Origin of the sequence: Cupriavidus sp. SZY C1, assembly GCF_032190535.1 — a bacterium.
GTDB lineage: Bacteria > Pseudomonadota > Gammaproteobacteria > Burkholderiales > Burkholderiaceae > Cupriavidus > Cupriavidus pauculus_C.
In genome coordinates, this window is record NZ_JAUANU010000011.1 from 1 (window position 1) to 207,737 (window position 207,737).

General features: G+C 69.2%; 194 protein-coding genes and 4 pseudogenes. 117 read left to right on the forward strand and 81 right to left on the reverse strand.

Annotated elements, in window-relative coordinates:
* The first annotated feature begins 173 nt into the window (after positions 1–173).
* Positions 174–488 (forward strand): GIY-YIG nuclease family protein, encoded by a 315-nt coding sequence (locus QTN24_RS17140; protein ID WP_313838540.1) that lies wholly within the window; start codon positions 174–176, stop codon positions 486–488.
* A gap of 62 nt (positions 489–550) precedes the next feature.
* Here the strand turns inward: QTN24_RS17140 and QTN24_RS17145 are convergent, their stop codons facing one another.
* Both QTN24_RS17145 and QTN24_RS17150 read right to left on the reverse strand, forming a co-directional pair.
* Positions 551–973: an organic hydroperoxide resistance protein gene (locus QTN24_RS17145; protein ID WP_124685898.1), complete on the reverse strand. Its 423-nt coding sequence runs from the start codon at positions 971–973 to the stop codon at positions 551–553.
* Between the two features lie 61 nt (positions 974–1,034).
* A complete protein-coding gene (locus QTN24_RS17150; protein ID WP_313838545.1) occupies positions 1,035–1,505 on the reverse strand; it encodes a MarR family transcriptional regulator in 471 nt (156 codons plus the stop codon).
* 220 nt (positions 1,506–1,725) lie between these two features.
* Between QTN24_RS17150 and QTN24_RS17155 the strand changes: the two genes are divergently transcribed.
* Both QTN24_RS17155 and QTN24_RS17160 read left to right on the forward strand, forming a co-directional pair.
* Entirely contained in the window at positions 1,726–3,183 is a 1,458-nt protein-coding gene (locus QTN24_RS17155) for a DegQ family serine endoprotease (RefSeq protein ID WP_124685900.1), read from the forward strand.
* Positions 3,184–3,413: 230 nt separating this feature from the next.
* Positions 3,414–3,737: a hypothetical protein gene (locus QTN24_RS17160; RefSeq protein ID WP_124685901.1), complete on the forward strand. Its 324-nt coding sequence runs from the start codon at positions 3,414–3,416 to the stop codon at positions 3,735–3,737.
* Positions 3,738–3,854: 117 nt separating this feature from the next.
* Here the strand turns inward: QTN24_RS17160 and QTN24_RS17165 are convergent, their stop codons facing one another.
* From QTN24_RS17165 to QTN24_RS17185, 5 genes are all read right to left on the reverse strand, one after another.
* Positions 3,855–5,342, reverse strand: coding sequence for an MFS transporter (locus QTN24_RS17165; RefSeq protein WP_313838787.1), 1,488 nt, complete (start codon positions 5,340–5,342; stop codon positions 3,855–3,857).
* Positions 5,343–5,428: 86 nt separating this feature from the next.
* Positions 5,429–5,926, reverse strand: a complete 498-nt coding sequence (locus tag QTN24_RS17170; protein ID WP_313838549.1) for a MarR family transcriptional regulator — start codon at positions 5,924–5,926, stop codon at positions 5,429–5,431.
* 97 nt (positions 5,927–6,023) lie between these two features.
* A complete protein-coding gene (locus tag QTN24_RS17175) occupies positions 6,024–8,036 on the reverse strand; it encodes a DUF3488 and DUF4129 domain-containing transglutaminase family protein (protein ID WP_313838551.1) in 2,013 nt (670 codons plus the stop codon).
* Positions 8,033–9,034: a DUF58 domain-containing protein gene (locus QTN24_RS17180; protein WP_313838553.1), complete on the reverse strand. Its 1,002-nt coding sequence runs from the start codon at positions 9,032–9,034 to the stop codon at positions 8,033–8,035. The genes QTN24_RS17175 and QTN24_RS17180 overlap by 4 nt, the downstream gene beginning before the upstream one ends.
* A gap of 24 nt (positions 9,035–9,058) precedes the next feature.
* Positions 9,059–9,970 carry an AAA family ATPase gene (locus QTN24_RS17185; protein WP_124685905.1) on the reverse strand — a complete coding sequence of 304 codons (912 nt, stop codon included), beginning with the start codon at positions 9,968–9,970 and terminating at the stop codon, positions 9,059–9,061.
* Between the two features lie 228 nt (positions 9,971–10,198).
* On the opposite strand from QTN24_RS17185, the gene QTN24_RS17190 reads away from it, so the two are divergent.
* Positions 10,199–11,044: a phytanoyl-CoA dioxygenase family protein gene (locus QTN24_RS17190; protein WP_124685906.1), complete on the forward strand. Its 846-nt coding sequence runs from the start codon at positions 10,199–10,201 to the stop codon at positions 11,042–11,044.
* 64 nt (positions 11,045–11,108) lie between these two features.
* Here the strand turns inward: QTN24_RS17190 and QTN24_RS17195 are convergent, their stop codons facing one another.
* The 7 genes from QTN24_RS17195 to QTN24_RS17225 form a co-directional block, all read right to left on the reverse strand.
* On the reverse strand, positions 11,109–11,276 hold the full coding sequence (locus tag QTN24_RS17195) for a hypothetical protein (RefSeq protein ID WP_313838557.1): 168 nt from the start codon (positions 11,274–11,276) through the stop codon (positions 11,109–11,111).
* A gap of 109 nt (positions 11,277–11,385) precedes the next feature.
* Positions 11,386–12,141, reverse strand: a complete 756-nt coding sequence (locus QTN24_RS17200; RefSeq protein ID WP_313838559.1) for a GntR family transcriptional regulator — start codon at positions 12,139–12,141, stop codon at positions 11,386–11,388.
* Positions 12,142–12,285: 144 nt separating this feature from the next.
* Positions 12,286–13,290, reverse strand: coding sequence for a 2Fe-2S iron-sulfur cluster-binding protein (locus QTN24_RS17205; RefSeq protein WP_313838560.1), 1,005 nt, complete (start codon positions 13,288–13,290; stop codon positions 12,286–12,288).
* A 15-nt stretch (positions 13,291–13,305) separates the two neighbouring features.
* Positions 13,306–13,785, reverse strand: coding sequence for a heme-binding protein (locus QTN24_RS17210; protein WP_313838561.1), 480 nt, complete (start codon positions 13,783–13,785; stop codon positions 13,306–13,308).
* Positions 13,786–13,806: 21 nt separating this feature from the next.
* On the reverse strand, positions 13,807–15,255 hold the full coding sequence (locus QTN24_RS17215) for an aldehyde dehydrogenase family protein (RefSeq protein ID WP_313838562.1): 1,449 nt from the start codon (positions 15,253–15,255) through the stop codon (positions 13,807–13,809).
* A 79-nt stretch (positions 15,256–15,334) separates the two neighbouring features.
* Complete coding sequence (locus tag QTN24_RS17220; protein WP_124685910.1) at positions 15,335–16,054, reverse strand: TenA family transcriptional regulator; 720 nt, start codon at positions 16,052–16,054, stop codon at positions 15,335–15,337.
* A 113-nt stretch (positions 16,055–16,167) separates the two neighbouring features.
* Entirely contained in the window at positions 16,168–17,097 is a 930-nt protein-coding gene (locus tag QTN24_RS17225; RefSeq protein ID WP_313838563.1) for an ornithine cyclodeaminase family protein, read from the reverse strand.
* Between the two features lie 284 nt (positions 17,098–17,381).
* Between QTN24_RS17225 and QTN24_RS17230 the strand changes: the two genes are divergently transcribed.
* From QTN24_RS17230 to QTN24_RS17245, 4 genes are all read left to right on the forward strand, one after another.
* Entirely contained in the window at positions 17,382–18,920 is a 1,539-nt protein-coding gene (locus tag QTN24_RS17230) for a hypothetical protein (RefSeq protein WP_313838564.1), read from the forward strand.
* 36 nt (positions 18,921–18,956) lie between these two features.
* The gene (locus tag QTN24_RS17235; protein ID WP_313838565.1) at positions 18,957–19,259 is read left to right on the forward strand and encodes a 2Fe-2S iron-sulfur cluster binding domain-containing protein; all 303 of its coding nucleotides are present in this window, start codon (positions 18,957–18,959) and stop codon (positions 19,257–19,259) included.
* A gap of 1 nt (position 19,260) precedes the next feature.
* Entirely contained in the window at positions 19,261–19,587 is a 327-nt protein-coding gene (locus QTN24_RS17240) for a ferredoxin (RefSeq protein WP_124685914.1), read from the forward strand.
* A 95-nt stretch (positions 19,588–19,682) separates the two neighbouring features.
* Positions 19,683–19,982: a 2Fe-2S iron-sulfur cluster-binding protein gene (locus tag QTN24_RS17245; RefSeq protein WP_124686734.1), complete on the forward strand. Its 300-nt coding sequence runs from the start codon at positions 19,683–19,685 to the stop codon at positions 19,980–19,982.
* Positions 19,983–19,995: 13 nt separating this feature from the next.
* Here the strand turns inward: QTN24_RS17245 and QTN24_RS17250 are convergent, their stop codons facing one another.
* Complete coding sequence (locus QTN24_RS17250; protein ID WP_124685915.1) at positions 19,996–20,817, reverse strand: IclR family transcriptional regulator; 822 nt, start codon at positions 20,815–20,817, stop codon at positions 19,996–19,998.
* Between the two features lie 200 nt (positions 20,818–21,017).
* Between QTN24_RS17250 and QTN24_RS17255 the strand changes: the two genes are divergently transcribed.
* Positions 21,018–21,947, forward strand: coding sequence for a LysR family transcriptional regulator (locus QTN24_RS17255; RefSeq protein WP_124685916.1), 930 nt, complete (start codon positions 21,018–21,020; stop codon positions 21,945–21,947).
* Positions 21,948–22,066: 119 nt separating this feature from the next.
* Here the strand turns inward: QTN24_RS17255 and QTN24_RS17260 are convergent, their stop codons facing one another.
* Together QTN24_RS17260 and QTN24_RS17265 are read right to left on the reverse strand one after the other, a co-directional pair.
* Positions 22,067–22,342, reverse strand: a complete 276-nt coding sequence (locus QTN24_RS17260) for a hypothetical protein (protein ID WP_313838566.1) — start codon at positions 22,340–22,342, stop codon at positions 22,067–22,069.
* A gap of 201 nt (positions 22,343–22,543) precedes the next feature.
* A complete protein-coding gene (locus tag QTN24_RS17265) occupies positions 22,544–23,095 on the reverse strand; it encodes a YggT family protein (RefSeq protein ID WP_124685918.1) in 552 nt (183 codons plus the stop codon).
* Between the two features lie 191 nt (positions 23,096–23,286).
* Between QTN24_RS17265 and QTN24_RS17270 the strand changes: the two genes are divergently transcribed.
* The gene (locus tag QTN24_RS17270; protein ID WP_124685919.1) at positions 23,287–23,751 is read left to right on the forward strand and encodes a MarR family winged helix-turn-helix transcriptional regulator; all 465 of its coding nucleotides are present in this window, start codon (positions 23,287–23,289) and stop codon (positions 23,749–23,751) included.
* Between the two features lie 134 nt (positions 23,752–23,885).
* A complete protein-coding gene (locus QTN24_RS17275) occupies positions 23,886–24,608 on the forward strand; it encodes a glycine zipper 2TM domain-containing protein (RefSeq protein ID WP_313838569.1) in 723 nt (240 codons plus the stop codon).
* A 7-nt stretch (positions 24,609–24,615) separates the two neighbouring features.
* Here the strand turns inward: QTN24_RS17275 and QTN24_RS17280 are convergent.
* The 3 genes and pseudogenes from QTN24_RS17280 to QTN24_RS17290 form a co-directional block, all read right to left on the reverse strand.
* A pseudogene (locus QTN24_RS17280) lies at positions 24,616–25,328 on the reverse strand (dienelactone hydrolase family protein).
* Positions 25,329–25,534: 206 nt separating this feature from the next.
* Entirely contained in the window at positions 25,535–25,954 is a 420-nt protein-coding gene (locus tag QTN24_RS17285) for a hypothetical protein (protein ID WP_409559041.1), read from the reverse strand.
* Positions 25,955–26,234: 280 nt separating this feature from the next.
* On the reverse strand, positions 26,235–26,831 hold the full coding sequence (locus QTN24_RS17290) for a phospholipase D family protein (protein ID WP_313838571.1): 597 nt from the start codon (positions 26,829–26,831) through the stop codon (positions 26,235–26,237).
* Between the two features lie 222 nt (positions 26,832–27,053).
* Between QTN24_RS17290 and QTN24_RS17295 the strand changes: the two genes are divergently transcribed.
* Complete coding sequence (locus QTN24_RS17295; protein WP_124685923.1) at positions 27,054–27,260, forward strand: dodecin; 207 nt, start codon at positions 27,054–27,056, stop codon at positions 27,258–27,260.
* A gap of 39 nt (positions 27,261–27,299) precedes the next feature.
* On the opposite strand, the gene QTN24_RS17300 is transcribed toward QTN24_RS17295, so the two are convergent.
* Positions 27,300–28,976 (reverse strand): ShlB/FhaC/HecB family hemolysin secretion/activation protein, encoded by a 1,677-nt coding sequence (locus QTN24_RS17300; RefSeq protein ID WP_313838572.1) that lies wholly within the window; start codon positions 28,974–28,976, stop codon positions 27,300–27,302.
* A gap of 136 nt (positions 28,977–29,112) precedes the next feature.
* Positions 29,113–30,525, reverse strand: a complete 1,413-nt coding sequence (locus QTN24_RS17305; RefSeq protein ID WP_313838574.1) for a collagen-like triple helix repeat-containing protein — start codon at positions 30,523–30,525, stop codon at positions 29,113–29,115.
* 626 nt (positions 30,526–31,151) lie between these two features.
* On the opposite strand from QTN24_RS17305, the gene QTN24_RS17310 reads away from it, so the two are divergent.
* The 20 genes from QTN24_RS17310 (at position 31,152) to QTN24_RS17405 (ending at position 54,147) form a co-directional block, all read left to right on the forward strand.
* Positions 31,152–32,318, forward strand: coding sequence for a collagen-like triple helix repeat-containing protein (locus QTN24_RS17310; protein WP_124685926.1), 1,167 nt, complete (start codon positions 31,152–31,154; stop codon positions 32,316–32,318).
* Positions 32,319–32,757: 439 nt separating this feature from the next.
* Positions 32,758–32,937, forward strand: a complete 180-nt coding sequence (locus tag QTN24_RS17315) for a Flp family type IVb pilin (RefSeq protein WP_124685927.1) — start codon at positions 32,758–32,760, stop codon at positions 32,935–32,937.
* A gap of 327 nt (positions 32,938–33,264) precedes the next feature.
* Positions 33,265–33,726 (forward strand): TadE/TadG family type IV pilus assembly protein, encoded by a 462-nt coding sequence (locus tag QTN24_RS17320; RefSeq protein ID WP_124685928.1) that lies wholly within the window; start codon positions 33,265–33,267, stop codon positions 33,724–33,726.
* A gap of 6 nt (positions 33,727–33,732) precedes the next feature.
* On the forward strand, positions 33,733–34,689 hold the full coding sequence (gene cpaB / locus QTN24_RS17325) for a Flp pilus assembly protein CpaB (protein ID WP_313838578.1): 957 nt from the start codon (positions 33,733–33,735) through the stop codon (positions 34,687–34,689).
* 88 nt (positions 34,690–34,777) lie between these two features.
* Entirely contained in the window at positions 34,778–36,109 is a 1,332-nt protein-coding gene (locus QTN24_RS17330) for a type II and III secretion system protein family protein (RefSeq protein ID WP_409559046.1), read from the forward strand.
* A gap of 23 nt (positions 36,110–36,132) precedes the next feature.
* Entirely contained in the window at positions 36,133–37,353 is a 1,221-nt protein-coding gene (locus tag QTN24_RS17335; protein WP_124686737.1) for a response regulator, read from the forward strand.
* A gap of 1 nt (position 37,354) precedes the next feature.
* Complete coding sequence (locus QTN24_RS17340; protein WP_124685930.1) at positions 37,355–38,671, forward strand: CpaF family protein; 1,317 nt, start codon at positions 37,355–37,357, stop codon at positions 38,669–38,671.
* Positions 38,664–39,590, forward strand: coding sequence for a type II secretion system F family protein (locus QTN24_RS17345; protein WP_124686738.1), 927 nt, complete (start codon positions 38,664–38,666; stop codon positions 39,588–39,590). Before QTN24_RS17340 ends, QTN24_RS17345 begins: the two co-directional genes overlap by 8 nt.
* 15 nt (positions 39,591–39,605) lie before the next feature.
* On the forward strand, positions 39,606–40,685 hold the full coding sequence (locus tag QTN24_RS17350; protein WP_313838588.1) for a type II secretion system F family protein: 1,080 nt from the start codon (positions 39,606–39,608) through the stop codon (positions 40,683–40,685).
* Positions 40,686–41,504: a tetratricopeptide repeat protein gene (locus QTN24_RS17355; RefSeq protein ID WP_253700175.1), complete on the forward strand. Its 819-nt coding sequence runs from the start codon at positions 40,686–40,688 to the stop codon at positions 41,502–41,504. It abuts the gene before it with no gap.
* Entirely contained in the window at positions 41,501–41,821 is a 321-nt protein-coding gene (locus QTN24_RS17360) for a DUF3613 domain-containing protein (protein WP_124685932.1), read from the forward strand. The genes QTN24_RS17355 and QTN24_RS17360 overlap by 4 nt, the downstream gene beginning before the upstream one ends.
* 9 nt (positions 41,822–41,830) lie before the next feature.
* Entirely contained in the window at positions 41,831–43,540 is a 1,710-nt protein-coding gene (locus QTN24_RS17365; RefSeq protein WP_313838592.1) for a TadG family pilus assembly protein, read from the forward strand.
* A 6-nt stretch (positions 43,541–43,546) separates the two neighbouring features.
* Positions 43,547–44,911, forward strand: a complete 1,365-nt coding sequence (locus tag QTN24_RS17370) for a sigma-54 dependent transcriptional regulator (protein ID WP_313838594.1) — start codon at positions 43,547–43,549, stop codon at positions 44,909–44,911.
* An 86-nt stretch (positions 44,912–44,997) separates the two neighbouring features.
* Entirely contained in the window at positions 44,998–46,143 is a 1,146-nt protein-coding gene (locus tag QTN24_RS17375; protein WP_124685934.1) for an exonuclease SbcCD subunit D, read from the forward strand.
* Positions 46,140–49,193: an SMC family ATPase gene (locus tag QTN24_RS17380; protein ID WP_313838598.1), complete on the forward strand. Its 3,054-nt coding sequence runs from the start codon at positions 46,140–46,142 to the stop codon at positions 49,191–49,193. Before QTN24_RS17375 ends, QTN24_RS17380 begins: the two co-directional genes overlap by 4 nt.
* Positions 49,194–49,537: 344 nt before the next feature.
* Complete coding sequence (locus tag QTN24_RS17385; protein ID WP_313838600.1) at positions 49,538–50,221, forward strand: 3-oxoacid CoA-transferase subunit A; 684 nt, start codon at positions 49,538–49,540, stop codon at positions 50,219–50,221.
* A gap of 20 nt (positions 50,222–50,241) precedes the next feature.
* Positions 50,242–50,889: a 3-oxoacid CoA-transferase subunit B gene (locus QTN24_RS17390; protein WP_313838601.1), complete on the forward strand. Its 648-nt coding sequence runs from the start codon at positions 50,242–50,244 to the stop codon at positions 50,887–50,889.
* Between the two features lie 28 nt (positions 50,890–50,917).
* Positions 50,918–52,120 carry a 3-oxoadipyl-CoA thiolase gene (gene pcaF / locus QTN24_RS17395; protein ID WP_313838602.1) on the forward strand — a complete coding sequence of 401 codons (1,203 nt, stop codon included), beginning with the start codon at positions 50,918–50,920 and terminating at the stop codon, positions 52,118–52,120.
* A 195-nt stretch (positions 52,121–52,315) separates the two neighbouring features.
* Positions 52,316–53,047, forward strand: a complete 732-nt coding sequence (locus QTN24_RS17400; protein WP_124685939.1) for an SDR family NAD(P)-dependent oxidoreductase — start codon at positions 52,316–52,318, stop codon at positions 53,045–53,047.
* 95 nt (positions 53,048–53,142) lie between these two features.
* The gene (locus QTN24_RS17405) at positions 53,143–54,147 is read left to right on the forward strand and encodes a tripartite tricarboxylate transporter substrate binding protein (RefSeq protein WP_313838604.1); all 1,005 of its coding nucleotides are present in this window, start codon (positions 53,143–53,145) and stop codon (positions 54,145–54,147) included.
* A gap of 176 nt (positions 54,148–54,323) precedes the next feature.
* Here the strand turns inward: QTN24_RS17405 and QTN24_RS17410 are convergent, their stop codons facing one another.
* Positions 54,324–54,539, reverse strand: a complete 216-nt coding sequence (locus tag QTN24_RS17410; protein ID WP_124685941.1) for a hypothetical protein — start codon at positions 54,537–54,539, stop codon at positions 54,324–54,326.
* Between the two features lie 20 nt (positions 54,540–54,559).
* On the opposite strand from QTN24_RS17410, the gene QTN24_RS17415 reads away from it, so the two are divergent.
* Both QTN24_RS17415 and QTN24_RS17420 read left to right on the forward strand, forming a co-directional pair.
* Positions 54,560–54,784: a hypothetical protein gene (locus tag QTN24_RS17415; RefSeq protein WP_313838608.1), complete on the forward strand. Its 225-nt coding sequence runs from the start codon at positions 54,560–54,562 to the stop codon at positions 54,782–54,784.
* A gap of 98 nt (positions 54,785–54,882) precedes the next feature.
* The gene (locus QTN24_RS17420) at positions 54,883–55,458 is read left to right on the forward strand and encodes a PadR family transcriptional regulator (protein WP_124685942.1); all 576 of its coding nucleotides are present in this window, start codon (positions 54,883–54,885) and stop codon (positions 55,456–55,458) included.
* A gap of 77 nt (positions 55,459–55,535) precedes the next feature.
* On the opposite strand, the gene QTN24_RS17425 is transcribed toward QTN24_RS17420, so the two are convergent.
* Positions 55,536–56,525: an NAD(P)H-dependent flavin oxidoreductase gene (locus tag QTN24_RS17425; RefSeq protein WP_124685943.1), complete on the reverse strand. Its 990-nt coding sequence runs from the start codon at positions 56,523–56,525 to the stop codon at positions 55,536–55,538.
* A gap of 188 nt (positions 56,526–56,713) precedes the next feature.
* Here QTN24_RS17425 and QTN24_RS17430 point away from each other — a divergent pair, with 188 nt between their 5' ends.
* Both QTN24_RS17430 and galE read left to right on the forward strand, forming a co-directional pair.
* The gene (locus tag QTN24_RS17430) at positions 56,714–57,778 is read left to right on the forward strand and encodes a tyrosine-type recombinase/integrase (RefSeq protein ID WP_313838611.1); all 1,065 of its coding nucleotides are present in this window, start codon (positions 56,714–56,716) and stop codon (positions 57,776–57,778) included.
* A gap of 105 nt (positions 57,779–57,883) precedes the next feature.
* A complete protein-coding gene (gene galE / locus QTN24_RS17435) occupies positions 57,884–58,903 on the forward strand; it encodes a UDP-glucose 4-epimerase GalE (protein WP_313838612.1) in 1,020 nt (339 codons plus the stop codon).
* Between the two features lie 67 nt (positions 58,904–58,970).
* Here the strand turns inward: galE and QTN24_RS17440 are convergent, their stop codons facing one another.
* Entirely contained in the window at positions 58,971–59,282 is a 312-nt protein-coding gene (locus QTN24_RS17440) for an H-NS family nucleoid-associated regulatory protein (RefSeq protein WP_124685946.1), read from the reverse strand.
* Between the two features lie 554 nt (positions 59,283–59,836).
* On the opposite strand from QTN24_RS17440, the gene QTN24_RS17445 reads away from it, so the two are divergent.
* From QTN24_RS17445 to QTN24_RS17570, 26 genes and pseudogenes are all read left to right on the forward strand, one after another.
* A complete protein-coding gene (locus tag QTN24_RS17445; protein ID WP_313838613.1) occupies positions 59,837–61,606 on the forward strand; it encodes a methyl-accepting chemotaxis protein in 1,770 nt (589 codons plus the stop codon).
* A gap of 146 nt (positions 61,607–61,752) precedes the next feature.
* Positions 61,753–63,729, forward strand: a complete 1,977-nt coding sequence (locus QTN24_RS17450; protein ID WP_124685948.1) for a putative bifunctional diguanylate cyclase/phosphodiesterase — start codon at positions 61,753–61,755, stop codon at positions 63,727–63,729.
* A gap of 223 nt (positions 63,730–63,952) precedes the next feature.
* Positions 63,953–64,336, forward strand: coding sequence for a response regulator (locus QTN24_RS17455; RefSeq protein ID WP_124685949.1), 384 nt, complete (start codon positions 63,953–63,955; stop codon positions 64,334–64,336).
* A 169-nt stretch (positions 64,337–64,505) separates the two neighbouring features.
* Entirely contained in the window at positions 64,506–64,994 is a 489-nt protein-coding gene (locus tag QTN24_RS17460) for a chemotaxis protein CheW (protein WP_124685950.1), read from the forward strand.
* Between the two features lie 70 nt (positions 64,995–65,064).
* Positions 65,065–66,702 (forward strand): PAS domain-containing methyl-accepting chemotaxis protein, encoded by a 1,638-nt coding sequence (locus QTN24_RS17465; RefSeq protein ID WP_124685951.1) that lies wholly within the window; start codon positions 65,065–65,067, stop codon positions 66,700–66,702.
* Positions 66,703–66,875: 173 nt separating this feature from the next.
* The gene (locus QTN24_RS17470) at positions 66,876–68,720 is read left to right on the forward strand and encodes a methyl-accepting chemotaxis protein (protein WP_313838618.1); all 1,845 of its coding nucleotides are present in this window, start codon (positions 66,876–66,878) and stop codon (positions 68,718–68,720) included.
* A 112-nt stretch (positions 68,721–68,832) separates the two neighbouring features.
* On the forward strand, positions 68,833–69,585 hold the full coding sequence (locus QTN24_RS17475) for a DUF4088 domain-containing protein (protein WP_313838619.1): 753 nt from the start codon (positions 68,833–68,835) through the stop codon (positions 69,583–69,585).
* A gap of 344 nt (positions 69,586–69,929) precedes the next feature.
* On the forward strand, positions 69,930–70,301 hold the full coding sequence (gene flhD / locus QTN24_RS17480) for a flagellar transcriptional regulator FlhD (protein WP_172966159.1): 372 nt from the start codon (positions 69,930–69,932) through the stop codon (positions 70,299–70,301).
* Positions 70,298–70,903: a flagellar transcriptional regulator FlhC gene (gene flhC, locus QTN24_RS17485; RefSeq protein WP_124685954.1), complete on the forward strand. Its 606-nt coding sequence runs from the start codon at positions 70,298–70,300 to the stop codon at positions 70,901–70,903. Before flhD ends, flhC begins: the two co-directional genes overlap by 4 nt.
* 127 nt (positions 70,904–71,030) lie before the next feature.
* Positions 71,031–71,894: a flagellar motor stator protein MotA gene (motA, locus tag QTN24_RS17490; protein ID WP_124685955.1), complete on the forward strand. Its 864-nt coding sequence runs from the start codon at positions 71,031–71,033 to the stop codon at positions 71,892–71,894.
* Between the two features lie 13 nt (positions 71,895–71,907).
* Positions 71,908–72,879, forward strand: coding sequence for a flagellar motor protein MotB (motB, locus tag QTN24_RS17495; protein ID WP_124685956.1), 972 nt, complete (start codon positions 71,908–71,910; stop codon positions 72,877–72,879).
* A gap of 76 nt (positions 72,880–72,955) precedes the next feature.
* The gene (gene cheA, locus QTN24_RS17500; protein WP_313838624.1) at positions 72,956–74,983 is read left to right on the forward strand and encodes a chemotaxis protein CheA; all 2,028 of its coding nucleotides are present in this window, start codon (positions 72,956–72,958) and stop codon (positions 74,981–74,983) included.
* A 21-nt stretch (positions 74,984–75,004) separates the two neighbouring features.
* Positions 75,005–75,499: a chemotaxis protein CheW gene (locus QTN24_RS17505; protein WP_124685958.1), complete on the forward strand. Its 495-nt coding sequence runs from the start codon at positions 75,005–75,007 to the stop codon at positions 75,497–75,499.
* Between the two features lie 69 nt (positions 75,500–75,568).
* Positions 75,569–76,480 carry a CheR family methyltransferase gene (locus QTN24_RS17510; RefSeq protein WP_313838626.1) on the forward strand — a complete coding sequence of 304 codons (912 nt, stop codon included), beginning with the start codon at positions 75,569–75,571 and terminating at the stop codon, positions 76,478–76,480.
* Positions 76,477–77,139, forward strand: a complete 663-nt coding sequence (cheD, locus tag QTN24_RS17515) for a chemoreceptor glutamine deamidase CheD (RefSeq protein ID WP_409559042.1) — start codon at positions 76,477–76,479, stop codon at positions 77,137–77,139. Before QTN24_RS17510 ends, cheD begins: the two co-directional genes overlap by 4 nt.
* A gap of 23 nt (positions 77,140–77,162) precedes the next feature.
* Entirely contained in the window at positions 77,163–78,239 is a 1,077-nt protein-coding gene (locus QTN24_RS17520) for a chemotaxis response regulator protein-glutamate methylesterase (RefSeq protein WP_124685960.1), read from the forward strand.
* Between the two features lie 82 nt (positions 78,240–78,321).
* On the forward strand, positions 78,322–78,708 hold the full coding sequence (gene cheY, locus QTN24_RS17525) for a chemotaxis response regulator CheY (protein WP_124685961.1): 387 nt from the start codon (positions 78,322–78,324) through the stop codon (positions 78,706–78,708).
* A gap of 15 nt (positions 78,709–78,723) precedes the next feature.
* Positions 78,724–79,359: a protein phosphatase CheZ gene (cheZ, locus tag QTN24_RS17530; protein WP_124685962.1), complete on the forward strand. Its 636-nt coding sequence runs from the start codon at positions 78,724–78,726 to the stop codon at positions 79,357–79,359.
* 685 nt (positions 79,360–80,044) lie between these two features.
* The gene (gene flgK, locus QTN24_RS17535; RefSeq protein ID WP_313838631.1) at positions 80,045–81,961 is read left to right on the forward strand and encodes a flagellar hook-associated protein FlgK; all 1,917 of its coding nucleotides are present in this window, start codon (positions 80,045–80,047) and stop codon (positions 81,959–81,961) included.
* Positions 81,962–82,007: 46 nt separating this feature from the next.
* On the forward strand, positions 82,008–83,240 hold the full coding sequence (gene flgL, locus QTN24_RS17540) for a flagellar hook-associated protein FlgL (RefSeq protein ID WP_313838634.1): 1,233 nt from the start codon (positions 82,008–82,010) through the stop codon (positions 83,238–83,240).
* A 46-nt stretch (positions 83,241–83,286) separates the two neighbouring features.
* Positions 83,287–83,379, forward strand: a pseudogene (locus QTN24_RS17545) (LysE family translocator); the annotation flags it as partial.
* A gap of 85 nt (positions 83,380–83,464) precedes the next feature.
* Complete coding sequence (locus QTN24_RS17550; RefSeq protein WP_313838635.1) at positions 83,465–84,139, forward strand: esterase; 675 nt, start codon at positions 83,465–83,467, stop codon at positions 84,137–84,139.
* A gap of 46 nt (positions 84,140–84,185) precedes the next feature.
* A complete protein-coding gene (locus QTN24_RS17555; RefSeq protein ID WP_313838636.1) occupies positions 84,186–85,817 on the forward strand; it encodes an ATP-binding protein in 1,632 nt (543 codons plus the stop codon).
* Between the two features lie 231 nt (positions 85,818–86,048).
* Positions 86,049–87,749, forward strand: a complete 1,701-nt coding sequence (aspT, locus tag QTN24_RS17560; RefSeq protein ID WP_313838637.1) for an aspartate-alanine antiporter — start codon at positions 86,049–86,051, stop codon at positions 87,747–87,749.
* Positions 87,750–87,876: 127 nt separating this feature from the next.
* The gene (locus tag QTN24_RS17565) at positions 87,877–89,892 is read left to right on the forward strand and encodes an arylsulfatase (protein ID WP_313838638.1); all 2,016 of its coding nucleotides are present in this window, start codon (positions 87,877–87,879) and stop codon (positions 89,890–89,892) included.
* 15 nt (positions 89,893–89,907) lie between these two features.
* Positions 89,908–91,008, forward strand: coding sequence for a formylglycine-generating enzyme family protein (locus QTN24_RS17570; protein WP_313838639.1), 1,101 nt, complete (start codon positions 89,908–89,910; stop codon positions 91,006–91,008).
* A gap of 10 nt (positions 91,009–91,018) precedes the next feature.
* Here QTN24_RS17570 and QTN24_RS17575 read toward each other — a convergent pair whose 3' ends face one another.
* The 3 genes from QTN24_RS17575 to QTN24_RS17585 all read right to left on the reverse strand — a co-directional run bounded on the left by QTN24_RS17575 (position 91,019) and on the right by QTN24_RS17585 (position 93,416).
* Positions 91,019–91,927 carry a ketopantoate reductase family protein gene (locus QTN24_RS17575; protein ID WP_313838640.1) on the reverse strand — a complete coding sequence of 303 codons (909 nt, stop codon included), beginning with the start codon at positions 91,925–91,927 and terminating at the stop codon, positions 91,019–91,021.
* A 198-nt stretch (positions 91,928–92,125) separates the two neighbouring features.
* Entirely contained in the window at positions 92,126–93,058 is a 933-nt protein-coding gene (locus tag QTN24_RS17580; RefSeq protein ID WP_313838641.1) for an MBL fold metallo-hydrolase, read from the reverse strand.
* A gap of 187 nt (positions 93,059–93,245) precedes the next feature.
* Positions 93,246–93,416 carry a hypothetical protein gene (locus QTN24_RS17585; RefSeq protein ID WP_313838642.1) on the reverse strand — a complete coding sequence of 57 codons (171 nt, stop codon included), beginning with the start codon at positions 93,414–93,416 and terminating at the stop codon, positions 93,246–93,248.
* On the opposite strand from QTN24_RS17585, the gene QTN24_RS17590 reads away from it, so the two are divergent.
* Positions 93,415–93,720: a hypothetical protein gene (locus tag QTN24_RS17590; RefSeq protein ID WP_313838643.1), complete on the forward strand. Its 306-nt coding sequence runs from the start codon at positions 93,415–93,417 to the stop codon at positions 93,718–93,720. The genes QTN24_RS17585 and QTN24_RS17590 overlap by 2 nt on opposite strands.
* Positions 93,721–93,771: 51 nt before the next feature.
* On the opposite strand, the gene QTN24_RS17595 is transcribed toward QTN24_RS17590, so the two are convergent.
* Positions 93,772–94,695, reverse strand: coding sequence for a LysR family transcriptional regulator (locus QTN24_RS17595; RefSeq protein WP_313838644.1), 924 nt, complete (start codon positions 94,693–94,695; stop codon positions 93,772–93,774).
* A gap of 173 nt (positions 94,696–94,868) precedes the next feature.
* Here QTN24_RS17595 and catA point away from each other — a divergent pair, with 173 nt between their 5' ends.
* The 6 genes from catA (at position 94,869) to QTN24_RS17625 (ending at position 101,028) form a co-directional block, all read left to right on the forward strand.
* Positions 94,869–95,819: a catechol 1,2-dioxygenase gene (catA, locus tag QTN24_RS17600; protein ID WP_313838645.1), complete on the forward strand. Its 951-nt coding sequence runs from the start codon at positions 94,869–94,871 to the stop codon at positions 95,817–95,819.
* A 111-nt stretch (positions 95,820–95,930) separates the two neighbouring features.
* Positions 95,931–97,289 carry a Rieske 2Fe-2S domain-containing protein gene (locus tag QTN24_RS17605; RefSeq protein WP_124686011.1) on the forward strand — a complete coding sequence of 453 codons (1,359 nt, stop codon included), beginning with the start codon at positions 95,931–95,933 and terminating at the stop codon, positions 97,287–97,289.
* On the forward strand, positions 97,286–97,774 hold the full coding sequence (gene benB, locus QTN24_RS17610) for a benzoate 1,2-dioxygenase small subunit (RefSeq protein ID WP_313838646.1): 489 nt from the start codon (positions 97,286–97,288) through the stop codon (positions 97,772–97,774). Before QTN24_RS17605 ends, benB begins: the two co-directional genes overlap by 4 nt.
* A gap of 38 nt (positions 97,775–97,812) precedes the next feature.
* Positions 97,813–98,835: a benzoate 1,2-dioxygenase electron transfer component BenC gene (gene benC, locus QTN24_RS17615; RefSeq protein ID WP_313838647.1), complete on the forward strand. Its 1,023-nt coding sequence runs from the start codon at positions 97,813–97,815 to the stop codon at positions 98,833–98,835.
* Positions 98,832–99,602, forward strand: coding sequence for a benzoate diol dehydrogenase BenD (gene benD, locus QTN24_RS17620; RefSeq protein WP_313838648.1), 771 nt, complete (start codon positions 98,832–98,834; stop codon positions 99,600–99,602). The genes benC and benD overlap by 4 nt, the downstream gene beginning before the upstream one ends.
* Before the next feature lie 49 nt (positions 99,603–99,651).
* A complete protein-coding gene (locus QTN24_RS17625; RefSeq protein WP_313838649.1) occupies positions 99,652–101,028 on the forward strand; it encodes an MFS transporter in 1,377 nt (458 codons plus the stop codon).
* Between the two features lie 59 nt (positions 101,029–101,087).
* On the opposite strand, the gene QTN24_RS17630 is transcribed toward QTN24_RS17625, so the two are convergent.
* The gene (locus QTN24_RS17630) at positions 101,088–101,300 is read right to left on the reverse strand and encodes a hypothetical protein (RefSeq protein ID WP_124686016.1); all 213 of its coding nucleotides are present in this window, start codon (positions 101,298–101,300) and stop codon (positions 101,088–101,090) included.
* A 329-nt stretch (positions 101,301–101,629) separates the two neighbouring features.
* On the opposite strand from QTN24_RS17630, the gene QTN24_RS17635 reads away from it, so the two are divergent.
* Entirely contained in the window at positions 101,630–105,697 is a 4,068-nt protein-coding gene (locus tag QTN24_RS17635) for a CheR family methyltransferase (RefSeq protein WP_313838652.1), read from the forward strand.
* Here the strand turns inward: QTN24_RS17635 and QTN24_RS17640 are convergent.
* Positions 105,675–105,941 (reverse strand): hypothetical protein, encoded by a 267-nt coding sequence (locus tag QTN24_RS17640; protein ID WP_313838654.1) that lies wholly within the window; start codon positions 105,939–105,941, stop codon positions 105,675–105,677. The two genes, QTN24_RS17635 and QTN24_RS17640, sit on opposite strands and share 23 nt — an antisense overlap.
* 151 nt (positions 105,942–106,092) lie before the next feature.
* Here QTN24_RS17640 and QTN24_RS17645 point away from each other — a divergent pair, with 151 nt between their 5' ends.
* Both QTN24_RS17645 and QTN24_RS17650 read left to right on the forward strand, forming a co-directional pair.
* Positions 106,093–106,671, forward strand: coding sequence for a recombinase family protein (locus QTN24_RS17645; RefSeq protein ID WP_313838655.1), 579 nt, complete (start codon positions 106,093–106,095; stop codon positions 106,669–106,671).
* Positions 106,672–106,823: 152 nt separating this feature from the next.
* Positions 106,824–109,592 (forward strand): ABC transporter transmembrane domain-containing protein, encoded by a 2,769-nt coding sequence (locus QTN24_RS17650; RefSeq protein ID WP_313838657.1) that lies wholly within the window; start codon positions 106,824–106,826, stop codon positions 109,590–109,592.
* A gap of 24 nt (positions 109,593–109,616) precedes the next feature.
* Here QTN24_RS17650 and QTN24_RS17655 read toward each other — a convergent pair whose 3' ends face one another.
* Genes QTN24_RS17655 through QTN24_RS17670 form a run of 4 tightly spaced genes read right to left on the reverse strand, consistent with a single transcriptional unit; the run spans position 109,617 to position 113,621 of the window.
* On the reverse strand, positions 109,617–110,501 hold the full coding sequence (locus tag QTN24_RS17655) for a glycosyltransferase (RefSeq protein WP_313838658.1): 885 nt from the start codon (positions 110,499–110,501) through the stop codon (positions 109,617–109,619).
* Between the two features lie 5 nt (positions 110,502–110,506).
* Positions 110,507–111,280: a PIG-L deacetylase family protein gene (locus tag QTN24_RS17660; RefSeq protein WP_409559043.1), complete on the reverse strand. Its 774-nt coding sequence runs from the start codon at positions 111,278–111,280 to the stop codon at positions 110,507–110,509.
* A 16-nt stretch (positions 111,281–111,296) separates the two neighbouring features.
* Positions 111,297–112,343, reverse strand: coding sequence for a UDP-glucuronic acid decarboxylase family protein (locus QTN24_RS17665; RefSeq protein WP_313838661.1), 1,047 nt, complete (start codon positions 112,341–112,343; stop codon positions 111,297–111,299).
* 18 nt (positions 112,344–112,361) lie between these two features.
* Positions 112,362–113,621: a glycosyltransferase family 1 protein gene (locus QTN24_RS17670; protein WP_313838663.1), complete on the reverse strand. Its 1,260-nt coding sequence runs from the start codon at positions 113,619–113,621 to the stop codon at positions 112,362–112,364.
* Positions 113,622–113,949: 328 nt separating this feature from the next.
* Between QTN24_RS17670 and QTN24_RS17675 the strand changes: the two genes are divergently transcribed.
* The 9 genes from QTN24_RS17675 (at position 113,950) to QTN24_RS17715 (ending at position 122,403) form a co-directional block, all read left to right on the forward strand.
* Positions 113,950–114,435 (forward strand): hypothetical protein, encoded by a 486-nt coding sequence (locus QTN24_RS17675; RefSeq protein WP_313838665.1) that lies wholly within the window; start codon positions 113,950–113,952, stop codon positions 114,433–114,435.
* A 72-nt stretch (positions 114,436–114,507) separates the two neighbouring features.
* Positions 114,508–115,257, forward strand: coding sequence for an SDR family oxidoreductase (locus tag QTN24_RS17680; RefSeq protein ID WP_313838667.1), 750 nt, complete (start codon positions 114,508–114,510; stop codon positions 115,255–115,257).
* Positions 115,248–115,865, forward strand: a complete 618-nt coding sequence (locus QTN24_RS17685; RefSeq protein WP_124686027.1) for a D-glycero-alpha-D-manno-heptose-1,7-bisphosphate 7-phosphatase — start codon at positions 115,248–115,250, stop codon at positions 115,863–115,865. Before QTN24_RS17680 ends, QTN24_RS17685 begins: the two co-directional genes overlap by 10 nt.
* Positions 115,859–117,058 (forward strand): glycosyltransferase family 9 protein, encoded by a 1,200-nt coding sequence (locus tag QTN24_RS17690; protein WP_313838670.1) that lies wholly within the window; start codon positions 115,859–115,861, stop codon positions 117,056–117,058. The genes QTN24_RS17685 and QTN24_RS17690 overlap by 7 nt, the downstream gene beginning before the upstream one ends.
* Positions 117,039–118,844: a carbamoyltransferase gene (locus QTN24_RS17695; RefSeq protein WP_313838671.1), complete on the forward strand. Its 1,806-nt coding sequence runs from the start codon at positions 117,039–117,041 to the stop codon at positions 118,842–118,844. The genes QTN24_RS17690 and QTN24_RS17695 overlap by 20 nt, the downstream gene beginning before the upstream one ends.
* On the forward strand, positions 118,831–119,817 hold the full coding sequence (locus QTN24_RS17700; protein WP_313838673.1) for a glycosyltransferase family A protein: 987 nt from the start codon (positions 118,831–118,833) through the stop codon (positions 119,815–119,817). The genes QTN24_RS17695 and QTN24_RS17700 overlap by 14 nt, the downstream gene beginning before the upstream one ends.
* An 11-nt stretch (positions 119,818–119,828) precedes the next feature.
* A complete protein-coding gene (locus QTN24_RS17705) occupies positions 119,829–120,869 on the forward strand; it encodes a glycosyltransferase family 9 protein (RefSeq protein ID WP_313838675.1) in 1,041 nt (346 codons plus the stop codon).
* On the forward strand, positions 120,862–121,809 hold the full coding sequence (locus QTN24_RS17710) for a glycosyltransferase (RefSeq protein ID WP_313838677.1): 948 nt from the start codon (positions 120,862–120,864) through the stop codon (positions 121,807–121,809). Before QTN24_RS17705 ends, QTN24_RS17710 begins: the two co-directional genes overlap by 8 nt.
* Before the next feature lie 9 nt (positions 121,810–121,818).
* Positions 121,819–122,403 (forward strand): diguanylate cyclase, encoded by a 585-nt coding sequence (locus tag QTN24_RS17715; RefSeq protein ID WP_313838679.1) that lies wholly within the window; start codon positions 121,819–121,821, stop codon positions 122,401–122,403.
* On the opposite strand, the gene QTN24_RS17720 is transcribed toward QTN24_RS17715, so the two are convergent.
* The 5 genes from QTN24_RS17720 to mnmH form a co-directional block, all read right to left on the reverse strand.
* Positions 122,291–123,055, reverse strand: a complete 765-nt coding sequence (locus QTN24_RS17720; RefSeq protein ID WP_313838681.1) for a glycosyltransferase — start codon at positions 123,053–123,055, stop codon at positions 122,291–122,293. The two genes, QTN24_RS17715 and QTN24_RS17720, sit on opposite strands and share 113 nt — an antisense overlap.
* A complete protein-coding gene (locus tag QTN24_RS17725) occupies positions 123,052–123,660 on the reverse strand; it encodes an SAM-dependent methyltransferase (protein ID WP_313838683.1) in 609 nt (202 codons plus the stop codon). Before QTN24_RS17725 ends, QTN24_RS17720 begins: the two co-directional genes overlap by 4 nt.
* A gap of 30 nt (positions 123,661–123,690) precedes the next feature.
* Entirely contained in the window at positions 123,691–124,707 is a 1,017-nt protein-coding gene (locus tag QTN24_RS17730) for an acyl-CoA dehydrogenase (RefSeq protein WP_313838685.1), read from the reverse strand.
* Positions 124,708–124,984: 277 nt separating this feature from the next.
* Positions 124,985–125,260, reverse strand: coding sequence for a hypothetical protein (locus QTN24_RS17735; protein WP_124686036.1), 276 nt, complete (start codon positions 125,258–125,260; stop codon positions 124,985–124,987).
* A 90-nt stretch (positions 125,261–125,350) separates the two neighbouring features.
* Entirely contained in the window at positions 125,351–126,412 is a 1,062-nt protein-coding gene (gene mnmH, locus QTN24_RS17740) for a tRNA 2-selenouridine(34) synthase MnmH (protein ID WP_313838690.1), read from the reverse strand.
* A 169-nt stretch (positions 126,413–126,581) separates the two neighbouring features.
* Between mnmH and QTN24_RS17745 the strand changes: the two genes are divergently transcribed.
* Both QTN24_RS17745 and QTN24_RS17750 read left to right on the forward strand, forming a co-directional pair.
* Positions 126,582–127,496: an AraC family transcriptional regulator gene (locus QTN24_RS17745; RefSeq protein WP_313838692.1), complete on the forward strand. Its 915-nt coding sequence runs from the start codon at positions 126,582–126,584 to the stop codon at positions 127,494–127,496.
* A gap of 108 nt (positions 127,497–127,604) precedes the next feature.
* Complete coding sequence (locus tag QTN24_RS17750; RefSeq protein WP_172966164.1) at positions 127,605–128,483, forward strand: sensor histidine kinase; 879 nt, start codon at positions 127,605–127,607, stop codon at positions 128,481–128,483.
* Here QTN24_RS17750 and QTN24_RS17755 read toward each other — a convergent pair.
* From QTN24_RS17755 to QTN24_RS17775, 5 genes are all read right to left on the reverse strand, one after another.
* The gene (locus QTN24_RS17755) at positions 128,478–129,050 is read right to left on the reverse strand and encodes a helix-turn-helix domain-containing protein (RefSeq protein WP_313838695.1); all 573 of its coding nucleotides are present in this window, start codon (positions 129,048–129,050) and stop codon (positions 128,478–128,480) included. The genes QTN24_RS17750 and QTN24_RS17755 overlap by 6 nt on opposite strands.
* Before the next feature lie 16 nt (positions 129,051–129,066).
* A complete protein-coding gene (locus QTN24_RS17760; RefSeq protein ID WP_313838697.1) occupies positions 129,067–130,152 on the reverse strand; it encodes an alpha-hydroxy acid oxidase in 1,086 nt (361 codons plus the stop codon).
* Positions 130,149–130,835 carry a Fe2+-dependent dioxygenase gene (locus QTN24_RS17765; protein WP_313838699.1) on the reverse strand — a complete coding sequence of 229 codons (687 nt, stop codon included), beginning with the start codon at positions 130,833–130,835 and terminating at the stop codon, positions 130,149–130,151. Before QTN24_RS17765 ends, QTN24_RS17760 begins: the two co-directional genes overlap by 4 nt.
* Before the next feature lie 45 nt (positions 130,836–130,880).
* Positions 130,881–133,121, reverse strand: coding sequence for a TonB-dependent siderophore receptor (locus QTN24_RS17770; protein ID WP_313838701.1), 2,241 nt, complete (start codon positions 133,119–133,121; stop codon positions 130,881–130,883).
* Between the two features lie 376 nt (positions 133,122–133,497).
* Positions 133,498–134,490 (reverse strand): hypothetical protein, encoded by a 993-nt coding sequence (locus QTN24_RS17775; protein WP_313838703.1) that lies wholly within the window; start codon positions 134,488–134,490, stop codon positions 133,498–133,500.
* A 253-nt stretch (positions 134,491–134,743) separates the two neighbouring features.
* Here QTN24_RS17775 and QTN24_RS24950 point away from each other — a divergent pair.
* The 8 genes and pseudogenes from QTN24_RS24950 to QTN24_RS17815 form a co-directional block, all read left to right on the forward strand.
* A pseudogene (locus QTN24_RS24950) lies at positions 134,744–135,511 on the forward strand (DUF3300 domain-containing protein); the annotation flags it as partial.
* Between the two features lie 409 nt (positions 135,512–135,920).
* A complete protein-coding gene (locus QTN24_RS17785) occupies positions 135,921–136,430 on the forward strand; it encodes a LuxR C-terminal-related transcriptional regulator (protein ID WP_313838704.1) in 510 nt (169 codons plus the stop codon).
* Between the two features lie 95 nt (positions 136,431–136,525).
* Positions 136,526–136,897, forward strand: a complete 372-nt coding sequence (locus tag QTN24_RS17790; protein WP_124686048.1) for a response regulator transcription factor — start codon at positions 136,526–136,528, stop codon at positions 136,895–136,897.
* Between the two features lie 109 nt (positions 136,898–137,006).
* Entirely contained in the window at positions 137,007–137,249 is a 243-nt protein-coding gene (locus QTN24_RS17795) for an RNA recognition motif domain-containing protein (RefSeq protein WP_409559044.1), read from the forward strand.
* Positions 137,250–137,280: 31 nt separating this feature from the next.
* Positions 137,281–138,525, forward strand: a complete 1,245-nt coding sequence (locus tag QTN24_RS17800) for an efflux RND transporter periplasmic adaptor subunit (RefSeq protein WP_313838707.1) — start codon at positions 137,281–137,283, stop codon at positions 138,523–138,525.
* Entirely contained in the window at positions 138,522–141,683 is a 3,162-nt protein-coding gene (locus QTN24_RS17805) for a multidrug efflux RND transporter permease subunit (protein WP_313838709.1), read from the forward strand. Before QTN24_RS17800 ends, QTN24_RS17805 begins: the two co-directional genes overlap by 4 nt.
* Positions 141,684–141,727: 44 nt before the next feature.
* Complete coding sequence (locus QTN24_RS17810; protein WP_124686052.1) at positions 141,728–142,207, forward strand: glycine zipper domain-containing protein; 480 nt, start codon at positions 141,728–141,730, stop codon at positions 142,205–142,207.
* A gap of 29 nt (positions 142,208–142,236) precedes the next feature.
* Complete coding sequence (locus tag QTN24_RS17815) at positions 142,237–142,626, forward strand: hypothetical protein (RefSeq protein ID WP_253700185.1); 390 nt, start codon at positions 142,237–142,239, stop codon at positions 142,624–142,626.
* 28 nt (positions 142,627–142,654) lie between these two features.
* Here QTN24_RS17815 and ppk2 read toward each other — a convergent pair whose 3' ends face one another.
* The gene (ppk2, locus tag QTN24_RS17820; protein WP_124686054.1) at positions 142,655–143,473 is read right to left on the reverse strand and encodes a polyphosphate kinase 2; all 819 of its coding nucleotides are present in this window, start codon (positions 143,471–143,473) and stop codon (positions 142,655–142,657) included.
* Positions 143,474–143,644: 171 nt separating this feature from the next.
* On the opposite strand from ppk2, the gene QTN24_RS17825 reads away from it, so the two are divergent.
* From QTN24_RS17825 to QTN24_RS17845, 5 genes are read left to right on the forward strand one after another with little or no spacing between them, the layout of a single operon-like run.
* Complete coding sequence (locus QTN24_RS17825) at positions 143,645–143,917, forward strand: hypothetical protein (protein ID WP_313838711.1); 273 nt, start codon at positions 143,645–143,647, stop codon at positions 143,915–143,917.
* Positions 143,918–143,955: 38 nt separating this feature from the next.
* Positions 143,956–145,074 carry an AI-2E family transporter gene (locus QTN24_RS17830; RefSeq protein ID WP_313838712.1) on the forward strand — a complete coding sequence of 373 codons (1,119 nt, stop codon included), beginning with the start codon at positions 143,956–143,958 and terminating at the stop codon, positions 145,072–145,074.
* A 2-nt stretch (positions 145,075–145,076) separates the two neighbouring features.
* On the forward strand, positions 145,077–146,579 hold the full coding sequence (locus tag QTN24_RS17835; protein WP_124686057.1) for an efflux transporter outer membrane subunit: 1,503 nt from the start codon (positions 145,077–145,079) through the stop codon (positions 146,577–146,579).
* A complete protein-coding gene (locus QTN24_RS17840; RefSeq protein ID WP_313838713.1) occupies positions 146,576–147,721 on the forward strand; it encodes an HlyD family secretion protein in 1,146 nt (381 codons plus the stop codon). The genes QTN24_RS17835 and QTN24_RS17840 overlap by 4 nt, the downstream gene beginning before the upstream one ends.
* Entirely contained in the window at positions 147,711–148,742 is a 1,032-nt protein-coding gene (locus tag QTN24_RS17845) for a DUF2955 domain-containing protein (protein WP_313838714.1), read from the forward strand. The genes QTN24_RS17840 and QTN24_RS17845 overlap by 11 nt, the downstream gene beginning before the upstream one ends.
* A 7-nt stretch (positions 148,743–148,749) precedes the next feature.
* On the opposite strand, the gene QTN24_RS17850 is transcribed toward QTN24_RS17845, so the two are convergent.
* Positions 148,750–149,751, reverse strand: coding sequence for an AraC family transcriptional regulator (locus tag QTN24_RS17850; RefSeq protein ID WP_313838715.1), 1,002 nt, complete (start codon positions 149,749–149,751; stop codon positions 148,750–148,752).
* Between the two features lie 188 nt (positions 149,752–149,939).
* Between QTN24_RS17850 and QTN24_RS17855 the strand changes: the two genes are divergently transcribed.
* The 3 genes from QTN24_RS17855 to QTN24_RS17865 are packed head-to-tail and all read left to right on the forward strand — an operon-like array spanning position 149,940 to position 153,452.
* Positions 149,940–150,920 (forward strand): quinone oxidoreductase, encoded by a 981-nt coding sequence (locus tag QTN24_RS17855; RefSeq protein ID WP_313838717.1) that lies wholly within the window; start codon positions 149,940–149,942, stop codon positions 150,918–150,920.
* A gap of 9 nt (positions 150,921–150,929) precedes the next feature.
* On the forward strand, positions 150,930–151,778 hold the full coding sequence (locus QTN24_RS17860) for a TauD/TfdA family dioxygenase (protein WP_313838719.1): 849 nt from the start codon (positions 150,930–150,932) through the stop codon (positions 151,776–151,778).
* A 21-nt stretch (positions 151,779–151,799) separates the two neighbouring features.
* A complete protein-coding gene (locus QTN24_RS17865) occupies positions 151,800–153,452 on the forward strand; it encodes a fatty acid--CoA ligase (protein WP_313838721.1) in 1,653 nt (550 codons plus the stop codon).
* Between the two features lie 69 nt (positions 153,453–153,521).
* Here QTN24_RS17865 and QTN24_RS17870 read toward each other — a convergent pair whose 3' ends face one another.
* Positions 153,522–154,184, reverse strand: coding sequence for a LysE family transporter (locus QTN24_RS17870; protein ID WP_313838722.1), 663 nt, complete (start codon positions 154,182–154,184; stop codon positions 153,522–153,524).
* A gap of 73 nt (positions 154,185–154,257) precedes the next feature.
* Here QTN24_RS17870 and QTN24_RS17875 point away from each other — a divergent pair, with 73 nt between their 5' ends.
* The gene (locus QTN24_RS17875; protein WP_313838723.1) at positions 154,258–155,154 is read left to right on the forward strand and encodes a LysR family transcriptional regulator ArgP; all 897 of its coding nucleotides are present in this window, start codon (positions 154,258–154,260) and stop codon (positions 155,152–155,154) included.
* A gap of 51 nt (positions 155,155–155,205) precedes the next feature.
* On the opposite strand, the gene QTN24_RS17880 is transcribed toward QTN24_RS17875, so the two are convergent.
* The 3 genes from QTN24_RS17880 to QTN24_RS17890 all read right to left on the reverse strand — a co-directional run bounded on the left by QTN24_RS17880 (position 155,206) and on the right by QTN24_RS17890 (position 157,615).
* Positions 155,206–156,183 carry a tripartite tricarboxylate transporter substrate binding protein gene (locus QTN24_RS17880; RefSeq protein ID WP_124686066.1) on the reverse strand — a complete coding sequence of 326 codons (978 nt, stop codon included), beginning with the start codon at positions 156,181–156,183 and terminating at the stop codon, positions 155,206–155,208.
* A 140-nt stretch (positions 156,184–156,323) separates the two neighbouring features.
* Entirely contained in the window at positions 156,324–156,530 is a 207-nt protein-coding gene (locus QTN24_RS17885; protein WP_313838726.1) for a DUF1289 domain-containing protein, read from the reverse strand.
* Between the two features lie 26 nt (positions 156,531–156,556).
* A complete protein-coding gene (locus tag QTN24_RS17890; RefSeq protein WP_124686068.1) occupies positions 156,557–157,615 on the reverse strand; it encodes a 3-keto-5-aminohexanoate cleavage protein in 1,059 nt (352 codons plus the stop codon).
* A 117-nt stretch (positions 157,616–157,732) separates the two neighbouring features.
* Between QTN24_RS17890 and QTN24_RS17895 the strand changes: the two genes are divergently transcribed.
* Positions 157,733–158,752, forward strand: coding sequence for an AraC family transcriptional regulator (locus QTN24_RS17895; RefSeq protein ID WP_313838728.1), 1,020 nt, complete (start codon positions 157,733–157,735; stop codon positions 158,750–158,752).
* 121 nt (positions 158,753–158,873) lie between these two features.
* Here the strand turns inward: QTN24_RS17895 and QTN24_RS17900 are convergent, their stop codons facing one another.
* The 6 genes from QTN24_RS17900 to QTN24_RS17925 form a co-directional block, all read right to left on the reverse strand.
* Positions 158,874–160,037: a porin gene (locus tag QTN24_RS17900; RefSeq protein ID WP_124686070.1), complete on the reverse strand. Its 1,164-nt coding sequence runs from the start codon at positions 160,035–160,037 to the stop codon at positions 158,874–158,876.
* Positions 160,038–160,132: 95 nt separating this feature from the next.
* A complete protein-coding gene (locus QTN24_RS17905) occupies positions 160,133–160,729 on the reverse strand; it encodes an RBBP9/YdeN family alpha/beta hydrolase (RefSeq protein WP_124686748.1) in 597 nt (198 codons plus the stop codon).
* 216 nt (positions 160,730–160,945) lie between these two features.
* On the reverse strand, positions 160,946–161,635 hold the full coding sequence (locus QTN24_RS17910; RefSeq protein WP_313838731.1) for a hypothetical protein: 690 nt from the start codon (positions 161,633–161,635) through the stop codon (positions 160,946–160,948).
* A 158-nt stretch (positions 161,636–161,793) separates the two neighbouring features.
* Positions 161,794–162,549 (reverse strand): GntR family transcriptional regulator, encoded by a 756-nt coding sequence (locus QTN24_RS17915; RefSeq protein ID WP_172966165.1) that lies wholly within the window; start codon positions 162,547–162,549, stop codon positions 161,794–161,796.
* A gap of 150 nt (positions 162,550–162,699) precedes the next feature.
* Positions 162,700–163,437 (reverse strand): aspartate/glutamate racemase family protein, encoded by a 738-nt coding sequence (locus tag QTN24_RS17920; RefSeq protein ID WP_313838734.1) that lies wholly within the window; start codon positions 163,435–163,437, stop codon positions 162,700–162,702.
* 27 nt (positions 163,438–163,464) lie between these two features.
* Positions 163,465–164,973: an NCS1 family nucleobase:cation symporter-1 gene (locus QTN24_RS17925; RefSeq protein WP_409559045.1), complete on the reverse strand. Its 1,509-nt coding sequence runs from the start codon at positions 164,971–164,973 to the stop codon at positions 163,465–163,467.
* A 324-nt stretch (positions 164,974–165,297) separates the two neighbouring features.
* Here QTN24_RS17925 and QTN24_RS17930 point away from each other — a divergent pair, with 324 nt between their 5' ends.
* Together QTN24_RS17930 and QTN24_RS17935 are read left to right on the forward strand one after the other, a co-directional pair.
* Positions 165,298–167,742, forward strand: coding sequence for an ATP-binding protein (locus QTN24_RS17930; protein WP_313838737.1), 2,445 nt, complete (start codon positions 165,298–165,300; stop codon positions 167,740–167,742).
* Positions 167,699–168,098: pseudogene (locus QTN24_RS17935) on the forward strand (response regulator). The gene QTN24_RS17930 and the pseudogene QTN24_RS17935 overlap by 44 nt, the downstream one beginning before the upstream one ends.
* Positions 168,099–168,148: 50 nt before the next feature.
* Here QTN24_RS17935 and QTN24_RS17940 read toward each other — a convergent pair.
* Together QTN24_RS17940 and QTN24_RS17945 are read right to left on the reverse strand one after the other, a co-directional pair.
* The gene (locus tag QTN24_RS17940; protein ID WP_313838740.1) at positions 168,149–169,780 is read right to left on the reverse strand and encodes an ATP-binding protein; all 1,632 of its coding nucleotides are present in this window, start codon (positions 169,778–169,780) and stop codon (positions 168,149–168,151) included.
* A gap of 14 nt (positions 169,781–169,794) precedes the next feature.
* Positions 169,795–170,403 carry a biliverdin-producing heme oxygenase gene (locus tag QTN24_RS17945; RefSeq protein WP_313838741.1) on the reverse strand — a complete coding sequence of 203 codons (609 nt, stop codon included), beginning with the start codon at positions 170,401–170,403 and terminating at the stop codon, positions 169,795–169,797.
* A 190-nt stretch (positions 170,404–170,593) separates the two neighbouring features.
* On the opposite strand from QTN24_RS17945, the gene QTN24_RS17950 reads away from it, so the two are divergent.
* Positions 170,594–170,896 (forward strand): zf-TFIIB domain-containing protein, encoded by a 303-nt coding sequence (locus QTN24_RS17950; RefSeq protein ID WP_313838742.1) that lies wholly within the window; start codon positions 170,594–170,596, stop codon positions 170,894–170,896.
* 115 nt (positions 170,897–171,011) lie between these two features.
* On the opposite strand, the gene QTN24_RS17955 is transcribed toward QTN24_RS17950, so the two are convergent.
* Together QTN24_RS17955 and QTN24_RS17960 are read right to left on the reverse strand one after the other, a co-directional pair.
* On the reverse strand, positions 171,012–171,452 hold the full coding sequence (locus QTN24_RS17955; RefSeq protein WP_313838744.1) for a nuclear transport factor 2 family protein: 441 nt from the start codon (positions 171,450–171,452) through the stop codon (positions 171,012–171,014).
* 137 nt (positions 171,453–171,589) lie between these two features.
* Positions 171,590–172,792, reverse strand: coding sequence for an NnrS family protein (locus tag QTN24_RS17960; RefSeq protein WP_313838746.1), 1,203 nt, complete (start codon positions 172,790–172,792; stop codon positions 171,590–171,592).
* 384 nt (positions 172,793–173,176) lie between these two features.
* On the opposite strand from QTN24_RS17960, the gene QTN24_RS17965 reads away from it, so the two are divergent.
* A complete protein-coding gene (locus QTN24_RS17965; protein ID WP_313838748.1) occupies positions 173,177–174,805 on the forward strand; it encodes a methyl-accepting chemotaxis protein in 1,629 nt (542 codons plus the stop codon).
* Here the strand turns inward: QTN24_RS17965 and QTN24_RS17970 are convergent.
* Positions 174,796–176,442, reverse strand: coding sequence for a hypothetical protein (locus QTN24_RS17970; protein ID WP_313838750.1), 1,647 nt, complete (start codon positions 176,440–176,442; stop codon positions 174,796–174,798). The genes QTN24_RS17965 and QTN24_RS17970 overlap by 10 nt on opposite strands.
* 140 nt (positions 176,443–176,582) lie before the next feature.
* Here QTN24_RS17970 and QTN24_RS17975 point away from each other — a divergent pair, with 140 nt between their 5' ends.
* Positions 176,583–177,407, forward strand: coding sequence for a penicillin-binding transpeptidase domain-containing protein (locus tag QTN24_RS17975; RefSeq protein WP_124686082.1), 825 nt, complete (start codon positions 176,583–176,585; stop codon positions 177,405–177,407).
* Positions 177,408–177,422: 15 nt separating this feature from the next.
* Here QTN24_RS17975 and fliR read toward each other — a convergent pair whose 3' ends face one another.
* The 7 genes from fliR to fliL form a co-directional block, all read right to left on the reverse strand.
* Positions 177,423–178,208, reverse strand: a complete 786-nt coding sequence (gene fliR, locus QTN24_RS17980; protein ID WP_124686083.1) for a flagellar biosynthetic protein FliR — start codon at positions 178,206–178,208, stop codon at positions 177,423–177,425.
* Positions 178,209–178,248: 40 nt separating this feature from the next.
* Positions 178,249–178,518 (reverse strand): flagellar biosynthesis protein FliQ, encoded by a 270-nt coding sequence (fliQ, locus tag QTN24_RS17985; RefSeq protein ID WP_124686084.1) that lies wholly within the window; start codon positions 178,516–178,518, stop codon positions 178,249–178,251.
* 13 nt (positions 178,519–178,531) lie between these two features.
* Entirely contained in the window at positions 178,532–179,341 is an 810-nt protein-coding gene (gene fliP, locus QTN24_RS17990) for a flagellar type III secretion system pore protein FliP (protein WP_253700191.1), read from the reverse strand.
* Complete coding sequence (gene fliO, locus QTN24_RS17995) at positions 179,338–179,862, reverse strand: flagellar biosynthetic protein FliO (protein ID WP_253700193.1); 525 nt, start codon at positions 179,860–179,862, stop codon at positions 179,338–179,340. The genes fliP and fliO overlap by 4 nt, the downstream gene beginning before the upstream one ends.
* Complete coding sequence (fliN, locus tag QTN24_RS18000; protein ID WP_124686085.1) at positions 179,859–180,332, reverse strand: flagellar motor switch protein FliN; 474 nt, start codon at positions 180,330–180,332, stop codon at positions 179,859–179,861. The genes fliO and fliN overlap by 4 nt, the downstream gene beginning before the upstream one ends.
* The gene (gene fliM / locus QTN24_RS18005; protein ID WP_124686086.1) at positions 180,325–181,335 is read right to left on the reverse strand and encodes a flagellar motor switch protein FliM; all 1,011 of its coding nucleotides are present in this window, start codon (positions 181,333–181,335) and stop codon (positions 180,325–180,327) included. The genes fliN and fliM overlap by 8 nt, the downstream gene beginning before the upstream one ends.
* A gap of 149 nt (positions 181,336–181,484) precedes the next feature.
* Positions 181,485–181,973 (reverse strand): flagellar basal body-associated protein FliL, encoded by a 489-nt coding sequence (fliL, locus tag QTN24_RS18010; protein ID WP_124686087.1) that lies wholly within the window; start codon positions 181,971–181,973, stop codon positions 181,485–181,487.
* 498 nt (positions 181,974–182,471) lie between these two features.
* Between fliL and acnB the strand changes: the two genes are divergently transcribed.
* Positions 182,472–185,063 (forward strand): bifunctional aconitate hydratase 2/2-methylisocitrate dehydratase, encoded by a 2,592-nt coding sequence (acnB, locus tag QTN24_RS18015; protein ID WP_313838760.1) that lies wholly within the window; start codon positions 182,472–182,474, stop codon positions 185,061–185,063.
* A 131-nt stretch (positions 185,064–185,194) separates the two neighbouring features.
* Here the strand turns inward: acnB and QTN24_RS18020 are convergent, their stop codons facing one another.
* A complete protein-coding gene (locus QTN24_RS18020) occupies positions 185,195–185,902 on the reverse strand; it encodes a Crp/Fnr family transcriptional regulator (protein ID WP_172966167.1) in 708 nt (235 codons plus the stop codon).
* A gap of 97 nt (positions 185,903–185,999) precedes the next feature.
* Here QTN24_RS18020 and QTN24_RS18025 point away from each other — a divergent pair, with 97 nt between their 5' ends.
* From QTN24_RS18025 to QTN24_RS18050, 6 genes are read left to right on the forward strand one after another with little or no spacing between them, the layout of a single operon-like run.
* Complete coding sequence (locus QTN24_RS18025) at positions 186,000–188,135, forward strand: TonB-dependent receptor (protein ID WP_313838763.1); 2,136 nt, start codon at positions 186,000–186,002, stop codon at positions 188,133–188,135.
* 8 nt (positions 188,136–188,143) lie between these two features.
* Entirely contained in the window at positions 188,144–189,244 is a 1,101-nt protein-coding gene (locus tag QTN24_RS18030; RefSeq protein ID WP_313838765.1) for an ABC transporter substrate-binding protein, read from the forward strand.
* Positions 189,241–190,254, forward strand: a complete 1,014-nt coding sequence (locus QTN24_RS18035; RefSeq protein ID WP_313838767.1) for an iron ABC transporter permease — start codon at positions 189,241–189,243, stop codon at positions 190,252–190,254. The genes QTN24_RS18030 and QTN24_RS18035 overlap by 4 nt, the downstream gene beginning before the upstream one ends.
* A complete protein-coding gene (locus QTN24_RS18040; protein WP_124686093.1) occupies positions 190,247–191,050 on the forward strand; it encodes an ABC transporter ATP-binding protein in 804 nt (267 codons plus the stop codon). The genes QTN24_RS18035 and QTN24_RS18040 overlap by 8 nt, the downstream gene beginning before the upstream one ends.
* Positions 191,047–191,673, forward strand: a complete 627-nt coding sequence (locus QTN24_RS18045; protein WP_313838768.1) for a hypothetical protein — start codon at positions 191,047–191,049, stop codon at positions 191,671–191,673. Before QTN24_RS18040 ends, QTN24_RS18045 begins: the two co-directional genes overlap by 4 nt.
* A gap of 3 nt (positions 191,674–191,676) precedes the next feature.
* Positions 191,677–192,288, forward strand: a complete 612-nt coding sequence (locus QTN24_RS18050; RefSeq protein WP_313838769.1) for a hypothetical protein — start codon at positions 191,677–191,679, stop codon at positions 192,286–192,288.
* Positions 192,289–192,366: 78 nt separating this feature from the next.
* On the opposite strand, the gene QTN24_RS18055 is transcribed toward QTN24_RS18050, so the two are convergent.
* Together QTN24_RS18055 and QTN24_RS18060 are read right to left on the reverse strand one after the other, a co-directional pair.
* On the reverse strand, positions 192,367–192,732 hold the full coding sequence (locus QTN24_RS18055; RefSeq protein WP_124686096.1) for a hypothetical protein: 366 nt from the start codon (positions 192,730–192,732) through the stop codon (positions 192,367–192,369).
* A gap of 154 nt (positions 192,733–192,886) precedes the next feature.
* Entirely contained in the window at positions 192,887–193,330 is a 444-nt protein-coding gene (locus tag QTN24_RS18060; RefSeq protein WP_313838770.1) for a polyhydroxyalkanoate granule-associated phasin, read from the reverse strand.
* Between the two features lie 264 nt (positions 193,331–193,594).
* On the opposite strand from QTN24_RS18060, the gene QTN24_RS18065 reads away from it, so the two are divergent.
* Both QTN24_RS18065 and QTN24_RS18070 read left to right on the forward strand, forming a co-directional pair.
* Entirely contained in the window at positions 193,595–194,521 is a 927-nt protein-coding gene (locus tag QTN24_RS18065; protein WP_124686097.1) for a LysR substrate-binding domain-containing protein, read from the forward strand.
* A 103-nt stretch (positions 194,522–194,624) separates the two neighbouring features.
* Positions 194,625–195,614 carry a tripartite tricarboxylate transporter substrate binding protein gene (locus QTN24_RS18070; protein WP_124686098.1) on the forward strand — a complete coding sequence of 330 codons (990 nt, stop codon included), beginning with the start codon at positions 194,625–194,627 and terminating at the stop codon, positions 195,612–195,614.
* Between the two features lie 21 nt (positions 195,615–195,635).
* Here the strand turns inward: QTN24_RS18070 and QTN24_RS18075 are convergent, their stop codons facing one another.
* The 6 genes from QTN24_RS18075 to araD all read right to left on the reverse strand — a co-directional run bounded on the left by QTN24_RS18075 (position 195,636) and on the right by araD (position 202,845).
* A complete protein-coding gene (locus QTN24_RS18075; RefSeq protein WP_124686099.1) occupies positions 195,636–196,253 on the reverse strand; it encodes a LysE family translocator in 618 nt (205 codons plus the stop codon).
* 55 nt (positions 196,254–196,308) lie between these two features.
* Positions 196,309–197,898: an EAL domain-containing protein gene (locus QTN24_RS18080; protein WP_124686100.1), complete on the reverse strand. Its 1,590-nt coding sequence runs from the start codon at positions 197,896–197,898 to the stop codon at positions 196,309–196,311.
* A gap of 422 nt (positions 197,899–198,320) precedes the next feature.
* On the reverse strand, positions 198,321–199,259 hold the full coding sequence (locus QTN24_RS18085; RefSeq protein WP_313838774.1) for a 2-hydroxyacid dehydrogenase: 939 nt from the start codon (positions 199,257–199,259) through the stop codon (positions 198,321–198,323).
* A 43-nt stretch (positions 199,260–199,302) separates the two neighbouring features.
* Positions 199,303–200,274, reverse strand: a complete 972-nt coding sequence (locus tag QTN24_RS18090) for a tripartite tricarboxylate transporter substrate binding protein (protein ID WP_313838776.1) — start codon at positions 200,272–200,274, stop codon at positions 199,303–199,305.
* A gap of 101 nt (positions 200,275–200,375) precedes the next feature.
* The gene (locus tag QTN24_RS18095) at positions 200,376–201,095 is read right to left on the reverse strand and encodes a ribonuclease activity regulator RraA (protein ID WP_313838778.1); all 720 of its coding nucleotides are present in this window, start codon (positions 201,093–201,095) and stop codon (positions 200,376–200,378) included.
* Positions 201,096–201,105: 10 nt separating this feature from the next.
* Positions 201,106–202,845: an L-arabinonate dehydratase gene (gene araD, locus QTN24_RS18100; RefSeq protein WP_313838780.1), complete on the reverse strand. Its 1,740-nt coding sequence runs from the start codon at positions 202,843–202,845 to the stop codon at positions 201,106–201,108.
* Positions 202,846–202,996: 151 nt separating this feature from the next.
* Between araD and QTN24_RS18105 the strand changes: the two genes are divergently transcribed.
* Together QTN24_RS18105 and QTN24_RS18110 are read left to right on the forward strand one after the other, a co-directional pair.
* Positions 202,997–203,695, forward strand: coding sequence for a GntR family transcriptional regulator (locus tag QTN24_RS18105; RefSeq protein ID WP_313838782.1), 699 nt, complete (start codon positions 202,997–202,999; stop codon positions 203,693–203,695).
* Between the two features lie 153 nt (positions 203,696–203,848).
* Positions 203,849–204,106 carry a helix-turn-helix domain-containing protein gene (locus QTN24_RS18110; protein ID WP_124686106.1) on the forward strand — a complete coding sequence of 86 codons (258 nt, stop codon included), beginning with the start codon at positions 203,849–203,851 and terminating at the stop codon, positions 204,104–204,106.
* A 10-nt stretch (positions 204,107–204,116) separates the two neighbouring features.
* Here QTN24_RS18110 and QTN24_RS18115 read toward each other — a convergent pair whose 3' ends face one another.
* From QTN24_RS18115 to QTN24_RS18125, 3 genes are all read right to left on the reverse strand, one after another.
* Positions 204,117–205,574 carry an SLC13 family permease gene (locus tag QTN24_RS18115; RefSeq protein WP_313838784.1) on the reverse strand — a complete coding sequence of 486 codons (1,458 nt, stop codon included), beginning with the start codon at positions 205,572–205,574 and terminating at the stop codon, positions 204,117–204,119.
* Positions 205,575–205,684: 110 nt separating this feature from the next.
* Positions 205,685–206,347, reverse strand: a complete 663-nt coding sequence (gene alkB, locus QTN24_RS18120; RefSeq protein WP_313838785.1) for a DNA oxidative demethylase AlkB — start codon at positions 206,345–206,347, stop codon at positions 205,685–205,687.
* A gap of 96 nt (positions 206,348–206,443) precedes the next feature.
* Positions 206,444–207,448: an alpha/beta hydrolase gene (locus QTN24_RS18125; protein ID WP_313838786.1), complete on the reverse strand. Its 1,005-nt coding sequence runs from the start codon at positions 207,446–207,448 to the stop codon at positions 206,444–206,446.
* Positions 207,449–207,737: the final 289 nt, after the last annotated feature.

The window sequence follows — 207,737 nt, forward strand, 5'->3', positions numbered from 1 at the left end:
TTGCGCCGATGATAGTGCGGACTACCCGTGTGAAAGTAGGTCATCGCCAGGCTCTTATACCCAGAACCCCCAAGCCCCAAAGCTTGGGGGTTTTGCTTTTGCAGCGGCGGTTTTGCGATTTTGCGTGCCGGGGGCGTGGCGCGTATGATGGCCGTCGCAACGACCGACGACCCATGATCGACGATAACGACGCCTCGCCGACACCGCCCGTGCAGTGGTTTCTCTACCTGCTCGAATGCGAGGGCAACACGATTTACACCGGCATTACGATCGACGTACAACGCCGCTATGCCCAGCACCTTGCCGGTACCGGTGCGAAGTACACGCGGTCCCGCAAGCCACTGCGGCTGTTGGGATGGCTGGCCTTTCCGAGCCAGTCGGACGCACTCAAGGCCGAAATCCAGACCAAGCGCCTGACGGCCGCGCAGAAACGTGCGATGTGTGCCGACCTGGTACTCGCCGACCTGGCGGAACCCGCGGCACAATAGAAAACGCCGGCCCAAGGGCCGGCGTTTGCATTTCAGGCTCAAGAGAGCCTGGCGGGCGACAGTCAGACCACAACCAGATTGACGTCGATATTGCCGCGGGTGGCGTTCGAGTACGGGCAGACCTGGTGAGCCGCTTCCACCAGCTTCTGGGCCGCTTCCTTCTCCATGCCCGGCAGCGAAATCTTCAGCTCCACCTGGATACCAAAGCCCTGCGGGATCTGGCCGATGCCGACCGCGCCGTCGATCTTCGCATCCGGCGATACGGTGATTTTCTGCTGGCCGGCCACGAAGCGGATGGCACCGAGGAAACAGGCCGAATAGCCGGCCGCAAACAGTTGCTCGGGGTTCAGGCCGTTCCCGGCACCGCCCATTTCCTTCGGCACCGCCAGCTTGGCGTCGAGTTGGCCGTCCGACGTCGTGGCGCGGCCATCGCGGCCACCGGTTGCGGATGCGTGGGCGGTGTACAGGACTTTTTCCAGTTTCATTTGCACTCTCCTAGATATGCCCGGGGGCGGGCAGCAGTTTCAACATGCCGATTCACGGCGATCAATCTTCCGATCGCGCTGCTTCCAGCGTCGACCGTAAGTCATGCAAACGCGCTGTCAGGGCCTGGATTTCTTCCACCGAGCACTGCATCGCGCACAACAATCGTTCCGGAATGCCCTCCGCCGACTGGCGCAGCGCCTGGCCGGCATCCGTCAGGCTGACCAGCACTCGGCGCTCGTCGGACGTATCCCGCACGCGCCGCACATGGCCGGCCGATTCCAGCCGCTTCAGCAGCGGCGTCAGCGTGCCGGAATCCAGCCGCAACCGGGCACCCAGGTCCGACACGCTCAACTCTCGATGCTCCCACAACACAAGCATTGCCAGGTACTGCGGGTAAGTCAGCCCCAGCTCACCGAGGATCGGCTTGTAGATCTTGGTCATCGCCAGCGACGTGGAATACAGCGCAAAGCAGAGCTGCTGGTCCAGTTGCAGCCAGTCATCTGTTTTGGAAGGGGTCGTTGGCGTGGTCATGCAGCTATCTTATACGCAATTAGATTGTGCGCAAGATAAATTTTGTATCGACCCTATAGAGCATAGGGCCAGCCCGTGAAGGATTAAGGAAAGGGATCAAGGAAAGCCGGCCGTCGCAGAACCCTTAAGTCTGGTTTAAGTGTGGCTCCCTACGATGTCACTGTCGCGCCAACGGGCCCACCCGTTGCGGCGCCGTCCAACATCCAGAAAGGAAAGCACCATGATTCGCCAGACCCTCGTCCGTTCCGCTGTCGGCGTTGCCGCGCTTGCTGCCCTGGCGGGCGGCTACGCGTATCTCCAGAAAGATGCCATCACGCCGGGATACGCCGCGCAGGCACCGGTCGTGTCCGCGCCGGCCGCGGTGGCCACGCCCACCGACTTCTCGGGCATCGTCGATCAATTCGGCCCAGCCGTGGTCAACATCAGCGTCACCGCCCGCGCCCAGCGCACGTCGGCCCAGGTGCCGCCGGGCATGGACCCCGACGATCCGCTGTTCCAGTTCTTCAAGCGCTTCGGCCCGCAGTTCCAGGGGCCGCAGAGCCAGCAGCCGCAACTGGTGAAGGGGCTTGGCTCGGGCTTCATCGTCAGCCCTGACGGCCTGATCCTGACGAACGCCCACGTTGTCGACAACGCCACGGAAGTCACCGTCAAGCTGACCGACCGCCGCGAATTCAAGGCCAAGGTGCTAGGCAGCGATCCGCAGACCGATATCGCGGTGATCCGCATCGATGCCAAGGACCTGCCGACCGTGCGACTCGGCGACCCGTCGAAGATCCGCGTGGGCGAGCCCGTGCTGGCCATCGGCTCGCCGTACGGCTTTGAGAACACCGTCACGGCCGGCATCGTCAGCGCCAAGTCGCGCTCGCTGCCCGACGACACCTACGTGCCGTTCATCCAGACCGATGTGGCCGTGAACCCCGGCAACTCGGGCGGGCCCCTCTTCAACCAGCGCGGCGAAGTCATCGGCATCAACTCGCAGATCTACAGCCAGACTGGCGGCTACCAGGGCCTGTCGTTTGCGATTCCGATCGACGTGGCGAAGAAGGTCGAGCAGCAGCTCGTCGCCCACGGCAAGGTCACGCGCGGCCGCCTGGGGATCTCGGTGCAGGAGGTGAACCAGGCCCTGGCGCAGTCGTTCAAGCTGCCCAAGCCGGCCGGCGCGCTGGTGAACTCGGTGGAACCGGACAGCCCCGCCGCGCAGGCCGGCCTGAAGCCCGGCGACGTGATCGTGCAGCTTGGCAACGACGTGATCGACCATTCGGGCGACCTGCCCGAGCACGTCGCCGACCTGCAACCGGGCACGAAGACCGATCTCAAGGTCATCCGCAAGGGCGAGCCGCTGACGCTGAGCGTGAAGATCGGCGCGGTCAAGGAAAGTGCGTCGGCGCAGGCCAAGAGCGGCGGCGAAGCCGGCGGACGCCTGGGCCTTGCGGTCCGTCCGCTGACCCCGGCCGAGAAGCGCGACAGCGGTATCGACGGCGGCCTCGTGGTCGAGGATGTCGCCGGTCCGGCCGCGCGCGTTGGCATCCAGCCGGGCGACGTCATCCTGTCGCTCAATGGCACGCCGATCGCATCGGTCGACCAGCTCCGCGCGCTGGTGTCGAAGTCGGGCAAGCAGGTGGCCCTGCTGGTGCAGCGCGACGACGCGCGCATCTTCATTCCGCTCGATCTGGGCTGATCGTCGGCCGCGTATACGACCCCGTATACGGCAGGCGCGCGGCAGGTATACGTGGGCGTATACGGTGATGCGTATACGCCCGCAAACCCTTGCCAGGCGCGGAATTCCGGGCGACAAAACATCCCAAATGGGCGTTCGAGCGGGTATGATCTCGACTGCGATGCATGAAGCGTGTGGTGACTCACGTCGCCACTTCTGGTTCTTGCTAAATCGACAGAAGAAGGAAGTCTATGCAGTTGGATTTCACCCGCGCCCCCATCTCGCCGGGCTCCGACCTGGCGCGGCGTCTGACGCCAGTGATCAAGAAGTCGACCGCGCGTCGGCGCAAGAAGGAAGTCCCGCCCCACTGGGAGCGCGGCTACCGCTCCCACTACTACCGCAACGAGCGCGGCGACAAGCTTGGCGAAGTCCGCCTGTCCGATCGCGGCGACCTGCCCGTGGTCTACCACTGGGCCGCCGGTAACTATTCCGGCGCCGAAGGTTCGCTCGCGCATGCCCGTGCGCGCGTGGAGGAAACGGTCGGCTTTGGCATGCGCCAGTTGTCGCTGTTCTGATCAACGGCCCACGCGTGCCCGCCGGGCATGCATGTCATCCGCAAGGGCGCGCCGCCGCCGTTGCCGCGCTGTCGCCAGCGCCCCAGCAGTACCCCGCTCCGCGATGCAAGGCCCAGGCTAGTCCAGCCGGCGTTGCACCAGCATGAAGACCGCGGCCACCAGCGCCATCGCGGCAATCAACCGATACAGATCCTCGCAGGCCATCAGCCGCGCCTGCTGATCGACGATCGCAGCCATCTGCGCCAGCGCGCCCGCGTGTGCCTGCCCGGCATCGAAACCGCGCGCCGCCAGCAGCGACTGGGCCGCCTGCATCCACTCGGCGGTCTGCGCGGGACGTAGCCCGATGGCCTGGACCAGGCTCGCATGCACCGCGAACTGCCGATTCTGCAGCAGCACCGCGCCCAGCGCCGACGCGAACGAGCTGGCGATCTGCCGCACCAGGTTCTTGCTGCGATAGCCGTGCGCAAAATCGTCGCCGCTCAGGCTGCGGAACGTCAGGCCGGCAATCGGGATGATGACCATCACGCCAAACAGCCCCTTGCCGACAAGCCCCGGCACCAGCGCGGCGGGCCCCACATCGGGCGGCATGAACGAGAACCACGCCATCGCGGCCGCCATCAGCAGCAGCCCGGCCACCATGAGCGGCTTCTTGTGCGTCAGCCGGCGCGCCACGCGCAGGTAGATCCAGATGCCCGCCAGGCTGATGCCGGCCGCCAGCGAATTGAGCCAGCCCATGGTGGCCAGCGGAAACCGCAGCGCCTGCTCCGCGAAGATCGGGAACACGTAGCCGCTCAGGTTGCTGATCATGTAGTAGACGAAGTACATCGCCAGGCCGGTCAGGTACACCGGTTCGCGCAGCGCGCGCAGGTGCAGCACGGGCGTGTCGTGGTGCCACTGCTGCCACAGGAAGAGGCCCAGCAGCCCCAGCGCCAGCGCCGCCACCAGCGCCACGCGCAGCGGGTGCGAGAAGATGTCGAACCGCGCCTCGGTCATCGACGCCTGCAGCACGACGATGGCCACGCCGAACAGCAGCAGCGGCCCCAGCGCCGGGCCGTCGTGCTCGGCGCGTGCCTCGGCATCGGGCAGCAGCAACCATGTACCGACGGCCGCCAGGGCGGCAAACGGCAGCACGCCGTAGAACACGTCCTGCCAGACGCCATGCTCCACCAGCTCGGCCGCGAACGCCGGCGCCATGGCCGAAGCGCCAAAGATCCCGAGCATGAACAGGCGCGATGCACGCGGCCGGTCCTCGGGCGCGAACATCACGTTCACCAGGATGCGGCAGCTCGTGAACAGCGCCCCGCCGCCCACGCCCTGCAGAAACCGCGCGACCACCATCTGCGGCAGCCCCGTGCTGGTGGCCGCCACCACGGTGCCGCCCATGAACAGCAGCAGCGACCCGGTCAGGTAGTTGCGATAGCCAAACCGCCGCGCCAGCCATTGCTGCTTGAGGATCATCATCATGCTGCCCACCGCGTAGGCCGCCTGGACCAGCGCGAAGCTGCGCGGGTCCGCGTCGATGCCGCCGACGATATGGCTCGACGCAAAGACGAACATGATGTTCTCAAGGAATTCGACACCCGTGGTCAGCCCCAGCAGCGCCATGATCAGCGTCTGCCGCTGCCGGTGGGTCAGCAGCCGCAGCCAGCGCACGCCGGCCTGCAGCCGGTGCCAGCGTCCGGCGGTCCTGCTCACGGCTGCGCTGCCTCCAGGGCAGCCAGATGCTGATGCAGCGCCGCCAGTTCGCGCGTGGCGGCGGCAAGCCCGGCATCGCCCAGCGGCGCCCACGCGGCGCCATAGGCGGCATGCACGACCGGCGCCACCTGCGCGAACAGCGCCCGGGCGGCCGGCGTCAGCGTCAGCGCCAGGCTGCGGCGGTCATGCTCGGCGGTCTTGCGCAGCACCAGCCCCCTGGCTTCCAGCCCGTCGACGAGCCGCGTCATCTGCGTGCGCGTGGCGTCGATGGTCAGGCCCAGCTCCGACGGCATGGTCGGCTCGCCGGCATCGGTGGCCAGCATGCTGATGACGAGGTATTGGTGCAGGTCCAGCTCGAACGGCGCCAGCGCCCGCTCGATATGCTGCCGCAGCAGCCGGGCCGAGCGCAGCAGCAGCCGCGACGCCAGGATCAGGTCGCGCGGCGCCTCGGGATTCTCGGCGCAGAAGCGGTCAATGCGACGTTCGAACGACATTTTGTTTCATCCGAGATAGTTACGAATGAAACTATATGAGGCCAAGGCCGCCATGGCAAGTTCGGCACCGTGGATAGTCTGGCCCGCCGGCCGAACGCTAGCGCCGCGCCAGGCAGCGGGACAGGTCGCGCAATGCCGCGCGCAATCCGCCGAGCACGCCGGCCTGCGACCCCTTGCCCGGCGCGCCGTACTTCCAGCCGACGTACTGGTCAGTGAACGCTCGCACTGCGTCGCGTGCCTGGGGTAGTGCGGCCTCGGCACGGGCGGCGAAGTCGCGCGGACCTTCCGACGTCCCGCGCGACACGCCGTGCCGGGCCAGCAAGCCGCAGTAGCGGTCGTAGAGCGCCTGCACCGGATCCACCCGCCGGCGGCGCAGCCACATCGGCACCAGCGCGAGCACCGCGAGCAGGGCCAGCCCCGCCGCCAGCACCTGCGGCAGCCGATTGCCGAGCCCCGCCTGGTCGAGCAGCCGGTTCTGCTGGCCGCGGTCGTATTCAAGCACCCAGCGCTGCCACCGGTACGCCAGCCCGTCGAAGCTCCAGCGCAGGTCGCGCAGCCAGCCAGGCGCGCGCAGATCGCGCAACGCCTGCAGGTCCTCGCCCGCCAGCGCGGCGTCGACGCCGTTCTCCACCCGGCTCGGCGCCACGGCGCTGGTCGGATCGACGCGCACCCAGCCCCGGCCGGCCAGCCAGACCTCGGCCCACGCATGGGCGTCCGACTGCCGGATCACATAGTGCCTGCCCATCGGGTTGTACTCGCCGCCCTGGTAGCCCAGCACCACCCGCGCCGGCACCCCGGCCGCGCGCATCAGGAACACGAAACTGCTGGCGTAGTGCTCGCAGAAGCCGCGCCGGGTATCGAACAGGAAGCTGTCCACCTGGGATGTGCCCAGCGGCGGCGGCGACAGCGTGTACGCGAACGGCGCGGTGGCGAACAGCCGCATGGCGGCCTGCACGCGCTGCCACGGGTCTGGATACCGGGCCATCCAGCCGGCGGCCAGCTCGCGGCTGCGCGGGTTGCCGTCCGGCAGCGCGAGCGACAGTTGCAGCGTGCGGCGCGTCAGCGGCTGCGGCAGGCCCTGCAGTTCGGACAGCGCGCGGTACCGCAGCGCCCGGTCCACCGGCGCCCGCATGAAGAATTCGCCATCGGCCGACGCCTGCGCCAGCAAGCTGTCCGACACCGCCACGCCGCGATCCAGCAGATACAGCCACGGCTTGTGATTGGGCTCCAGCGTGACGTTGTACGTGCGCGGACCGGCGCCGCCGCCATCGCGCAGGTCGCGGTCCCCATCGTCGTCGCGCAGCCCTGGCGCCGCGCGCAGCGTGGGCGCCTCGCCGGCGCGCCAAGTCTGGCCGTCGTAGTGCCACAGCACCAGCGCCCGCCAGTAGAGCGCGCTCGCGGGCAGCGGGTCGCCGACGATATCGGCGCGGAACGCCACTTCCGGCGAGCGGATCAGTTCGCCGACGCTGCCCGGCCGCATCGTGTCGCTGATGCCGGTTCGGCCGGTCGGCTCGGACTGCGGCAGCCGCCACAGCGGATGGTCCAGGCGCGGAAACAGCAGGAACAGGAACAGCGCCCACGGCAGCCCGAACAGCGCCATGCGGCCCAGCAGCGGCCAGATTGCCAGCCGTCCACGCGCCTCGGGATGGTGGAACAGCAGCCAGTTGCGCAGGATCCACGCACCGATCGCCATGCTGTAGATCGCCAGCCAGAACGGCTGGTCCTCCAGGTACAGCGTCAGCAGCAGGTAGAACGACAACTGCGTGACCAGCGTGGCATCGGCCAGCGCCCGGGTCTCCATCAGCTTGAGAATCACGAACGCCGCCAGCAGCGCCACGCAAAGCTCGCGCCCGAAGCTGCCGCCGCCCCGCCAGACCAGCGCGGCGGCAATCAGCAGCACCAGCACGCCGGCCGTGCCGACCAGGAATTTCGAAGGTAGCGGCGCGCGCTGGCGCCAGAGCAGCCAGCGCCAGGCCAGCAGCAGCACCAGCAGCAGGCTGACCGATACCGGCAGCGTGCGGGCCTGCGGCGCCAGCACGAGCGCCAGCTGGGCAATCAGCATGCCGTGTTCCTGATGGCCAAGCGGCCGCGCTGGCTGCTGCGGCTTCATGATGCGCGGCGCTCCGGCCAGATGGCCAGCGCTTCCAGGCAGGCGCGGCGATGGGCCGGGCCGGCGCCCGGCGCGATCTCCACGCCGGGCAGGCGCAGGCCCAGGTCGACATGGTCGCCCGCGGCCAGCACCCAGGCGCACAGGCGCGACAGCCGCGCCTCGGTATCCATCGTGAACGGCAGCGCGTCCCAATCGATCCAGCAGCCGGGCTGGCGCGGCACGTGCCCGGTGCGGCTCAGCCATCGGCCGGTGCGGGCGCTGTGCTTCCAGGCGATGCGGTGCAGCGGGTCGCCGGGGCGGTATTTGCGCAGTTGGTCGATGCCGTCGTCGGCGGCGGCCTGGAGCTGGCCGTCGTCGCCGTCCTCGGGGCGCGGCGTCAGCGGCAGCGGCGGCGCCGGCCGCTCGGGCGCGGGATAGACAAAGGTGGTGAGCGGCAGGTCCGCATAGCTCCAGACCCGGAACAGGCCGAACGGAAAGCGGCTGGACACGGTCACGCGCGGCAGCGCCAGCCGGCCGCGCCGTGGCGCCGCCACGCGCACGGCAAGCGCGCCCTGGCCGAGCCCGTCCAGCGTCAGTCCCGGCGCGGCGTCGGCCACTCCGCCCGCGGCCACGGCTTCCACGCCGATACGCGCACCGCCGTCATGGTTGGCGACGTGCAGCACGAACGTGGCGGTCTCGCCCGCGAATGGCGCCGAGACCGGGCCCGCCGAGATATCGAGATCGAGCAGGTTGCGGTAGGCCATCCACATGCAGGCCATGCCGATGCCCACCAGCAGGAACGTCAGCGCAAAGCCCAGGCTGATGTTGTAGTTCAGCGAGGTGGTCAGCATCGCCAGTAGCAGCAGGGCAAAGCCCAGGCCGCTGCGCGTGGGCAGGATGTAGAGGTGGCGACGATCGAGCGTGACCACGCCGTTGACCGGCGGGCGCGGCCGGCGCGGGCGGGGCGTGGGCACCGGCAGGGGCAGCGCGGGGCCGGAAGCCGTCGGCGGACGTCGCATGGCTGGGCCTGGGCGGCGGCGGTATCAGGGAATCGCCACGCGGGCGACCAGACGGTCCAGCGCGGTGGTGTCGGCATCGCCGGGCAGCAGCCGATGGCCGGCCACGGGCGCGAACACGGCCTGCACGTCTTCCGGCATCACCATGTCGCGCTGGTCCAGCAGCGCCCAGGCGCGGGCGCAGGCCAGCAGCGCCAGGCCGGCGCGCGGCGACAGCCCGGCCACGAAGCCGGACTCGGCGCGCGTGGCCTGCACCAGCGCCAGCACGTAATCGACCAGTGCGGGGCTGGCATAGACGCGGCTCGCGGCGGCCTGCAGCGCCACCACCTGCTCGGCGTCCATCACGGCCACCGGCTCGGGCCGGGTGGCGGCGCCCAGGTACAGCACGCGCTCGAACGCCGGGTCGGGATAGCCGAGCGAGATCCGCATCGTGAAGCGGTCCAGCTGCGATTCGGGCAGCGCATGCGTGCCGATCTGGTCCAGCGGATTCTGGGTGGCGACGACGAAGAACGGCGTGGGCAGCGCGTGGGTCACGCCGTCGTGCGTCACCTGGTGTTCGGCCATCGCTTCCAGCAGCGCGCTCTGCGTCTTCGGCGGCGCGCGGTTGATCTCGTCGGCCAGCACCAGTTGCGCGAAGACCGGGCCGCGATGGAAGCGGAAATCGCTGGATTCGCGCACGTAGACCGACACGCCGACCAGGTCCGCCGGCAGCAGGTCGCTGGTGAACTGCACGCGCTGGTACTGCAGCCCGAGCGTCTGCGCCAGCGCGTGGGCCAGCGTGGTCTTGCCCACGCCGGGCACGTCTTCCAGCAGCAGGTGGCCGCCGGCCAGCATGCACGCCAGCGCCAGCCGCACCTGGCGCGGCTTGCCCAGCACGATGCGGCTGAGCTGGTTCTGGGCCTCGGCCAGCGAGGCGGTGATCCGGGGTCTGGCAGTCACGATGGGCAGCCTTGGTGGCAGGTTGGCGATGACGGGACGGTGCGGCAGGGTCCGGCCATTGTAGCGGCGTGGGGGTCGCATGCGACAGTGGGTTTCCGCACGGTGGCGCGGCGGCGACGGTGGCCCGGTGCACCGGAATCGGGCGCCAGCCCGCGCCGGATCGCGCCGCTTCTGGCATCATCGGGCTGTCGCCGCCCCCTCACTTTCAGAATTGTCTTAGCTGCTGCAATGACTGCCTCGCAACCGCGCGTGTCTGGCGCGCCCCATTCCCTCGATTTCGATTGTTCCGCGCCGCTGGCCGACCAGGCGGCCCTGGCCAGCCTGGCGCGCGAATTCCACGCGGGCGGCTACATCGTGCTGCGCCAGTTTGCCAGCGAGGCCACGTGCGCCGCGCTGGAGGCGGTGACGCGCCGCCACCTGGCCGACGCCGTGCCGCCGGTGGAGTTCGAAGCCGACCTGGGCTATCCCGGCGCGCCGGCCACGCGCGACGCGGCGGGCGGGCACACGGTGCGCCGGCTGCGCCAGGCGTACGGGCGGGACGAGGCGTTCCGGCGCTGGGCCAGCCATCCGCAACTGGTGGCGACGGTGGAGGCGCTGCTGGGCGAGCCGGCCCGGCTCACGCTGGCCCACCACAACTGCGTGATGACCAAGCATCCGCACTATGGCAGCCAGACCGGCTGGCACCGCGACACGCGCTACTGGTCGTTCGTGAATCCGGAACTGGTCACCGTCTGGCTGGCACTGGGCGACGAGGACGAGCGCAACGGGGTGCTGCGCGTGATTCCGGGCTCGCATCGCGCCAGGCTGGACCCGGCCCAGCTCGATCCGGCCGAGTTCCTGGTCGAGGCCCATCCGGCCAGCCAGGGGCTACTCAAGGGGGCGATGCCGCTGGCGCTGCATCGCGGCGACGTGCTGATGTTCGACAGCCGCCTGTTCCACGCGGCCGGCCGCAACGATTCGGAGGCGGTGAAGCTGTCGGTGGCATTCGCGTATTTCGGCGCCAGCAACCGGCCGATCAGCGGCTCGCGGTCGGCCGAATTCGGCAGCGTCGAGATGCCGCCTGCCGCACTCTGATGTTTCGTCGTACCCAATAAGAAAGCCGCCCATTCCGGGCGGCTTTTTTCGTTGCCAGTAGGACTCAGGCCGTCTTGCGCCGCGCGCTACGCCAGCGGAAGAAGGCGATGACGTCCGCCAGGCGCAGCGGCACGAGCGGCGTGGCATGGCGGACGGCATCGCGCCGGGCGTAGTGGCTCAGAAGCTGCGCGCCGACGGGGCGCTCAAGGTAGGAAGCTTCCGGGTGATGCATGGCAAATCCCTATGGTGGTCAACAAACGCCTACAGTATACACTTCGATGGTGCACTGCGCCATTTGCTGGTGCGCAACGGGGAATTGCCGGAACGGTAATCGGGCAGGGTCAGGCGTGGGTCTGGCGAGGGTCGTCCGCCGTGCCCGCCGTCGGTGCAGCCGTGGCGCCATCGGCCGCCATCCATTCCACCGCCTTGGCGGCGCTGTAGACGTGGCGCGTGGCCAGCAGCGACGCCAGGTCGGCATCGCCGGCAATCACGGCCTGCAGGATCTGGGCGTGCTCGTCCCAGTTGATGCGCGCCCGGCTCAGGTTGGCCGGCGCGAACAGCAGCGCGGTGCGCTCGCGCAGCGACCGCATCATGTCCTGCAGCACGCTGTTGGCGGCGATGTTGCCCAGCACCTCGTGAAAGCGCGAATTCAATTCGACGAACCGCTCGGTCTGGCCGCTGTCGACCGCGTCGTTGCCTTCCTTGAGCACCTTTTCCAGTTCCTGGATCAGCGCCGGATCGCGGCGCTGCGCGGCCAGCTTGGCGTTCAGCCCTTCCAGCGTGGCGCGTACCTCGACCATTTCGCGGGCGATGTTGGGCGACAGCCGGGCCACGGACGCGCCGCGCCGCGGCTCGATCCGCACCAGCCCCTCGGCCGCCAGCGCCCGCAGCGCCTCGCGCACGGGAATGCGCGACACGCCCAGTTCCAGCGACAGCGTGTTTTCCACCAGCCGCTCGCCCTGTTCGTACTGGCCGCCCAGGATACGTTGCCGCAGCGTGTCGGTGACCAGCGCGAAAAGGGGAGAATGCTGGGCGCCCAGGCTTGCGGCCGGGGTGTCCGGATTCGGCTTGATGGCACTGGCGGTGGCGTCGTTCATGGTCGGGATCGGCCGTCGGATATCGGTGATGCGCCGCGGTCGATGGGCCACGGCGTGAATGCCGCTATTGTATACCGTTGCCTCCCCGCGCAAGACATAGGGTAGACATCTACCGTAGTCCCGCCGATGACGCCGCCGGGTCCGTCAGCCGCCCGCGTGCTGGAACGTGAAGCTGTCCGCGTAGATGAAAGGCGCCTCGGCGCCCAGCGCCATGAACGTCTGCCGGGCATCGCGGATCATGTGCGGCGACCCGCACAGGTAGATCGCGTGCTCGGACAGGTCGCCCAGGTCGGCCGCCACGGCGTCCTGCACGTAGCCGCGCCGCCCCTGCCAGTTGTCGCCGCCGCGCGACAGCACCGGCACGTACTGGAAGTCGTACAGCCGCTCGCCCCAGGTCGCGATCTCGTCGTGCAGATACAGGTCGGCCGCCGAGCGCGCGCCCCAGTAGAGCCAGACGGGCGGGCAGTCGGGGTCGTCCATCAGCGATTCGAGCATGCTCTTGATCGGCGCCAGCCCGGTGCCGGTCGCCACCATCAGCAGCGGCCGGTAATCCTCCTTGCGCAGCGCAAAGCTGCCGTGCGGCAGTTCCACGTCGAGCCGGTCCCCGGCGCGCAGTTGCGGCAGGCGGCGCGACGTGAACCGCCCGCCGGCGATCTGCCGCACATGGAAGTCGACGCTGTTGCCGGCCGGTGCCGATGCCATGGAGAAACTGCGATGGCTGCCGTCCTCCAGCCAGACCTTCAGGTACTGGCCGGGCGCGTAGACGAACGGTTCGTCGTCCGGCAGGGCCAGCCGCAGGTGCTGGACGTCCGGACCCAGCGGCGCCACCGACATCACCGATGCCGACGTGCGGCGCGGCGGCGTCAGCGCGGCCCCGGCGCGCGCGGTGCTGATGACAAGGTCGCTCAGCGGGCGCGCCTGGCAGGCCAGCGCGACGCCCTCGGCGTGCTCGGCCTCGGTCAGCGCCATCGGAAAATCCTCATAGGACACCGACCCTTCCACCACCTGCATGCGGCACGTGCCGCATCCGCCGAACGTGCATTCGTGGGCCAGCGCCACGCCGCTGCGCAGCGCGGCATCGAGCACCGACTCGCCGGCCGCCACCTGGAACACCTGTTGCGTTTCCGCAATCTCGACGCGATGGGCCATGACTGATTCCCCCGCCTACTTCTTGATGTCGGCCTGCGCCAGCACGGTCAGGTCGTCGGCGGCCAGCAGGTCGCGCAGCGCTTCCAGCGCGGCCACGCCGCACGCGGTGTCCTGCTCGCCGTTGCCGCCGGACAGCCCCACGCCGCCGATGACCTCGCCGTTCACCACGATCGGGTAGCCGCCCACGAACACCGCGAACTTGCCCTCGAAGCTCCACTGGATGCCGAACGCCTCGTTGCCGGGCAGTGCCGGGCCGTTCGGCGGCGTGTTGAACAGGTGCGTGGAGCGCTTGTGCCCGGCGGCCGTGAACGCCTTGTTCCACGCAATCTGCGGCCCGGTGATGCGTGCGCCGTCCATGCGTTCGAGCAGCAGTGGGTAGCCGCCGTCATCGACGATGCAGACCGATTCCAGCACGCCGATTTCCTCGGCCTTGCGGATCGCGGCGGCCACCATGTGGCGCGCCTCCCTGAGTTCGAGCTTGATCGATTTTTTCATCGTAGTTTCCTTGGATTCGGGTCAGACGCCCTGGTAGACGGTCTTGATCTGCGTATAGAACTCCAGCCCGGCGCGGCCTGACTCGCGGAACGTCGACGTGCTGGAGCGCTTGAGCCCGCCGAACGGGGCGTTGACGAGGTTGCCCGTGGTGGTGCGGTTGATCTTGACCGTGCCCGATTCGATGTCGCGCGCAAAGTCGTGCAGGTAGCGCGGGTTGCGCGTGGCGATGGCGGCGGACAGCCCGTAGTCGGTGTCGTTGGCCTTGGCGATGGCATCGGCGTAGCTGTCCACCTCGATGATCGCCAGCACCGGGCCGAAGATTTCCTCGCGGGCAATCCGCATCGACTGCGTGACGTCGGTGAACACGGCCGGCGCCACGTAGTAGCCGTGCGCGAAGTCGCCGTCGGTCAGCGCGTCGCCGCCGCACAGCAGTGTGGCTTCCTGCCGCCCGGCGGCGATGTAGCCCAGCACGGTCTCGCGCTGCTTGCGCGTGGCCAGCGGGCCCAGGTCCATGCCCGGCGTCATGCCGCTGCCGATCTTCAGCGCCTTGACCCTGGCCACCAGCTTGTCGGTGAACGCCTGCCGGACCTCGCGCATCACCAGGATGCGGCTGGTGCCCGTGCACGCCTGGCCCGACAGCGACAGCCCGCCCTTGATGGCCAGGTCCACGGCGTGGTCCAGGTCGGCGTCCTCCATCACGATCAGCGGATTCTTGCCGCCCAGCTCCATCTGCGTGCGCGTGGTCATCGGCACGGCCTTGTGGATCTGCTCGCCAGCGGCCGTGGACCCCGTGAACGACACGGCGCGCACCGCGCGCGATGCCACCAGCGTCGGGCCCACCTCGGCCGCGCTGCCGGTCACGAAGTTGAGCACGCCTTTCGGAATGCCGGCCTTGACGAACGCCTCGGCCAGCCGGTAGCCGGACAGCGGCGCGTCCGACGACGGCTTGAACACCACCGTGTTGCCCGTGATCAGCGCCGGCGCGATCTTGCGCGCGGGAATCGACACCGGGAAGTTCCACGGCGAGATCACGGTCACCACGCCCAGCGGCTCGCGCAGCGTGTAGACCAGCATGTCCGGGTCGTCGTTAGGAAAACTCTCACCGCCGAAGGTTTGGCCTTCCACGGCGTAGAAGCGCAGGGTCTGGGCCGACCGCATGACTTCGTCGCGTGCCAGGTTCAGCGCCTTGCCTTCCTCGCGCGTCAGTTCGGCGGCGATGCTGTCGGCGTTGGCTTCCAGGTGCGCGGCGGCGTCGTTCAGGACCCTGGCGCGCTTGCCGATCGGGGTCTTCTTCCACCCGTCGAACGCGGCGGCGGCGGCGGCCACCGCGGCGGCGGCATCGCGGGCGTCCGACGCGGCGTGGCGGCTGACGATCTCGCGCGTGTCGGCGGGGTTGACGTTGTCGAGCGTGCGGCCGGTGGCGCTGTCGCACCATTCGCCGTCGATGTAGTTGCGGTACGTCTCGGTCATCTTGCGGGGGCCTGGTTGGAGGATTCGAAGACGGCCCCGGACGCGCCGGGCGCCCAGGGTCACGCGGGGCGGTGCGGCCTCAGGCGGCCGCGGCCTCGGGCTTGGCGTCGACGTAGTCGTAGTACAGCGCCGTGGTGTAGAGCAGCCGCATCTGGGCGCCGATCTCGCAGATCTTCAGGCAACGCTGCTGCAGTTCGGGCGTGTTGGCGTGCTCCAGCACGATCTGGTAGCCGCGCTCGCCGTGGATTTCGTCGGACACGATGTGCAGGTCGAAGAACTCGACTTCCTCGTCGGTGAAGCCGTACTTCTCGCGCAGCGTCGGGGTTTGCTTGCGGTAGATCGACGGCACCTGCGACTCCAGCCCCACCACCAGGCCGGCCACGGCCACCACGGGGTCCTCGCGCATCGCCACGGCGTAGCACCAGCTTTGCAGCCCGCGCGTGGTCGGCGACATGTTGTCGGGGTTCACCACGCGCTCGCGCGAGGTGCCGCAGGCTTCGGCAAAGCGGATCAGCAGGTCCGTGTGGCGGTCGCCGCCGATTTCCTCCTCGTACATGTTGGCCAGCAGGAAGTCCTTGGCCTCGGTCATGTGGTCGGGCGTGCGGGCGTAGATATAGGCCAGGTAGTCGGCGAACGGCCCGACGTAGTGGTAGTGGTTCTCGGCCCAGCGGGCCAGGTGCTCGCGGCTCAGCGTGCCCCCGGCCCACGCCTTGCTGAAGGGCGCCTGGTTCGCGCTCTTGCCTTTGATGGCGTTTTCCAGCGCGGCACGGAAGTCTTCTCGGTTCATCAGTTCGGCCATTTGGGGGCTCCTGTTTTCGTAGCGTTCGGGGTGAAAGGGGTTTGTATACTTTCTACAACGTTGCCCGGGCGATAAAAAAACCGCGCAGGGCGGTGACTGCAATCGTCGGCGGGTCAGGCGGCGGCGGCCTGGGCGGCGGCGATCCGTTGCCAGGCCACGCCGGCCAGGGCCACGTCTTGCAGCCCGACGCCCACCGACTTGTAGATCACGATGTCGTCGGCATGGCGGCGCGCGGGTTCGGTATCGAGCAGCACATCGGCCAGCTCCACGATCTTGCTGTCGGGCAGTGCGGCCTTGTCGGCCAGCACAAGGTCGCCGGCTTCGCGCAGCGATTGCTGGCGCCACTCGACCACCACGGCGGCGGCGCGCGTCAGCAGCGTGTCGTCCAGCTCGCGCGTGTGCGGCAGGCTGGATCCGATGGCGGCCACGAACGCGCCGGACTTGACGACGTTGCCGGGGAATAGCGGTGTGGTCGAGCGCGACGCCGTCACGATGATGTCCGCCGCCTTCGCGGCGGCCTCGGCCGGCGCGAAGGCCACCGGGATGCCGCACTGGCTGGCCAGCCGGTCGGCCGCGTCGGGCGCCGCGTACGGGTCGCAGACCAGCACCTGCCGCAGCGGCAGCGCGGCCGATAGCTGCAGCGCATGCTGCACGCCCTGGGTGCCGGCGCCGAACAGCGCCAGCGTCGACGCGCCGGGCGCGGCCAGCTTGCGGGCCGCCAGCACCGTGCAGGCCGCCGTGCGCAGCCGCGTGATTGCGCCGGCATCGAACGAGGCCAGCGGGCGGCCGTCAACCGTCGAAAACAGCAGGATGACAAACGAGAACTGGCCGGCGATGGTGGTGTAGACCTTGGCGCCTGCCACCTGCTGGGCCGGGATGACCGCGCCGAGCGTCGACAGCTTCACGCCGCCCGCCTCCGTGCGGATGCGTTCCTGCATGGCCGCGTCGCCCCGGCCGAAGCTGCGGAAGGCGTCGAGCATGGCGGCCTGGGCGTCGGCGGCGGTGACGTGGCGATCGATCATCGCGTCGGTGACATGAAGCATGGGAACGGGCCTGTAAGTCATTTCGGTATACAGTCTACACACAGTTTCCGAAAAAGCCAGAGGGTTTTCCAGCAGCCGCCCGCCCCGCCCGGAACGGTGCGCACTGCCCGCAATCCGTGCAGTGTGGCCTGTTCCGGGGAATCTGCCGCACCGCGGCGGTGATTTCCCTAGGTCCGGCAGTTTCCGCTTGTGATCGTGATAGAGCGGGATATAGTATACAAAAAAGCGATTCGACAACGATTCATATACCGCCCCCACAAGGGCCTCCAGGAAAGGGGAGCCTCATGCAACAAACTGTTGAGATTGGCCTGGCACATTGGGTGTACCTGCTGGGCGTGGCAGTGATCGTGCTGACCATGATCCTGCGGGCCAATGTCGTGGTGCCGTCGATCCTGGGCACCTTCCTCGTGATCCTGGCCATCACGGGCAGCCCGATCAGCGCGCTGGGCGGCATCTTCTCGGCCAGCCTCGTGGCGGCCAAGGAACTGTTCAACATCTTCCTGGTGATCGCGTTTATGACGGCGCTGCTCAACGCGCTGAAGACGCTGCGATCCGATATCCGCATGGTCGAGCCGTTCCGGCTGGTGATGAAGAACGGCCATAGCGCCTATTTCATCCTGGCCGGCATCACCTACGTGATCTCGCTGTTCTTCTGGCCCACGCCGGCCGTGCCGCTGGTGTCGGCCATCCTGCTGCCGGCCGCCATCGCCGCCGGGCTGCCGCCGCTGGCTGGCGCCATGGCCATCGCCATTGCCGGGCAGGGCATGGCGCTGTCGTCGGACTACGTGATCGGCGTGGCGCCGGGCATCAGCGCCAAGGCGGCCGGCGCGGCGGTCAGCGCGGCCGTGGTGGCGGACCGCGCGCTGATCCTGTCGATCATCACCGGTGCCATCGCGCTGTCGCTGGCCTACCTGTCCATGCGCCGCCATATCGTGCCGGCCAGCGGCGCGCTGCTGGACCGCTGGCAGGCCCGCGCCACGGGCCCCGACGCCGCCGTGGAAGCCATCGGCACGTTCGACAAGGCCGAGATCGCGCGCGGCACATCGCACGACGAGCCGCTGGCCACCGACGCCAACATCGAGCAGAGCCTGGCGATGGTGGCGCGCCGCCGCGTGAAGTGGTCAAAGTTCTTTGCCGTGCTGACGCCGCTGGCGTTCATCTGCGTGGTGACGCTGATGGTGCTGCCGAAGATCGCCTCCGGCATGCCCGACCTCAAGGGCGGCGCCGCCGCCGCGCTGGTGGGCGGCGTGGCCGCGCTGCTGATGATGCTGGCCACGCTGGCCGCCGAAGGGCCGCGCCGCATGCTCGACGTCTGCCCGGACCACATCACCGACGGCTTCGTGTTCGCGTTCAAGGCCATGGGGTCGGTGCTGCCGATTGCCGGCTTCTTCTTCGTGGGCGCCGGAGAAACCGCCGCGCAGATCCTGGGCGTGGATGCCGGCCGCGCGCCGAGCCTGCTGTTCGAACTGATCCAGGCGTACCAGCACATGATCCCGGACAACCACGTGCTGGTGGCGTTCGGCGTGCTGCTGGTGGGCATGATCACCGGCATCGACGGCTCGGGGTTTGCCGGGCTGCCGCTGACCGGCACGCTGGCCGGGGCGCTGGGCCCGGTGGTCGGGTTCGATTCCGCCACGCTGGCCGCCGTGGGCCAGATGGGCGCGGTCTGGACGGGCGGCGGCACGCTGATCGCGTGGTCGTCGCTGATCGCCGTGGCCGGGTTTGCCCGCGTGCCCGTGCTCGACGCCGTGCGCGCGCTGCTGCTGCCCGTGCTGGCCGGGCTGTTCGTCTCCACGATCTGCGCCATGCTGCTGTGGCACTGATGCGCCGGTCGTTTCCGCGGATTTAAAGAGATTGCTATGCCGAAAGTCGTCTTCCACAAGAACGGGCAGGTGTTCACCGACGAGGTGAAGCCCGACACCAACCTGGTCGTGCGTGCCGGGATCAAGCAGTTCCCGTATCCGAACCTGCGCTACGAATGCGGCATGGGCAAGTGCTCGAAGTGCGCGTGCCGGGTGCTGGCCGGCGCCCAGCACCTGCCGCCGCCGAACTGGAAGGAAAAGAAGCAGCTTGGCGAGCGGCTGGACCAGGGTTTCCGGCTGGCGTGCCAGATCTGGCTCACGCACGACATCGAGCTGGAACAGGAAGCGCTGGCGGCCTGACATGTTCGTGATCCTGACCAGCAAGCCGGGCCAGTTCCGCACCGAGCCCGTGCCCGGCGTGGAGCCGCGCGAGACCTGGGAATACCTGTTCTACGGCCGGCCCAAGGCCGTGTTCGTGATTGCCGAGCTGACGGCGCCGCGCGATGCCATCGTCAAGGTGCGCGTGATCGACGAATCCGGCCCGGCCGGCCGCGACGACCCCGCGCCCGTGGTCAACCACGTGCCAACCCGGTTCCTGGAGCGTTTCGACACGCTCGCCGCCGCCCACGACGCGCTGCACAAGCTGGCGCGCTTTGGCAGCATGGACCTCTCGATAAGGAAAATATGATGCGGGCCGACTCCGACGCTGCCATCGCCCCGACCACCCCGACCACCCCCAACACCCCGGATGCGTCCGATGCCGCGCCACCGGCGCCGGCGCGCATGGTCGCCATCACGTTCGTGACCAACCAGGGCAAGACCGTGAACGCGCCCGAGAACAGCAACCTGCTGCGCGTGTCGCTGCGCGAGCAGGGCGGCATTCCGTTCAAGTGTGGCGGCGGCATCTGCGGCACGTGCAAGTGCCGGATCGAGCAGGGGCTGGAACATACGGACGCGGTCAAGCCCAAGGAGCGCAAGCACCTGACCGACGATGACCTGCGCGCCGGCTATCGCATGGCGTGCCAGACCTTCGTCAAGGGGGATGTGGCGGTGTCCTGGGAACCCCGCACCGGGCCCCGCTAGCGCGCCGGACCGCTCAGGTCCGCAGGCTCACCATCGCGGAAATCTTGCCGGCCGCCTCCAGCAGCGGCGGCAGGAAGCGGTCGACCATCTCCTGCGCGCTGGTGCGATTGGCCTGCCCGCTGATGTTCAGCGCGGCAATCACCTGCCCGGTGCGGCTGCGGATCGGCGCCGCCAGCGACACCAGCCCTTCCTCCAGTTCCTGGTCGTTCTGGGCCCAGCCCCGGCTGCGGATGTCGGCGACCAGCCGCTTCAACTGGTCGATGTCGGTGACCGTGCGTCGCGTGCGCGGCTGCAGGTCTGAGGCCTGGAGCACGCGGTCCAGCTCGGCGTCGTCCAGGCCGGACAGCAGCACGCGGCCCATCGACGAGCAATAGGCCGGCAGCCGGCTGCCGATCGACAGGTTGATCGTCATGATCTTGCGCGCCGGCACGCGCAGCACGTAGACGATCTCGGTGCCGTCCAGCACGGAGATCGAGCAGCTTTCGTGCACCGACTGCGACAGCGCCTCCATGACCGGCTCGGCCAGGTTCCAGAACGGCATCGACGTCAGGTACGCGAACCCCAGGTCCAGGATCTTCGGCGTCAGGCGGAACAGCCGGCCATCGTTCTGCACATAGCCCAGTCCCACCAGCGTCAGCAGGATGCGCCGCGCGCCGGCCCGGGTCAGGCCGCTGGCCTGCGCAATCTCGGTCAGCGTCTGGGCCGGATGGGCGGCGTCGAAGGCGCGGATCACCGACAGGCCGCGCGCGAACGATTGCACGTAGCTGTCGCTCGGCTTTTCCGTCGTACCGGCAGCGGGCGCGCGGGTCGTAGCGGGATCGGCAGGATGCGCCATGGGTCTGGAAAGGGTGGCAGAGGCTTGGAAGGCCGAAAGGGTAGAGGAAATGTGCCTGCTTTGCCAGTCCGGGGCAACCTTGGCCGGCACAATCGGCTCTGCCGCATAATGTGCGGTCGATGCGTGGCGGCACGCGGCGGCGACAGACGGCCGCGACAGGCGGCCGCCGACAACGGTGTCTGACAAGGGGAATGGGTCCGGTGAGCGAGACAATCCAGTGGAATGACTGGGAGGCGTTCTGCTGTGTGGTGGAACAGGGGACATTCACGGCGGCGGCGGCCGCGCTGGACTGTCCGAAGTCACGGGTATCGGCGGCGGTGATCCGGCTGGAAACGGCCATCGGCGCCAAGCTGCTGGAGCGCACCACGCGCCGCATGCGGCTGACCGATGCGGGCGGCGCGGTCTATCGCGACGTGGCGCCGCTGTTTGCGCGGCTGCGCGAGATCCGCCAGGAAACGCTGGCGCGCGAGGAGCGCGTGCAGGGCATGCTGCGCATCGCCACGCCTTACGAATTCGGCGCCCAGCAGCTTGGCGGCGTGATCTGCCGCACGCTGGCCGCGCATCCGGCGCTGGACATCACCGTGGAAATCGCCCAGGGGCTCGTCGATCCGATCCGCGAGGGCTTTGACATCGCGTTCGTGACCGTCGATACCGAACTGCCGGATTCGGGCACCATCGCGCGCCGCATCTGGAACGTCGAGCGGGGCCTGGTGGCCGCGCCGAGCCTGGCCGCCAGCCTGCCGGCGCAGATGCAGCCCGAGGATCTGTCCAACATGCCGACGCTGGCCACGCCGGGCGTCTCCGTCTGGGAATTCTCGCGTCACGGGCAGCGCATCGCCGTGCCCATCCGGCCGCGCATGCAGACCTACAACGCCGAACTGCGGATGCAGGCCGCGCTGGCCGGGCTGGGCATCGCCCGCGTGCCGATGACGGCGGCCGAGACCGAGATCGCGCAGGGCCGGCTTGTGCGCGTCATGCCCGACTATCCGCTGCCACCGCTGCGCGTGTTCGCGCTGCTGCCGGACCGCCGGCTCCAGCCGCGCAAGGTGCGCGCGTTCATGGAAGCCATCGAATCGATGATGGGGGCGGACCTGGGAGATCTGGGCGACGCGGGACATCCGGCGGGATAGGTGCCGGGGGCGCTGCGGGTATGGCGGGGAACTGGATGAGGGGCCCGGCAAGGACAGGGGGGAGCACCCTGCCGGGCAAGCCTCGCCGGGGGAAGTGGCGAGGCCGGGGGAGCGGGCGATCAGGCGCCTTCGGTAAAGGCGTCGCGCTGTTCGGTCACGCCACGGGCGCCTTCCGAGTACACGTCGCGCTTGTCGGTCACGCTGCGCGAACCTTCGGTGTACACGTCACGCTTTTCGGTCACGCCGCGCGCGCCGTCCAGGTACGGGTCGATCTTGCGGCCGATGCTGCCATCCAGGCGGGCAAGGTCAGAAATGGGCTGCGAAGCCTGGGCGGCGGTGGCGCCGACCGACAGGCCGAGGGCGCAGAGCAGGGAGAGGGCGAGGGTCTTCTTCATGGTTGTGCTGTTCCGACTTATGGCAAAGATCGCGGGTCGTGGCCCGCGGTGGCTGTAATGTAGGCGTCGGCCACAGCATGAAAAAGGTCGATTTCTCGACACACTGTCCAGTAGCTTGAACAGTACGGGAAAACCCTAGGGCGGGATTTCCGGCAACCCCGGCGATCGTTTGCCCGCCGGGGTTGTGGGGTTAGCGGTCGCTTACACCACGCCCCGGCTCACGCCGGCGATCAGCATCAGCAAAATTTGCGCGACGACGAACAGCACCAGCGGTGAGAGGTCGAAGCCACCCAGGCGCGGCATCACGCGCTGGATCGGGCGCAGCAGCGGCGCGGTCAGGTGCCAGATCGGGCCGGCCAGCGGCGACTGCGGGTTGAGCCACGACAGCACGGCCATCAGCAGCGTCACCCACATCACCATCGTGATGCCCCACTTCAGCATCGTCAGCAGCGCCAGCGCCAGGATGGCGGGCAGGAAGGCGATGGGGTCGGCGTCCAGCAGCAGCGCGCGGCAGACCAGGAAGGCCACGGCCGTCAGGTAGGCGGCCAGCACCGTGGCCCAGTCCACGCCGCCGATGCCGGGGATGATGCGGCGCAGCGGGCGCACGATCCAGTCGGTCACCTGGAACACGCCCTGCGACACCGGGTTGCGCGACGGCAGCCGGGTGAGCTGCATCCACAGCCGCAGCAGCAGGGCCATGCCGAACAGCGTGAAGACGGTATCCAGCAGGAACAGGAAGATTTCCATGAACATCGGGCGGCTTTCCCTTTGAAGACGTTAGGGGGGCGACAAGGTGTCGACGACCGCACAGATTCTGCCATACCGCGCCGGCCGGGCTCCGTGGAAAATAGGGCCCGTATGCGCGCCAGCACACCGGATGGCCGTACGGCGACGCCATATAATGGGCGCCTTGTCCGATCCACCCGCGCCCACGAACAGCCCCTATGGCCCGCCAGCCTGCTTCCGCGAAGTCTTCCCCCGACACCGCACTGACCAAACAGGACTTCGAGGCGCTGTCCGATTTCCGCTACCAGTTGCGCCGCTTCCTGCGGTTTTCAGAGGAAGCCGCGCAGGCCGAGGGCGTGACGGTGCAGCAGTACGTGCTGATGCTCCATATCCGCGGCAGCCGGGACAAGAACTGGGCGTCCGTGGGCGAACTGGCCGAGCGGCTGCAGGCCAAGCAGCATGGCGTGGTGGCGCTGGTCAACCGCTGCGAGGCGGCGGGGCTGGTGGCGCGGCGCGTGCATCCCGACGACCGGCGCGTGGTGCAGATCCACCTGCTGGCCAAGGGCGAGCGATGCCTGAACCGGCTGGCCGCGCTGCACCGGGCCGAGCTGCAGTCCCTGCGCAACACGTTCCGCGTGGCGCGGATCACGGCCTTCAACGACGACGAGGCCGAGCGCGGCTGAGGCCGCCAGCGGGGCCGCCGGCCGGGGCGTTACAGCCGGTTACCCATCACAATCTCCGGTGACACCTGCCGCCATGGCGCGGCACTAGACTCCCGCGCATCACAGATACGCGCAACGTCGCAGGAGTCCCCACCATGTCCATCTCGATCCGCCCGGCCGTCCGCACGCTCGCCCTGGCCGTCCTGGCTGCCGGTACGCTGGCCGGTTGCGCCGCGCCCTACGGGGCGGGCTACGGCGATGGCTATGGCACGGGCTACCAGACCGGCTACCAGACCGCCGGCTACCAGGGCGCCTACGGCAACCCGGCCTACAACGGCGGCTACAACACCGGTTACGGCACGTCCGGCACGCAGATCAGCGGCGCGCCGGGCTATCCGCAGTCGTCGCCGTACCCCGCCACGTCGTCCTATCCGCAGCAGCCCGGCTACGACCAGTACGGCTATCCGCAACCGGCGCAGGGCGGCAGCTACGGCGCCTATGACAGCGCCAGCACCAACGGCGCCTACAGCGACCCGTACGCGGTGCGCTACGGCTGGGTGGAATCGATCGAACAGGTGGGCGGGCAGCCGGCCAACGCCAGCGGCGTCGGCGCGGTGCTGGGCGGCGTGGCCGGGGGCTTGCTGGGCCACCAGATCGGCGGCGGCCGGGGCAATACGGTGGCCACCATCGGCGGTGCCGTGGCCGGCGCGCTGGCCGGCAACGAGGTGGAAAAACGCACCAGCACCGCCCCGGCGGCGTTCCGCGTGCGGGTGCGCACGCAGGACAACGGCTACCTCACGCTGACGCAGGGTAGCCCGTACAACATGCGCATCGGCGACCGCGTCCGCATCCAGAACGGCGTGGCGATGCCGTACTGACCGGCGCTCAGGCCAGCGCGTTGACCAGGAACGTCAGCGCGCGGCCATGCGCCAGCGCGGCCGCGCGCTGGTTGTAGGATTCGCGCGCCCAGCAGTTGAAGCCGTGGTCGGCCTGGTCGTAGACCAGCACCTCGGTGCCGCGCTTGCCGGCCACGGCCTGGCGCACCTGCTCCACGTCGTCGGGCTTGATATGGGCGTCCAGCGCGCCGTAGTGGAACTGCACGGGCACGTTGAGCGCGGCCGCCTCGTGCAACTGGTTCTGGATGCCGCCGCCGTAATAGGGCACGGCGGCGTCCACCAGGCCGCCGCGGCCAGGTACGACACCAGGCCGCCAAAGCAGTAGCCCACGGCCGCCACCTTGCCGCCTTCGCCAATCTCGGCGCGCAGCGCCTGCACGGTGGCCGCGACGTCGCCCACCGTATCCTCCAGGTTCACGGCCTTGCGCAGTTCCATCGCGCGCTCCCAGTCCTTGCCGCTGTAGCCCAGCTCCACGCGCGGGCCGGTGCGCCAGAACACGTCCGGCGACAGCACCACGTAGCCGTCGGCCGCGTACTGGTCGGCCACCGAGCGGATGTGCTCGTTGACGCCAAAGATCTCCTGGATCAGCACGATGCCCGGGTTGCCGGGCTTCTTGCCGCCGGGCGGCAGGCTCAGGTAGGCGTCGAAGCTGCCGGCGTCGGTGTCGATGCGGATCCAGCGGCTGTTGGCGATCGTGGTCATGGTCGGGCACTCCAGGAGGTTGGTCGAGACGGGCGGCGCGCCCGGCAGCCGCCAAGTGTGCCACCGCCATGGCGATCGTGCAGGCCCGTGGCCGAACACCGGCCGACAAAAAAATATGCCGGCACCCGCGGGAGGGGTAGCCGGCATGGCGGCCGCCAGCGAACTGGCGGCTCAGGACTGCTTGACTCGCTCTTCAGCCTCGCGCGCTACCAGCGAAGCTGTACATTCTTCTCGCCCGGGCTCAGCGTCGTCTGCTTGGACTTGCCCTCGAACGTCGCCACCACCTGGTACGACGCACGCGGCCCCTTGATCAGGCAACGCGGGCCGGTGGCCTTGAATTCCGCCACCTGCTGGCCGTCGCGCATCAGCTTGACGTTGACATCCGAGAGGTACTCGCCCCGGGTGCCCTGGGTGAACAGCAGGCCCATGTCGTAGTTGCGGGCCTCGCTGTTCATCTGCGCCTGCTCGTCGGCGGCCACGCCGCCACAGACGTAGGTGAACGGGCCGGCCGTGTCGGTCCGCATGTCGGCGTGGGCGGCCATCGGGATGCCCAACGCCGCGGCGGCGGCACCCACGGCGCACCATTGGCGCGCCATGCGGCCCATCGAAGTGTTTCGTGCTTGCATCGCTTCCTCCTGCCGGAATGGGCGGGATGCGCGCGCATGGCGCTGACCACGGGGCAGGGAACTGTCAGAGACGCAGGCCTGGACATGCAGCCTGCCGCGGCATCCTCGCTCGGTACCTGAAGTACACACCACGGCACAGGAGGCGTCTGTCGGCGTTTGACTGATCTTCCTGCGGGAAGCGTCCGGGGGATGCGCGGAACAGCGGGCGGTTATGCCCGCATTCGTGCCGTTGACGGCAAAAGAGAGGCGCGGGACACCCGGCCGCCGCGCCCCGGCACGCTCAGTACGCCGACGACTTGTCGAAGCGCGTGCGCCAGTTGTCGGTATAGGCTCGCACCACGGCGCTGTCGCCACGGATCAGCATGCCGTTCTCCGCGTTACGTTCCTGGGCCGATTTGGTGAAGTTGAACGACCCCGTGAACACGGCCTGGTCGTCGAACACCATCACCTTGTTGTGGGCGATGGCCGGCTTGGTATCGACCACCACCTGGATGCCCGCGTTCTTGAGGAAGGTGGCGCTCGTGTAGCGCTCAGACGCCTGGCTCTTGTCCACGATCACGCGCACGTCCACGCCGCGCTGGTGGGCCTCGGCCACGGCCTTGGCAATCGGGGTGCTGGTGAACGAGTACGCCTGGATCAGCAGCCTCTTGCGCGTGCGGTGGATGGCGTCGACGATCATGTCCTGGCAGCTCGGGCCGTCCGGCACGAAGCACAGCGTGTAGGTGCTGCCGCTGGCGAACGGCGTGGACTGGGCGCGCGGCGTGGTCAGCGCGTCGACGGCACGGTCCAGCATGGATGTGGTGCGGGCCTGGGCGGCGCCCGCGACGGCCAGCAGTCCGGCAATGCCGGCAACGGCCAGCCGGCGGCAGGGAAGCAAGGAAAGAAACATCAGGTTACAGGGGAGTGACGGGAAATCGAGGGCCCGCAGCGTAACAGGCGCCGCGCCGATCCCGCAACCGGAAACGCGCGGCAAGTTGATCGGGAACCTGCGGCCCGTCTTGGGACTCGACAGGGCTGGTGCCTATGATGAAGGCACGCACCGCCGCGGCACCCGCGCTGCATTGCCGCATCTCCCCACGCCAGACCCCAGGAGGCCCGCATGACCGATCACACCTACAAGCTCGTGGAAATCGTTGGATCCTCGCCCGATGGCAGCGACCAGGCCATCCGCAACGCGCTGGCCAAGGCCGCCGAGACCATCAAGCACATCGACTGGTTCGAAGTCGTCGAGACGCGCGGCCATGTGCAGGACGGCAAGGTCGGCCATTTCCAGGTCACGCTCAAGATCGGCTTCCGCGTGAACTGACCGGGCCGCGCCCGCCTGCCGCCCCGGCCGCGCGCGGCTTCAGTCGAACTGGTATGACCAGAGCAGGTTGATGCGCGGCGAGCGGTGGCTGGCGTTGGTCGGCCTGTCGCCCACGGGCTGGGCCACCGACACGTCCATCGTGTAGTAGCGCCGGTCCGAGAAGCGCAGGCCGATGGCCAGCGACTGCAGCGTCCGGTGCGACAGCGACACGCTGTTCGAGTACACGCGCGCCATGTCCGCCACCAGGAACGGCTGCAGCGTCTTCAGGTACGTGAAATCCACCGTGAACAGCCGGTTCAGCTCGGCCGATGCGCCCCAGCCCTTGTCGCCCGCCACCTCGCCGGCCGGGTAGCCCAGCCCGAAGAACCGGCCGCCAAAGCTGATCTGCTCGCTCGACGCCAGCCGGTTGGCGCTGTACTGGCCCGCCGCAGACAGCGCCATGCCAAAGCCGAACGGCAGGTCGCTGGCCTGCGACAGCAGCAGCCGCGTGCGGAAGAAGCTCAGGTCGTTGAGGTTGTTCTGCCGGCTCGCGCCCAGTCCGTCGATGCCCTTGTAGAAGCCGAGCGTGGCATTGCGCGTCACGCCCGTGCCGCGCTGCAGGTACGACGCCTCGGCCGTCGCCACGCGCACGCTGGTGGCCAGTTCCACCTGCCGGCCGGCGCCGGGCTGCACGGCCTGCGTGTAGCGCTCGAACTGGTTGTTGGCGTAGAAGCCGCCGGTCAGCGTCAGCACGTGACGGTTGTTCAGGATCACCGGATAGCTCAGCGTGCCGCCCAGCCGCTTGGAATCGTTGACGTAGCGCGACTCGAACCCGATCGGCGCCAGCGCGTTGTTCTCGGGCACGCCGCGGTAGTGCGACGCCGTGAGCCGGGCCAGCATCCCCTCGGTGCCCAGCGGCTGCGCGTAGGTGGCCGAGTAGTACTCCTCGTTGTCGCGGCCCTTGGGGAACAGCGTCGAGAACGACAGCTGCTCGCCTAGCGGCGTCAGGCTGTTGGTGGTGGCCGTGGCGATGGCCCGCACGCCCGGCGACATCCATTCCACGCCGGTGCCGAACGTGAACGGCTTGCGCTTGACCTCCAGCACCATGTCGCACGCGCCGTCGGTGGTGGTCGGCGGCTGCACGGTGGCGTTGACCTGCATGCCGGGCTGCTGGGCCAGCACGTTCACGTAGTGCTCGAAGCTTTCCTGCCGTAGCGGGCGGTCCTTCTTCAACTGCTCGGCGATCTTGCGCAGCCGCCCCTCGGCCGGGCCGGGCTTGCCCTTGACCGTGATGTTGGCCACGTAGCCCTCCACCACGGTGATCAGCACGTTGCCGTTCTCGAACGCCTGCGCCGGCACGAACGCGAACGACAGCGGGTAGCCCGCGTCCTTGTACATCTGCGTGACGGATTCCGCGGCCTGCAGCAGCTCGGCCACCGTGATCTCGCGGTTGGCCAGCGGGGTGAACTTTGCCGCGATCTGGTCGAACGGCAGCGTCCTGGCGCCTTCGATCTGGAAATGCCGCGGTGTCAGCCGCGACGCCAGCAGGTTCTGCAGCGCCGAATCGGGCCGCTCCACCTGCACGGTCACGTTGCTCTGGGCGGGTTTGCTGGGTGCGATGCTGGGCAGCGTCTGCGTGGGATCGCCCTGCACCGGGCCGCGCTCCGCATGGGACAGCCCGCTATGGAAGAGGCCGACGCCGACCAGCAGCGCGGCAACGCTCTCGCGTGTACGCATGGTGTTACCCCTCGATGGAAACCTGCTTTGCGGCTATGTGGTGGCGTGCCACGGGCGGGAGAGGTGCCGCTCCCCTGCCGCCCCTGCGTGGCCGCAACGCTTGCTTGGTGCGGGGCGCGCGGGCGCCCCCTTGCCGCTATCGCTTGCCGCCGAGCGCGCCGGTCAGGCCGCCGACGAGTCCGCCCACCAGCCCCGTGACCGGGGCCAGCGGGCTGGCGGGCTTGGTGCCGCCCGTCGTCGGCGTGGTGCCGCCGCTGGTGGCCGGGGCGTTGCCGCCGGTCAGGCCGGCCACCAGCCCGGTGACCGGTGCGAGCGGGCTGGCGGTGCCGCCGCCCGCGCCGCCCGTGGCCCCCGACAGCGCACCGGTGGCGCCGTTGGCAATGCCGCTGACCAGGCCGGTCACCGGCGCCAGCGGGCTTGCCGTGCTGCCGCCCGTGGCGCTGGTCAGGCCGCTGGTGACTGTATTGACCAGGCCCGTGACCGGGGCGAGCGGGCTGGCCGCGCCGCCGGTGGCACTGGTCAGGCCGCCGGTCAGTCCGGCCACGAGGCCGGTCACCGGCGCCAGCGGGCTGCCGGTGCTGCCCGCCGGGCCATTCACGACGCCGCCCACCGCGGCCACCGTGTTGCCGGTGCCCGTGACGATGCCGCCCACGCCCGACACCACCGGCGTGTTGGTGCTGATCAGTTGCGAGCCGGCCGTCGCCAGCGCGCCGCCCACGGTGGCAAGCAGGTTGTTGACCGGCTGGCCCAGGCCCGTGGCCGCCCCCAGCGATTGCGTGCTGCTGGTCAGCGTCGACGTCAGCGGCACGATGGCCTTGCTGACGCTCGACGTGAGCTGTTCGACCGGCCCCGTCGAGAGCGCGGTGCCCAGTTGCCCGCCAAGGTTGTTCACCGCGCCGCCCACCTGCGAGACCACGCCGCCCAGCGGCGTCGTGACCGCGCCCAGCGGCGCCAGCGGGCCGCTGCCCAGGCCAGTGACCGCGCTGCCGGCGCTGGTCACGGCGTTGCCAAGCTGGCTGACCACGCCGCCCGTGCTGGCCACCGTGGTGCCCACCGGGTTCGTGGCATTGGGCATGCTGCCCAGGCCGGATTGCACGCCGGTGCCCAGCGCGCCCACCGCGCCGCCGATCGACGTCACCACGCCGGCCAGCCCGTCCTTGGTCTGCACGGAGACGACCGGCACGTTGGCGTCCTTGATGGCATCGCCCACGCCGGTGACGGTATCGGCCACGCCGCCGATGATGCCGCCCGCGTTGTTGACGATGGCGCCGGTTGGCGTCAGCGCGGGCGTGGTGCCGCCGTTGTTGCCGTCGTTCGGGTTGCCGCCGTTGGGCTGCCCACCGTTGGGCTGGCCGCCGTTGCTGGCGGTGTCGGTGCCGCCGCCCGTGGTGGCGGTGCTGTTCGACCCGCCGGCGCCGCTGGACCCACCCGCGCCGCTGGTGCCCATCGACGTCGAACCGCTGCCGCTGGCGCAGCCGCCCAGTGCCAGCAGGGACCCCAGCAATGCCGTGACGAAGCATTGCTTCGCCGAAAGTTGTGCCTTGCGCATGACCATTTCCTTTTTCAGATTTTCCCGACCAGGTTCACGGACACGCTGTGGATCGTCTCTGTTGCGATGCCTGTGGCGTGCCGCGTCTGCCATGGCTTGCGCAAGCGGTGTGCCAGTGGGCAGGCCACGTCGACGCCAGACCCCGCGCAAGCAGGGGATGCCGCGCGCAAACGCGCGTGCCGCAAGGGTTTGCGGCCGATCGGTCAAACGCGCGCATGAAGCGGCCGGGTGCGGCGGGCCGCGTGTTTCGCGTTACGTGTTACGTAACGCACGGTGACGCGGAGGGAACGGCGCGGGGTGCGATGCCGCGCGCGCGGGCGGGGCGGCGGGTGTCCGGTGTAACGGCCGGCGCGGGAACACGTTACGTAGCACGTAACACCGTGCGGCCATCGCGCCAACGCTTGCGGCCGGGGCGCGCCGCGTGCCCGAAAGCCTTGCCCGGCAACGGTCTCCGGCCGGGGCACAGGCACGCGGCGCGCCTGTATCGAACACGCGATTGAGCCTGGCATACCGCTTGCGCTTCCGGTCCGCAGCCACGACGCATCACCCAGCCGCCGAACGGGTCGCGGCGATATGCGCGGGAAGACAGCGGGCCACGCCCAGCACATCGAAAAGGAGATCAGGACATGCAAGCAACCAAGCCGACGCGCCCCTTGAACATGATGGCCATCGCCTGCGCGGCGATGGTGGCCCTGCTGGCCGGCTGCGCCTCGGGCGGGTCCAGTGGCGGCAGCCCCAGCCCCGCCACGCCGGGCACCCCGACCAATCCCGGCACCGACAACCCGCAGCCCACCGCGGCAACCACGCCCACGGGCAAGGTGGTGGAAGGCGCGGGCAACACCGTGGTGGCCACCGGCAACGCGGTGAGCCAGATCGGCCAGCAGATCAAGGACACGAACCTGCCGCTGGTGCCGACCAATGCGAAGAACGCCACCGGCGACGTGGTGATCGAGGCGGGCCAGACCGTGGCCACGCTGGGCACCGGCGTGCGCGACGGCCTGGGCCAGATCGGCGCGGTGGACAACCCCGTGGGCGTGACCGTGGCCAACACCGGCAACGTCGTCACGCAGGCGGGCGCCACGGTGGTCAGCGCGGGCGATCTCGTCAAGGCCGTCGGAACGGACCAGCTCTCGCCGCTGTCGGCCGTGACCAATCCTGCCGGCGGACTCGTGCAGACCGTGGGACAGGGCGTGATGACGTTGGGCGGCAAGCTGGGCGAGACGTTGTCCACCGGGCCCGTGGCGCAGCTCACCGGCAGCACCAGCAAGGTCATCGTGCCACTGACCACGCAGCTCACCAACGCCACGCAGACCGTGGGCGGCGCCACCGGGCTCGGCGTGCCCGTCGACAACCTGCTGACCAAGCTCGGCAATACCGTCGCCACGGCGGGCAGCATGATCGCCAACACCAACACGCCGATCGTCTCGCCGCTGGGCGGCGTGGTGAACCAGACCGGCCAGACCGTTGCGGTGGCCGGCGTGCTGCTGAACCACAACGGCGCCACGGGCGGCAATCCGCTCGGTGGACTGCTCAACAACCTGCCGCTGGGCGGCACGGGCGGCAGCACCGGCGGCAGCAGTCCGCTGGCACCGGTCACCGGCCTGCTGGGATCGGTGGGTGGCGCGGCGGGCGGCAGCACCGGCGGCAGCAATCCGCTGGCGCCGGTGACGGGCCTGCTGACCACGGTCACGAGCGGCCTGACCGGTGCCACGAGCGGCGCCGCATCGGGCGGGACCACCGCCAGTCCGCTCGCCCCCGTTACTGGCCTGCTGGGCGGCCTGACGCGCCACTGAGCTGCAAACCTTTATCGCGGACGACTCGGGATTTTCCCTGTCATCCGCGCCGGCTACTTTACGGTGCGCTGTCGTCCTTACCCCGCGCGGCGCATCCTTTTATTTCGTGCCGTGCGCCCGCCTGCAGCAATACGTGCAGGCTGCCGCACGGCACACTGCCTTTATTGCGCGCTCTTTAACAATTCGGCTCAGGGTCATCCCGAAGTCGGAAGGCGGGCCGACATTGTTTCAAACGTCTGTCCGCCTTTAAGCTGAAACAGCCATAGCTCGAACGGGGGGTATGGTTGAGACATGCGTTGTCTTATAAATGTTTGCACCAGCGGTTTCACACATAAAAAACGCCACGCGGGGCTTGCGCCCGGCACAGATGGCAGAGGAACAGGGGTCAGGTCGTACCGCTGGATATCCGTGCAGGGTAGACACTTTCGGGAGTGAGATCATGCAAAAGAAACTGGCGCGCCATGGCAAGACCCAACGGGGAGCCACTGCCATCGAATATGGCCTGATCGTGGGCCTCATCTCCATCGCCATCGCAGCCGGAGTCGGCTTGATGGGCACCAACCTCGGCGCCGGGTTCAATACCCTGGCCGGCCGCATCGCGGGCTGGTTCGCCCCCTGAGCGCCCGCGGATTCGCGCACACACACCATTTTTTGACCCATCCGGCTCCGGCCGGACGCACCTGAAGCAACCGGTTCACCGTGCTGGCAGTCATGCCAGCCGTGGCGGGCGCTCGCGCGCCTGTCTGAAGCAGTGGCGGAAGTGGTAGCGGTAGGCACTGGCCGCAGGCACTGACGGACGGCCAGGCAAGAACGGTAAGAGTGGTTCCAAGTCGCGCATCAACGCAGTACGCCCACCGGGCACGCCGCTAGCCAGGCGCCGCGCAGCAATGCCGGCGCCTGGGGCGCGGTGTCGTGTGTCGCCAATGCAAGACGAATCGGGTGAAGCATGGCTTTACGGGGGAACGCGAACCAGCGGCGCGCGCGTGGCGTGGCCGCGGTGGAGTTTGCGCTGGTGTTTCCGCTGCTGTTGGCAGTGGTGCTGGGCATCGTCTACTACGGCGTGGTGCTGGCACTGCAGCAGGTACTGACGCTCGCCGCCCAGGAGGGTGCGCGGGCTGCCTTGCGTTATCCGCTCGCCGTCAACGGCGGCACGCTGGCCGATACGCTCGACCTGCGCGTGAGCGCCGCCAACCTGGCCGCGCGCAACACGCTGCCGGAGGCCATCGCCGCGCAGATCGGTGACGGCGCCGTGGCCCAGCCCGTGGCCTGTACCGCCCCGGCCGGCACGCAATGCGTGCAGGTCACGCTGAACCTTCCCACCCGCGCGCTTCTGCCGGTCATCCCGCTGGTCCCCGTGCCCGGCACGCTGACCGGCGCCGCCGTCGTGCAGCTTTCTCCCGATCTCTGAGGCCACATGAGCAGCAAACAGATAAGGATCCTTGCCATCGTGCTGCTGGTACTGGCCGCGCTGCTGGCGGTCATGGCGTGGCAGGTGGCGCGCACGCAGTCGGTCGCCATTCCGCATGCCAAGGCCAGGCCGGCCCACGCCGTGGTGGTCACCACGCGCGCCGTGGAAGCGGGCAAGCCGCTGACGGCTGATGCGCTGGCGGTCATGGAGCTGCCGATCGACCCGGCCGGCGCCTACCAGGACGCCGCGCGCGTGGTGGGGCAGGTGCCGGTGGTCAACCTGGGCGCTAACGTGCCCGTGCTCGAAGGCCAGTTGCTGTCCGGGCTGGCGCGGCAGATTCCCGATGGCGAACGCGCGCTGGCCGTGGCCGTGGACGAGGTGATCGGCGTGGGCCACCAGGTGCAGCCCGGCGATTTCGTCGACGTGTTCGTGACGCTGCGCCGCGACAGCCAGGAGATTGGCGAAAGCCAGAGCCGCCTGCTGCTGTCTCACCTGCGCGTGCTGGCCTACGGCAGCGGCAGCGTCAGCGATACCCGCAAGGTGCAGGCCGAGCAGATGATGGCGCGCCGCGACGGCGCCAAGACGGCGGTGCTGTCGGTGCCGGTGGACCAGGTGGGCAAGCTGGCGATGGCGCAGCAGGCCGGCCGGCTGGTGCTGGCGCTGCGCAACCCGGCCGATCCGTCGATGCCCAGCGACGGTATGTATGCCGAACCGCCGGCCGTGCTGCCGGCGCGCGCCGGCGTGCCGGCCGAGGCCCAGCGGTCGCCGGTGGACCGCGCCGCCGCCGGCATCAGCCTGGTCGGACTGGCCGGCCCGAATGCCGCGCCGACCCCGCGCACCACGGCCCAGCCGCCCCGCCCGCTGCCGGCACCGGTGCCGGCGGCCCCGGCCACGCGGCGCGAGCCCCAGGACAACCCCGTCGGCGTGGAAGTGATCCGCGCCGGCAAGCGAGTGATCGAATAACGGACAACAGGGCATGCCCAAACCCATGACAGCCCGAGGCAATACCGGCCGGATCGGCCGGCGCGTGGTCACCATCGCCCTGCTGGCGATGACGTCGATACCGATGACGGCGCCGCACCCGGTGGCGGCCCAGGAGAACACGGCGGCGGTTCCGTCGCCAAGCGCCGCGCGCACGTTGCGCCTGATGGCCGGCGCGCAGCAGGAGATCCGCCCCGGCCAGCCGCTGGAGCGCGTGGCCGTGGGCAACCCGGCCGTGGCCGATGCGCTGCTGCTCAAGGCGCGCAGCGGCCCGCCGACCGTGCTGGTGGTGGCCAGGAAGCCCGGCGTGACCGACGTGATGCTCTGGACCCGCAACGCGGCGCCGGTCACGTACACGGTGCAGGTGGATGCCGTGTCGCCCGATGCCGGCGGCGCCAGCGTGGACCTGTCGGCGGTGGGCGCCGCCATTCGTGGCGAATCGCCCGACGCGGCGGCCGCCGCCCGCACGCAGCAGGCCGCGCGCGCCGCGGTGGCCGGGCCGGACGGCAAGGGCGGCGTGGTGGTCGACCGCTCGGTGGTGCCCGTATCGAACACGGTGCAGGTGGACGTGAAGGTCGTGGAGATCAGCAAGACCATCCTGAAGGAGGTGGGCTTCAACTTCATCAAGAGCAGCGGCGGCTTCACGTTCGGCCAGTTCAGCCCCACGTCGCTGACCAAGACCACGATCGGCCCGCAGCCAAGCTTCGAGGGCACGTTGCCGATCGGCAGCGCGTTCAACCTGGTGGCCGCGTGGGCCAAGGAGGGCATCTTCGCCAACCTGAGCCTGCTGGAGGCCAACGGGCTGGTGCGCGTGCTGGCGGAGCCGAGCCTGGTGGCGCTGTCCGGCCAGAGCGCGAGCTTCCTGGCGGGCGGCGAGATCCCGATCCCGGTGCCGCAGGCGCTGGGCACGACGACCATCCAGTTCAAGCCGTTCGGCATCGGGCTGACGGTGTCGCCCACGGTGGTGTCGAAAGAGCGCATCGCGCTGAAGGTGGCGCCCGAGGCCAGCGACCTCGACCCGTCGCGCGGCATCAGCATCAACGGCGCGTCGGTGCCCGCCATCGTCACGCGGCGCGCGGACACCACGGTGGAGCTGGGCGACGGCGAGAGCTTCGTGATCGGCGGGCTGGTCAGCCGCAACACGGTCAGCAACGTGAGCAAGGTGCCGTTCCTGGGCGATTTGCCGATCCTGGGCAGCTTCTTCAAGAACCTCAATTTCCACCAGGAGGACCGCGAGCTGATGATCGTGGTCACGCCACACCTGGTCAAGCCGCTGGCCCGCGATTCGCAGGTGGCGGCGAACGTGGCCAAGGACGGCCGCACGACCGCCAGCCCCAACGTCTGGGGCCGCTTCGTGCTGGGCGAATACGCGGACCCGACGCTGCCCGGCTTTTCGCGGTAGCGCAGATGGAGCGAATCACACCGATGGATGCCTTCCTGCTGAATACCCCGCGAGAAGACGTGCGGCTCTGGCTGGAGCAGGCGCTCGACGGCGCCGGCACGCTGGTGACCGAGGAAGGCGCGCAGGAAGCCTTTGTCGAGCAGATCTCGGAGCTGCGGCCGGGGCTGGTCTTTCTCGACTTCTCGGCGTCGCAGGCGCAGGCGTCGGCCCGGCTGGCCGAGCAGGTGGCGCGGCTGTTCCCGCAGTTGCCGCTGGTGGCCGTGGGCCACGCGGGAGATTCCGACGCGATGCTGGCCGCGCTGCGCGCCGGCGTGCGCGATTTCATCGACCTGCGCGGCGCGCCGTCGCAGGCCACCCATGCCGTGCGCCGCCTGATGGTGCCGCGCGCGCAGGTGCGCGCCGTGACGCCCGCGCACCGGCATGGCCGCATCGTGGCGCTGCTCGGCGCGCGCGCCGGCGTGGGCGTGACCAGCGTGGCGGTCAACCTGGCCGCGGCGGTGCGCCAGCGCGCCAGCGCCGAGGTACTGCTGCTGGACCTGGGCCTGCCCGCGCGCGACGGCGCGCTGCACATGAACATCGCGCCCGAATTCCACTTTGTCGAGGCCGTGCGCAACCTGCGCCGCTTCGACCAGGTGTTCGTCGATACCGCGCTGGCGCGCCATGCCAACGGCGTGTCGGTGCTGCCGCTGCCGGCCACGCTGTCCGAACTGCGCGACGTGTCGTTCTCCGAGGCGCTGGCGCTGCTGGACCGCCTGCGCGCGTTCTTCGATCTCCAGGTGATCGACCTGGGCGGCTTCTCGAACGCCGAGTTCATGTCGCAGATCGTCAAGGCCGCCGACGCCGTGGTGATGGTGGCCGAGCAGAGCGTGGGCGCCATCGTCTCGGCCGCCGAGCTGCTGCACGAGCTGAAGAAACGCGAGATCGAGCGGCCAGACCTGCACCTGCTGGTGTCGCGCTTCGACGACGCGCTGGGCGTGGACGCCGCGCAGATGGCCGAGCGCATCGGCGTGGCGTCGGTCGATACGCTGCCGGAGCGGCGCGCGGCGCTGGTGCAGGCGGCCAACCGTGGCGTGGTGCTGGCCGACGACGCGCCGGCGGACCCGTACGTGCGCGCGCTGGGCGCGCTGATGGACCGGCTGGGCTACCGCGCGGGCCAGGCGCCCGAGCGCGGCATCCTGGCCCGGATCAAGCAAAAGCTGCCCGAGACGCTGCGTGTCGCGCGCACCGCGCGGGCGGGGAACTGACATGACCGAAGCGATCGAATTCTCGGACAACACCGCCGCGCCGTTTCCTGTGTCGCAGGAATTCCACAAGATCAAGGAAGCCGCGCACGAACACCTGCTCACGCGCATCGAGGAGCTGGGCGCCGAGTTCGGCCGCTGGTCGCGCTCCGCCATCCAGCGCTTTGTCGACCTGGAGCTCGAAAGCTTCACGCGGCTGCGCCGCATCCCGATCAACGAGGCCGAGCTGCACCAGATCTCCGAGGCCCTGACCAAGGAGCTGGCCGGCTTTGGCCCGATCGAGGACCTGCTGCACGACGTGGCCGTCGAGGACATCCTGGTGAACGGACACATGGACGTCTACGTGTCGCGCCACGGCGTGCTGGAGCGGATTCCGGTGCGGTTTGCCGACAACGGCCACCTGCTGCGCATCGTGCGGCGCATCCTGGCGCCCATCGGCCGCCGGCTCGACGAATCGAACCCGATGGTCGACGCGCGGCTGCCCGACGGCGGCCGCATCAACGTGATCATCCCGCCGCTGGCGCTGGCCGGCCCCGTGGTGTCGATCCGCAAGTTCCGCAAGGACCCGCTGACGCCGGCCGACCTGCAGGCGCTGGGCACCATGAGCCCCGAGATCACCGAGCTGCTGGAGGCGGCGGTGCGGGCGCGCTGCAACATCCTGGTCAGCGGCGGCACCAGTTCGGGCAAGACGTCGCTGCTCAACGCGCTGGCCACGTTCATCCCGCCCACCGAGCGCGTGATCACCATCGAGGACACGGCCGAGCTGGCGCTGAACCACCCGCACGTGGTGCGGCTGGAAAGCCGGCCCGGCGGGTTCGAGGGCACCGGCACGGTCACCATCCGCGACCTGCTGCGCAACAGCCTGCGGATGCGGCCGGACCGCATCATCGTGGGCGAGGTGCGCGGCGGCGAGGTGCTGGAGATGCTGCAGGCCATGAGCACTGGCCATGACGGCTCGATGGGCACGATCCACGCCAGCAGCCCGCGCGAATGCCTGTACCGGCTGGAGATGCTGGCCGGCTTTGCCGGCTTCCAGGGCAGCGAGGTGAGCCTGCGCCGGCAGATTGCCAACGCGGTGGACTTCATCGTGCAGATCGGGCGGCTGTCGAACGGCCGGCGGCGCATCCTGTCGATCACCGAGGTCACCGGGCTGGGCGACAACATCATCGCCACGCAGGAGCTGTATCGCCACGAGCCGGTGCCCAACCCCGACGGCACCGAAGGCGACCGCTGGCAGGCGCTGGGCATCCTGCCCCATTCGCCCAAGCTCGCGCGCATGCGCCCGGCCAACTTCGGACTGGACGACCGCTTTGATCTCTAGCGCCAGCCTTCTCGTCGCCGCGATGGCCCTGGTGCTGCTGGGGCTGGGCCTGCTGCTGCTGGCCACGGCCCGGGGGCGCGCCCAGGCCGAGCTGTCGCGCGCGCACCTGGCCGCGCAGACCGAGCAGGTGCGCGCCCGCTACGCCACGGCGGCCGAGCCCGGCCCGCAGGGCAATGTGCGCGACTTGCGCCGCCGCTGGGCGGACCTCATGCGGCGCGCGGACATCGCGCCCACGCGCGGCACGTGGCTGCGCTGGGGCATGCCGCTGCTGTGCCTGGTGCTGGCGGGCGCGGCAGCCGGCGGCGCGCTCGGGGCGGTGGCGATGCTTGCGGTGGGCGTGGCGCTGGCCGCGTTCCTGCTGTGGCTGCGCATCGGCCGCGTACGCGACAGGATGCTGCGGCAGCTGCCCGGCTTTCTCGATGGCGTGGTGCGGCTGATGACCATCGGCAGCAGCGTGCCGGCCGCGTTCCAGAACTCGGTGGCCAACACCGAGCCGCCGCTGCGCCAGTGCCTGGTGCAGGCCATCCACCTGCAACGGGCCGGCAAGGAACTCGACCAGGCCGTGCTGCAGATGGGCCGCGCGTACCGGCTGGACGAACTGGTCATCGTGTCGTCGGTGCTGCGGCTGTCGCAGCGCTACGGCGGCCGCGCCGACGTGGTGATGGAGCGCACCGCCACCTTCATGCGCGACCGCGAGGAAGCCCAGCGCGAGCTGCTGGCGCTGTCCGCCGAGACGCGGCTGTCGGCCTGGGTGCTGGGCCTGCTGCCGCTGGTGGTGGCGGGCGGGCTGTTCGTGCTGAACGCCGGCTACGTGATGCTGATGTGGAAGGACCCCACGGGCCGCAACCTGCTGCTGGGCGCGGCCGTGCTGGAAGTGGTGGGCGTGCTGATGCTGTACCGGCTGGCCAAGTCGATCTAGGGGCGCGCCATGCAGATGCCAGCCACCACTCTGATCTCCGCCAGCCTGATGGCAGCCGCCGTGGCGCTGCTGATGCTGGCGTGGCCGCTGCTGCGGCAGTGGCGCCAGCGGCGCGTGGCCGCGCGGACGATCGACGCCGCGCTGGAACGGCAGGCCGCCGCGCAGCCGCATCCCGCCGGCCAGCCCCCGGGCCAGCCGGCGGCGCCGGCCACGCCGCAGATGTCGGCACGCGCCGCCGCGGCCGCCGCCGCGCTGGCGCAGGCCGCGCCCCAGCCCGCCGAGGACGCCGCGCGCAAGCCGGCCGCCACGGGGCTGGGCGCGCGGCTGGGCGATGCTTTTGGCGAGCGCTTCAACCAGCGCTGGCTCGCATCGCGGCTCGGGCGCGCCGTGGTGACGGCCGAGGAACAGCGGCTGCTGGAGCAGTGCGGCTACTACGGCGTGCAGCCGCGCGCGGTCTTTGGCGGTGTGCGGCTGGTGGTGCCGGCGGTGCTGGCGGCTGGCGTGCTGCTGTGGCGCATCGACGGGCCGATGCCGGCCACGTTTGCGTGGACCTTCGCCACGTTCGCGCTGGCCTTCCTGCTGGCCAAGCTGATCCTGCGCCGGTGGGCCGGCAGCCGGCAGCGCCAGGTGGCCGAGGAACTGCCGGTGCTGATCGACATGCTGCGGCTGCTGCAGGGCGTGGGCCTGTCGATGGACCAGAGCCTGCAGGTCATCGTCACCGAGTTCGGCACGATGCTGCGCGTGCTGGGGCCCGAGCTGCAGCGCGCGAACCAGCAGTTCGCGTCCGGCCGCTCGCGCGAGCAGACGCTGCAGCGCATCGGCAAGCTGTTCGACGACGAGGACCTGAAGAGCCTCATCACGCTGCTGACGCAGGTGGACAAGCACGGCGGCGCCGTGCAGGAGCCGCTGCGCCAGTTTGGCGAGCGGCTGCAGGTGGCGCGCAAGGCGCGCATGAAGGACAAGATCGGCCGGCTGACGGTCAAGATGACCGGCGTGATGGTGGTGAGCCTGCTGCCCGTGCTGCTGATCCTGACGGCCGGGCCCGGCTTTCTGGGCGTGATCCGGATGCTGGCCCGCATGAACGGAGGAACCTAGATGACGATGACATCGCGTGGCCTGTGGGCCGGCGCGCTGGTGGCGGCCGGCGCGCTGCTGGGCGGCTGCGCCAGCGTGCCCGGCAGCGCCGAGGCCATGGCGCGGCAGGCCGACGCCCAGATCGAGCTGGCGAAGCTGCAGGAAAAGACCGCGCGCGCCGAATACAACGACCAGAACGTCTACCTGGGCCTGATCGGCAAGATGCAGCAGGAAGGCATGTACTACGCGTCGCTGGCCCATATCGACGCCTTCCAGCAGCGCTTTGGCGCCACGCCCGCGCTGCAGGTGCTGCGCGCCGACGCGCTGCGCGAGACCGGCCAGGACGACGCGGCGCTGCAGGCGTACCGCGATCTGCTGAACACCGACCGCGCGGCCCGCGCGCAGCATGGCATCGGCCTGGTGCTGGGCCGGCAGGGCGATTTCATCCGCGCCGCCGTGGCGCTGCGCCAGGCGGCCACGCTGGACCCGGTCAACCCGCAGATCGCCAACGACCTGGGCTACGCGCTGATGCGCGGCGGCGCGCTGCAGGACGCGCGCGTGCCGGTGATGCAGGCGCTGGAGCTGGACGCCAACAACCCGCGCGCGATCAGCAACGCGGTGGTGTGGATGCTCGCCACGGGCAAGCGCACCGAAGCCACCGCGATGATGCAGCGCGCCGCCATGCCCGAGCCCACGCGCGCGGCCATCCGCAAGGAAGCGGACCGCGTGGCCCGCGCGGCCCAGTTGCGCGACAAGGCCGCGCCGCGCGGCAATCCGCAGACCACGATCCACCCGGCGTCCACGCAAGCCGTGGCGCTCAACGCAGGAGCCCGGCCATGAAGCGCGTTTGCCATGCCGTGATTGCCACGGCCATTGCCACCGTTTGCGTGCCCGCCCTGGCCCAGCAGCCGCCCGCGCCCGAGGCCGCGCGCGCCGCCGAGGTGCCGGTGGGCGATACCACGCGCACGCTGCTGGAGATTCAGCGCAGCGGCGCGCAGGCCGGGCCGATGCTGCCGCTGACCGGCGACCAGGCCGCGCTGGGCTACGCGCGCTACATGCGCAGCTTCACGCATCCGCTGCCGGAGTTCTTCACCACGATGGCCACCGGCAGCCCGTTGCGCGGCGGCGCGGGCAGCCAGCCCATGACCGGGCAGTAGGCAGCGGCCATGCGCACGCGAGCCGGCCCTTCGCGTCAACGCGGCGCCATCAGCGTGATGGTCGCCGTGCTGATCGCCACCGTCGCCATCGGCGCCCTGGTGTCGATCGACGTCGGCTTCGTGTTCTATACGCAGCGGCAATTGCAGAAATCGGTGGACCTGGCCGCGCTGTCGGGCGCCCAGCAACTGAAGCGGGCCGACGACCTGCCCACGACCACGGCCAATGTGCTGGCGTCGGTCACGGCGGCGGCCAGCCAGAACGGCTACGGCCAGCCCGTGGCGGCCAACTGCGCGGACATGGCGCCAGGCGGCGCCGACGGCATGCGTGCCTGCCTGGGCCTGTGGGACCCGGCCGATCCCGACAATGGTGACGCGGTGCGGCACTTCAGCGCCGGCTACAACAGCGCGGTGGTCTCGCCCAACGCGGTGCGCGTGCAGGCCACGCGCACGGTGCCGCTGCTGTTCGTGCTGCCGGGCGGGCAGTCGCGGCAACTGCGCGCCGAGGCCATCGCGGCCGGCAGCCCGCCCGTGGCGGCGTTCGCGGTCGGCAGCGGGCTGCTGGACCTCGACCGCGCCAGCGGCGTGTTGGGGCTGCTGCTGGGCAACATCGTCAGTCTTTCCGTGGCCGACTGGACCGGGCTGGCCAGTACCACGGTGACGCTGGACAAGCTCAAGCTCCAGCTCGGTGCCGGCACGGTCCAGCAACTGCTCGACACGCAACTGTCGATCCAGGATTTCTACGCGCTGGTGCTCAACGCGGCCGGTCGGCAGGCGCTGCTGGGCGCCGCGCTGGGCAGCCCCACCACGCAGCTCGGGCTCAACGGCATCGGCACGCGCTTCACGCTGGGCCAGATGCTGGACCTGGGCGTGCTGACGCCGGCGGCATCGTCGGCGGCCGAGGTGGGGCTCAACGTGGCATCGCTGCTGACCACGGCCGCCTACGTGGCGCGCGGCACCGATGCCGTGGCGCTGAACGTGCCGAACCTGAACCTCAACACGGGGCTGGTCAACGTCTCGGCGGTGGCGGCGCTGACCGTCATCGAACCGCCGCAGGTGGCCGTGGGCCCGGCGCGCCAGTTGCCGGACGGCCGCTGGCGCACCACGGCCAGCACCGCGCAACTGGGCGTGCGGGTGGCCGCGCAGGCGTCGGTCAACCTGGGGCTGGCATCGGCCCAGGTAGACCTGCCGGTGCTGCTGCGCGCCGCCACGGCCCGCGCGGACCTGACCGGCGTGCAGTGCGCAGCCGCGCGGGCGCAGCGCCGGGCCACGCTCAATGTCTCGTCCGAACTGGTCAACGCCTGCCTGTCGACCGATGGACGCACCTGCCGCGGCAGCGGCGCGCCGCCGTTCCAGATCGCGCGGGTGAGCGGGCTGGGCCTGGGGCTGGCCAGCATCACCGCGCAGCCGGTGACGCCCGCGCGGCAGCGGCAGTCGGGCACCGACGTCGTGCTGGCGCCCGAAGGGCACGCGCGCCTGTCGTTCACGTCCACGGCCGTCGACCAGGCGATCAGCGGGCTGCTCAACAACCTGAACCCGAGCCTCAACGTGCTGGGCGGCGATGCCAAGGTCGACGAACTGCTGAACCTGCTGGCCCCGCCGCTGAGCAGCCTGGTCGGCACGCTGGCCGGCTGGCTGCTGAACACGCTGGGCATCAACATCGCCAATGCCGATGTCTGGCTCAACGGCATCGACTGCAACAACGCAGAACTTGTGTATTGAACGAACATGAAAGCAGAGCGCTGGGCCTACGAGAGCCTTGAAGTCTATGTGTGGGAAGGCCAGTACGAGATTGCCGACCGCGTGGCGCGCTTTCTGGCGCCGCTGGGCGCCGAGGTGATCCGCGCCGGCGCGCTGGACGCGCTGCCCGGCGAGGCGCGCGTCAAGCCGTGCATCGCCGTGATCAGCGCGTCGGCCATCGGCTCGGCCAAGTTCACGCTGGACTGGGAGGCCGCGCACGGCATGCCCGTGATCTGGGTGGGCGCGCCGGACCGCGACAACGACCCGGGCCGCTTTCCGCCCGAGTACGCGCATATCCTGCCGCACGACTTCAACGGGGCCGACCTGCGCAACCAGATCGCCAAGCTGGTGCCGCAACTGCTGGCCGCCGCCGAGGCGCGGCCCGACGTGGCGGACCTGGTGGCCGAGTCCCCGGCCATGCTGGAGCTGATGGAGCAGGTGGACACGTTTGCCGGCTTCGACAGCAACGTGATGCTGTACGGCGAGACCGGCGCGGGCAAGGAACGCATCGCGCGGCTGTTCCACGACCGCAACGCCCAGTACGGCAAGGGCCCGTTCGTGGCCGTGAACTGCGGGGCGATCCCCGACGGGCTGTTCGAGTCGCAATTCTTCGGCCATGCCAAGGGCGCGTTCACGGGGGCCATGTTCGCGCACCGGGGCTTCTTCGAGCAGGCCACGGGCGGCACGCTGTTCCTGGACGAGATTGGCGATCTGCCGCTGTTCCAGCAGGTCAAGCTGCTGCGCGTGCTGGAGGAAAACGCGCTGACGCGGCTGGGGTCGACGATGGCCGTCAAGCTGGACTTCCGGCTGGTGGCGGCCACCAACAAGGACCTGCGCGAGGCGGTACGGGAGGGGCGCTTTCGCGCCGACCTGTACTTCCGGCTGGCCGTCATCGAGCTGCGCATCCCGAGCCTGGAGGAGCGCGGCGCCGGCGACAAGGCGGGCCTGCTGCAATCGTTCCTGCGCCACATGATGGGCGCGGCCATGTACGACGCGCTGCCGCCGATGCCCGACTGGCTCAAGGGCGCCGTGGGCACCGCGTACTTCGTCGGCAACGTGCGCGAGCTGCGCAACCTGGCCGAGCGCGTGGGCATCACGGTGCGCCAGTGCGGCGGGTGGGACGAGGAGCGCATCCGCCCGCTGTTCCGCGGCCTGCGCCCCGGCGCGTTCGATGGCACGGAGCGCAGCGACCCGCGCGGCGACGCCGAGGAACGGCGCCGCATTATCGCCGCGCTCGATGCCAATGGCTGGCGGCGCCAGGATACGGCGGCGTGCCTGGGCATCAGCCGCAAGGTGCTCTGGGAGAAGATGCGCAAGTTCCAGATCGCCGACAGCGAAGCGGAGCCGGTCTGAGCGCCGGGCGCCGGCGCGCGGGCGTTATGATGCGGGACCGCGCGGCCCGGCCGTGCTCCCTGCGCCACCGCGCCGAAGGATCCGAATTGCGTTTTCTCCACACCGCCGACTGGCATCTGGGTCGGCTCTTCCATGCCCGCAGCCTGATCGAGGACCAGGCGCACGTGCTCGACCAGTTCGTGGCGCTGGTGCGCGACGTGCGGCCCGATGCCGTGCTGATTGCCGGCGACGTGTACGACCGCGCGGTGCCGCCGCCCGAGGCGGTGTCGCTGCTGGACGACGTGCTGGCGCGCATCGTGGTGGAAGCCGGCGTGCCGGTGGTGATGATCGCGGGCAACCACGACAGCGCGCAGCGGCTGGACTTCGGCGCGCGGCTGCTGTCGGCGCGCGGGCTGCACGTGGCCGGCCGCACCGGCCCCGCCGCGTCGTCGGTGACGCTGCGCGACGCCCACGGCGACGTGCGGATCTACGCGCTGCCGTACGCGGAGCCGGCGACCGTGCGTGACGCGCTGGGCATCGACCTGGGCTCGCACGAGGCCGCGCTGGGCGCGCAGCTCGATGCGATCCGCGCCAGCCATCCGGCGGGCGTGCGCGCCGTGGCGGTGGGTCATGCGTTCGTGGTGGGCGGGGCGGTCAGCGAGTCGGAGCGGCCGCTGTCGGTGGGCGGCAGCGGCGCGGTGGCCGCCGACCTGTTCCACGGCTTCGATTTCGTCGCGCTGGGGCACCTGCACCGGCCGCAGACCATCGGCGGGCGCATCCACTACGCGGGGTCGCTGCTCAAGTATTCGCTGTCGGAAGCCGATCACCACAAGACCGTGTCACTGGTGGAACTGGACCAGAACGGCGGCGTGCGCATCGAAGCCATCGCGCTGCAGCCGCGCCGGGACCTGCGCATCCTGACTGGCGAACTGGCGCACCTGGTGCAGGCCGGCGCCGCCGACCCGCGCCGCGACGACTACGTGTACGCCGTGCTGACCGATGCCGGCGCGCTGCTGGACCCGATGGCACGGCTGCGCGAGGCGTACCCGAACGCGCTGGCGATCGAGCGGGCCGTGCTGGCGCGCAGCGGCCAGGCCGGCGAGAGCGGCCGCCGCATGCGCGAGCTGGACACCGGCACGCTGTTCGCGCATTTCTTCCGCGAGGTCGCTGACGCGGACCTGGACGGCGACCAGCGCCGCGCGCTCGACCATCTACTGGCTGGCATGGAGGCTTCGGAAAGGGAATCGGCATGAAACCGCTGTACCTGAAGTTGCAGGCGTTCGGCCCGTTTGCCGCCACGGAGACCATCGATTTCACGCGGCTCGGGGACCAGGCGTTCTTCCTGATCCACGGCCCGACCGGCGCGGGCAAGACCACGCTGCTCGACGCCATCTGCTTTGCGCTCTATGGCGACACGTCGGGCGGCGAGCGCACCGCGCAGGACATGCGCAGCGCCAACGCCGACCCCGCGCTGCGCACCGAGGTGACGCTGGAATTCGGCCTGGGGCCGATGCACTACCGCGTGACGCGCTCGCCCACGCAGGACCGGCCGAGCCAGCGCGCAGCCGGCGGTTTCGTCAAGGAGGCCGCCAAGGCGCAGCTGGACGTGCTGCTGGACGACCAGTGGAAGAGCCACGCGAGCCAGCCGAACCGCGTCAGCGACGCCGTGCGCGACCTGCTGGGCTTCGACAGCGCCCAGTTCCGGCAGGTCATCGTGCTGCCGCAGGGGCGCTTTCGCGAACTGCTGACCGCCGATTCCCGCGCGCGCCAGGGCATTCTGGAGCGGCTGTTCCACACCGAGCTGTACCGGCGCGTGGAGGAGCAGCTCAAGGAGCAGGCCGCCAGCATCCGCCGCGAGGCCGAGGACATCGCCGTGCGCCGCAAGGCGCTGCTGGACCAGCACCAGATGGCGTCGGTGGAGGCGCTGGGCGCGCGCATCGACGACTTGCAGGGCACGCTCACCGAGTTGCAGCGCCGCGAGGATGTGGCGCGCGCGACCAGCGAGGCCGCCCAGGCGTCGCTGCGCAAGGGCGAACTCGAAAACACCCAGATCAAGGCGTGGCAGGAAGCCGAAGGCGCCCACGCGGTACTGGCCGCCCGGGCCGCTGGCGTCGATGCCGACCGCGCGCGGCTGCTGGCGGCGCGCCGCGCGGCACAGGTCACGCCGGCCGTGCAGCACCTGCAGGCGGCGCGGCAGGACCAGGCCGCCGCCCGGGCCGCCCAGGCCCAGGCCGAGGCATCGGCCGCGCGGGCCGCGCAGCAGGCCGAAGCCGCCGCGCGCGCGCTGCGTGCCGAGCTGTCGCGCCATGACGCCCGCACCGCCGCGCAACGCACCGTGGCCACGCTCGAACACCTGTTGCCGCAGGCCCGCAAGCTCGGTGTGCTGCGCAACGCAGTGGCACAGGCCGGCACCGCGCTGGCGATGGCGCAGTCGGTCTGCACGCAGCGGATCGAAGCGTTCGGGGCCGCCGCCGCCACGCTGAAGACGTGCGAAACCCAGTTCGAACAGGCGCGCCACGACGCGGCCGGGCTGCAGGCGCTGGAGCTGCAACTGGCGCAGGCGCGCGAACGTGCCGCGCGCGTGGCCCGGTATCGGCAACGTGAAGCCGAACTGGCGCCGCTGCGCGCCGCGCTGGCCACGCACGAGGCGGCCCGCCGCAGCGCCGCCGACGCGCGCGACGCGGCGCGCGCCGCCGTGCGGCAGGCCGAGGTGGACTGGCGCCACGGCCAGGCCGCGCGGCTGGCCGGCAGCCTGAAGCGTGGCGAGGCATGTCCGGTCTGCGGCGGCAAGGACCATCCCGCACTGGCCCAGCAGACGCTGGCGCTGGTCAGCGACGACGACCTGGATGCCGCGCGGCTGGCCTTGCAACGCGACGAGGACCGCCTGGCGCAGGCCACGGCCGCCTGCCAGGACGCCGGGGCGAAGGTGGCGCAGTGCGAGGCGCGGCTGGTGGACCTGGCCGAGGCGGCCGGCGATGTCTCGGCCGCCGGCGCGCAGGCGCTGGACACGCAGATCGCCGAACTGGCGCAGGCGGTGGCACGCGCCGCACAGGCCGCGCAGCGCGCGGCGACGCTGGGCGAGCAACTGGCCCAGGCCCGCACCGCGCGCGAGGCGGCCGAGGCGGCGGCGCAGGCGGCCGACGTGGCCGTGCGCACCGCCACGCAGGAGCACGCGCGGCTGGACGGCGAATGGCAGGCCCACTGCGCGCAGGTGCCCGAGGCATCGCGCGACCCCGACGCGATGACCGTGGCGATCGAGGCGGCGCGCCGCGAATCGGGCGCGCTGGAAGCGGCCTTGCAGGCCGCGCAGGGTGCCGAGCGCGATGCGGTGGCGTTGCAGGCGGCCACGGCCGCCGCGCTGGCATCGGCGCGCGACAACGCCACGCAGGCCGACGCCCGCGTGCAGGAGCGCGAGGCCGCGCTGGCATCGGCCATGGCAGCGGCCGGGTTCGACGACGACGCGGCCTACGCCGCCGCCTTCCTGCCCGAGGCCGAGATGGCCGCACTGGACGACGCGATCCGCGCGTTCGATGTGGAGATTGCCCGGGCGGCCGAATGGCGCGCCCGCACGGCCGCGCTTGCCCAGGCGCTGCCATTGCCCGACCTGCCGGCGCTGCTGGCCGCGCGCGACGAGGCGGCGGTGCGGCTGGAAAACGCGATCCGCCAGCGCAGCGAGGTGGCGGCCGCGCGCGATGCGCTGCTGCAATGCAAGGGCCAGGTGGAATCGCTGGCCGCCGAGGGCCGCGAGGTGGAAACGCGCTACGCGGTGCTGGGCCGGCTGTCGGAAGTGGCCAACGGCAACAATCCGCGCCGCATGACGTTCCAGCGCTTTGTGCTGGCCACGCTGCTGGACGAGGTGCTGGAGGCGGCGTCGCTGCGGCTGCTGCGCATGAGCCGGGGCCGCTACGCGCTGCAGCGCGTGCGCGAGCAGGGCGACCAGCGCATGGCCGGCGGGCTGGACCTGGAGGTGTTCGACCACGATACCGGGGTCACGCGGCCGGCCAATACGCTGTCGGGCGGCGAGGGCTTCCTGGCGTCGCTCTCGCTGGCGCTGGGGCTGGCCGACGTGGTGCAGTCGCGCGCCGGCGGCATCCAGCTCGACACGCTGTTCGTCGACGAAGGCTTCGGTACGCTCGATCCGGAGAGCCTGGACTTCGCCATCCGCACGCTGCTGGACCTGCAGCAGACCGGGCGGCTGGTGGGCATCATTTCGCATGTGGCGGAGTTGCGCGAGCGCATCGACGTGCGGCTCGAAGTGCGCCCCGGCGTGGCCGGCAGCCAGGCGGTGCTGCGCCTGCCCTGATTGCTGCGCTGCAAAACGTCCCGTGTCCGATTATCGCCCTCGTCGCGCCAACCCTTATTGCGGGACGCGGGCGGGGGCGGTAACCTTTGTTCATTCTGCGAATTGGAGTTCGTATAGCGAACAGCGCTGTGCGATAGCTGTACGATAGCTCCATGGTTTGATCGCGGACCTTTCACATAGGCCGCCGCAAGACGGCTCATCAAGACAACTGCAAGATTGTTGGACCCTGTCCTGGAAATCCTCGGGACGCCCGTTCGCGCAGCCTGCCCGGAGACGACTTTGCGTGCCGCCCATCTTGCGGCCAGCTCCGGTGCGACGCCGGACCCTTCCGTACTGGAACGCAAGTGATCAACAAGCTATATGACTCGGTGGAAGCGGCGGTGGCCGGCATCCACGATGGCGCCACGATCCTGATCGGCGGCTTTGGCCTGGCGGGCATGCCTGCCGAACTGATCGACGCGCTGATCGCCCAGGGCGCGCGCGACCTGACCATCGTCAACAACAACGCCGGCAACGGCGACACCGGCCTGGCCGCGCTGCTGAAGACCAAGCGCGTGCGCAAGATCATTTGCTCGTTCCCACGCCAGGTGGATTCGTACGTGTTCGATTCGCTCTACCATGCGGGCGAGATCGAGCTGGAACTGGTGCCGCAGGGCAACCTGGCCGAGCGCATCCGCGCCGCCGGTGCCGGCATCGGCGGGTTCTTCACGCGCACGGCCTACGGCACCCCGTTGGCCGAAGGCAAGGAAACGCGCATCATCGACGGCCAGGGCTACGTGTTCGAAAGCCCGATCCATGCCGACTTTGCGCTGATCAAGGCCGACACGGCCGACCGCTGGGGCAACCTGACCTACCGCAAGACGGCCCGCAACTTCGGCCCGATCATGGCGATGGCCGCCAAGTGCGCCATCGTGCAGGTCAGCAACGTCGTGGAACTGGGCGAGATGGACCCCGAGCACATCGTCACGCCGGGCCTGTTCGTCAAGCGCGTGGTCAAGGTCGGCGGCGCCGCCGCCAAGGCCGCCTGAGCGCAGAAGGAGATAGAGACATGCAACGCCTGACCCGCGACCAGATGGCCGCCCGCGTGGCCAAAGACATTCCGGAAGGTGCCGTGGTGAACCTCGGCATCGGCCTGCCCACCCTGGTCGGCAACCACCTGCCCGCCGACCGCGAGATCCTGCTGCATAGCGAGAACGGCCTGCTCGGCATGGGCCCGGCGCCCGTGGCCGGCCAGGAAGATGGCGACCTGATCAACGCCGGCAAGCAGCCGGTGACGATCAAGGCCGGCGGCTCGTACTTCCACCATGCCGATTCGTTCGCGATGATGCGCGGCGGCCACCTGGACTTCTGCGTGCTGGGTGCCTTCCAGGTGTCCGAGCGCGGCGACCTGGCCAACTGGCACACCGGCGCGCCCGGCGCCATCCCCGCCGTGGGCGGCGCGATGGACCTGGCTATCGGCGCCAAGCAGGTGTTCGTGATGATGGAACACCAGACCAAGCAGGGCGAGAGCAAGATCGTGCCCGAGTGCACCTACCCGCTGACCGGCATCGGCTGCGTGACCCGCATCTACACGGACCTGGCGACCATCGACGTGACGCCGGACGGCCTGGTGGCGCGCGACCTGGTCGACGGCCTGTCGTTCGACGAACTGCAACGCCTGACCGGCGTGCCCCTGAAGCAGGCCGTAGCCGCCTGATATCCACCCCAGACGAGTGAGACAGAACATGAGCGACGCATTCATCGTTGACGCCATCCGCACCCCCATCGGCCGTTACGGCGGCAGCCTGTCGGCCGTGCGCGCGGACGACCTGGGCGCGGTGCCCCTGAAGGCCCTGATGGCCCGCAATGCCAACCTGGACTGGAAGGCCATCGACGACGTGATCTTCGGCAACGCCAACCAGGCGGGCGAGGACAACCGCAACGTGGCGCGCATGTCGCTGCTGCTGGCCGGGCTGCCGCAGGAAGTGCCGGGCGCGACGATCAACCGCCTGTGCGGCTCGGGCATGGACGCCACCGGCACGGCCGCGCGGGCGATCAAGTCGGGCGAAGCCAACCTGATGATCTCGGGCGGCGTGGAAAGCATGAGCCGCGCCCCGTTCGTGATGGGCAAGGCCACGTCGGCGTTCTCGCGCCAGGCCGAGATCTTCGACACCACCATCGGCTGGCGCTTCATCAACCCGGCCATGCGTGCCGCGTACGGCGTGGATTCGATGCCGGAGACGGCCGAGAACGTGGCCACCGACTACAAGATCAGCCGCGAGGACCAGGACCTGATGGCGCTGTGCAGCCAGGAAAAGGCGTCGCGCGCCCAGGCCGACGGCACGCTGGCGCAGGAAATCACCGCGGTCACCATCGCGCAGAAGAAGGGCGACCCGATCGTGGTGGACCGTGACGAGCACCCGCGCGCCACCAGCATGGAAGCGCTGGCCAAGCTTCGCGGCGTGGTGCGCCCGGACGGCACCGTGACGGCGGGCAATGCGTCGGGCGTGAACGACGGCGCCTGCGCGTTGCTGCTGGCAAGCGAGGCGGGCCTGAAGCAGCACGGCCTGAAGCCGCGCGCCCGCATCGTCGGCATGGCCACGGCCGGCGTGGCACCGCGCGTGATGGGCATCGGCCCGGCACCGGCCACGCAGAAGCTGATGAAGCAACTGGGCATGTCGCTGGACCAGATCGACGTGATCGAACTGAACGAGGCGTTCGCGGCGCAGGGCCTGGCCGTGCTGCGCGAACTGGGCGTGGCCGACGACGACAAGCGCGTGAACCCGAACGGCGGCGCCATCGCCCTGGGCCACCCGCTGGGCATGAGCGGCGCGCGCCTGGTGACCACCGCCCTGTACCAGCTCGAACGCACCAACGGCCGCTTTGCGCTGTGCACGATGTGCATCGGCGTGGGCCAGGGCATCGCAATGGTGATCGAGCGGGTTTGAGGTAATTGGGGTCTTGAGCCGCCCTGAGGCCACTCAACTTCCCCTCGCTTCCTGCCGTTAACCCGGATGGGAAGTCCAGGTAGTGTCTCTTCCCCAACGAGGTAGAGCATTGCGGCCAGGCCGACGGGCTCGCCGGTCCGGCCGCATCTTTTTTGACTGACCCGGCGCCCTGGGCGGCCGGTGCGGAGTATCGAGATGTCCCTTCCCGTTGCCACGCTTGTGACTGGCGCCAGTTCCGGTATCGGCCGTGCCATTGCCGAGATGCTGCTCGCCGACGGCGTGACCCGTGTGATCAATGTCGACTATGCAGCGCCGACGTGGTCGCACCCCAACATGACCTTCTTCCAGGCCGACCTGACCGATGCCGACGCCACGCGCGCGGTGGGCGAGCAGGTGACCGCGCAGTTCGCGGTGACGCGGCTCGTGAACAACGCCGGCGCCACGCGGCCCGGCACGGCCGACACGGCCACGGCGGCCGATCTGGACTATGTCGTGGGCCTGACGCTGCAGGCCACGATGCTGCTGACCCAGGCCTGCCTGCCCGCGATGCGCGCGGCCGGCTTTGGACGTATCGTCAACATGGCCTCGCGCGCGGCGCTGGGCAAGCCCGAGCGCGTGGTGTATTCCGCGGCCAAGGCCGGGCTGGTTGGCATGACCCGAACGCTGGCGATGGAGCTGGGCGGCGACGGTATCACCGTCAACGCCGTGGCACCGGGTCCCATCGCCACCGAGCTGTTCCGACGGAGCAATCCGGAGGGCAGCGAACAGACACGGCGCATCCTGGCAAGCATCGCCGTGAAGAGAATGGGAACGCCGGAAGATGTGGCGCGTGCCTCGCTGTTCTTCCTCGCCCCCGAGAATGGTTTCGTGACGGGACAGGTGCTGTACGTCTGCGGCGGAACCACGCTGGGGGTGGCGCCCGTATAAGTTGCCCGCCCCGAGGCACGGGGTGGAATAGCGATACACAAGCATTGCGCCCGCGGCGGGGCCGCCGGGCGTGCATCAAACTCCTGGAGCACAAGATGAGCATCATCAACCAAACCTCGAAGGCGCGCAGACGCCTGCTGGCCGCTGGCGTGGCCATGGCCGCCGGCTTTGCCGTCATGACGGGCGCGCAGGCGCAGGGCAACTATCCGACCAAGCCGATCACGATGATCGTGCCGTTCTCGGCCGGTGGCACCACCGACATCCTGGCGCGTATCGTCAGCCTGCAACTGGGCAAGGCGCTGGGCCAGTCCGTGGTGGTGGACAACCGTCCGGGCGCCGGCGGCAACATCGGCGCGTCGCTGGCCGCCAAGGCCCCGGCCGACGGCTACACGCTGTTCATGGGCACCATCGGCACGCACGCGATCAACCAGTCGCTGTACTCGAAGCTGCCGTTCGACCCGGTCAAGGATTTCGCGCCGATCACGCGCGTGGCCATGGTGCCGAACATCGTCGTGGTGAACCCGAAGGTGCCGGTCCACAACGTCAAGGAACTGATCGCCTACGTGAAGGCGAACCCGGACAAGCTGTCGTACGGTTCGTCGGGCAGCGGTTCGTCGATGCACCTGTCGGGCGAGCTGTTCAACTCGATGACCGGCCTGCACATCCAGCACATTCCGTACAAGGGTAGCGCCCCGGCCGTGAATGACCTGCTGGGCAACCAGATCGGCCTGATGTTCGACAACCTGCCGTCGTCGTACCCGCACGTGAAGGCTGGCAAGCTGCGCGCGCTGGCCGTGACGTCGGGCAAGCGTTCGCCGGCGCTGCCGGACGTGCCGACCGTGGCCGAAGCCGGCGTGCCGGGCTATGAAGCCACGTCGTGGTTCGCGCTGTACGCCACCGGCGGCACGCCGCAGCCGATCGTCGACCGCCTGAACGCCGAAGTGGTCAAGATCCTGGCCATGCCGGAAGTGAAGAAGCAGATGGCCGAGCAGGGCGCCGAAGCCAACCCCGAGAAGCCGGCCCAGCTGGCCGCGTTCATGAAGTCCGAGGCCGCCAAGTGGGCCAAGGTCGTGAAGGCGTCGGGCGCGACGGTGGACTGATCGCTCCCACGTAGCTTGCTGTACTGAAACGGCCGCCGGGTGCCTTGCCCGGCGGCCGTTTTGCATTGGGCGCCGCGCCGGGGCGAAAAAAAACCCGCGAGATCATCGCGGGTTTAAATCCCAGGTCCGTGGAGGACAGGAGGAGACAAGCGTTGGCGCCGTCGGCGGGTACCAGGTCAGAACAAGCTGTACTTGACGACCTGTTCTTCCACGCCGACAAAGCGCACCAGCTGCCGCAGGCCGCTGGCGTATTCCTTGATGTGGTGGCCGTCCGGGGTGTCCGGCAGCCGGTAATAAATCGGCGCCGCACCGGCACGGGCGCGCGCCGCACTGACGGAGGCGGAGATATCGCCCGCCGACGTGCCTTCGGAAATTTCCGGTCTTGCGTTCATCGACGACTCCCTTGAGACGCATGGCGCTGAACGTTGGGCCGGCAAACAAAAGGCGCGCGCATGCGGGTAACAATGTCTGGAATGTATTGCAGGCGGTCGCGAAAAGCCATTTCGATTTTTTTAAATCAGTTTCAGGACAATTGACTTTCTTGTCATATTTCAGAATTCCACCGCGGCGGTCGATATCGGAAGATGTCTCCCTTCGTGGCCAGCCGCTCGGCGCGTCCAAGGGGTTAACGGCATGACGGGCCCCGACTTGCGGGTTACCATAGCGCCACCCTGAACATTCCCGGCACTAGGCAGCAATCTCCATGCCAACCGGGCTCACTGGACGCTCCGGCGAATGTCGACCCAGCACGCGCTCCTGATTTCCCTGATCGAAAAGCCATCGTCGGGCTACGACCTGGCGCGCCGGTTCGACAAGTCCATCGGCTACTTCTGGCACGCCACGCACCAGCAGATCTACCGCGAACTGGGCCGCATGGCCGAACTGGGCTGGATCTCGGCCGAAGACCCCGCGCGCGAGGCGCCGGTGGCCGAGCCGGCGGACGCCGCCGGCGGCAGCGAGAAGAAGAGCCGCAAGAAGGTGTACTACGTGCTGCCGGCCGGCCGCGAGGAACTGGTGCGATGGGTGCTGGCGCCCGGTGCCGGGCTGGACCAGCGTGAGGAAATTCTGGTCAAGCTACGTGCAGATGCTGCAATCGGGCCGCTGGGGCTGGACCAGGAAATGCTGCGGCTGATCGCGCTGCACGAGGAGCGGCTGGCGCTCTACCGGCGCATCGAAAGCAAGGATTTCGCGGGGACGCTGGACCGGCGCCAGCAGATCCAGTACGCGCTGCTGATGCGCGGCATCCGGTTCCAGGAGGACTGGGTGAAGTGGGGGCGGGAACTGCTGCCGATGCTGCGTAAGCCCGGCTGAGACCGGGTGGGGCTGGCGCCCGCCGCCGGCATGGCCGGCGCGGGCAAGCGAGTGAGCCAGTCAGCCAGTGAGCGGGATCAGGCCACGCTGGCGGCGCGGGCGGCCGCTTCGGCCGGGGCCAGGCCCAGGCGGCGGCGGGCCAGCGCGTACTCTTCCACAAACCGGCGCACCAGCTCGGCGGCCGGCACCACGCGCTTGATGGCGCCCACGCCCTGGCCGGCACCCCAGATATCCTTCCACGGCTTGACGCGGGTCGAGCCAAAGTTCATGGCCGAGGCGTCCGACGTCGGCAGCGCCTCCGGGTCCAGGCCCGACCGCACGATGCTTTCGCGCAGGTAGTTGCCGTGCACCCCGGTGAACAGGTTCGAGTAGATGATGTCGTCGGCCGTGCTGTCGACGATCATCTGCTTGTAGGCGTCCTGGGCGTTGGCTTCCAGCGTGGCGATGAAGGCCGAGCCGATGTAGGCCAGATCGGCGCCGGCGGCCTGCGCGGCCAGCACAGCGTCGCCGCTGGCAATGGCGCCCGACAGCAGCAGCGGGCCATCGAACCATTCGCGGATCTCGTGCAGCAGCGCAAACGGCGACAGCGTGCCGGCATGGCCGCCCGCGCCGGCTGCCACGGCGATCAGGCCGTCGGCACCCTTCTCGATTGCCTTGCGGGCGAACTTGTTGTTGATCACGTCGTGCAGCACGATGCCGCCGTAGCCGTGCACGGCGTCGTTGACCTCGGCGCGCGCGCCCAGCGACGTGATCACGATCGGCACCTTGTAGCGCACGCACTGTTCCAGGTCGTGTTCGAGCCGGTCGTTCGACTTGTGCACGATCTGGTTCACGGCGAACGGCGCGGCGGGACGGTCCGGGTGCTTGGCGTCGTGCTCGCCCAGTTCGGTCGTGATGCGGTCCAGCCATTCCGACAGCTTCTCGGCCGGCCGGGCGTTCAGGGCCGGGAACGAGCCGACCACGCCGGCCTTGCACTGGGCAATCACGAGGTCCGGGTTGGAAATGATGAACAGCGGCGAGCAGACGGCCGGCAGCGACAGGTTTTGCAGCAAGGCGGGAATGGCCATGACGGTTCCTTCGGGGTCACATCGGAGCGAATGCAACTATGCAACTAGTTGCATGATGGCTGGCAAGGTATCACGGTGCCCGCGCATCGTGCAACTCGTTGGCAGGACATTTCCGCGCAGGCGTCCGGCTGCCAGTGGCGCTTTGTCTACAATGAGCGGATTGCGACGCGCCAAGCAGGAGATCAGTGGTGACTCACCCCGCGACCGACGGTGTCCCGGCCAACGGGCCGAAGCCGGTTCCCGACGACCTGTTCGACGCCGACCTGGCGGCGTGGTATGGCCAGCCCGAGCGCGCGTTCGATGGCTGGCTGGCGCACCATGGTTTCCGCCCCGGCACGGCCGTCGTCTACCGGGCGATGTGGGGCAAGCTGCTGCGCTGGTCGGGCGAGCAGGGCCTGCCGCCGCTGAAATGGTCGGCGGCCCAGATCGGCGCGTTTCTGGACGCCCAGGACCTGCACAAGCGCCATCGCTATCGCTACGCCAGATTGATAGAGCGGATCTTCCACCACCTGGCCTCGCTGCAGCAGAACCTGCACAACCCGGCCAGCCAGGCCGTGAAGTCGCATCTGGTCGAGGGCGAGAACGATCCGACCGCCTTCCTGCTGCCCGGCGAGCGTGACCTGCTGGTGGCGCGCATCCTTGCGCCGGGGCTGCCGGCCGAGCGGGAGGGCAAGGCGGGCAAGGATGGCATTTCGCCGACGGCGTGGAAGCGCGCGCGTGACGTGGCGCTGCTGGCCGTGCTGCTGGGCGGCGGGCTCAAGGTGGGCGAGGTGCGCGCGTTGCGCATCGAGTCCATCAAACGGGTCAACGACGGTGCCATGTCGATCCGGATGGTCCGGCCCGACAACGGCCGCGCGTACACGGTGCCGCTATTCGGCTTTGCCCGCGCGCCGCTGCGCCAGTGGCTGGCCTTGCGGGCGGCCGCCGACACGCTCGGCGACCTGGTCTTCCCGGCCATGGCCAACGGCCGGCCCATGCACGCGGCGTCGGTCTATCGGCGGGTCGAGATCCTGCTGGAGGAAGCTGGCGTGCTGGCCGGGCGCAGCGAGCGGGCATCGCCGCAGACGCTGCGCAATACGTGCGGGGCGATGCACTTCGATGCCGGCGCAACGCCGGCTGCCGTGGCGCAACTGCTGGGCATGCGCGACCTGGAATCGGGCTGGCGGCTCCATGCGGCCTACGAAGCCTGGCAGGCGCGGGCTGGCCTGCCGCTGATGGCCCGGCAGCCCGAACGGACCGGGCGGGAAATGTAGACGACCGTACAAACGGACGAGGCGGTCGTAATATCGCTCGGTTAAGATGGGTGCCGGCCGGCCATTTGCCGCCGGCATCGACACAAATCCGATCTCAATATCTCCATGGCTCAAACCCTATTGCTCACTGGCGCAACCGGATATATCGCTTCCCACACCTGGCTGGCGCTCCATGCCGCTGGCTATCAGGTGATCGGGCTCGATAATCTTTGCAACAGTAACCGCGAGGTCGTGAACCGCCTGGCCCGCATTACCGGCACCACGCCGCAATTTGTCGAGGGTGACGTGCGCGACCGCGCGCTGCTGGACCGCCTGTTTGCCGAGCACGACATCACGGGCGCCATCCATTTCGCGGCGCTCAAGGCCGTGGGGGAATCGGTCAGCCAGCCGCTGGCGTATTACGGTAACAATCTCGAAGGGATGATTACGCTGTGCAGCGCCATGCAGGCGGCCGGCGTCAAGCAGCTGGTCTTCAGTTCGTCGGCCACCGTGTATGGCAATCCGCATACCGTGCCGATTCTGGAAGATTTCCCGCTGTCGGCCACGAATCCCTACGGCCAGACCAAACTGATGGGCGAGCAGATCCTGCGCGATCTCGAAAAATCGGATCCGGAATGGCGCATCGCGTTTTTGCGATATTTCAATCCGGTCGGCGCGCATGAAAGCGGGCTGATCGGCGAAGACCCGGGCGGTATTCCCAACAACCTGATGCCGTACGTGGCCCAGGTGGCCGGCGGGCGCAGGGAGAAACTCAGTGTTTATGGCGACGACTACCCAACCGTGGACGGCACCGGCGTGCGCGACTACATCCACGTCTGCGACCTCGCCGACGGCCACGTGGCGGCGTTGAACTACCTGCGCGACCACACCGGCGGCGTCACGGTCAACCTCGGCACCGGCCGTGGCTACAGCGTCCTGGAGGTAGTGAAGGCCTACGAACGTGCCAGCGGGCGCCCGGTGCCGTACCAGATCGTCGACCGGCGGCCCGGCGATATCGCGTCGTGCTACGCCGATCCGTCGCTGGCCCAGTCGCTGCTCGGGTGGCGTGCCCGGCACGACCTCGACCGCATGTGCGAGGATTCCTGGCGCTGGCAGTCGATGAATCCGATGGGGTTTGCGAACTGAATCGACGCAGCCAATAAAAAACCGGGCGGAAGCCCGGTTTTTTTATGATCCCGCGTGGCGGCGGAGATCAGCGAATCAGAAAGTCTTCCATCGACTTGCCGTTGGCCAGGGCCTGGGTCAGCCAGCCCGGGCGCTTGCCGCGGCCCGTCCAGGTATTGCCGGCGCTGTCGCGGTAACGGACCGGCACCTTGCGGGCCACCGGCGCCTTCTTGCCGGCCGCGGCCTTGCCGCCAAATCCCAGGTCTTCGGCGGTCAGGCCAAATTGTTCGATTTTCTCGCGAATCTCGGCAATCACGGACGCTTGTTCGCGTGCCTTGATCTCTTCGGCCTGCTTCTGCAGTTCGCTGATTTTCTGAACGATTTCCTGATATGTCGCCATTTGTATCCCTCGATTTACTGGTGGGTCCGTGAATTGACGCAAAGCATTTTATTACCATAGACGGCCGGGCTGCAAATGCTTTAAGGCGCCAGACCCGCATTTTGCGAAAATTCTCAATAACGAAGAATTACTGAACTTATATCGGACGACAAAGTCAGCCCGGGCGAGCGCAAAATGCGCGGCCCATCCGCAAACGCGCGTCCCATGGGGCGCCAGCCTTGCGGTGCCGGTACGGGCCGGCGCCATCAGACAATTCCGCCGTTTGCCATTGGCGGGCCGCCATTCAAAGCGCGGATTCAGCAGGCGCTGAATACAGTCTTCAAGGATTTTCATTACCGCCGGGGCAAATGGCGCGTTGGCGCGGCAGCGGTGTTTAATCGGGCTGGCGGGAATCCAAGTGCATCACGCGCCATACCCGAAATCGATTTGCCGCGCAACTCAAGTAAGGTTGCCAGCCGACCGTTATCGAGTCCTGAGCAGGCCGTACGGGGTGTCGGTCTGCCGGACCGGGGCAGGGGAGTGGCTCCGGGTTATCTCCTAATGGTCAGCACATCATGTCCTTTCACCAGAATATCCAGATCAAGACCCTCCTGCGGGGCGCCATGGCCTTGCTCGGGGCCATCCTGCTGCTTGTGGGCGGCGCGGGACTGCATGGCATTTCCCAGTCCAATGATGCGCTGAGGGAGACCTACACGAACCAGCTGGCGTCGTCGCAGGCGCTGGCCGAGGCCATGGTCGGCACCACCCGCCTGCGCCTGGCGCTGGACCGCACCGTCATGCCGGGCAGCGAGGGCGACGACATGCAGAAGCACGTCGACCGCTCCAAGACGTTCATCGAATCGTCCGAGCGCGGCTGGAAGCGCTACATGGCCCTGCCGCAGAACGACGAGGAAAAGGTGCTGTCCAGCGCGCTGGCCGCCAAGCGCCAGGACTTCTTCGAGAAAGGCGTGGCCAGGTGGCAGCAGGCGCTGACCGCCGGCAACCGTGAAGAATCGCTGAAGCTGGCGCGCGACGTGATGCCCGAGCTGCAGCGCAGCATGGCCTCCGCGCACGACAAGCTCGAAAAATTCCAGATGGAAGCGGCCAGGACGAGCTTCGAGTCGGCCCAGTCGCGCTTCGAGACGATCCGGATGATGGCGATCGTGCTGATCGTCGCCGGCATCGCCATTGCCATCGGCGCCGCCGTGATGCTCCACCGCGCCATCGTGCGCCCGGTGGAAGAGGCGCTGACCGTGTTCGAGCGCATGGCCGGCGGCGACCTGACGTCGCACATCAGCAGCATGTCGAAGAACGAGATTGGCCGGATGATGCAGGCGCTGGCGAAGATGCAGGACAGCCTGTCCGGCATCGTGTCCGAAGTGCGCGGCGGGACCGATTCGATCGCATCCGCCACCAAGCAGATCGCCGCGGGCAACACCGACCTCTCGCAGCGCACCGAGGAACAGGCCGCGTCGCTGGAGCAGACCGCCGCGAGCATGGAGGAACTGACCACGGTCGTGCGGCAGAACGCCGACAACGCGCGCCAGGCCGGCATGCTGGCCGGCGAGGCATCGCAGATCGCCATGAAGGGCGGCGACGTGGTGGGCCGCGTGGTGGACACGATGAACGAGATCAACGGCGCGTCGCGCAAGGTGGTGGAGATCATCGGCGTGATCGAGGGCATCGCGTTCCAGACCAACATCCTGGCGCTGAACGCGGCCGTGGAAGCGGCCCGCGCCGGCGAGCAGGGCCGTGGCTTTGCCGTGGTGGCGGGCGAGGTGCGCAGCCTGGCCCAGCGCAGCGCCAACGCCGCCAAGGAAATCGAGTCGCTGATCAGTGAGTCCGGCCAGCGCGTGGAAAGCGGCACGAAGCTCGTGGCCGAGGCCGGCCAGACGATGGGCGAGATCGTGCAGGCCGTGCGCCGCGTGACGGACATCATGAACGAGATCAGCGCGGCGTCGCAGGAGCAGACCACCGGCATCGAGCAGGTGAACCAGGCCGTATCGCAGATGGACCAGGTAACGCAGCAGAACGCGGCGCTGGTGGAAGAAGCCGCCGCCGCGGCCGGCGCGCTGGAAGAACAGGCGCAGAAGCTGAAGAGCGTGGTGTCGGTGTTCTCGCTGGCATCCGACGGCGGCGCGACGCGCCAGCTGGCTGCCCCGGCCCGTCTGGCCCCGGCCCCAGCCCCGGCCGCGCCCAAGGCTGCCCCGGCTGCCAAGGTACCGGCCCGCCCGGCCGCCAAGCGTCAGCCCGTGGTCCGCACGGCCCGCGAGCCCAAGCTGCTGCGTCCCGCGATGAACCAGCCGGGCGGCGGATCGGCCGACGACGACTGGGCTGCCTTCTGATTGTTTCCGGACCGATACAAGACAGGACAGACTGCCACGCGGTTCCAGGTTCACAGCACGCGCGCGGGATGCCATGATGCGGGGTTTTTCCCATCCCGCATCCTGTTGTCCGCCGCGCCGCTGCCGTCATTCTTCGCGCCCCCCCGATGATTGCCACGAATACCCTCCTGTTGCTGCTTGCGGCCACGCTCGGCGTAGCGGCCGCGCTGTGGCTGCGCGCGGCCAAAGCGGACGGCGAGCCGGGGCGCAAGGCGGTCCGGTCGCTGGGCTGGTCCGCCGCGCTGATGTCGCAGACCACGACCGGCATGCCGCTCTGGGTGACGCTCGGTTCCGGCACGATCAGCGCCGCCAACCAGGGCGCCGAGATGGCGGCCACGTTCGCCGCCACGCTGGCCGCCAGCGTGGCGGCGTCGAACCTGCTGGCGCCGGTGGTGCAGTGGACGCGCCACGGCGGCCGGGGCTGGCAACTGGCCATCGCCACGGCGATGCTGGCCGGCGCCGGGCTGGTGGCCGTGGCCGGCGCGCGGCTGGGCCGGGCGTGCGGCGGGCTGTCGATGTCGCCGCGCGGCTGCCTCGATGCGGCCGGCGTGCACGGGCCGGCGTGGCTGGCCGGCGGGCTGGCGCTGCTCTGCTCGGGGCTTTACGCGATGCACCGGCTGCAGTCGCGCAAGTGGGCGGGCGCGTTCGGCGACATGGCGCTGCCCGATGACGCCATCGACGATCATCCGGCGGCCGGGCGCGGCGGCGAGTCGCGCGTGGTGCGCCGCGCCCATGGCCGCATGGGCGGCCTGACCGTGCGCTCGCCGGGCCGGGGCCAGCCGCCCGTGGGCGAATACAGCGTCAGCACCGAACTGCCCGACCGCACCGCGTTTGCGCGCTGGCTGGACCAGACCATCGCGCACGCGCGGCTGTCGGAAACCGCCTGCGCGGTGCTGCTGATCCATATCGCCGATTTCCGCGAGGTGGACGAAGTCTTCGAAGTCCGCGCCGACGACATCCTGGCGCAGGACGCCGGCGCGCTGGCGCAGGCCGCGCTGGAGCCGCACCACTTCCTGGCCCGGCTGGCGCGCGACGAATTTGCCGTGGGCGTGCCCGAACTGGTGCAGCACAGCCGCGCGCACGACGTGGGCGCCCGCGTGCTGGGGTCGCTGTCCGAATTCGTGGCCGCGCGCGGGCTGCAGATGCAGATCGGCGTCAACATCGGCATCGCGATCTACCCGCGCGACGCGGCTACGTCGGAGTCGCTGATGCAGGCCGCGCGCGTGAGCCTGTCCGAGGCGCGCGAAAGCGGGTCCAACCAGATGCGCGTCTTCAATTCGGCCGCCGGCGAGCGCGCGCGCCGCATGCGGGTAATTCGCCGCGACCTCTGGCCCGCCATCCAGGACGACGCCCTGTCGCTGGTCTACCAGCCCAAGTACGACGTGAAGTCGCGCGGCGTGGTGGGCGCCGAGGCGCTGTGCCGCTGGCGCCATCCGACGCTGGGGCCCGTGAATCCGGCCGAATTCATCATGGTGGCCGAGCAGTCGGGCCAGATCGACAAGCTTGACGACTGGGTCATCTCCACGGTCTGCGCGCAGGTGCGCCAGTGGCAGGACGCCGGGCTGCCGACGGTGCCGGTGGCCATCAACGTGTCCGGCCTGCGCTTTGCCAGCCGCAATTTCCCGCAGTACCTGCTCGAACAGATCCACCAGCACGACATTCCGCCGTCGGCCATCACGCTGGAAATTACCGAGACGGCGGCCATGAAGGACATCGGCAAGTCGATGGAGACGCTGGCGGAGCTGCAGTCGCTGGGCATCCACGTGGCGCTGGATGACTTCGGCAGCGGCTATTCCAGCCTGGGCTACCTGAAGCGGCTGCGGGTGGGCACGCTGAAGATCGACCGCACGCTGATCGGCGGGCTGGACGCCGACCCGCAGGGCCGGGCCATCGTCGGGTCGATGGTGGCGCTGGCGCACGAACTGCGCATGAAGGTGGTGGCCGAGGGCGTGGAATCGGCGTCGCAACTGGAAATCCTGCACGACATGGGCTGCGACGAGGTGCAGGGCTACCTGATGGCCATGCCGCTCGACGTGCCGGCCTTTGCCGAGCTGATGGCCGGCGCCCAGCGGCTGCGGGCGTAGCTGCCGGGGCCGGTCCGCCCATTGCCGGAACCGCCGAAACCGCCGCGAACGTGAAAAATTGTCAACTTTGCCCCGCCAACGCTAAAGCGCGGCGCTGGCGTGTCGATATGGAAAGGACAGGGCAGTGGCGCGTGCCGGCATTGGCGCGCGCCAGCCAGCTGGCCTGTCCGTCGCCGGCCGCATTGCCTTGGCACTGGCGGACCCACCGCTTCTGGAGTCACCGATGTCCCTTCCGCACATCCTCGTCGTCGACGATTCGCCGTCCCTGCGCCGCATGACCGTTGCCTGCCTGCGCGCGGGCGGATTCACGGTCACCGAGGCGGCCGACGGCAAGGAAGCGCACGAGGTGGCGATGGAGGGCGGGTTCGGCATGCTGGTGACCGACCAGGTCATGCCCGGCATGGACGGCCTGTCGCTGATCCGCGCGCTACGCGCCACGCCGGCCTACGCCGCCATCCCCATCCTGATGCTGTCGACCGAGCACGACAGCCGCATCCTGGACCAGGCCCGCGAGGCCGGTGCCTCGGGCTTCCTGGCCAAGCCGTTCGACCCCGAAGAGCTGATGGCGTCGGTCCACGCGCTGCTGGACCCTCCCACGGAGGGGTAATCCGGGCACGAAGTCGTGCTTAATTCACCCCGCCGCCTGCCGTAAATACTGGAGGGCCATAGCAGGTGGTCCGGCCGGGCCCATGGGGCCGCGCCGGGTGCCGCCTCGGGTCGCCAGCAGCCAGGGGCACGCTACCCCGGCCACGACCAACCTTGCCAGCGGGGGCAACATGAACACCAGCAACAGCCGCGCGGACGGCGCGGGCGAAGAATTCCTGGCCTTCCGGCTGGGCCGCGAGGAATACGGCATCGACATCCTCAAGGTCCAGGAAATCCGTGGCTACGAATCGGTCACGCAGATCGCCAACGCGCCTGACTACCTGAAGGGCGTGATCAACCTGCGCGGCACCATCGTCCCGATCATCGACCTGCGCATCAAGTTCCGCCAGGCCCAGATCAGCTACGACCAGTACACCGTGGTGATCATCGTCGATATCCATGAACGCACCACCGGCATCGTGGTTGACGGCGTGTCCGACGTGCTGACGCTGACCGCGTCGCAGATCAAGCCCGCGCCGGCGCTGTCCGGCGGCGTGGAAACCGAATACATCCGCGGGCTCGGCTCGCTCGAAGGCCGCATGCTGATCCTGGCCGACATCGAGAAGCTGATGAACGTCGACGACCTCGCGGCGCTGGACGCCGCCGCCGGCACCGCCTGAACCCCCCGACCAACCCGCGGCCCGGCCCGCGCCGACGCGGCGGGCCAGGCCCCAGAGCCGCCACACAGCAATGCGCAACAACCAGCCAGTCACGCAGCACGAGCACCTGCTCTCGCCGGACGATTACCTGATCTCGCGGACCGACCTCAAGGGGCGGATCACCTTCGCGAACCGGGCGTTCGTGGAGACCAGCGGCTTCCCGGCGGCCGAGCTGCTGGGCGCGCCGCACAACCTCGTGCGCCATCCCGACATGCCGCCGGAAGCGTTTGCCGACCTCTGGGCATCGATCCAGGCCGGCAAGTCCTGGGTCGGCATCGTCAAGAACCGCCGCAAGAACGGCGACTACTACTGGGTGCAGGCCACCGTGACCGCCACGCGCGTGGACGGCCGCATCATCGGCTACACGTCCGTGCGCTCGATGGCCACGCGCGAGCAGATCGAGGCCGCCGACGCGGCCTACCGGCGCTTCCGCGAAAACCGCGCCGCCGGCCTGGCGATCCGCGATGGCGCCGTGGTGCGCACCGGCGTGGCGGGGCTGTTCGGCCGGCTCACGCGGCTGACGCTGCGCCGGCGCATCCTCTGGGCGCAGGCGGCCGGTCTGGCCTGGTTCCTCGCGGCGCTGGGCGGCGTGCACTGGATGTCGGCCGAGGCCGCCGCGCAACTGTGGCCGTGGCTGTGGGGCGCGTTCGCGCTGGCCGTGCTGTCGTCGATGGCGTCGGGCGCGCTGCTGGTGGCGCGCGTGGAGCGGCCCGTGAGCGAGATGCTCGACTTCGCGTTGCGCATGGGCGCCGGCGACCTGACCACGACGTTCGAACACAAGGCCGCCGACGAGGTGGGCGCGCTGGCGCGTGCAATGCGCACGATGCAGCGCAGCCTGCTGTCAGTGGTGCATGACATCCAGGAAGGCATGACCAGCATCTCCACGGCCACGCACCAGGTGGCGGCGGGCAACAACGACCTGTCGCAGCGTACCGAGCAGCAGGCCGCGTCGCTGGAGGAAACCGCGTCGAGCATGGAGCAGTTGACCGGCACGGTGCGCCAGAACGCCGACAACGCGCGGCAGGCCAGCGGGCTGGCCGCCAACGCTTCCGAGACCGCGCTGCGCGGCGGCGAGGCCGTGGGGCGCGTGGTGCACACCATGCAGGACATCAACGAGGCGTCGCGCAAGATCGTAGACATCATCGGCGTGATCGAGGGCATCGCGTTCCAGACCAACATCCTGGCGCTGAATGCGGCCGTGGAAGCGGCGCGGGCCGGCGAACAGGGCCGCGGGTTTGCCGTGGTGGCGGGCGAGGTGCGCAGCCTGGCCCAGCGCAGCGCCAATGCGGCCAAGGAAATCAAGGGGCTGATCGGCAACACCGTGGCGCGCGTGGAAAACGGCGCCGCGCAGGTCAGCGAGGCTGGCGCGACGATGGACGAGATCGTCCAGGCCGTGAAGCGCGTGACCGACATCATGGGCGACATCAGTTCGGCATCGGCCGAGCAGAGCGCGGGCATCGAACAGGTGAACGAGGCGGTGGCGCAGATGGACGAAGGCACGCAGCAGAACGCCGCGCTGGTGGAGCAGGCCGCTGCCGCGGCCGGCGCACTGGAGGAACAGGCCGAGCGCCTGCGCGAGTCGATCTCCACGTTCCGCGTGAGCACGCAGGCCGAGGTCCGGCCCGCGCGCCCGCGCGGCGTGGCGGCGCTGGCGCATGTGGCTGGCTGAAGTGGGGAGCAGGCCCGCGCGCCGCAGGGTGGCCGGGCTTTCATAAAAGGGCCGCGTCTCGGGCGCGGCATCAGGAACGGGGTAGAGCGGCCGCCCACGCAGGCGGCAGCGACATGCAACCCGGAGCGGCGTGGCCGTTCCGGTCATTTCTGACAGAAGAAGGGGGTAGTTCTATGCAGTGGTTCAATCAACTTCGCGTGACGACCAGGCTGATCGCCGGCTTCCTGGTCGTATCCGTGATCGGTGCCGTCATCGGCCTGCTGGGCGTGGTCAACATGGGGCGCATGGCGGAATGGACCGGCAAGATCTACAACACCGACCTGCAGGCGCTGAAGGCCGTGCAGGACGGCAACATCAACCTGGTCTACGCCAGCCGCGCCCAGATTGCGCTGCTGTCGGCGTCGACCATGGGCGAGCGCGCGACCGAGAAGGAACAGATCCAGAAGTCGCTGACCGCCATGGAAACCCGCGTCAAGCTGGCCAAGGACTCGTTCGCGTCGCCCGAAGGCCAGGCCCTGTTCAAGCAGTACGAGACGCTGGTGCCGCCGTTCCGCGAGCGCATGCAGAAGTACGTCGACCTGGTCAGCAAGCAGCCGCTGGACACGTCGCAGTTCGAAAGCACCGTGTTCACGGAAAGTACCGACCTGCTCAAGGACAGCCGCGCGCTGGAAGACGTGCTGTTCAAGATGGTCAAGCGCCGCGACGAGCGCGCCAAGGCCAACATGGATGAATCGACCAGCGTCTACAACAGCTCGCGCGTGCTGATGCTGCTGCTGGTGCTGGGCGGCGTCGTGATCTCGGTGGTGCTGGGCTGGCTGCTGGCCCGCCAGCTGTCGCGCCAGCTTGGCGGCGAGCCGGGCTACGCCGCGTCGATTGCCGCGCGCATCGCCGACGGCGACTTCTCGGGCAAGGTGGAACTGCGCCGGGGCGACGACCACAGCTTGCTGCACGCCATGAGCCAGATGCAGCAGCAGCTCTCTGGCATGGTGCGCGATTTCAAGGAATCGGCCGAATCGATCGGCACGGCGTCGCGCCAGATCGCGGTGGGCAACAACGACCTGTCGCAGCGTACTGAGCAGCAGGCCGCATCGCTGGAGGAAACGGCGTCGAGCATGGAGGAACTGACCAGCACCGTGCGCCAGAACGCCGACAACGCGCGCCAGGCCAGCGGGCTGGCGGCCAACGCGTCGGATACGGCCGTGCGCGGCGGCGAGGTGGTGGGCCGCGTGGTGGAGACGATGGGCGAGATCAACGACGCCTCGCGCAAGATTGTCGACATCATCGGCGTGATCGAGGGCATCGCGTTCCAAACCAACATCCTGGCGCTGAACGCGGCCGTGGAAGCGGCCCGCGCCGGCGAGCAGGGCCGTGGCTTTGCGGTGGTGGCCGGTGAAGTGCGCAGCCTGGCGCAGCGCAGCGCCAACGCCGCCAAGGAAATCAAGACGCTGATCGACAACTCGGTGGCGCAGGTGGATACCGGCGCGGCGCTGGTGAGCCAGGCCGGCACGACGATGGACGAGATCGTGCAGGCCGTGAAGCGCGTGACCGACATCATGGGCGAGATCAGCGCGGCCTCCGCCGAGCAGAGCTCGGGCATCGAGCAGGTGAACCAGGCCGTGGCGCAGATGGACGAGGTGACGCAGCAGAACGCGGCGCTGGTGGAGCAGGCTGCCGCGGCGGCCGGATCGCTGCAGGACCAGGCGTCGCGCCTGATGGATTCGGTGTCCAGCTTCCGCCTGTCCGACGACGACGGCCACGTGGTGGCGGCCCCGATGCTGGCCGCCCCGGCCGCCCCGGCCGTGCGCTCGGTGGTCAAGCCGGCCGCCAAGCCGGCTGTGGCCCGCGTGGGCAAGGCTCGCAAGACCGGTGGCAAGGCGTCCCGCGCCGCGACCGGGCTGGTGGCCGTGGCGGCCGCCGCGCCGGCCGTCGGTGAAGAAGCCGAGGAAGCTGCCGATAGCTACAAGAAGCGCCCGGCATTGACCGCCGCGTCCGACAACGGCGACTGGAGCGCCTTCTGATCGACCGCCGGGACTTGTCCCGGCGCCTGAACTCGCCGTCGTCACCAGACGGCACGCCCCGGCACAGCGGCACCCCCGCTGCGCCGGGGCGTTCACACGTCCGCAGAACATCATGCATACGGAAATCAGTCTGTCCCTGTCGGCCGAAGCCGTAGCGCGGTTGCGAGCGGACTTCGATGCCTTTGTAAAAGTTTCCACGGGGCTGGACCCGCAGTTCATCCCGCCCGCCTTTGACGACTTCATGCGCGCGCGGCTGATGCAGCAGGACGGGCCGCTGACCGAGCGGGCCGTGATGCGGCTGTTGGCCAGTGGCGAGTACGGCTGGGCCAAGAAGGTCTTCGACAAGCAGCTGCCCAACGCGCTGGCGGCGCTGATGCGCGACGCGCAGCGCTTTGGCTTTGCGCTGGCCGTGCAGCCGGACTGGACGCCCCAGCAGCGCGTGGATCACGCGCGCGAGTGGGCGGCCAACATCCTGTCCGAAGCGGGCGCCGACGCGGCGTTCACCGAGGCGCTGGCGGCGCAGATCTCGTCGTCGGCCGTCGATGTGCGCGCCATCGAGGAACGCATGCGCACGCCGGCCTGGCGGATTGCCGACGGGCTGCGCCAGCGGGCGTACGACGTCATGTACGCGTTGCAGACCGAGCAGAGCGAGGCTCTGGGCCGCAGCAAGGTGGGCGAGCTGCGGACGCTGCTGGGCCTGGCGCTCGAATACGGTTCTGTAAGTGCCGAGGAAGCCGCTCGCGTGCTCGAACAAGTGGAGCGTGCGCGGCCGCATCTGTTCCGCGAAGCCCCCGACGACGTCTTTGCGCGGCTGGCCGCGTGGCTGCGGCGCGTGTTTAGCCAAGGCGCGCTGGTTCGTCAATAGTGGAAAGCAGCAACCCCACTTCAGCAGGTGGCGTGTGCACGGCTCGGGAACCCTGTCCGTTCTGTACACAAACTGTTACACCTTTGATGAAAATCAGAAGTCAGTCACATTCGCTGTTACAAATTTGGCTGGCCATGTCTTTTCCTTGCGACATTCCGCAATCCCCAACGTAAGTAGGGATTGGCATTGTGGGCGGATTGCCGATATAAACGTAACAGTTTCACTTACACTCTGTAACATCTGTAACGTTTCAGGGTTGAGGTGTAACCGGGCGAAGTATCTTTCGTTGTACGTCGTACCTACTCGAACACGCACCAAACGATCTGGTCGCCGGCAGGAGTTCCATGCCGGTAAGCGCCGGACAAGCGGTCGAGAGGTTTTTTGGTAGCGGGGAAAAATTGGAAAGCAGTGAAGTTCTCCAGGAGATCAGGGAGGTCAATCTCGCCTATCTTCTGCTTGCGCAACGACTGGTGCGCGAAAACCAGGTGGAAGCCATGTTCAGGCTTGGTGTCAGCAAGGAAATTGCTGAGATCCTTGCCAAGCTGACGTCGGCGCAACTCGTCAAGCTGGCAGCATCCAACATGGTGCTGTGCCGTTTCCGCTTCGACGACCATGCGTTGCTGTCCACCCTCACCCACACGGCCAAGAGCCATGATATGCAGCAGATCCACGCTGCTATCCTGCTGGCCCGGCAACCTGTGGAGTCGCTCAATTGACCGCGCTCCTCCAGGCCCAGCCGGCCCGCAGCTTCACGGCCACACCCGTACCCAACCGCAAGAGCGTCCTGCAGGATGCCAACCAGACCCAGCTCGCCATCGAGCTGATCGGGCTGGGGGCGCGCCTGCAGGTGCTTGAAGCCGAGACCACGCTCTCGCGCGACCGGTTGATCCGGCTCTACAAGGAGCTCCGGGGCGCGTCGCCGCCCAAGGGCATGCTCCCCTTCTCGACGGACTGGTTCACCACCTGGCTGCCGAATATCCACTCGTCGCTGTTCTTCTCGGCGTACCAGTTCATGGTGCAGGAAGGCGAGACGTCGGGCATTCGTGCCGTAGTGGCCGCTTACCGTCTGTACCTCGAGCACGTTTCGCTGCTCGGCGGCGAAATCGTCTTAAGTTTCACCCGTGCCTGGACGTTAGTACGGTTTTTCGAGAGCAACATGCTGCAGCTTTCCACGTGCACCTGTTGCGGCGGCCAGTTCGTGACGCATGCCTATGAGCCGCACGCGAACTTCGTCTGCAGCCTGTGCCGTCCGCCCTCGCGGGCCGGAAAGGTGAAGAAGCTCTCGAAGGACGCCACAGCCGCGCAGACCGAAGCCTGAGTTCATCGGGACTGACGTCTTCACGGCAGGTGGGCCCCGGACGTACCGGCGGGCGCTGACCCCGTTCGCCTGTACGCCAGGGAGCCCTTGTGCGCCTGACGCGTGTTTTTCAGACGGGGATCCGATCGTGCTAGTAGTTCTTGGCTATGTCGTCGTAGTTGTGGCGGTGCTGGGTGGTTACGCCCTCACCGGCGGCCACATGGGCGCGCTTTACCAACCGGCGGAGCTGATCATCATTGGCGGCGCCGCGGTGGGCGCCTTCATCAGCTCCAACAGCGGCAAGGCCATCAAGGCCACGATGAAGGCCATGCCCTCGCTGCTCAAGGGCTCCAAGTACAAGAAGGAACTGTACCTGGACGTGATGGCGCTGCTCTACGTGCTGCTGTCCAAGGCACGCCGCGAGGGCATCCTGTTCCTCGAAAAGGAAATTGCCGATCCCGCATCGAGCAGTGTCTTCAGCCAGTACCCCCGCATCCTGGCCGACGCCAAGATGATGGAGTTCCTGACCGACTACCTGCGCATGATGGTCAACGGCAACATGAACGCCTTCGAGATCGAGGCGCTCATGGACCACGAAATCGAAACGTTCCGCCACGAGGCCGAGATTCCCGCCCATGCGCTGTCGCGCGTCGGCGACGGCCTGCCCGCCTTCGGCATCGTTGCCGCGGTGATGGGCGTGGTGCACGCGCTGGCCTCGGCAGACCTGCCGCCGGCCGAGCTGGGCGCCCTGATCGCCCACGCCATGGTGGGTACGTTCCTGGGCATCCTGCTGGCCTACGGCTTCGTGTCGCCGCTGGCGTCGCGGGTGGAGCACCAGGTGTCCGAGAGCATCAAGATGTACGAATGCATCAAGGTGACCCTGCTGGCGTCGCTCAACGGCTACGCGCCGCTGGTGGCGGTGGAATTCGGCCGCAAGGTGCTGTACTCCACGGTACGTCCGTCGTTCCTCGAGCTCGACGACCACGTCCGCGAAGTCAAGAGCCTGACCTGACGGGAGAGCAGCCATGAGCAGCGCCCAGGACCTTCGTCCGATCATCATCAAAAAGGCGAAGTCGCACGCCAAGCCGCACGGCAACCATAGCTGGAAGATTGCCTACGCCGACTTCATGACGGCCATGATGGCGCTGTTCCTGGTGCTGTGGCTGCTGAGTTCGTCGTCGCCCAAGACGCTGGTGGGCGTGGCCGAGTACTTCAAGACGCCGCTGAAGGTGGCGGTGGCCGGCGGCGACAAGAGCAGCCTGTCGAAGAGCGTGATCCCCGGCGGCGGCAAGGACCCCACGGCCAAGGACGGCGAGGTCATGCGCGCCATGACCAACGACCCGGCCGACGCCCAGCGCCGCCGCGACCAGATGGACAGCGAGCGCCTGCGCGCGCTCAAGGGCCGCCTGGAACAGATCATCGAGAACAACCCCACGCTGCGCCAGTTCCGGCCGCAGTTGCTGCTGGACATCACCAGCGAGGGCCTGCGCATCCAGATCCTGGATACGCAGAACCGGCCGATGTTCCGCACCGGCAGCGCCGCGGTGGAGCCGTACATGCGCACCATCCTGCGCGAGATCGGCCCGGTGCTCAACGAGATGCCCAACAAGGTGAGCCTGTCTGGCCACACCGACTCGGCCACGTACATGCGCGGGGAGCGCGCGTACAGCAACTGGGAGCTGTCGGCCGACCGCGCCAACGCGTCGCGCCAGGAGCTGATTGCCGGCGGCATGCAGGAAGGCAAAGTGCTGCGCGTGCTGGGCCTGGCCGACACGATGCCGCTGGAAAAGAACGACGCGCTGGCGCCCACCAACCGCCGCATCAGCATCGTGGTGCTGAACAAGCGTGCGCAGGCCCAGTTCGAGCAGGAAAACGCCAGCGCCGCCGACGTGCAGGTGCAGGCCACGAAGGGGCGCGCGGCCGAGGAGTTCCAGGCGCAGGTGGAGGGCGCCCCGGGCGCGGCGGCAGTGGCTGCCAGCGCGCCGAAGGCCAAGTAGGAACAGAGGGAAGAAGGGGGCGCGCCACCGCGGTGGGCGGCGCGTCCTCCCAGCAATCTAGCGAGCCAGGACAACCATGTCTGTCGATATCGATATCACGCAGTTCTACCAGACCTTCTTTGAAGAGGCAGAGGAACTGCTCGTTGAAATGGAGCAGCTGCTGCTCGAGGTGGACATCGAGTCGCCCGATGCCGAAGCGCTCAACGCCATCTTCCGTGCCGCGCATTCCATCAAGGGCGGTGCCGCCACGTTCGGCTTCACGGCCCTGACCGAGACCACGCACATCTTCGAGAACCTGCTCGACCGCACGCGGCGGCGGGAACTGGCCCTGACCCGGGTCATCATCGACACCTTTCTGGAAACCAAGGACGTGTTGCAAGACCAGCTCAACGCCTATCGCAACGGCACCGAACCCGATCCGGAAACGTTCAAGCGCATCTGCGCCGTCCTGCAACAACTGGCGCAGGAAGCCGGCGGCGATGCGGGCCACGCTCCGGCCCCCGCACCCGCTGCCGTGGCGGCCCCGGCCCCCGCGCCGGCCGCAGCGCCGGCCGGCGGCAACCTCAAGGTCCGCCTGATCAAGGTGTCCCCGGCCGACCAGGCGCTGCTGCGCGAGGAACTGGCCAACCTGGGCGAGATCACCGGCCAGGAAGAGGCCGACGGCGACCTGACCATCTGGCTGAACAGCCAGTGCGGCACCGACGACATCATCGCGGTCTGCTGTTTCGTGATCGACGAGAAGCAGATCGCCGTGGAAGCCGTGGCCCCCGGCGAGGCACCCGCCGCCGCGCCGGCCCCGGCACCGGCCCCCGTGGCCGCCCCGGCGCCGGTTGCCGCCGCGCCCGCCGCCGCCCCGGCCGCCAAGGACAAGGAAAAAGCCAAGCCGGCCGCCGCGGCCGCCGCGCATGCGCCGGATTCGGGTTCGATCCGCGTGCCGACCGAGAAGGTCGACCAGATCATCAACCTGGTGGGCGAACTGGTCATCACCCAGTCGATGCTGGCGCAGACCGCCTCGTCGCTGGACCCGGTGCTGTTCGACCGCCTGTTCTCGGGCATGGGCCAGCTGGAGCGCAACGCCCGCGACCTGCAGGAAGCGGTGATGTCGATCCGCATGATGCCGATGGACTACGTGTTCTCGCGCTTCCCGCGCCTGGTGCGCGACCTGGCCAGCAAGCTGGGCAAGCAGATCGACCTGGTCACCTTCGGCAAGGCCACCGAGCTGGACAAGAGCCTGATCGAGCGGATCATCGACCCGCTGACCCACCTGGTGCGCAACAGCCTGGACCACGGCATCGAGACCCCCGAGAAGCGCGTGGCCGCCGGCAAGGAGCCGACCGGCCAGCTCATCCTGTCCGCGCAGCACGCGGGCGGCAACATCGTGATCGAGGTCAGCGACGACGGCGGTGGCCTGAACCGCGACCGCATCCTGTCCAAGGCGCTGCAGAACAACCTGCCGGGCGTGTCGGAGAGCATGCCCGACGAGGAAGTCTGGCAGCTCATCTTCGCGCCGGGCTTTTCCACGGCCGAGGTGGTGACCGACGTGTCGGGCCGCGGCGTGGGCATGGACGTGGTCAAGCGGAACATCCAGGAAATGGGCGGCCACGTGGAAATCAGCTCGCGCCAGGGCCTGGGCACCACCACGCGCATCGTGCTGCCGCTGACGCTGGCCATCCTGGACGGCATGTCGGTGCGTACCGGCGAGGAAACGTTCATCCTGCCGCTGAACTGCGTGATGGAGTCGCTGCAGCCGAAGGCCGACGACGTGCACACCGCCGCCAACGGCGAGCGCGTGATGAACGTGCGCGGCGAATACCTGCCGCTGCTGGAACTGCACAAGGTCTTCAACGTGGCCAACGCCGTGCAGGAGCCCACGCAGGGCATCGCCGTGATCCTGTCCGCCGAGGGCAAGCGCTTCGCGCTGCTGGTGGACCAGTTGATCGGCCAGCACCAGGTGGTGCTGAAGAACCTGGAAACCAACTACCGCAAGGTGCCGTGCATCTCGGCCGCGACGATCCTGGGCGACGGCAGCGTCGCGCTGATCGTGGACGTGGCCGCGCTGCAGCGCACCGGCGTGCGCCGCCAGGACATGGCGATCGCACTGTAACTGACAGCAAGGAGAACGGACATGGCCGGCATCGGACACATCGATACCCAGGGCAGCGAAGCCTCTGGCCAGGAATACCTGGTCTTCACGCTGGGCACCGAGGAATATGGCATCGACATCCTGAAGGTGCAGGAGATCCGCAGCTACGAGACGGTGACCCGCATCGCCAACGCGCCCGATTTCATCAAGGGCGTCACCAACCTGCGCGGCGTGATCGTGCCGATCGTCGACCTGCGCCTGAAGTTCAACCTGGCCAACGTGCGGTATGACCACCAGACCGTGGTGATCATCCTGAACGTGGCAGGCCGCGTGGTGGGCATCGTGGTCGACGGCGTGTCGGACGTGCTGACGCTGACCGGCGACGACATCAAGGCCGCGCCGGAATTCGGCGTGTCGGTGTCGAACGAGCACCTGACGGGCCTGGGTTCGGTGGAAGGCCGGATGCTGATCCTGATCGACATCGAACGCATGATGACCAGCCCCGAGATGGAGCTGATCGAGGCCGAGCTCGCCTGAGCGCCTGCCGGCCCGCCCCCGAAGACGCCTGTAACCGCCGTGCATCGGCAACCCTGAAGACATACACCCATGACGCCGCTCCGTTCTTCCTCCAGCGCCACCGGGAAGCCAGGCGCGGCCGCCAGTGCCGGCACGCCGGTGCTGGCGCCGCTGCGCGACGACATGCGTGACTTTCTGCTGACCGAGCGTGACTTCGAGAAGGTCCGCACGCTGATCCACAAGCGCGCGGGCATCTCGCTGGGCAGCCACAAGCGCGAGATGGTCTACAGCCGCCTGGCGCGGCGCCTGCGCTCGCTGCAGATCAGCGATTTCGGCACGTACCTGGAACTGCTCGAAGCCGACGAACGGTCGGACGAGTGGGAATACTTCACCAACGCGCTGACCACCAACCTCACGTCGTTCTTCCGGGAATCGCACCACTTTCCGCTGCTGGCCGAACATGCCAGGAAGGTGGGCCGGCCCTACAGCGTGTGGTGCGCGGCGGCATCCACCGGCGAAGAGCCGTACTCGATCGCCATCACGCTGGCCGAGGCGCTGGGCGACCGCGCCGCCACCGTGCTGGCCACCGACATCGACACGCAGGTGCTGGCCAAGGCGCGCGCGGGGGTCTATACCACCGAGCAGGTGGCGCGTCTGCAGCAGGAACAGCTGCGCCGCTTCTTCCTGAAAGGCACCGGCGCCCGTGCGGGGTCGGTCAAGGTCAAGCCCGACCTGGCGTCGACCATCACGTTCGCGCCGCTGAACCTGCTGGCGCCCGACTGGGGCATCCGCGAGAAGTTCGACGCGATCTTCTGCCGCAACGTGATGATCTACTTCGACAAGCCGACCCAGGGCCGCATCCTGGAACGGTTCGCGCCGATGCTCAAGCCGCATGGCCTGCTGTTCGCCGGCCATTCGGAAAACTTCTCCTATGTCTCGCGCGCGTTCCAGCTGCGCGGGCAGACCGTCTACGAACTGGCCGGCAAGGGCGGGAGTGCATGATGCGCGGCACGCCCCAGATTCCAGAGGCCATCGCGACGCGCAAGTACTTCGACCGCGAGTTTGGCAAGCAGGCCATCAAGCTGCTGCCCAACGAGTACTACGTGACCGGCGACGACGTGGTGCTGACCACGGTGCTGGGGTCGTGCGTGGCCGCGTGCATCCGCGACGAGTATGCGGGCGTGGGCGGCATGAACCATTTCATGCTGCCCGACGACGAGAACGCCGGCGCCGACCGCCTGCTGTCGGCGTCGATGCGCTACGGCTGCTATGCGCTGGAAGTGCTGATCAATGAACTGCTGAAGATGGGCGCCCGCCGCGAGCGCCTGGAGGCCAAGGTTTTTGGCGGCGGCGCGGTGCTGGCGAACATGACGACCCTCAATATTGGGGACCGGAATGCCGATTTCGTACTGAAGTACCTGCGCACCGAGGAGATCCGCGTCGCCGCCCAGGACCTGCGCGGTCCGCACGCCCGGCGCGTGAGCTACTTCCCGCGCACGGGCTTGGCGCTGGTGCGCCGGCTGACGCGCCAGGACGATACGGTTGGCGTGGAACGCGAGGAACGTGCCCTGGCACGCGCGCTGTCCACATCTACGAAGGCGCCCGCGCGTGGTGCCGTGGAATTGTTTACGCGGCAGGCAACGGCGAAGACGCCGTCCTGAAAACTGAAGACGTAGAGACGAACATGACCGCCGCGAAAATCAAGGTGCTGTGCGTGGATGATTCCGCGCTGATCCGCAGCCTGATGACGGAGATCATCAACAGCCAGCCGGACATGGAGGTGGTGGGTACCGCCCCCGATCCGCTGGTGGCCCGCGACATGATCAAGCGCCTGAACCCCGACGTGCTGACGCTGGACGTGGAAATGCCACGGATGGACGGGCTCGACTTCCTGGAGCGCCTGATGCGGCTGCGGCCGATGCCGGTGCTGATGGTGTCGTCGCTGACCGAGCGCGGGTCCGAGATCACGATGCGCGCGCTGGAACTGGGCGCCGTGGACTTCGTGACCAAGCCCAAGCTGGGCATCCGCGACGGCCTGATCGAGTACACCGACACCATCGCCGACAAGCTCCGCGCCGCCGCCCGCGCCCGCGTGCGGGCCCGGCCCGAGGCGGCGGCCACCGGTGGGGCCCCGGCCGCGCCGATCCTGCGCGCGCCGCTGCTGTCGACCGAGAAGCTGATCATCGTCGGCGCGTCCACCGGCGGCACCGAGGCCATCAAGGAATTCCTGATGCCGCTGCCGCCCGATTCGCCCGCCGTCATGATCGTGCAGCACATGCCGGCCGGCTTCACCAAGTCGTTCGCGCAGCGCCTGAACGGGCTGTGCCGCATCACGGTCAAGGAAGCCGAGCACGGCGAGCGCGTGCTGCCCGGCTACGCGTACATCGCCCCGGGCGACTCGCACCTGCTGCTGGCGCGCAGCGGCGCCAACTACGTGGCGCACCTGTCGGCCGAGGCGCCGGTGAACCGGCATCGCCCGTCCGTGGACGTGCTGTTCGATTCGGCCGCCATCCACGGCGGCAAGAACGTGACCGGCGTGATCCTGACCGGCATGGGCAAGGACGGCGCCCGCGGCATGCTGCGGATGAAGGAAGCCGGGTCGTACAACCTGGCGCAGGACGAGCAGTCCTGCATCGTATTCGGCATGCCGAAGGAGGCAATTGCCACCGGCGGCGTGCATGAAGTCGTGCCACTGAACCAGATGAGCCAGCGCGTCATGGCCCACCTGGCGACGTTCGGCGCGCGGGCGCAGCGCGTGTAGTGCCGGAGCGCGCGCGGGAGAGGTCAGATCAGCAACAACAACCGGATGGCACCGTCATCCGCAACCGTTTTGGAGCCGTATAGTGGACAAGAACATCAAGATCCTCGTGGTCGACGACTTCCCGACCATGCGTCGGATCATCCGTAACCTGCTCAAGGAGCTGGGTTTCACCAACGTCGAGGAAGCCGAGGACGGCGCCGCCGGCCTGGAAAAGGCCAAGGACGGCAGCTTCCAGTTCGTGGTGTCGGACTGGAACATGCCCAACATGGACGGCCTGACCATGCTGCAGTCGATCCGCGCCACGCCCGGCATCGAAAAGACGCCGGTGCTGATGGTGACGGCCGAGGCAAAGAAGGAGAACATCATCGCCGCCGCGCAGGCCGGCGCCAACGGCTACGTGGTCAAGCCCTTCACGGCCGCAACGCTGGACGAAAAGATCACCAAGATCTTCGAGAAGCTCGGTCAATAAGAAGAGGTACGCGACATGTCGACGACTCCGACTTTCAGCCAAGAATCGGCCGAGCAGATCATCCATCGCATCGGCAACCTGACGCGAATGCTGCGCGACAACATGCGTGAGCTGGGGCTCGACAAGGAAATCGAGAAGGCCGCCCTGGCCATTCCCGATGCGCGCGACCGCCTCAACTACATCGCCGCCATGACCGAGCAGGCGGCCGAGCGCACGCTTACCGCCGTGGAACTGGCGCAGCCGCTACAGGAAGACCTGGAAGGCAAGGCCACCGCGCTGGACAAGCGCTGGGACGAGTGGTTCGCGCAACCGGTGGAGCTGGGCGACGCCCGCGCGCTGGTGCTGGACACCCGCGAGTTCCTGACCGAGGTCCCGCAGAAGGCCAAGGCCACCGGCGGCCACCTGCTCGAAATCATGATGGCCCAGGACTTCCAGGACCTGACTGGCCAGGTGATCAAGAAGATGATGGACATGATCCGCACCCTGGAGCAGGAACTGCTGCAGGTGCTGATCGACAACGTGCCGGCGGACCGCCGCGTGGAAGCGGCCCCGACGCTGATGAACGGCCCGCAGATCAACCCGGAAGGCAAGGCCGACGTCGTGTCTGACCAGTCCCAGGTGGACGACCTGCTGGCCAGCCTGGGCTTCTGAGCCCGGCCTCCCTCTCCCGCCCCCCCGGGCGGTTGAGGATGGCGTCTGTGGTCTCCCCTCTCCCGCCCCCCCGGGCGGTTGAGGATGGCGTCTGTGGTCTCCCCTCTCCCGCCTGCGCGGGAGAGGGGCCGGGGGAGAGGGCCAGCGACCCAACCTGCCACCCACGCCCCCAGCCCCCCCCCCCCCCCCCCCACCCGGGCGCCACCCGCGGGGGCCCCCGGGGCCCCCCCCCCCCCGGGGCGCCCCCGCGGGGGGGCGCGGGCCCCCCCCGGGGGCCGGGGGGGGGGGGGGGTGGCCCCCCCCCCGGGGGGGGGGGGGGGGGGGGGGGGGGGTGGGCCCCCCGCCCCGCGGGGGGGGGGGGGGGGGGGGGGGGGGGGGGCCCCCCCCCCCGCGCTTCGCAAGTGCGACATCGCGTCTTGAGCCGCCTGCCCTCACCCCCAGCCCCTCTCCCACTTCGCGGGAGAGGGGAGCAAACACGCGACCAAGCACCCCCCGGCGCTACCCTCATCGGTCGCGCCGTCCCCGCTTGTACGCGGCGCAAACCAAAGAGTAAGCACTAACAATACCGCCACCTGCGAAACCATTGCGACGCTAAAGTCGCGCCGCATTTGCGCCGATAACCAACACATCCACCGCCGTCGGCAGCGTGCCGCTGGCTAGCCATTCGATCCGGAGTCAGACGAACATGTCTCTGTTTAATATCGGTCTGTCGGGCCTGAACGTCGCCCAGAACGGGCTCACCACGGTCGGCCACAACTTCAGCAACGCGGCCACCGTCGGCTATACCCGCCAGAACACGATCATTGCGTCGGCCGGCGGCCAGGCCACCGGTGCCGGCTTCTACGGCCAGGGTTCGAACACCATTACCGTGCAGCGCGTGTACGACGGCTTCCTGACCGGGCAGCTTCGCGGCGCCACGTCGGCCAGCTTCGAGCTGTCGACGTACGCGGAACAGATCGGCCAGATCGACAACCTGCTGGCGGACGAGAAAGGTGGCCTGGCGCCGCTGATGCAGAAGTTCTTCGCGGCCGTGCAGGCCGTGTCCGATACCCCGGCCGATCCGGCGACCCGCCAGGGCCTGATCTCGTCGGCCCAGGCGCTGGCCGGGCAGATCAAGTCGTCCAGCGACTACTTCAAGCAGCTGCAGGACGGCATCAACACCCAGCTCCAGTCGTCGGTGACGCAGGTCAACGACTACTCGAAGCAGATCGCCAACCTGAACAAGGAAATCTCGCGCATGACCGCCGCGTCGGGCGGCCACGCGCCGAACGACCTGCTGGACCAGCGCGACCAGGCCGTGGCCAAGCTGACCGAACTGGTCGGCGCCAAGGTGGTGGTGCAGGACGGCGGCACGTACAACGTGTTCGTCGGCAACGGCCAGCCGCTGGTGATGGGCACCGATTCGTACGACATCAAGACGGTGCCGTCGTCGGTGGACCCGAGCCGCCAGACCATCGCATACACGCTGCCGAACGGCACGACGATCGAGGCCGAGGAAGGCGCGGTCACGGGCGGCTCCATTGGCGGGCTGCTGCGTTTCCGCAGCGAATCGCTGGACACGGCGCAGAACGCCATCGGCCGCCTGTCGCTGGCCATCGGCCAGACGTTCAACAACCAGCACAAGCTGGGCATCGACCTGAACGGCGCCATCGGCACCGACATGTTCACGCTGGGCAAGCCGACCGTGTTCTCGAACGACAAGAACACGTCGGGCGCGCAGCTCACGGCCACGATCACCAACACCGGCAACCTGACGACCAGCGACTACACGCTGAAGTTCGCCGGCGGCAGCTATTCGCTGGTGCGCAAGTCCGACAACGTGGTGGTGTCGAACACCGCGGCCCCGGGCACCTATCCGCTGACGATCAACACGCCCGAAGGCTTCTCGCTGACGCTCGACCGCGCGATGAACGCCAACGAATCGTTCGAGATCCAGCCCACGCGCAATGCCGCGGCCGGCTTTGGCACGCTGATCACGGACCCGGCCAAGATCGCCGCCGCATCGCCGGCGCGCGCCGACGCCAACACGCAGAACACCGGCACGGTCAAGGCATCGCTGACCAACGTCGCGCCCGGCTTCACGCTGATGACCAATCCGGTCAAGGTGACGTTCACGGGCGGCGCCTACACGATCGTCGACTCGGTGACCAATGCGCCGCTGGTGCCGGCACCGACGGTGACGGCCACCGCGTCGGGCACCGACATCACGATCAACAACATGACGTTCAGCCTGAACGGCACGCCGAAGAATGGCGACACGTTCACGCTGTCGAACAACACGGGCGCGGTGTCGGACAACGGCAACATGCTCAAGCTGGCCAAGCTGCAGACGGCCAAGACCATCAACGGCACGTCGAGCTTCAACGACGCCTACGCCCAGCTGGTCAACGACGTGGGCAGCAAGGCCAAGTCCACGACGATCGCGTCGGCGTCGCAGGACAGCATCACGAACCAGATCTACACGTCCCAGCAGTCGGTGTCGGGCGTGAACATGGACGAGGAAACGGTAAACCTGCTGAAGTTCCAGCAGCTTTACCAGGCCAACGCCAAGGTGATCCAGGCCGCCAGCACCATCTTCGACACGCTGGTCAGCATCGCCTGATCGCGGATATCCCCGATACAACCTCCGGACAAGAAGGAATCACGCCATGCGCGTCGCCACCTCCACCCTGTATCACCAGGGCCTGTCGTCGATGAACAGCCAGCAGTCCAGCCTGCTGCACGTGCAGCAGCAGTTGGCCACCGGCCGCCGCGTGCTGACGCCGTCGGACGACCCCGTTGCCGCCACGCGCGCGCTCGGCGTGTCGCAGTCGATGGCCGTGAACGGCCAGTACACGGCGTCGCGCAAGCAGGCCAACATGTCGCTGGGGCTGGAGGAAAACACGCTCCAGTCGGTCACCACCACGCTGCAGAACATCAAGACCCTGCTGGTGAACGCTGGCAACGGCACGCTGAGCGACAACGACCGCGCGTCGCTGGCCACGGCGCTGCAGGGCCAGTACGACCAGCTCGTGGGCCTGGCCAACGCCGACGACGGCAACGGCAACTTCCTGTTCGGCGGCCTGAAGTCGGGCTCGGCACCGTTCGTGGCCGATGCCGCGGGCAACCTGACCTACCAGGGCGACACCGGCCACCAGCTGCTGCAGGTGGACGTCGCGCGCCAGATGGAAGCAGGCAACCACGGCGCCGAGATCTTCCAGTCGGTGACCGCCAATGCCGGCTACGTGATCAAGGGCACCGGCACCAACGCCGGCACCGGCGTGTTCAGCGCGATTTCGGTGACCAACCCGACCGATCCCGCCTACGGCCACTCGTTCAGCGTCGCGTTCCAGACCGACGCCGGCACCGGCAAGAAGCAGTACGTGGTGACGGACACCACGACCGGCACGACCGCCGCACCGGTGGACTACGTCGAGAACGGCTCGATCAGCGTGGGCGGCGTGTCGTTCTCGGTCAAGGGCATGCCGGCCGACACCGACAAGGTCACGGTCCAGCCGGCCCAGCAGGCGGGCGCCGACATGTTCGCCAACCTGAAGAACGTGATCAGCGCACTGCGCCAGCCGATCAGCTCGGGCACGTCGCCCGACGTGGCGGCCGCCAACCTGCAGAACGCTATCGCCACCGGCCTGCGCCAGAACGACAACTCGCTGGACAACGTGCTGACCGTGCGTTCGTCGGTGGGCTCGCGCATGAACGAAGTCGACGCGCTGGACACCATCGGCGACAACCGCGACCTCAGCAGCGCCCAGACGCTGTCGAACCTGACCGAGCTGGACTACGCCGCCGCGATCACCGAGTACTACCAGCGCCAGACCGCGCTGCAGGGCGCGCAGCAATCGTTCATGCAGATCCAGCAGATGAACCTGTTCAGGTTCCTGTAACGGACGTAGCGCGCCCAGGCGCTGGGTGGGGAAGTGCCTGACCGGGCTGCTGGCCGTGCGTCACTGGATCGACCGCGCCTTTGGCGGGCTTCTGGTCGGTTTTGGCGTCTTCCTGGCGGTGGCACGCGGCTCGCGCTGACATTTTTCACGCCGCGGAGGTTGTCCCGCCCCGTGCACAAGATTGGTGATATATTACATATCACCAATTTGCACCTGCCGCCGCCATGCTCGATCCTTCTCTGCTGGGCCGGATAACTTTCACCCACAGCGAGCCGTCACAGGCCCCGTTGCCGCCCGGGCGCCACCGGCTTGGACTGGCCGACGAGCGCGATGCGGTGCTCTACGTGCCGCCGGAGCTTGGCCCGGGCCCCGTGCCGCTGCTGGTCATGTTTCACGGTGCCGGCGGCTTTCCCGAGAAGGTGTTGCCCTTTGTCGAGCCGCACGCGGATGCGCATGGCTTTCTGGTGCTGGCGCCGCATTCGACCTATCCCACGTGGGACATCGTCATCGGCGGCAACGGCCCCGACCTGCAGAAGTTGCACAGGGGGCTGGACGCCGTCTCGGCCCGCTACCGCATTCGCCCGGAACGGCTGGCGTTCGCCGGCTTTTCGGATGGGGCGAGCTACGCGCTGTCCATCGGCATCACCAACGGCGACATTGCCAGCCACGTCATCGCTTTCTCAGGCGGGTTCATGTCCGTTTTCCTGCAGGAAGGCGCGCCGAAGGTGTTTATCGCGCATGGGCTGGTTGACGAGCAACTGCCCATCCAGACCAGCGGCCGGACCAATGCCGCCAAGCTGAAGGCTGCCGGATACGACGTCGAGTATGTCGAATTTCACGGCACGCACCTGATCCATCCCCCGATCGTGACCGAGGCCATCCGCTTCTTCCTGGCGTAGCGCGCCGTCGCCAGCCCCAGGATCTGCCGCTAACGGAGTGCAATCCATGAATATCGAGATTCCGCAGTCTCTGATCCACCCGCTGCTTGCCATGGTCGAGGCCGAGTCTCCGCTGGCACGGCAGCTCAAGGAGCACGGTCTCTGTCACGGCAGCATGTCGGTGTCGGCGCGACTGTTCGACGCACAGTCGCTGAACATGCTCTACACGCTAAGCAAGGCGAAGAACGAGCGGCAGCTCACGTTCCAGATGCTGGCGCTCGACAACGTCTACAACGCTCCGCAGGCGCGGACCATTCCCGGCCTGGAGCGCTTGGTGGCAGGGCTGGTGGCGTACCTGTCGCGCGATGTCATCGACGGCTGGCTGTACCAGCGCAGCCGCGATGGCGTACTGCTGCCGTGGCTGGTCTATCGCATCCGCCACGTGGAGCCCGAGCAGGGCATGGCCTACGTGGCCATCGACCTGCTGGCGAATACCATGCTGTCCGCCAACTCGGAGCTGACCGACCCCACGCGGCGCAGAGGGGGCATGACGACGTCGATCATCGTCACGCGCGACGAGATCGTGGACCGCACGATTCCGCAGCTGCTCGCCGATTTCGGGTTTTTCAAGGAGTGCGCGGAATTCCGGCAGGAGTACGACCGGCACGCGCAGCTTTTTCTGCGCTACCAGCGCAGCTTCGGCGCGCAGTACATCGCCACGGGACCCGCCTTCACCGTGGAAGGCAAGGGTACTGTTTCGCTGGCGCGCCTGGGCGATGGCGTGGCGGCCCGCTGCATCAATGACGAGGAACGGCTGGAGCGCCGCTTCGAAGTGACATGCGACGCCGAATTCTGGCGCAAGGCCGGGGTGGCCACCGGATTTGAACGGATGCCGCTGCACGGCTACGTGCATCTGTTCCATCTGGAATGGCACCGCAACATCTGGGTGCACGTGCAGCACCTGACCGAATACCAGTACCAGCCCGGGCTGCGCGACAAGCTCGTGCTGCCGGACCACCACCGCGACCTGATCGACATCCTGACCTCGCACCTGGACGTCCTGGTGCAGGACGTGGTGCCTGGCAAATCGGGCGGCACGACCATCCTCTGCCAGGGCGCGCCCGGCCTTGGCAAGACATTGACGGCCGAGGTGTACGCGGAAGTCGTCGGCCGGCCACTCTACCGCGTGCATTCCGGACAGCTCGGCACGACTGCCGCCTCGGTCGGTGCCAGCCTGATGGAGATACTGCGCCGCGCCATGCGCTGGAATGCCGTGCTGTTGCTCGACGAGGCCGACGTCTACATCCGCCGCCGCGACAACGACCTGGAGCACAACGCCATCGTTGCGGAATTCCTGCGCACGCTGGAGTATTTCAGCGGCCTGCTGTTCATGACCACCAACCGTACCGGTGACGTCGATGACGCCATCCTGTCGCGGTGCATCGCCACCATCCAGTACGAGACGCCCGACCGGGCGGATGCATCGCGCCTGTGGCGTCTGCAAGCCGACCAGTTTGGCGCGACCCTCGATGACGAACTGGTGGAGGCGTTGACCGCTGCCTACCCGACAGCAAGCGGACGCGACATCAAGGAACTGATGAAACTCGCCACCCGCTATGCCAAGGCGAAGCAGACGGCGCTGTCGGAAGACGTGTTCCGGCTGTGCGCGCAGTTCCGGGCCATCGCACCGGCGGGATGACGCGTCGCGGCGTTCATGGCGAAGGTGCTGTTTTCGGCATATCTACCTGTTCTTCTCGAAACAAATAATCATCCTTTGCAGAATCTTTCACTTCCGCCGCTGCGGAGTAGCTGAAAGTATTTCGCTCGATAGTCCGCCGATGCGCCGGGCCGTCAGGAGATTGCCCGGTCAATACCCCGGGACGGCGCGAATCGAAAAAAGGAGATGGCGGGCCGTACCACGGAGTCCACAATGAGCGCCGCCTTCGACTGGTTCCAGCACCTGCTTCGTCTGCATCCAGAAGTCACTTTCTTCCTGGTGCTGGGGCTGGGATACGCGCTGGGCAAGCTGAAAATCGGCAACTTTACGCTGGGCGCGGTTACCGGGACGCTTCTTGCCGGCGTGCTGGTCGGGCAACTCGGGCTCAAGATCTCTGGCGAAGTGAAGCAGTGCTTCTTCCTGCTTTTCCTGTTTTCCATCGGATTCCGCACGGGCCCGCAGTTCTTTCGCGGATTGCGTAGCGACGGCCTGCAGCAGGCGCTGCTGGCGGGCATCGTCGCCACAACGGGGCTCGTGGTCGCGTTCATCGTCAGCAAGCTGTTTGGCTACCAGGCCGGCACCGCTGCGGGCGTGGTGGCTGGCGCGTTGACGGAGTCCGCCACCATCGGTACGGCCGGTGACGCCATCTCGCGGCTGGCCCTGTCCGAAGCCGATCGACAGGTGTTGACGAACCAGATACCCGTCGCGTTCGCCGTCACCTATCTGGTGGGCGTGGTCGGCGCGGCGTGGATCCTTGCCCAACTTGCGCCCCGGCTGCTTCGCGTGGATCTGCCAGCGGCGTGCCGCGAGCTTGAAAGCCGGATGGAGGGCAACACCGCACATGCCATCCCGAGCCGGCGGGAGATCGAGTTCCGCGCCTACCAGATCGACGCAGGTTCGCCGCTGGCGGGCATGACCGTGGCCCAGCTGGAGGCGGACATCGGTGGCCAGCGCATCTGCGTGGAACGTCTTCGCCGCAGTGGCGCGGTGATGCGCATCGCGCCGGACATCGTCCTGCGCGCGGGCGACGCGCTCAGTGTCTCAGGCCGTCGCACCTTGTTGGTCGAGCGGATGGACGGTGCGCATTCCGGCCTGCACGAGATCGATGATCGTGAGTTGCTGGACGTGGAAGTGGAACTGCTGGACGTCATCATCACATCCAAGGCCGTCGACGGCCGCCGGCTGGGCGATCTGGCCAAGGAAGAAAGCGCGCGCGGGGTGTTCGTGGCGCGTGTGTCGCGCGCCGGCACGCCGGTAATGGTGTCACCGGAAACCGTCCTCAACCGTGGCGATGTCGTCTCGCTGGTGGGCAGCGCGAGAAGCGTGGAAGGCGCGGTCGACAAGATTGGCGTCGCCGATCGGGCCACCAATGCGACCGATATGGTGCTGGTATCGCTGGGCATCGTCGCCGGCGCGCTCGTGGGCGTGCCGGCACTGGTCGTGGGTGGCATCGAGATCGGGCTGTCGCTCAGCGTCGGGGTGCTGCTGGGCGGGCTGGTGTGTGGCTGGCTCCGGTCGGTACAGCCGCGGCTCTTCGGGCGTATTCCCGGGCCGACGCTGTGGGTGTTCGAATCGATTGGCCTGACCGGCTTCGTGGCAATCGTGGGCCTGAACGCTGGTCCCGACTTCGTCAAGGGGCTTCAGTCCAGCGGCCTGTCGCTGCTGCTGGCCGGCGTGCTGACGGTGAGCATCCCGATGCTGACGGGCGTCTTCGTCGGACACAAGCTCATGAAGATGCATCCGGGCATCCTGCTCGGCGTATGCGCGGGTGCTTCCACGGCGACGCCGGCGCTGGCCGCCGTACAGGAAGCCGCAAAGAGCGCGGTGCCCACGCTGGGCTACGGCGTCGCCTATGCCGTCGGAAACGTCCTGCTGGCGCTGTGGGGCACGGTGATCGTGGCGCTGATGACCTGAGCAAGCAACGGATACCCTGACCACGGCAACGAATATTTCCGCAGAACGGCATGCGGAAACGTTGTTTGGATTTGGCGCGGCGCAGCCATAGCATGGCCAGCTCCTTTCACGGTAGCGCCAGACAACAATGCCAACACGTAACGCTTCCCCGTCCGTTCGTCGTGCCCGTTCCACTGCTGCGCCCCGGCGCGCTGCCCCTGTCTTGCGCATCGGCCTGGCCGGCGCGGTGGCCGCCGCGCTCGTCTCGCTGGTGGCCTGCGGGTCCGACGGCAGTACCCCGGTGGCCTCCACCGGCAACACCGCGACGTCGCCGGGCACGGGTACCGTGCAGAAGCGTCCGAACATCCTGTACATCATGGCCGACGACCTCGGCTATTCCGATATCCGCGCGTTCGGGGGCGAGATCGACACGCCGAACCTGGACGCACTGGTGGCGTCCGGCCGCATCCTGACCAATCACCACACCGGCACGGTCTGCGCGATCACGCGGTCGATGCTGATCTCCGGCACCGACCACCACCTCGTCGGCGAAGGCACGATGGGCGCGCCGAACGACGAACGCAAGGGCCTGCCCGGCTACGAGGGCTATCTCAACGACAGCGCGCTGTCCGTGGCACAGTTGCTGCAGGACGCCGGCTACCACACGTACATGGCCGGCAAGTGGCATCTCGGTTCCGGCATCGCCGGGGCGGCCGCCACCAGCGGCAAGACGCCTGACCAGTGGGGTTTCGAGCGCAGCTACGCGCTGCTGGGCGGCGCGGCGTCGAACCACTTCGGACACGAGGCCGCCGGATCGCGCAACTACACCGAGAACGGCAAGTACGTGCAGCCGGGCCAGCCGGGGCAGCCCGGCGGCGCCGGCGGATCGCCCGCGCTGTTCTACTCGACCAACTTCTATACGCAAAAGCTGATCGAGTACATCGACGCCAACAAGGCCGATGGCAAGCCGTTCTTTGCGTATGCCGCGTACACGTCGCCCCACTGGCCGCTGCAGGTGCCGGAGCCCTGGCTGAGCAAGTACAAGGGCCGGTACGACGCGGGCTATGACGCCGTCCGCAACGCGCGTATCGCGCGTCAGAAGTCGCTCGGCATCATCCCCGCCGACTTCAATCCGTATGCGGGCCAGCCCGAGGCACTGGTTGCGCCGGCGGGCACGGCCGCCAACGGCACGGCCGGCGCCAAATACATCAACGCGCTGAACGGCCCGGCGCAGGGCTATACCGACTACGGCCCCGGCCTGGTGGACAAGGCGTGGGCCAGCCTGAGCGCGGACGAACGCAAGGCGCAGGCGCGCTACATGGAGATCTACGCGGGCATGGTCGAAAACCTCGACTACAACATCGGCCTGCTGGTCCAGCACCTGAAGGACATTGGCGAGTACGACAACACGTTCATCATGTTCCAGTCCGACAACGGCGCGGAGGGCTGGCCGATCACCAATGGCGACCCGACCGCCACCGACACCGCCAACGCCGCCGAGCCCGTGTACTCGACGCTGGGCACCGACAACGGCCTGCAGGCCGCGCGGCGCCTGCAGTACGGGCTGCGCTGGGCCGAGGTCAGCGCCACGCCGTTCCGCCAGACCAAGGGGTACATGGGCGAAGGCGGCATCTCCACGCCGGCGATCGTGAAGCTGCCGGGGCAGACGCAGCAGCAGCCCACGCTGCGCGCCTTCACGCACGTGACCGACAACACGGCAACGTTCCTGGCCGTGGCCGGCATCGCGCTGCCATCCACCGCCGCCGCGCCCAGCATCGATCCGGCAACCGGCACGGACCGGAACCGGGGCAAGGTGGTCTACAACGGCCGCAACGTCTGGCCGATCACCGGGCAATCGCTGCTGCCGGTGCTGCGTGGCGAGGCGACGGGCGAGGTGCGCACCACCGCGTTTGGCGAAGAGTCGTACGGCCGGGCGCAGATCCGCAGCGCCGATGGCCGGTGGAAGGCGCTGTGGACCGAGCCCGCGCAGTTCGGCCCGGCCGACGGCCATTGGGAGCTGTTCGACCTGGCCACCGACCGCAGCGAGAACCACGACGTCTCCACCAGCAACGCGACGGTGCTGGACAGCCTGATCGCACAGTGGAAGACGTACATGCAGGGCGTGGGCGGCGTGGAGCCGGCGCGTCCCAAGGGCTACTACTGATCGATGCGTCGCGTCATGGCAGCTTCTGCAAAGCTACGGGGCGCCGCGAAGGTGGCGGTCGTCGCAGTGGCGTTCGGCGTGGCGTTTGCGGCCGTGTCCGGCGTCTATGCATCGCGCGCCGCCCACGGCCCGCGCGATGCGGCGTTGCCGTCCGGCGGGCTGGACGGCAGCAACACCGGCAGGCCGGCGGCGCCGCTGGGCAGCGGGCGGCAATGCGCGCAATACAGCGGCCTGCCAGATGGTTGGGGCGCCGATGCCCGCGCCGGCATGGTGCACCTGAGCGGCGGCGATTTCGTGCTCGGCACCAGTCATGGCTATCCCGACGAACGCCCGGCCGGCAGCGGCCGCACGCGCGTGGCCGGTTTCTGGATCGACCAGACGGAGGTCACCAACGCACAGTTCGCCGCGTTCGTGCAGGCCACGGGCTATGTAACCGATGCCGAGCGGCAGCAGGGCGCCGCCGTGTTCCACTCGCCGACGCAGGCTGAACTGGATGCCCGGCCGCTGGCGTGGTGGTCGTGGGTCAAGGGCGCATCGTGGCGGCATCCGGACGGTCCCGCCAGCGACCTGCGCGGCCGCGCCAACCATCCGGTCACGCTGGTCACGCAACGCGACGCGCTGGCCTATGCGCAATGGCTCGGCCGCGACCTGCCGACAGAAGCCGAATGGGAGTACGCCGGCAAGGCCGGGCACGAGGACGCCACGCTTGACACCGCGCCGCGTGATCCGGCCGGCAAGCCATCCGCCAACTACTGGCAGGGCGCGTTCCCGCTGATGAACACGAACGAGGACGGGCACGTCGGGCGCTCGCCCGTGGGCTGCTACGCGGCCAGCGACTACCGGCTGTTCGACATGATCGGCAACGCGTGGGAATGGACGCGCGACGTCTACCGTGGCGAGCACCAGGGCCATGCCAACGGCGACACCGCCGCCATTGCCCCCGCCAATCGGCCCCATGGTGCGGCCGGCAACACGCCGATGGTCATCAAGGGTGGCTCGTTCCTTTGCTCGTCCGACTATTGCGTACGCTACCGCGCGTCGTCGCGCGAGCAGCAGGAAGCGGACTTGCCCGCTTCGCATATCGGCTTCCGCACGGTGTTGCGCGACAAGGGGTGACGACGCGCGCTCAACTGCCCCGGGCCGCCGGCCGGCGCTCCAGAAGCTGCACCAGCGTCATCAGCGCCTGGTTCACCGGCGTGGCGATGCCGTGCGCCAAGCCGCGCCGCACGATGGCGCCATTCAGGTAGTCAATCTCCGTGGGACGAGCACGGGCCAGGTCCTGCGCCATCGACGAATACTGGCCGGCAGGGATCGTATGGCGGATGCGCTCGAACTGGCGCTCGACGTCGAGGTCGATGCCGACGCGCTCGGCGCACGCCACGGCCAGGCATTCGGCGATCAGTTGCTTCATCGTCTCCTCGGCCGCCTCGACGTTGCGGATCTCGCCATAGGGCAGGTTGGCGATGCCCGAGAGCGCGTTGTACGCGCAGTTGAGCACGAGCTTGTCCCAGAGCGGCACCCGCACGTCGGCGGACACCACGGTGGGCACGCCGGCCGCGCCCAGCATGCGGGCGATGTCGGCGCTTTGCGGCGAATCGCCGATCACAAGGTCGCCGCGTCCGTGGTGTCTGAGATGGCCGGGACCGGCCATCTCGCACGCCACGTAGACGGCGGCCGCGATGACCGGCCGGCCTAGCGCGCCTTCCAGCATCGCCGCGTTGTCGATGCCGTTCTGGAGCGACAGCACTGCCGCATCGGCTTTCAGGAACGGGCGCAACTGCCGCGCGGCGTCGACCGTGTCGGCGGACTTCACGCAAAAGAGCACGAGGTCGGCGTCCTCGGCCGCCTGCACGCGCGTATCCGCGGCGACGGCGATGTACGTGTCCATCGCCGGCGATTCGAACCGCAGGCCATGGCGCGTCACGCTGTCGACATGTACCGGCCGGCCGACCAGCGTCACGGGATGCCCCGCCCTGGCCAGCATGGCGCCATAGAAACATCCCACGGCACCCGCGCCGATAACGGTGATCTTCATGCGGCCTCCTTGGCTGTGATCGCAACTTGCGATCGGAGAACGCGGCGGCGTGCGGTGGTGTTGACGGCGGGCGGGTCGGCAGCGTGCGAATTGGCAACCGTTGGTGCGGGCGCTGAAAATGCGAAATGCCGCGAGTGTTGAAATCGCGGCATTCGCTTCAGCGGTCAGGATTGGCGGCCGTCGGCGCGCGCCCCCCGATCAGTAATCCCACTGCACCGGCACGAAGCGGAAGCCGTTGCCGTTCTTCGTGATATGGCCGATGGACGGGAACGCGATATGTGCCGCCGCCAGCAGGGAACCCGTTTCCGCGGCTTCGTTGAGCAGGCCCATTCGCACGTCGACGGCCAGCTCCGGCTCGTGCTCGAAACCGTTCTGCCATGCGGGATTGTCGAAGCCCACCTCGAAGATCGCATCGCCCACGAACGTCAGCTTCTCGCCGCCCGAGGCCACGTCCACGACGCAATGCCCCGGCGTATGGCCGCCGGTCACGCGCGCCGACACGCCCGGCGCCACCTGCACGGTGCGGTCGAACTGCACGATGTTCTTGCTGTACAGCTCCACAAAGCGGGCAGCGGCCTTGCGCAGCGCGGGTGGCACGGTCTCCGGCATCACGGTCTTGCTGAAGTCCGGGTTCTTCCAGAACTCCACCTCCGCACCGGCCACGTGGATCCGCACGTCTGGGCGCAGCTTGGCCTTGACCCCCTCGACGTTCAGCCCGCCGACGTGGTCCATGTGCATGTGCGTGATCACGATATCGGTGATCGCGCCCAGGTCGATGCCGGCCGATTCCAGCCGCATCACCGAGCGGCCGGCGCGCGTGAAGTACTCGAAGCCGTCGCCCACGCCCGAATCGATCAGGATCAGGCGGTCGCCGCTGCGGACCAGCGCGATGTTGAGCGCCCAGTCGAACATGTCGCGGCGCAGGAAGCGGCCGTCGAACCACTCGTTGCGGTCTTCAGGGCTCACATTGGTGGACATGGTCGAGGTCGGCAGCGGCAGGATGCCGTCGCTGATCAGCACCACGTCGACGTCTCCGATCCGTACCGCGTAGCGGGAAGGCACGAGTTCGCCGGAACCCTCCTTGCCAAGGTTGGCGGTCACCGGCTGCAGATTGCGGGTTGTTTCGCTCATGATCAGTTCCTGTCTTTGGGTGGGTAGGCCGCTGGGCGGCTGGCGCGGGTCCGCTTGGTCGCACGGACATCCTCCTCGACCGTCGCGCGGCTTGCGCAACCATCGGTGCAACGGATTCTAGGCAGGGGGCGCGGCAGGCAGTAGGGCCGTGGCGGCCTTCACTATGTTGTACGGCGCGCAACAATGGCTAGCAGGGGATCGGGCGGGAAACAACCCCTAAACGGAGGGTGACATTTTTGGATTTTTTGCCGATATAGGAGAGCCGCGCATTGGTGCCGGCACAATCGACGCTGTCGGTCGTGATCCAGTAAGGCAAACGGGGCGGCGCAATCCGCCCCGTCTTTTCGTCAGACACCATGCAGAGATTCGCACTATCGGGCCTCATCGCCCTGACGCTCGCGGCGTGTGCCGCGGCAACGACGCCGCAGGGCCAGACAGCCCTCGTCGGCGAAATCCGTATCAAGGGCAACGAGCCGTTCCCGACGGTCATGCTGGAGACGCCCGCACACGACAGTTGGGAACTCGTCGGCGTGCCGCTGGCTGACGCCCGCGCGCTGACCGGCCGGCAAGTGACCGTGTATGGCACCGTAATTCGGGCGCCCGGGCCGGGCGTGTGGCTGCCGTCGATGCGGGTGACGGGAAAGCCGGAGGTTGTTCGTTAGGGCCCAAAGCGTCCGGCGCGGCGCCGCATTCGCGACCCGCACTCTCCACCCCTACTCCCCGCGATCCGTACGCGGCACATACGGGATCTTTTCTTCCTCGTAGAGCCGGTAGATCAGTTCCAGCATTTCCTTGATGTCGCGCGATTCGTCCATCGCGCGCATGCTCATGATGATGGGCGACGTGAGCGTGGGGTCGTCCAGTTCCATGTAGCTCACGTCATCGCGCTTCAGGCCGTAGACGCTGCTCGGCACCACCGAGATGCCTTCGCCGGCCGCCACCAGTCCCAGCGCGATCTGCAGTTCGCGCACTTCGTAGATGCGGCGCGGGGTCAGCGCGCGTTCCTGGAATGCCGACAGGACCTGGTCGGCGTAGCTGGGGCGGGGCGCCTTGGGAAAGACGATCAGCGTCTCGTGGATCAGGTCGCGCAGCGACAGTACCGGCTTTGCCGTGGACAGCGGATGGCCGATGGGCAGCGCAACGATCATCTTTTCCTCGCGCAGGATCACGCGGCGGATGTTGGCGTCCTCGTGGCGGATGCGGCCGAAGCCCACGTCGATGCGGCCGTCCTTGAGCGCGCGGATCTGGTCCATCGTCGACATCTCGTGCAGGCTCAGTTCGACCGACTTGTTCTCGTCGCGGAAGCGCCGGATGATCTTGGGCAGCATGCCGTAGAGCGTGGAGCCGACAAAGCCGACCGACAGGCTGCGCTCGATATTGCCCACGCGCCGCGTCATCGATTCCAGTTCGCTGGTCTGCGCCAGCAGGTGCACCGCGTGGGAATAAAAGAACTTGCCGGTCTCGGTCAGCTTGAGCGGCCGGGCGTTGCGCTCGAACAGTTGCACGCCCAGTTCTTCTTCCAGTTGCTGGATCTGACGGCTCAGTGGCGGCTGCGCAATATGCAGCCGCTGGGCCGCGCGCGTGAAGTTGCGTTCTTCCGCGACGGCCACGAAATAGCGCAGGTGACGCAACTCCATACAATACCTCCAGGATATAGCCCGATACTAAAACGGTGTTGGACTGGCTGGTTTGCCGCCTCTATTCTGCTTTCAACCCCGGTTTCGGGGCGCGATTATACCTTCCAAGTTGATTCAGACCGACCTGGAATGAGGGTTAACCCCACAAAAATGACAGAGCGTTAGGAGCAGACATGAGTGCCAAGGTGTTCGACACGAAAGAAGTTCAGGACCTGCTGAAGGCCGCCGCCAACCTGGGCAATGACGCCGGCAGCGCGCGCACCAAGCAGATTGCTCACCGTCTGCTGAGCGACCTCTTCAAGGCCATCGACGACCTCGACATGACGCCCGACGAAATCTGGGCCGGCGTGCATTACTTCAACAAGCTCGGCCAGGACGGCGAAGCGGCGCTGCTGGCCGCCGGGGTGGGGCTGGAGAAGTATCTCGACATCCGCATGGACGCCGCCGACCGCGAGGCCGACATCCACGGCGGCACGCCGCGCACGATCGAAGGCCCGCTCTACGTCGCCGGCGCGCCGGTGCGCGACGGCGTCTCCCGGATCGATATCAACCCCGACGCCGATGCCGGCCCGCTGGTCATCCGCGGCACGGTCACGGGGCCGGACGGCAAGCCGGTGGCCGGCGCGGTGGTGGAGTGCTGGCACGCCAACTCCAAGGGCTTCTACTCGCACTTCGACCCGACTGGCGCGCAGGACGACTTCAACCTGCGCGGCGCCGTGAAGACCGGTGCCGACGGCCAGTACGAGTTCCGCACGCTGATGCCGGTGGGCTATGGCTGCCCGCCGCAGGGCGCCACGCAGCAACTGCTCGACGCACTGGGCCGCCACGGCAACCGTCCCGCGCACGTGCACTTCTTCGTTACCAGCGACAAGACGCGCAAGCTGACCACGCAGATCAACATCGAAGGCGACCCGCTGATCTGGGACGACTTTGCCTACGCCACGCGCGAGGAACTGGTGCCGCACGTGGTGGAGAAGACCGATGGCACCGCGCTGGGCCTGAAGGCCGACGCGTACAAGGAAATCCGGTTCGATATCGCGCTGACGCCGCTGGTGCAAGGCCAGGACAACCAGCGCGTGAACCGTCCGCGCGCTGCCGCGACCACCGCCGCCGTGGCCGCCTGAGCCCACCCGGCGCCGTACCCGCGGCCTGACTGCCAGGCCGCCCCCCTTCCTCGCAAACCACATGGACCGATGCCATGGGCGCCACGCCCCCCGGCATCGGGGAGACGACTCATGCCCGCAAACCTCGACAAGGCACAACAGCTCGACGACCTGCTGCGCAACGCGGTCCAGGACGACCCGGAGAACGGCGTCTTCCGCTGCCGCCGCGACATCTTCACCAACGCCGACCTGTACGAGCTCGAAATGAAGCACATCTTCGAGCGCAACTGGGTCTACCTGGCGCACGAAAGCCAGGTGCCGAACAACAACGACTACTACACCACGTGGATCGGCCGCCAGCCGATCGTCATCACGCGCGACAAGACCGGCGCCCTGCACGCCGTGATCAACGCCTGCGCGCACAAGGGCGCGATGCTGTGCCGCCGCAAGCATGGCAACAAGGGCAGCTTCACGTGCCCGTTCCACGGCTGGACGTTTTCCAACGCCGGCAAGCTGCTGAAGGTGAAGGACGAGAAGACCACCGAGTATCCGGTGCAGTTCAACCAGCACGGCTCGCATGACCTGCGCAAGGTGGCCCGCTTCGAGAACTACCGTGGCTTCCTGTTCGGCAGCCTCAGCGACGACGTGATGCCGCTGGAAGACTACCTGGGCGAGACGCGCGTCATCATCGACCAGATCGTGGCGCAGGCGCCCGAGGGGCTGGAAGTGCTGCGCGGCAATTCGTCCTACATCTACGACGGCAACTGGAAGATGCAGATGGAAAACGGCTGCGACGGCTACCACGTCAGCACCGTGCACTGGAACTATGCCGCGACGATGGGCCGCCGCAAGGTGGAAGGCACCAAGGCCGTCGACGCCAACGGCTGGAGCAGGTCGACGGCCGGCGTCTACGGCTTCGAGCACGGCCACATCCTGCTCTGGACGCGGACGATGAACCCCGAGGTGCGCCCGGTGTACCAGCATCGCGACGAGATTGCGGCACGCGTCGGCCCCGAGCAGGCGAACTACATCGTCAACCAGACGCGCAATCTCTGCCTGTACCCGAACGTGTTCCTGATGGACCAGTTCAGCACCCAGATCCGCGTGGTGCGTCCGATCAGCGTCGACAAGACCGAAGTCAGCATCTTCTGCTTTGCGCCGAAGGGCGAAAGCGCCGAGAGCCGCGCCATCCGCATCCGCCAGTACGAGGACTTCTTCAACGTGTCCGGCATGGGCACCAGCGACGACCTCGAAGAATTCCGCGCCTGCCAGGCCGGCTACGCGGGCTCGACGTCGATGTGGAACGACATGTCGCGCGGCGCGCCGCTGTGGATCCACGGCCCCGACGCCAACGCGCAGGGCATGGGCCTGAAGCCGGTGATCTCGGGCGAGCGCAGCGAGGACGAAGGCTTGTTCGTGGTCCAGCACGAATACTGGCGGCAGGTCATGCGCGACGCGCTGCGCAAGGAACAGGCGGAGGCATTGGCATGAGCTTCGACCATCCATCCATCTGCCAGGCGCTCTACCGCGAGGCGCGTTTCCTGGATGACCGCCAGTGGGACGAATGGCTGGCCTGCTACGCCGATGACGTCACCTACTGGATGCCGGCTTGGGACGACGACGACCAGCCCACCGAAGACCCGCAGCGCGAGATCTCCCTGATGTACTACGCCGATCGCGGCGGGCTGGAAGACCGCGTGTTCCGCATCCGGACCGAACGCAGCAGTGCCTCGATGCCCGAGCCGCGCACGAGCCACTACATCGCCAACGTCGAGGTACTGGCCGAACGCGACGACGAGGTGGACGTCCGCTACAACTTCCACACGCTCAGCCATCGCTACAAGGTCACCGACCAGTTCTTCGGCACGGTATTCCTCACGTTCCGCAAGGTGGAAGGCCGCCTGCTCATCGCGGCCAAGAAGATCTTGCTCAAGAACGACTACATCCGCCAGGTGCTCGACGTCTACCACGTCTGAGGCCACGCAGCGGATTGCAAACGGACGCAGGAGGCAACATGTCCAGCTACAACATTGCATTGAATTTCGAAGACGGCGTGACACGCTTTGTCGAGTGCCGGGCCGGTGAAAAGGTGCTGGACGCCGCGTTCCGCGCCCGGATCAACCTGCCGATGGATTGCTCCGACGGCGTCTGCGGCACGTGCAAGTGCCGCGCCGAAAGCGGCCGTTACGACCTTGGCGACGACTACATCGAGGACGCGCTCAGCGACGACGAGAAGGCCAGCGGCCTCGTGCTGACCTGCCAGATGGTGCCCGAGAGCGACTGCGTGATCGCGGTGCCGGCGTCGTCGGCGGTGTGCAAGACCGAGCAGAGCCAGTTTGCCGCGACGGTGGCCAGCGTGGTGCCGCACAACGACGCTGCCGTGGTGCTCGAACTCGATGTCGACAGCATCCCGCCGGTCTTCCTGGCGGGCCAGTACGTCAACATCGGCGTGCCGGGCAGCGGCCAGCATCGCTCGTACTCGTTCTCGTCCGCGCCCGGTGCGTCGCGTATCAGCTTCCTGATCAAGAAGATTCCCGGCGGCGTCATGAGCACCTGGCTGGAGACCGCGCGGCCTGGGCACAAGGTCAACCTGACCGGCCCGCTCGGCAGCTTCTACCTGCGCGCCGTGGAGCGCCCGCTGCTGTTCCTGGCCGGCGGCACCGGGCTGGCGCCGTTCCTGTCGATGCTCGAAGTGCTGGTGCGCGCGGCGTCCGACCAGAAGGTGCACCTGATCTACGGCGTGACGCGCGATCTCGATCTGGTGCAGGTCGGCGCGATCGAAGCCTACGCCGCGCGGCTGCCGAACTTCACGTACACCACCGTGGTGGCCGACGACGCGTCGTGCCACCCGTGCAAGGGCTGGGTCACGCAGCACATGCCGCCCGCCTGCCTGCACGACGGCAACGTGGACGTGTACCTGTGCGGGCCGCCGCCGATGGTGGACGCCGTGCGCAAGCATTTCGATGACAACGGCGTGAAGCCCAACAGCTTCCACTACGAGAAATTCACGCCCAACGCCGTGGCGGTGGCGGCATGAGTGCCGGACGCTTCGCGGGCAAGGTGATGGTCGTCACCGGGGCCGCGCAGGGCATCGGGCGCGGCGTGGCGCTGCGCGCTGCGGCCGAAGGCGCGCAAGTCCTGCTGGTGGATCGCGCCCAGTTTGTCGGCGAGGTCGCGGCCGAGGCATCCGGGGCCGCCGGCTTCGTTGCCGACATGGAAACCTATGCGGGCGCCGCCGCCGCAATGGCCTGCGCAGCGGAGACGTTCGGCCGCATCGACATCCTCGTCAACGGCGTCGGCGGTGCCATCCGCATGCGGCCGTTCGCCGAATTCGAACCGGCGCAGATCGACGCGGAGATCCGCCGCTCGCTGATGCCGACGCTGTACGCCTGCCACGCCGTGCTGCCGCGCATGCTGGCGCAGGGGGGCGGCACCATCGTCAACATCTCGTCGAATGCCACGCGCGGCATCCGGCGCGTGCCGTACTCGGCCGCCAAGGGCGGCGTCAATGCGATGACCCAGGCGCTGGCCATGGAGTACGGGCCGCACAACATTCGCGTGGTGGCCGCCGCGCCGGGCGGTACGCAGGCGCCGCCGCGCCGCGTGCCGCGCAATGCTGCCGGCGACAGCGCGCAGGAACGCGCCTGGATGGCCGAGGCGGTGACGCAGGTCACCGGCTCCACGTTCTTCGGACGCTACGGCACGCTGGACGAACAGGTCGCACCGATCCTGTTCCTGGCGTCCGACGAAGCCAGCTACATCACGGGCGCCGTGCTGCCCGTGGCCGGCGGCGACAACGGGTAGGACAACGCGGGGGATACCGCGCACCATTCCATCAACGAGGAGACAAGCCATGCGTCATGTCGACGTCCACCAGCTCGCGGACGACGCGCGCTTCAACCGCTTTCATGCCGGCGTGCTGTTCTGGTGCGCGCTGATCATCATCTTCGACGGCTACGATCTGGCCGTGGTCGGCATCGCGCTGCCATCGATCATGAAGGACATGGGCGTCGACGCCACGCGTGCCGGCTTCATGGTCAGCGCCGCGCTGTTCGGCATGATGTTCGGCGCGGTCATCATGGGCACCGTGGCCGACCGCATCGGCCGGCCACGCGCCATTGCCGTCTGCATTGCGCTGTTCAGCATCTTCACGGCCGCCGCGGGCATGACCCGCGACCCGGTCGCCTTCAGCGTGACGCGCTTTCTGGCCGGCCTGGGCATTGGCGGCGTGATGCCGAACGTGGTGGCGCAGATGACCGAGTTCTCGCCGCGCCGCCTGCGCGGCACGATGGTCACGCTGATGTTCAGCGGCTACTCGGTGGGCGGCATGCTGGCCGCGCTGATGGGCAAGTCGCTGATCGAGACCTACGGCTGGCAGTCGGTCTTCCTGGCGGCGGGCGCGCCGGTGCTGATCATTCCGGCCGTGCTCAGGCGGATGCCGGAGTCGCTGCCGTTCCTGATCCGCCGCAACCGGCTCGATACGCTGCGCGCCGTGCTGGCCCGCATGGCGCCCACGTACCGCCCGCAGGCCACCGACCGCTTCGACCTGCCGCAGGCGGACGCCTCCAGCGCCCCCATCCGCATGTTGTTGCGCGACGGCCGCGGCTTCAGCACCGTGATGCTCTGGGTTGCGTTCTTCATGTGCCTGTTCATGGTCTATGCGTTGAGTTCGTGGCTGACCAAGCTGATGGCGGGCGCGGGCTACAGCCTGGGATCGGCGCTGACGTTCGTGCTGGTGCTGAACTTCGGCGCGATGGCTGGCGCGATTGGCGGCGGCTGGCTGGCCGACCGCTTCAACATCAAGCACGTGCTGGTGGGCATGTACGTGCTGGCGGCGGTTTCGATCACGCTGCTCGGCTATCGGATGCCGACCGGCGCCCTGTTCGTGGTGGTGGCGCTGGCCGGTGCCTCGACCATCGGCACGCAGATCGTGACCTATGCCTACGCGGGGCAGTTCTATCCGGCGGCCGTGCGTGGTACGGGCATCGGCTGGGCGTCGGGCGTTGGCAGAAGCGGCGCGATCCTGGCGCCGATCGTCATCGGCGTCCTGGTGGGCATGTCGCTGTCCCACCAGCAGAACTTCGCGGCGATGGCCGTGCCGGCCGTCATCGCCGTGGTCGCCGTGCTGCTGATCGACCACAAGCGCTCGGCGTCGGTCATCGGCAGCGCGTCGCCCCAGGCCGGCGCGGCGCAGCCGGTGGCCATGCAGGTCAGTCCCGGCGGATCCTGATCCCGGGGCGTCAGCAACGTATCGAGGGTTAACGCGGATACGGGCGCCAGGTGCTTCGCTCAGGAGCCCTTCAGCGTGCCGCCCAGCACTTCGCGCCGGGCCCGCAGCACGTAGATGGCCTGCCGAAGGCTGGCCAGCATCGGGTTGGCACGGTTGTCGTCGCCGCCCGGCTGGGCCCGGGCAGCCTGTTCCAGGCGCTGGAGTTCGGCCTCGCGCTCGGCGATATAGCGGTCCAGGATCACCACGTCCCGGAGCGTCTTTCCTTTTTGCATCGGTTTGCTTGCCAGTAATGGATCAGTCAACGGGTCGTTTCAATATATCCACTGGCCCGCGCGCCGTGGCCGCCCGTGCGCCGCGCGGGACACCCGGCAGGATGTCCATATAGCAAGCATTTGGGAACATCCGCAATGTCATGTCTGGACATATATTTCATGCGTCTCTTGCAACGATTCGCGCCGCGCAAGAGAACTAGTTCGACTTCCCGCCGCTCCTTCAGGAGCGGTTTTTTTTCGCCAATCGGCGGGGAATGGCTGGCCCGGGGCGAATCCTTGCGTAGAGTATGATTGCGTCCTTCCCTCCAGCATTGGCGCATCCCACGGTCATGGCCCGAACCCCGGTGAAGTCCACTCCCAGCCAACTTCATTTCCCGGTTGTCGGGATCGGCGCGTCGGCCGGCGGAATCGAGGCGTTGAAGGCATTTTTCGAGGCCCTGCCCACGCGCACCGGCGCCGCCTACGTCATCGTCCTGCACCTGTCCCCCGACCACTCCAGCGTGCTGCCGGAAGTGCTGGCCAACGTCACGTCCATGCCGGTCCGGCAGGTCACGGACGCCGTCCCGATCGAAGCCAATTACGTCTACCTGATCCCGCCGTCGAAGGTGCTGGTCATGGAGGACAGCTACCTGCGCGTGCAGCCGCCGGCGTCCAACGCGGAACGCCGGATGGCGATCGACCTGTTCCTGCGCTCGCTGGCCGAGGCGCACCGCGACCGCGCCGTGGGCATCGTGCTGTCGGGCGCGGGGTCCGACGGTGCCGTCGGGCTGACGCGCGTGAAGGAACTGGGTGGCATCGTCCTGGCCCAGCAGCCCGAGGATGCGGCGTTCTCCAGCATGCCGCGCGCGGCCATCGCCACGGGCCAGGTGGACCTGACGCTGCCGGTGGCCGACATGCCGCAGCGGCTGATGGAGATGTGGTCCAGCGGCCGCCGGATCCGCGCCGTGACCGACGCACCCGCCGAGAGCGACGACGGGCTTGCCGGCGACCACGAGCGCGTGCTGCGCGAGATCATGGTCATCCTGCGCACCCGCACGGCGCACGATTTCCGGCAGTACAAGCGCGCGACGGTGCTGCGGCGCGTGGAGCGCCGCATGCAGGTCAACGGCCTGTCGGACCTGCAGGACTATCGCGATTTCCTGCACGACCATCCCGACGAGACGCCGCTGCTGCTGCAGGACATGCTGATCAGCGTGACCAACTTCTTCCGCGACAAGGAAGCGTTCGACGCCCTGGAAAAGGAGGTGATGCCGCTGGTGGTGGAGAACCGCTTCGCCAACGAGCCGCTCCGCATCTGGTCGGCCGGCTGCGCCACGGGCGAAGAGGCGTACTCGATTGCGATGCTGCTGCAGGAGGCGTCGTCGCGCACCGCCGACGGCGTGCCCTACCAGGTGTTCGCCACCGACATCGACGAACGCGCCATCTCGTTCGCGCGGCTGGGCCTGTATCCCGAGTCGATCCTGGCCGACGTGGAACCGACCCGCGCGCGGCAGTTCCTGACCAAGGACGCCGCCCACTACCGCGTCAAGAAGGAATTGCGCGAGCACGTGCTGTTCGCGCTGCACAACCTGCTGCGCGATCCGCCGTTCTCGCGGCTGGACATGATCTGCTGCCGCAACCTGCTGATCTACCTGGACCGCGAGGCGCAGCTTGACGTGCTGCGCACGTTCCACTTCGCGCTGCGTCCGGGCGGCTATCTGTTCCTGGGCAGCTCCGAGGCGGCCGACAGCGTCAGCACGCTGTTCACCGTGGTGGACAAGAAGGCGCGCATCTACCGCGCCAACGTGGCGGTCCGCGCCGATGCACCGGTGCCGATGTCGGCGTCGATGCAGAGCCTGCGCATGCCGGTCACCGTGATGCAGCCGCAGGGCCGCCGCAAGTTCTCTTTCGGCGACCTGCACCAGCGGCTGGTGGAGCAGCATGCGCCGCCGAGCGTGCTGGTCAGCCGCGAATCGGACATCGTGCACCTGTCGGACCGCGCCGGGCGCTTTCTCGAATACGCGGGCGGCGAGCCGTCCCACAACGTCATTGCGGCGGTACGGCCCGAGTTGCGGCTGGAACTGCGCACGGCCATCTTCCAGGCGCTGCAGACCAATCACAGCGTGGAGGCGCGGCGCGTGCAACTGACGCGCGACGGCCGCAATTTCTTCGTCAACATGGTGGCGCGGCCCGTGCATGACGCCGAGGCCAATGCCGATTTCGTGCTGATCCTGTTCCACGAGGTCGAGGACAGCATGGGCGAGGCGTCCGACACGCCGCAGAAGCGCCAGCCAGACCCGATCGTCAGCCAGCTCGAACGCGAGCTGCAGCGCACCAAGGAGCAGTTGCAGGCCACGATCGAGCAGTCCGAGACGTCGACCGAGGAACTGAAGGCGTCCAACGAGGAACTGCAGGCGATCAACGAGGAACTGCGCTCGGCCACCGAAGAGCTGGAAACCAGCAAGGAAGAGCTGCAGTCGATCAACGAGGAACTGGTCACGGTCAACGCCGAGCTGAAGTCGAAGGTCGAGGAAACCGGCAAGATCAACGACGACCTGCAGAATCTGATTACCGCCAACGACATCGGCACGATCTTCGTCGACCGCAATATCCGCATCAAGCGCTACACGCCGCGCGCGGTGGACGTGTTCAGCATCATCCCGTCCGATATCGGGCGCTCGCTGCTGGACATCACGCACCGGCTGGACTACCCGAACCTGGCCGACGACGCGGCCGAGGCGTTCGACTCGCTGCGGCTGATCGAGCGCGAGGTGCCGAGCAACGACGGCCGCTGGTACCTGGCGCGCTTCCTGCCGTACCGCACGACCGAGGATCGCATTGATGGCGCCGTGCTGTCGTTCATCGACATCACGTCGCGCATGGCAGCCGAAGCCCGGCTGCGCGAGGGCGAGCGCCGCATGCGCATCGTGGCGGAGAGCACGCGCGACTACGCGATCATCACGTTCGATGACGACGGCCGGGTCACGAGCTGGAACCTGGGCGCCGAGCGCATCTTCGGGCATGCCGAGGCCGAGATGCTGGGCCAGCCGGCCGACGTGCTGTTCACACCCGAAGACCGCGAGCACGGCGTGCCGGCCGAGGAAATGTCCCGCGCGCGCAAGTTCGGGCGCGTGGAGGAAGACCGCTGGCACCTGCGCAAGGACGGCACGCGCTTTCGTTCCAGCGGCGTGCTGTCGCGGCTGGACCAGTCCGGCATCAGCGGGTTTGCCAAGATCGCGCGCGACCTGGACGAGGTGCTGCCCCCCAGCGCGCCGCGCCGCGACCCCGGCTTCTGGAATGCGTCAGCGCACGACCAGCGCGACGAGTTCCTGGCCGTGGCGTCACACGAACTGAAGCACCCGCTGAACCTGATCAGCGCCAGTACCGAACTGATAGCGCGGGCGCCCGAGACGCGCGGCAACCCGCTGATCGCGCGCGCGGCCGAGACCATCCGGCGCACCGTGCAGGGCCAGGCGCAGATCATCGACGACCTGCTCGACATGTCGCGCGTGCGCACCGGCAAGCTGTCGGTCTCGCGCGCCACCATCGACCTCGTGGCGGTCGTCCGCCACGTCTGCGGCGCCGTGCGCGAGGAAGCCGCGCAGCACGACACCGCGCTGGAAGAACACCTGCCGGCCGAGCCGCTCTGGATTGAGGCCGACGTCACGCGCATCGAGCAGGTGGTGTGGAACCTGCTGCGCAATGCGCTGAACTTCACGCCGGCGGGCGGCCGCATCACCGTGTCGCTGACGCAGGCCGATGGCAAGGCGCAGCTGACGGTGCGCGACACGGGGCAGGGGATCGAGCCCGAGGCGCTGCCCCATATCTTCGACATGTACCGGCAGGCCCACACGCCCAAGGGCCGCGCGCGTGGGCTGGGCATCGGGCTGAACCTCGTCAAGGAAATCGTCACGCTGCATGGCGGGGCCGTGCGGGCCGAATCCGCGGGGCGCGGACACGGCGCAACGTTCTCGGTGACGCTGCCGCTGGGCCGGTCGCGCCGCGATGCCGCGGCCGATGGCGACGGCGCCGCCGCATCGTCGATGTTGCGCGGCCTGCATGTGATGCTGGTGGACGACGACGAGGAAACCGTGGATACGTTCCGGCTGCTGCTGGAAACGGAAGGCGCGGTCGTCGACGTGGCGACCAGCGGCGAATCGGCGCTGGCGCGCATGGATGCCCGGCGGCCGGACCTGCTGCTGTCCGATATCGGCATGCCCGACATGGACGGCTACCAGCTGGTGCACCGCCTGCGCGAACACGTGGCGCTGAAGGACGTGCCGGCGATCGCGCTCAGCGGCTACGGCCGCCACAGCGACGTGGAAGCGGCGCTGCGTGCCGGCTTCAACGCCCACCTGCCCAAGCCTGTCCTGCTCGACAACCTGCTCTCCACGCTCATGCGCCTTCGGCATCGCTGAGCACGGCATGCCCGTCGGCATGCCCTAAGCCGGCGCCGGGGCACTGGTTGCAGTCGATCCAGCGTTTGCCCCAGGCCAGCCCTTCGGCCATGGCGCGCTCCCGCGTACGGAAGATGCCGATCTCGCATGACTGCACCAGCGCCGCACCGCCTTGCGTCACGCGCGCGGTGGCCCGCCATTGTTCCTCGCCCACAAAGACGGCCGTGCCCTCGACGGTATGTCCGTAATACTGCTGTGTCGCCATGGCACCCTCCTGTTTCCAGCGCAGGCACATCGCTTGCCTTCTGAAAAAATTGTATGGATGACTGCGGGCTTGGGTATCCATCGGCCCCTGTCCGGAATGTCGAGGTTGGGGACGTTTGCTATGCTTGCGCATCCCCCCGCCCCACGCCCCCATGCCCTCGACCCACTTCTATACGAACCAGGCCGATTCCCTGCGGGATTTCGAGGCCGAGTGCCTGAGCCTGGACGCAGCCGGCTACGTGGTCGACCTGGGGCAGGCATGGTGGGAGCGCGTGCCGGCCGCCGTGGCCGCGCTGGACCGGCCCCGCATGCAACTGCTGCTGCGGCGGCTGCGCGCCGGCGATACGGTCGTGACGCTCCGGCTGTGCAGCATCGGCAGCTCGGTGCGCGACGTGCGCGCGACGGTCGAACGGTTTCGCACGCTGGGCGTCAGGCTCTACTGCGTCGAAACCGGCGGCAGTTCGCTGACCGAGGCCGGCTCGCCGATCTTCCGCACGCTGGTGGCCGTGGAAGGACTGGAACGCACCACACGCAGCGCCCGCATGAAGGCCAGCGCGGAACTGGCCGTGGAACGCGGCAGCCGGCTGGGCCGGCGCCCCGCGCTGGCCGCGACCGTGCACGACGAGATCCGCGCGGCGCTGCGGCAGGGCACGTCGGTCAGCGAGCTGGCGCGCATGTTCAAGGTGTCGCGCCAGACCATCATGCGCATTCGCGACGGCCGCGCCGAGTGACGCGGCGGTCATCCCTTATTGCACGTTCGGTGTGAGCCGATGCAATTCCTGCCGCGTCGCAGCGGCGGGAACCACTGGGCGGGCGTCGGGCATGGACCTTGCGCCCCGCGATACCGTTGCCACTCGATCCCCTGGATGCGGAGGCCGCACGCATGCCACACACCGCGCCGCCGGTGTCGCGCCGGCGCATTGCCCGCGAACTCTGGACTGCCATCTGGCGCCACCGGCTGCGCGTCATGGCGGCCATCGCGCTGCTGCTGCTGGCCAAGGCCGCCACGGTGTCGGTGCCGCTGGTGCTGAAGCTGATCGTCGACGAGGCCGCCTCCACCCAGACGCTGATGAACCCGGCTGGCGCCGCACGCGCGGGGCCGCTGGTGCACCTGATCGTCACGGTCCCGGTCTTCCTGGTGCTGGCCTACGCCATCCTGCGGCTGCTGGGCAACGCGTTCAACGAGCTGCGCGACGTGGTGTTCGCGCACGTGGCGCAGAGCACGGTGGCCGGCTTCATGGCGCGCGCATTCGCGCACCTGCACGGGCTGGGCGCGCGCTTTCATTCGCAGCGCGAGACCGGCGCCATCATCCGGGACCTCGACAAGGGCACCGCCGCGATCGGCTTCCTGCTTGGCGTGGCCGTGTTCACCATCGTGCCGACGCTGCTGGAGATTGCCGCCGTGCTGGTGATCATGGTGGCGGCCTACGGCGGACAGTTCGCGGCCATCATCCTGCTGGTCTTTGCGCTGTACGCGTGCTGCACCGTGCTGCTGACGCGGCGCCGCATGAAGGTCCAGCGCCAGGTGAACGTCGTGGAGGCGCAGACCAACAGCAAGGTCGTGGACAGCCTGCTCAACTACGACACGGTCAAGTACTTTGCGCGCGAATCGTTCGAAGCGCGCCGGCTCGGCAGCCTGCTGGACCGCTGGGTGGTGACCAGCGTGCAGAACCAGCATGCGCTCTCGGCGCTGCATATCGCGCAGAGCGGCTGCATCGCGGTGGGCGTGGCGTGCGTGATGCTGCTGGGCGTGCAGCGCGTGGCGCAGGGCGCGCTCACCGTGGGCGACCTTGTGCTGATCAATGCCTACATCATCCAGGTGGTGCTGCCGCTCAACACGCTGGGCTTCATCTTCCGGGAGTCGAACGACGCGATGACCAACGTCGAGCGGCTGTTTGCGCTGCTCGATGCCAAGGGTCGGGCCGGCGAGGACGACGATGCCCCCGGCGCGCGGCCGCTGGCCGTGCTGCGGGGCGAGATCGCGTTCGAGCACGTGAACTTCAGCTACGACCCCAGCCGCCAGACGCTGTGGGACGTGAGTTTTCGCGTCGGGGCCGGCCAGACCGTGGCCGTGGTCGGCGGCAGCGGTTCGGGCAAGTCCACGCTGGCGCGGCTGCTGTTCCGGCTCTACCAGCCCGATTCGGGCCGCGTGCTGATCGACGGGCAGGACCTGCGGCTCGTCACGCAGCGCAGCCTGCGCGAGGCGGTGGGCATCGTGCCGCAGGACACGATCCTGTTCAACGACACCATTGCCTACAACATCGCCTATGGGCTCGAAGGCGCCTCGCGCGCCGACGTGGTGGCCGCGGCGCGCGCCGCCCAGCTCGACACCTTTGTCGACCGCCTGCCCGACGGCTACGAGACCATGGTGGGCGAGCGCGGCGTGCGGCTCTCGGGCGGCGAACGCCAGCGCGTGGCCATCGCGCGCGCCATGCTCAAGCGGCCGCCGATCGTCGTGTTCGACGAAGCCACCTCGGCGCTGGACACGCGCACCGAACGCGCCATCCAGCAGGAACTGACGCGCGTGGCCAAGGGCCGCACGGCGTTCATCATCGCGCACCGGCTGTCCACGATCACCGATGCCGACCACATCCTGGTGATGGAGCACGGCCGCGTGGTCGAGGCCGGCACGCACCAGGCGCTGCTGGCGCGCGGCGGTGTCTACGCACAGATGTGGCGGCTGCAGCAGCAACAGCGCGAACTCGAACGCACCGAGGAACGGCTGGCGCTGCAGCCCATCCGGCTCGAAGCCATCGTGGCAGGCGTGGTCGATGGCCTGCGCGAGCGCATGGCCGAGCGCCATATCCACCTGTTCACGGTGGTCGGCGAGACCGAGCTGCGCGTGACCGGCGACCCCGGCGTGCTGCAGAAGGCCGTCTGGGAACTGTGCGACCGCATCGTCGATGCCGTCGACGACGGCGGGCGCATCGAGCTGCGGCTGGAACGCAGCAATGGCGACGCCACGCTGACGCTGGCGGCGCTGGCGTCCGCACAGGGCCACCCGGTGCCCGCCGCCGAGATCCAGCGGCTGCAGGCCGAACTGGCCGAAGCGGGCATCACGCTGATGGCCGACGCCGCGCAGCAGGTGTGGCGACTGCGCATGCCGATGCGCCCGGTCAGCGAGCCCCTGGCGCCGGCGCAGTTGCCCGAAGTGGCGGGCCCGCCGTCGGTCATGGGGCCGCAGACGCTGCGTGGCAGCCATATCCTCTTGCTCGACGACGACGCACCCACGCGCGACGTGCTGGTCGAGGCGCTGGAAGACCTGGGCGCCGATGCCATCGCGTTCGCCCACGGGCGCGACCTGCTGCAGCACCTGTCCGACGCGTCGATTCAGGACTGGCCACAGGTGCTGCTCTGCGATATCGCGCTGGACGAGGAAGACGGCTACACGGTGCTGCGCGATGTGCGCCGGCTGGAATCGCAGCGCGACGTGCCGCTGGTGCGGCGTTTCACCGCCATCGCGCTGTCCGGCCACGCGCAGCCGCAGGACCGCATCCGCGCGATGATGGCCGGCTTTCAGATGCACCTGTCCAAGCCCGTGCAGATGGCCGAACTGATTGCCGCCATCACCGCGCACCTGCACCAGGGGCAGGCCGGGGCCGCGCCGCTGGCACCGGCGCCCGATGATGCGCGGCTGTCGCGCGACCCGTGATGGCGTCACGGTGCCCGGCGCGGCTCAGTCCCGTTGCCGCGTGAGCCGCAGCGCGGCCACCACGCGGTCGTCGACCACGCGGCGTTCGCGCAGTACCCAGCGCATGCCGCGCGCCAGCTCGCGCCAGCCGGCCGCGTCCAGGTGCCGGGCCAGCGCCGGAATGGCGCGCACGGTATCGCCGATGGCCATCGGCGCCGGCAGGCACAGCCACGACGTCCACACCGCGTTGCGCGCCAGCAGGCTGCGGCGGCTGGCGGCGTCGCGCTGCGGGCTCGGGTGATGATGGACGACCAGCTCGGGCACGTACACCATCAACCAGCCTTGCCCCGCCAGTTGCAGGGCTAGCGCCGCCTCCTCGCCACCGATGAAGAAGCGCGGATCGTAGCCGCCGGCGGCCAGGAACGCGCGGACGCGGAACACCGTGGCGCCCGCCATGAAGCCCAGGATGGCGCGCCCCGGCAGGTCCGCCGATGGCAGCGGGCTGCGCGCCATATGGGTACTCGCAGGGTCTTCGCGGTTGTCGGCGCCGACCAGGATGCGGGCGGTCAGCGACACCACGCCGGCATTGGCATCGAGCAGCGCGCAGGCGCGCGCGAGCGATCCGTCGTGCCACCAGCAGTCGTCGTCGCAGAACGCCACGTAAGGCGTGCCGGCGACGTCCGCCGCCCATTGCGCGCCCAGGTTGCGGCCCGCCGCGCCAAGGTTGATGTCGCTGCGCAGGCAGGCGATGCCGGGAAACGCGTGGCGCAGCATCGCCGCCGTGCCGTCGCCGGAGCCGTTGTCGACCACGGCGATGCGTGGCCGCTCGGGCAGCGTCAGCAGATGCTGCAGGGTGCGCCGCAGCGTATCGCGCCGATCGTGCGTCAGCACGACCACGCAGATGCCGGCGTGGCAGGGCGCGGACGCCATGCGGATCAGGTGCCCGGCGCCGGCGAGATGTCGAGCGACCAGTAGCGCTCGGGTGCGCCGATGTCGGCAAGCTGCCCGGCATTGAACAGCGGTAGCTGGCTCTCGTACGCTTCCACCGCTGCCATCTTCGCGGCGTGCCACGGCGCTACCGGAAAGTGCACGGGCGACGCGACAAGCCCGGCCTGCCACCAGCCCAGCAGCCGGCTCTGCACCATGCCGGGCAGCCTGCGGTAGATCGCATCCTCATAGAACAGCCACTGCGTGGGCGGCACGGGCGCGCGATCCTCGGCGCCATCACCCGCATCATCGTCCGCGGTCTGCGTGGCGCGGGCCGTCTGCATGCCCATGACCGTCGTGCGCAGCAGCATGCACGCCTGGCTGACCAGCACGTGGTCGCTGTGGAACAGGCCCATCGGCGCCACCACCGTGCCACCGCGCTGCAGCGCCGGCGATGCGGCCAGGCCGGCCATGATGTCCTCGGCGCTCTGCGGCTTGCCGTACTGGCCGTCCAGGAATTTCAGCCATTCGGGCCGCGCACCCAGCATGTTCAGGCTGCGGGCGTCTTCCCGGCGGCGGTTGGCCACGGCCTGCGTCACGCTGGCAAAGCCGGCGGCGCGGTCCCAGTCGGTCAGGGCGGTATCGGCATCGGGCATGCCGGCCAGCACCGTGACGACCACGGCATCGCGCGCGGCGGCGATCAGCGCGCCGCAACTGAAGACGGCATCGTCGAGATGCGGCGAAATGACAGTCAGCGGTTCAGGTATCTGCAAGATCGGCATCGATGGAAATCGGTGGTCAATGGGGCCGGGCAGCGTCCCGGGCGGCCTGTCCGGCATCGTCGAACGGGGCCGGCGGCGGCTGCCAGGCGCTGGCGCACGCGTGCAGGCGCTGCTGGGCGGCGCGCCGTGACACGAATGCGGCCACGGTCAATCGCAAGCCCTGTGCCAGCGCCACGGTCGGCTGCCATTGCAGCAGCGTGCGGGCCAGTGTGATGTCCGGGCATCGCTGGCGCGGGTCGTCGGCGGGCAGCGGGCGGTGTTCGATTGGCGACGTGGAGCCGGTGGCGTGCAGGATCCCGGTGGCGATGTCGCGCATGGTCGTCTCGCACGGGTTGCCAAGATTGACCGGCGTGCCGGCGGCGTCGGCGGCCATCAGCCGGATCAGCCCTTCCACCAGGTCGTCCACATAGCAGAACGAGCGCGTCTGGGATCCGTCGCCGTAGAGCGTCAGCGGCTCGCCGGCCAGCGCCTGCGAGATGAAGTTGGACACCACGCGGCCGTCGGCCGGATGCATGCGCGGCCCGTAGGTATTGAAAATCCGCGCAATCCGCACGTCCACGCCGTGCTGGCGGTGGTAGTCCATGAACAGCGTCTCGGCGCAGCGCTTGCCCTCGTCGTAGCACGCGCGCCGGCCCACCGGGTTCACGTGGCCCCAGTAGCTTTCCTGCTGCGGATGGTTGTCGGGGTCGCCATAGACCTCGCTCGTCGACGCCTGGAGGATGCGCGCCTTGACGCGCTTGGCCAGTCCCAGCAGGTTGATCGCGCCATGCACGCTGGTCTTGGTGGTCTGCACCGGGTCGCTTTGGTAGTGCACCGGCGACGCCGGGCAGGCGAGGTTGTAGATCTCGTCGACTTCCACATAGAGCGGGAACGTCACGTCGTGGCGCAGCAGCTCGAAGTTGGGCCGGTGCAGCAGCTGGGCGATGTTTTCCTTGCTGCCCGTGTAGAAGTTATCGACGCAAAGTACATCATGGCCTGCTTCGACCAGCCGGTCGCACAGGTGCGAGCCCAGAAAGCCGGCGCCGCCGGTGACCAGGATGCGCTTGAGGGCGGGGTCCTTCATGGCTGTCTCCCGGGCCGTTCAGGCCGCCACGCGGCCGGTGCCGGCGTGGGCCTGGGTCAGCCGCGCGTAGACCTGTTCCATCTGGCGCGCCACGCCGGCCCACGTGAAGTGCGTCTGGGCGCGCGCGCGGCCGGCCTGGCCCATGCGGTCGACCAGCGCCGGGTCCATGGCCAGCCGGGCCAGCCGCTCGGCCAGCGGCTGCGGCGCGTGCGGCGGCACCAAAAAGCCCGTCTCGCCATCGACCACCGTGGAGCGGATGCCGCCCACGCTGGCGCCCACCACGGGCACGCCGCACGCCATCGCCTCCACCGGCGTGATGCCGAACGGCTCGTACCACGGCGTGGTCACGAACACGTCGGACGCGCCATAGAACTGGCGCAACTGGTCGCGGCCGCGCCGGCCCACGAACGTGACCATGTCGCTGACGCCGGCCTCGCCGGCCACCTGCCTGAGCCGGCCGATCTCGGGCGTGGCTGCCTCGCTGGGGGAATCGGCGTTGCCGCCCACCACGTAGAGCCGGGCGCGCACGCCGAGCGTGTGGCGCAGGTACCCCACCGCGCGGATCACGTTGTCGATGCCCTTGCGCGGCACCAGCCGGCCGAGCTGCAGCACCGTGAAGTCGTCGCGCTGCCAGCCGAGGTCGCGGCGCGCCTGCGCGCGATCCACCGGCGCGAACTCCTCGTCGTCAAAGCCGCACGGCACGGTTTCGATGCGGCTGCGTTCGGCGCCGCACAGACCGACCAGGTCTTCCTCGTCCTGCGGGCATTCGGCGATCACGCAGTCGGCCTCGCGCGCCAGCGTGTCCTCGATGTCGAAGCGCGCGTCGGGAAAGCCGTCGGCGCTGCCCTGGTGCTGCCGGCGCACCTTGCCGAGCGCGTGGAAGGTCATGACAAGCGGAATGCCGAGTGACGCGCGGGCACGCAGCGCGGCCACGCCGGACATGAAGAAGTTGGCGTGCAGCACGTCGTAGCCGATGGCGTCGCGCCGGATGAAGTCGACCATGAAGTCCCCGAACGCCGGCATGTACTGCAGCAGCGCTTCCTTCGGTACATGCACCGCCGGGCCGGCCGGCACGTGCACCACGCGCACATTGGGCGCAAAGCCGACCACGTCGGGCAGCAGCGCCTTGTCGCGGCGCGTGAACACGTCCACGGGATAACCGCACTTGCCCAGTTGGCGGGCCAGGTGCGCCACGTAGACATTCTGGCCGCCGCTGTCGACGCTGCCAATGCTGGCAAGCGGCGACGCGTGTTCGCTGATCAGGGCAATTCTTCGCATGGCTGGCTCCGCGTGTCGTGAGGGACTTCAGACCCGCCGTCTGCAGCATGCATGCCAATGCCGGCGGCCGTTGCGCCAGCGCGGGCGGCGAGAAGCGTTATAACGGTTCTCCCCGTCGCGCGCCGTTGCGGCCCGCGTCGCACGGCGTCGCGGCACCGTTTGCAGTTCGTGAGCGCCGTTTCTACTGCCTGCATGTAGAAGCGTTGGTCCAGCCGTGATACCGGCCATGCCACGCGGGCGGACGCACCGGTACATGGGCCATCGCACCGGTGCGCCGGGCGCAGACCTTGCGTGGATGCCGGTCCCACACGGACCACGGAGACCAGCGATGGGAGACCACGCGGAAACCGGCTGCCTGCCGCTTGCCAATGCCGACTGCGCGCGTCGCGCGCTGGAGCTTGCGCTGCCGATGCTCACCGCCAGCCTGGAGGACAAGGCCGTTGGCGAGAGCCACTGCATGCACATCGTGATCATGGACCCGACACGGCCCTATGGCAGCGGCACGTTCGAGTCCGCCATCCTCCACGAACACTCGCTGCCGTCGCGCGATCGCTGGGATGCCGACTACGCGCACTACGCGCGCGAGAAAGCGCGGCTGACGTGGCGCACGCAGGTGGACAGCGGCCAGCTCATGGACCGTGCGCCGCACCTGCTGTGCGTGGGCGACACCGTGCTGGCCGGCGCCATCGTGCTGGACGGCATTGTCGTGGCCGTCAGCGGCGCCAACGGCTGGTACGACGAGGCGTTCGCGCGCTGCGTGGCCAGCCTGCTGCGCGCCGTCGTGCGTGAGCGCCTGCACGGCGCGCCGCGCTGAAGCGCGGTGCCCGCTGGCATGCAATTCGCTGCTACGGGCCCTCACCGAACCACCACTACAGGGGAATGCGACATGCAGGACATCGACCAAGGCCGGCACCCGTTGCTGGAAGGAAAGCGGTACCTGGTGACGGGCGGCGGGCGCGGCCTGGGTGGCGAGATCAGCCGCATGCTCGCGGCCAGCGGCGCCCATGTGATCGTGGCGGACATCGACGAGGCGCTGGCCAGCCAGTGCGCGGCCACGCTGCGCGAAAGCGGCGCCGAGGCGACGGCCTGCGGTGCCGACGTCTCCGACCCCATGGCCGTGCAGCGGCTCTTTGCTGACATCGCGCGCGGCGGTGGCAGGCTCGACGGCCTGATCAACAACGCCGCCATCGACATCACGCTGCCGGTGGAGGAAGTCGACACCGAGCAATGGCGTCGCGTGCTGATGGTGAACCTGTACGGCCCGTACCTGCTGGCCCACGCGGCCGTGCCGCTGATGAAGGCGCAGGGAGGCGGGCATATCGTCAATATCGCGTCCACGGCGTCCAAGCGCGCCTGGCCCAATGCGTCGGCCTATCATGCGACCAAATGGGGCGTGCTCGGCTTTTCGCACGCGCTGCACGCGGAGCTGCGGCCGCACCGCATCAAGGTGTCGGCCGTGGTGGCGGGCGGCATGCGCACGCCGTTCCTGCTCGACCGCTTCCCCGATATCGACACCTCGACGCTGCAGGACCCCGCCAACGTCGCGCGCGCCGTGCGCTTCGTGCTGACCCAGCCCGAGGACACCGTGATTCCCGAAGTCATGGTGCTGCCGATGAAGGAGACGTCATGGCCCTAGACACATCGGCTGGCGGCGCGGTGCTGCTGGACAAGGACGGCACGCTGCTGCAGGACGTGCCCTACAACGTCGATCCGGGCCGGATCCGGCTGGCCGAGTCGGCTGGCGACGCGCTGCGCAGGCTGGCGCGGCTCGGCATGCCGCTCGCCGTGGTCAGCAACCAGCCCGGCGTGGCGCTGGGCCGCTTCGACGAACCCGCGCTGGAAGCCGTCCGCCACTGCCTGAGCGAGTTGTTCGCGCGGCACGGGGCCAGGCTGTCCGGCTTCTTCTATTGCCCGCACCACCCGGCCGGGCAGGTCTCGGCCTACGCGATGCACTGCCTGTGCCGCAAGCCCGCGCCGGGCCTGTTGCGCCGGGCGTGCAGCGCGCTGGGCTGCGACCCGGCGCAGTCGTGGATGGTCGGCGACATCCTTGACGACGTGGAGGCGGGCCGGCGCGCCGGCTGCGGCACGGTGCTCGTCGATTGCGGCAACGAGACCGAATGGGTGGGCGGTGCGCTGCGCACGCCGGACTTCATCGTGCCGACGCTGGAGCGCGCCGCGCAGGTCATTGCGGCCGGGCTGCCGGTGTCGCCGTCGCCGCCGTTGATGACGGAGCGGCCATGCTGACGTGGCCGCAGGCGCGCCGCGTGCTCTGCGTGCGACCCGACAACCTGGGCGACGTGCTGATGACCACGCCCGCCATGCAGGCGCTGGCCGACAGCGCGCCGCACCGCGCACTGACGCTGTTGACCTCGCACGCGTCGGCGGCGCTGGCGCCGCATCTGGACATGATCGACGACGTGATTGCCTGGGACGCGCCGTGGGTGCGCCACGCGCATGACGTGGACGCTAGCGGGCTGTCGGCCGAGCTCGCCGGTTGCGCGGCCCGGCTCGCCGCGCGCAGCTTCGACGCCGCCGTGATCTTCACCGTCTACAGCCAGAGTGCGCTGCCGGCCGCCATGCTGTGCAGCCTGGCCGGTATTCCGCTGCGGCTCGCGCACTGCCGCGAGAACCCGTATGCGCTGCTGACCGACTGGGTGCCCGACCGCGAGCCGTCCAACCCGCCACGCCACGAAGTGCAGCGCCAGCTCGACCTTGTCGCCAGCATCGGCGCCACCACGCGCGATGCGCACCTGCGCTTCGCGCTGGCCGATACGGATCGCCACGCCGTGCAGCGGCTGCTCGCGCCGCTGTTGGCGCGCCACGGCCGCCGCGCCTGCATCGTGATCCATCCCAGCGCCACGGCGGCTTCGCGGCGCTGGCCGGCGGATCGGTTCGCGAGCGTGGCGCGCGAACTGGCCGCGCAGGCCGGCGCACTGGTGCTGGTGACCGGCTCGGCCGCCGAGGCGCCGGTCGTCGACACGGTCTGCACGCTGGCCGCCCATCCGGCGGTCCTGCCGATGGCGGGCCGCTTCACGCTTGGCGAAATGGGTGCGCTGCTGGCGGCGGCGGACCTGCTCGTGTCGAACAACAGCGGCCCGGTGCACATGGCGGCCGCGCTGGGCACGCCGGTCGTCGACCTCTATGCGCTGACCAATCCGCAGCACACGCCGTGGATGGTGCCCAGCCGCGTGCTGTTCCAGGACGTGCCGTGCCGCTATTGCTACAAGAGCACCTGTCCGCAGGGTCATCACCGCTGCCTGGCCGACGTTCCCGCGCGCGACGTCGTGGCGGCGGCCGCGATGCTGCTCGCTGGCGCGCCTGCCGTCGCGGTGCCGATGCCGTGGGTGTCGCCCGCGCCGCGTCCGGCGCTGCCGGTCACCGTGGCCGCCGTACCGAACATCGTCAAGGAGGACGCGCATGTACACGCTCGGCATTAATGCCGCCTATCACGATTCCGCCGCCTGCCTGGTGCATGACGGCGTGGTGGTGGCCGCGGCGGAGGACGAACGCTTCACGCACATCAAGCACGGCAAGCGCCCGGTGCCGTTCAGCGCGTGGGAGCTGCCCTGGCATGCGATCGACTATTGCCTGCAGGAAGCCGGCATCGGGCTGGCCCAGGTGGACCACGTGGCCTATTCGTACGATCCCGCGCTGCTGCTGGGCGAAATGGGCGGCGCGGAATCGGTGGTGCTGCCGCTGGAGCCGTCGCGTGGCGGCACGCCGGATGCGGTGTCGTCGCCGTGGGACCCGCTGTTCCTGTCGTACGTGGTCAATGCCCCCCGCCAGTTGGCCTCGGGCGCGCCGCACCACCTGTCCGCGCGCTTTCGGCAGGTGCGCCACGACGGGCCGTTCCGCTGGCATTTCGTCGAGCACCACATGGCGCACGAGGCCAGCGCATTCCTGGCCGCGCCGTTCGCGCGCTGCGCGGTGCTGACGATGGACGGGCGCGGCGAGCGCGCCACCACCAGCTACGGCGTGTTCGACGGCCGCGCGTACCGCCGCATCAAGCAGATCGACCTGCCCGACTCGCTGGGCCTGCTCTACGAACGCGTCACGCGGCACCTGGGCTTCCTGCATTCGTCGGACGAGTACAAGGTCATGGCGCTGGCGTCGTACGGCAAGCCGGCCTGGCTCGACGCTTTCCGCCAGATGGTCAGCACCGACGCCGAGGGCGGCTACCACGTGACCGATTCGGACCTCGAAGCGGTGCTGGGCCCGGCGCGCCAGCGTGGCGAGGTATTCGAGGGCAAGCATTTCGATATCGCGCGCTCGCTGCAGCAGGTGCTGGAGGAAACGGTGGTCGGCATGGCCACGTGGCTGGCGCAGGCCAGCGGCGAGCGGCAACTGGCGATGGCCGGCGGTGTGGCGCTGAACTGCGTGATGAACGCGCGCGTGCGCGACCAGGCGCCGTTCGATGCCGTCTGGGTGCAGCCGGCCGCTGGCGACGCCGGCACGGCGCTGGGCGCGGCGCTCTGGGTCGACTTCCAGGAACGCGGCACGTCCGGGCAATCCGGCAAGCATTGGCAGATGGACCACGCCTACCTGGGCCCGGCATTTGGCGACGACGAGATTGCCGCGTTCCTGGACTGGGCGAAGCTGCCGTATCGCCGGCTTGACGACGTGCCCGCGCAGACCGCCGCACTGCTGGCGCAAGGCCGCATCATCGGCTGGTTCCAGGGGCGCATGGAGTTCGGCCCCCGGGCGCTCGGCGCGCGATCGATCCTGGCGTCGCCGATCGACCCCGGCATGCAGCAGCGGCTCAACGAGATCAAGGACCGCGAGGACTTCCGGCCCGTGGCGCCGGTGGTCATGCAGGAGCGCCTCGGTGACTGGTTCCGCGCGCGCAAGCCCGGCGACGGCATCGCGCCGTTCATGCTGTTTGTCTACGACGTGATCCCGGAGCAGGCCCGCCGCATTCCAGCGGTGACCCACGTCGACGGCACGGCCCGCGTGCAGACGATCCGGCGCGACCAGAACGCGGCTTACTACGACGTGCTGGCCGCGTTCGAGAAGCTGACCGGCGTGCCGGTGCTGGTCAACACGTCGTTCAATACGCGCGGCGAGCCCATCGTCTGCACGCCGCGCGATGCCGTGGAGTGCTTCTGGACGTCGCCGCTCGATGCGCTGGTCATCGGCTCGTTCCTGCTCGAAAAGTCCGGCGCGCGCGCGACGGCACGGTCCGCCGCGGCGCAGCGCAAGGAGACGGCCGATGCGGGCGCCTGAGCCGCTGGTCTCGGTGGTGATCGCCACCTACTGCCGCCCGGCGCTGCTGCAGCGCTGCCTGGCGGCGCTGTGCGCGCAGCGGATGGACGCCAGCGCGTTCGAGATCATCGTTGCCGACGATGGCTGCGAGCGCCGCATTGCTGCGCTGGTAGCCGCGCTGGCTGCGCGGCATCGCGACGTGGCGCTGCGCTATACGGCGGTGCCGCACACGCAGGGCCCGGCCGGCGCGCGCAACGCGGGCGCACGGCTGGCGCGCGGCGAGATCCTGGCCTTTACCGACGACGACACGATTCCATCCCCCGAATGGGTATGGCAGGGCTACCTTGCGCTGGCCGCGCAGCGGACGTGGTGCGCCGCGGCCGGCCGTGTGGTGGTGCCCACGCCGGTGCGGCCCACCGACCATGAACGCGACACGGCCGGGCTGGCCAGCGCCGAGTTCGTGACGGCCAACTGCTTTGTGCGGCGGTCGGCGTTCCAGCGCGTGGGCGGCTTCGACGAGCGCTTCACGCGGGCGTGGCGCGAGGATTCGGACCTGCAGTTCCGGCTTGAGCAGCAGGCCGGCGTGGTGGGCCGCGCCGAAACGGCCGTGGTCGAGCATCCGGTGCGGCCGGCGCAATGGGGTGCCAGCGCGCTGGCACAGGCCAAGGTCTACTTCGACGCGCTGCTCTACAAGAAGCATCCGCGCCTGTACCGCACGCGCATCCGGCCGGTGCCGCCGTGGGACTACTACGTGATCGTGGGCAGCGCCTGCGTGGCCGGGCTGGCGCTGCTGGCCGGCGCGCCGCGCGTGGCGGCCGGCGCGGGTGGCATCTGGCTGGCCATGACGGCGGTGTTCTGCCTGCGCCGGCTGCGCGGTGCGTCGTGGCGGCCCGCCCATGTGCTGGAGATGATCGCGACGTCGGTGGTGATTCCGCCGCTGTCGCTGTACTGGCGCCTGCGCGGGGCGGTGGCGTTTCGAACGGGGTTCCTGTGATGGCCGCCGCCATGCGTAGCATCGCGGTGTTCCGGGCGCTGCAGTTGGGCGACATGCTGTGCGCGGTGCCGGCCCTGCGCGCGCTGCGCCAGGGCGAGCCGGACGCGCACATCACGCTGATCGGGCTGCCGTGGGCGCGCGACTTTGTCGACCGCTACGCCAGCCTGCTCGATGACTTTGTGCCGTTTCCCGGCGCGGCAGGCATGCCCGAGCAGCCGTGCGACGCCCCGGCGCTGCCCGGCTTCTTTGCGCAGGCGCGCGCGCGCCGGTTCGACCTTGCCATCCAGCTCCACGGCAGCGGCACGCTGACCAACCCGCTGGTCCGCCAGCTTGGCGCGCGCGCCATCGCCGGGTTCCATGACGATCCCGCGCAGGCCGGCGACGGCCAGTGGCTGCCTTGGCCGGACGGCAACGAGATCGAGCGACTGCTGGCGCTGATGCAGCGGCTTGGTTATCCGTCGACCGACACCCACCTGTCGTTTCCGCTCCATCCCGCCGATCACGCGGCGTGGCAGGCATTGGCGCAGGCGCACGCGCTGCAACCGGGCGGGTATGTCTGCGTGCATCCCGGCGCGCGGATGCTGTCGCGGCGCTGGCCGGTCGAGCGCTTTGCCGATGTGGCGCGCCAGCTGGGCGGCCCGTGGCAGGTGGTGGTCACTGGCGCGCCCGACGAAATGCCGCTGGCCGCGCGCTTCTGCGCGCTGGCGGGCCGACCGGTGGTCAACCTTTGCGGCCAGACCACGCTCGGCGCCATGGCGGCGCTTATCGGCCATGCGCGGCTGCTGATCTGCAACGACACCGGCGCCTCGCATATCGCCGCCGCGATGGGCACGCCCAGCGTGGTCGTCTCGTGCGGCAGCGACAGCGCGCGCTGGGCGCCGCTGGACCGCGCGCGGCACCGCGTGCTGGCCGACTACCCGCCATGCCGGCCGTGCGCGTGGCACGCCTGCCCGTACGGCCACGAATGCGCGCGCCATATCGACGTGGCGCAGGTCGTCGCGGCGGCGCGCCAGCTTGTGGATCTTTCCCCGACGGAAACCGCCCATGCCTGAGCGACTGCGCATCCTGACGTGGCATGTCCACGGCAACTACCTGTATTACCTGTCGCAGGTGCCGCACGACTTCCTGCTCGTCACGCGGCCCGGCTATCCGCCCGGCTACGCGGGCGTGGGCGGGCAACTGCCGTGGGGCGGCAACGTCCGCGAGGTACCGTACGACCAGGTGCCCGGCACCGCGTTCGACTGCGTGCTGTACCAGCACCGCGACCACTACGCCGGCGACCGGCTGACACTGCTGACCCCGGCGCAGCAGCGGCTGCCGGCGATCTACCTCGAACACGATCCACCCCAGGAGCATCCGAGCAACACGCGGCACCCGGTGCAGGACCCGGCCATGCTGCTGGTGCACGTGACGCCGTTCAACGCGCTGATGTGGGATAGCGGCGTGACGCCGACGCGCGTGATCGACCATGGCGTGGTGGTGGACCCGCAGGTGCGCTACACCGGCCAGCTTGCGCGCGGTATCAGCGTGGTCAACCATCTGGCCCGGCGCGGCCGGCGCCTGGGTGCCGACGTGTTCGACGCCGTGCGCCAGCGCGTGGCGCTGGACCTCGTCGGCATGGACGCGCAGGCGGCCGGCGGACTGGGCGAGGTACCCAATCCGGAACTGGCCGCGTTCATGGCGCGCTACCGGTTTTTCTTCCACCCCATCCGCTATACAAGCCTGGGGCTGGCCGTGGTCGAGGCCATGTCGATCGGCATGCCCGTGGTGGGGCTGGCCACGACCGAGCTGGCCACCGTGATCCGCAATGGCGTGAACGGGCACGTCGACACGCGGCTGGACAGCCTGGTTGACGTCATGCGGGCCCTGATGGAAGATCCGCGCATGGCCGCCGCATGGGGCCAGGCCGCCGCCCGGACGGCGCGCGAGCGCTTCGGCATCGGGCGTTTCGTCGCGGACTGGCAGGCGGCATTTGCCGATGTGACGTCGTAGGAGCGCCTGATGCAGGACGCCGTGCGCACGATTCTGATGTACGGCGTGGTCCCGCTGTGGATCCTCGCCGGCCTGGGGGACTGGTGGTGGCACCGCCGCACCGCCATCGAGCGCAATGCCGGCGTGCTCGAATCGGCCATGCACAGCCTCATGATGGTCCAGGTGGGCATACCGGTGCTGCTGGCCCTGTTCCTGGAAATCAACGCCATGCTGTTCGCGATCATGCTGGTGGCCGTGGTGGTCCACGCGGTCACCGCCTGGATCGACGTGGCCTACGCGTCGAAGTGGCGCGAGATCCGGCCCGGCGAGCAGCACATGCACAGCCTGCTGGAAATGCTGCCGGTCATGGCCGTGGCGCTGATTGCCAGCGCGTACTGGGACCAGTTCCTGGCGCTGTTCGGCGCCGGCCCGGCGCAGGCCGACTTTGCGCTGCGGCCCAAGGACCAACCGCTGCCCGCGCGCTACCTGGCCGGGCTGTTCGTCACGCTGCTGTTTCTGGTGGTGGCGCCGTATGCAGAAGAGCTGCTTCGCTGTGCACGGGCGCGGGGGCAGGGGCGGGCAGCAATGCCGGCGGGGCATCGGCACAAAGCGTAGCCAGCATGGCGAGATGGTCGGCAAAGCCGGCCGGGGCCCGGCCACGGGCCCGCGCGCTGGTCACCACGCGCGGCAGCGTGCTCCACGCGATCTGGGCTTCCAGCGCGATCAGCCGCTGCACCAGTGCCACGTCCTCGCTGCTGGCATGGGGCGGGAAGCCGCCGGCGCGGCGATAGGCGCGCGAGCAGACCCCCAGGTTGGCGCCGTGGATATGGCGATGGTTTTCCACGCGCTGGTAGCGCGCCGCGAAGCGCGCGGCCACGTGCGGCGGATGCTCGCCCCAGTCGTCGACCGTGACCAGCCCGCACACGGCATCGGCGCACAGCGCAAGCTGCGCCACGAGCCAGTCTGGCGCCACGCGGCTGTCGGCGTCGGTAAAGGCCAGCCAGCGCGCGTCGCGCGCCAGCAGGTGCTCGGCGCCGGCGTGGCGGGCCATGCCGACGTTGCGCGCGGCGATGGTCAGGCAGGTGACCTGGGCGGTGGCGTGGCGGCGTGCAATGGCCAGCGAGTTGTCGGTGCAGTCGTCGAACACCAGCACTACCATCACCGGCTCCTGCCGCAGCCCGGGATGCTGCGCAGCGGCGGCCAGCGCCAGCAGGCAGCCTTCCAGGCAAGCCTCTTCGTTATGCACGGGAACGACGACGCCGATCATCGGTAAGCCTCCCGCTGGCGCAGCGGCCGGGGGTTGCGCGACCAGACTTCCAGCAGGAAATCCGGCTCGATGTGGCGCACGTGGCGATGCAGGCCCGCGTGGCGCGCGATGGCGGCATGCACCTGCCGCGTCGACAGGTTCCGCTCGGCGAACGGACGCAGGTAGTGGCAGGCCACGATCGTGCCGTCCGGGCCCAGCGCGTGGGTAGCGGCCGTGGCGGTGCGCGCCCAGTCGTCGGCCGTGAAGTAGTAGCCAAGCTCGCTCAGCACGATCAGGTCGAAGCGGCCGTCGGGCCAGTCCTGCGGCAGTTGCGCGACGCGCGCCTCGACGTGGCGCTGGCCGGCCATCCGCGCCCGCGTCAGTTCGATGGCGCGCGGCACCAGGTCCACGGCCAGCAGCGTGTCGCAGCGCGCGGCCAGCCGTTCGGTCAGCAGGCCCGTGGCGCAGCCGGCTTCCAGCGCGCGGGCGTAGCGCGCCTCGGGCAGGGCGGCCATCACGATGTCGCGCTTGCGGGCCTCGTACCAGAGCGATTCGAAGCCCCACGGATCGTCCTGCTCGAAGATCGCGGCAAAGTCTGTCTGGATCGCGTTTGCACTGTCAGTCATCGCTGTCAGTCATGGGTGAGGGGTCAGGGGTCAGGGGGCGTTGTCGTAGTCGTCGGCGTCGCGGCTCACGGCCGCGCCCAGCTTGGCCAGGTCGCGCTCGGCATGGCTCTGGCGCAGGAACACGGGCAGGTCCGCGAACAGCGCCGCCAGCCGCGCGTCGCGGCACAGCGGGCCGGCGCCCAGCACGCTGCCGGCGCGCTGCATCACGCGCTGCACCGTGGCTTCCACCGTGGTGCGCAGGCACATGGCCGGCACGTAGGCATCGGCCTGCGGCTGCGCGTCGATCCACGCGGCGGTCTCGCGCAGCAGCGCGGCCGCCGCGCGCAGGTCGCTGTCGATGGCACCCAGGTGCGCGCAGGCGTGCGGGTCGTTGTGCCGCCGCACGGTATCGCGCACGGCCCACGCAAACGGCAGCACGGCGCCGTACCAGCACGCGGCAATGCCGGCGCCGCCATGCCAGAAGCCGGGGCGCGCCACGTAGGCGCCGGCCGGGCCGATCTGCAGCGCCGGGCAGTTGTCGAGCAGCACGTCGCCGCTGCGCGTATCGGCCATGCCCACCGCATGCCAGCCGCCGTCGGTGACGGTCACGCCCGGGCCCTTGAGGTCGATGGCGGCGATCAGTGCGTCTTCGCCGTCGTGGCACGTCACCAGCGCGTGTGACACGCTGGCGGCGCCCGAGCACCACGCCTTGCGCCCGTTGAGCCGCAGCGGCTTGCCGTGGGCAATGCCGCTCTCGCGCGCAAGCGTGCGGGTATCGGCCTCCACGTCGGGCGTGGCGCGCACGCGCGCGTCGGGCGGCTCGGCGGCCCAGACGGCCCAACTGGTCGACGGCTGCGGCGTGGCGTCCGCCACTTCGGCCAGGATCGCCAGCGCATCGGCGTGTGCTTCGAACAGCTTGATGGCCACCGCGCCGTGCTCGGCCGCGATGGCCGCGAACAGTTTCCAGCGCGCCGCCGTGTGGCCGCTACCGGGCAGCGGGATGCCGTCCGGCCCGGCATGGCTGGCGATCAGGGCATCGAGCGTGGCGTCGGGGGCATCGGCTGACATGGCGGGGTCCAGGGCGTTCCAGTGCAGTCGGCTCCGCAAGTTCCCTGCCAGCCCGTTGGCGGCCCTGGGCGCGGGGGGTGCGCGCGCCGTGTGGCACGGGTTTCGCAGCAACTTGCGCCGATGCGCCGGCCGTGGTGCCGGCCGTTCCGCGTTCCGTCCGCCGCTAACCGCCGCGTGTGCAATCCTTACCGGTGCATGTAAGCCGCGAACGCCGCTAGCTCCAGGAATCTGCAATGCCAGCCGGACCGATCTCGCCGTGCCGCCCGTTCACGCCGGGCTAGCGCTGGCGGCTGGTGTCGCCCATGATCGTCCGCACCATCGCCTTGCGGTAGGCGCGGTCGGCGGCCAACGTGCGGCACAGCAGCACCAGCAGGCGGCGCGAGTGGTCCAGCGGGTAGCCTTTTTCCTTCAGCGCGCGCAGGTGATGCAGCCGCTTGCGGATGTCGGCGCGCAGGCGCTTGATGCGGTGGTCGATCGGAAAGATGTCGCGGTCCAGCCGGGCTTGCCGGCGCTGCGCCGCCCAGTAGTCCGCCCGGTTGCGCGTGGGGTCCATGGGCCGTCCGGCAGGTTGGGGGTGCCGGACAGGCTTGCATCTTTCGTACCGGGGTCGGCACGTCGACCATGGCGCACTTCGGCACCGGTGCTACGCCGTCACCCACCCTTGGCAATGCCCGGCGATGCGCTGCGCCAGCGCCGCGATGCCCTCGGGCGTCAGGCTGTCCGCCGCGATCACGGTCCGCGTCGCCCAGCGATGGAAATGCCGCCGCTGCGAGCGCGCATAGGCCGGGTCGTAGTGCCGGGCGGCCAGCGCGGCGAACAGGTGCGGCAGGTCGCCGGTGCGCGCCATCGCCTGCCACGTCTCGATGGTGGCGCCGCCGTGCAGCGCCCGGAGCCGGCCGAGCTGTTCCACCAGCCAGTCGGGCCGGTCGCCCAGGTAGGCGTAGTCGTGCAGCAGATAGGCTAGCCGCGCCGGCATCGGCACGTCGATCTCCACGCATGGGCTGTCGCGCATCCGCGTCACCAGCGGCACCGGCAGGTTGAGCTGGCCGATGCGGGCGCCTTCGCCTTCCACATAGAGCGGGCGGCCCAGGTCGACGCGCTCGATCGCGTCGGCCAGCGCGGTCTCGAAGCCGGTCTGCGACGGCTGGGCGATGCCGGGCAGCGCGCCCAGCAGCGAGCCCTTGTGCCGCGCCAGCGCCTCGATGTCGAGCACCTGCTCGCCGCTGGCGGCCAGCGCCTGCAGCACGCGCGTCTTGCCGCTGCCGGTGGCGCCGCAGATGACCACGAGCGGCAACCGGGGCGCCTGCGTCTCCAGCAGGGCGATCACGTGCCGGCGCCAGGACTTGTAGCCGCCGGCCAGTTGCTGGGCGTCCCAGCCCACCATGCGCAGCCACGTGACCATCGACGCGCTGCGCAGCCCGCCGCGCCAGCAGTAGACCATCGGCCGCCAGCTTGCCGGCTGGTCCGCCAGCCGCTCGCGCAGGTGGCGCGCCAGGTTGGCCGCCACCATGGCGCCGCCCACGCGTCGGGCCTCGAACGCGCCGGACTGCTTGTAGAGCGTGCCGACGATGCGCCGCTCCTCGTCGTCGAGGACCGGGCAGTTGAGCGCCCCGGGGATATGGTCGATGGCGAATTCGGCCGGCGAGCGGACGTCTATCAGGGTGTCGAAGCCGTGCCGGTCATCGACGCGAACGTAGGGTTTCATGGCTGGAGCCACCTTGTCGCCCGGCGGGGGCGTGCCGGTATTGTGCGATAACCGGCCCGGCGCCGAAAGGGGCGCCGGGGGCCCGTGCTATCGTGCGCCGGCCCCCGCTTCTGCAAGGATCCAGTAAGAAACGGGCGGCATCATCGGGAATCCTCGTGGAAGGCACAGCATGTCGACACTCAGCACCTCCTCCGCTCCGAAGGGTCCGAACGGTCTGGTCGACGCCTTCGGCTGTGCCGCCGACAAGCTGCACGCCAACCAGTCGCTGGCCGGCAGCGACCTCCAGTTCCATCGCAAGACCTCGGGCCAGCAGGCCGGCCAGATCGCCATGGCGGCGGCCGAGCGCGGCTTCGTGGCGGGCGTGGCGCTGCGCGCCGGGCACCGCCGCCGCATCGTCCAGGGCCGCCACGCGCGCACGCACGACTTTGCCACCGGCGATATCTATGTCCGCAGCCTGGCCGAGGACTACAAGGCCGACTACCAAACCTGTTTCGACTTCGTGCTGATGGAGCTGCCGCGCAGCTTTATCGAGCGCACCAGCAGCGAACTGGGGCGCGGCCGGCTGCGCGGGCTGGACGAGACGGCCGGCCGCGCCGACCCGGTGCTGGCCCATCTGGCGCAGGCGCTGGTGCCGGCGCTGTGCTACCCCGAGCAGGCGTGCCGGCTGTACATCGACCAGTTGAGCGCCAGCATCGGCACGCACCTGGTGAGCCAGTACGGCGGCGACCCGGTGGCGTCGGCCAAGGCCAACCGGCTGCTGTCGCCGCGCAGCGTGGCGCGGGCCAAGGAGATGCTGGCGGCCAAGATCGACGGCGACCTGTCGATGGCCGACGTGGCCGATGCCTGCGGGCTGTCGCGCAGCCACTTCTCGCGGGCGTTCCACGACACCACGGGCCAGACGCCCTACCAGTGGCTGATGGCGCGCCGCATGGAACTGGCCTGCAGGCTGCTGCGCGACGCCAGCCTGCCGCTGGCCGACGTGGCGATGGGCTGCGGGTTTGCCGACCAGAGCCATTTCACGCGCGTGTTCGCGCGGCAGATGGGCATGCCGCCGGGGCTCTGGCGCCGCCGCCAGCTCGCCTAGGCCCCCGCGCGGCACAAATCGACAAGGCAACGGCGCCGGCATCGCGTAGATTGGCGTGGACTGCCGCGCGAGCGGCGCTTCGTGACCGCAAAACTGGAGATGCCGGCTGTGACATCGCAAAGCCCCCCGCCCCCCGGGTCGGCCTACGAGCAGGAGGCCATCCAGATGGTGCGCAACGTGGCGCTGGCCGTCGAGCGCCGCATCCACGAGAACCTGAGCGGCGCCCATCCCCACGCGGGGCCGTGCTACACCGAATCCACGATCATCCAGTGCCTGCAGGAGCAGGTGGTGCACCTGGCGCGCGTGGCCACGCTGGGCACGCTGGCCGCGTCCATCGCGCATGAGATCCGCCAGCCGCTGACCGCCATCCGCATCGAGGCGGGCGCCATCCAGCGCTGGATGGGCCGGCCGGTTCCGGCTACCGACGAAGTGACCGAGGGCATCGCCCGCATCCAGGAACAGTCCGAGCGCGCCGAGCGCGTGATCCGCAGCCTGCGCGCGCTGATGCGCCGCGAGCCGGCCACGCCCGAGCCGTTCCGGCTGGACCACGCCGTGCACGACGTGCTGCCGCTGGCCGATTGCCGCATCCACGACGCCAGCATCGACCTGCAGCTCGACCTCGACGCCACGCTGCCGCCGGTGCAGGGTGACCGCGTGCAGATCCAGCAGGTCATCCTGAACCTGCTGCTCAATGCCGTGGAAGCCCGCCGCGAAGGGCCGCCGGGCAGCGCCCGGGTGCTGCTGCGCGCGCGGCGCGGGCCGGCGGGTGCCGCGACTGCTGTGATCGAGGTTGTCGACAACGGCCGCGGCATCGCGCCGGACAAGCTCGCGCGCGTGTTCGAGCCCTTCTTCAGCACCAAGGACGACGGCATGGGCATCGGGCTGGCCATCTGCCGCTCGATCGTGGAAGTGCACGGCGGCACCATCGCGGTGGCGTCGGGCGATGGCCAGACCACCGTGACGGTGACGCTGCCGGTCCACTCATAGTCTCCGCTTGCCCACGCGCGCCAGGTAGCCGAACACGGCCGCGCGCAGTCGGTGTTCCAGGAACGGGATGTCGGTCTCGCCACGCCCGGCGGCGGCATCGACCATGCCCACGATCATCGCGAACAGGTCGGACGCCACCACGTCCACGCGCACGTGGTCCGGAAAGATGAGCTGGGTGACGATCTCGGTGAACAGCCGCCGCAGTTCGGCGTCGCTGACCTCGCCGCGCAGCGCTGGCCGCTCGTCGGCCGCGTCCAGCAGCCGCGCCAGCCCGGGCCGCTGCCACTGCAGCCGGACCGTCGCCGAGATCACCAGTTCCAGCGTGGCCTTGGCGGTGCGCTGGTCCAGCGCGGCGGCCAGTTCGCGCCGGAAGCGCTGCGTTTCGCGCTGGATCAGCGCCACGGTCAGCGCGTCCCGATTCGGAAAATGCTGATGGAGCGCGTCGATGTCGACGCCCGCCCGCGCCGCCACGGCTTCCACCGTGAAGCGGTTTGGCCCGTCGGCTGCGAGCACCTGCGCGGCTGCCTCGACGATGGCGGCCCTGGGATCGGGCGGGCAACTGGACATGGCCGGGCCCTTGCCGCTAGCCGGCGCGCGGCAGCACGGTGCCGGGCAGCGCGGCCAGCCGGGCGCAGCCCAGCAGCGCCATCGCCACTTCCAGCTCGGTCTGCAGCACGGTCAGCATATGGGCCACGCCGGGCACGCCGCCCACGGCCAGCGCATGGAGCACGGGCTGGCCCACCATCACCGCGCGGGCGCCGAGCGCAATGGCCTTGACGATATCGGTGCCGCGCCGGATGCCGCCGTCCAGCAGCACCGGCACCGCGCCATCCACGGCGCGCACCACGGCTGGCAGCGCGTCGATGGTGGCCGGCACGCCGTCGAGCGTGCGGCCGCCATGGTTGGAGACGACGATGCCGGCCACGCCGGCGTCCAGCGCGGGCACGACATCGGCCGGATGCAGCAGCCCCTTGACCAGCACCGGCAGCACGGTCTGGCCGCACAGCCACGCCACGTCGCGCCACGTCGGGGCATCGCGCAGCATCTGGCGGAATACCGGGCTGCCCTGGCTGGCATCGACGGGCGCCGGCGGCGCAAAGCCGGCGAGGTTGACCGCGCCGATGCCGTCCGGCAGCCGGAATCCCGCGCGCTGTTCCACGTTGCGGATGCCGCTGACCACCGCGTCGATGGTCAGCACGATGGCCTGGTAGCCGGCCTGCTCCGCGCGGCGCACCAGCGTCAGCGTGTCTTCGCGGCGCGGCTGCAGGTAGAGCTGGAACCAGAGCGTGGTGGCGGCGGCGCGCGCAATGTCCTCCAGCGTGACGCTGGCCTGCGTGCTGACCGTCATCCACGTGCGCGCCAGCGACGCCGCGTGGACCGTGGCCAGTTCCCCGTCGGCGTGCACCAGCCTGTGCCAGGCAGTGGGCGCGATCAGGATCGGGTAGTCGAGCGGCTGGCCGAACAGCTCCGTCCGCGCCGACGGCTGCGACAGGTCGGCCAGCGCCCGGGGCAGCAGCCGCAGCCGGTCGAATGCGACGCGGTTGTCGCGCTGGGTCAGGCCGTCGGCGGCGTAGCCGGCCACGTAGGCGGCGATGGCCGGCGGCACGCGCTCGTGGAAGCGGCGTTCGTAGTCGCGCAGCGCGACCGTATCTGCGGGAATCGTCGTCATAGCTCCGCCCAGCGTCGCAGCAGGTTGTGATAGTGGTTCACCAGCGCCGGCACGGCCGGGTCGCCGTCGCCCAGCCGCACGCGCAGGTCCAGGATCGTCTGGTCCAGCGCGTAGAGCGTGGTGCGCATGCCGTCGTCCTTGACCATCGACTGCGCCCAGAAGAACGACGCCCAGCGGCAGCCGCGCGTGACCGGCGTGACCCGGTGCAGCGACGCCGCCGGGTACACGACCATGTGGCCGGCCGGCAGCTTCACCGTGTGCGTGCCGTACAGGTCCTCGACGACCAGTTCGCCGCCGTCGTACTCGTCGGGGTCCGACAGGAACAGCGTGGTCGAGACATCGGCGCGCATGCGCAGGCCGCCGGTGCCCGGCATCGTGCGGATGGCGTTGTCGACGTGCGTGCCGAACGTCATGCCGGCCTCGTAGCGGTTGAACATCGGCGGCAGCACGCGCAGCGGCAGGGCGGCCGAGTGGTAGGCCGGGCAGCGCCCCAGCGCCTGCAGCACGGCGTCGCCCAGCGCCAGCGCCTCGCGGTCGTCCACGGGCAGTTGCAGGTTGGCCTTGCACTGGGCGGCCAGGTCGCCGGCCGTGGCGCGGCCGTCGATCCATGTCGCGGCTTGCAGCCGCTGGCGCAGGGCGCGGACTTCGTCCGGCGACAGGACATCGGGAATCTGTATCAGCATGGTGGGACCCTTGCGGGACGTTGTAAGGGACGTCGTGGGGATCGGTCAGAACGTCATGCCCACGTTGAGCAGGAACGTGCGGCCGGCCGTGGGCACCGCGCGGGACGCGTTGAACGCCGACAGGTAGTTCACGCGGCCGGTCAGGTTGTAGCCGTTCAGCGACGCGCGGAAGCGGCCCTGGCGGTACGACACCATCGCGTCCAGCGACAGGGTGTGGGGTACGCGGCCCTTGTTGGCCGAATCGGCCCAGTACGGCGACGCGTACTGCAGGCCGCCGCCGATGGTCAGCCGGCCCGGCAGCGGCACGATGGACTGCGGGATGTCGTAGGCGGTCCAGACCGTGACGTTGTGCTGCGGCGCGCCGGGCGCCTCCTTGCCGACCAGCGCCGGATTGGTGGCGGCCGTGACCTTGCCATCGAGGTAGGTGTACGCCACGTTGGCCGTCCAGTGGGGCGTGATGCGGCCGGTCAGGCCCAGTTCCACGCCCCGGATGCGGCGGCCCTCGCCCGATTCCGAGAAGCCGTTGACCACCTCGCCCGTCACCGGGTCCTCGGTGTAGGCGTTGTCCTTGTCGATCTGGAACAGCGCGCCGGTCACGCCGATCCGCTTGTCCAGGAAGTCGAGCTTGGCGCCCACTTCCAGCGTGTCGGAGCGCTCGGGCGTGTTGCTGGCCCCGGCGCGCGGCACCTCGGTCTGCACGCCGCCCACGGCCAGCGCGATGTCGGTGCCCACGGGCCGGTAGGCGCGCGAGAACGCCGCGTAGAACATCGTGTCGTCGGTTGGCTCCCAGATGGCGCTCAGGGCCGGGCTCAGCTTCTTCGCGTCGGCCGTGCCGCCGGTGGCAAACGCGCTGCTGGCGTACTCGCTGCGGAAGTAGTCCCAGCGCAGGCTGCCCAGCAGCGAGAACGACTGCGTCAGCCAGGCGCGGTCGCGCAGGAACACGCCGACGTCCGTGGCGTTGGCGTCGCGCCGCACGCCGCCGTAGCTGACGCTGGCGTTCTGGCTGGCATCGAACGCCGGATTGACGATGGTCTGGTTGTTGAGCCGGCCCGTCCAGGTGCCGATGTCGCGGTGGTCGCGCTGATAGCTGGCGTCCAGCCCGGCCATGGCGCGGTGGCGGACGCTGCCGGTGTGGAATTCGCCCCGGGCCGTCAGCACGTTCTGCACGCCCCAGCCGCGTTGCAGGTAGGTGCTGCCGCCGCGCGCGCCGTAACGCAGGCTGGCGTTGCCGCCGGCCAGCAGCTTGCGCAGCGTGACGTTGTTGACGGCAGCCGGGTTCGTGCTGGAGAAATCGCGCTGGTAGAAGCTGAAGCGCGTGTCGTTGTGGAGCGTGATGCCGTTGCCCAGGCTGGTCTCCAGCGCCGATGTCACCACGTGGGCGTCGCCGAAGTCGCGGTCGGTGTTGCGCACGTAGGACGTGGACGACGACAGGCCCGGCACGCCGTATTCGGTGATCGGCCGGTAGACGCCGTCGTCGCCCTCGGCCATCGGCATGCCGAAGTCGGGCGGCCCGCTGCGGTGCAGGTAGGCGTAGCTCAGGTGCCATTCGGTTGGCGTGCCCAGCCCGAGCCCCAGGTCCAGCGCGATGCCGCGCCGGTCGTCGTCCACGTGGTCGCGGCCCGGCTTGCTGCCGTCCTGGAACAGGCCGGTCACGCGCAGCGCCGACGTCTCGCCGAGCGCGTAGTTGCCGTCCACCGTGGTGCGAAATGTCGTACCGGAGCCAAAGCTCTGGTCGATGCTGGTGTGCGTGCCGGGGCCGGCGCGCCGCGAGGTCTGGTTGATGATGCCGCCCAGGCTGCCCACGCCGAAGCTCTCGCCGGACGGGCCCTTGATGACTTCGACGCTGTCGAGGTTGAAGCTGTCGCGCCGGTAGGCGCCGAAGTCGCGCAGGCCGTCCAGGTAGATATCGCCCTTGGCCGTCAGCCCCCGGATGCGGAACTGGTCGCCGTTCAGCCCGCCGTTGCCTTCGCCGGTGGAGATGGTGATGCCCGGCACGTTCTTGAGCGCCTGCTCCAGCGACGTGGTCTGCTGCTGGTCGAGCAGGTCGCGCGGGATCACGAGGATGGTCTTGGGCGTTTCCCGGACCGTGTCGGGCAGCCGCGCGACGCCGGTGCCGGCATCGTTGGTATTGGCGGTGGACTGGCCCGTCACGGTGACGGCCGGCAACTGCCTGAGCGGCTGCGCCTGGACGGCATGCGGCAACGCCGCGAGCGAGAGGACCGAGCCGGTGCCCGCGGCCCCGGACACCAGCGCGCGGATCGAGGAGGAAACGATTTTCTGCTGCACAACTGAACTCCAGCATGGAAGACAACGATCGGACGGACGTGAACGTCCGTTGCACCTGTCGCAGGACAGGCGCGCGAGGGCGGTCGAAGGGGGGCGGGAGTGTTGTGACGCGAAGGGCTTGCTGGTCGCCGTGCAGGACGATGGCTGGCTGGGGCGCGGTCAGTGCCGATGCGTCTCGCACATCGTGCCGGACCGCGCCCCGCGCCTTGTGATCTTCAACAACGGGGGCAACCGTAAGGCATCGGCACCGGCCCGGTCAATCGAAGTCGGCCTGCGGGGAAAGAATTCAGGGAACTGCGAAGTGGGGGGGATTGCGGGGAATTTCGGATGTTTCCGAGGATGGGGAAGGCAGGCTCCGGCGCCCGATCCGAGGCGCCTAGAAGCTGGCCGCCAGCCCCAGCGAGATGCCCGACACGTTGTTGCCGAACACGTAGCGCACCACGGCGCGCACCCGGGTGACGAACACTTCATGCGCGCTGGTGTCCAGTTCGAGCCCCATCCCCAGCGTGGTCAGGTAGTCGAAGCCCAGCGCGCCGGCCTGCGCCCCGAGGTAGTGGGAATGCGACAGTTCCAGCACATAGCGCACGGGCCGGTCCAGCGCGTGCCAGCCGGTGGGGGCGCGCCAGCGCGCGTACAGGCTGGCGGTCTGGGCATTGGCCGACCCCTGCACGGCCTCAGACGACCCGCCGAAGCTGCGCAGGTGGATATTGGTGTAGCGCAGTTCCAGGTCGATGTCGTGCTCGGGCCGGTAGTGTTCCCAGTCGATCATCACCGATCCGCCCAGCCCGTACGCGTTCAGCGATCCGCCGTCCAGGAAGTTGATGTCGCGGTCTGTCTTGCGGTCGACAAAGCCCTGTGCCAGCCGCAGGTCGCTGGACACATTGCCCAGCGACGCGTTGAAGATCGGCCGGAACACCAGTTCCTTGCTGGCCGTCAGCGGAAAGTCCCAGCCGATGCCGATGGTGCCGGCCACGGTGTTCCAGCGCGTGGGCAGCTCGCGCGATTCCGTGCCGTTCGATGCCACGAACGTGGGGTCGTAGCGGCTGTAGGCGATGGACCCCTCCATGTACACCGGCACCGACTTGCTGAGCGTGAACCCCCCGCCCAGCTGGGACATGACCATGCCCGGGTTGGCGGTCTGCGAGTCGGTGATCGACAGCGAACTGGACGCCAGGTCCGGCACGACGGAAAAGCTCATCAGCGTCAGCACCGCGTTGGCCTGGCGCTGCACGCCGGGGCCAAAGGCCACCCGCAGGTCCTGGGCGGGCTGGGCGTGCGCGGGCAGGCCGCCCAGCAGCAGCCAGGGCAGCAGTGCGGCCAGGCACCCCCGACGGACGACACCGGTTGCTGGTAACGGCAGGCGGCCCATGCGGTTGGCCGGGGCGGCGCCCGGCGGGGTTCGGCGATGGGGGCCAGCGTAACCCGGCTGGCCGCGCCTGCGTATTGGACCAAGGTTCCATTGCCGCGCCGCGGCGCGCCATCTATATGTTGTGCTGAAAGCTGGAACGGGAGCAGGCGGCATCATTTGGGAGGGGGGTGCCATGACGTTGGGCAGCGTGCGACGTACTGAGGATATGCGACGTATGCCACCCATGCGAGGCGGGCGTGGCATCGGCCGGTGGATGCTGGCGTGCCTGCTGGGGCTGGGCAGCGCCGTGGCGCCGGCTGCCCTGGCCCAATCGCCGCAAGCGGCGCAGTCGGCCCAGGCGCCCCGGTCGGCCCAGGCGCCGACCTTCAAGCCCGAAGAGCTGGAGGCGCTGGTGGCGCCCATCGCGCTCTATCCCGATTCGGTGCTGTCCCAGGTGCTGATGGCGTCGACCTACCCGCTGGAAATCGTGCAGGCCGCCCGCTGGCAGAAGGCCAACGCCAGCCTCAAGGGCGACGCGGCGGTCAAGGCCGTGCAGGACCAGCCGTGGGATGTCAGCGTGAAGTCGCTGGTGGCGTTTCCGCAGGTGCTGGAGCCGCTGAACGACAAGCTCGACTGGACGCAGAAGCTTGGCGACGCCTTCCTGGCGCAGGAAAAGGACGTGCTGGCGGCCGTCCAGCGGCTGCGCGCCAAGGCGCAGCAGTCGGGCAACCTCAAGTCGAACGAGCAGCAGAACGTGGTGGTGCAGCAGGCACCCCAGGGCGCGGCCACGCCGCAGACCATCGTCATCGAGCCGGCCAATCCGCAGGTCATCTACGTGCCGGCCTACAACCCGACCGTGGTCTACGGCAGCTGGGGGTACCCGAGCTACCCGCCGTACTACTGGCCGCCGTATCCGGCCTACTACCCGGGCGCCGCGCTGATGACCGGGTTTGCCTGGGGCGTGGGGCTGGCAGCCGCCGGAGCCATCTTCGGCAACTGCAACTGGGGCGGCGGGGACGTGAACATCGACGTGAACCGCGCCACCAACATCGACCGCAACTTCGACCGGACCAAGGTGGAGGGCGGCAACAAGTGGAAGCACGATTCCAGCCACCGCAAGGGCGTGGCCTACCGCGACAACGCCACGCGCGAGAAATTTGGCAACAATGTGGGCGGCGCGGATCGGCGCAACGACTTCCGGGGGCGCGAGGGGGCCGGTGAACGGGGCGACCGGGCGGGCAATCGCGGGCAGGATCGCGCCGGCGACCGCATGGCGGACCGGGGCGGGGATCGGGCCGGCGACCGTGCCGGCGACCGGGCGGGCGACCGTGCCGGGGATCGCGCCGGGGATCGCTCGGGGGATCGCGCCGGGGGGGCCGGGGATCGCTCGGCAAATCGCGGGCAGGGGGCCGGAGGTGATCGGTTGTCCACGGCGGACCGGGGTGGCGGCGGTGGCGACCGAGGCGGCGGCAGACCTGGACAGCACGCCGGGCTGCGCGCTGCTGGACCTGCAGTTGCCCGACATCAGCGGCATCGACCTGCAGCAGGCGCTGTGCAGCCGCATCCCGGTCATCATCCTGACCGGCCACGCCGACGTGGCCAGCGCGGTGCTGACGATGCAGGCCGGCGCCATCGACTTCCTGCAGAAGCCGGTGTCCGACGTGCAACTGCTGGCGTCGGTGGCGCGCGGCTGCGAATGCGCGGCGCGCCAGTTCACGCAGGCGCGCGAGTTGCGCGAGCTGCGCAAGAAGGTGGATCGCCTGACGCCGCGCGAGCGCGAGGTGCTGGCGTGGATCGTCACCGGGTTCCGCAACAAGCAGGTGGCCAACCGGCTGGGCACGGTGGAGAAGACCATCAAGGTGCATCGCGCCCATGTGATGCAGAAGCTGGAGGTCGATTCGCTGCCCGCGCTGGTCCGCATTGCCGACCGCATGGGCATGGTGGCCGACACGGCCGCCTGAGCGCGCCGCGGCTGGACCATGGGCCAATATCGCGCGCCGCGCGGGTCTCGTAGCCTAGGCAGATACATGCTTACCATCGGCTGCGCCGCTCGCACATGGGTCCTACCGGAAAATTCGTGGCGGTTGTCGACGACGATGCGTCCGTGGCGCGCTCCACGGCGCGGCTGTTGCACGCGGCCGGCATCGCGGCGGACACCTTTGCCAGCGGCGACGCCTTCCTGGCCCGGATGCACGGCCCGGCCGCGTACCGCCCGAGCTGCGTGATCCTGGACGTCTGCATGCCGGGCGTGGACGGGCTGGAAGTGCAGCAGCAGCTGGCCGGCCTGGGCCTGCCGCTGATCTTCATCACCGCCCACGAACTGCCCGAGGTGCGCGACCGCGCGCTGGCGGCCGGCGCCGTGGGCTACCTGCGCAAGCCGTTCGACGCCAACCAGCTGATCCGGCTGGTGCGCAGCGTGATGCTGTAGCCCCATGCCTTTGGTCCTTGGTCCAATTGCCAAGCAGCCGGCGGCGGGCGCACTCTTGTCAGGACGCGGCCCGCAGGCCAACCAGGGGGACTGGCAAATGGCGATACTGATGCTTTCCAACCTCCATCCCGACACCACCGAGGAACAGGTGCGCGAATTCCTCGAACGCTATGGCTTTCCGCCGTTCGACGCGATCGAGCGGCAAGAGGGCGACGGCACGCGGCCGGGCATGACGCTGACGTTCAACACGGTGGACATGGCGGCCCTGCAGCACTTCGTGCCGCGCATCCACGGCGTGTTCTGGAACGGCCACAAGCTCAACGCGCTGCTGCTGCGGGAACGCTTCAACTAGTCGCGCGGGCCGCGCGCGGGGAGGGACGACGATGGCAAGCGGTCTGCAATCCATGCGCGGCCTGGGGGTCTGGCTGGCGGCGGCCGGACTGGCCATGGCCGCCTGCAACCGCCACGAGGCCAAGGCCCCGGCCGCGCCGCCCGTGACCGAGGTGGGCGTCGTCAAGGTGACGCTGCGCGACGTGCCGCTCACGTACGAGTACGTCGGCGAGACGCAAAGCTCGCAGCAGGTGGAAATCCGCGCGCGCGTCAACGGCTTCCTGGAACAGCGGCTGTACACCGAGGGCGCGCTGGTCAAGGCCGGGCAGGTCATGTTCCGGATGGACCAGAAGCCGTTCAAGGCGGCGCTGGAGGCCGCGCAGGCCGAACTGGCCCAGCAGCAGGCGCGGCTTACCACCGCGCGCGCCAACCTGGCCCGGGTGCGTCCGCTGGCGGCGCGCAACGCGTTGAGCCAGAAGGACCTGGACGACGCCACCGGCCAGGAGCAGGCGGCGGCCGCCGCCGTCGAGGCCGCCAAGGCCAATGTCACCAATGCCAAGCTGAACCTGGGCTACACCACGATCATGTCGCCGGTGGACGGCCTGTCGAGCTACGCCAAGAAGCAGGTGGGCTCGTACATCGACGCCTCGAACAGCCTGCTGACCTACGTGGCCAAGCTCGATCCGATCTGGATCAACTTCAGTCTGTCGGAAAACGAGGTGCTGGGCTTCCAGTCGCAGTCGGCGGCCGGCACGCTGAAGCTGCCCGACCGGGGCGCGATGGAGGTGGAGATCGTGCTGGCCGACGGCAGCGTCTATCCCAGGCGTGGGCATATCGCGTTTGCCGATGCGTCGTTCAATTCCGAGACCGGCACCTACCTGATCCGCGCCGAGATGCCGAACGGCCAGGGCATGCTGCGGCCCGGACAGTTCGTGCGCGTGCGCGTGATGGGCGCGCTGCGCACGCGGGCCATCACCGTGCCGCAGGAGGCCGTGGTGCAGGGCCAGCGCGGGCAGTCGGTATGGCTGGTGGGCAAGGACAACAAGGCCGAGTCGCGCGTGGTGGACGTGGGCGAGTGGTCGCACGGCAACTGGGTGATCCGCTCGGGCCTGCGCGAAGGCGACACGGTCATCGTCGACGGTTCGGTGCGGCTGGCGCCCGGCGCGCCGGTCAAGCCCGTGGCGGCGGCTCCGCAGGCCACCGACGGGGCGCGGCCGCCCGCCGCGCCACCCGGTCCGCCCGCCGCCGCCCCGACAGCCCCGGCCGGGGCCCAGCCGGCGAAGGGTGCCGCGTCATGAAGCTGTCCCACTTCTTCATCGACCGCCCGATCTTTGCGTCGGTGCTGTCCATCATCATCGTGGTGGGCGGCATGGTGGCGCTGTTCAACCTGCCGATTGCCCAGTTTCCCGAGATCACGCCGCCCAGCATCACGGTGTCGACCACGTACCCCGGCGCCAGCTCGGAGGTGGTGGCCCAGAACGTGGCCGCGCCGATCGAGCAGCAGGTGAACGGCGCGGACAACATGCTGTACATGTCGTCCACCAGCTCGTCCACGGGCAACATGACGCTGACCACGTTCTTCGAGATCGGCACCGACCCGTCGCTGGCGCAGGTGGACGTGCAGAACCGCGTGAACCTGGCGCTGCCGACGCTGCCGGACGCCGTGACGCGCCAGGGCGTGACCGTGGAAAAGCGCTCGCAGGCGTTCATGATGGTGATCGCCGTGTATTCGCCGGACAACAGCTACCCGCAGACCTTCGTCGACAACTACACGAGCATCTACATCCTGGACGCGCTCAAGCGCATTCCGGGCGCCAACCAGTCGTCGATCTTCGGCACGCCGGACTACGCCATGCGGATCTGGCTCAAGCCAGACCGCATGGCCCAGCTTGGCATCACGGCCGAGGACGTCAAGAACGCCGTGGCCAACCAGAACGAGCAGTTCTCGGCGGGGCGGATCGGCCAGTCGCCCACGTCGGAGCCGGTCAAGCAGACGTTCCCGGTGGCCACCAAGGGACGCATGACCGAGCCGCAGGAGTTCGAGAACATCATCCTGCGCGCGGCCTCCGGCGACGCGGCGCTGGTGCGGCTCAAGGACATCGGCCGGGCCGAGCTTGGATCGAAGGACTACTCGCTGCGCAGCCGCTACCAGGGCAAGACGGCCACGCTGCTGGCCGTGTACCAGCAGCCCGGCGCCAACGCGCTGGCCGTGGCCGGCGAGGTGCGCAAGACGCTGGAGGCGGCCAAGAAGACGTTCCCGCCGGGGCTGGAATACGAGATCGCACTGGACACCACCGAGTTCGTGCACGAGTCGATCAACGAGGTGGTGCATACGCTGCGCGACGCGGTGATTCTGGTGATCCTGGTCGTCTACCTGTTCCTGCAGAGCTTCCGCGCCACGCTGGTGCCGATCCTGGCCGTGCCGGTGTCGATCATCGGCACGTTCACGGCCATGGCCGCGTTCGGCTTCTCGGTGAACATGCTCACGCTGTTCGGGATGGTGCTGGCCATCGGCATCGTGGTGGACGACGCCATCGTCGTGATCGAGAACGTCGAGCGCAACATGATGGAGTTCCACATGCCGCCCAAGGAGGCCGCCAAGGCCGCCATGGACGAGGTGGGCGGGCCGGTGATCGCCATCGTGCTGGTGCTGCTGGCCGTGTTCATCCCGGTGGCGTTCCTGTCCGGCATCACGGGCCAGCTCTACAAGCAGTTCGCCATCACGCTGGCGGTGTCGGTGCTGTTGTCCGGGGTGGTGGCGCTGACGCTGTCGCCCGCGCTGGCGGCTATCCTGCTCAAGCCCGGCACGCACGAGAAGAACCGCTTCTTCCGCTGGTTCAACCGCAGCTTCGACCGCGTGGTGGAAGGCTACGGCTCGGCGGTGCAGACCGTGATCCGGCGCACGGTGATCTCGCTGGCCATCGTGGTGGCGCTGGTCGTGGCGGCCGTGCTGATGTTCGTACGCATTCCGTCGTCGTTCCTGCCCGTGGAGGACCAGGGCTACCTGCTGGGCGCCGTGATCCTGCCCGACGCGGCCAGCCTGGATCGCACCGGCGCCCTGTCCCGGCGCGCGGCGGAGTGGTTCGAGAAGCAGCCGGCGGTGAAATCGGTGGCCGTGCCGGACGGCTACAGCCTGATCGATTCGCAGAACAAGTCCAACGCCGGCACGCTGTTCATCACGCTGAAGGGCTTTCACGAGCGCGGCAAGGGCGAGAGCGCGGCGGACCTGATCGCGCAGGCCACGCAGGAGTTTTCCACCTACCGCGACGGGCTGGTGATACCGGTCAACCCGCCGTCGATCCCGGGGCTGGGCACCACGGGCGGCTTCGAGTTCTGGCTGCAAAGCACCGGCGACGGCACCTACCAGCAACTGGAGGAACGCACGCGCGCGTTCATTGCCAAGGCGCGGCAGCGGCCGGAGCTGCGCGGCGTGAGCACGACGATCAACACGCGGTCGCGCCAGCTGCTGGTGGACCTGGACCGCGAGCGCGCCGAGACGCAGGGCGTGCCCGTGGAGCAGGTGTACTCGGCGCTGCAGACGATGTTCGGCTCGCTGTACGTGAGCCAGTTTCCGAAGAACAGCCGCCTGTTCCAGGTGATCCTGCAGGCCGAGCCCGAGTACCGGTCGCGGCCCGAGGACCTGGACAAGGTCTACGTGCGCAACGCCCGCAACGAGATGGTGCCGATCAAGGCCGTCACGACCGTGCGCTGGGTGGCCGGCGCGGACCTGGTCACCCGCTTCAACAACTTCCCGGCCGCCAAGATCACCGGCGATGCCGCGCCCGGCTACAGCTCGGGCCAGGCGCTGCAGGCCATGGAGGAGATTGCCGCCGAGGTGCTGGGCGAGGGCTACAGCTACGCGTGGAGCGGGCAGGCGTACGAGGAAAAGAAGGCCGGCTCCACGGCCGCCATGGTGTTCGCGTTCGCGCTGCTGATGGTGTTCCTGATCCTGGCGGCGCAGTACGAGAAGTGGTCGCTGCCGCTGGGCGTGCTGCTGGCCGTGCCGTTCGCGCTGTTCGGCGCGCTGGTGGGCATCCTGCTGCGCGGCATGGAGAACGACGTGTACTTCCAGATCGGCCTGACGGTGCTGATCGCGCTGGCGGCCAAGAACGCGATCCTGATCTTCGAGTTCGCGGTGGAGATGCGCGTCAAGGAAGGGCTGAGCGCGTACGACGCGGCGGTCAAGGCCTCCAAGCTGCGGCTGCGGCCGATCATCATGACGTCGCTGGCGTTCATCCTGGGCTGCATCCCGCTGGCCATCGCCAGCGGCGCGTCGGCCGCCAGCCGCCAGTCACTGGGTACCGGTGTGATCGGCGGCATGCTCGGCGCCACGATCATCGCCATCTTCTTCATCCCGATGTTCTTCTGGGGGCTGGAGCGCGAGAGCAAGAAGAAGCTGGCGCGGCAGGCCGCCCGCGACGCCGGCCCGGCCGAGCCCACCGGAGGCACCCTGTGAACCGGCCGGCGCCGAGCGCTGCCGGCCCCGAGAAGGAGCGAACCATGTCCAGATCGAAGATTTCCGTGGCGCTGCTGTGTGCGGGGCTGGGCGCCGCGCTGAGCGTGCCGGCGCTGGCGCAAAAGCCCATCGCCTATCCGGCCAAGGGCCAGAGCCAGGCGCAGCAGCAACAGGACGACGGCTACTGCTATTCGTGGGCCAAGTCCAACACCGGCATCGACCCGGCCGCGGTGGCCGCCGCGCCGCCGCCCCAGCAGGGTGGCCCGGCCGTCGGCGGCGGCGAGCGCGTGGGCGGTGCCGCGCGCGGGGCGCTGGGCGGCGCGGTCATCGGCGGCATTGCCGGCGACGCGGGCAAGGGCGCCGCGGCCGGCGCGGCGGTCGGCACGATGGCGGGCGGCCATCGCGCGCGCCAGAACCAGCGCAATGCGCAGGCCAACGCCCAGCAACAGCAGTCCGGCGCCATGAGCACCTACTACCGCGCCTATTCCGCCTGCATGCAGGGGCGCGGCTACACCATCCAGTGACCGGCACCGGCATCCGCATGGAGACAGCCTTGAAACCGATTCCGCGACGCCAGGCGCTGGCCCTGGCCGTACTGCTTGCCGCGGCCTGGCCGGCGCGGGCCTATTACGACCACTTCCTGAGCGGCACGATCATCGGCACGCTGAACAAGGACCAGACCGCCGAGCTGACCACGGCGTTCGGCAAGACGCTGTCCGAGTCCGACGATGGCAAGAGCGTGCCGTTCCACCTGGCGCCGAACGCCAAGGGCAAGCCCACCGATGGCACGTTCACGCCGCTCACGACCCGCACCGAGAACGGCCAGCGCTGCCGCAAGGTGCGCAGCGAGCTGCGCCAGCCGGGCCGCCAGCCCGAACGCTGGACGGGCTGGTACTGCCAGCAGCCGGACGGCGAATGGAAGAAGACGCTGCTGAAGGACTAGGGGCTGGCGTCGGCCGCCAGCCCGGCCGCTAGAAGCGCTCGGGGATGTAGCGGTAGGGGTAGTCGGGCGCCCGGTAGCCGCCGGCCTTCTGCCGCGCCGGCAGCGTGATCTTCTTGCGCGCGATGCGCTCGTAGGGCACGGTGTCCAGCAGGTGGCGGATGATGTTGAGCCGGGCGCGGCGCTTGTTGTCCGAGCGCACCACGTGCCAGGGCGCGAACTCGGTGTCAGACGCCTCGAACATCGCGTCGCGGGCGCGCGAGTAGTCGTACCAGCGGCTGTACGACTTCAGGTCCATGTCGGTCAGCTTCCAGGTCTTGCGGCCGTCCTTGATGCGCTGCTCCAGCCGGCGCGTCTGTTCCTCGGGGCTGACTTCCAGCCAGTATTTCAGCAGCCGGACGTTGGAGCCGACGATGGCGCGCTCGATCAGCGGCACCGCGCGCAGGAAGATGTCCACCTGGCTGTCGTCGGCAAAGCCCATCACCCGTTCCACGCCGGCGCGGTTGTACCAGCTGCGGTCGAAGATCACCACCTCGCCGGCGGCCGGCAGGTAGGGGATGTAGCGCTGCATGTACATCTGGCTCTTCTCGCGCTCGGTGGGCGCGGGCAGCGCCACCACGCGGAACACGCGCGGGCTGACGCGCTCGGTCAGCGCCTTGATGGTGCCGCCCTTGCCGGCGCCGTCGCGCCCCTCGAAGACGATGCAGATCTTGGCGCCGGTGGCCTTGACCCAGTCCTGCAGGTGCACCAGTTCCACGTGCAGGTCGGCCAGCGCCGCCTCGTATTCCTTGCGGCCGAGCGCGTTGCCGTCGCCGGCAGCGTCCGCGGCGCCCCCCTTCCGTTTTGCCATGGCTGATCCCCCGCGTGCGATGCACGGACTTTGCAATGCCGTACCAATCTGGACACTGCGCTGCGCTTTGGCAATGGACCTTGGTCCAATGCTTGGCCCAAGGACCAATTGCATTGCCCCGGCGATTGGCGGACGCTTGCCTTCAGCGCCTTATTTTCCAGGGTGGCCGGCATGCGCAAGAGCGGATTCCTGTTGATGGTGGGAGCGATGTGGCTGGCCGTGATCGGCATCTTCTGGAGCGATCCGAGCGGCCAGACGCCCGACAAGCTGAACCTGTTCCGGTTTGCGCTGCACGGCCTGGAGGTGCAGTTGTTCCGCACCGGCGGCGACCCGCCGCGCTACCTGGTGAACGTGCTGGCCCGCGACTGGCTGCTGGGCTGCCTGCTGCTGTTTGCCGCCGGGGCGGTGCTGGTGTGGGTTGCGCGCCGCCGCCAGCAGGTGTGAAGCCCGGCCGCATGCCGGGCGGACAACGGAGTCATACGATGCTGCAAGCGCCGTATTCCACCGCGACCGTGTCGCGCACGCTGATCGATTCGCTGATCCGGTTCGGCCTCGTGGCGCTGCTGGCCACGTTCTGCTTCCAGATCTTCCGGCCGTTCATGAACCTGCTGGTCTGGTCCGTGATCCTGGCCATCACGCTCTATCCGCTGCAGGTGCGGCTGCGCGGCCGGGTGTTTGCCGGCGATGGCCGCACCGCCACGCTGATCATCGTGCTGGTCATCGCCATCGTGCTGGTGCCCACCTACCTGCTGGGTACGGCGCTGATCGAATCGATGGAGCAGGCGATGGCGATTGCCCGGCGCGGCGAATTCCATATCCCCCCGCCCCCGGAGGCGCTGGCCGGCTGGCCGCTGGTGGGGCGCCGGCTGCACGACGCCTGGGCCATGGCCGCCACCGACGCGGCCAGCCTGATGGAAAGGCTCGGCCCGCAGATCAAGGCGGCCAGCCTGACGGTGCTGGGCGCCATCGGCGGCGTGGGCGTGGGGCTGCTGGTCTTTGTGGGCGCGCTGATCATCGCCGGCATCATCATGGCCTACGGCGAGCAGGGCACGCGCAGCGCCGTGCGCATCGCGACGCGCATCACGGGGCCGGAACGGGGCCCGCGCCTCACGGCGCTCTGCACGGCCACGATCCGGGCCGTGGCGCAGGGCGTGGTGGGCATCGCGTTTATCCAGATGCTGCTGATTGGCGTGGCGTTCGTGCTCAAGGGCGTGCCCGGCGCGGGGCTGCTGGCGCTGGCGGTGCTGCTGCTGGGCATCATGCAGTTGCCGGCCACGCTGATCACGATTCCGGTGATCCTGCTGGTTTTTGCGTCCGAAGGCGCCAGCGCCACCAATATCGTCTTTGCCATCTACGTGTTCATCGCCGGGCTGGCCGACAACGTGCTCAAGCCGCTGATGCTGGGCCGGGGCGTGGATGTGCCGATGCCGGTGATCCTGGTGGGCGCGCTGGGCGGCATGGTCACGGGCGGCGTGATCGGGCTGTTCATCGGGCCCATCGTGCTGGCGGTGGGCTACCAGTTGTTCTGGCAGTGGGTGGACGAGCCGCCGCCGCGCATCGAAGTGGAGCCGCGCAGCAACGCCGACATCACCGGAGGCTAGCCGTGGCCGCGCGTGCCGGCGCCTGGCTGGCAACCGCCGCGTTGCTGGGTGCCTGCGCCCGCGTGGGCCCGGACTTCCAGCCACAGCCCGAGGCGTGGAGCGCCGGCTGGCGCAGCGACGCCATCGAGCAGGTCAGCACGCAGCAGGCCGAGCCGGACCTGCGGCAGTGGTGGCAGGTGTTCGGCGACCCGGTGCTGGAGGCGCTGATGGCCGAGGCCGATGCCGGCAACGCCGACGTCAAGGTGGCCGGGCTGCGCGTGATGGAGGCGCGCGCCCAGCTGGGCATGGCGCTGGCGGGCCGCTATCCGCAGATGCAGCAGGCCAGCGCCGCCGCGCTGTACGTGAACAGCCGCCAGTCGGGGCCCACGGCGCAGACCAGCCGGCTCTGGGAGTACAGCGCGGGCGTCGACATCGGCTGGGAACTCGACTTCTGGGGCCGCTTTGCGCGGGCCATCGAGTCGGCGGACGCCGCGTACTTCGCGGCCCAGGCCAACCGCGAGGCGGTGCTGGTGCTGCTGCACGCGCAGGTGGCCAACACCTACTTTGCGCTGCGCACGGCGGAGGCGCGGCTGCGCATCGCGCGGGACAACGCACGGCTGCAGCACCGCAGCTTCGAGATCACCGAGCGGCTGTTCAAGGGCGGCGAGAGCGACGAGCTCGATTTCCAGCAGGCCCGCACGCAGTACCTGGGCACGCTGAGCAGCATTCCGGAGTTCGAGAACCAGATTGCGCAGGCCCGCAACGCGCTTGGCGTGCTGCTGGGCCGTCCGCCGGGGCCCATGCCGGAACTGGCCGATGCCGGCGCGCGCGAGGGCGTGCTGCCGCTGATCGACCGCGCGGTGCTGCAGGACGTGCCGGCCAGCCTGCTGCTGCGCCGGCCCGACATCCGCGCCGCCGAATGGCGCGTGGCCGCGCAGTCGGCCCAGATTGGCGTGGCGCGGGCCGACCTGTATCCGTCGGTGTCGCTGATCGGCAGCATCGGCTGGTCGGCCACGTCGCTGCCCGGCACGCAGAACGGCCTGCTGCTGGTGGGCGGCCCCAGCGTGCGCTGGAACATCTTCGACTACGGCCGCATCGTCAACAACGTGCGCGTGCAGGACGCGCGGCTGCAGCAGTTGATCGTCGACTACCAGGCCGCCGTGCGCCAGGCGGCGCGCGAGGCCGACGACGCGGCCAGCGGGCTGATCCGGGCGCTGCAGCGCGAGCGGATACTGGGCGAGGCGGCGGTATCGGCCGAGCGCTCGCTGTCGCTGGCCAACACCGTGTTCCGCGAGGGCTATTCGGACTTCCAGCGCGTGCTGGACGCGCAGCGCGCGCTGTTCGCGCAGCAGGATGGCTACCTGGTCAATCGCGGCAACGCCGTGAACTACCTGATCGCGCTGTACAAGTCGCTGGGCGGCGGCTGGGACACGCCGGTGCCGCTGGTGGATGCCGGCACGCGCGCACAGATGCGCCAGCGCACCAACTGGGGCAACCTGCTGGACGAGGTGCCGTCGCCGCCATGAACGATCGCGCCGATCCCGCCGCCGCGCCGCCGCAGGCAGCCCCCACTCAGGACGCCCCGCCGCCCCCGCCGCGCGATCCATCGCGCAAGGCCGTGCGCGGGATCGTCGCGCTGATCGTGCTGACCCTGGCGTGGTACCTGCTGGCCGACCGGCTGACGCCCTATACCCAGCAGGCGCGCGTGCAGGCGTTCGTGATTCCGGTGGCGTCCGAGGTATCGGGCCGCGTCACGCGCGTGTACGTGCGCAACAACCAGAACGTGGCGGCCGGCACGGTGCTGTTCGACGTCGATCCGCAGCACTACCGGATCGCGCTGGACCGCGCCCGCGCGGACCTGGAATCGACGCGGCGGCAGATTGGCGCCAACACGGCCGGCATCGATGCGGCGCGGGCGTCGCTGCGCGCGGCGCAGGCCAACGAGCTCAAGGCGCGGCAGGACAGCGAGCGGCTGGAGCGGCTGTATCGCGAGGACCCCGGCACGGTGTCGGTGCGGCGGCTGGAGGTGGCGCGCGCCACGCATACGCAGGCCGTGAGCCAGGTGGCGGCGGCGCGTGCCGAGGTGGAACGCGCGCGCGAGCAGCAGGGCGGCGGCGACGACGACAACGCCAAGCTGCGCAGCGCCGCGGCGGCCGTGGAAAAAGCCGAGCTCGACATGGCCAACGCGCAGGTGCGCGCGCGCACGGCCGGGCTGGTCACCGACCTGCGCACCGAGGCCGGCCTGTACGCGGCGGCCGGCAGCCCGGTCATGACGCTGATCGCCATCCACGACGTGTGGATCAGCGCCGACATGACCGAGAACAACCTTGGCCACCTGGCGCCCGGCACGCCGGTCGGCATCGTGCTGGACGCGCTGCCCGGCCGTGTGCTGAGCGGCAAGGTGCGCAGCATCGGCTACGGCATCAGCGCCGGCCAGCCCGCGCCGCCGGGCGGGTTGCCCACCGTGCAGAACAGCCGCGACTGGCTGCGGCCTGCGCAGCGCTTTCCGGTCATCGTCGACATCGATCCCGGCCAGCTCGATACGCTGCGCGGCATCCGCGTGGGCGGGCAGGCCGAGGTGATGGCGTTTCCGCGCGATGGCAACCCGCTGAACCTGCTGGGCCGCGCGTTTCTGCGCGTGATGAGCTGGATGTCCTATGTCTACTGACGCCGCCGCCGCGCCGGCCCTGCGCGCCGCCATGGCCCGCCGCGCGCTGCGGCTGGCGCTGGGCACGGCGGGCTGCCTGGCCGTCAGCTTCGGCCTGCAATGGCCGGTGCCCGTCATGGCGCCGGTGCTGGCCGTGTTCGTCTTTGCCGCGCTGGACCGGCCGCTGCCGCTCAAGGCCGGGCTGGGGCTGGCGCTGGTGGTGATGCTGGCCACCGGCAGCGGGCTGCTGCTGGTGCCGTTCCTGCGCCATGCGCCGGCCGCCGGCGTGCTGATGGCGGCCCTGTGCCTGTTCCTGGCGTTCCGCTATGGCCTGCGCGGCGGCAACGGGCTGGTGTCGACGTTCGTCGTGGCCGGGGTCACGCTGATTGCGGCGGCCGGCACGGCCAGCGGCGCGCTGGCGCTGACGGTGATCGGCGCGCTGACACAGGGGCTCACTGCGGCGGTGCTGGCGCTGGGCGCCTGCCATGCGCTGGTGCCCGAGCATGGCGCGCCGGCCCCGCGCCCGCCGCCGCGCGCCGTGCCGGACGCGGACCGTATCGCCTGGCGCGCCACGCTGGTGGTGATGCCGCCGTTCCTGCTGGCGCTGTCAGACCCGGCCGCCTATCTGCCGATCATCATGAAGGCTGTCAGCCTGGGCCGGCAGAGCTGCACCACGGCGCGCGGCGCGGCGCTGGAACTGGTGGGCTCCACGCTGATGGGCGGGCTGCTGGCCATCGCGTGCTGGCTGGCGCTGGGGCTCTTCGTCCATCTGTGGATGTTCTTCCTGTGGATGGCGCTGTTTGCGCTGCTGGTGGCGCGCCGGTTGTTCCGCGTGGCGCCCACGGCGCTGTCGCCGGGATTCTGGCTCAACAGCCTCGTGACGATGATCATCCTGCTCGGCCAGTCCGTGGCCGACAGCGCGGCGGGCAAGGACGTCTACCAGGCGTTCATGGTGCGCATGGGCCTGTTCGTGGCCGTGTCGCTCTATGCCTGGCTGATGCTGGCGCTGCTGGACCGCCCGCGCGCCGTGGCCGCCGCATAAGGCTGCATCAGGGCCGTCCGCCATGGCGCCGGCGCCACGCAATCGGCGCCTCGCCGAACTGCGCGGAGAACCAGCGCGAGAACGACGCCGCCGAGCCGTAGCCCAGCAGCCCCGACACGCGCAGCAGCGAATAGTCGGGATTGGCGACGTAGCGCAGCGCCAGGTCGCGCCGCACCGTGTTGACGATGTCGGTGAACGACTCGCCCGACGCGTCGAGCTGGCGCTGCATCGTGCGCAGGCTCAGTCCCAGGCCCTGCGCTACGGCGTCGGCGGTGGCGCGGCCCATCGGCAGCATCAGGTAGACGGCATTGCGGACTTCGCGCCCGATGGAGGCATCGTTGACGCGCGGCAGCGTTTCCACCACCCGCTCTGCGTGGCGCGCCATGGCCGGGTTGCCGGTGGGATTGGGCGCCGACAGGTCTTCCGCCGCGCAGACGATGCCGTTGAATTCGCTGCCGAACGCCAGCGGGCGGCCGAACAGCCGGCGATGCACCTGCGTGTCCAGCGGCGCCGTGTGCGTGAAGTGCACGCCGACCGGATGCCACTGCGGCCCCAGCAGCGCGCGGCAGAGCCGGAACACCACGCCGATGGCCAGTTCCGTGGCCTGCCGAGACGGCGTATCGAGCACCACTTCCTGGCGGATCACCGCCACCCGGCCGGTCGTCTCCAGCAGGATCGCCACCGACTCGTTGACCAGGTGACGGTAGCGGATGATCGTCTCCAGCGCGTCGCGCAGCGTGGCCTGCTGGCTGATCAGCAGGCTCATCACGCCGAAATCCGAAAGCTGGCGCGATTCCGCCATGCGCAGGCCGAAGGTCGGGCACGTGGCGGCCTGGGCGGCACTTTCCAGCAGTGCGGCGCAGGCTTCGGCGGGAATGCGCTGCTCCGGATCGGTCAGCAGCGCCTGGGTCAGGCGCGCGCCGCGCAGCAGCGGCAGCGGGTTGATGCCGAGGTCGCGCGCGACGTCGAAGAAGTTGGTCAGCGCGGCCGCGCGCACCAGGGTTTTCACGGGGGGTCTCCTGTTGGGACGTGCGCCGCATGCGTGGCCGCGGCGCATCGTTGCCGCGATGATAGGTGGCCGTGGCATGAAATGCAAAGTCGCTGGATGGCCGTGCAAAGCAGCGGGGGCCGCGCGCTTCTAGATTGTCGACATGGCGGCGCAGATCGTGCCGCCAGCCGAATCTGGAGACGATCCCCATGGCAAAGGCAGTGCGCATGTATGAAACCGGCGGGCCCGAGGTGCTTCGCTACGAAGACGCGGAAGTGGGCGAGCCGGGTGCCGGCCAGGTCCGCATCCGCCACGTGGCGGTGGGCCTCAACTACGCGGACACGTACTTCCGCAACGGTACCTATCCCGTGCCGCTGCCGGCCGGCATGGGCGTCGAGGCGGCAGGCGTGGTGCAGGCCATCGGCCCGGGCGTGACCAACGTGGCCGTGGGCGACCGCGTGACCTACACCGGCTTTGTCAACACGCTGGGCGCGTACAGCACCGAGCGCCTGGTGCCGGCCGCGCCGCTGATCCGGCTGCCGGAAAGCATCGGCTTCGAGACCGCCGCGGCCATGACCATGCGCGGGCTGACGTCGGCCTACCTGATGCGCCGCATCCACACGTTCCGCAAGGGCGACACGATCCTGCTGCACGCGGCGGCCGGCGGCGTGGGGCTGATCGTGTCGCAGTGGGCGCGCCTGCTGGGGCTGAACGTGATCGGCACCGTTTCCACCGAGGAAAAGGGCGAGGTGGCGCGCGCCCATGGCTGCCAGCACATCATCAACTACAGCCACGAGGACGTGGCGGCCCGCGTGCGCGAGATTACCGATGGCGTGGGCGCCAACGTGGTGTTCGACAGCGTGGGCAAGAGCACCTTCATGGCGTCGCTGGATTCGCTCAAGCGGCGCGGCCTGCTGGTGTGCGTGGGCACGGCGTCGGGCCCCGTGCCGCCGTTCGACCCGGTGCTGCTGGCGATGAAGGGATCGGTCTACGTGACCCGTCCCGCGCTGGCCGACTACATCGCCGATCCGGCCGAGAAGGCCGAGCTGGCCGGCGAGCTGTTCGACCACGTGGGCGGCGGCCGCATCCGCATCGAGATCCACCAGCGCTACGCGCTGCAGGACGCGGTGCAGGCCCACCGGGACCTGGAGTCGCGCAAGACCACGGGTTCGTCGATCTTCGTCATCTAAGGAGCCGCCATGCAAGTCCGACAACTGAGCTGTGCCCTGGGCGCCGAGCTGCAGGGCGTGGACCTGGCCGATGCCGTCCGCAGCGACGACCTGTTTGGCGAGATCCGCGCGCTGCTGCTGAAGCACCGCGTGCTGTTCCTGCGCAACCAGCAGTTCAGCCGCGCCGAGCACGTGGCGTTTGCGCGCCGCTTTGGCGAGCTGGAAGACCACCCGGTGGCCGGCAGCGACCCCGAGCATCCGGGCCTGGTACGCATCTACAAGTCGCCCGACCAGCCGAACGACCGCTACGAGAACTGCTGGCATGCCGACACCACGTGGCGCGAGGCGCCGCAGTTTGGCGCGGTGCTGCGCTGCGTGGAATGCCCGCCCGTGGGCGGCGACACGATGTGGGCCAACATGGCGCTGGCCTACGAGCGGCTGCCTGACACGGTGAAGGCCCAGATTGCCGACCTGCGCGCGCGCCACAGCATCGAGGCCAGCTTTGGCGCGGCCATGCCGATCGAGAAGCGGCTGGCGCTGAAGGCCCAGTACCCCGACGCCGAGCACCCTGTGGTGCGGACCCATCCCGACACCGGCGAGAAGGTGCTCTACGTGAACGGCTTCACCACGCATTTCACCAACTACCACACGCCCGGGCGCGTGCGGTTCGGCCAGGACGCCAACCCCGGCGCGGCCGACCTGCTGCGCTACCTGGTGTCGCAGGCGTACATCCCCGAGTTCCAGGTGCGCTGGCGCTGGGAACCGAACAGTGTGGCGATCTGGGACAACACGGCCACCCAGCACTACGCGGTGATGGACTACGCGCCGTGCCACCGCAAGATGGAGCGCGCCGGCATCATCGGCAGCGTGCCTTACTGAAGTTTGAAAGGAAACACAGGCATGAGAGACCAGAATCTCGTCGTGACGACCCCTTCGGCATACGCCTACCCGCTGCTGGTCAAGCAGCTGCTGACCAACGCGATGAGCCTGTATGGCGACCAGGAGATCAGCTACCGGGGCGAGATGCGCTACACGTACCGCGACTTTCACGCGCGGCTGGGCCGGCTGGCTGGCGCGCTGGCGTCGCTGGGCGTGCGCCATGGCAGCACCGTGGCCGTGATGGACTGGGACAGCCATCGCTACCTGGAGTGCTACTTCGGCGTGCCGATGATGGGCGCCACGCTGTTCACGGTGAACGTGCGGCTGTCGCCGCAGCAGATCCTGTACACGCTCAACGACGCGGGCGCCGACGTGGTGCTGGTGCATCCGGACTTCCTGCCCGTGCTGGCGCAGATAAGCGACGGGCTGGTGCGCCAGCCGCGCCTGGTGCTGATGGCCGACGGGCAGGACGTGCCGCCGGGCCCGCTGGCATTCGACGGCGAGTACGAGGCCATGCTGGCCGCCGCGCCGGACGGCTACGACTTTCCGGACTTCGACGAGCGCACCAAGGCCACCACGTTCTACACCACAGGCACCACGGGCGACCCCAAGGGCGTCTGCTACAGCCACCGCGACATCGTGCTGCACACGCTGACGGCGGCCACCAGCCTGTGCGCGCCGCGCGAAGGCCAGCGCATGCACCGGGAAGACGTGTACATGCCGATTACGCCGATGTTCCACGTGATGGCGTGGGGCATGCCGTACGTGGCCATCATGCTCGGCCTGCGCACGGTGCTGCCGGGCCGCTACGTGCCGACCGCGCTGCTGGCGCTGCGCGAGGCGGAGAAGGTGACGTTCTCGCACTGCGTGCCGACGATCCTGCAGATGCTGCTGCAGGCGGCCGGCGAAGGGCAGCACAACCTGTGGGGCTGGAAGATGATCATCGGCGGTTCGGCCCTGCCGCCGGTGCTGTGCGAGGCGGCGCTGGCGCGCGGCATCGACATCTTTGCCGGCTACGGCATGTCCGAGACCGGCCCGATCGTGGCGCTGGCGCAGTTGCCGCCGGGCTACGTGGCGGGCAGCCGCGAGGAAGAAGTGGCGCTGCGCTGCGCCACGGGCCGGCCGGTGCCGCTGGCGGACTTCCGCGTCGTCGGCCCCGACATGCGCGAGGTGCCGCACGACGGCAAGGCGCAGGGCGAGATCGTGCTGCGCGCGCCGTACCTGACGAAGTCGTACTTCCGCAAGCCGTCGGCGTCGGAGGAGCTGTGGGCCGATGGCTACCTGCACACGCAGGACGTGGCGGTGATGGGGCCGGACGGCTTCGTGCAGATCGTCGACCGGCTCAAGGACGTGATCAAGACGGGCGGCGAATGGGTGTCGTCGATCGAGATCGAGAACCTCGTGACGCAGGTGCCGGGCGTGCAGGAATGCGCGGTGATCGGCGTGCCCGATGCGCGCTGGGGCGAGCGGCCGATGGCCTACGTGGTGCGGCAGGCGGGCGTGGAGGTGGACGCGCAGCAGATCCGCACGGCGCTGCTGGACCATGTGGCAACGCAGCGGCTCAGCAAGTTTGCGGTGCCCGAATCGGACCGGATCGCCTTTGTGGCGGCGATTCCCAAGACCAGCGTCGGCAAGATTGACAAGAAGCTGCTGCGGGAACGCAAGGCAGCCTGAGGCGAGAAGGAAAGGGAAACTTGGATGCCGCCCGGCCAGCCGGGCGGTTTTTTTATTGGCGCGGGCCGGTCAGGCCAGCGTCCGGAACGCGCCCAGCGCGTGGTGGGCCAGCAGCGCGGCCAGCACCAGCATCGTGACGCCAATCAGCCGGTCCAGCACCTGCCACGCGCGCTGGCTGGCAAACCACGGCGCCAGCCAGCGCGCGCCAAAGCCCAGCGCGCCGAACCACAACAGGCTGCCGCAACTGGCGCCGGCCACGAACCATGTGCGCATCGGCGCGGGATGCTGGGCGCCGATGCTGCCCACCAGCAGCACGGTGTCCAGGTAGACGTGGGGATTGAGCAGCGTGAAGGCCAGCGCCTGGGCCAGTACCGCGCCACGGCTGGCGTTGCCGGCGGCCTGCGCGGTCTGCATCGCGTGCTGCTGCCGCGCGCGGCGCCACGCGCGCCAGCCGTAGTACGCCAGGAAGACGGCGCCCGCGAGCGCCAGCGTGGCCGCCAGCGCGGGGCGGTCCCCCAGCGCCTGGGCCATGCCCATCACGCCGGCGGCGATCAGCAGCGCGTCGGCCAGCGCACACAGCAGCACCACGCTGCCCACGTGCTCGCGCCGCAGGCCCTGGCGCAGCACGAACGCATTCTGGGCGCCGATGGCGACGATCAGGCCGAGGCTCAGTGCCAGGCCCTGGAACAGGACGGCGAGGCCGGGAGATGGGGTGGCGGCGATGGCTAGCATGGCGCGCAGCTTGCCATCGTGGCGCCGTGAAGACAAACTAAACAATCTTCATCCACATTAGCCAGGCTAAATCATGCTCGACTACGCCGCGCTGTCCGCGCTGGCCGCCGTGGTGCGCGAGGGCAGCTTCGAGCGCGCCGCCCGGGCGCTGCACGTGACCCCTTCGGCCATTTCGCAGCGCATCCGCATGCTGGAGGAACGCGTGGGCTGCGCGCTGGTGATCCGCGACACGCCATGCCGCGCCACCGAGACCGGGCGCCGGCTGTGCCAGCACGTGGACCATGTGCGGCTGCTCGAACAGGAATTGCACGATGCGCTGCCCGCGTTGGCGCCCGACGGCACGTCGCGCGTGCCGCTGCCGGTGGCGGTCAATGCCGACAGCCTGGCGACGTGGCTGGCCGATCCGCTGGCCACGTTCGCGGCGCGGCACGCGGTGCTGATGGATGTGTCGGTCGACGACCAGGACCATACGACCGAGTGGCTGCGCAGCGGCGCAGTGCTGGCCGCCGTGACCGCCACGGCGCGGCCGGCGGCGGGCTGCAACAGCCGGCCGCTCGGGGCGATGCGCTACGTGGCGGCGGCCAGCCCGGCGTTCATGGCGCGCTATTTCCCGGATGGGGTGGGCGCCGGCAGCCTGGCCAGCGCGCCGAGCCTGGTCTTCAACGGCAAGGACGAACTGCAGGCGCGCTGGGCCAGCCGGCTGTGCCACCGGACGGTGGCGCTGCCGCGGCATATGCTGCCGTCGTCGCACGCGTTCGTGACGGCGGCGCTGGCCGGCATGGGCTGGGGCATGCATCCCCAGTCGATGATCGCGCCGCACCTGAAGCGCGGCACGCTGGTGGAACTGGTGCCGGCGACGCCGCTGGACGTGGCGCTGCACTGGCAGCATGCGCGCGCGGCATCGGCACTGCTGGAGGGGCTGGGCAACGAGGTGCTGGCCGCCGCCCGCCGCGCGCTGCTGCCGCTGTGACGGACGCGTAGCGCGGCGTGGCAAGCTGGAGCAATGGCCCCGGCGGCGCCGTTACGGCTTGATGTGGAAGGTCTTGACGATGCCGGCGTTGCGGTCGAACTCGGCGTGCAGCGACTGGTTCAGGTCCTGCAGCGACTGGGCCGGCATCGGCTCGTAGCCCAGCGCCTCCAGCCGCTGGCGGACCTTGGGATTGGCCGCCGCCTTGTAGACCGCGCCCTGGATCTTCTGCGCCACGTCGGCCGGCACCTGTGCCGATGCGATCACGCCCACCCAGTTGCTGAAGTCGATGTCGGGATAGCCCTGCTCGGCGAAGGTCGGCACCTGCGGCAGCAGCGGCGAGCGGGTCTTCGACGCCACCGCGTACGGCTGGAGCTTGCCCGCGCGGATCATCGGCAGCGACGTGACCATGCCGTCATACATCAGCGGGATCTGGCCGCCCATGACCTGCGTGAGCGCCGGGCCCGAGCCGGGGAACGGCACGTGCTGCAAGTCCATGCCGGCCTCCTGGTTCAGGATCGCGCCGGCGTAGTGCGACGCCGTGCCGGCGCTGTACGACGCGAAGCTGAGCTTGCCGGGATTGGCCTTGGCGTAGGCGATCAGGCTCTTGAGGTCCTTGGCCGGCAAGTTGGGCGTGCCCACCAGCACCATGCGCGAGCGGCCGACGGCCGCCAGCGGCCGGATGTCCTTCATCGTGTCGTACGGCGTTTTCTGGACTTGCGGCACCTCGGTCAGCACGTTGGTGGCGGTGACCATCACGGTATGGCCGTCGGCCGGCGCGGCCAGCATGGTGTTGATGGCGATGGCCCCGCCCCCGCCGGGCTTGTTGTCGACGACCACGGGCTGGCCCAGGTCGGCGGAAAGCTGCTCGGCCAGCAGGCGCGCCATGACGTCCATGGTGCCGCCGGCCGGGGCGGGCACCAGCACGCGCACGGGCTTGGTGGTCCATGCCATCGCGGCAGGCATCGCCAGGGTCAGCAGCGCCGCCAGCGTGGCGCGGCGCAGGAGGAATCGGGCAGGGTGGTTGGGCATCTGTGTCTCCAATATAGGTCTTGTAGGGTGTAAAGGTCCGGACCTGCCCACGTGCGGCGGTAGAGGGTAGTGTCGTGGCGTGAAATCGGCAGGTCCGGTGAAAGCGGCCCCGGCGCGGGCGTCCGGGGCGTTCCGGGCCGTCAGGGCTTGCCGGACGGCCCGGCCCAGCGCCCGCGCCGGGCCGGCAGCGCGGCCAGCACGAAGGCGCGCTGGGCATCGGTCATGCCGTCCCAGAGGCCGATCTCGGTCGAGGTGCGGCCGCATCCCTGGCAGTAACGGCGTGCCGCGTCCATGCGGCAGATGTTGATGCAGGGATTGGCCGGGCGGGGCGGGACGGACTGCGTCATGGCGATGGTGCGTGCAGTGGCCCGCGTCAGGCGGCGCGGCGCAGCGGCAGGTTCTTCTGGCCGGCCTGGCGGTTCGGCAGCATGCCGTGCGCAGCCAGCGTCTCGTCCACACTGTCGTACCACGTGCCGATGCGGTAGATCTCGCGCGCTTCCTTGCCGGTGGCAATCTCGCGGCCCAGTTCATGCGCCACGCGCACGCACTGCTGGATCTGCTGCACGGACGTCATGCGCCGGCCGTGCTGGTCGATGATCGTGTCCTCGATGCCGCAGCGCGGGTGCAGGCCCATGGCCATCGCCATCATGTTGAACGGCAGCACGTTCTTGAGCAGCGACTCGGCGGTCAGCGTGCAGCCGTCCGGCGCGCGATGGATGAAGTTGAAGAAATTGAACGGGTTGGGGCCGTCAAAGCCGCCGCCGATGCCGATCCACGTCAGGTTCAGCGGGCCCATGTAGGCGCCGGCGCGCACCATGCGCTCCAGCGTTTCGAGCGCGTGGATGCCGGTGAGCTGGAAATGCGGCTGGATGCCAGCGGCCGACAGGCGGCGCAGGTGTTCCTCCACCCAGCCCGGGCCGGCCGGCACGGTCATCTCGCGGTACGCCTCGATGAACGCCGGGTTGGACAGCGACGTGCCCGCCAGGTATTCGGGGTACAGCAGCTCCATGATGTTCATCTGCGTGGTGTTGATGGCCACGGTCACCTGGTCCGGCGCGGGCGTCAGGTCGGCCAGCATGTGGCGCGTGTCGTCCGACAGCCACACGGCGGCCTGGCCCTCGTCCTCGGGCGCGAACGAGATGGAGCCGCCCACCTGGATGATCATGTCGGGCACGGCCTCGCGCACGCCGGCAATCAGCTCGTTGAACTTGGACAGGCGCTTGGACCCCTTGCCGTCCAGCTCGCGCACGTGCAGGTGCAGCACGGTGGCGCCGGCCTGGTAGCAGTCCACGGCCTTCTGCACCTGCTCTTCCATCGTCACGGGGATGTCTTCCGGGAAGTCCTCGGGCATCCACTCGGGGCCGTACGGGGCCACGGTGATGACCACCTTGTCCATGTTCTCGGGGTGCAGGGAATCGTCGAGGAATTGCATGTCGTCTCCTTGTTTGGTCGGTGCGTATCCAGTGCCTGAAGTATCGGCCAACACAGGGCGGCAATTTGACGCTCCGGGACGCTCGATTTACATTTCGGGACAGTCAGGGAAAACACGATGTCCTACTTTCTGCGCAGTGCCAGCCTTACCAACTACGTGGATGTGGCGCGGGCCGTGGGGCTCGATCCGCACCAGATGCTGCGCGCGGCACGCATCAGCCGCAACGCGCTGCTGGACCCCGATATCCGCATTCCGGCCGCGCACGTGGGCCGGCTGCTGGAGGCGTCGGCCAGCGCGGCGCACGTTGATGATTTCGGGCTGCGCATGGCCGAGCTGCGGCCGTTCTCGAACCTGGGCCCGCTGGCGTTCGTGGTGCGCGAGGAGCCCACGCTGCGGCGCGCGCTGGAATCGATGGTGCGGCACATGAGCCTGCAGAACGAGGCGCTGGCGATGCGGGTGGAAGAAGCCGACGGGCTGGTGCTGATCCGGCTGCAGATGCTGGGCGACGTGCCGGGCCGGCTGCGCCAGGCCACCGAGCTGGCGGCGGGGGTGATGTATCGCATGCTCACGCTGTTCCTGGGCCCGGCGTGGCGGCCGCGCAGCATCTGCTTCACGCATGCACCGCCGGAAAGCCAGGCGGCCTGCCAGCGCGTGTTCGGCATGCCGGCGCTCTACAACCAGGATTTCGATGGCATCGTCTGCGTGGCGCGCGACCTGGAGGCGCCGCTGCCGTCGTATGACCCGGTGATGGCGCAGCAGGTGAAGCGCTACCTTGGCACGCTGCTGGCGCAGTCGAACACCAGCATGGCCGACAAGGTGCGCAAGCTGGTGCATGCGCTGCTGCCCAGCGGCATGTGTTCGGTGGATCGCGTGGCGCAGCAGCTTGGCGTGGACCGCCGCACCGTGCACCGCTGGCTGGAGCAGGAGGGCACCACGTACTCGGCCATCGTCAACGATGCGCGTGCGGGGCTGGCCACGCGCTACATCGAGAACCGGGCGCGGCCGTTGTCGGAGGTGGCGACGCTGCTGGGGTTCTCGTCGCTGAGCGCGTTCTCGCGCTGGTTTGGCGTGCAGTTTGGCTGCAGCGTGTCGAAATGGCGCGCCCAGCACGCCGACGGCGCGGACGCGACAGGCTGACGGACGACGAACGAAAAAGGGCCACGCGGGCGGGTGCCTGCGTGGCCAACGAAGCCCCGGCGCCGCCCGGCCGGACGGGTATGCGGCCACCCCGCCCGGACGGCGCCGGTTCGCTGCGCGGTCAGAACTTGTGGCGGATGCCGAGCGCCACGCCCAGCATGTTGCTCTGGCCGTTGGCCAGCGCGTAGCTGTTGCCCAGCGACAGGCTGTTGGCGTAGACGGTGCCCAGCGATTCCAGCATCAACCCGGCGTTCTTCGCATAGGCCGTGGACAGGTAGACGTCCGTGCGCTTGGAGAACGTGTAGTTCGCCACGAACGCCACCTGCCACGGGTTCGGGGCGTTGGTGCCGAACAGGTTCTTCATGTCGTCGTAGTGGTAGGCCAGCGTCAGGCCCACGGCCGGCGTGACCTGGTAGTTGGCGCCGATCCAGTAGTAGTCGTCGCGCTGGATCACCGCGCCGGCCGCGTTCTTGTTCTGGCCCCAGCGGTAGCCGCCCATGATCTTGGCAACGTTGCTGAACGTGTAGCTGGCGCCCACCACGGCCTTGCGCATGGTGCCGCTGCTGGTGCCGATGGTCGGGTTCCACTGGTCGTAGCCGACGGTCAGGCCCAGCGGACCGCTGGCGTAGGCCACGGCGGCACCGTAGGCGGTGTCGCGGCGGAACGCGCCCGGCACCTCGCCGTTGCCGCCGATCGGCGTGGGAATGCCCACCGATGCCGGCAGCGCCAGGCCGGTGCCGAACGACCAGTGCGCCAGCGCGGTGACGGGGCCGAACTGGCCCGTGTACTTGACCGTGTTGTCCTCGCGGAAGTTGGCGCCCGACTGGAGCACCACCGGCTCGTACTGCGTGGCGTAGGCGGTTGGCGAGAAATTGGCCAGGGCCTCGAACATCGACGTGTACTGGCGGCCCAGGCTCAGTTGCCCGATGCCGGCCTTGGTGACGCCGATGAACGCCTGGCGGCCGAACAGTCGCCCGCTCTGCTGCAGCGTGCCGTTGTCCAGGCTGAAGCCGCTTTCCAGCACGAACACGCTCTTCACGCCGCCGCCCAGGTCCTCGGTGCCGCGCAGGCCCCAGCGCGACCCGGCCAGGCCGCCCGAATCCATGCGGTAGACCTTGTTGGACGGACCGGGATTGAACCCGTTGGCCGCCGTCGGGATGTTGCCCACGTGGTTGGCGTATTCGATGTTGATGTCCGCCACGCCGTACAGCGTGACGTTGGACTGCGCGAAAGCGCTGCCCGCGCCGGCCAGCGATGCGGCAATGACCATGCCCTTGAGCTTCATGAAACTGTCTCCTCTCTTCTGTTGTCGTGTTTGCGTGTTGCAGCGGTACTTCCCGTCGGAATCGGTACTGCGGTAAGGCGCGCGCCGGCTGGCGCTCAACGGCGGCGTTGCAGCCGCGCCAGCAGCTCTGTCGCGCCGGGCCAAGGGCCGAAGCCCGCGGCCGGATTCAGGTGGCCGACCTTGCCCAGGTCGACCAGTTCGCTGCCCCAGTCGCACGCCATGCCGGCCGCGCGCTCGTAGCTGGCCAGCGGGTCGTTGCGGCTGGCGGCCACGATCGTCGGGAACGGCAGCGGCTCGCGCGGGATCGGCAGCCAGCCACCGAATTCCAGCGAGGTGCGGTCCGGATAGCCGGCCGGCAGCGGGGTTTCCAGGTCGGCCGGCGTGGCCAGCAACGCGCCGATCACCTTGCCCTGCGGCACGCGGTGGTACAGGTGGCGCGCCCAGTGCGCGGCGATCATCACGCCGGCGCTGTGGCAGGCCAGCAGCACAGGGCCGTCGATGGCCAGCAGCGCCTTGTCGAGCGCGACCATGCGAGCGGCACAGCTGAGCTTGTCGTGATCGAGCGGCGGCACGGCGGCCACCTTCTGGCGCGCGGCCAGCAGGTCGTTCTGGAGCAGCGTCTGCCAGTGCTCGGCAACGTGATCGCGCAGGCCGGGCACGATCAGCACGGTGGTATCGGGGGACAGGAACATCGTGTATGGCGTGGTGACTGGATGGGTAGGCACGCCAGCGCGGCCGGCTGCCCGTCGACACGAAGTATTTGGTCAACGAGGGCGCGCGGTTTGACTTTCCGGGACAACTACTTTGCTTGACGGGACAGTGCGGGAAAACCCCGCCGGCCTGGGCGGCGGCGGGGTTGCGGGGGCGGCACGCGGCGGGCGGGGCTGGCGCCCCGTGTGGCGGAAGCGCTAGGCGGCGGCGCGGTCGATCCAGCCGGCCGCTTCATCCGTCCAGGCCGTGAAGGCGTCGAAGACGCGGTCGACCAGGGCGATGCAGTGCTGGCGCCGGGCGTCGTCGAGCACGATGGCGGCAAAGGCGCGGTGATCGGCGTGCTGGGCGTGGCCCGATTCCAGCGCAAAGTGGAACGGGCCCAGGTAGCGCAGCTCGACGCCCAGCTTCGGGTGCAGGGCCTCGGCCAGGGGCGTGGTCAGCGAGAACAGCACGTTGCCGGTGTCCTCGATGGCCTCGATCACCGCCAGCCGCTCGGCGCCATCGCGGGCCTGCGCCACGATGGCGCACAGCTCGTACATCAGCACGCGGCAGCGGTGGGTGTCGTCGCTCCAGAGTGTGCGCAGCGCGTCGGTGGTGGTCGTGGTGGTGTCCCAGCCAAGCTTGCGGAAGTCTTCCAGGTACCAGGGCCAGTGATGGTCGTCCTCGTAGGTGTGCGCGTTGACCTTGGCCTGGTGCGCATCGCCGTGCGGCGCGCGGCGCAGCAGGTAGCGGTTCAGGTCGCCGAACGCCATGACGAAGAACGCAAAGCCGCGCATGAAATCGAGCCGAATCTGCGGGGGCAGGCGTTCGTCGCGCATGCGCTCGAACAGCGGTAACTGCGCGTACGACAGCTTCCTGCGCAGAATGTGAGCGAGCACGGCTTGCATGAAGACTCCTGCGATGCAGCGGGCGTCCTGATTCTAGGCAACGCGGGGCCGAAGTCAAAGCCCGTCATGGCGTGACATATTCAGTGTCTGTGCCGAGTCTGACTGCACGCGACGATTCGGTCCGTCGTCTGGCGGCGGCCCTGCCGGGGATGGGCGGCTCAGCCCTTGCTGAAGATGCTGTAGAAATCGGGCGCGCCGGTCTCGCGCACGGTCAGGTCCAGCGAGCCTTCGATATGCGCCAGATGCTCGGCCATCGTCGCCTGGGCCTGCGCGGTGTTGCGCTGCTCGATGGCGTCCACGAGCACGCGGTGTTCGTGCTCGGGGCAGGCCGGAGCGCCCGGACGGTCGTAGAGCGTGATGATCAGGCAGGTCAGCGACACCATTTCGCGGATCAGCTTTTCCAGGATCGCGTTGCCGGCCATTTCGGCCAGCACGATGTGGAATTCGCCGGACAGCCGGATCACGGCGGCGCGGTCGCCGCGCGCGCGGGCATCGTCCTCCTGGCGGATATGGCGGCGCAGGCCGCGAATCTGCGCCGCCGTGGCCGTGGTGGCCAGCACGCCGGCCAGTTCGGGTTCCACCAGCCGGCGCGCCTGGAACACCTGGCGCGCTTCCTCGATGCTGGGGCTGGAAATGAACGCGCCCCGGTTGGGCACCAGCGTCACCAGCTTCTCGTGCGCCAGTCGGGCAAACACCTGCCGGATCCGCGCGCGGCTGGCGCCGGTCACCTCGCACAGCCGTTCTTCCACGAGCTTGGTGCCGGCCAGCAGCCGGTGCTCCATGATCGCGTTCAGCAGATCCTGGTAGATGCCTTCGTTGACGGAGGATTCGGAGGCGTCGGCGGCCACGGCGTCGCCACTGACCTGCGGCACAGGCAGTTCGGCGTCCGCGGCTTTCTTGCGTCGGGTGACCATTTCGGGAACGATATCCCGCCGCGAGGGCAGCGGGTGGTGACAAAAGTTGTGCATATCGTACACAAAAATGGTGCAGGGCTTGGTTTTGGGGTTGGCTTGCTCCCCTCTCCCGCAGGCGGGAGAGGAGAGCTAGAACAGCTCGAACAGCCCTCACCCATTCAACGCATACTGGCTCAGCATCCCCGCGTATGCCTTGGGCAGCGGCCGGGCCCAGTCGCCGCGCTTGCTGGTGGACAGGCGGACGGAGACCAGCGCTTCGGCCATCTTGACCGCGCAGGTCACGCCGTCGATGACCGGGGCGCCGATGGCGTCGGCGATCTCCTTGCAGAGGTCGGTCATGCCCGCGCAGCCCAGCACGATGCAGTCGCTGCGGTCTTCGGCCAGCGCCTGGCGGCAGGCGTCGGTGATGATGCGGCGCGCGTCGGAGCCCGGTTTTTCCAGGTCCAGCACGGGCAGGTCGCTGGCGCGCACGTTGCGGCAGAAGCGTTCCATGCCGTAGCGCTCGGCCAGGTGCCAGGCGATATTGCACGTGCGCGACAGCGTGGTGACCACGCTGAAGCTGGTGCCAATGAAGCTGGCCGCGTGCATGGCGGCCTCGGCGATGCCGATCACCGGGCCCCGCGCCAGCTCGCGTGCCGCGTAGAGGCCGGGGTCGCCAAAGCAGGCGATCACGTAGCCGTCCACGCCCTCGCGCTCGCCCAGCAGGATCTCGTCCAGGATGCCCGGCACGCTGAGCGCCTCGTCGTAGTGGCTTTCGATCGACGCCGGCCCCATGCGCGGGCTGACCGCGATGATGCGCGTATCGGCCTGGGCCACGGCGCGGGCGCACTGGCCAATTTTCTCGGTCATGCTCTGCGTGGTGTTCGGGTTGATGATCTTCAGTTTCATGGTCGGAGAGAGCAGGGGAGGAAGGGGTCAGGCCTGGCGGGCGTCCGCCAGATGGCCGGGCATCAGCCGGGGGGCCAGCGCGCGGTACAGCACCAATGCAATCCCCATGCCGATGAACCAGCTGTAGTTGGCCAGCCACTGCCAGGACGGAATGACCACGCAGAGCACCGGCACGATGGCCGACGGGATCATCGTCGCCACGGCGGCCGGGTTGTAGCCCTTGCGGTACCAGTAGGCACCGTTGCGGCGCATTGTGTAGAGGTCGTCCACCACCACGCGCTGGCCGCGCACGAGGAAGAAGTCCGAGATCAGGATGCCGAACAGCGGGCCGATGAAGGCGCCCAGCACGTCCAGCGTGTAGTGGATCATCGTCGGGTGGTTGTACAGGTTCCACGGCGTGATGAAGATCGACGCCACGGCCGCGATCATGCCGCCCGTGCGCCAGCTGATGTACTTGGGCGCGACGTTGGAGAAGTCGAACGCGGGCGAGACGAAGTTGGCCACGATGTTGATGCCGATGGTGGCCGTCATGAACGTGAACGCGCCCAGCAGCATGGCAAACGTGCTGTCGATATGGCTGACCGTTTCCACCGGGTCCGTGATCAGCTTGCCGAACACGGGCAGCGTGGCCGAGGTGGTCACCACCACCAGCAGCGAGAACCCGAGGAAGTTGACTGGCAGGCCCCAGAAGTTGCCGCGTTTCACCGAGCGGAAGTCGCGGGCGTAGCGCGAGAAATCGCCGAAGTTCAGCATCGGGCCCGAGAAGTACGACACCACCAGCGCGATGGCGCTCAGCATCACGGGCACGGCGTCCCAGCCCTGGTACTTCAGAAAGCTCAGCGTGAAGTTGACGTTCTCGATGCCGGCCTTGTTGATGAGCCAGATGGCCAGCGCGATCATCACCACGTAGACGGCCGGGCCGGCCCAGTCGATGAACTTGCGGATGGTCTCCATGCCGGTCCAGAACACCAGCGCCTGAAGCACCCAGAGCGTCATGAACGCGGCCCAGCCGAGCGTGGACAGCCCCGCAAAGCCGTGCTGCTTCAGGTCGGCATAGGGCGCCAGCGACGGGAAGAAGTGCAGCGCCAGCACCAGGAACGCGCTGGACGCCAGGTAGGTCTGGATGCCGTACCACGCCACGGCGATCAGGCCCCGGATGATGGCGGGGATGTTGGCGCCCAGCACGCCGAACGACGCGCGGCAGATTACCGGATACGGCGTGCCGGTGACCTGGCTGGGCTTGGCCACGAGGTTGCAGAAGAACTGCACGATCAGGATGCCCACCAGCAGCGCCAGCAGCACCTGCCAGCTCGACAGGCCCAGCGCGAACAGGCTGCCGGCCGTGATGTAGCCGCCCACGCTGTGCACGTCGGACATCCAGAACGCGAAAATGTTGTACGTGCCCCAGGTCTGCTTGCGCAGCGGGGCCAGGTCCTCATTGGTCAGCCGGTCGTCGTAGCCTGGCTTGATCACGGCGTTGCTTTCGGGGGCGTGCGTGCCGATGGTATCGACCGCGGATGAAGCTGTCACTGGCATCTCTTGTCTCCGTTGGCGGCCGGGCGTCGGGGCGCCGGCCATCTCTCGATTCTGTCTTGACGACAAAATTGTCTACAAAATCGTTTTTGTTTGTGTACGGAGTTGTAGGCGACGGTTACGGGATTGTCAACGCGGCAGCAGCCGGGCCTCGGGTAGACCCCTAAGCCGGCGCGGGTTGCGTGGTCAACGGGGTGGCCCGCGCGGCAACTGGCGACGATTGCAGCTTTTACCAGCCGGCCCGCAATGTGCGGTGAATTCCTCAAAGACCGGACGCCGCGCGGTGCCGTGTGCCACAATCGGCTCCAAGCTTTTGGCGGAGCCAGCATGACTCAAGATTCCACGTCCGCGGCGGCGATCCTGGCCAAGGATTGCGCCCGGGAACCGATCCACATTCCCGGCGGCATCCAGCCCCACGGCTTCCTGGTCAGCGTGGACGCGGCCGGCACCGTGGTGCAGGCCAGCCGCAATACCGCGCTGCTCGCGGGCAAGGCCCCGGAGGCCGTCGACGAGGTGCTGGGCCAGCCGCTGGACGCGCTGATCGGCGACGGCGCGCGGCTGGCGCTCCAGGCGCTCGACGCGCTGCGGGCCGACGGCATCCCGCTCTATGCCGGGTCCATCGCGGACCCGCGCGGCGGCAGCAGCGGGGCATCGCCGCTGGCCATCATCGTGCACACCTGGCAGGGCGTGCGATTCGTCGAACTGGAACCGGCGCGCGGCACCGAGGACGTATTCGCGGCGATCTACCCGCTCGTGCGCACCTTCATCAACAGTCTGCAGACGGTGGACGGCGTGGAGGGGCTGGCCCGGCTGGCGGCCGAGGAAGTGCACCGGATTACCGGCTACGGCCGCACGATGGTGTACGCGTTCGACGAGGAAGGCCATGGCCACGTGCTGGCCGAGTCGATGGAGCCTGGCTACGCCAGCTACCTGGGCCAGCGCTTTCCCGCGTCGGACATCCCGCAGCAGGCCCGCGCGCTCTACGTGCGCAACCGCATCAGGCTGATTGCCGACGCCGACTACGAGCCCTCCCCGCTGGTGCCGGCGCTGCACCCGGCCACCGGCCAGCCCACCGACCTGACCTTTGCCTCGCTGCGCAGCATCTCGCCGGTGCACGTGCGGTACATGAAGAACATGGGTACGTGGTCGTCGATGTCGATGTCGATCGTGGTGCGCGGCCGGCTCTGGGGCCTGATCTCGTGCCACCACGCCACGGCGCGCGTGCCGTCGTTCGAGGTGCGCACCGCGTGCGAGCACATCGCCCAGGTGCTGTCGCTGCAGGTGGAAGCCAAGGAAGACCATGCCGAAGCCAGCTACCGGCTGCTGCTGCGCCAGCGGCAGTCGCGGCTGCTGGCGTCGATGACCAACACCGACGATTTCATCGAGGCCATCTCGGGCGATGCCGAGGACCTGCTGGCGCTGGTGGGCGCCACCGGGGCCGTGGCCGTGTTCGAGGGTCGCGTGGTGCGGATTGGCGACGCGCCGGGCAACGACGTCATCCAGAAGCTGCTGGCGTGGCTCGATACGCGCAGCGAGGACGTATACGCGACCGACCAGCTTGCCGTGGACTGGCCCGAGGCCGTCGCGTCAGGCGTGGGCGACGGCGCGGCCGGGATGCTCGTGGTGTCGCTGTCGCGGCTGTTCCGCAACTACGTGATCTGGTTCCGTGCCGAGGTGGTGCAGACGGTGCGCTGGGCCGGCGATCCGCGCGCCAAGCTGTCGGGGCTGTCCACGTCGCTGTCGCCGCGAGAGAGCTTCGAGGTCTGGACGCAGACGGTACGTGGGCGGTCCGAGCCATGGCGCGCCGCGGACCTGGAGATTGCCGCCGAATTCCGTGGCGCGCTGCTCGGCATCGTGCTGCGCCGCGCCGAGGAACTGGCGCAGCTGGCGCTGGAACTGGGCCGCGCCAACCGCGAGCTGGAGGGCTTCTCGTACACCGTGTCGCACGACCTGCGCGCGCCGCTGCGCCATATCGTCGGGTTTGCCGATTTGCTCCGCGAGATGGACCATAGCCGGCTCTCGGAGCGCGGCCGCCACTTTGTCGACCGCATCATTGCGCAGGCCCGTTTCGGCGGCAAGCTGGTGGACGACCTGCTGGCGTTCTCGCAGATGGGCCGCGCGGCGCTGCGCCCGCAGCGCCTGAACCTGCGCGCGCTGGCGGAGCGTCTGCTGGCCGAGGAATCGAAGGACATTGGCGAGCGGCGGCTGGAATGCCGCGTCGGCGCGCTGGGCGACGTGACGGCCGATCCGGTGCTGATGGACGTGGTTTTGCGCAACCTGATCGCCAACGCGATAAAATTCAGCAGTACGCGCGGCGTGGACGCCGACGGCCCGCCTGCCGTGGTCGAGGTTGGCACCAAGCCCGGCGAGGGCGAACTGGCTGGCCAGGACGTGTTCTACGTCCGCGACAACGGCGTGGGTTTCGACATGCGCTACGTCGACAAGCTGTTCGGCGTGTTCCAGCGTCTGCACCGCGTCGAGGAGTTTCCGGGCACCGGCATCGGGCTGGCCAGCGTGCGGCGCATCATCGAGCGCCACGGCGGCACCACCTGGGCCGAAGGCGAAATCGACAAGGGCGCGACGATCTGGTTCTCGCTGCCGCGCGAGTTCGTGCCCGAGGGCACGGCGGGCGTGAACGAGACCGCCGCCGAGGCCGCGGCCCGGCTGGCTGCCATGTCGTCGGGCCAGCCCTACCGCCCGGTGTTGAAAGATACGAGGAATACTGAAAATGAGCGCACTGAGGCCGATCCTGCTGGTGGAAGACAATCCTGACGATATCGAGCTGACCCTGATCGCGCTGCAGAAGAGCCGCCTGGCCAATCCGGTGGTGTCCGTGCGCGATGGCGCCGAGGCGCTGGACTTCCTGCGCCGCGAAGGCGCCTATGCCGACCGCCAGGAAGAAAACCCGGCGGTGATCCTGCTGGACAAGAAGCTGCCGAAGGTGGATGGCCACGAGGTGCTGCGCGAAGTGCGCGCCGATGAGCGGCTGCGCCGCGTGCCCGTGGTGATGCTGACGTCGTCGCGCCTACGTGGTGAAGCCCGTGGAGTTCGACGATTTCATGGCCGCCATCAACGACCTGGGCGTGTTCTGGGCGGTGCTGAACGAGCCGCCGCCCTACACGCGCTGAGACCCTCTACGCGCTGAGACCCTATACGCGCCAAGACGTACCGCGGGCCGTCAGACGCCCCGCGCCAGCGGCAGTTGCACGCGGAAGGTGGCGCCCTTGCCCAGCCCGTCGCTGTGCGCGCTGACGCTGCCGTTGTGCATCAGCACCAGGTTCTTCACCATCCAGAGACCCAGTCCCAGCCCCGGCACGCGGTTGGCGCGCTCCAGATGCGCCTGCTCGAACCGCTCGAAGATCCGCTCCAGCGCTTCCGGCGAGATGCCCACGCCGGTGTCGCGCACCGACAGCACGGCTTGATCGCCTTCCTCCGCCACCGATAGTTCCACCGTGCCGCGCTCGGCAAATTTCAGCGCGTTGGTCAGCAGGTTCAGCACCACCTGCTTGAGCCGGTTCTCGTCGCCCATCACCTGGCACGGCGCGGCCGCCTGCACGATCAGCGTGACATGACGCGATTCGGCGTCCATGCGCAGGTCCTCGGCCACCGTGGCCGCCAGCGACGCCACGTCCAGCGGACGCAGTTCCACGGACAGCTTGCCCGTGGCGATGGCCCCGCTGTCGAGCAGGTCGTCGACCATGCGGGCTAGCTGGCGCGTGTTGCGCTCGATGACCTCGCCGGCGCGCTTGACGTGCGCGGGGTCGGTGCCGCGCTCCAGCAGCGTGGTCCACCAGAGGATGGCGTGCAGCGGCGAGCGCAGTTCGTGGCTCACGGCCGCGACGAAATGGTCCATGGCCCGCGCGCCGCGCTCGCTGATCTCGCGTGCGCGCTGTTCTTCCTCGGCCACGGCCTGGTAGTGCAGTTCCGACGCCTTGCGCGCGGTGATGTCGATCGTGAAGCCGATCAGCGACTGCGCCGAGCCGTCGGCCAGGTAGCGCGCGGCGCCACGCGACATCAGCCAGCGCATGGTCCCGTCCTGCCAGACCACGCGGTATTCGACCTCGAAGTGCGAGCGGGTGGCGATGGCGCGGTCCATGGCGGCGCGCACGTCGCGGCGGTCCGCCGGGTACATCAGTTCGCCAAAGACGCGCGCCTCGTCGATGCTGTCGTCCGGCTGCAGGCCCATGTTGGCCTTGCACTGGTCGGTGCAGTTCATGTAGCCGGTGGCGACGTCCAGTTCCCACGCGCCGACGCGGGCAAACGCCAGCAATTCCTCTAGCTGCTTGCGGTGCGTCTGCAGCGCCGCATTGGCCTCTTCCACCAGCACCTGGCGCAGCCGCGCCTGCGAGCGCAGCTTGGCGTGCTCGCGCCGCGTCTGCTCGGTGCGCAGCATCTGGTCGGTCACGTCCGTCACCAGCAGAACGAACACCGCGCCCGGCGCGTTGTCGCCCGCCACGCGGGTGGCCTTGGCCTGCCAGTAGCGCTCGTCGGTGCCGTCGCCGGCCGGATAGCCGTCGTAGCGGATGGGCGGGGACAGCCGCGATTCGCCGAGCGCCAGGGTGTCCAGCGTGGCCATCAGCCACTCGCGGCGCGCCATCATCTGCGGCTCGGACAGCGTAGGGTTGATGTCGAAGACCGACTTGCCCACGACGTCGTCACGGGTCCGTCCGGCCTGCGTCAGGTAGCGCGTGTTGGCGCCCACCACTTCGCGCCGGCCGTTCAGGATCAGGTAGGACTCGGGCAGGGTGTCGAACAGCAGCGCCGTATCGAGCGGCGTGTCCTCCGAGAGCATCTGGTCGGCACCTTGCATGACGCTGAGCCCGTTCAAAGTGTGCCCGGCGCGGCAGGCGCGATAGCGGGGACGCGGTCCAGCAGCGCATCGAACGCCGCTTGGGCGCCGGCGCAGGCCAGCGCGATATCCGCCGGCTCGCGCACGCTGGCGCGCAACGCGTGCAGGAACTGCTGCCAGCGCGGGCCCGGCGACTGTCCGGCGCCCAGATAGTGCAGCGGATGCGGCGCCAGCCGCCCGGCCAGTTGCCGGTACAGCACCGCGCCGCCCAGTTGCGAGCCTTCGATCACGTAGCAGACGCCCCAGCGGAAGGCCGGTTCGCGGCGCAGCGGAGTTACGTCGAAGTCGCGCACCGGCGTGCCGCCGGCCGGCGTGGCCGGGTGCGAAAGATCCGCGTTGAGTTCGGGCATCCGGGTGATCGGCGCCAGCAGGGCCGGGTCCTGCGGCCCGTCGCCAAAGCTGGCCAGCCAGCGCTCCAGCGGTGCCAGCCAAGCGCGCAGGATCAGCAGGTGATCGCGGTAGTCGGCCAGCGACGGCGCGGCATGGGACAGCGGCATCGAACGGTCAAGCGTGGCATGCCGTTCGGCGGTGGCCGCGCGCAGGGACGCCAGTACGTCGGTGGATGGGGGCGAGAGTTCAGTCACGCGATGGATGGTCCTTGGGGGCAGCGAGACGGCAAGCACACATGGTACCCGAATGGCGCCGCGACCGGCCGGGTGCGGGGCCGCGATGACGCCCGCATGACAATCGTGTCATGCAAGGGGGCCGGCGGGCCGCCGCCGATAGAATCGTCCCATCGCGCCCGATGGCGCAACCGTTTGGAAGGAGTCTGAAATGAAGTGTCCGACTTGTCCCGACGCAACGCTCGTGATGGCCGAGCGGCAAGGCGTGGAAATCGACTACTGCCCGCAGTGCCGCGGCGTCTGGCTGGACCGCGGGGAGCTCGACAAGATCCTGGAGCGTTCCACGCAGGTCGAAGCGGCGCCCCAGCCGGCGGTGCAGCGTGAACAGCGCCCGTACCAGTCCGACGACCGCGGCCGGCGCGACCATCATGGCTATGACCGGGGGCACGACCGGGGCTACGACAAGCACTACGACAAGCGCAAGAAGTCCTGGCTGTACGATATCTTCGACTGACGTGCCCAAGACAAAGGGGCGCTGCCTTCACCCGGCAGCGCCCCTTTCTTATTGGCTCAAGACGTCAGACATCCTATCAATGTCTGGTCTTCCAGACAGGCAGGGCCCGTCCGTATCAGGCGGCCTTGACGGCCTGCCGGGCGATCAGCTTCCAGTGGCCACCCTGCTTTTGCCAGACCTGCAATACTTTCAGCTGCACGGTGCCGGACTTGCCGCTGTCCAGCGTCTCGCCGGCCAGCGTGTGGCGGATCACGGCCACGTCGCCCGACACGTTCACGGTCTGGTCCGTGATGTTGATGCTGACGAAGTCCGACTTCTTGTCGAGCAGGTCGCCGATAAAGCTCGACTTGGTGTCGATGCGGCCACCCGAATGGCCGTAGCTCAGCGATTCGGCCACCAGTTGCGACAGCGTCGCCTGGTCCGGATCGACCATCGCCACGCGCAGCTTCTCGGCGGCGGACGTGACGGCCTGGGTGTCGTTCGATTGGGCCAGCGCGGGCGCGGCGACGATGCCAAGCACGAGGGCGGCGCCGATGGCCGCGGTGAATTTACGCATGATGTCTCCCGATTGTTCTGAACTGCCTGGGGTGTCGATGTGGAAAACCGTCGCGGACGAAGTCGCGCGACGGTTGTAGGTCATCGTATCACAAGGGCGTGGAGACGCAACCTCGGGTTGCGTCGGGGAGACAGCGGTCAGCCTTCCTTGCCGTCCAGGCGCGGGCGGGTCAGGAACGGCGCGTACTTGATGGCGTAGAGGATCAGCGACGCCGCCCAGCAGGCCCCGGCCAGCGTGACGGCCTGCAGCTTTAGCGCCGGCAGTGCGAGCGGACCGGCCACGCGGATGACGGCGGCCATGATCATCAGCAGGTAGGCCAGGTGCTCCATGGTGCCCGTTTGAAGCGGCCGTCCGGTATGGCCCAGCGCCGTGCGCGTGATCATCGCGATGATGGCGCAGCCGATTACCCCCACGGTCAGCGCGTGCAGCGCGGTGGAGCGGTCGATCCAGCCGGCTGCCGCCGCCGCGGTCAGCAGGAAGCCGACCGGCAGGAATGCGTAGGCCACGTGCAGGATGGCGACGATAGGCTTGCGCAGCGTGCGCATCGAATCCCAGCCGTACAGCCGCACGCCCTGCGCGACAGCCGCGCCGAGCGCCAGCACCGCCACCAGCCAGCCCGGCGCCGGGGAAGCCGCCGCCAGGGTAGCCAGCAGCGTCAGCGGAATGACGCCGCGCTCCACGGTTGCCCAGCGGCGAATGTGTACGCCCGGCACTGCGTTGGCCGTGAACATTGGAATGACCCGGCCGCCGATCACGGTGACGAAGACCGTCACCAGCCCCGTCGCCGCTTCTGACGTGTAGAGCGACCAGTCCAGCCGCCCGGCCAGGGCGGCGGCGTGAAAGCCGATGTTCAGCGCGCCCATCAGGCCCAGCGCGATGGCCAGCCCGTAGTTGCGCTGGCTCTTTGCGCGCCGCAGGATCGCGTAGAAGCTCAGGCTGCAGAGCGGCAGGAATGCCACGTCGGCCGCGATGGCGGCCCAGGCCGGCCCGGTCCACATCAGCACGCGGGCCAGCAGCCAGACGCCGGCTAGCGCGCCCAGCCACGCGCCCTGCGGCGTCTGCAGCCCCGTCCAGTTCTTGCCCGCCGTGAACAGAAAGCCCACCACGACCGCGGCGGAGAAGCCGAAGACCATCTCGTGGGCGTGCCAGAGCATGCCGCCCAGCCACGGCGAGGCCGCCGGTATCCACAGGCCCGCATACATCGCCACCCACGCGGCAATGGACAGCGCGCCAAACAGCGCAGCCAGCAGGTAGAACGGACGGAAACCGAGCGCCAGGACGGGCAGGCCGCGATAGGCCGATTGGCGCGAGGGCGGGGAGATCTGCAGCAGGACGGACATGGTGAGAGCGCCGACGGGCGCGCAAGAACGTGGCAGGCGGCGCGCCGGGAGCGGCACGCCGGTGTGACGGAATCGATTCTAGAAAAGATGCAAAACAAATGCAATTTAATGGTTCGGCTATCGCCATCTTGTTGATGCAACCGGCTGCCTTCGGGAAAACACTGACGCGGTATGCCGCACATCCCCTCCTCGCGTAGGGGTGAATCGCGGGCCAGGCTGCCGATACCCAAGACAAAGCAGACATTCAGAGCCGGTGCCACGACGCCGCGCCAAGCCAATCGAACGGGCTTTCTCAGCGATGCCGCGCCACGGCCAGTTGCCGCGTGGCGCAATCGTCATTCGGTCCAGCCTTGGGCCATTCATCGGGAATACAGAGGGGAAACCGTGAAATTCAAAGACTTGTCCATCAAGACCAAGCTCCTTGCGGGGTTTGGCACGCTGGCGCTGATCGTGCTGGTGGTGTCGGGGCTGTCGTTGCGGGCCCTGAGCCGCTCCACCGACGGCTTTTCGGCCTACATCAACGGCCTGAACGCGCGCGCGGAGGCGGCGTCGCTGGTGCGCACGGCCGTGGATCGCCGCGCCATTGCGGCGCGCAACCTTGTGCTGGTCAGCGCGCAGTCCGACCTGGACCTGGAGAAAGCCGAGGTCCTCAAGGCCCATGCCGACGTCCAGGAGCGGCTGGCCCGGCTCAGGCAGATGGTCATGGCCGAAGGCGTCAGCGACGCCGCCCGCCAGCTCGTGGCCGAAGTCGACCGGATCGAATCGAAGTACGGCCCGGTGGCCACCGACATCGTCGGGCTGGCGCTCGACGGCAAGCGGGACGCCGCCATCGCCAAGATGAACGCCGAGTGCCGGCCGCTGCTGGCCGCGCTGGTCAAGGCCACGCGCGACTACGCGCAGTTCACGCGCGAGCGCCAGACCGACATGGTCAAGCAGTTGGAGGAAGAGTACGGGCGGCAGCGCCTGTTCCTGATCGTCGTGGCAATTGCCGCCGTGGTGTTCGGCATCGTCGGCGGGCTGGTGCTGACGCGCGCGATCACGGGGCCGATCCAGCGCGCCGTGGACGTGGCGCGCACCGTGGCGCGCGGCGAGGTGGGCATGCATATCGAGGTGGATTCGCAGGACGAGCCGGGCCGCCTGCTGGCCGCGCTGCGCGACATGAACGACCGGCTGGCCGAGACCGTGGCCAGCGTGCGCGAGAGCAGCGGCAATATCGCGGTGGCCACGGGCGAGATCGCCAGCGGCAACATGGACCTGTCCAGCCGTACCGAGCAGCAGGCCGCGTCGCTGGAGGAAACCGCCGCCAGCATGGAGCAACTGACCGCCACGGTGCGCCACAACACCGAGAACGCCCGGCAGGCCAGCGAACTGGCGCGCAGCGCCGCCGACGTGGCGCAGCAGGGCAGCGGCACGGTGGGCCGCGTGGTGGACACCATGGAAGGCATTAGTGCCAGTTCCAGCAAGATTGCCGAGATCACCGGCATCATCGAAAGCATCGCATTCCAGACCAACATCCTGGCGCTGAACGCGGCGGTCGAGGCCGCCCGGGCCGGCGAGCAGGGCCGCGGGTTTGCCGTGGTGGCCAGCGAGGTGCGCAGCCTGGCGCAGCGTTCGTCGAACGCGGCCAAGGAGATCAAGGAGCTGATCGATGCCTCGGTGGCGCAGGTGCAGGCCGGCTCCGCGCTGGCCAGCGAGGCCGGGCAGACCATGTCGGCGGTGACCGAAGCGGTGGAGCGCGTGACCCATATCGTCGGCGAGATCGCGGCGGCCTCCGCCGAGCAGAATCGCGGCATCGAGCAGGTGAACCAGGCCATCGTGCAGATCGACCAGGTGACGCAGCAGACCGCGTCGCTGGTGCATGAGGCGGCCACCGCGTCGAAGTCCCTCGAAGAGCAGGGCAGGCTGCTGACCGATGCCGTGGCCTTCTTCAAGCTGCCGGGCCACGACAAGGCGGCGCGCCGCGCGTTGCCGGGCCGGCGGCCCGTTGTGGCGGGCGAGGTGGCCTACGGCTGACCTCGCCGCGCGCGCGTGGCCTCGGCGGCGGCCGCGCGCAGTTCGGGCGGAAACGCCCGGATCTCGGTGTGGAAGAAGCCGCGCTCGGCCGCCCGCAGCGTGCCAAGCTGCACGGCCAGCCGCTCCATGGCGGCATACGCCTGTGCGGACGCCCCCTGCTCGTGCACGAGGTACCACGCCGATTCCAGCAGCAGGTTGGCCAGTTGCAGCGCGTTGTAGCGGACGTGGCCGTTGTCGTGCTCTTCCAGCGCGAACGCGGCCACCGACGACCACCGCACGAAGCCCTTGGCCGGCGCGAACGGCGCATGGAAGGGGCGCAGCGCGTCCACGGCGGCGGCCACGGTCAGCGGCTGCTTGGCGCGGAAGGCCGCCAGCGATGCCGACCTTGGCGCGGCATCCTCATGGGCGCCGGCCCCGGCATGCCCGCGCGCCACGCGCAGCAGGAAGATCGTGTTCCACGCCGAACCGCCTCCCACGCCAAAGCGGTCGCAGATCCATTCCGACAGCCCCAGCCAGCGCATCGACTGCCGCTGCACGTCGCCGGCCGCCATCGTCCGCTCGCCGTCGACCAGGCCGTATTGCCAGAACAGCCACAGCGACCAGCCGATGTTGGCGGCCGCGTGCTGCACGGCGTCGACCGAATCGGCCTCGTAGGCGGCCTGCAGCGCGCCCGAGAACGCGTCCAGCGCCTGGCGCGCAGCGTCGTGGCGTGACGACGGGCCGCGCGGCGCGTCCGGCCGCAGCGCGACGCTCTTGCAGACCAGCGCCTCCAGGTTCAGCGTCTCGAAGCGGATGCGCGGGTTGTAGCGCACCACGGGCCGCAGTTCGGCATCGGCGGACAGGCGGCCCAGCTCGCGCTGCGCCGCGTCCAGATCGCCGCGCGCATAGTGTTCCCAGGCCCGCACCACGTGGGCCATGGCCGCAAAGGTCGGCAGCGCGGCATTGACGCCGCCGGCCACCACGATGCGCTCGAAGCGGCGCAGCGCGGCGCGGCTCTTGTCCAGGCGGTCGCTGCGGCGCCAGGCCAGGCTTTCCTTGAGCAGTGACAGCGCCTGCTGGAAGTCGTCGGCCGCCGAACGCTGCGCCGCGCGGAAAGACTCGGCCACGCCATGGTCGATCTCGCCCGCAAAGCCGTCCTGCGCGCCCCGCATGGCCTGCGTCAGGTGCCGCCAGAACGCCATGTCCCGCATCACGTACTGCAACCCCTGGCTGGCCGGTGCGGGCGCCGCGTCGCCGCCGTCGGGCGCCTGGCCCAGCCAGCGAGCCACGCCGGCCGTGCCCAGGGCCTTGCCGTGCGCGACGAAGCGCAGCCGGCGGGCCGTGGCCGCCGTCATCCAGAACGGCCCCCGGCTGCGGCTTTCCGCGCGCAGCGCGGATACGCCCACGGCCTTGTCGTGGCCCCAGCCAACCGGCACGCCCCAGCGCGCGAAATCGGCGAACGCGCGAGAGACGATCATCCGCACGTTGGCCGCGTCCGCAAAGCGCGTGCGCACGGCCGCCGCGCCCAGGTCTTCCTGGTCGCGCGACACGGCCAGCCAGATGCGCGCCAGCAGCCAGACGGACTGGTAGCGCGCGGCGTGCCCGCCCACGCGGTAGGGCGGCGACAGGTCGATCGGGATCACGGTGGTGGCTGGCATGGCCGCCATGTTACGCGTGTTACAGCGGCGCCGGTTGGCGTTGCGCGCGCCGCCACCTATGCTCCGCACCACGATCCGGGCCTGGATTGCCAACCGTCGACATGGACGACACCCACAACCAAGAACCATAGCGTGCAGATATGCCAAACCGACTCCTCCGCTGGCTCCTGATGCCCCTGATCGCGGCCTGTGCCGCCACGGCCGTGCAGGCCGCCGAGACCCCGCTCGACGCCAGATCGCTGTTCGACGCCGCCGGCGTGGACGGCACGATGGTCGTCTACGACGTGCGCCAGCAGCGCACGATGACCTACAACCCGCGCCGCGCGGCCACGCCGTACTCGCCGGCGTCGACGTTCAAGATCTTCAATTCGCTGATCGGGCTGGAAACCGGCGCCGTGGCCGACGTGGACCACGACAAGCTGCCGTGGGACGGCAAGGTGTGGATGCACCACGGCAAGCCGATCCTGCCGCCAGTCTGCAACGGCGAGGTGGCGCTGCGCGTGGCGTTGAAGAACTCGTGCGTGCCGGCGTACCAGGCGCTGGCGCGCCGCGTGGGCACGGCGCAGTACCGCAAGTACCTGGGCGCCGCGCACTTCGGCAACGCCGACGTGGGCGGCCCGGTGGACCGCTTCTGGCTCAACGGCCGCCTGCAGGTCACCACCTACCAGCAGATCGACTTCCTGCGCGCGGCGGCGGCTCACAAGGTGCCGCTGATCTCCGAGCGCAGCTTCGAGGCGCTGGACGACATCCTGACCATCGAGCGCACGCCGGCGTACACGCTGCGCGCCAAGACCGGCTGGGCCACGTCGGGCAAGATGGATGTGGGCTGGTGGGTGGGCTGGGTGACGCGCGGCGACGATACCTACGTGTTCGCGATGAACCTGGACATGCCGCAGCCGGAAGTTGGCGCCAGGCGCCAGGAAATCGCCCGCGCGGTGCTGCGCCAGGTGGGCGCGCTGCCGTAAGCCGGCGGGCCGCCGCTACGGGGCGAGCTGGTCGATGACCGAGGCGGCGGTCTGCAGCCCGGTATCGACCAGATGCTGCATGTAGACGCCCATCTGCGGCATGCACAGCGCCAGCACCAGCATGCCGCCCAGCAGCGTCACCGGAAAGCCGACCGCGAAGATCGACAACTGCGGCGACGCGCGGTTCAGGATACCCATCGCCAGGTTCAGCGTCAGCAGCGCGGCAATCATCGGCAGCGACAGCAGCATGCCCGAGGCAAAGACCGTGCCGCCGGCGCGCGCCACCATGCCCCAGCCGTGGCCGGACAGCGGCACGGCGGCAATCGGCACGCCCTGGAAGCTGTCGACCAGTGCGGCCAGCATCATCAGGTGGCCGTCCAGCGACAGGAACATCAGCGTGGCGACGATGTTCAGGAAGCGCGACAGCACCATGGTCTGCCCGCCGGACGAGCGGTCGTAGAACGCGGCGAACGACAGGCCCATCTGCAGGCCGATGATTTCGCCGGCCATCTGTACCGCGGCAAACATCAGCCGCATGGTGAAGCCCATGGCCACGCCGATGCCAACCTCGTTCAGGATGATCAGCAGGCCCTCGTACGAATAGACCGGCGCGGCCGGGATGGCGCCGATGGTGGGCGAGACCACCGTGGACAGCGCCGCCGCCAGCAGCACCTTGGCGCGGCGCGGAATGGTCGACTCGCTGAAGACGGGCGCAGTGGCGATCAGCGCCAGCAGCCGGAACATCGGCCACAGGAAGGCGGCGATCCACCCGTAGAGCTGGTCGGTGGTGACCTCTAGCACGGCGCCGGGTTCCTGCGGACAGTCTGGGGGAGCGGGCGCGTCAGTGCGCCAGGGCGGGGATGCCCTGGAAGACTTCGCGCATGTAGTCGACGAACGTGTTGAGCATCCACGGGCCGACCAGCACCATCGTCACGAACAGTGCCACCAGCTTGGGGATGAACGTCAGCGTCATCTCGTTGATCTGGGTGGCGGCCTGGAACAGGCTCACCACCAGGCCGGCGGCCAGCGCCACCAGCAGCAGCGGGGCAGACAGCATCAGCGTCATCTTCATCGCCTGCGTGGCGATCGTCATGACCATCTCGGGCGTCATCTCGGGCTCCGCGTCAATTCATGAAGCTCTGCGCCAGGGACCCCAGCAGCAGTTGCCAGCCATCGACCAGCACGAACAGCATCAGCTTGAACGGCAGCGAAATGGTGGCGGGTGGCACCATCATCATCCCCATGGCCATCAGCACGCTGGCGACGACGAGGTCGATGATCAGGAACGGAATGAAGATCGTGAAGCCGATCTGGAACGCGGTCTTCAGCTCGCTGGTGACAAAGGCCGGCACCAGTACCGCGAACGGTACGTCGTCCGGGCTCTGCATCTCGGGCGTCTTGGCCATCTGCGCGAACAGCGCCAGGTCCTTCTCGCGCGTCTGGCGCAGCATGAACGCGCGTACCGGCACGGCGGCGCGCTGGGCGGCCGTCTCCAGGCTGATGCGGTTTTCGGACAGCGGCTTGTAGGCGTCGGTGTAGACCTTGTCGAAGACCGGCGACATCACGAAGAACGTGAGGAACAACGACAGGCCCACCAGCACCTGGTTGGGCGGCGACGAGGCCGTGCCCAGCGCGTTGCGCAGCAGGCCCAGCACGATGATGATGCGCGTGAAGCCGGTCATCATCAGCATGGCGGCCGGCAGGAACGACAGCGACGTGAGCAGGACCAGCGTCTGGATCGACAGCGACCAGATCTGGCCGCCGCCAGCGGCCGGCTTGCTCGTCACGCCCGGCAGCGACTGCGCCAGCGCGGCGTCCGGCACGAGGCAGAGCGCCAGCGGCAGCAGCGCCAGCAGGGCGCCCGCCACGTGCGGCGGACGCACGAAGGGCTTCACGGGTAGCCGCTGGACAGCGGCGGCACGCGGCGTGTTCATTTCTTGAGGTTTTCCTGCATGGCGCGCATCAGCCGTTCGCCAAAGCTGCCTTGCATCGGCGGCATGGGGGTCGAACCGGCGGGCGCGCTGGTGTCCGGCTGGGCCGGCAGCGTATGGAGCGGGCGGATTTCGTTGGGCGAGACACCGAGCACCAGCCAGGTATCGCCCACTTCCACGGTCACCACCTTCTGGCGCGTGCTCAGCGCCAGGCTGTTGACGACCTTGATCGATGCATTGCCGGTGCCGTGGCGCACCAGGCCCACGCGGCGCGCCAGCCAGGCCATGCCCAGGATCAGCGCGATGACGGCAAACAGCCCCAGGCCGGCCTGCGCCAGGCTAGCGCCGCTGCTGATGGCCGGCGCGTTGCCCGCGATGGCGGGGCTGGCGGCGGCACCGCTGGCGGCATGGGCCGTGCCGGGCACGACGTCGGCGGCCTGCGCACCGGCGGCGGCAAGGCCGCTGGCGGCCGTGCCGAGGATCATGCGCGCGGCAGCTGCAAGCCGGCGCGGGGCGGCTGTCATTTGTTGAGCTTCCGGATGCGTTCGGACGGCGTGATGATGTCCGTCAGGCGAATGCCGAACTTGTCGTTCACCACCACCACCTCGCCCTGGGCGATCAGGTAGCCGTTCACGAGCACGTCCATCGGTTCGCCGGCCAGGCCGTCCAGTTCCACCACCGAGCCCTGCGCCAGTTGCAGCAGGTTCTTGATGGGTACCTTGGTGCGGCCCAGTTCGACGGTCAGCTGCACGGGGATATCGAGGATCATCCCGATATCGTTGTGGAAGCCGCTCGGTGCGTCCTGCGCCAGGGGCGGGAACACCGTGGAAGCCGCCGGCGTGGCCGTGGCCATGGCCGAAGCGGGAGCCACCGGCGCTGCCGTGGCGGTGGCGTCGGCCGCAGGTGCCGCCTGTTCGGCGCTGGTCTGCTCAGCCAGGGCGCTGGCCCAGTCGTCCATCGGATCGACCGGCTTGTCCTGAGTGCCGTCAGTCATGATCGGTTTCCTTGTTGGAATCGCTGTCTTGGTAATTGATCATTCGTTCCACGCGCAGTGCGTACTGGCCGTTCATCGTGCCGAAGCCGCACTGCATGACGGGTACGCCGTCGACCTTGCCGAAGATCTTCTCCGGCAGCTCGATCGGCAGCACGTCGCCCTCGCGCATGGCCAGAACCTCGGCCACGGTGCTGCGCAGGTGTGCGAATTCGGCCACCAGTTCCACTTCGGCGGCACGTAGCTGGTTGGAAAGCTGGCCGAGCCAGCGTTTGTCCACCTCGACCTCGTCCTGCAGCGGATTCATCAGCAGATCACGCAGCGGCTCGATCATCGAGAAGGGGATACAGATGTGCAACTGCCCGCCAACCGCGCCCAGTTCGATATGGAACGCGGTGGTGACCACGGCGTCGTTCGGGCCGGCCACGTTGGCAAACTTGGTGTGCATCTCCGAGCGGACGTAGTCGAACTCAATGGGATGCACCGTGCCCCATGCCTGGCTGTAGCTGTTCAGCGTCAGGTCCAGCATGCGGCGGATGATGCGCTGCTCGGTCTGGGTGAAGTCGCGGCCTTCCACACGGGTGTGGAAGCGGCCGTCGCCGCCAAACAGGTTGTCGACCACCAGGAACACGAGGTTCGGGTCGTACACGAACAGCGCAGTGCCCCGCAGCGGCTTCATGTGGACCAGGTTCAGGTTGGTCGGCACCGGCAGGTTGCGCACGAAGTCGCCGTACTTCTCGATCCTGACCGAGCCCACCGAGATGTCGGCGCCGCGGCGGATGAAGTTGAACAGCGCGGTGCGCAGTGCCCGGGCAAATCGCTCGTTGATGATTTCGAGCGTATGCAGGCGGCCGCGAACCACGCGCTCCTGGTTGGCCAGGTTGTACGGGCGCACGCCGCCTTCTTCGACGACTGGCGCGCTCGCCGCCGGCGTATCGGTTTCGCCCGATACGCCCTTGAGTAGTTCGTCTACCTCGTCCTGCGAGAGGAACTTGTCGTAGGCCATCTAGTGTCCTGCCCCGTGAACGGCTGTAAGGATGAAACGGTCCATGTCCGGCTTCAGGCGTCGCGCATGACGCGGCGGCAGGAAGGAAGGTCGGCGGGCAGTTTCATGGCTATCGGTTTGGCTCGGGGTTCGCGGCGGCAGGGTACGGCTTACTGCACCACGAACGATGTAAACAAGACATCCAGGATCTTCTGGGGCGGCAGGCCGGGGGCAAACGGCTGGCTGATCGCCGCCTGGATGTCCTGGGCCAGCTTGCGCTTGCCTTCCACCGTGGCCAGATCGCCCGGCTGGCGTGCCGAGAGCAGCAGCAGGATGCGGCTGCGTGCTTCCGGCTGGTACTGCGCCAGACGACCCTGCGTGTCGGCGTCCGCCACCTTCAGCGACAGGCCGGTGTGCAGGAAGCGATCGCCGTCCTCGCTCTTGAGGTTGACGGTGAACGCATCGAGCGGCACGAAGATCGGCGGCGGCACCACCGGGGCAGCCGGCGCAGCCGGTTGATGATTGCTGCTGAGAATGCTGCCCAGGAAAAAGCCGCCAGCGGCCAGCACCACCACCAGCACGCCGCCGCCAATCAGCAGCAGTCGGCCGCGCTTGCTCGAAGTGCCGCCAGTCTGGGAGGGGGAAAGCGTGTTCGCCATGAGATGCCTGTGTCGGAATGCCTGCCATTCTTCCCGAATCGCAGGCAAGCAAAGGGCCGATAAAAAGGGGGAAACCCGCTCAGCTTGGCCGTTTGAGCTGAACGGGCATCGGGCGCAGGGGCGCGTCGGCGCGCCATTTGCGCCTGCATGCTGGTTAACGAATACCGGCAGCCGAACTTAAGACGCGCGTGGCGGTTCCGTAGGCTTTGGCGTCGAAATGTGGTCTAAAAGACTCTTACGGCGAGATGCAGGCCATCTCCGGCGTCCGGTCGGCAGATCGCCCGCGATACGTGCCCATCTGCAAATCCGCAACAGTCCTTCACCCGCCAGCCGTTGTCCTGCCGTCGTTCACGCCGTTTAACTCTTATATAAGATATAAGACATTTGATCTCGGCCAGACTTAGGATTACAATCACGCGGCAGCGACGGCCCCCAGGGGTCGCCAGCCCACAAGAGACAAGGCCGTACCCGTTACAACCCTATTAACAGCAGGTTCCCATGCTTGATACCTATCGCGCCCATGTTGCCGAACGCGCCGCGCTTGGCATTCCCCCTCTGTCGCTGACTGCCAAGCAGACCGCCGAGCTGATCGAACTGATCAAGAACCCGCCGGCGGGCGAGGAGCAGGCCCTGGTGGACCTGATCACCTACCGCGTGCCGGCCGGCGTGGACGACGCCGCGAAAGTCAAGGCGTCGTACCTGGCCGCCGTGGCGCTGGGTTCGGAAAAGACCCCGCTAATCTCGCGCGCCCGTGCCACCGAGCTGCTCGGCACGATGCTGGGCGGCTACAACATCTCGCCGCTGATCGAGCTGCTCGATGACGCCGACGTGGGCACCGTGGCCGCCAACGCGCTCAAGAAGACCCTGCTGATGTTCGACGCCTTCCACGACGTGAAGGAAAAGGCCGACAAGGGCAACGCCAACGCCAAGGCCGTGCTGCAGAGCTGGGCCGACGCCGAGTGGTTCACGAGCCGCCCCGCGCTGCCGGAATCGCTGACGATCACCGTATTCAAGGTGCCGGGCGAGACCAACACCGACGACCTGTCGCCGGCCCCGGACGCCACCACGCGCCCGGACATCCCGATGCACGCGCTGGCCATGCTGAAGAACAAGCGCGAAGGCGCCGCGTTCCAGCCCGAGGAAGACGGCAAGCGCGGCCCGGTGAAGTTCATCGAATCGCTCAAGGAAAAGGGCCACCTGGTGGCCTACGTCGGCGACGTGGTGGGTACCGGTTCCAGCCGCAAGTCGGCCACCAACTCGGTGCTGTGGTTCACGGGTGAAGACATCCCGTTCGTGCCGAACAAGCGCTTTGGCGGCGTGTGCCTGGGCAGCAAGATCGCCCCGATCTTCTACAACACGATGGAAGACGCCGGCGCGCTGCCGATCGAGCTGGACGTGTCGCAGATGGAAATGGGCGACGTCGTGGAACTGCGCCCGTACGAAGGCAAGGCGCTCAAGAACGGCGCCGTGATCGCCGAGTTCAAGGTCAAGTCCGACGTGCTGTTCGACGAAGTGCGCGCCGGCGGCCGCATTCCGCTGATCATCGGCCGGGGCCTGACCGCCAAGGCCCGCGAGGCGCTGGGCCTGGCCCCGTCGGACCTGTTCCGCCTGCCGCAGAACCCGGCCGATACCGGCCGCGGCTTCACGCTGGCCCAGAAGATGGTGGGCCGCGCGTGCGGCCTGGCCGAAGGCCAGGGCATCCGCCCGGGCACGTACTGCGAACCGAAGATGACCTCGGTGGGCTCGCAGGACACCACCGGCCCGATGACGCGCGACGAGCTGAAGGACCTGGCCTGCCTGGGCTTCTCGGCCGACCTGGTGATGCAGTCGTTCTGCCACACGGCCGCCTACCCGAAGCCGGTGGACGTCAAGACGCACCACACGCTGCCGCAGTTCATCAGCACCCGTGGCGGCATCTCGCTGCGCCCCGGTGACGGCGTGATCCACTCGTGGCTGAACCGCATGCTGCTGCCCGACACCGTCGGCACCGGCGGCGATTCGCACACCCGCTTCCCGATCGGCATCAGCTTCCCGGCCGGCTCGGGCCTGGTGGCCTTTGCCGCCGCCACCGGTGTGATGCCGCTGGACATGCCGGAATCGGTGCTGGTCCGCTTCAAGGGCAAGATGCAGCCGGGCGTGACGCTGCGCGACCTGGTCAACGCCATTCCGCTGTACGCGATCAAGCAGGGCCTGCTGACCGTGGCCAAGCAGGGCAAGAAGAACATCTTCTCGGGCCGCATCCTGGAGATCGAGGGCCTGCCGGAACTGAAGGTGGAACAGGCTTTCGAGCTGTCGGACGCCTCGGCCGAGCGCTCGGCCGCCGGTTGCACGGTGCGCCTGAACAAGGAACCGATCATCGAGTACATCAACAGCAACATCACGCTGCTGAAGTGGATGATCGCCGAGGGCTACCAGGACCCGCGCAGCCTGCAGCGCCGCATCAAGGCGATGGAGGCATGGCTGGCCGATCCGAAGCTGCTGGAGCCGGACACCGACGCCGAGTACGCCGCCGTGATCGAGATCGACCTGGCCGACGTGCACGAGCCGATCGTGGCCTGCCCGAACGACCCGGACGACGTGAAGACGCTGTCCGACGTGGCCGGCGCCAAGATCGACGAAGTGTTCATCGGTTCGTGCATGACGAACATCGGCCATTTCCGTGCCGCGTCGAAGCTGCTGGAAGGCAAGCGCGACATCCCCGTGAAGCTGTGGGTCGCCCCGCCGACCAAGATGGACCAGAAGCAGCTGACCGAGGAAGGCCACTACGGCGTGTTCGGCACGGCCGGCGCCCGTACCGAAATGCCGGGCTGCTCGCTGTGCATGGGTAACCAGGCACAGGTGCGCGAAGGCGCCACGGTCATGTCCACGTCGACGCGTAACTTCCCGAACCGCCTGGGCAAGAACACCAACGTGTACCTGGGTTCGGCCGAACTGGCCGCCATCTGCTCGCGCCTGGGCCGCATCCCGACCAAGGACGAGTACATGGCCGATATCGGCGTGATCAACGCCAATGGCGACAAGATCTACAAGTACATGAACTTCGACCAGATCGAGGACTTCAAGGAAGTTGCCGATTCGGTGACGATCTGAGCGACGGTGTTCCGCGCCCGAGGATGGGCGGCGGAACTCCAGCCTGACTGATGAACCCCGCGGCGCGCAGGCGCTTGCGGGGTTTTTTGTTTCCGGCCTCCGGCATCGCGGTGGCCACCAGCCGCCAGCGGCTAGCCGCTGCGCAACCCCCGCGCCAGCGCGTCCAGCCAAGCCGGGTCGGCAATGCGCCAGTGGCGGCCCCGGCCTTCCAGGTGGCCCAACTTCTGCCAGTCGGACAGCAGCCGGTTCAGCGTCTCGGCCCGCACGGCCAGCTTGGCGGCCAGCTGGCGCTGGCTGAGCGGCAGTTCGATGGCCGGCCCGGCCTGCGCCCGCAGCTTCAGCAGGTAGGCGGCCAGGCGCTGGGCGGCGCTGGTGCTGGCCAGGCTGTCCACGTCGTCGATCCGCAGCGTCACCGTCTGCGCGGCCAGATGCAGCATGTTCACGGCCAGCGCCGGATGGTCCAGGCACGCCTGCCGCAGCGCGGCGCGCGGGAACTGGCATAGCGTGCTGTCCACGGCTGCGCGGGCCTCCACGGGATAGCGCGGCTGGTGCAGGAACATCACGATGGCGCCCAGCAACTGGCCCGCTTCCACGTGGTGGATGATGCGGTCCTCGCCATCGATGCCGATGCGCAGCGTGTCCACGCGGCCGCGCATGACCAGGTACCAGAAATCGGCCCGCTCGCCCTGGCTGAACACGTAATCCCCCCGCGCCAGCTCGCGCACCGACGCCTGCGCCAGCAGCCGCCCGCCCTGGGCGGCCGCGTGCAGCACCGGGTGGCCGGCCAGCATCGCCTGCGCCTCGGCCACCCCGCCCGCCGCCGTCTTGACATTTCTCATTGGTGTTTCGACCCACGCCCCGAATAATTCGCAAATGATAATCATTTTCAAGTAGTTGTCGCCCGCCAATCGGGCGATCTTTGATCGGGGATAGATCGTGGTTCGTCATTTCACATCGGGCCGGCGCCGCTGGCCGGCAGGCGTCGCCTTTGGCGTCGCATTGGTCTGGCCGGGCCTGGGGTCGGCAACCGTGGCCGATCAGGTCCATGAACTGGAAAGCGTGACCGTCAGCGCCATGCGCTCGGCCAGCACCGTGGAGGAAACGCCGCGCACCGTCACCGTCATCACGGGCGAGCAGGTGCGCGAGCGGGTGGGCAGCGGCGGCATCCAGGGGCTGCTGGCGGACCTGCCCGGCATCGCGTTCGCCCGCACCGGCGGGCTGGGCGGCCAGCTCGTGATGCGCGGCTTCAACACCAACTCGGGCCACTCGATCATGGCCATCGACGGCGACCGCTACCGGGGCCGCAGCACGCTCGAATACAACATGATCGACCCGGCCACCATCGAGCGCATCGAGGTCATCCGCGGCCCGGCGTCGGCGCTGTACGGCTCCGACGCCATGAACGGCGTGGTCAACATCGTCACCCGGCGCGCGAAGGTCGACGCCGACCAGCCGTTCGCGCTCAAGCCAAGGCTGCGCTCGCTGGAGTGGAACAGCGTCAACAACATGGTCGGCGGCCGCGTGGAAGTGCTGGGCGGCGGCAACGGCTTCGACGTGATGCTCGGCGTCAACCACCGCGATGGCGACGACTATTCCACGCCGGTCGGCGACGCGCTGAACAGCGGCTTCAACTCGACCGGCGCCGACCTTGCCATCGGATACCGGCCGCACGCGGACGCGCGCTGGGAGCTGTCCGCGCGCTACCAGCGGGTGGTCAGCGAGCGCGCCGGCGGCCTGGGCGCCGCGCCCGGCGAGCCGTGGATGAGCGTGCGCGAGGACCCGATCATCGAGCGCTACGTGCGGCTGGCCTACCAGGGCCGCAAGGTCGGCGCGCTGGCCGACAGCATCGACGCCAGCGTCTACGTGCGCGACTTCGACACCGACATCTACCAGCGCAACGCGCGCTCGCCGGTTTTCACGGCCTACAACCACATCAAGGTCTACACGCCCACCGTCTGGGGCGGGCACCTGACCGTGAACAAGCGGCTCGGCAGCCATGCGCTGAGCTTTGGCGGCGATTTCTTCAACGAAAGCTTCGACGGCCGCATCAACCAGGTCCAGCGCTACAGCAACAGCACCGGCGCGCTGCTGGGCAGCACCGGCTGGCGCCAGATGGAACGCGCGGCCCACCAGACCAACGTGGGCCTGTTCGTCCACGACGACTGGCACGTCGGCGACGCATGGACGCTGTCCGGGTCGCTGCGCGGCGACATGGTCGACATCCGCATCGGCGATACCTACGCGGGTGAGCCGCCCAAGCTGACCGAGGCGTACGCCGGCTCGACCCGCCCCCGGCACTACGCCGTGACCGGCGGGCTGGGCGCGATCTACGAGTTCGTGCCGGGCTGGCAGGTGGTGGGCAACCTGAGCCGGGGCTTCCGGGCGCCGTCGGGCATGAACCTGACGATTTCCAGCGTGGCGGGCACGCAGGCCACGCTGCCGTCGCCGCACCTGACGCCCGAGACCAACCTGACCGCCGAGGCCGGCGTGCGCTGGTTCGGCACCGACGGCTGGGCGCGGCTGACGGCCTACCAGAGCAAGTACACGGACCTGATTGCGCTGCAGCGGATCGATGCCAACCTGTTCCAGCGCCAGAACATCGGCAAGGCCACGATCCGGGGCGTGGAGCTGGAAGGCCGCACGAAGATCTTCCGGCGCTGGAGCGTGGGCGCGGCCGCCACGTACACGCACGCCCGCAACGACATCACAGGCCGGCCGCTGCCGTACGTGGCGCCGCTGACGGCCAATGCATCGCTGCGCTACGACGGCGCGGGCTGGCACGCCGAGGGCGTGGTCCGCGCGTTCCGGGCCAAGACCGACATCGACCCGTCGCAGGAGCGGCGTACGGCCGGCTACGGCATGGTCGACCTGTTCGTCGGCATGGACGTCAGCCGCGTGCTGGGCGATGGCTGGCGCGACTGGAAGCTGCTGGCCGGCGTGGAGAACGTGTTCAACAAGGTGGGCCGCAATCCCACCGTGACCGAGAACCTGTCGTACCCGAACACGCTGGTCGGCAACCCGCTCGTGGAACCGGGCCGCGCGGTGACGCTGAAGCTGACGGGGGTCTATTGATGCGGGGCGTGCGTGGTGCGATGGCGCTGGTGGGGATGGCGGGGGTGGTGGGGATGGCGGCGATGGCGTGGATGGGTGCGGCGGCGGCCGATGCGCCCGCTGTCGTCGACCAGAACGGCCACCGCGTGGTGCTGCCGGCGCAGGTGCGGCGCGTGGCGGTGATCCCGATCCCGCTCGCGTCGATGGTGATGGCCGTCGATGGCGGCGCCCAGCGGCTGGCGGCCATGCACACGGCCAGCCGTGCCGACTTCGATTACGGCCTGCTCGGCCGGCTGTTCCCGGACGCGGCCCGCATCCCGGCGCAGATCGCGGGCGAGGGCTTCGTGCCGAACGTGGAGGCGCTGGCCGCCAGCGGCGCCGACGTCGTGATCCAGTGGGGCGACCGGGGCGACGACATCGTGCGGCCGATCCGCGAACTGGGCCTGCCGGTGGTGACCGTGCGCTACGGCGACAGCAGCCTGGCGGCCGGCTGGCTGCGGCTGGTCGGCGCCAGCCTGGGCAAGCCGGCGCGCGGCGAGCGGCTGGCGCAATGGTTCGAGTCGCGCCGCGCCGACGTCGCCGCCCGTACCGCGCCGATTGCCGCCGCCGAGCGCCCGCGCGTGCTGTACCTGCAACGGGCGCGCTCGGGCCTGCGCGCGGCCGGCAAGGGCACCAGCATGGACGGCGATATCCGGCTGGCGGGTGGCGTGAACGTGGCCGCCGGCGTGCCGGGCTTCGCGCAGGTCAGCGTCGAGCAACTGCTGGCCTGGGACCCGCAGGTCGTGCTGCTGAACAACTTCGAGCCCGGCCTGGTGCCGGCCGACCTCTATGGCGATGCGCGGCTGCGCGGGCTGGCCGCGGTGCGCGAGCGGCGCGTCTACAGCTATCCGCACGGCGGTTTTCGCTGGGACCCGCCCAGCCAGGAAACGCCGCTGACGCTCGACTGGCTGTCCAGCCTGTTTCATCCGCAACGGGCCGAGCCCGGCATCCGCGACCGGATTGCCGACGCCTACCGCCTGCTCTACGACTACCGCATGACGCCGCGCGATACCGACGACCTGCTCAAGCTCGACGCCAACGGCGCCAGCGCCCACTACCGCGCACTGTTCGGCCAGGGCGCCGCGCCATGACGCGCACCCGTACCCTGGCCACGCCCGTCCTGCTGACGGCCTTGCCGGTCATCGCACTGCTGGCCATCGGGCTGGGCCGCTACACCGTGGACCCGGGCACCGTGCTGCGCATCCTGGCGTCGCCGCTGCTGGGGCCGGGCGATGTGGCGCCGATGCAGGCCAGCGTCGTAGCCGGCGTGCGGCTGCCGCGCGTGCTGCTGGCCGGGCTGGTCGGCGCGGGGCTGGCCGGCGCCGGCGCGGCGTTGCAGGCGCTGTTCCGCAACCCGCTGGCCGAGCCGCAGTTGCTGGGCGTGTCGTCCGGCGCGGCGTTTGGCGGCGTGCTGGCGCTGCTCTGGCTGGGCGATGGCTGGCCCGTGGTCTCCGGCGCGCTGCTGTGGGGCATGCTGGCACTGTTCGCGGTGTACTGGCTCGCGGGCGGCCGTCGCGGCCAGTCCGGCACGGTGCTGCTGGTGCTGGCCGGCATCGTCGTCAACGCGGTGTTCGCGGCCGGCGTGTCGCTGATCAAGCTGATGGCGGACCCGCAGAACCAGTTGCCGGCCATCGTCTTCTGGCTCATGGGCAGCCTTGCGGCGGCCGACCACGCGCGGCTGGCGCTCGTGCTGCCGTGCATCGGCGCCAGCCTGCTGCTGCTGTACGGGCTGCGGTTCCACCTGATGGCGCTGGCCGTGGGGGACGCCGACGCGCGCAGCCTCGGCGTGCCGGTGGCGCGCGTGCGCGTGCTGGCGCTGCTGGCCGTCGGCCTGATCGCGGCGTCCAGCGTGGCCGTCTGCGGCGTGGTGGGCTGGGTGGGGCTGGTGGTGCCGCATCTGGTGCGCATGGCCTGCGGCAGCCACCATCGCCATTTCCTGCTGCATACCGTGCTGGCGGGCGCCGGCTACCTGATCGTCGTCGATACGCTGGCACGCACGCTGACGCCGATGGAGATACCGCTCGGCGCGCTGACCGCCTTGCTGGGCGCGCCGGTGTTCGCGGTGCTGATCCGCAGGCTCGGAGGCAGCGCCCATGGCTGACATCGTCCTGTCCTGCGACGGCATCGGGCACCGCTACGGCGACCGCACCGTGCTGCGCGACATCGGCCTGCGGCTGCCGCGTGGCGCGCGCTGCGCGCTGCTGGGCGCCAACGGGGCCGGCAAGTCGACGCTGCTGCGGATTCTGGCCGGACAACTGGCGCCGGCCACGGGGCGGGTTGTGCGCGCGGGCCGCATCGGCTTCGTGCCGCAGGAGGTGCATCCGGCCCTGCCGATCAGCGCGCTGGAAATGGTGCTGCTGGGCCGCGCCGGCGGCATCTCGCTGCTGCGCGCGCCGGGCCGGGCCGACTACGACGCGGCGCGTGCCGCCCTGGGCCGCGTGCAGGCGTTGCACCTGGCCGACCGCACGTTCCTGTCGCTCTCCGGCGGCGAACGCCAACTGGTGGTGCTGGCGCGTGCGCTGGCCGCGCAGGCGAGCCTGCTGCTGCTGGACGAGCCTTGCGCGGCGATGGACTGGCACAACCAGGCGCTGACGCTGCGGCTGCTGGCCGAACTGGCCGCCGATGGCATCACCGTGCTGTTCAGCACGCACGTGCCGCAGCACGCGCTGGAATGCGCGAGCCATGCCGTGCTGCTGTTCGGCGATGGCCGCCACGCCTTCGGGCCGCCGGACGCCGTCATGGACGAGGCCGCGCTGTCCCGCCTCTATCGCCTGCCCGTGCGCCGCGTGCGCATGGCCGGGCTGGGCGGCGCCGGCACGGCCGTGCCGGTGTTCTCGCATCCCCCCTCCCAACCGTCTTCTCCACAGCCGGCGCAGCCCTGCGCAACATCGTCATGAGTTCTGTCCTGCACGTCCGTGCCATCGCCCACGAGGTGCCGTCGTTCATCGCGCTGCTCCAGGCACGCGGCATGGCGTCGCATTCGCTGCGCGATCTGCACGATGCCGACTTCCTGGGCCGGCGCGCCATCCTGATCGAAGCCCATGTCGACCAGCGCGCGCTGCTGCGCCACCGCGCGGTCCTGCGCACCCATCTGGACGCCGGCGGCACGCTGGTCTTCAACGGCCACCTGGTCTATCCGATCTTCGACGAACTGGCGCCGTTCCGCGTGGCGGCGGGGCGGGGCGTGCGCGACCTGATCGTCGAGCGGGTGCACGACCACCCGGTCTTCGCCGGCGTGTCGTGCGACGACCTGAGCTTCCGGCGCGGCGTGGCCGGCTTCTACGGCCGGGGCGCCAACCCCGCGCCGCCGGGCGCCGTGGTGCTGCACCGGCTGCGGCAGGACGGCTCGCCGCTGGACTGGGTCTGGCAGCGCCCGGCCGGCGGGCAGGTATTCATGCACGGCGGCAATTCGTGCTGGATGTACGTGGACGACGAGACCAGCGCGGCGCGCATCGGCCCGCAGTTGCTGGACTGGATCCAGGCCGGCGCACCCGCGCTGGCCACAGCCAACGGAGACTGAACCGTGCGTATCGCATTCGTGGATGGCGGCACCTATTACCATCACGCAACCTTCAACGACCCCGCGCTGCGCGGGTATTTCGACGCCAACGTCTACGCGCCCGACCTGCCGCAGGCAGACCTGGCCCCGTTCGACTGCCTGTACGTGGCCAGCCGCCAGAACCCGGCGGACCTAGTGGCGGCGCGCCCGGCGATCGACGCCTTCCTGGCGGCCGGCAAGCTCGTGGTGGCGCTGGGCGAATGCCGCGCCGACCTGTGGCTCGACGGCGTGCAATGGCGGCCCACGGTCACCAATTTCTGGTGGTGGCTGGAACCCGATGCGGACAGCGGGCTGCGCGTCGGCGATCCCGGCCACGGGCTGTTCCGCCGGATGCGGCTGGCCGACGCCACGTGGCACCGCCATGGCGACCTGCTGACGCCACCCGGTGCCGTGTCGGTGGTGGATACCGTCGATGGCCGCTCGGTGCTGTACGACGACGCGGCCACCGGCCCGGGCCGGCGCATCGTGGCGACGCTGGACCCGTGCTACCACCACGGCAGCTACTTCATGCCGGCCGCGTCGCGGTTCCTGCACCACTTCCTGCCGTGGCTCAAGGACGGCGCGCCGCGGACGTGACCGCCAGCCGGCCCCGGACGCAAAAACGCCCGGCGAGGCATCGCCGGGCGTCGGGTGGCGGCGGCAGGCCGCGCGGGGTTACTTGCTGGACTTGGCGCCGTCGGTATAGGGATCGGGCTTGCCGACCCGCGCGCCGTCGGTGTACGGATCGGGCTTGCCGGTGCGGGCGCCGTCCGTGTACGGGTTGTACTTGTCCGACTTCGCACCGTCCGTGTACGGATCGGCCTTGGCCGACGGGGCCAGGTCGGTCCGCGTGGACTGCTTGGCGCCATCGGTGTAGGGGTCGAACTTGCCGGCCTTGGCGCCGTCGGTGTAGGGGTCGGCCTTGCCGGCCTTGGCACCCTGCGAGTACGGATCGAACTGCTTGGTTTGCCCGTGTGCAAGCGGGGCCATGGCCACGGCCGCGGCTGCGACGATCAGGCTGGAAAGGAGTGTCTTGCTCATGAGAGCCTCGCCAGTTGAGGGCGCGATTCAGGGGCCCGCCCGAGTGCGCCCACTAAGCCATCGGGCAGGCGGCATGACGCCTGGAATGCAATCTCTGCAAGGATAGTCGCTGACGCCGGAACCTGCCGTTACGGCCGGTAACGGTTCTCGGCGGCTAGTGCGCCGCCGGCTTGCGCGGCCGGGGCGTCTCGCGGACCTGCGCGGCCGGGACATCGACCACCGCATCGGCCGCCGCATCCGTGGCCGCGGTGGCCAGCGCCGGCATGCCCAGCATGTGGCCCCAGGCGTCCATCCAGGCCCGCTGCGTGGCCGCGCCCAGCTCCATCATGGCCGACGCGTAGTGCAGCGGAATCGACAACAGCGGCATCTGGTTGTTCCACTGGCGCGCGTACAGCTCCTCCGGGTCCTGCGGGACAAAGAACGATGCCCAGTCGAACTGCGCCTCCTCGGTCATGGACTTCGTGAAATCGGTGTTCAGGCCCATGAACTTCTGCCACGTTTCCATCACCTTGGCGTCGCCGAACGGCGCAAAGGCGGGGAACGGGAAGGCGGCAGGCATGGCCCAGGTGGCCCAGAAGGTCGTCGGATTGCTTGGCATGCTGGAAACTCCGGTTGAAAAACCTGTGAGGAAAAAGTGCTGCAAGCGGGGCGCGTGATGGTTGTCTGGCGGTGCGCAGGGCGCGCACATCACGGCAACCCCCGGGGGCGACCACCACATCGTGTGCCCATCCGGCCGATGGGTCAACCGGCAGGCGCGACGCGGTGGCCCGGGCATCACGTGTGCGCCGCGCCGGGGCGCGGGGCGGCCCAGCGTGTGACATATCGCAGGCACAATAGCGGCTCTCCATGACCGGGATGGGAAATGGAACTGCGGCAACTGCGCTACTTCGTGCACGTGGTGGAACTGGGCAGCATGGGGCAGGCGGCCCAGCGGCTCGGCGTGGTCACGTCGGCGCTGAGCCAGCAGATCAGCCGGCTGGAAAGCGAACTGTCCACGCGCCTGCTGCAGCGTACGTCCACGGGCGTGGTGCCCACCGATGCCGGGCTGGCGTTCTGGCGCCAGGCGCAACTGGCGCTGCGCCATGCCGACGATGCGGCGCTGGCGGCCCGTACCGCGCGGCTGTCGGGCCATGTCAGCGTGGGCATGGCACCGAGCACGCTGGCCGTGCTGGGCCCGTCGTTCATGGTCGCCATGCGCGACCGCTATCCCGATATCCGCCTGCACCTCGTGGAGAGCCTGTCCGGCGGGCTGGCGACGATGATCGGCGCGCGGCAGCTCGACCTTGCCGTGCTGTTCCAGCTTGAGCCGGGGCAGCGCTGGAGCAGCCTGCCGCTGCTGGAAGAGCGGCTGTTCGTGATCGCGCGGGCCGACCAGCCGGGGCTGCCGGCGGCCCGCACCATGCGGCTCGACGAGATTGGCGACCTGCCGCTGATCCTGCCCAGCGGCTCGCATGGCCTGCGGGCCGTGCTCAACGCCGCGTCGGCGCGCAGCCAGCGGCCGCTGAACGTGGTGGCCGAGATCGACGGGCTGGCCGTGCTGATGGATGCGGTGCGCGCCGGCATCGGCGCGACGATCCAGCCCGGCGCGGCCGTGGCGCGCCACCTGGGCGATCCGCTGGCGCTGATCGAGATCTCGGACGCCGGCGTGAGCCGGCCCAACCTGCTGGTCAGCCTGTCCGACGACGAACTGTCGCCGGCCGGCCTGGCCGCGCGCGGCGTGCTGGAGCAGGTGGCGCGCCAGCTGGTGACGGCCGGCCGCTGGCCCGGCGCGACCCTTCACAAATCCTGAACACGGTACGCCGGGGCGGGGCTGGCGCGCCGGGTGCCCGCTTGCGTAGAGTCGGGGGTCCAGCAGATCCCACAAATCCAACGATTCCCGCAGGAGACTCCGCATGACCTCACGCATGCCGCGCCGCGTCGCGCTCAAGGCGCTTGGCACCTTTGCCCTGGCCGCCGCCCTTTCCGGTTCCGCCCTGGCCGCCGACAACTGGCCGTCCAAGCCGATCACGCTGGTCGTGCCGTTCGCGTCGGGCGGCACCACCGACATCATCGGCCGGGCGGTCGGCCAGCGGCTGGGCGAGGCGCTGGGCCAGCCCGTGGTGGTGGACAACCGCCCCGGCGCGGGCGGCACCATCGGCGGCGCCCTGGTGGCGCGCGCCAACCCGGACGGCTACACGTTCCTGCTGGCCACCGTGGCCCACACCATGGCGCCCGGCATCTACAAGTCCCTGCCGTACGACTTCCAGAAGGATCTGGCGCCGATCGGCATGGTGGCGCTGACGCCCAACGTGCTGATCGTCAATCCGTCGATCCCGGCCAAGACCGTGCAGGAGCTGGTGGCCTACATCAAGGCCAATCCGGGCAAGGTCAACTATGGCTCGGCCGGCATCGGCAGCACCGAGCACCTGTCCGGCGAGCTGTTCCGCGCGCTGACCAGGACCGATATCTCGCACGTGCCGTACAAGGGCGGCGCGCCGATGATGACCGACCTGATGGCCGGCCAGATCCAGATGGCCATCGAGACCAGCCCGTCGGCCAATCCCCATATCAAGAGCGGCAAGGTCAAGGCGCTGGCGGTGACGTCGGCCAAGCGCTCGGCGGCCTATCCCGGCGTGCCGACCGTGGCGGAGAGCGGCGTGCCCGGCTACGAGGTGACCACGTGGTACGCGCTGATGGCCCCGCACGGCACGCCCGAGCCGATCCGCCAGCGCATGAGCGCCGAACTGGCCAAGGTGCTGAAGCAGCCCGACGTGCAGAAGCGCTTTGACGAGCAGGGCGTGACCGCCGGCGACATGACGCCGCCGCAGCTGGCCGGCTTCATCAAGACCGAAACCGCCAAGTGGACGCAGGTGGCGAAGGATTCCGGCGCCAAGGCCGAATAACGCCACCCACCGCCGTGGCGCCTACAGCGCGCGGCGGATCTCCGCCACGCCAAACGCGGCCAGCGCCAGCCCGGCCACGCGGTCGATCCACTGGCGCAGCCGCGTGCCCAGCGCATGCCGGGCGCCGGTGACCATCGCCACCAGCACGCACCACCAGGCGATGGACCCGCAGAACACGCCCAGCACCGTGGTCATGGCGATGGTCGTCGAGAACGCCCCGCGCGGCGCCAGCGTGGCGAACAGCGCGGCGAACATGATCACGGTCTGCGGGTTGGTCAGCGTCAGCAGCAAGGCGCTGCCGAACGCGCGCAGCTTCGACCCGTTGGCGCGCAGCGTGGCCACCTGCTCCGTCGGCTTCTGGAAGAACGTGCGCAGCCCCAGGTAGAGCAGGAACAGCCCGGCGGCCACGTGCAGCGGCTTGTCGTAGGCCAGCATGAACTGCGATACCCCCACCAGCCCCAGCGCGGCCACCAGCCCGTAGACCGCGTCGCCGCAGGCAATGCCGAAGCCGATGGCCAGCCCGGCGCGCGGGCCGTCGGTCAGTGTGCGGCGGATGCAGAGCATGCCCATCGGGCCGACGGGCGCGGCCACCGCCAGGCCAACGCCGGCAGCGGTCAGGAACAGGGCGGGCAGGGACATCGCGGGGTCTCCGTTCATGGTGGTCGTGGCAGGCCGATCGCAGCGATTCTATCGGCTAGGCCGCCACCTGCGGCGTGGAGCGCGCCAGCAGTTGCGCCAGTTCCACAGCGGGCACCGGGCGCCCGAACAGCCAGCCCTGGCCGTAGTCCACGCCCTGCGCGCGCAGGAAATCGGCCTGGTTGCGGTCCTCGATGCCCTCGGCCACCACCTGCAGGCCCAGCGACTGGGCCATGGCGATGATGTGCGGCGCCACGGTGCTCGACGCCGCCTCCTGCCCGATGGTGTCGACGAACGACTTGTCGATCTTCAGCGCGTCCACCTTGAAGCTCTGCAGGTACGACAGGCTCGAATAGCCGGTGCCGAAGTCGTCGATATAGACCGGGTGGCCGGCGTCGCGGAATGCCTGGATGGTGTCGCGCGCCACGTCGGGCTCCAGAAAGCCGCGCTCGGTGGCCTCGATGCGGATCTGGTCCGGCGCGATGCCGGTGCCGCGCAGCCGCGCCGTCAGCACGCTCAGGAAGCGGCGGCTCTTCAGGTCTTCCACGCCGACGTTGATCGACACGTAGAAGTGCGGATGCCGCCGCAGCAGCGTGCCCAGTTCGGCCAGCACGATGTCCAGCACCTGGTCCGTGATCTGCTGGATCAACCCGGCGTTCTCGGCCATCGGGATGAACAGGTTCGGGCGCACCAGCCGCCCGTGGCGGCGCCAGCGGACCAGCGCCTCGACGCCCACCGGCTGGTTGTCGGCCAGCGACACGATGGGCTGGTAGTGGACGGCCATCTCGTGCCGCCGCACCGCACCGCGCAGTTCGCCTTCCAGGCTGAAGCGCCGCGTGGCGCGCCGCCAGACCAGGATGCCCAGCGGCATGCCGGCCGCCAGCCCCACGCCCAGGCCACCCACCAGCAGCGCCTTCCAGTTGGCCAGCAGCGCCGTGCGCGGCGCCAGCACCACCACGGCCAGCGGCATGGTGCGCGAGCGGCGCAGCACGATCGACGCATCGTCGTCGCTGCCCACGTCCTTGCCCGATCCGTAGGCATGGTCGGCGTAGGCGCGCTGCAGGCGCGGCACGCTGGCGCCCTGCGACGCCGCGAAGATGCGCCCGGCATCGGTCTGCACGGCGGCCAGCATGCGCGTCTCGCGGTCCACCACGTCGACGAAGGTCTGCGGGTCCATGCCGACGTAGCTGCCGTTGCGCCCCAGCAGCATCGACCGGCGCGGCGCCGCGAACGGGTTGGGCTGGTCGAACCAGTAGTCCAGGCCGTCGGGCGTGCGCCAGTCGGGCGGCGGCAGCAGGAACTGGTTGGCCTGCACGGCGCCCAGCAGCGCCGAGCACAGCCGCTTGCCGCCGCGGTAGGCGCCGGCGTCCTGGATATGGCGGTAGGTGTAGGTGATGCGCCGCATCTCCACCAGGTGCGACGCCGAGCACGGGTCGTCGCGCAGCGATTCCAGGTCCTGCAGCGCGTTCAGGGCCTGGGTCATGACCGTTTCGGCACGGGCCACGGCGGCGTCCGCGAACACGCTGAGCTGCTCGGATTCGCGCCGGTTGGCTTCGAGCTGGGCCATGAACACGCCGATCCCGACCGGGAACAGCGTGGCCATCGTCGCCAGCACGATTGTCACAACCACGAACCAGCTACGCTGCATCGGGTGCCCTCAGGAGACGCGCCGCGGCGGCGCCGTCCCGTCTCAACGGAAGTGAAAGTGCCGCCGCGCCAGCCGTGGCCCCGGGCCGGCGGCAGGGGCCCGGGATCATCTACCCGCTCTGGGGAGCATAGCTAACAATCGGCCTGCCCGTCTGTCATGCCGGCCCGGCGGTTGCATTTTTGCAGGCCGGCGACGGCGCGCCCAGGGGCGGAACCTGCGCACAGGGTAAGGGAATTTGCGCTACGCCCGAATCCATCCAGATGGCGGGGGGTGGGCTGGCGCACGGTGGCGGCGCGCCCAGGGGTGCCGGGCGCGCGGGGAGGGTGGTTCAGCGGGGGATGCCCGGCAGCCGCGCCGCGCCGCGGGCCGGGCCGCGCGCGGGTTTGCGCCGGGAGTCGACCCGGCTACGCTTTTTCAGCGCCTCAGATCGCGGACCGCAGGACGGCCCCGGTGGCAAAGAAGCTCTGCAGGTTGTCGAACACCAGCCCGGCCATGGCGGCGCGGGTCTCGTGCGTGCCGCTGGCCACGTGGGGCAGCAGCACCACGTTGTCCAGCCCGAACAGCGCGGGCGGCACGTTGGGCTCGTCCTCGAACACGTCCAGCCCGGCGCCGGCGATGCGCTGGTTTGCCAGCGCATCGACCAGCGCGGCCTCGTCGACCACGGTGCCACGCGCGATGTTGATCAGGTAGCCCTGCGGGCCCAGCGCCTTGAGCACGTCGGCCGACACGAGGTGGCGCGTCTCGGGCCCGCCCGAGGCGGCAATCACCAGGAAGTCGGCCCATTCGGCCAGCGCCGGCAGCGACGGCTCGAAGCCGTACGGCACGCCGTCCTGCGCCTTGCGGCCGAAGTACCGCACGTCCATGTCGAACCCGCTGGACCGCTTGGCGATGACCCGGCCGATGCGGCCCATGCCGACGATGCCCAGCCGCTTGCCGCTCACGCGCGTGGTGAGCGGGTACGGGCCGCGCGGCCATGCGCCGCGCCGCACGTAGCGGTCGGCGGCGCTGACCTGGCGCGCCGCGTCCATCAGCAGCGCGAAGGCGGTGTCGGCCACGCAGTCGTTGAGCACGTCGGGCGTGTAGCCCACGGCGATGCCGCGCGCACGGGCCGTGTCGAGGTCGAGCTTGTCCAGCCCCACGCCGAAGCTGGAAACGACGCGCAGGTTCGGCAGCGCGGCCAGCATCGTGGCGTCCACGCCCGTGGCGGCGCGCGTGGTCATCGCCACGAACTCGCCGCCGTGTTGCGCCAGGTAGGCGGCCGGGTCGCTTTCGGCCCAGAACGGATGCACGTCGAAATGCTCGGCCAGGCGGGCTTCGGTCTGTTCGGGCAGCCGGCCATGCTGCAGGAGGCGGGGTTTCATGCGGAAGGGGTCCTTGGTGTCCGTTGGGTGGGAAAGGGCGCGGTCAGTCGGCGCTCAGGTGATTATCGGCGATGATCCTTGCGTAACGCTTGCGGTCATTGGCGATGGTCTCGGCAAACTGCTGCGGCGTGCTGCCCACCGGAATCGCGCCCTGTTCCACGAGCTGCTTCTTCACCTCGGGCATAGCCACCACCTTCTTCACGTCGGCGGCGATCTTGTCGACGACGTCCTTTGGCGTGCCGGCCGGGGCCAGCAGGCCCACCCACGAGCCGGATTCCGCGTTCTGGATGCCGGCCTCGGCCAGCGTCGGCACGTCGGGCATCGACGGCGAGCGCACCGACCCCGTCACCGCCAGCGCGCGCAGCTTGCCGGCCTTGACGTGGCCCGTGGTCTCCAGGATCGACGCGAACAGCATGTCGACGTTGCCGGCCATCAGGTCGGTCATCGCGGCGCCGCCGCCCTTGTAGGGCACGTGCAGCATGTCGGTGCCGGTGGCGGCCTTGAAGATCTCGCCCGACAGGTGCGGCGAGCCGCCCGTGCCGGAGCTGGCAAACGTCAGCTTGCCCGGCTTGGCCTTGGCCAGCGCCACCAGTTCCTTCGGCGTCCTGGCGGGCAGCCCCGGCGTGACCACCAGCGCGAACGGCAGCTCGGCCATCATCGTCACGGGCACGAAGCTGTCGGGCTTGTAGTTGAGCTTCTTGTAGAGAAACGGGTTGATCGACTGCGTGCCGACGTTGCCGGCCACCAGCGTGTAGCCGTCCGGCTTGGCCCGGGCGGTCAGTTCCAGCCCCACGTTGCCGGCCGCGCCGGGACGGTTGTCCACCACGACGGGCTGGCCCCAGAGCTGCGCCAGCCGCTGCGCCACCAGCCGCGTGCCGATGTCGGTGCCGCCCCCGGGCGTGAACGGCACGATGATGGTCACCGACCGCGTGGGCCACGGGTCCTGCGCGTGCGCGGGCAGGGCAAGCGTGGCAGCGGCCAGGGCGAGGGCGGCGATGCGGGCGAGGGTGGGCATGGGGGTCTCCGGGGTGTTCTTGTGGTGGTGTCGTTTCGATTTTTCCCCCTCCCGCGTGCGGGAGAGGGGAGCAAACAGTGGGGGTGTTTCCAGCCGCCGCCTCAGCGGCTGGCTGCCTTTCGCCATGTGGCAAAGTCCTCGCGGGCCTGTTCGGATGTCGGGGGGTAGAGGCCGATGATCGAGCGGCCGTTGCGGACCTGTTCGGTCACGAAGTCCTCGAACGCGGTCATCTCCACCGCCTCGGCGGCGATTTCCTCGGCCATGTGGCGCGGAATGACGACCACGCCCTCGGCGTCGCCGACCATCACGTCGCCAGGGAACACCGCCACGTCGCCGCAGCCGATCGGCACGTCGAACTCCAGCGCCTGGTGCAGCGTCAGGTTGGTCGGTGCCGACGGGCGGTGGTGGTAGGCCGGCATCGCCATCTGCGCGATCTCGGGCGAGTCGCGGAAGCCGCCGTCGGTGACGATGCCCGCGCCGCCGCGCTGCATCAGCCGCGTGACCAGGATGGACCCGGCACTGGCGGCGCGGGCGTCCTTGCGGCTGTCGATCACCAGCACGGCGCCGGGCGGGCACTGCTCGATGGCCTGGCGCTGCGGGTGGTTCGGGTCCTGAAACACGGTGATCGGGTTCAGGTCCTCGCGGGCGGGGATGTAGCGCAGCGTGAAGGCCGGGCCGACCATCGTGCCGCCGGCCGGGTTCAGCGGCCGCACGTCCTGGATGAACTGGTTGCGCAGGCCGCGCTTGAACAGCGCGGTGCACAGCGTGGCCGTGCTGACGGTCTTCAGCGCATCGCGCAGGCTGGAACTGAGCGGGGTCATCGGTCGGGCCTCAGTAGATGCTCGGTTCGCCCACGGGGGCGCCGAAGTCGGTTTGCAGGAAGTCGAAGTCGCAGCCGTCGTTGGCCTGCCGCACGTGCTGCGAAAAGATGTAGCCGTAGCCGCGCGCGTAGCGCGGCGGCGGCGGGGTCCAGGCGGCGCGGCGGGCCGCCAGTTCCTCGTCGGACACTTCCAGGTGGATGCGGCGCTGGTCGATATCCACGGTGATCAGGTCGCCGGTGCGGACCAGTGCGAACGGGCCGCCGATGTACGCCTCGGGCGCCACGTGCAGGATGCAGGCGCCGTAGCTGGTGCCGCTCATGCGCGCGTCGGACATCCGCAGCATGTCGCGCACGCCCTGCTTCACCAGCTTCTTCGGAATCGGCAGCATGCCCCACTCGGGCATGCCGGGGCCGCCCAGCGGGCCGGCGTTGCGCAGGATCAGGATGTGGTCGGCGGTCACGTCCAGCGTCTCGTCGTCGACGGCTGCCTTCATCGACGGATAGTCGTCGAACACCAGCGCCGGCCCCGTATGCCGGAAAAACCGCTTCTCGCAGGCGCTGGGCTTGATCACGCAGCCGTCGGGGGCGATGTTGCCGCGCAGGACGGCCAGCGCGCCTTCCTGGTACAGCGCGTTGGCCGGGGTGCGGATCACGTCGTCGTTGTGTACCTCGGCGCCGGCGATGTTCTCGCCCAGCGTGCGGCCCGTGACCGTGGGCGCGTCCAGGTGCAGCTTGTCGCGGATGCGCGTCATCAGCGCGGGCAGCCCGCCCGCGTAGAAGAAGTCCTCCATCAGGTACTTGTCGCCGCTGGGCCGGATATTGGCAATCACGGGCACGTGGCGGCTCATGCGGTCAAAGTCGTCCAGGCCGATGTCGTGGCCGGCGCGGCGGGCCATGGCGATGACGTGGATGATGGCGTTGGTGGAGCAGCCCATCGCCATGGCCACCGCGATGGCGTTCTCGAACGACGCGTGCGTCTGGATGCGCTGGGGCGTCAGGTCTTCCCAGACCATGCCGACGATGCGGCGGCCGGCCTCGGAGCACATGCGGATATGGTTGGCGTCGGCGGCCGGGATCGACGACGCGCCGGGCGGCGTCATGCCGATGGTCTCGGCGATGGCCGTCATCGTGCTGGCCGTGCCCATCGTCATGCAGGTGCCGTGGCTGCGCGCGATGCCGCCCTCGATGCCGATCCATTCGGTCTTGCTGATGTTGCCCGCGCGGCGCTCGTCCCAGAACTTCCAGGCGTCGGAGCCCGACCCCAGCACCTGGCCCTTGTAGTTGCCGCGCAGCATGGGGCCGGCGGGCACGTAGATGGCCGGCACACCGGCGCTGGTGGCGCCCATCAGCAGGCCCGGCGTGGTCTTGTCGCAGCCGCCCATCAGCACGGCGCCGTCGATGGGGTGGGAGCGGATCAGCTCCTCGGTCTCGATGGCCAGCAGGTTGCGGTAGAGCATGGTGGTCGGCTTGACCGAGCTTTCGGACAACGAAATGGCCGGCAGTTCCACGGGGAAACCGCCGGCCTGCAGGATGCCGCGCTTCACGTCGTCCACGCGCTGCTTGAAGTGCGCGTGGCAGGGGTTGATGTCGGACCAGGTGTTGATGATCGCGATGAGCGGCTTGCCCATCCATTCATCGGGCGCGTAGCCCATCTGCATGATCCGCGAGCGATGCCCGGACGAACGCAAGTCGTCGGGCGCGAACCAGCGCGCGCTGCGTAGCTGGTCCGGCGTCTTCTTCGGTGCCGTCATGGTTGTCTCTTCCACTTGATAATCATTCGGCCGTTCAGTTGTACGACGACCGTGTTTCGCTGGATTAAAGCACTAATATATTAGTACGTCAACGCGATCTTCCCGTCGTCCGTTCAGCTAGAATCGCGCCCAACGCACTTGTCACCTTCGCATGGCCGCCACGCTACCCAACCCCGCCCAGTTCCAGTTCGACCGCACGCGCCAGGCGGCGCCGCAGGTTTTCGAGCACATGCGCGACCAGATCATCTCGCTGGCGCTGCCGCCCGGCACGGTGCTGTCCCGCCCGGAGCTGGCGCTGCAATACGGCATCAGCCAGACGCCGGTGCGCGACGCGCTGATGCGGCTGGCCGAGGAAGGGCTGGTCGACGTGTTCCCGCAGCACGCCACGCGCGTGAGCCGGATCGACGTGGCGCTGGCACGGCAGGCGCACTTCCTGCGCCGGTCGGTGGAGGTGGAGATCGTTCGCGCGCTGGCCGGCGCGCCCGACGCCGCCCTGGTGGACCGGCTGCGTGCCACCATCGCGCGCCAGCAGCGCATGCTGGAACTCGACGATCTGGCCGAATTCACGGCCAACGACCAGTATTTCCATCGCCAGCTCTACGAGGCCGCCGCCGTGCCCGACCTGTTCGGGCTGGTGCGCCGCCAGAGCGGCCACCTGGACCGCCTGCGCCGCCTGCACCTGCCGATTCCTGGCAAGGCTCATGCGGTGCTGCGCGACCATGCGGCCATCGTCGATGCCATTGCGGCCGGTGACGTGCCCGGTGCCGAGGCGGCGCTGCGCGGCCACCTGACCGGCACGCTGGCCAACGTCGAGGAAATCCGCGCCAGCTTCCGCGACTACCTGCGCTGACCGCGCGCCGTTTGTTTTTGGCAACGACTGCGCGCAAATCTACCCATCGGATGGGTATTGGCAGCATCTCCGCAAACGTCAGCCACGAAGAATTTGTCGATTGCCGGTGGAAATTGATAGATTCGGGAGGTACCTACTGCCGGGTAGACCGAGATGTCCGCCAGAGTCACCATTACCACCAGCGAGCAATTGGGGCAGGTGCTCCAGGGCGCGCGCAAGATCGCCGGCCTGACCCAGGCCGACGCCGCCGCGCGGCTGGCCATCAGCCAGAGCCGCGTGTCCCATATGGAACTGAATCCCGAAACCATCAGCGTGGCGCAGCTGCTGGCGCTGCTGGGCGCCTACGACCTGGACCTCGTCATCGAGCCGCGCGTCATGAGCGATGCGCTGCTGGACAAGCTGGAGTGGTAGGCGCCGCGCATCAGGGCAGGTAGCCCAGCAGCTTCCACCAGAAGTAGTCGAGCGGCAGCAGCAGCACGATCGTCAGCGCCGCCATCGCCAGGCACAGCCGCGTGCCATGCCGAAGCCCCACGCCGCCAAGCTGCATCGCAATCACGATCGGCGGCGACTGGTACGGAAAGAACACGGTCGAGAACACCGGCACCTGCAGCATCAGCACCGTTTCCAGCGGCAGCCCCGTGGCAGTTGCCAGGTCGCGCGCCAGCGGCGTGAGCACGGCCGGCAGCGCCGGCAGCGTCGACATCATCCCCAGCACCGCCCCCATCGCCCCGATCGTGCCGACATTGGCCGCCGTGTGGCCCGGCGTCAGCGGCAGCACGTGCAGCAGCCCGGCGCTGATGGCGCTGCCCAGGCCCGTGGATTCCACCACGGCGCCCAGCCCCAGAAAGCCCGCCACGTAGATCAGCGGCACCAGGTGGACCTGCTCGGACAGCGCCTTTGGCGACACCAGCCCGATGCCGGGCAGCAGGCACACGATGCAGGCGGCCAGCGAGATCCAGGCGGGCGAGATGCCGTGCCACGCATCGGTGGCGAACCCGGCCACGGCCAGCGCCAGGATGATGGCCAGCATCCGCTCCTGCGCGCCCATCGCCGTGGCCGTGACGGGCGCCTGCGCCGGCAGCGGGCCTTTTTCCGGGAACAGCTTGCAGATCATCCAGATCAGCAGCACGGTCTTCAGCGCGCCCAGCACCGGAAAATGCAGCAGCAGGTAGCTGCCGTAGCTGAGGTTGATGTGGTACAGCGAACTGGCCGCGCCCAGCAGCACGCTGTTCGGGATATTGGCCGGCAGGATCGTGGTGGGCGGCATGTAGCTGGCCAGCGCCACGGTCATCACCATGCCGATGCGGCCGTTGGACGCCGGGGCAAAGCCCAGCCGGTCCGCCAGCGCCAGCACGATCGGCATCAGCAGCAGCACGCGGCCCGTGGTGGACGGCATCAGGAACGCCAGCCCCACCGCGCTGAGCGCCACGGTGGTGATGACCTGCGGATAGGTGCCCACACGCTTGCGGAAGATGATGTCGGCCAGCCGCAGCGCCAGCCCCGTGCTGCGCAGCGCCACGCCGGTCACGGCGCCGCCGAACATCAGCCACCACGCGGTGGACGTGAAACCGGAGAACACCACGGTTGGCGGCGCGATGTGGAACACCACGGCGGCCAGGAAGAACAGCAGCGTGGCCGTGGGCTCGGGCAGCACGCCCACGGCCCAGCAGCAGACCGTCGACAGGACCAGCGCCCCGGCCCAGATCAGTGCGGGCGGCGCATGCAGCGCACTGCCGGCGATCCAGACGGCGGCAATGCAGGCGCCGATCAGCAGGGCGGCGCGCAGCGAATCCGCGGGACGGCCGGCAAGCGGGGGCGACGGGGGAGGGGGCGGCGGGGCGCCGGGCCGCGCGTCGGCACGGCCGGGGGTGATCGACATCGGGATTTGTCTCGGAGCGCCCGCCGATGCGGGTCTTGTTTGATGAGCGGAAGTGCTGAGTCGCTATCGTAGGATTGTCTCGACAGGCAGGCAACTGCCGCGTGACCCCGCTAGCGCGTCTTGCGGAAGGTCAGGTTGATGCGCTCGGCACCGGTCAGTGGGTGGTCACCTGCGGCCAGCGGCGCGATCCCATGGAACACCAGCCGCGACGGGCCACCCCAGACCACCACGTCGCCATGCGCCAGCCGCACCCGCGCCGGCCGGTCGGCCCGCCGCAGCCCGCCCCAGAGGAACGTGGCCGGCAGGCCCAGCGACACCGACACGATCGGCGCGCGCAGGTCCAGCTCGTCACGATCCTGGTGCAGCGACAGCCGCGTGCCGGGCAGGTAGCGGTTGATCAGGCAGGCGTCGGGCCGGAAATCGGCATACCCGGCCGCGGTGGCGGCATCGCGCGCCAGTTGGCGGAACGGCTCGGGCATCGGCGGCCAGGGCCGGCCCGAATCGGGATCGACGCCATCGTAGCGGTAGCCCGTGCGATCCGACACCCACCCCCGCTCGCCGCAATTGGTCATCGCCACCGACATCCGCAGCCCGCCCGGCGTCACCAGATGCCGGAAAGGTGAGCCCGCGCTGACTTCGCCCACGGCGCCCAGCAGCGCCGGCCCGGCCTCGCGCGCAAAGCCGCGCAGCACCACCGCGCCGGGCGCCAGGGGCTCGGCGGCCGGCGCGGCGTCGGGGTCGGTGGGAAGGGCGTCGAAGAGGTCGAAAGTCATGTCAAAGGGCAGCGTTTCGTTTGTTGCGAATGGCGATTGTTTCACGCTGGATGCCGCCGCCGTCGTAACGGCCGCCCGGAAGTCACGCGCCAGCCCCTACCTGCCCTTCATCCCCTCCAGCAACGCCTTGTGGAACGCCGCCGGGTCCTGCATCTGCGGCGCGTGGCCCAGTTCGGGGAATTGCACCAGCGTCGTGTTCGGGATGGCCTTCGCCGTGCGCTGGGCCAGTTCGGGGTAGCGGCCCAGCGTGGGCTGGATCTCGGGCGGGGCGGCGTCCTTGCCGATGGCCGTGGTGTCCTTGTCGCCGATCATCAGCAGTGTGGGGGCCTGGATGGCGCCCATCTCGTAGACCACGGGCTGGGTGTAGATCATGTCGTACAGCAGCGCGGAGTTCCAGGCGACGATCTGCTTGCCGGGGCCGCGGTACATGCCGGCCAGCATCTGCACCCACGGTTCGTACGCCGGCTTCCACTGGTTCACGTAGTACGTGGATTTCTCGTAGTTGCGGATGCGGTCGGCCGTGGTGTTCAGCTCGCGGACGTACCACTGGTCCACCGACAGCGGCGGCACGCCCTTGGCCTTCCAGTCCTCCAGCCCGATCGGGTTGACCAGCACCAGCTGGCGGGTCTCCTTCGGATACATCAGCGCGTAGCGCATCGCCAGCATCCCGCCGGTGGAATGGCCCATGACGGTGACGTCGCGGATGCCGATAGATGCCAGCAGGTCATGCGTGTTGCGTGCCAGTTGCTGGAACGTGTACTGATAGTGCGCCGGCTTGGTCGACTTGCAGAAGCCGACCTGGTCGGGCGCCACCACGCGGTAGCCGGCACCGCTCAGTTCGCGGATCGTCTCCTGCCACGTGGCGCCGCAGAAGTTCTTGCCATGCAGCAGCACCACGGCGCGGCCGTTTGGCTTTTCCGGCTGGATGTCCATGAACGCCATGTCGAGCGGCTGGCCCTGCGACGTGAAGCGGTAGTGCTGGACGGGGTAGGGGTAGTCGAAACCTTCGAGCTGCGGGCCGTAGGCGGGGCCGTCATCGGCAGCGTGGGCTAGCGGGGCGATGGCAAGGGCTGCCAGGAGCAGGAGACGGCGTGCGGGCATGGTCGGGGGCGGCTTGTGGATGGGACGCACAAGTGACCATGCGGGGGTGGGGGAAGTTCCGGGGTAGCCGTGTTGGGCGGGGGTTTGCTCCCCTCTCCCGCGCGCGGGAGAGGGGCCGGGGGTGAGGGCAGGCCGCGCAAGATGCCAAGATGCGGGTGTCGCGGTTTGGACCGCGGGGGGGGGGGCCCCCCCCCCCCCCCCCCCCCCCCGGCGGGGGGGGGGGGGGAGAAAACAGCACCACCAAAAGACCGCCGCCCCCCCCCCCCCCCCCCCCCCCCCCCCCCCCCCC

Excerpts from the sequence above, each read along its gene's own strand:
- QTN24_RS17175 (WP_313838551.1), bottom strand. The coding sequence starts at position 8,036 with ATGAAGCCGCAGCAGCCAGCGCGGCCGCTTGGCCATCAGGAACACGGC.
- galE (WP_313838612.1), top strand. The coding sequence starts at position 57,884 with ATGGCTCAAACCCTATTGCTCACTGGCGCAACCGGATATATCGCTTCC.
- QTN24_RS17870 (WP_313838722.1), bottom strand. The coding sequence starts at position 154,184 with ATGCTAGCCATCGCCGCCACCCCATCTCCCGGCCTCGCCGTCCTGTTC.
- QTN24_RS17170 (WP_313838549.1), bottom strand. The coding sequence starts at position 5,926 with ATGTCGTTCGAACGTCGCATTGACCGCTTCTGCGCCGAGAATCCCGAG.
- QTN24_RS17950 (WP_313838742.1), top strand. The coding sequence starts at position 170,594 with ATGAAGTGTCCGACTTGTCCCGACGCAACGCTCGTGATGGCCGAGCGG.
- QTN24_RS17160 (WP_124685901.1), top strand. The coding sequence starts at position 3,414 with ATGCAGTTGGATTTCACCCGCGCCCCCATCTCGCCGGGCTCCGACCTG.
- fliN (WP_124686085.1), bottom strand. The coding sequence starts at position 180,332 with ATGACTGACGGCACTCAGGACAAGCCGGTCGATCCGATGGACGACTGG.
- QTN24_RS17225 (WP_313838563.1), bottom strand. The coding sequence starts at position 17,097 with ATGCTTCATGTCACCGACGCGATGATCGATCGCCACGTCACCGCCGCC.
- fliQ (WP_124686084.1), bottom strand. The coding sequence starts at position 178,518 with ATGACGCCCGAGATGGTCATGACGATCGCCACGCAGGCGATGAAGATG.
- QTN24_RS18020 (WP_172966167.1), bottom strand. The coding sequence starts at position 185,902 with ATGAGAAATGTCAAGACGGCGGCGGGCGGGGTGGCCGAGGCGCAGGCG.
- QTN24_RS17260 (WP_313838566.1), bottom strand. The coding sequence starts at position 22,342 with ATGAAGAAGACCCTCGCCCTCTCCCTGCTCTGCGCCCTCGGCCTGTCG.
- fliP (WP_253700191.1), bottom strand. The coding sequence starts at position 179,341 with ATGAACACGCCGCGTGCCGCCGCTGTCCAGCGGCTACCCGTGAAGCCC.
- QTN24_RS17190 (WP_124685906.1), top strand. The coding sequence starts at position 10,199 with ATGACTGCCTCGCAACCGCGCGTGTCTGGCGCGCCCCATTCCCTCGAT.
- QTN24_RS18090 (WP_313838776.1), bottom strand. The coding sequence starts at position 200,274 with ATGCCCACCCTCGCCCGCATCGCCGCCCTCGCCCTGGCCGCTGCCACG.
- QTN24_RS17400 (WP_124685939.1), top strand. The coding sequence starts at position 52,316 with ATGTCCCTTCCCGTTGCCACGCTTGTGACTGGCGCCAGTTCCGGTATC.
- aspT (WP_313838637.1), top strand. The coding sequence starts at position 86,049 with ATGAGCGCCGCCTTCGACTGGTTCCAGCACCTGCTTCGTCTGCATCCA.
- QTN24_RS17235 (WP_313838565.1), top strand. The coding sequence starts at position 18,957 with ATGCCGAAAGTCGTCTTCCACAAGAACGGGCAGGTGTTCACCGACGAG.
- flhD (WP_172966159.1), top strand. The coding sequence starts at position 69,930 with ATGCCGGTAAGCGCCGGACAAGCGGTCGAGAGGTTTTTTGGTAGCGGG.
- QTN24_RS17760 (WP_313838697.1), bottom strand. The coding sequence starts at position 130,152 with ATGACGACGATTCCCGCAGATACGGTCGCGCTGCGCGACTACGAACGC.
- QTN24_RS17555 (WP_313838636.1), top strand. The coding sequence starts at position 84,186 with ATGAATATCGAGATTCCGCAGTCTCTGATCCACCCGCTGCTTGCCATG.
- QTN24_RS17550 (WP_313838635.1), top strand. The coding sequence starts at position 83,465 with ATGCTCGATCCTTCTCTGCTGGGCCGGATAACTTTCACCCACAGCGAG.
- QTN24_RS17970 (WP_313838750.1), bottom strand. The coding sequence starts at position 176,442 with ATGCCAGCCACCACCGTGATCCCGATCGACCTGTCGCCGCCCTACCGC.
- QTN24_RS17920 (WP_313838734.1), bottom strand. The coding sequence starts at position 163,437 with ATGAAACTGAAGATCATCAACCCGAACACCACGCAGAGCATGACCGAG.
- QTN24_RS17725 (WP_313838683.1), bottom strand. The coding sequence starts at position 123,660 with ATGACTGACAGTGCAAACGCGATCCAGACAGACTTTGCCGCGATCTTC.
- QTN24_RS17465 (WP_124685951.1), top strand. The coding sequence starts at position 65,065 with ATGCGCAACAACCAGCCAGTCACGCAGCACGAGCACCTGCTCTCGCCG.
- QTN24_RS17715 (WP_313838679.1), top strand. The coding sequence starts at position 121,819 with ATGCAGGACGCCGTGCGCACGATTCTGATGTACGGCGTGGTCCCGCTG.
- QTN24_RS17690 (WP_313838670.1), top strand. The coding sequence starts at position 115,859 with ATGCTGACGTGGCCGCAGGCGCGCCGCGTGCTCTGCGTGCGACCCGAC.
- QTN24_RS17680 (WP_313838667.1), top strand. The coding sequence starts at position 114,508 with ATGCAGGACATCGACCAAGGCCGGCACCCGTTGCTGGAAGGAAAGCGG.
- QTN24_RS17475 (WP_313838619.1), top strand. The coding sequence starts at position 68,833 with ATGCATACGGAAATCAGTCTGTCCCTGTCGGCCGAAGCCGTAGCGCGG.
- fliM (WP_124686086.1), bottom strand. The coding sequence starts at position 181,335 with ATGGCCTACGACAAGTTCCTCTCGCAGGACGAGGTAGACGAACTACTC.
- QTN24_RS18080 (WP_124686100.1), bottom strand. The coding sequence starts at position 197,898 with ATGCAGCGTAGCTGGTTCGTGGTTGTGACAATCGTGCTGGCGACGATG.
- QTN24_RS17565 (WP_313838638.1), top strand. The coding sequence starts at position 87,877 with ATGCCAACACGTAACGCTTCCCCGTCCGTTCGTCGTGCCCGTTCCACT.
- QTN24_RS17165 (WP_313838787.1), bottom strand. The coding sequence starts at position 5,342 with ATGGCGCTGCTGGGGCTGACCACGGGTGTCGAATTCCTTGAGAACATC.
- QTN24_RS17890 (WP_124686068.1), bottom strand. The coding sequence starts at position 157,615 with ATGCAATTCCTCGACGATTCCCTGCACCCCGAGAACATGGACAAGGTG.
- QTN24_RS17405 (WP_313838604.1), top strand. The coding sequence starts at position 53,143 with ATGAGCATCATCAACCAAACCTCGAAGGCGCGCAGACGCCTGCTGGCC.
- QTN24_RS18085 (WP_313838774.1), bottom strand. The coding sequence starts at position 199,259 with ATGAAACCCCGCCTCCTGCAGCATGGCCGGCTGCCCGAACAGACCGAA.
- QTN24_RS17215 (WP_313838562.1), bottom strand. The coding sequence starts at position 15,255 with ATGACCGAGACGTACCGCAACTACATCGACGGCGAATGGTGCGACAGC.
- QTN24_RS17665 (WP_313838661.1), bottom strand. The coding sequence starts at position 112,343 with ATGAAGGACCCCGCCCTCAAGCGCATCCTGGTCACCGGCGGCGCCGGC.
- QTN24_RS17860 (WP_313838719.1), top strand. The coding sequence starts at position 150,930 with ATGCAAGTCCGACAACTGAGCTGTGCCCTGGGCGCCGAGCTGCAGGGC.
- QTN24_RS17390 (WP_313838601.1), top strand. The coding sequence starts at position 50,242 with ATGCAACGCCTGACCCGCGACCAGATGGCCGCCCGCGTGGCCAAAGAC.
- QTN24_RS18105 (WP_313838782.1), top strand. The coding sequence starts at position 202,997 with ATGGCCGCCACGCTACCCAACCCCGCCCAGTTCCAGTTCGACCGCACG.
- alkB (WP_313838785.1), bottom strand. The coding sequence starts at position 206,347 with ATGACTTTCGACCTCTTCGACGCCCTTCCCACCGACCCCGACGCCGCG.
- acnB (WP_313838760.1), top strand. The coding sequence starts at position 182,472 with ATGCTTGATACCTATCGCGCCCATGTTGCCGAACGCGCCGCGCTTGGC.
- QTN24_RS17420 (WP_124685942.1), top strand. The coding sequence starts at position 54,883 with ATGTCGACCCAGCACGCGCTCCTGATTTCCCTGATCGAAAAGCCATCG.
- QTN24_RS17285 (WP_409559041.1), bottom strand. The coding sequence starts at position 25,954 with ATGCAAGCACGAAACACTTCGATGGGCCGCATGGCGCGCCAATGGTGC.
- QTN24_RS17955 (WP_313838744.1), bottom strand. The coding sequence starts at position 171,452 with ATGCGTAAATTCACCGCGGCCATCGGCGCCGCCCTCGTGCTTGGCATC.
- QTN24_RS17675 (WP_313838665.1), top strand. The coding sequence starts at position 113,950 with ATGGGAGACCACGCGGAAACCGGCTGCCTGCCGCTTGCCAATGCCGAC.
- QTN24_RS17905 (WP_124686748.1), bottom strand. The coding sequence starts at position 160,729 with ATGTTCCTGTCCCCCGATACCACCGTGCTGATCGTGCCCGGCCTGCGC.
- QTN24_RS17720 (WP_313838681.1), bottom strand. The coding sequence starts at position 123,055 with ATGATCGGCGTCGTCGTTCCCGTGCATAACGAAGAGGCTTGCCTGGAA.
- QTN24_RS17455 (WP_124685949.1), top strand. The coding sequence starts at position 63,953 with ATGTCCCTTCCGCACATCCTCGTCGTCGACGATTCGCCGTCCCTGCGC.
- QTN24_RS17370 (WP_313838594.1), top strand. The coding sequence starts at position 43,547 with ATGAAAGCAGAGCGCTGGGCCTACGAGAGCCTTGAAGTCTATGTGTGG.
- QTN24_RS17310 (WP_124685926.1), top strand. The coding sequence starts at position 31,152 with ATGCAAGCAACCAAGCCGACGCGCCCCTTGAACATGATGGCCATCGCC.
- QTN24_RS18075 (WP_124686099.1), bottom strand. The coding sequence starts at position 196,253 with ATGTCCCTGCCCGCCCTGTTCCTGACCGCTGCCGGCGTTGGCCTGGCG.
- QTN24_RS17805 (WP_313838709.1), top strand. The coding sequence starts at position 138,522 with ATGAAGCTGTCCCACTTCTTCATCGACCGCCCGATCTTTGCGTCGGTG.
- QTN24_RS17425 (WP_124685943.1), bottom strand. The coding sequence starts at position 56,525 with ATGGCCATTCCCGCCTTGCTGCAAAACCTGTCGCTGCCGGCCGTCTGC.
- QTN24_RS17925 (WP_409559045.1), bottom strand. The coding sequence starts at position 164,973 with ATGCCAGTGACAGCTTCATCCGCGGTCGATACCATCGGCACGCACGCC.
- QTN24_RS17195 (WP_313838557.1), bottom strand. The coding sequence starts at position 11,276 with ATGCATCACCCGGAAGCTTCCTACCTTGAGCGCCCCGTCGGCGCGCAG.
- QTN24_RS17730 (WP_313838685.1), bottom strand. The coding sequence starts at position 124,707 with ATGTCAGCCGATGCCCCCGACGCCACGCTCGATGCCCTGATCGCCAGC.
- QTN24_RS17940 (WP_313838740.1), bottom strand. The coding sequence starts at position 169,780 with ATGCAAGGTGCCGACCAGATGCTCTCGGAGGACACGCCGCTCGATACG.
- QTN24_RS18055 (WP_124686096.1), bottom strand. The coding sequence starts at position 192,732 with ATGAGCAAGACACTCCTTTCCAGCCTGATCGTCGCAGCCGCGGCCGTG.
- QTN24_RS17510 (WP_313838626.1), top strand. The coding sequence starts at position 75,569 with ATGACGCCGCTCCGTTCTTCCTCCAGCGCCACCGGGAAGCCAGGCGCG.
- QTN24_RS17320 (WP_124685928.1), top strand. The coding sequence starts at position 33,265 with ATGGCTTTACGGGGGAACGCGAACCAGCGGCGCGCGCGTGGCGTGGCC.
- QTN24_RS18040 (WP_124686093.1), top strand. The coding sequence starts at position 190,247 with ATGGCTGACATCGTCCTGTCCTGCGACGGCATCGGGCACCGCTACGGC.
- QTN24_RS17440 (WP_124685946.1), bottom strand. The coding sequence starts at position 59,282 with ATGGCGACATATCAGGAAATCGTTCAGAAAATCAGCGAACTGCAGAAG.
- fliL (WP_124686087.1), bottom strand. The coding sequence starts at position 181,973 with ATGGCGAACACGCTTTCCCCCTCCCAGACTGGCGGCACTTCGAGCAAG.
- QTN24_RS18045 (WP_313838768.1), top strand. The coding sequence starts at position 191,047 with ATGAGTTCTGTCCTGCACGTCCGTGCCATCGCCCACGAGGTGCCGTCG.
- QTN24_RS17695 (WP_313838671.1), top strand. The coding sequence starts at position 117,039 with ATGTACACGCTCGGCATTAATGCCGCCTATCACGATTCCGCCGCCTGC.
- QTN24_RS17795 (WP_409559044.1), top strand. The coding sequence starts at position 137,007 with ATGCTTTCCAACCTCCATCCCGACACCACCGAGGAACAGGTGCGCGAA.
- catA (WP_313838645.1), top strand. The coding sequence starts at position 94,869 with ATGAGTGCCAAGGTGTTCGACACGAAAGAAGTTCAGGACCTGCTGAAG.
- pcaF (WP_313838602.1), top strand. The coding sequence starts at position 50,918 with ATGAGCGACGCATTCATCGTTGACGCCATCCGCACCCCCATCGGCCGT.
- QTN24_RS17790 (WP_124686048.1), top strand. The coding sequence starts at position 136,526 with ATGGGTCCTACCGGAAAATTCGTGGCGGTTGTCGACGACGATGCGTCC.
- QTN24_RS17655 (WP_313838658.1), bottom strand. The coding sequence starts at position 110,501 with ATGGCGTCCGCGCCCTGCCACGCCGGCATCTGCGTGGTCGTGCTGACG.
- QTN24_RS17295 (WP_124685923.1), top strand. The coding sequence starts at position 27,054 with ATGACCGATCACACCTACAAGCTCGTGGAAATCGTTGGATCCTCGCCC.
- QTN24_RS17960 (WP_313838746.1), bottom strand. The coding sequence starts at position 172,792 with ATGTCCGTCCTGCTGCAGATCTCCCCGCCCTCGCGCCAATCGGCCTAT.
- QTN24_RS17710 (WP_313838677.1), top strand. The coding sequence starts at position 120,862 with ATGCCTGAGCGACTGCGCATCCTGACGTGGCATGTCCACGGCAACTAC.
- QTN24_RS17670 (WP_313838663.1), bottom strand. The coding sequence starts at position 113,621 with ATGCGAAGAATTGCCCTGATCAGCGAACACGCGTCGCCGCTTGCCAGC.
- QTN24_RS17630 (WP_124686016.1), bottom strand. The coding sequence starts at position 101,300 with ATGCAAAAAGGAAAGACGCTCCGGGACGTGGTGATCCTGGACCGCTAT.
- QTN24_RS18070 (WP_124686098.1), top strand. The coding sequence starts at position 194,625 with ATGACCTCACGCATGCCGCGCCGCGTCGCGCTCAAGGCGCTTGGCACC.
- QTN24_RS17270 (WP_124685919.1), top strand. The coding sequence starts at position 23,287 with ATGGCCCGCCAGCCTGCTTCCGCGAAGTCTTCCCCCGACACCGCACTG.
- QTN24_RS17230 (WP_313838564.1), top strand. The coding sequence starts at position 17,382 with ATGCAACAAACTGTTGAGATTGGCCTGGCACATTGGGTGTACCTGCTG.
- QTN24_RS18110 (WP_124686106.1), top strand. The coding sequence starts at position 203,849 with ATGTCCGCCAGAGTCACCATTACCACCAGCGAGCAATTGGGGCAGGTG.
- QTN24_RS18115 (WP_313838784.1), bottom strand. The coding sequence starts at position 205,574 with ATGTCGATCACCCCCGGCCGTGCCGACGCGCGGCCCGGCGCCCCGCCG.
- QTN24_RS17410 (WP_124685941.1), bottom strand. The coding sequence starts at position 54,539 with ATGAACGCAAGACCGGAAATTTCCGAAGGCACGTCGGCGGGCGATATC.
- QTN24_RS18035 (WP_313838767.1), top strand. The coding sequence starts at position 189,241 with ATGACGCGCACCCGTACCCTGGCCACGCCCGTCCTGCTGACGGCCTTG.
- QTN24_RS17855 (WP_313838717.1), top strand. The coding sequence starts at position 149,940 with ATGGCAAAGGCAGTGCGCATGTATGAAACCGGCGGGCCCGAGGTGCTT.
- QTN24_RS17150 (WP_313838545.1), bottom strand. The coding sequence starts at position 1,505 with ATGACCACGCCAACGACCCCTTCCAAAACAGATGACTGGCTGCAACTG.
- QTN24_RS17355 (WP_253700175.1), top strand. The coding sequence starts at position 40,686 with ATGACGATGACATCGCGTGGCCTGTGGGCCGGCGCGCTGGTGGCGGCC.
- QTN24_RS17505 (WP_124685958.1), top strand. The coding sequence starts at position 75,005 with ATGGCCGGCATCGGACACATCGATACCCAGGGCAGCGAAGCCTCTGGC.
- QTN24_RS17300 (WP_313838572.1), bottom strand. The coding sequence starts at position 28,976 with ATGCGTACACGCGAGAGCGTTGCCGCGCTGCTGGTCGGCGTCGGCCTC.
- QTN24_RS17915 (WP_172966165.1), bottom strand. The coding sequence starts at position 162,549 with ATGGTCACCCGACGCAAGAAAGCCGCGGACGCCGAACTGCCTGTGCCG.
- QTN24_RS17685 (WP_124686027.1), top strand. The coding sequence starts at position 115,248 with ATGGCCCTAGACACATCGGCTGGCGGCGCGGTGCTGCTGGACAAGGAC.
- QTN24_RS17885 (WP_313838726.1), bottom strand. The coding sequence starts at position 156,530 with ATGACGCAGTCCGTCCCGCCCCGCCCGGCCAATCCCTGCATCAACATC.
- QTN24_RS17895 (WP_313838728.1), top strand. The coding sequence starts at position 157,733 with ATGTCCTACTTTCTGCGCAGTGCCAGCCTTACCAACTACGTGGATGTG.
- cheD (WP_409559042.1), top strand. The coding sequence starts at position 76,477 with ATGATGCGCGGCACGCCCCAGATTCCAGAGGCCATCGCGACGCGCAAG.
- QTN24_RS17570 (WP_313838639.1), top strand. The coding sequence starts at position 89,908 with ATGGCAGCTTCTGCAAAGCTACGGGGCGCCGCGAAGGTGGCGGTCGTC.
- ppk2 (WP_124686054.1), bottom strand. The coding sequence starts at position 143,473 with ATGGCAAAACGGAAGGGGGGCGCCGCGGACGCTGCCGGCGACGGCAAC.
- QTN24_RS17460 (WP_124685950.1), top strand. The coding sequence starts at position 64,506 with ATGAACACCAGCAACAGCCGCGCGGACGGCGCGGGCGAAGAATTCCTG.
- cheA (WP_313838624.1), top strand. The coding sequence starts at position 72,956 with ATGTCTGTCGATATCGATATCACGCAGTTCTACCAGACCTTCTTTGAA.
- QTN24_RS17605 (WP_124686011.1), top strand. The coding sequence starts at position 95,931 with ATGCCCGCAAACCTCGACAAGGCACAACAGCTCGACGACCTGCTGCGC.
- flgL (WP_313838634.1), top strand. The coding sequence starts at position 82,008 with ATGCGCGTCGCCACCTCCACCCTGTATCACCAGGGCCTGTCGTCGATG.
- QTN24_RS17595 (WP_313838644.1), bottom strand. The coding sequence starts at position 94,695 with ATGGAGTTGCGTCACCTGCGCTATTTCGTGGCCGTCGCGGAAGAACGC.
- QTN24_RS17645 (WP_313838655.1), top strand. The coding sequence starts at position 106,093 with ATGCCCTCGACCCACTTCTATACGAACCAGGCCGATTCCCTGCGGGAT.
- QTN24_RS17520 (WP_124685960.1), top strand. The coding sequence starts at position 77,163 with ATGACCGCCGCGAAAATCAAGGTGCTGTGCGTGGATGATTCCGCGCTG.
- QTN24_RS17380 (WP_313838598.1), top strand. The coding sequence starts at position 46,140 with ATGAAACCGCTGTACCTGAAGTTGCAGGCGTTCGGCCCGTTTGCCGCC.
- benD (WP_313838648.1), top strand. The coding sequence starts at position 98,832 with ATGAGTGCCGGACGCTTCGCGGGCAAGGTGATGGTCGTCACCGGGGCC.
- QTN24_RS17335 (WP_124686737.1), top strand. The coding sequence starts at position 36,133 with ATGGATGCCTTCCTGCTGAATACCCCGCGAGAAGACGTGCGGCTCTGG.
- QTN24_RS18095 (WP_313838778.1), bottom strand. The coding sequence starts at position 201,095 with ATGACCCCGCTCAGTTCCAGCCTGCGCGATGCGCTGAAGACCGTCAGC.
- QTN24_RS17660 (WP_409559043.1), bottom strand. The coding sequence starts at position 111,280 with ATGCCGATCTTGCAGATACCTGAACCGCTGACTGTCATTTCGCCGCAT.
- QTN24_RS17180 (WP_313838553.1), bottom strand. The coding sequence starts at position 9,034 with ATGCGACGTCCGCCGACGGCTTCCGGCCCCGCGCTGCCCCTGCCGGTG.
- QTN24_RS17700 (WP_313838673.1), top strand. The coding sequence starts at position 118,831 with ATGCGGGCGCCTGAGCCGCTGGTCTCGGTGGTGATCGCCACCTACTGC.
- QTN24_RS17265 (WP_124685918.1), bottom strand. The coding sequence starts at position 23,095 with ATGTTCATGGAAATCTTCCTGTTCCTGCTGGATACCGTCTTCACGCTG.
- QTN24_RS17825 (WP_313838711.1), top strand. The coding sequence starts at position 143,645 with ATGCGCAAGAGCGGATTCCTGTTGATGGTGGGAGCGATGTGGCTGGCC.
- QTN24_RS17200 (WP_313838559.1), bottom strand. The coding sequence starts at position 12,141 with ATGAACGACGCCACCGCCAGTGCCATCAAGCCGAATCCGGACACCCCG.
- QTN24_RS17350 (WP_313838588.1), top strand. The coding sequence starts at position 39,606 with ATGCCAGCCACCACTCTGATCTCCGCCAGCCTGATGGCAGCCGCCGTG.
- QTN24_RS17810 (WP_124686052.1), top strand. The coding sequence starts at position 141,728 with ATGTCCAGATCGAAGATTTCCGTGGCGCTGCTGTGTGCGGGGCTGGGC.
- QTN24_RS18060 (WP_313838770.1), bottom strand. The coding sequence starts at position 193,330 with ATGCCAAGCAATCCGACGACCTTCTGGGCCACCTGGGCCATGCCTGCC.
- benC (WP_313838647.1), top strand. The coding sequence starts at position 97,813 with ATGTCCAGCTACAACATTGCATTGAATTTCGAAGACGGCGTGACACGC.
- QTN24_RS17625 (WP_313838649.1), top strand. The coding sequence starts at position 99,652 with ATGCGTCATGTCGACGTCCACCAGCTCGCGGACGACGCGCGCTTCAAC.
- QTN24_RS17590 (WP_313838643.1), top strand. The coding sequence starts at position 93,415 with ATGCAGAGATTCGCACTATCGGGCCTCATCGCCCTGACGCTCGCGGCG.
- araD (WP_313838780.1), bottom strand. The coding sequence starts at position 202,845 with ATGACGGCACCGAAGAAGACGCCGGACCAGCTACGCAGCGCGCGCTGG.
- QTN24_RS17900 (WP_124686070.1), bottom strand. The coding sequence starts at position 160,037 with ATGAAGCTCAAGGGCATGGTCATTGCCGCATCGCTGGCCGGCGCGGGC.
- QTN24_RS17775 (WP_313838703.1), bottom strand. The coding sequence starts at position 134,490 with ATGGGCCGCCTGCCGTTACCAGCAACCGGTGTCGTCCGTCGGGGGTGC.
- QTN24_RS17585 (WP_313838642.1), bottom strand. The coding sequence starts at position 93,416 with ATGGTGTCTGACGAAAAGACGGGGCGGATTGCGCCGCCCCGTTTGCCT.
- QTN24_RS17845 (WP_313838714.1), top strand. The coding sequence starts at position 147,711 with ATGTCTACTGACGCCGCCGCCGCGCCGGCCCTGCGCGCCGCCATGGCC.
- QTN24_RS17975 (WP_124686082.1), top strand. The coding sequence starts at position 176,583 with ATGCCAAACCGACTCCTCCGCTGGCTCCTGATGCCCCTGATCGCGGCC.
- QTN24_RS17765 (WP_313838699.1), bottom strand. The coding sequence starts at position 130,835 with ATGCTGATACAGATTCCCGATGTCCTGTCGCCGGACGAAGTCCGCGCC.
- QTN24_RS18065 (WP_124686097.1), top strand. The coding sequence starts at position 193,595 with ATGGAACTGCGGCAACTGCGCTACTTCGTGCACGTGGTGGAACTGGGC.
- cheZ (WP_124685962.1), top strand. The coding sequence starts at position 78,724 with ATGTCGACGACTCCGACTTTCAGCCAAGAATCGGCCGAGCAGATCATC.
- QTN24_RS17880 (WP_124686066.1), bottom strand. The coding sequence starts at position 156,183 with ATGCCCAACCACCCTGCCCGATTCCTCCTGCGCCGCGCCACGCTGGCG.
- QTN24_RS17140 (WP_313838540.1), top strand. The coding sequence starts at position 174 with ATGATCGACGATAACGACGCCTCGCCGACACCGCCCGTGCAGTGGTTT.
- QTN24_RS17800 (WP_313838707.1), top strand. The coding sequence starts at position 137,281 with ATGGCAAGCGGTCTGCAATCCATGCGCGGCCTGGGGGTCTGGCTGGCG.
- QTN24_RS17305 (WP_313838574.1), bottom strand. The coding sequence starts at position 30,525 with ATGCGCAAGGCACAACTTTCGGCGAAGCAATGCTTCGTCACGGCATTG.
- mnmH (WP_313838690.1), bottom strand. The coding sequence starts at position 126,412 with ATGAAACCCTACGTTCGCGTCGATGACCGGCACGGCTTCGACACCCTG.
- QTN24_RS17220 (WP_124685910.1), bottom strand. The coding sequence starts at position 16,054 with ATGGCCGAACTGATGAACCGAGAAGACTTCCGTGCCGCGCTGGAAAAC.
- QTN24_RS17450 (WP_124685948.1), top strand. The coding sequence starts at position 61,753 with ATGATTGCCACGAATACCCTCCTGTTGCTGCTTGCGGCCACGCTCGGC.
- QTN24_RS17840 (WP_313838713.1), top strand. The coding sequence starts at position 146,576 with ATGAACGATCGCGCCGATCCCGCCGCCGCGCCGCCGCAGGCAGCCCCC.
- motB (WP_124685956.1), top strand. The coding sequence starts at position 71,908 with ATGAGCAGCGCCCAGGACCTTCGTCCGATCATCATCAAAAAGGCGAAG.
- QTN24_RS17865 (WP_313838721.1), top strand. The coding sequence starts at position 151,800 with ATGAGAGACCAGAATCTCGTCGTGACGACCCCTTCGGCATACGCCTAC.
- QTN24_RS17755 (WP_313838695.1), bottom strand. The coding sequence starts at position 129,050 with ATGTCCAGTTGCCCGCCCGATCCCAGGGCCGCCATCGTCGAGGCAGCC.
- QTN24_RS17360 (WP_124685932.1), top strand. The coding sequence starts at position 41,501 with ATGAAGCGCGTTTGCCATGCCGTGATTGCCACGGCCATTGCCACCGTT.
- QTN24_RS17210 (WP_313838561.1), bottom strand. The coding sequence starts at position 13,785 with ATGAAAAAATCGATCAAGCTCGAACTCAGGGAGGCGCGCCACATGGTG.
- QTN24_RS17640 (WP_313838654.1), bottom strand. The coding sequence starts at position 105,941 with ATGGCGACACAGCAGTATTACGGACATACCGTCGAGGGCACGGCCGTC.
- QTN24_RS17830 (WP_313838712.1), top strand. The coding sequence starts at position 143,956 with ATGCTGCAAGCGCCGTATTCCACCGCGACCGTGTCGCGCACGCTGATC.
- QTN24_RS17240 (WP_124685914.1), top strand. The coding sequence starts at position 19,261 with ATGTTCGTGATCCTGACCAGCAAGCCGGGCCAGTTCCGCACCGAGCCC.
- QTN24_RS17315 (WP_124685927.1), top strand. The coding sequence starts at position 32,758 with ATGCAAAAGAAACTGGCGCGCCATGGCAAGACCCAACGGGGAGCCACT.
- QTN24_RS17930 (WP_313838737.1), top strand. The coding sequence starts at position 165,298 with ATGACTCAAGATTCCACGTCCGCGGCGGCGATCCTGGCCAAGGATTGC.
- QTN24_RS17245 (WP_124686734.1), top strand. The coding sequence starts at position 19,683 with ATGGTCGCCATCACGTTCGTGACCAACCAGGGCAAGACCGTGAACGCG.
- QTN24_RS17705 (WP_313838675.1), top strand. The coding sequence starts at position 119,829 with ATGCGTAGCATCGCGGTGTTCCGGGCGCTGCAGTTGGGCGACATGCTG.
- cpaB (WP_313838578.1), top strand. The coding sequence starts at position 33,733 with ATGAGCAGCAAACAGATAAGGATCCTTGCCATCGTGCTGCTGGTACTG.
- QTN24_RS17250 (WP_124685915.1), bottom strand. The coding sequence starts at position 20,817 with ATGGCGCATCCTGCCGATCCCGCTACGACCCGCGCGCCCGCTGCCGGT.
- QTN24_RS17415 (WP_313838608.1), top strand. The coding sequence starts at position 54,560 with ATGGCGCTGAACGTTGGGCCGGCAAACAAAAGGCGCGCGCATGCGGGT.
- fliO (WP_253700193.1), bottom strand. The coding sequence starts at position 179,862 with ATGACAGCCGCCCCGCGCCGGCTTGCAGCTGCCGCGCGCATGATCCTC.
- flgK (WP_313838631.1), top strand. The coding sequence starts at position 80,045 with ATGTCTCTGTTTAATATCGGTCTGTCGGGCCTGAACGTCGCCCAGAAC.
- QTN24_RS17445 (WP_313838613.1), top strand. The coding sequence starts at position 59,837 with ATGTCCTTTCACCAGAATATCCAGATCAAGACCCTCCTGCGGGGCGCC.
- QTN24_RS17145 (WP_124685898.1), bottom strand. The coding sequence starts at position 973 with ATGAAACTGGAAAAAGTCCTGTACACCGCCCACGCATCCGCAACCGGT.
- QTN24_RS17470 (WP_313838618.1), top strand. The coding sequence starts at position 66,876 with ATGCAGTGGTTCAATCAACTTCGCGTGACGACCAGGCTGATCGCCGGC.
- QTN24_RS17205 (WP_313838560.1), bottom strand. The coding sequence starts at position 13,290 with ATGGCCCATCGCGTCGAGATTGCGGAAACGCAACAGGTGTTCCAGGTG.
- QTN24_RS17635 (WP_313838652.1), top strand. The coding sequence starts at position 101,630 with ATGGCCCGAACCCCGGTGAAGTCCACTCCCAGCCAACTTCATTTCCCG.
- QTN24_RS18125 (WP_313838786.1), bottom strand. The coding sequence starts at position 207,448 with ATGCCCGCACGCCGTCTCCTGCTCCTGGCAGCCCTTGCCATCGCCCCG.
- QTN24_RS17575 (WP_313838640.1), bottom strand. The coding sequence starts at position 91,927 with ATGAAGATCACCGTTATCGGCGCGGGTGCCGTGGGATGTTTCTATGGC.
- QTN24_RS17745 (WP_313838692.1), top strand. The coding sequence starts at position 126,582 with ATGTCGACACTCAGCACCTCCTCCGCTCCGAAGGGTCCGAACGGTCTG.
- QTN24_RS17155 (WP_124685900.1), top strand. The coding sequence starts at position 1,726 with ATGATTCGCCAGACCCTCGTCCGTTCCGCTGTCGGCGTTGCCGCGCTT.
- QTN24_RS17735 (WP_124686036.1), bottom strand. The coding sequence starts at position 125,260 with ATGGACCCCACGCGCAACCGGGCGGACTACTGGGCGGCGCAGCGCCGG.
- QTN24_RS17875 (WP_313838723.1), top strand. The coding sequence starts at position 154,258 with ATGCTCGACTACGCCGCGCTGTCCGCGCTGGCCGCCGTGGTGCGCGAG.
- QTN24_RS17650 (WP_313838657.1), top strand. The coding sequence starts at position 106,824 with ATGCCACACACCGCGCCGCCGGTGTCGCGCCGGCGCATTGCCCGCGAA.
- QTN24_RS17365 (WP_313838592.1), top strand. The coding sequence starts at position 41,831 with ATGCGCACGCGAGCCGGCCCTTCGCGTCAACGCGGCGCCATCAGCGTG.
- QTN24_RS17580 (WP_313838641.1), bottom strand. The coding sequence starts at position 93,058 with ATGAGCGAAACAACCCGCAATCTGCAGCCGGTGACCGCCAACCTTGGC.
- QTN24_RS17330 (WP_409559046.1), top strand. The coding sequence starts at position 34,778 with ATGACGTCGATACCGATGACGGCGCCGCACCCGGTGGCGGCCCAGGAG.
- QTN24_RS17910 (WP_313838731.1), bottom strand. The coding sequence starts at position 161,635 with ATGCAAGCCGTGCTCGCTCACATTCTGCGCAGGAAGCTGTCGTACGCG.
- QTN24_RS17340 (WP_124685930.1), top strand. The coding sequence starts at position 37,355 with ATGACCGAAGCGATCGAATTCTCGGACAACACCGCCGCGCCGTTTCCT.
- QTN24_RS17275 (WP_313838569.1), top strand. The coding sequence starts at position 23,886 with ATGTCCATCTCGATCCGCCCGGCCGTCCGCACGCTCGCCCTGGCCGTC.
- benB (WP_313838646.1), top strand. The coding sequence starts at position 97,286 with ATGAGCTTCGACCATCCATCCATCTGCCAGGCGCTCTACCGCGAGGCG.